General features: G+C 73.6%; 183 protein-coding genes, 1 tRNA gene, 3 pseudogenes and 1 riboswitch (1 of these 188 running past the window's edge). Of the genes and pseudogenes, 117 read left to right on the top strand and 70 right to left on the bottom strand.

The features are described 5' to 3' along the window. The first annotated feature begins 110 nt into the window (after window positions 1-110). Window positions 111-1478: a D-inositol-3-phosphate glycosyltransferase gene (mshA, locus tag ACZ6AQ_RS05690; protein WP_468757744.1), complete on the top strand. Its 1368-nt coding sequence runs from the start codon at window positions 111-113 to the stop codon at window positions 1476-1478. Further along, window positions 1471-2040, top strand: a complete 570-nt coding sequence (locus tag ACZ6AQ_RS05685; protein WP_468757743.1) for a type III secretion system chaperone family protein — start codon at window positions 1471-1473, stop codon at window positions 2038-2040. The genes mshA and ACZ6AQ_RS05685 overlap by 8 nt, the downstream gene beginning before the upstream one ends. 151 nt (window positions 2041-2191) lie before the next feature. Here ACZ6AQ_RS05685 and ACZ6AQ_RS05680 read toward each other — a convergent pair whose 3' ends face one another. Then, window positions 2192-3574, bottom strand: coding sequence for an MDR family MFS transporter (locus ACZ6AQ_RS05680; RefSeq protein WP_468757741.1), 1383 nt, complete (start codon window positions 3572-3574; stop codon window positions 2192-2194). A gap of 124 nt (window positions 3575-3698) precedes the next feature. On the opposite strand from ACZ6AQ_RS05680, the gene ACZ6AQ_RS05675 reads away from it, so the two are divergent. Then, window positions 3699-4460, top strand: coding sequence for a phosphoglyceromutase (locus tag ACZ6AQ_RS05675; RefSeq protein WP_388688681.1), 762 nt, complete (start codon window positions 3699-3701; stop codon window positions 4458-4460). A 144-nt stretch (window positions 4461-4604) separates the two neighbouring features. Here ACZ6AQ_RS05675 and ACZ6AQ_RS05670 read toward each other — a convergent pair whose 3' ends face one another. Next, window positions 4605-5282: an 8-oxoguanine DNA glycosylase OGG fold protein gene (locus tag ACZ6AQ_RS05670; RefSeq protein ID WP_468757740.1), complete on the bottom strand. Its 678-nt coding sequence runs from the start codon at window positions 5280-5282 to the stop codon at window positions 4605-4607. A gap of 217 nt (window positions 5283-5499) precedes the next feature. Here ACZ6AQ_RS05670 and ACZ6AQ_RS05665 point away from each other — a divergent pair, with 217 nt between their 5' ends. Next, window positions 5500-6030: a GNAT family N-acetyltransferase gene (locus tag ACZ6AQ_RS05665; RefSeq protein ID WP_468757739.1), complete on the top strand. Its 531-nt coding sequence runs from the start codon at window positions 5500-5502 to the stop codon at window positions 6028-6030. Window positions 6031-6095: 65 nt separating this feature from the next. Here the strand turns inward: ACZ6AQ_RS05665 and ACZ6AQ_RS05660 are convergent, their stop codons facing one another. Continuing rightward, window positions 6096-6248 carry a hypothetical protein gene (locus ACZ6AQ_RS05660; RefSeq protein WP_467393424.1) on the bottom strand — a complete coding sequence of 51 codons (153 nt, stop codon included), beginning with the start codon at window positions 6246-6248 and terminating at the stop codon, window positions 6096-6098. Between the two features lie 122 nt (window positions 6249-6370). Next, window positions 6371-7051, bottom strand: coding sequence for a phosphate signaling complex protein PhoU (gene phoU, locus ACZ6AQ_RS05655; RefSeq protein ID WP_388688674.1), 681 nt, complete (start codon window positions 7049-7051; stop codon window positions 6371-6373). Window positions 7052-7357: 306 nt separating this feature from the next. On the opposite strand from phoU, the gene phoR reads away from it, so the two are divergent. Then, complete coding sequence (gene phoR, locus ACZ6AQ_RS05650; RefSeq protein ID WP_388688672.1) at window positions 7358-8587, top strand: two-component system sensor histidine kinase PhoR; 1230 nt, start codon at window positions 7358-7360, stop codon at window positions 8585-8587. Window positions 8588-8592: 5 nt separating this feature from the next. Further along, window positions 8593-9264, top strand: a complete 672-nt coding sequence (gene phoP / locus ACZ6AQ_RS05645) for a two-component system response regulator PhoP (RefSeq protein WP_465270246.1) — start codon at window positions 8593-8595, stop codon at window positions 9262-9264. A 107-nt stretch (window positions 9265-9371) separates the two neighbouring features. Here the strand turns inward: phoP and ACZ6AQ_RS05640 are convergent, their stop codons facing one another. Then, window positions 9372-9980, bottom strand: a complete 609-nt coding sequence (locus tag ACZ6AQ_RS05640; RefSeq protein WP_468757738.1) for a copper chaperone PCu(A)C domain-containing protein — start codon at window positions 9978-9980, stop codon at window positions 9372-9374. A 636-nt stretch (window positions 9981-10616) separates the two neighbouring features. Here ACZ6AQ_RS05640 and ACZ6AQ_RS05635 point away from each other — a divergent pair. The 6 genes from ACZ6AQ_RS05635 to ACZ6AQ_RS05610 all read left to right on the top strand — a co-directional run bounded on the left by ACZ6AQ_RS05635 (window position 10617) and on the right by ACZ6AQ_RS05610 (window position 17135). Next, window positions 10617-11099 carry a CarD family transcriptional regulator gene (locus ACZ6AQ_RS05635; RefSeq protein ID WP_003953493.1) on the top strand — a complete coding sequence of 161 codons (483 nt, stop codon included), beginning with the start codon at window positions 10617-10619 and terminating at the stop codon, window positions 11097-11099. A gap of 454 nt (window positions 11100-11553) precedes the next feature. Continuing rightward, window positions 11554-12309, top strand: coding sequence for a 2-C-methyl-D-erythritol 4-phosphate cytidylyltransferase (ispD, locus tag ACZ6AQ_RS05630; protein WP_388688668.1), 756 nt, complete (start codon window positions 11554-11556; stop codon window positions 12307-12309). Continuing rightward, the gene (ispF, locus tag ACZ6AQ_RS05625) at window positions 12299-12844 is read left to right on the top strand and encodes a 2-C-methyl-D-erythritol 2,4-cyclodiphosphate synthase (protein WP_468757737.1); all 546 of its coding nucleotides are present in this window, start codon (window positions 12299-12301) and stop codon (window positions 12842-12844) included. The genes ispD and ispF overlap by 11 nt, the downstream gene beginning before the upstream one ends. Before the next feature lie 158 nt (window positions 12845-13002). Further along, on the top strand, window positions 13003-14400 hold the full coding sequence (cysS, locus tag ACZ6AQ_RS05620) for a cysteine--tRNA ligase (protein WP_468757736.1): 1398 nt from the start codon (window positions 13003-13005) through the stop codon (window positions 14398-14400). Window positions 14401-14477: 77 nt separating this feature from the next. After that, window positions 14478-15434, top strand: a complete 957-nt coding sequence (gene rlmB, locus ACZ6AQ_RS05615) for a 23S rRNA (guanosine(2251)-2'-O)-methyltransferase RlmB (RefSeq protein ID WP_388688663.1) — start codon at window positions 14478-14480, stop codon at window positions 15432-15434. A 108-nt stretch (window positions 15435-15542) separates the two neighbouring features. Continuing rightward, window positions 15543-17135, top strand: a complete 1593-nt coding sequence (locus tag ACZ6AQ_RS05610) for a DoxX family membrane protein (RefSeq protein WP_468757735.1) — start codon at window positions 15543-15545, stop codon at window positions 17133-17135. A 97-nt stretch (window positions 17136-17232) separates the two neighbouring features. Here ACZ6AQ_RS05610 and ACZ6AQ_RS05605 read toward each other — a convergent pair whose 3' ends face one another. From ACZ6AQ_RS05605 to ACZ6AQ_RS05595, 3 genes are all read right to left on the bottom strand, one after another. Beyond that, window positions 17233-17949 carry a nucleotidyltransferase family protein gene (locus tag ACZ6AQ_RS05605; protein ID WP_468757734.1) on the bottom strand — a complete coding sequence of 239 codons (717 nt, stop codon included), beginning with the start codon at window positions 17947-17949 and terminating at the stop codon, window positions 17233-17235. Window positions 17950-18172: 223 nt separating this feature from the next. Beyond that, window positions 18173-18583, bottom strand: coding sequence for a hypothetical protein (locus ACZ6AQ_RS05600; RefSeq protein ID WP_468757733.1), 411 nt, complete (start codon window positions 18581-18583; stop codon window positions 18173-18175). 229 nt (window positions 18584-18812) lie between these two features. After that, on the bottom strand, window positions 18813-19910 hold the full coding sequence (locus tag ACZ6AQ_RS05595) for an ABC transporter ATP-binding protein (RefSeq protein ID WP_388688657.1): 1098 nt from the start codon (window positions 19908-19910) through the stop codon (window positions 18813-18815). 182 nt (window positions 19911-20092) lie between these two features. Here ACZ6AQ_RS05595 and ACZ6AQ_RS05590 point away from each other — a divergent pair. After that, window positions 20093-20169, top strand: a tRNA-Thr gene (locus ACZ6AQ_RS05590). A 301-nt stretch (window positions 20170-20470) separates the two neighbouring features. Beyond that, on the top strand, window positions 20471-20677 hold the full coding sequence (locus ACZ6AQ_RS05585; RefSeq protein WP_468757731.1) for an Imm32 family immunity protein: 207 nt from the start codon (window positions 20471-20473) through the stop codon (window positions 20675-20677). Window positions 20678-20864: 187 nt separating this feature from the next. Here ACZ6AQ_RS05585 and ACZ6AQ_RS05580 read toward each other — a convergent pair whose 3' ends face one another. Then, complete coding sequence (locus tag ACZ6AQ_RS05580) at window positions 20865-21239, bottom strand: hypothetical protein (protein WP_468757730.1); 375 nt, start codon at window positions 21237-21239, stop codon at window positions 20865-20867. Window positions 21240-22132: 893 nt separating this feature from the next. Here ACZ6AQ_RS05580 and ACZ6AQ_RS05575 point away from each other — a divergent pair. After that, window positions 22133-24103, top strand: a complete 1971-nt coding sequence (locus ACZ6AQ_RS05575; RefSeq protein ID WP_468757728.1) for a GDSL-type esterase/lipase family protein — start codon at window positions 22133-22135, stop codon at window positions 24101-24103. A 226-nt stretch (window positions 24104-24329) separates the two neighbouring features. Continuing rightward, window positions 24330-26450 (top strand): restriction endonuclease, encoded by a 2121-nt coding sequence (locus ACZ6AQ_RS05570; RefSeq protein ID WP_468757726.1) that lies wholly within the window; start codon window positions 24330-24332, stop codon window positions 26448-26450. A gap of 162 nt (window positions 26451-26612) precedes the next feature. Here ACZ6AQ_RS05570 and ACZ6AQ_RS05565 read toward each other — a convergent pair whose 3' ends face one another. Then, the gene (locus ACZ6AQ_RS05565) at window positions 26613-28001 is read right to left on the bottom strand and encodes an NAD(P)/FAD-dependent oxidoreductase (RefSeq protein WP_468757725.1); all 1389 of its coding nucleotides are present in this window, start codon (window positions 27999-28001) and stop codon (window positions 26613-26615) included. 123 nt (window positions 28002-28124) lie between these two features. Here ACZ6AQ_RS05565 and ACZ6AQ_RS05560 point away from each other — a divergent pair, with 123 nt between their 5' ends. The 3 genes from ACZ6AQ_RS05560 (at window position 28125) to ACZ6AQ_RS05550 (ending at window position 33991) form a co-directional block, all read left to right on the top strand. Then, the gene (locus tag ACZ6AQ_RS05560) at window positions 28125-29015 is read left to right on the top strand and encodes an aminoglycoside phosphotransferase family protein (protein WP_468757852.1); all 891 of its coding nucleotides are present in this window, start codon (window positions 28125-28127) and stop codon (window positions 29013-29015) included. A gap of 231 nt (window positions 29016-29246) precedes the next feature. Next, window positions 29247-32588 carry a right-handed parallel beta-helix repeat-containing protein gene (locus ACZ6AQ_RS05555; protein WP_468757724.1) on the top strand — a complete coding sequence of 1114 codons (3342 nt, stop codon included), beginning with the start codon at window positions 29247-29249 and terminating at the stop codon, window positions 32586-32588. A 218-nt stretch (window positions 32589-32806) separates the two neighbouring features. Beyond that, complete coding sequence (locus ACZ6AQ_RS05550) at window positions 32807-33991, top strand: S8 family serine peptidase (RefSeq protein ID WP_468757723.1); 1185 nt, start codon at window positions 32807-32809, stop codon at window positions 33989-33991. 89 nt (window positions 33992-34080) lie between these two features. Here ACZ6AQ_RS05550 and eccCa read toward each other — a convergent pair whose 3' ends face one another. After that, window positions 34081-38175, bottom strand: coding sequence for a type VII secretion protein EccCa (gene eccCa / locus ACZ6AQ_RS05545; protein ID WP_468757721.1), 4095 nt, complete (start codon window positions 38173-38175; stop codon window positions 34081-34083). A 320-nt stretch (window positions 38176-38495) separates the two neighbouring features. Here eccCa and eccD point away from each other — a divergent pair, with 320 nt between their 5' ends. The 13 genes from eccD to ACZ6AQ_RS05480 all read left to right on the top strand — a co-directional run bounded on the left by eccD (window position 38496) and on the right by ACZ6AQ_RS05480 (window position 65601). Continuing rightward, window positions 38496-39902: a type VII secretion integral membrane protein EccD gene (gene eccD / locus ACZ6AQ_RS05540; protein WP_468757720.1), complete on the top strand. Its 1407-nt coding sequence runs from the start codon at window positions 38496-38498 to the stop codon at window positions 39900-39902. A gap of 12 nt (window positions 39903-39914) precedes the next feature. Continuing rightward, window positions 39915-41381, top strand: coding sequence for a type VII secretion protein EccB (gene eccB / locus ACZ6AQ_RS05535; RefSeq protein ID WP_468757719.1), 1467 nt, complete (start codon window positions 39915-39917; stop codon window positions 41379-41381). Between the two features lie 196 nt (window positions 41382-41577). Then, window positions 41578-41937: a hypothetical protein gene (locus ACZ6AQ_RS05530; RefSeq protein WP_468757718.1), complete on the top strand. Its 360-nt coding sequence runs from the start codon at window positions 41578-41580 to the stop codon at window positions 41935-41937. Between the two features lie 54 nt (window positions 41938-41991). Next, on the top strand, window positions 41992-42327 hold the full coding sequence (locus ACZ6AQ_RS05525; protein WP_468757717.1) for a WXG100 family type VII secretion target: 336 nt from the start codon (window positions 41992-41994) through the stop codon (window positions 42325-42327). 65 nt (window positions 42328-42392) lie between these two features. Beyond that, window positions 42393-42881 (top strand): type VII secretion system-associated protein, encoded by a 489-nt coding sequence (locus tag ACZ6AQ_RS05520; protein WP_468757715.1) that lies wholly within the window; start codon window positions 42393-42395, stop codon window positions 42879-42881. 63 nt (window positions 42882-42944) lie between these two features. Next, window positions 42945-45899: an AAWKG family protein gene (locus ACZ6AQ_RS05515; RefSeq protein ID WP_468757714.1), complete on the top strand. Its 2955-nt coding sequence runs from the start codon at window positions 42945-42947 to the stop codon at window positions 45897-45899. Window positions 45900-45957: 58 nt separating this feature from the next. Beyond that, the gene (locus tag ACZ6AQ_RS05510) at window positions 45958-46455 is read left to right on the top strand and encodes a YbaB/EbfC family nucleoid-associated protein (protein ID WP_388688629.1); all 498 of its coding nucleotides are present in this window, start codon (window positions 45958-45960) and stop codon (window positions 46453-46455) included. Then, the gene (locus tag ACZ6AQ_RS05505; protein ID WP_388688628.1) at window positions 46452-46772 is read left to right on the top strand and encodes a hypothetical protein; all 321 of its coding nucleotides are present in this window, start codon (window positions 46452-46454) and stop codon (window positions 46770-46772) included. The genes ACZ6AQ_RS05510 and ACZ6AQ_RS05505 overlap by 4 nt, the downstream gene beginning before the upstream one ends. Before the next feature lie 6 nt (window positions 46773-46778). Then, window positions 46779-60050, top strand: coding sequence for a WXG100-like domain-containing protein (locus tag ACZ6AQ_RS05500; RefSeq protein ID WP_468757712.1), 13272 nt, complete (start codon window positions 46779-46781; stop codon window positions 60048-60050). A gap of 62 nt (window positions 60051-60112) precedes the next feature. Next, the gene (locus ACZ6AQ_RS05495; RefSeq protein WP_468757711.1) at window positions 60113-62902 is read left to right on the top strand and encodes a hypothetical protein; all 2790 of its coding nucleotides are present in this window, start codon (window positions 60113-60115) and stop codon (window positions 62900-62902) included. A 47-nt stretch (window positions 62903-62949) separates the two neighbouring features. Further along, on the top strand, window positions 62950-64545 hold the full coding sequence (locus ACZ6AQ_RS05490; protein WP_468757710.1) for a hypothetical protein: 1596 nt from the start codon (window positions 62950-62952) through the stop codon (window positions 64543-64545). Window positions 64546-64725: 180 nt separating this feature from the next. Further along, a complete protein-coding gene (locus tag ACZ6AQ_RS05485; protein WP_468757709.1) occupies window positions 64726-65208 on the top strand; it encodes a GNAT family N-acetyltransferase in 483 nt (160 codons plus the stop codon). A 9-nt stretch (window positions 65209-65217) separates the two neighbouring features. Then, on the top strand, window positions 65218-65601 hold the full coding sequence (locus tag ACZ6AQ_RS05480; RefSeq protein WP_468757708.1) for a hypothetical protein: 384 nt from the start codon (window positions 65218-65220) through the stop codon (window positions 65599-65601). A gap of 13 nt (window positions 65602-65614) precedes the next feature. Here the strand turns inward: ACZ6AQ_RS05480 and ACZ6AQ_RS05475 are convergent, their stop codons facing one another. Both ACZ6AQ_RS05475 and ACZ6AQ_RS05470 read right to left on the bottom strand, forming a co-directional pair. Continuing rightward, window positions 65615-66625, bottom strand: coding sequence for a zinc-binding dehydrogenase (locus ACZ6AQ_RS05475; protein ID WP_468757707.1), 1011 nt, complete (start codon window positions 66623-66625; stop codon window positions 65615-65617). Between the two features lie 119 nt (window positions 66626-66744). Further along, window positions 66745-67152, bottom strand: coding sequence for a hypothetical protein (locus ACZ6AQ_RS05470; RefSeq protein ID WP_468757705.1), 408 nt, complete (start codon window positions 67150-67152; stop codon window positions 66745-66747). A 235-nt stretch (window positions 67153-67387) separates the two neighbouring features. Here ACZ6AQ_RS05470 and ACZ6AQ_RS05465 point away from each other — a divergent pair, with 235 nt between their 5' ends. Together ACZ6AQ_RS05465 and ACZ6AQ_RS05460 are read left to right on the top strand one after the other, a co-directional pair. Beyond that, entirely contained in the window at window positions 67388-68380 is a 993-nt protein-coding gene (locus tag ACZ6AQ_RS05465) for a GlxA family transcriptional regulator (protein ID WP_468757704.1), read from the top strand. Between the two features lie 73 nt (window positions 68381-68453). Then, window positions 68454-69134: a pentapeptide repeat-containing protein gene (locus tag ACZ6AQ_RS05460; RefSeq protein WP_468757703.1), complete on the top strand. Its 681-nt coding sequence runs from the start codon at window positions 68454-68456 to the stop codon at window positions 69132-69134. Between the two features lie 58 nt (window positions 69135-69192). Here the strand turns inward: ACZ6AQ_RS05460 and ACZ6AQ_RS05455 are convergent, their stop codons facing one another. The 4 genes from ACZ6AQ_RS05455 to ACZ6AQ_RS05440 all read right to left on the bottom strand — a co-directional run bounded on the left by ACZ6AQ_RS05455 (window position 69193) and on the right by ACZ6AQ_RS05440 (window position 73038). Beyond that, window positions 69193-69693, bottom strand: a complete 501-nt coding sequence (locus ACZ6AQ_RS05455) for a hypothetical protein (protein ID WP_468757701.1) — start codon at window positions 69691-69693, stop codon at window positions 69193-69195. A 182-nt stretch (window positions 69694-69875) separates the two neighbouring features. Continuing rightward, complete coding sequence (locus ACZ6AQ_RS05450; protein ID WP_468757699.1) at window positions 69876-71087, bottom strand: FAD-dependent monooxygenase; 1212 nt, start codon at window positions 71085-71087, stop codon at window positions 69876-69878. Window positions 71088-71245: 158 nt separating this feature from the next. After that, on the bottom strand, window positions 71246-71869 hold the full coding sequence (locus ACZ6AQ_RS05445; protein WP_468757697.1) for a response regulator: 624 nt from the start codon (window positions 71867-71869) through the stop codon (window positions 71246-71248). Further along, on the bottom strand, window positions 71869-73038 hold the full coding sequence (locus tag ACZ6AQ_RS05440; RefSeq protein WP_468757695.1) for a sensor histidine kinase: 1170 nt from the start codon (window positions 73036-73038) through the stop codon (window positions 71869-71871). The genes ACZ6AQ_RS05445 and ACZ6AQ_RS05440 overlap by 1 nt, the downstream gene beginning before the upstream one ends. Before the next feature lie 413 nt (window positions 73039-73451). On the opposite strand from ACZ6AQ_RS05440, the gene ACZ6AQ_RS05435 reads away from it, so the two are divergent. Together ACZ6AQ_RS05435 and ACZ6AQ_RS05430 are read left to right on the top strand one after the other, a co-directional pair. Beyond that, the gene (locus ACZ6AQ_RS05435) at window positions 73452-73991 is read left to right on the top strand and encodes a GlcG/HbpS family heme-binding protein (RefSeq protein WP_468757693.1); all 540 of its coding nucleotides are present in this window, start codon (window positions 73452-73454) and stop codon (window positions 73989-73991) included. Window positions 73992-74143: 152 nt separating this feature from the next. Next, the gene (locus tag ACZ6AQ_RS05430) at window positions 74144-75550 is read left to right on the top strand and encodes a M1 family metallopeptidase (protein ID WP_468757691.1); all 1407 of its coding nucleotides are present in this window, start codon (window positions 74144-74146) and stop codon (window positions 75548-75550) included. Window positions 75551-75654: 104 nt separating this feature from the next. Here the strand turns inward: ACZ6AQ_RS05430 and ACZ6AQ_RS05425 are convergent, their stop codons facing one another. Both ACZ6AQ_RS05425 and ACZ6AQ_RS05420 read right to left on the bottom strand, forming a co-directional pair. After that, entirely contained in the window at window positions 75655-76278 is a 624-nt protein-coding gene (locus ACZ6AQ_RS05425) for a hypothetical protein (protein WP_468757689.1), read from the bottom strand. Between the two features lie 161 nt (window positions 76279-76439). Then, window positions 76440-77015 (bottom strand): TerD family protein, encoded by a 576-nt coding sequence (locus tag ACZ6AQ_RS05420; RefSeq protein ID WP_388688600.1) that lies wholly within the window; start codon window positions 77013-77015, stop codon window positions 76440-76442. 133 nt (window positions 77016-77148) lie between these two features. Between ACZ6AQ_RS05420 and arfB the strand changes: the two genes are divergently transcribed. Then, the gene (gene arfB, locus ACZ6AQ_RS05415) at window positions 77149-77586 is read left to right on the top strand and encodes an alternative ribosome rescue aminoacyl-tRNA hydrolase ArfB (RefSeq protein ID WP_388688598.1); all 438 of its coding nucleotides are present in this window, start codon (window positions 77149-77151) and stop codon (window positions 77584-77586) included. Window positions 77587-77622: 36 nt separating this feature from the next. On the opposite strand, the gene ACZ6AQ_RS05410 is transcribed toward arfB, so the two are convergent. Further along, a complete protein-coding gene (locus tag ACZ6AQ_RS05410) occupies window positions 77623-78189 on the bottom strand; it encodes a flavin reductase family protein (RefSeq protein ID WP_468757687.1) in 567 nt (188 codons plus the stop codon). Window positions 78190-78467: 278 nt separating this feature from the next. On the opposite strand from ACZ6AQ_RS05410, the gene cdgB reads away from it, so the two are divergent. From cdgB to ACZ6AQ_RS05390, 4 genes are all read left to right on the top strand, one after another. Then, on the top strand, window positions 78468-80204 hold the full coding sequence (gene cdgB, locus ACZ6AQ_RS05405) for a diguanylate cyclase CdgB (protein WP_468757685.1): 1737 nt from the start codon (window positions 78468-78470) through the stop codon (window positions 80202-80204). 108 nt (window positions 80205-80312) lie between these two features. Further along, window positions 80313-81293, top strand: coding sequence for a CBM35 domain-containing protein (locus ACZ6AQ_RS05400; protein ID WP_468757683.1), 981 nt, complete (start codon window positions 80313-80315; stop codon window positions 81291-81293). Window positions 81294-81546: 253 nt separating this feature from the next. Further along, window positions 81547-83682, top strand: a complete 2136-nt coding sequence (locus ACZ6AQ_RS05395; RefSeq protein WP_468757681.1) for a hypothetical protein — start codon at window positions 81547-81549, stop codon at window positions 83680-83682. Between the two features lie 137 nt (window positions 83683-83819). Continuing rightward, window positions 83820-86051, top strand: coding sequence for an FG-GAP-like repeat-containing protein (locus ACZ6AQ_RS05390; RefSeq protein ID WP_468757679.1), 2232 nt, complete (start codon window positions 83820-83822; stop codon window positions 86049-86051). Between the two features lie 40 nt (window positions 86052-86091). Here ACZ6AQ_RS05390 and ACZ6AQ_RS05385 read toward each other — a convergent pair whose 3' ends face one another. The 3 genes from ACZ6AQ_RS05385 to ACZ6AQ_RS05375 are packed head-to-tail and all read right to left on the bottom strand — an operon-like array spanning window position 86092 to window position 89241. Beyond that, the gene (locus tag ACZ6AQ_RS05385; protein WP_468757677.1) at window positions 86092-87012 is read right to left on the bottom strand and encodes a 1-phosphofructokinase family hexose kinase; all 921 of its coding nucleotides are present in this window, start codon (window positions 87010-87012) and stop codon (window positions 86092-86094) included. A 58-nt stretch (window positions 87013-87070) separates the two neighbouring features. After that, the gene (gene nagA / locus ACZ6AQ_RS05380; protein WP_468757675.1) at window positions 87071-88291 is read right to left on the bottom strand and encodes an N-acetylglucosamine-6-phosphate deacetylase; all 1221 of its coding nucleotides are present in this window, start codon (window positions 88289-88291) and stop codon (window positions 87071-87073) included. Continuing rightward, on the bottom strand, window positions 88291-89241 hold the full coding sequence (locus ACZ6AQ_RS05375; RefSeq protein WP_388688589.1) for an ROK family protein: 951 nt from the start codon (window positions 89239-89241) through the stop codon (window positions 88291-88293). Before ACZ6AQ_RS05375 ends, nagA begins: the two co-directional genes overlap by 1 nt. Window positions 89242-89449: 208 nt before the next feature. On the opposite strand from ACZ6AQ_RS05375, the gene ACZ6AQ_RS05370 reads away from it, so the two are divergent. The 4 genes and pseudogenes from ACZ6AQ_RS05370 (at window position 89450) to ACZ6AQ_RS05355 (ending at window position 93107) form a co-directional block, all read left to right on the top strand. Further along, window positions 89450-90733: an extracellular solute-binding protein gene (locus ACZ6AQ_RS05370; RefSeq protein WP_468757850.1), complete on the top strand. Its 1284-nt coding sequence runs from the start codon at window positions 89450-89452 to the stop codon at window positions 90731-90733. A gap of 177 nt (window positions 90734-90910) precedes the next feature. Continuing rightward, window positions 90911-91144, top strand: a pseudogene (locus tag ACZ6AQ_RS05365) (DUF3263 domain-containing protein); the annotation flags it as partial. Window positions 91145-91245: 101 nt separating this feature from the next. Next, window positions 91246-92088 (top strand): trehalose-phosphatase, encoded by an 843-nt coding sequence (otsB, locus tag ACZ6AQ_RS05360; protein ID WP_468757673.1) that lies wholly within the window; start codon window positions 91246-91248, stop codon window positions 92086-92088. 530 nt (window positions 92089-92618) lie between these two features. After that, window positions 92619-93107, top strand: coding sequence for a helix-turn-helix domain-containing protein (locus ACZ6AQ_RS05355; RefSeq protein ID WP_468757671.1), 489 nt, complete (start codon window positions 92619-92621; stop codon window positions 93105-93107). 27 nt (window positions 93108-93134) lie between these two features. Here ACZ6AQ_RS05355 and ACZ6AQ_RS05350 read toward each other — a convergent pair whose 3' ends face one another. The 3 genes from ACZ6AQ_RS05350 to ACZ6AQ_RS05340 all read right to left on the bottom strand — a co-directional run bounded on the left by ACZ6AQ_RS05350 (window position 93135) and on the right by ACZ6AQ_RS05340 (window position 96041). Next, window positions 93135-94502: an alpha,alpha-trehalose-phosphate synthase (UDP-forming) gene (locus tag ACZ6AQ_RS05350; protein WP_468757669.1), complete on the bottom strand. Its 1368-nt coding sequence runs from the start codon at window positions 94500-94502 to the stop codon at window positions 93135-93137. A gap of 196 nt (window positions 94503-94698) precedes the next feature. Continuing rightward, window positions 94699-95061: a hypothetical protein gene (locus tag ACZ6AQ_RS05345; RefSeq protein ID WP_468757667.1), complete on the bottom strand. Its 363-nt coding sequence runs from the start codon at window positions 95059-95061 to the stop codon at window positions 94699-94701. Window positions 95062-95099: 38 nt separating this feature from the next. Then, entirely contained in the window at window positions 95100-96041 is a 942-nt protein-coding gene (locus ACZ6AQ_RS05340) for a glucosyl-3-phosphoglycerate synthase (protein ID WP_468757666.1), read from the bottom strand. A 149-nt stretch (window positions 96042-96190) separates the two neighbouring features. After that, window positions 96191-96338: riboswitch (SAM riboswitch) on the top strand. Window positions 96339-96355: 17 nt separating this feature from the next. Here ACZ6AQ_RS05340 and thrC point away from each other — a divergent pair. The 5 genes from thrC (at window position 96356) to ACZ6AQ_RS05315 (ending at window position 102259) form a co-directional block, all read left to right on the top strand. After that, complete coding sequence (gene thrC / locus ACZ6AQ_RS05335; protein WP_388688579.1) at window positions 96356-97642, top strand: threonine synthase; 1287 nt, start codon at window positions 96356-96358, stop codon at window positions 97640-97642. Between the two features lie 31 nt (window positions 97643-97673). Continuing rightward, complete coding sequence (locus ACZ6AQ_RS05330; RefSeq protein WP_468757664.1) at window positions 97674-97952, top strand: MoaD/ThiS family protein; 279 nt, start codon at window positions 97674-97676, stop codon at window positions 97950-97952. A 458-nt stretch (window positions 97953-98410) separates the two neighbouring features. Then, window positions 98411-98614, top strand: a complete 204-nt coding sequence (locus ACZ6AQ_RS05325) for a cold-shock protein (protein ID WP_015035246.1) — start codon at window positions 98411-98413, stop codon at window positions 98612-98614. 400 nt (window positions 98615-99014) lie between these two features. Continuing rightward, the gene (groL, locus tag ACZ6AQ_RS05320; RefSeq protein ID WP_062753193.1) at window positions 99015-100643 is read left to right on the top strand and encodes a chaperonin GroEL; all 1629 of its coding nucleotides are present in this window, start codon (window positions 99015-99017) and stop codon (window positions 100641-100643) included. Between the two features lie 668 nt (window positions 100644-101311). Further along, window positions 101312-102259, top strand: coding sequence for a hypothetical protein (locus ACZ6AQ_RS05315; RefSeq protein ID WP_468757662.1), 948 nt, complete (start codon window positions 101312-101314; stop codon window positions 102257-102259). 57 nt (window positions 102260-102316) lie between these two features. Here the strand turns inward: ACZ6AQ_RS05315 and murQ are convergent, their stop codons facing one another. Together murQ and ACZ6AQ_RS05305 are read right to left on the bottom strand one after the other, a co-directional pair. After that, the gene (murQ, locus tag ACZ6AQ_RS05310) at window positions 102317-103261 is read right to left on the bottom strand and encodes an N-acetylmuramic acid 6-phosphate etherase (protein ID WP_468757660.1); all 945 of its coding nucleotides are present in this window, start codon (window positions 103259-103261) and stop codon (window positions 102317-102319) included. An 80-nt stretch (window positions 103262-103341) separates the two neighbouring features. Then, window positions 103342-104259 (bottom strand): MurR/RpiR family transcriptional regulator, encoded by a 918-nt coding sequence (locus ACZ6AQ_RS05305; RefSeq protein WP_388688573.1) that lies wholly within the window; start codon window positions 104257-104259, stop codon window positions 103342-103344. 122 nt (window positions 104260-104381) lie between these two features. Between ACZ6AQ_RS05305 and ACZ6AQ_RS05300 the strand changes: the two genes are divergently transcribed. After that, entirely contained in the window at window positions 104382-104738 is a 357-nt protein-coding gene (locus tag ACZ6AQ_RS05300; RefSeq protein WP_468757658.1) for a hypothetical protein, read from the top strand. 13 nt (window positions 104739-104751) lie between these two features. Then, window positions 104752-105021 (top strand): DUF4031 domain-containing protein, encoded by a 270-nt coding sequence (locus tag ACZ6AQ_RS05295; protein ID WP_468757656.1) that lies wholly within the window; start codon window positions 104752-104754, stop codon window positions 105019-105021. Between the two features lie 47 nt (window positions 105022-105068). Here ACZ6AQ_RS05295 and ACZ6AQ_RS05290 read toward each other — a convergent pair whose 3' ends face one another. Beyond that, window positions 105069-106298 carry a Cmx/CmrA family chloramphenicol efflux MFS transporter gene (locus ACZ6AQ_RS05290; protein ID WP_468757654.1) on the bottom strand — a complete coding sequence of 410 codons (1230 nt, stop codon included), beginning with the start codon at window positions 106296-106298 and terminating at the stop codon, window positions 105069-105071. A gap of 420 nt (window positions 106299-106718) precedes the next feature. Here ACZ6AQ_RS05290 and ACZ6AQ_RS05285 point away from each other — a divergent pair, with 420 nt between their 5' ends. Together ACZ6AQ_RS05285 and ACZ6AQ_RS05280 are read left to right on the top strand one after the other, a co-directional pair. Further along, window positions 106719-114026, top strand: a complete 7308-nt coding sequence (locus ACZ6AQ_RS05285) for a polymorphic toxin type 27 domain-containing protein (RefSeq protein ID WP_468757652.1) — start codon at window positions 106719-106721, stop codon at window positions 114024-114026. Continuing rightward, window positions 114023-114391, top strand: a complete 369-nt coding sequence (locus tag ACZ6AQ_RS05280; RefSeq protein ID WP_468757650.1) for a DUF6086 family protein — start codon at window positions 114023-114025, stop codon at window positions 114389-114391. Before ACZ6AQ_RS05285 ends, ACZ6AQ_RS05280 begins: the two co-directional genes overlap by 4 nt. A 75-nt stretch (window positions 114392-114466) precedes the next feature. On the opposite strand, the gene ACZ6AQ_RS05275 is transcribed toward ACZ6AQ_RS05280, so the two are convergent. After that, window positions 114467-115201 carry a hypothetical protein gene (locus ACZ6AQ_RS05275; protein ID WP_468757648.1) on the bottom strand — a complete coding sequence of 245 codons (735 nt, stop codon included), beginning with the start codon at window positions 115199-115201 and terminating at the stop codon, window positions 114467-114469. A 140-nt stretch (window positions 115202-115341) separates the two neighbouring features. Continuing rightward, window positions 115342-116055: an HD domain-containing protein gene (locus tag ACZ6AQ_RS05270; protein WP_468757646.1), complete on the bottom strand. Its 714-nt coding sequence runs from the start codon at window positions 116053-116055 to the stop codon at window positions 115342-115344. Window positions 116056-116261: 206 nt separating this feature from the next. Here ACZ6AQ_RS05270 and ACZ6AQ_RS05265 point away from each other — a divergent pair. The 3 genes and pseudogenes from ACZ6AQ_RS05265 to ACZ6AQ_RS05255 form a co-directional block, all read left to right on the top strand. Then, a pseudogene (locus ACZ6AQ_RS05265) lies at window positions 116262-116405 on the top strand (ClpX C4-type zinc finger protein); the annotation flags it as partial. Between the two features lie 429 nt (window positions 116406-116834). After that, complete coding sequence (locus ACZ6AQ_RS05260; protein ID WP_468757644.1) at window positions 116835-117146, top strand: DUF2087 domain-containing protein; 312 nt, start codon at window positions 116835-116837, stop codon at window positions 117144-117146. After that, on the top strand, window positions 117143-117796 hold the full coding sequence (locus ACZ6AQ_RS05255; RefSeq protein ID WP_468757642.1) for a LysE family transporter: 654 nt from the start codon (window positions 117143-117145) through the stop codon (window positions 117794-117796). The genes ACZ6AQ_RS05260 and ACZ6AQ_RS05255 overlap by 4 nt, the downstream gene beginning before the upstream one ends. A 39-nt stretch (window positions 117797-117835) precedes the next feature. Here ACZ6AQ_RS05255 and ACZ6AQ_RS05250 read toward each other — a convergent pair whose 3' ends face one another. Beyond that, complete coding sequence (locus tag ACZ6AQ_RS05250; protein WP_468757640.1) at window positions 117836-118222, bottom strand: hypothetical protein; 387 nt, start codon at window positions 118220-118222, stop codon at window positions 117836-117838. 323 nt (window positions 118223-118545) lie between these two features. On the opposite strand from ACZ6AQ_RS05250, the gene ACZ6AQ_RS05245 reads away from it, so the two are divergent. Together ACZ6AQ_RS05245 and ACZ6AQ_RS05240 are read left to right on the top strand one after the other, a co-directional pair. Beyond that, window positions 118546-119169 (top strand): RNA polymerase sigma factor, encoded by a 624-nt coding sequence (locus tag ACZ6AQ_RS05245; RefSeq protein ID WP_468757638.1) that lies wholly within the window; start codon window positions 118546-118548, stop codon window positions 119167-119169. Further along, window positions 119141-119479: a hypothetical protein gene (locus ACZ6AQ_RS05240; protein WP_468757636.1), complete on the top strand. Its 339-nt coding sequence runs from the start codon at window positions 119141-119143 to the stop codon at window positions 119477-119479. The genes ACZ6AQ_RS05245 and ACZ6AQ_RS05240 overlap by 29 nt, the downstream gene beginning before the upstream one ends. Before the next feature lie 24 nt (window positions 119480-119503). On the opposite strand, the gene ACZ6AQ_RS05235 is transcribed toward ACZ6AQ_RS05240, so the two are convergent. Beyond that, a complete protein-coding gene (locus ACZ6AQ_RS05235) occupies window positions 119504-120838 on the bottom strand; it encodes a YncE family protein (protein ID WP_468757634.1) in 1335 nt (444 codons plus the stop codon). A 398-nt stretch (window positions 120839-121236) separates the two neighbouring features. Between ACZ6AQ_RS05235 and ACZ6AQ_RS05230 the strand changes: the two genes are divergently transcribed. After that, window positions 121237-122757, top strand: a complete 1521-nt coding sequence (locus ACZ6AQ_RS05230) for a chitinase (protein ID WP_468757632.1) — start codon at window positions 121237-121239, stop codon at window positions 122755-122757. A 75-nt stretch (window positions 122758-122832) separates the two neighbouring features. Here ACZ6AQ_RS05230 and ACZ6AQ_RS05225 read toward each other — a convergent pair whose 3' ends face one another. Both ACZ6AQ_RS05225 and ACZ6AQ_RS05220 read right to left on the bottom strand, forming a co-directional pair. After that, window positions 122833-125100: a heavy metal translocating P-type ATPase gene (locus tag ACZ6AQ_RS05225; RefSeq protein ID WP_468757630.1), complete on the bottom strand. Its 2268-nt coding sequence runs from the start codon at window positions 125098-125100 to the stop codon at window positions 122833-122835. Window positions 125101-125271: 171 nt separating this feature from the next. Further along, complete coding sequence (locus ACZ6AQ_RS05220) at window positions 125272-125559, bottom strand: heavy-metal-associated domain-containing protein (RefSeq protein ID WP_468757628.1); 288 nt, start codon at window positions 125557-125559, stop codon at window positions 125272-125274. Between the two features lie 196 nt (window positions 125560-125755). Between ACZ6AQ_RS05220 and ACZ6AQ_RS05215 the strand changes: the two genes are divergently transcribed. From ACZ6AQ_RS05215 to ACZ6AQ_RS05200, 4 genes are all read left to right on the top strand, one after another. Continuing rightward, on the top strand, window positions 125756-126718 hold the full coding sequence (locus ACZ6AQ_RS05215) for a hypothetical protein (RefSeq protein WP_468757627.1): 963 nt from the start codon (window positions 125756-125758) through the stop codon (window positions 126716-126718). 51 nt (window positions 126719-126769) lie between these two features. Further along, on the top strand, window positions 126770-127480 hold the full coding sequence (locus tag ACZ6AQ_RS05210) for a copper homeostasis protein CutC (protein WP_468757625.1): 711 nt from the start codon (window positions 126770-126772) through the stop codon (window positions 127478-127480). A 310-nt stretch (window positions 127481-127790) separates the two neighbouring features. Beyond that, the gene (locus ACZ6AQ_RS05205; RefSeq protein ID WP_468757623.1) at window positions 127791-128699 is read left to right on the top strand and encodes an aminoglycoside phosphotransferase family protein; all 909 of its coding nucleotides are present in this window, start codon (window positions 127791-127793) and stop codon (window positions 128697-128699) included. 88 nt (window positions 128700-128787) lie between these two features. Beyond that, window positions 128788-129222, top strand: coding sequence for a DUF6892 domain-containing protein (locus tag ACZ6AQ_RS05200; RefSeq protein WP_468757621.1), 435 nt, complete (start codon window positions 128788-128790; stop codon window positions 129220-129222). Between the two features lie 204 nt (window positions 129223-129426). Here ACZ6AQ_RS05200 and ACZ6AQ_RS05195 read toward each other — a convergent pair whose 3' ends face one another. Next, on the bottom strand, window positions 129427-129846 hold the full coding sequence (locus ACZ6AQ_RS05195) for a VOC family protein (protein ID WP_468757619.1): 420 nt from the start codon (window positions 129844-129846) through the stop codon (window positions 129427-129429). Next, window positions 129843-131903 (bottom strand): HelD family protein, encoded by a 2061-nt coding sequence (locus tag ACZ6AQ_RS05190; RefSeq protein ID WP_468757617.1) that lies wholly within the window; start codon window positions 131901-131903, stop codon window positions 129843-129845. Before ACZ6AQ_RS05190 ends, ACZ6AQ_RS05195 begins: the two co-directional genes overlap by 4 nt. 428 nt (window positions 131904-132331) lie before the next feature. Between ACZ6AQ_RS05190 and ACZ6AQ_RS05185 the strand changes: the two genes are divergently transcribed. Next, the gene (locus tag ACZ6AQ_RS05185) at window positions 132332-132520 is read left to right on the top strand and encodes a hypothetical protein (protein ID WP_468757615.1); all 189 of its coding nucleotides are present in this window, start codon (window positions 132332-132334) and stop codon (window positions 132518-132520) included. A 70-nt stretch (window positions 132521-132590) separates the two neighbouring features. Further along, a complete protein-coding gene (locus ACZ6AQ_RS05180) occupies window positions 132591-132941 on the top strand; it encodes a hypothetical protein (protein ID WP_468757614.1) in 351 nt (116 codons plus the stop codon). A gap of 11 nt (window positions 132942-132952) precedes the next feature. Here ACZ6AQ_RS05180 and ACZ6AQ_RS05175 read toward each other — a convergent pair whose 3' ends face one another. Further along, complete coding sequence (locus ACZ6AQ_RS05175; RefSeq protein ID WP_388688523.1) at window positions 132953-134593, bottom strand: DNA repair helicase XPB; 1641 nt, start codon at window positions 134591-134593, stop codon at window positions 132953-132955. A 128-nt stretch (window positions 134594-134721) separates the two neighbouring features. On the opposite strand from ACZ6AQ_RS05175, the gene ACZ6AQ_RS05170 reads away from it, so the two are divergent. Further along, window positions 134722-135300: a Uma2 family endonuclease gene (locus tag ACZ6AQ_RS05170; protein ID WP_468757612.1), complete on the top strand. Its 579-nt coding sequence runs from the start codon at window positions 134722-134724 to the stop codon at window positions 135298-135300. 61 nt (window positions 135301-135361) lie between these two features. Here ACZ6AQ_RS05170 and ACZ6AQ_RS05165 read toward each other — a convergent pair whose 3' ends face one another. After that, window positions 135362-137920, bottom strand: a complete 2559-nt coding sequence (locus tag ACZ6AQ_RS05165; protein WP_468757610.1) for a helicase-associated domain-containing protein — start codon at window positions 137918-137920, stop codon at window positions 135362-135364. 72 nt (window positions 137921-137992) lie between these two features. On the opposite strand from ACZ6AQ_RS05165, the gene ACZ6AQ_RS05160 reads away from it, so the two are divergent. Further along, window positions 137993-139111 (top strand): hypothetical protein, encoded by a 1119-nt coding sequence (locus ACZ6AQ_RS05160; protein WP_468757608.1) that lies wholly within the window; start codon window positions 137993-137995, stop codon window positions 139109-139111. 339 nt (window positions 139112-139450) lie between these two features. Then, window positions 139451-140098: an HAD family hydrolase gene (locus ACZ6AQ_RS05155; protein ID WP_468757606.1), complete on the top strand. Its 648-nt coding sequence runs from the start codon at window positions 139451-139453 to the stop codon at window positions 140096-140098. Here the strand turns inward: ACZ6AQ_RS05155 and ACZ6AQ_RS05150 are convergent. Beyond that, window positions 140086-140364 (bottom strand): hypothetical protein, encoded by a 279-nt coding sequence (locus tag ACZ6AQ_RS05150; protein ID WP_468757604.1) that lies wholly within the window; start codon window positions 140362-140364, stop codon window positions 140086-140088. The two genes, ACZ6AQ_RS05155 and ACZ6AQ_RS05150, sit on opposite strands and share 13 nt — an antisense overlap. Before the next feature lie 135 nt (window positions 140365-140499). Between ACZ6AQ_RS05150 and ACZ6AQ_RS05145 the strand changes: the two genes are divergently transcribed. Continuing rightward, window positions 140500-140883, top strand: coding sequence for a cold-shock protein (locus ACZ6AQ_RS05145; protein WP_468757602.1), 384 nt, complete (start codon window positions 140500-140502; stop codon window positions 140881-140883). A gap of 24 nt (window positions 140884-140907) precedes the next feature. On the opposite strand, the gene ACZ6AQ_RS05140 is transcribed toward ACZ6AQ_RS05145, so the two are convergent. From ACZ6AQ_RS05140 to ACZ6AQ_RS05125, 4 genes are all read right to left on the bottom strand, one after another. After that, a complete protein-coding gene (locus tag ACZ6AQ_RS05140) occupies window positions 140908-141759 on the bottom strand; it encodes a 1,4-dihydroxy-6-naphthoate synthase (RefSeq protein WP_388688503.1) in 852 nt (283 codons plus the stop codon). Then, window positions 141756-142514: a futalosine hydrolase gene (locus tag ACZ6AQ_RS05135; protein ID WP_468757600.1), complete on the bottom strand. Its 759-nt coding sequence runs from the start codon at window positions 142512-142514 to the stop codon at window positions 141756-141758. The genes ACZ6AQ_RS05140 and ACZ6AQ_RS05135 overlap by 4 nt, the downstream gene beginning before the upstream one ends. 7 nt (window positions 142515-142521) lie before the next feature. Next, window positions 142522-143001 carry a DUF2771 domain-containing protein gene (locus ACZ6AQ_RS05130; RefSeq protein WP_468757598.1) on the bottom strand — a complete coding sequence of 160 codons (480 nt, stop codon included), beginning with the start codon at window positions 142999-143001 and terminating at the stop codon, window positions 142522-142524. Window positions 143002-143213: 212 nt separating this feature from the next. Beyond that, the gene (locus tag ACZ6AQ_RS05125) at window positions 143214-144659 is read right to left on the bottom strand and encodes an MFS transporter (protein WP_468757596.1); all 1446 of its coding nucleotides are present in this window, start codon (window positions 144657-144659) and stop codon (window positions 143214-143216) included. A 655-nt stretch (window positions 144660-145314) separates the two neighbouring features. Between ACZ6AQ_RS05125 and ACZ6AQ_RS05120 the strand changes: the two genes are divergently transcribed. After that, window positions 145315-146244, top strand: coding sequence for a DUF3027 domain-containing protein (locus ACZ6AQ_RS05120; RefSeq protein WP_468757595.1), 930 nt, complete (start codon window positions 145315-145317; stop codon window positions 146242-146244). Between the two features lie 293 nt (window positions 146245-146537). After that, on the top strand, window positions 146538-149696 hold the full coding sequence (locus tag ACZ6AQ_RS05115; RefSeq protein WP_468757593.1) for a sacsin N-terminal ATP-binding-like domain-containing protein: 3159 nt from the start codon (window positions 146538-146540) through the stop codon (window positions 149694-149696). 70 nt (window positions 149697-149766) lie between these two features. On the opposite strand, the gene ACZ6AQ_RS05110 is transcribed toward ACZ6AQ_RS05115, so the two are convergent. Both ACZ6AQ_RS05110 and ACZ6AQ_RS05105 read right to left on the bottom strand, forming a co-directional pair. Beyond that, the gene (locus ACZ6AQ_RS05110) at window positions 149767-152175 is read right to left on the bottom strand and encodes an HAD-IC family P-type ATPase (RefSeq protein ID WP_468757591.1); all 2409 of its coding nucleotides are present in this window, start codon (window positions 152173-152175) and stop codon (window positions 149767-149769) included. A 125-nt stretch (window positions 152176-152300) separates the two neighbouring features. Continuing rightward, window positions 152301-152582, bottom strand: a complete 282-nt coding sequence (locus ACZ6AQ_RS05105) for a DUF2530 domain-containing protein (protein ID WP_388688485.1) — start codon at window positions 152580-152582, stop codon at window positions 152301-152303. 143 nt (window positions 152583-152725) lie between these two features. Here ACZ6AQ_RS05105 and ACZ6AQ_RS05100 point away from each other — a divergent pair, with 143 nt between their 5' ends. Then, a complete protein-coding gene (locus ACZ6AQ_RS05100) occupies window positions 152726-154177 on the top strand; it encodes an NCS2 family permease (protein WP_468757589.1) in 1452 nt (483 codons plus the stop codon). Here the strand turns inward: ACZ6AQ_RS05100 and ACZ6AQ_RS05095 are convergent. Continuing rightward, on the bottom strand, window positions 154147-154407 hold the full coding sequence (locus tag ACZ6AQ_RS05095) for a hypothetical protein (RefSeq protein WP_468757587.1): 261 nt from the start codon (window positions 154405-154407) through the stop codon (window positions 154147-154149). The two genes, ACZ6AQ_RS05100 and ACZ6AQ_RS05095, sit on opposite strands and share 31 nt — an antisense overlap. 363 nt (window positions 154408-154770) lie before the next feature. On the opposite strand from ACZ6AQ_RS05095, the gene ACZ6AQ_RS05090 reads away from it, so the two are divergent. Both ACZ6AQ_RS05090 and ACZ6AQ_RS05085 read left to right on the top strand, forming a co-directional pair. Beyond that, on the top strand, window positions 154771-155214 hold the full coding sequence (locus ACZ6AQ_RS05090; RefSeq protein WP_432086844.1) for a MarR family winged helix-turn-helix transcriptional regulator: 444 nt from the start codon (window positions 154771-154773) through the stop codon (window positions 155212-155214). 25 nt (window positions 155215-155239) lie between these two features. Continuing rightward, window positions 155240-156583: an MFS transporter gene (locus ACZ6AQ_RS05085; RefSeq protein ID WP_468757585.1), complete on the top strand. Its 1344-nt coding sequence runs from the start codon at window positions 155240-155242 to the stop codon at window positions 156581-156583. 60 nt (window positions 156584-156643) lie between these two features. Here ACZ6AQ_RS05085 and ACZ6AQ_RS05080 read toward each other — a convergent pair whose 3' ends face one another. Beyond that, window positions 156644-157144 carry a GNAT family N-acetyltransferase gene (locus ACZ6AQ_RS05080; RefSeq protein WP_468757583.1) on the bottom strand — a complete coding sequence of 167 codons (501 nt, stop codon included), beginning with the start codon at window positions 157142-157144 and terminating at the stop codon, window positions 156644-156646. 321 nt (window positions 157145-157465) lie between these two features. Here ACZ6AQ_RS05080 and ACZ6AQ_RS05075 point away from each other — a divergent pair, with 321 nt between their 5' ends. Then, on the top strand, window positions 157466-158455 hold the full coding sequence (locus tag ACZ6AQ_RS05075; RefSeq protein WP_468757582.1) for an aldo/keto reductase: 990 nt from the start codon (window positions 157466-157468) through the stop codon (window positions 158453-158455). A gap of 138 nt (window positions 158456-158593) precedes the next feature. Here the strand turns inward: ACZ6AQ_RS05075 and ACZ6AQ_RS05070 are convergent, their stop codons facing one another. From ACZ6AQ_RS05070 to ACZ6AQ_RS05060, 3 genes are all read right to left on the bottom strand, one after another. Next, window positions 158594-159805 (bottom strand): M64 family metallopeptidase, encoded by a 1212-nt coding sequence (locus tag ACZ6AQ_RS05070; RefSeq protein WP_468757580.1) that lies wholly within the window; start codon window positions 159803-159805, stop codon window positions 158594-158596. A gap of 331 nt (window positions 159806-160136) precedes the next feature. Then, window positions 160137-160844 (bottom strand): GDSL-type esterase/lipase family protein, encoded by a 708-nt coding sequence (locus ACZ6AQ_RS05065; protein ID WP_468757578.1) that lies wholly within the window; start codon window positions 160842-160844, stop codon window positions 160137-160139. 52 nt (window positions 160845-160896) lie between these two features. After that, window positions 160897-161733: an alpha/beta fold hydrolase gene (locus ACZ6AQ_RS05060; RefSeq protein WP_468757576.1), complete on the bottom strand. Its 837-nt coding sequence runs from the start codon at window positions 161731-161733 to the stop codon at window positions 160897-160899. Between the two features lie 70 nt (window positions 161734-161803). On the opposite strand from ACZ6AQ_RS05060, the gene ACZ6AQ_RS05055 reads away from it, so the two are divergent. Further along, window positions 161804-162814 (top strand): WD40 repeat domain-containing protein, encoded by a 1011-nt coding sequence (locus ACZ6AQ_RS05055; protein WP_468757575.1) that lies wholly within the window; start codon window positions 161804-161806, stop codon window positions 162812-162814. A 67-nt stretch (window positions 162815-162881) separates the two neighbouring features. On the opposite strand, the gene serC is transcribed toward ACZ6AQ_RS05055, so the two are convergent. Next, window positions 162882-164000 (bottom strand): phosphoserine transaminase, encoded by a 1119-nt coding sequence (gene serC / locus ACZ6AQ_RS05050; protein ID WP_468757573.1) that lies wholly within the window; start codon window positions 163998-164000, stop codon window positions 162882-162884. Window positions 164001-164051: 51 nt separating this feature from the next. Between serC and ACZ6AQ_RS05045 the strand changes: the two genes are divergently transcribed. Next, a complete protein-coding gene (locus ACZ6AQ_RS05045) occupies window positions 164052-166859 on the top strand; it encodes an FAD-binding and (Fe-S)-binding domain-containing protein (RefSeq protein ID WP_468757571.1) in 2808 nt (935 codons plus the stop codon). A 94-nt stretch (window positions 166860-166953) separates the two neighbouring features. Here ACZ6AQ_RS05045 and ACZ6AQ_RS05040 read toward each other — a convergent pair whose 3' ends face one another. Continuing rightward, on the bottom strand, window positions 166954-167811 hold the full coding sequence (locus ACZ6AQ_RS05040; protein WP_468757569.1) for a LysR family transcriptional regulator: 858 nt from the start codon (window positions 167809-167811) through the stop codon (window positions 166954-166956). A gap of 541 nt (window positions 167812-168352) precedes the next feature. On the opposite strand from ACZ6AQ_RS05040, the gene ACZ6AQ_RS05035 reads away from it, so the two are divergent. After that, window positions 168353-169273: an EamA family transporter gene (locus ACZ6AQ_RS05035; protein WP_468757567.1), complete on the top strand. Its 921-nt coding sequence runs from the start codon at window positions 168353-168355 to the stop codon at window positions 169271-169273. A gap of 74 nt (window positions 169274-169347) precedes the next feature. Here the strand turns inward: ACZ6AQ_RS05035 and ACZ6AQ_RS05030 are convergent, their stop codons facing one another. Continuing rightward, window positions 169348-169929, bottom strand: coding sequence for a sigma-70 family RNA polymerase sigma factor (locus tag ACZ6AQ_RS05030; protein WP_468757565.1), 582 nt, complete (start codon window positions 169927-169929; stop codon window positions 169348-169350). Window positions 169930-170275: 346 nt separating this feature from the next. On the opposite strand from ACZ6AQ_RS05030, the gene ACZ6AQ_RS05025 reads away from it, so the two are divergent. Further along, window positions 170276-171106, top strand: a complete 831-nt coding sequence (locus ACZ6AQ_RS05025) for an alpha/beta fold hydrolase (RefSeq protein WP_468757564.1) — start codon at window positions 170276-170278, stop codon at window positions 171104-171106. A gap of 93 nt (window positions 171107-171199) precedes the next feature. Further along, window positions 171200-172033 carry an alpha/beta fold hydrolase gene (locus ACZ6AQ_RS05020; protein ID WP_468757562.1) on the top strand — a complete coding sequence of 278 codons (834 nt, stop codon included), beginning with the start codon at window positions 171200-171202 and terminating at the stop codon, window positions 172031-172033. 50 nt (window positions 172034-172083) lie between these two features. Here the strand turns inward: ACZ6AQ_RS05020 and ACZ6AQ_RS05015 are convergent, their stop codons facing one another. Continuing rightward, window positions 172084-175275: an AfsR/SARP family transcriptional regulator gene (locus tag ACZ6AQ_RS05015; protein WP_468757560.1), complete on the bottom strand. Its 3192-nt coding sequence runs from the start codon at window positions 175273-175275 to the stop codon at window positions 172084-172086. A 654-nt stretch (window positions 175276-175929) separates the two neighbouring features. Here ACZ6AQ_RS05015 and ACZ6AQ_RS05010 point away from each other — a divergent pair. Continuing rightward, window positions 175930-177078, top strand: coding sequence for a serine hydrolase domain-containing protein (locus ACZ6AQ_RS05010; RefSeq protein WP_468757558.1), 1149 nt, complete (start codon window positions 175930-175932; stop codon window positions 177076-177078). Window positions 177079-177140: 62 nt separating this feature from the next. Here the strand turns inward: ACZ6AQ_RS05010 and ACZ6AQ_RS05005 are convergent, their stop codons facing one another. Then, window positions 177141-178034, bottom strand: coding sequence for an SGNH/GDSL hydrolase family protein (locus ACZ6AQ_RS05005; protein ID WP_468757556.1), 894 nt, complete (start codon window positions 178032-178034; stop codon window positions 177141-177143). 674 nt (window positions 178035-178708) lie between these two features. Between ACZ6AQ_RS05005 and ACZ6AQ_RS05000 the strand changes: the two genes are divergently transcribed. The 7 genes from ACZ6AQ_RS05000 to ACZ6AQ_RS04970 all read left to right on the top strand — a co-directional run bounded on the left by ACZ6AQ_RS05000 (window position 178709) and on the right by ACZ6AQ_RS04970 (window position 187653). Then, the gene (locus ACZ6AQ_RS05000; RefSeq protein WP_468757554.1) at window positions 178709-179131 is read left to right on the top strand and encodes a hypothetical protein; all 423 of its coding nucleotides are present in this window, start codon (window positions 178709-178711) and stop codon (window positions 179129-179131) included. A gap of 161 nt (window positions 179132-179292) precedes the next feature. Further along, complete coding sequence (locus tag ACZ6AQ_RS04995) at window positions 179293-180180, top strand: TIGR03084 family metal-binding protein (protein WP_468757552.1); 888 nt, start codon at window positions 179293-179295, stop codon at window positions 180178-180180. After that, the gene (locus ACZ6AQ_RS04990) at window positions 180180-181865 is read left to right on the top strand and encodes an acyclic terpene utilization AtuA family protein (RefSeq protein ID WP_468757550.1); all 1686 of its coding nucleotides are present in this window, start codon (window positions 180180-180182) and stop codon (window positions 181863-181865) included. Before ACZ6AQ_RS04995 ends, ACZ6AQ_RS04990 begins: the two co-directional genes overlap by 1 nt. 175 nt (window positions 181866-182040) lie before the next feature. Continuing rightward, window positions 182041-183639, top strand: a complete 1599-nt coding sequence (locus ACZ6AQ_RS04985) for an acyl-CoA carboxylase subunit beta (RefSeq protein WP_468757548.1) — start codon at window positions 182041-182043, stop codon at window positions 183637-183639. 8 nt (window positions 183640-183647) lie between these two features. Then, window positions 183648-185567, top strand: a complete 1920-nt coding sequence (locus ACZ6AQ_RS04980) for an acetyl/propionyl/methylcrotonyl-CoA carboxylase subunit alpha (protein ID WP_468757546.1) — start codon at window positions 183648-183650, stop codon at window positions 185565-185567. Beyond that, the gene (locus ACZ6AQ_RS04975; protein WP_468757545.1) at window positions 185564-186697 is read left to right on the top strand and encodes an acyl-CoA dehydrogenase family protein; all 1134 of its coding nucleotides are present in this window, start codon (window positions 185564-185566) and stop codon (window positions 186695-186697) included. Before ACZ6AQ_RS04980 ends, ACZ6AQ_RS04975 begins: the two co-directional genes overlap by 4 nt. Before the next feature lie 137 nt (window positions 186698-186834). Further along, complete coding sequence (locus tag ACZ6AQ_RS04970; protein WP_468757543.1) at window positions 186835-187653, top strand: excalibur calcium-binding domain-containing protein; 819 nt, start codon at window positions 186835-186837, stop codon at window positions 187651-187653. A gap of 84 nt (window positions 187654-187737) precedes the next feature. Here the strand turns inward: ACZ6AQ_RS04970 and ACZ6AQ_RS04965 are convergent, their stop codons facing one another. Together ACZ6AQ_RS04965 and ACZ6AQ_RS04960 are read right to left on the bottom strand one after the other, a co-directional pair. Further along, a complete protein-coding gene (locus ACZ6AQ_RS04965; RefSeq protein ID WP_468757541.1) occupies window positions 187738-188334 on the bottom strand; it encodes an O-methyltransferase in 597 nt (198 codons plus the stop codon). Further along, a complete protein-coding gene (locus ACZ6AQ_RS04960; RefSeq protein WP_468757539.1) occupies window positions 188331-188741 on the bottom strand; it encodes an ATP-binding protein in 411 nt (136 codons plus the stop codon). The genes ACZ6AQ_RS04965 and ACZ6AQ_RS04960 overlap by 4 nt, the downstream gene beginning before the upstream one ends. Before the next feature lie 267 nt (window positions 188742-189008). Here ACZ6AQ_RS04960 and ACZ6AQ_RS04955 point away from each other — a divergent pair, with 267 nt between their 5' ends. The 5 genes from ACZ6AQ_RS04955 (at window position 189009) to ACZ6AQ_RS04935 (ending at window position 193214) form a co-directional block, all read left to right on the top strand. Further along, a complete protein-coding gene (locus ACZ6AQ_RS04955) occupies window positions 189009-189872 on the top strand; it encodes a helix-turn-helix domain-containing protein (RefSeq protein WP_468757537.1) in 864 nt (287 codons plus the stop codon). Then, window positions 189869-190084, top strand: a complete 216-nt coding sequence (locus tag ACZ6AQ_RS04950) for a DUF397 domain-containing protein (protein ID WP_468757535.1) — start codon at window positions 189869-189871, stop codon at window positions 190082-190084. The genes ACZ6AQ_RS04955 and ACZ6AQ_RS04950 overlap by 4 nt, the downstream gene beginning before the upstream one ends. 252 nt (window positions 190085-190336) lie before the next feature. Beyond that, a complete protein-coding gene (locus tag ACZ6AQ_RS04945; protein WP_468757533.1) occupies window positions 190337-191923 on the top strand; it encodes an AMP-binding protein in 1587 nt (528 codons plus the stop codon). After that, on the top strand, window positions 191920-192645 hold the full coding sequence (locus tag ACZ6AQ_RS04940) for an enoyl-CoA hydratase family protein (RefSeq protein WP_468757532.1): 726 nt from the start codon (window positions 191920-191922) through the stop codon (window positions 192643-192645). Before ACZ6AQ_RS04945 ends, ACZ6AQ_RS04940 begins: the two co-directional genes overlap by 4 nt. Further along, window positions 192633-193214, top strand: coding sequence for a TetR/AcrR family transcriptional regulator (locus ACZ6AQ_RS04935; RefSeq protein WP_388688402.1), 582 nt, complete (start codon window positions 192633-192635; stop codon window positions 193212-193214). The genes ACZ6AQ_RS04940 and ACZ6AQ_RS04935 overlap by 13 nt, the downstream gene beginning before the upstream one ends. A gap of 179 nt (window positions 193215-193393) precedes the next feature. Here the strand turns inward: ACZ6AQ_RS04935 and ACZ6AQ_RS04930 are convergent, their stop codons facing one another. Next, the gene (locus tag ACZ6AQ_RS04930; RefSeq protein ID WP_468757530.1) at window positions 193394-194425 is read right to left on the bottom strand and encodes a M4 family metallopeptidase; all 1032 of its coding nucleotides are present in this window, start codon (window positions 194423-194425) and stop codon (window positions 193394-193396) included. 365 nt (window positions 194426-194790) lie between these two features. Between ACZ6AQ_RS04930 and ACZ6AQ_RS04925 the strand changes: the two genes are divergently transcribed. Further along, window positions 194791-195831 carry an isopenicillin N synthase family dioxygenase gene (locus tag ACZ6AQ_RS04925; protein ID WP_468757528.1) on the top strand — a complete coding sequence of 347 codons (1041 nt, stop codon included), beginning with the start codon at window positions 194791-194793 and terminating at the stop codon, window positions 195829-195831. On the opposite strand, the gene ACZ6AQ_RS04920 is transcribed toward ACZ6AQ_RS04925, so the two are convergent. Continuing rightward, a complete protein-coding gene (locus ACZ6AQ_RS04920; RefSeq protein WP_468757526.1) occupies window positions 195810-196910 on the bottom strand; it encodes a citrate synthase 2 in 1101 nt (366 codons plus the stop codon). The two genes, ACZ6AQ_RS04925 and ACZ6AQ_RS04920, sit on opposite strands and share 22 nt — an antisense overlap. 359 nt (window positions 196911-197269) lie before the next feature. Here ACZ6AQ_RS04920 and pdxH point away from each other — a divergent pair, with 359 nt between their 5' ends. The 4 genes from pdxH (at window position 197270) to ACZ6AQ_RS04900 (ending at window position 202474) form a co-directional block, all read left to right on the top strand. Further along, window positions 197270-197899, top strand: coding sequence for a pyridoxamine 5'-phosphate oxidase (pdxH, locus tag ACZ6AQ_RS04915; protein WP_468757849.1), 630 nt, complete (start codon window positions 197270-197272; stop codon window positions 197897-197899). A 448-nt stretch (window positions 197900-198347) separates the two neighbouring features. Further along, window positions 198348-199688 (top strand): PAS domain-containing protein, encoded by a 1341-nt coding sequence (locus ACZ6AQ_RS04910; RefSeq protein WP_468757524.1) that lies wholly within the window; start codon window positions 198348-198350, stop codon window positions 199686-199688. A gap of 197 nt (window positions 199689-199885) precedes the next feature. Beyond that, window positions 199886-201706, top strand: a complete 1821-nt coding sequence (locus ACZ6AQ_RS04905) for an FG-GAP-like repeat-containing protein (protein WP_468757522.1) — start codon at window positions 199886-199888, stop codon at window positions 201704-201706. 252 nt (window positions 201707-201958) lie between these two features. Continuing rightward, on the top strand, window positions 201959-202474 hold the full coding sequence (locus ACZ6AQ_RS04900; RefSeq protein ID WP_468757520.1) for a TspO/MBR family protein: 516 nt from the start codon (window positions 201959-201961) through the stop codon (window positions 202472-202474). A gap of 106 nt (window positions 202475-202580) precedes the next feature. On the opposite strand, the gene ACZ6AQ_RS04895 is transcribed toward ACZ6AQ_RS04900, so the two are convergent. Continuing rightward, the gene (locus ACZ6AQ_RS04895) at window positions 202581-203336 is read right to left on the bottom strand and encodes an SIS domain-containing protein (protein ID WP_468757518.1); all 756 of its coding nucleotides are present in this window, start codon (window positions 203334-203336) and stop codon (window positions 202581-202583) included. Window positions 203337-203485: 149 nt separating this feature from the next. Between ACZ6AQ_RS04895 and ACZ6AQ_RS04890 the strand changes: the two genes are divergently transcribed. From ACZ6AQ_RS04890 to ACZ6AQ_RS04875, 4 genes are all read left to right on the top strand, one after another. Next, window positions 203486-204175, top strand: coding sequence for a metal-dependent transcriptional regulator (locus tag ACZ6AQ_RS04890; RefSeq protein ID WP_388688382.1), 690 nt, complete (start codon window positions 203486-203488; stop codon window positions 204173-204175). A gap of 540 nt (window positions 204176-204715) precedes the next feature. Continuing rightward, window positions 204716-205624, top strand: coding sequence for an alpha/beta fold hydrolase (locus ACZ6AQ_RS04885; protein ID WP_468757516.1), 909 nt, complete (start codon window positions 204716-204718; stop codon window positions 205622-205624). A gap of 191 nt (window positions 205625-205815) precedes the next feature. After that, window positions 205816-206022, top strand: coding sequence for a hypothetical protein (locus ACZ6AQ_RS04880; RefSeq protein WP_468757514.1), 207 nt, complete (start codon window positions 205816-205818; stop codon window positions 206020-206022). A 215-nt stretch (window positions 206023-206237) separates the two neighbouring features. Next, entirely contained in the window at window positions 206238-206762 is a 525-nt protein-coding gene (locus tag ACZ6AQ_RS04875) for a P-loop nucleotide/nucleoside kinase family protein (protein ID WP_468757512.1), read from the top strand. Window positions 206763-206844: 82 nt separating this feature from the next. On the opposite strand, the gene ACZ6AQ_RS04870 is transcribed toward ACZ6AQ_RS04875, so the two are convergent. Further along, window positions 206845-207828 (bottom strand): IS481 family transposase, encoded by a 984-nt coding sequence (locus ACZ6AQ_RS04870; RefSeq protein ID WP_468757510.1) that lies wholly within the window; start codon window positions 207826-207828, stop codon window positions 206845-206847. Window positions 207829-208001: 173 nt separating this feature from the next. Here ACZ6AQ_RS04870 and ACZ6AQ_RS04865 point away from each other — a divergent pair, with 173 nt between their 5' ends. Beyond that, complete coding sequence (locus tag ACZ6AQ_RS04865; RefSeq protein WP_468757508.1) at window positions 208002-208229, top strand: hypothetical protein; 228 nt, start codon at window positions 208002-208004, stop codon at window positions 208227-208229. A gap of 350 nt (window positions 208230-208579) precedes the next feature. Here ACZ6AQ_RS04865 and ACZ6AQ_RS04860 read toward each other — a convergent pair whose 3' ends face one another. From ACZ6AQ_RS04860 to ACZ6AQ_RS04850, 3 genes are all read right to left on the bottom strand, one after another. After that, on the bottom strand, window positions 208580-210496 hold the full coding sequence (locus tag ACZ6AQ_RS04860) for an MFS transporter (RefSeq protein ID WP_468757506.1): 1917 nt from the start codon (window positions 210494-210496) through the stop codon (window positions 208580-208582). A gap of 95 nt (window positions 210497-210591) precedes the next feature. Then, on the bottom strand, window positions 210592-210825 hold the full coding sequence (locus ACZ6AQ_RS04855) for a DUF397 domain-containing protein (RefSeq protein WP_468757504.1): 234 nt from the start codon (window positions 210823-210825) through the stop codon (window positions 210592-210594). Next, complete coding sequence (locus ACZ6AQ_RS04850; protein ID WP_468757502.1) at window positions 210822-211640, bottom strand: helix-turn-helix domain-containing protein; 819 nt, start codon at window positions 211638-211640, stop codon at window positions 210822-210824. The genes ACZ6AQ_RS04855 and ACZ6AQ_RS04850 overlap by 4 nt, the downstream gene beginning before the upstream one ends. An 81-nt stretch (window positions 211641-211721) precedes the next feature. Here ACZ6AQ_RS04850 and ACZ6AQ_RS04845 point away from each other — a divergent pair, with 81 nt between their 5' ends. The 8 genes and pseudogenes from ACZ6AQ_RS04845 (at window position 211722) to ACZ6AQ_RS04810 (ending at window position 216778) form a co-directional block, all read left to right on the top strand. Next, window positions 211722-212132 carry a hypothetical protein gene (locus ACZ6AQ_RS04845; RefSeq protein ID WP_468757500.1) on the top strand — a complete coding sequence of 137 codons (411 nt, stop codon included), beginning with the start codon at window positions 211722-211724 and terminating at the stop codon, window positions 212130-212132. 94 nt (window positions 212133-212226) lie between these two features. After that, window positions 212227-213225, top strand: a complete 999-nt coding sequence (locus ACZ6AQ_RS04840; RefSeq protein ID WP_468757498.1) for a hypothetical protein — start codon at window positions 212227-212229, stop codon at window positions 213223-213225. Window positions 213226-213521: 296 nt separating this feature from the next. Continuing rightward, window positions 213522-213734, top strand: a complete 213-nt coding sequence (locus ACZ6AQ_RS04835; protein ID WP_468757496.1) for an RHS repeat-associated core domain-containing protein — start codon at window positions 213522-213524, stop codon at window positions 213732-213734. A gap of 401 nt (window positions 213735-214135) precedes the next feature. Further along, on the top strand, window positions 214136-214462 hold the full coding sequence (locus tag ACZ6AQ_RS04830) for a hypothetical protein (RefSeq protein ID WP_468757494.1): 327 nt from the start codon (window positions 214136-214138) through the stop codon (window positions 214460-214462). Between the two features lie 254 nt (window positions 214463-214716). Further along, window positions 214717-215001 (top strand): annotated as a pseudogene (locus ACZ6AQ_RS04825) (RHS repeat-associated core domain-containing protein); the annotation flags it as partial. A 492-nt stretch (window positions 215002-215493) separates the two neighbouring features. Next, window positions 215494-215718, top strand: a complete 225-nt coding sequence (locus ACZ6AQ_RS04820) for a hypothetical protein (protein WP_468757493.1) — start codon at window positions 215494-215496, stop codon at window positions 215716-215718. Window positions 215719-215760: 42 nt separating this feature from the next. Beyond that, window positions 215761-216498, top strand: a complete 738-nt coding sequence (locus tag ACZ6AQ_RS04815; protein ID WP_468757491.1) for an RHS repeat-associated core domain-containing protein — start codon at window positions 215761-215763, stop codon at window positions 216496-216498. Between the two features lie 79 nt (window positions 216499-216577). Then, the gene (locus ACZ6AQ_RS04810) at window positions 216578-216778 is read left to right on the top strand and encodes a hypothetical protein (RefSeq protein ID WP_468757489.1); all 201 of its coding nucleotides are present in this window, start codon (window positions 216578-216580) and stop codon (window positions 216776-216778) included. Between the two features lie 454 nt (window positions 216779-217232). On the opposite strand, the gene ACZ6AQ_RS04805 is transcribed toward ACZ6AQ_RS04810, so the two are convergent. Both ACZ6AQ_RS04805 and ACZ6AQ_RS04800 read right to left on the bottom strand, forming a co-directional pair. Then, window positions 217233-218891, bottom strand: a complete 1659-nt coding sequence (locus ACZ6AQ_RS04805; RefSeq protein ID WP_468757487.1) for a transporter — start codon at window positions 218889-218891, stop codon at window positions 217233-217235. Next, window positions 218891-219841: an ABC transporter ATP-binding protein gene (locus ACZ6AQ_RS04800; RefSeq protein ID WP_468757485.1), complete on the bottom strand. Its 951-nt coding sequence runs from the start codon at window positions 219839-219841 to the stop codon at window positions 218891-218893. Before ACZ6AQ_RS04800 ends, ACZ6AQ_RS04805 begins: the two co-directional genes overlap by 1 nt. 238 nt (window positions 219842-220079) lie before the next feature. Between ACZ6AQ_RS04800 and ACZ6AQ_RS04795 the strand changes: the two genes are divergently transcribed. Continuing rightward, the gene (locus ACZ6AQ_RS04795; RefSeq protein WP_468757483.1) at window positions 220080-220598 is read left to right on the top strand and encodes a hypothetical protein; all 519 of its coding nucleotides are present in this window, start codon (window positions 220080-220082) and stop codon (window positions 220596-220598) included. Window positions 220599-220748: 150 nt separating this feature from the next. Here the strand turns inward: ACZ6AQ_RS04795 and ACZ6AQ_RS04790 are convergent, their stop codons facing one another. Beyond that, window positions 220749-221468, bottom strand: a complete 720-nt coding sequence (locus ACZ6AQ_RS04790) for a bifunctional DNA primase/polymerase (RefSeq protein ID WP_468757481.1) — start codon at window positions 221466-221468, stop codon at window positions 220749-220751. A 243-nt stretch (window positions 221469-221711) separates the two neighbouring features. Here ACZ6AQ_RS04790 and ACZ6AQ_RS04785 point away from each other — a divergent pair, with 243 nt between their 5' ends. Together ACZ6AQ_RS04785 and ACZ6AQ_RS04780 are read left to right on the top strand one after the other, a co-directional pair. Further along, window positions 221712-223094 (top strand): transcriptional regulator, encoded by a 1383-nt coding sequence (locus ACZ6AQ_RS04785; protein WP_468757479.1) that lies wholly within the window; start codon window positions 221712-221714, stop codon window positions 223092-223094. A 158-nt stretch (window positions 223095-223252) separates the two neighbouring features. Next, window positions 223253-224683 (top strand): hypothetical protein, encoded by a 1431-nt coding sequence (locus ACZ6AQ_RS04780; protein ID WP_468757477.1) that lies wholly within the window; start codon window positions 223253-223255, stop codon window positions 224681-224683. Between the two features lie 97 nt (window positions 224684-224780). Here ACZ6AQ_RS04780 and ACZ6AQ_RS04775 read toward each other — a convergent pair whose 3' ends face one another. Next, window positions 224781-227024 carry an FG-GAP repeat domain-containing protein gene (locus ACZ6AQ_RS04775; protein ID WP_468757475.1) on the bottom strand — a complete coding sequence of 748 codons (2244 nt, stop codon included), beginning with the start codon at window positions 227022-227024 and terminating at the stop codon, window positions 224781-224783. A gap of 202 nt (window positions 227025-227226) precedes the next feature. After that, window positions 227227-228495: an ABC transporter substrate-binding protein gene (locus ACZ6AQ_RS04770; protein WP_468757473.1), complete on the bottom strand. Its 1269-nt coding sequence runs from the start codon at window positions 228493-228495 to the stop codon at window positions 227227-227229. Between the two features lie 262 nt (window positions 228496-228757). Here ACZ6AQ_RS04770 and ACZ6AQ_RS04765 point away from each other — a divergent pair, with 262 nt between their 5' ends. Together ACZ6AQ_RS04765 and purU are read left to right on the top strand one after the other, a co-directional pair. Next, on the top strand, window positions 228758-229201 hold the full coding sequence (locus ACZ6AQ_RS04765; protein ID WP_468757847.1) for an SCO4402 family protein: 444 nt from the start codon (window positions 228758-228760) through the stop codon (window positions 229199-229201). Window positions 229202-229260: 59 nt separating this feature from the next. After that, a protein-coding gene (purU, locus tag ACZ6AQ_RS04760) for a formyltetrahydrofolate deformylase (RefSeq protein WP_388688333.1) crosses the window boundary here: on the top strand, window positions 229261-230095 show its 5' portion. Its footprint extends 17 nt past the window's final position; only the first 835 of its 852 coding nucleotides appear in the window; its start codon is at window positions 229261-229263; its stop codon lies beyond the right edge, outside the window.

The following is a 230095-nucleotide window of genomic DNA, read 5'->3' as shown; positions in this document are numbered from 1 at the left end:
GCCCGAAGGCCCGGTCACCGGCTCCGGTCCCGGCCCGGCCCCGGCTCCCGCCCCGGTCCCGGCCGGTCCGGGAGCACGGTCCGCGGGCCCCGAGCGGAAGGACCGCCGACGTGAGCCAGTACGTGTCCCGGTTCGCCGGCACCCGGCACCGGCACCCGGCGCCGAACCGGCTCCGGCTTCCCGGCCGGTCCCGTGCCCCCCGGCGCGTGGCCATGCTCAGCGTCCACACCTCGCCGCTGCACCAGCCGGGCACCGGCGACGCGGGCGGCATGAACGTCTACATCGTCGAGCTGGCCAAGCGGCTCGCCGCCATCGACATCGAGGTGGAGATCTTCACCCGGGCCACCGCCGGCGGCCTCCCCCCGGTGGTCGAGCTGACGCCGGGCGTGCTCGTGCGGCACGTGGACGCGGGGCCGTACGAGGGCCTGGCCAAGGAGGAGCTGCCGGCCCAGCTCTGCGCCTTCACGCACGGCGTGATGCGGGCGTGGGCGAACCACCGCCCGGGGTACTACGACCTCGTCCACTCCCACTACTGGCTCTCCGGCCACGTCGGCTGGCTCGCCGCCGAGCGCTGGGGCGTCCCGCTGGTCCACGCCATGCACACCATGGCGAAGGTCAAGAACGCCGCGCTCGCCGAGGGCGACACGCCCGAGCCGGCGGCCCGGGTGATCGGCGAGACCCAGATCGTCTCCGCCGCCGACCGGCTGATCGCGAACACGACCGAGGAGGCCGGCGAGCTGGCCCGCTTCTACGACGCGGAGCCCGGCAAGATCGCGGTCGTCCACCCGGGCGTCAACCTCGACCGCTTCCGCCCCGGCGACGGCCGCGCCGCCGCCCGCGCCCGGCTCGGCCTGCCGCAGGACGCGTTCGTACCGGTCTTCGCCGGCCGCATACAGCCCCTGAAGGCACCGGACATCCTGCTGCGGGCGGCCGCCCTGCTGGTGGAACGGGACCCGTCCCTGCGCGCGCGCATGGTCGTCCCGGTGGTCGGCGGCCCGAGCGGCAGCGGCCTGGCCAGGCCGGAGGGGCTCCAGAAGCTCGCCGCCCGGCTCGGCGTCGCGGACATCGTGCGCTTCCACCCGCCGGTGGGCCAGGAGCGGCTCGCCGACTGGTTCCGCGCGGCCAGCGTGCTCGTGATGCCCTCGTACAGCGAGTCCTTCGGCCTGGTCGCCATAGAGGCACAGGCGGCCGGCACCCCGGTCGTCGCGGCGGCGGTGGGCGGCCTGCCCGTGGCCGTGCGGGACGGCGTGACCGGCTTCCTCGTGCAGGGCCACGACCCGGCGGACTACGCGCGGGCCCTCGGCCGCTTCGTGGCCGACCCGTCCCTGTCGGCCCGGATGGGCGACGCGGCGGCGGCGCACGCGGGCTCCTTCGGCTGGGACACGGCGGCCTCGGCCACGGCGGACGTCTACGCGGCCGCCGTGCACGACCACCGGCTGCGCGAGAACCGGCGTCGCGTACGCTCCCACCATGGCTGAGGACAAGACCGCCGAGGGCGTTCGGCAGACCATCGAGTCCACGCTCGACGACGCGGAGCTGGAATGGGAGTCCCCCGGACCGGGCTCCTACGTCGTCAAGCTCCCCGGCACGCGCAAGCTCTTCACCACGCTCTCCCTGCGCGCGGGCCGCCACTCGCTCTCCCTCAACGCCTTCGTCGTCCGCCACCCGGACGAGAACGAGGCGGGCGTCCACCGCTGGCTCCTCGAACGCAACCTCAAGCTGTACGGGGTGGGGTACGCGGTCGACGGCCTCGGCGACGTCTACCTCACCGGCAAGCTCCCGCTCGCCGCCGTCACGCCCGAGGAGCTGGACCGGCTGCTCGGCTCGGTCCTGGAGGCGGCGGACGGCGACTTCAACACGCTCCTGGAGCTGGGCTTCGCGACGTCGATCCGGCGCGAGTACGCGTGGCGGGTCTCGCGGGGCGAGTCGACCCGGAACCTGGACGCGTTCAAGCACCTCCTCGGGAAGCCGGCGGACGAGTCGGTGAACGGGTCGGCGGAGAAGCCGGCGGAGGAACCGCGGGAGAAGCCGGCCGGCTGAGAGACCTCCGAACGCCGCGACGGCGCCCGCCCGTGCTCGGTACGGGCGGGCGCCGTCGCGGCGCGTACGGAGGGGAAGGCCCGCCCCGGCCCGGCGCCCGGAAGCCGGAAGCCGGAAGGACGAGGGCCGGGACCCGGGCGCCGGGCGGGGATCAGACGTCGTCCGGTGTCCGGCCGGCGCCCTCCCCCTTCCCGAGGGGAACGGCCGCGGGGACGGGGACGGGACCGGCCCCGGCGTCGCGCTCGACCCCGGTATCGAGACCGGCCCCGGACTCGCGCCCTGCTCCGGACTCGTGGTCGGAGGCGGAGGCCGTGTCGGAGCCCTCGGCCAGGGCCTTCCGCAGCAGGGTCGGGTACCCGACGGCGGCGACGGCGCCGAGCGCGGCCGTGGCCGCCCACAGGACGCCGGGACCGGGGCCGTCGACGATCGCGCCGGCGAGGACCGGGGCGACGAAACCGGCGACGGCCCAGGACATGCCCATGACGCCCTGATAGCGGCCCCGGGCGTGCTCGGGGGCGAGGAGGGCGGTGGCGGCGGCGTTGGTCGGGACGTGGATCATCTCGCCGACGGTCCAGACGACGACGGTCGCGGCGAAGGCGACGGACGACCCGGCGAGGGCGGTGGCACCGGTGCCGAGGCCGAAGAGGAGGGAGGAGAGGGCGAGCAGGAGCACCGGGGAGCGCTTGTCGGTCAGCTTGTTGACGAGGAGCTGGAAGCCGACGATGACGACGCCGTTGACGGCGATGACGAAGCCGTACGAGGAGGGGGAGAGGCCCTGGGCGGCCATGGTGAGGGGCAGCCCGATCCAGGGGGCGGTGAACACCAGGCAGACGAGCAGGTTGAGGAGGACGAGCGTGCGGAAGGGCGCGTCGCGCAGCACGGTGAGCATGCCGGCCTTCTCCTCGGCCACGGGCTCGTTCACGGTCCGGGGCCGCCGCTCGGGGCGGGTCTCGGGAAGCCGGAGGAAGACGATCACGGCGCACAGGACGGTGGCGACGGCGTCGACGACGAAGAGGGTGCGGTAGCCGAGGAAGGCCGCCGCGCCGCCGCCGATGGAGGCGATGGCGAAGCCGAGGTTGAGGGCCCAGTAGTTGAGGGCGTAGGCCCGGCGCACGTCGTGGGCGGGGACCATGTCGGCGATGGTGGCGTTGATGGAGGGCCGGACGGCCTGCATGGCGGCGCCCATGAGGAGGACGGCGGTGGCGATGGCCCAGGGGCTGGTGACGACGGCGAGGGCGGCGGCGCAGGCGGCACCGGCGAGGTGCGTGGTGATCATGGTGGGGCGGCGGCCCCAGCGGTCGGTGAGGGTGCCGCCCAGCGGGGAGCCGGCGACGCCGCCGAGGCCGTGGAGGGCGACGACGAGCCCGGCGAACCAGGCGGAGTGCCCGAGTTCCAGCGTCAGGTAGAGGGAGAGGAAGGTGAGGACGAAGGCGCCGGTGCGGTTGACGAGGGTCGAGAGCCAGAGCCACCAGAAGCCGGGCGGGAGACCCGAGACCGTCGCACGGGCCGATCGTCTGAGCGAACTGATGGACATGTGTGGCGGTCCCCCTGATGCGTAAGACTCCTTCTGGCCACACGCAACTTACGCATCTCTCATGCCGGACACCACTCGATTGACGGCGCGCGGCAATCGTCGGGGGTCGATTAGGCTCGTACGCATGGCCGACGCACCGTACAAGCTGATCCTCCTCCGCCACGGCGAGAGCGAGTGGAACGAGAAGAATCTGTTCACCGGATGGGTGGACGTGAACCTCACCGCGAAGGGCGAGAAGGAGGCGACGCGCGGCGGCGAGCTGCTCAAGGACGCCGGCCTGCTGCCCGACGTGCTGCACACCTCCCTCCAGAAGCGCGCCATCCGCACGGCGCAGCTCGCGCTCGAGGCGGCCGACCGCCACTGGATCCCGGTGAACCGTTCCTGGCGCCTGAACGAGCGTCACTACGGGGCCCTCCAGGGCAAGGACAAGGCGCAGACGCTCGCCGAGTTCGGCGAGGAGCAGTTCATGCTGTGGCGCCGCTCGTACGACACCCCGCCGCCGCCGCTCTCCGACGACAGCGAGTACTCGCAGGCCCACGACGCCCGTTACCAGACGATCCCGCCGGAGCTGCGCCCGCGCACGGAGTGCCTGAAGGACGTCGTGGAGCGGATGCTCCCGTACTGGTACGACAGCGTCGTCCCGGACCTGCTCGCCGGCCGCACGGTCCTGATCGCGGCCCACGGCAACAGCCTCCGCGCCCTGGTCAAGCACCTGGACGGCATCTCGGACGCCGACATCGCGGGCCTCAACATCCCGACCGGCATCCCCCTCGCCTACGAGCTGGACGGGGACTTCAAGCCCCTGAAGCCGGGCGGCACGTACCTCGACCCGGAGGCGGCCGCGGCGGCGATCGAGGCCGTGAAGAACCAGGGCAAGAAGAAGTAGCCCTTCCCGGCGCACGGAAGAGTCCCCTGCCCGTGGTTCCGCCACGGGCAGGGGACTTCCTCGTCCTCACCCGCCCGGCGCCGTCCACGGCTCGTGGCTCCGGCGCCGCCGGAGACGGACAGAGCCGCGATCCCGCGCTGCGGGTCACCCGTCCCCGGGCTCGTCCACGCGGCCGTCCAGGCTGAAGAGCAGCCATTCGAGCCGGTCCGCCGTGGTCCCGGCGGAGGACGCCCAGTCGTGCATGTGGCGGACGTAGGTGGTGTACCGGGTGGGCCAGTGGCGCGTTCCGGCCGCCTCCCCGCTGGACCACCCGAGGGCGTTCAGGGAGCGGAAGACCCGGTCGTCGAGGATCAGGGCCCGCTCGCACGGGGCGTCGCGGTCGTCCACGGCGGCGAACCACTTGGTGAAGAAGGACCGTCCCACCCCCCTGAGGACGAACTTCCGGTAGGCCCCGGCCAGATCGCCGGCCCGGACCGCCTCGCGCGTGCTCCGGAGGACGGCGGGCAGGCGCGGGTCGGCGAGGGCCGCTCCGGTGTACCGGGGGCCCCGCCCGTTGGTGGTGCCCGAGCCCCAGATCATGACGGCCACGAACAGGTCGCGCAGGCCGTCGGGGGCGTCGCCGACGCGGTCGCGGAGGGCGGCCAGGTCGTCCCGGCCGACGAGCCGGTCGCCGCGCGCCCCGCCCGTGGAGGGGACGCCGATGTCGAGCACGTGCGCCGCCCGGTGCGGCTCCAGCCACGGGCGCCACGTCCCCGGACGGAAACGTACGGGTTCCTGCGCGCGTTCGCCGTGCCGTTCGACGAGTGTCCGAAGCTGTTCCATCGTGGCCCCCGGGTCATGACGGCGACGTGCCGTGGGGGCCAACGTACGGGAGCGCGGGCCGGGACGACAGACCCGCCGGCGGTGACGGGACGCGCCGTCCGGGACCGCCCGGCGGGGGACCGGGCCGCTCGCGGAACGCACCCGCTCCGGCCCCCTCCGCCGCGCGTACGGAAGAAACCGCACGACGGATCCGTACGGTCCCGCTAGCGTCCGCGTCATGAGCGCCCCGTACACCCCGAACGCCCAAGCCACTCCGTACACCCCGAACGCCCGGGTCACCCCGGACACGTCGCTCCGCCTGGAGGAGGTCACCCCCGCCAACGTCGACGCCGCCCTCGACCTCCGCGTCCACCCCCACCAGGAGCGTAACGTCGCCCCCGTCGTGCGCTCCCTCGCCGAGGCGTACGCCTTCGGGGAGGCCGCCTGGCCACGGCTGATCCTCGACGGGGACCGGATCGTCGGGTTCCTCATGGCCTTCCTCGACATCCCGTGGGGCGAGGAGGCGGACGGCGACCGCCGCAGCGGGCTCTGGCGGCTCACCGTCTCCGCCGACGCACAGGGAAAGGGGTACGGGCGCTTCGCGGTCCGTGCCGTCGCCGACGAGCTGCGGCGGCGCGGAGCGCGCCGGATGTACGTCAGCTGGGAGCCGGGCGACGAGGGGCCCGGCGCGTTCTACCACCGGCTCGGCTTCCGCCCCACCGGTGAGCACAGCGGGCGGCAGGTCGTGGGCGTGCTCGACCTCGGGTGACCTCGGACGAGAAGGAGCCCGGGTGGGAAGAGGGGGGTGCGGCGAGCCGCACCCCCCTCCCCCGTTCAGCCCGAGCAGCCCCCGCACTGGCACGGGCCGCCCGACTGGCATCCGCAGCCACAGCCCGAGCCGCAGCCGCAGGCGCCGAGGACGGGCAGCAGGACCGCCTCGCGCGGCGGTTCCGTCCCGGATTCGGTCGTCATCGGGGAATCGGCCATGAGGGTCCCTCCCTTTCGAGGCGCGGATCGCCTCCCCCCATTGCATGCCCACCCGGACCGGCGCATCAACGGCGCACCGGAGCCCGCACACCTGTGCGCCCCGGGGCGGTTCCGGCGGGGAGCTACGCCCCCTCCACCGGCGCCTCCGCCGCCTGGAGCTCGTCCGCGTGCTCGCCCGTCACCAGGTACACCACCCGCTTCGCCACCGACACCGCGTGGTCCGCGAACCGCTCGTAGTACCGGCCGAGCAGCGTCACGTCCACCGCCGTCTCGATGCCGTGCTTCCAGCGGTCGTCCATCAGGTGCCGGAACAGCGTCCGGTGCAGCAGGTCCATCTCGTCGTCGTCCTGCTCCAGCTGGAGCGCCAGGTCGACGTCCTTGGTGATGATGACCTCCGCCGCCTTCGCCATCAGGCGCTGCGCCAGCTGACCCATCTCCAGGATGGTCGCGTGCAGGTCCCTCGGCACCGCCGACGCCGGGAACCGCAGCCGCGCCAGCTTCGCGACGTGCTGCGCCAGGTCGCCCGAGCGCTCCAGGTCGGCGCTCATCCGCAGCGAGGTCACCACGATCCGCAGGTCCGTCGCCACCGGCTGCTGGCGGGCGAGCAGCGCTATCGCCCGCGCCTCCAGGTCGTGCTGGAGGTCGTCCACCTTCTGGTCCGCCGCGATCACGCTCTCCGCGAGCTTCAGGTCGGCGTCGAGCATCGCCGTCGTGGCGCGCCCGATCGCCGATCCGACGAGTCGGGCCATCTCGACCAGGCTCTCGCCGATCGAGTCCAGTTCCTCGTGGTACGCGTCCCGCATCGATGTCCCTCTCTACCTCTACGCACAGCTCCGGACCCCTACGCAAGGCTCCGCAAGCCCCGGAAGTTCCCGGCCCGAGTGGGGCTCGGACCCCCACGTTTCCACGTTCGGCCCCCTACGCGTCCGGCTCCACCCCCTCGTGTGAACCGGCACCGTCCCCCAGGTGAACTCTGGGCGACGCGCGCCACCGCGCCCGCCGGGACAAGTGAACCGGCCCCGTCCCCAGGGTGAACTCTGGGCGACGACTGTTCGAGCAGCCACTCGTACGGCTGGGAGAGGGTCCGCGAGCCCGCATAACCTTGAGGCATGGACGTGAACGCGGCAGTCGCCGCATTGGCAGCGATCGCCGGGGTGTGCACCGGCGTGATCGCCGTGCTGGCGTTCCGCTGGAGCGAACGCGACCAGACGCGACCCACCCGCACCTCGCTGCACACCGACGCCGTGCTCCCGCCCGGCGTCGACACCGTGCTGTCCGTACTGCGCTCCTCCGCGGTCGTCCTCGACGAGAGCGACTCCGTGGTGAAGGCCAGCTCGGCGGCGTACGCGCTCGGTCTGGTCCGCGGCGGCAAACTGGCCGTCGAGGCCATGCTCACCATGGCCCGTGACACCCGCCGCGACGGAGAGATACGGCAGGTCGAACTGGACCTGCCCCGGCGCGGCACCGGGCGCGGCGAGGCCCTCGCCGTCTCCGCCCGCGTCGCCCCGCTGGGCTCCCGGCTGGTCCTGCTCCTGGTCGAGGACCTCACCGAGGCCCGGCGCATCGAAGCGGTGCGACGGGACTTCGTCGCCAACGTGAGTCATGAGCTGAAGACGCCCACGGGCGCGCTCTCCCTGCTCTCCGAGGCGGTCATGGACGCCTCGGACGACCCCGAGGCGGTCACCCGCTTCGCCGGCCGGATGCAGATCGAGGCGACCCGGCTCACCAACCTCGTACAGGAGCTGATCGACCTCTCCCGCGTGCAGAACGACGATCCGTTGGAGGACTCCGAACCGGTGTCCGTGGACGAGCTGGTCGCCGAGGCGATCGACCGTTCCCGGCACACCGCCGGCACCAAGCAGATCACCATGGTCTCCGGAGGCTCCGCCGACCTGCGGATCTGGGGCAGTCGCGGCCAGCTCGCCGCCGCCCTCGGCAACCTCGTCGAGAACGCCGTCAACTACTCGCCGGCCCACACCCGCGTCGGCATCGCGGCCCGCAAGGTCGCCGCGCCCGGCGGCGACCTCATCGAGATCGCCGTCACCGACCAGGGCATCGGCATCCCCGACAAGGACAAGGAGCGCGTCTTCGAGCGCTTCTACCGCGTCGACCCCGCCCGCTCCCGTGCCACCGGCGGTACGGGCCTCGGCCTGGCCATCGTGAAGCACGTGGCCGCCTCGCACGGCGGCGAGGTCACCGTCTGGAGCACCGAGGGCCAGGGCTCCACCTTCACCCTGCGGCTGCCCGAGGCGGGCTCCGCACGGGACCGCCGCCCCGCCTCGTCGCTCACCCCCGATCTCATGACCGAACCGCTTCCTGCCCCGGAGGTCCTTCCGTGACCCGAGTGCTCGTCGTCGAGGATGAGGAATCCTTCAGCGACGCCCTGTCGTACATGCTCCGCAAGGAAGGCTTCGAGGTCGCCGTCGCGGCGACCGGGCCCGACGGCCTCGACGAGTTCGAGCGCAACGGAGCCGACCTCGTCCTCCTCGACCTGATGCTCCCGGGCCTGCCCGGCACGGAGGTCTGCCGCCAGCTGCGCGGCCGCTCGAACGTCCCGGTCATCATGGTGACCGCCAAGGACAGCGAGATCGACAAGGTCGTCGGCCTGGAGATAGGGGCCGACGACTACGTGACCAAGCCCTTCTCCTCGCGGGAGCTGGTCGCCCGCATCCGCGCGGTGCTGCGCCGCCGGGGCGAGCCGGAGGAGGTCACCCCGGCGGCCCTGGAGGCCGGCCCGGTCCGCATGGACGTGGACCGCCACGTGGTGACGGTCTCCGGCGGCAAGGTCGACCTGCCGCTGAAGGAGTTCGACCTCCTGGAGATGCTGCTGCGCAACGCGGGCCGCGTGCTGACCCGCATGCAGCTCATCGACCGGGTGTGGGGCGCGGACTACGTCGGCGACACCAAGACCCTCGACGTCCACGTCAAGCGTCTGCGCGCCAAGATCGAGCCGGACCCGGGCGCCCCGCGCTACCTGGTGACGGTGCGCGGCCTGGGCTACAAGTTCGAGCCGTAGGAAGAACCGCGGGAAACCGCGGGAAACCGCGGGAAACCGTGCGTACGTGTGAAGGGGCGCCCCCTGCCGAGGGGGCGCCCCTTCACACGTACGCGGGTGCGGCCGGGTCAGTGACCGGTTCCGTGGCTCGCCTCGCCCGACGGCGACGCGGAGGCGGAGGGCGACGCCGAGGCGGACGCGGAGGCGGACGGGGGAGCGGGGACGACCGAGGGGCCGAACTCCTTGAAGTAGCTCTTCGCGGGGACCACGAAGGCGTCCAGGCCGACCTCGCCGGTCTTGCTCAGCTTGAAGACGACCTTCTGCGCGTCGCCGTCCTTGGCGGACTCGGCGCCGCTCTCGACCAGGGCGGTGGCGTTGCCCGCGCCGCCGATGACGAGGGAGCCGCCGGCCGGGACGGTGACCTGGCCGGTGCCCTTGGCCGGGGTCAGCTTCACGACGGCGTCGGTACCCGGCAGGGTGACCGCTTCGAGGGTCTGCGGCTGGTCGCCGCCGTTGAAGACGGTGGCCGAGACGGCGGCCGGACCCTTGGCGCCGGGCTCGGGCTGGGTGATCACCAGCGCGTTCTGGATCTTGATGTCGTCCACCGTCACGGCGGCGTTGTCCGGACGGATCTGAAGGGTCTGCGCGTCGTTGCCCGCGCCACAGGCGGACAGGGCGGCGACGGAGAACACGATGGCGGTGGCGGCGAGGGCGCCGCGTCGAAGGCTGCGGCTCACGGCGGCGGCATCTCCTAGGACGTACGGACGGACGGGGGACCGGGGGCCAACTCAAGGCGTGTCAGCGCGTTCAGGTTACCGAGCCGCACTCTCCGTCCCGCACCCGACCCGCCCCTAACCCGCCGCGGCCCTTTCCCGTCTCTCCGGGGGCCCGCCTCTCCGCGCTCCCCGTGGAGCGGGCCTCCCTCGTGGTCATGGCCGGATCGCGACCCATTGACCTGTTGTTCACATAAGAGCCTTGATCAATTCGGGAGTGCCGCGCATTCCCCGGAGCCGCGTCTCCGGAAAATCCCGGGCCATGTCGACCGGACCCGGTTGATCAATTCCGGGAAACGTCGTGCGATGCACCCGTACGAGTGGTCGATCCTCGAACGGAGTAGGTGAAGAAGGACACACCGAACCCGACAAAACGGCACATCACGCCTTCTCCTCGAAGGGGCGAGTGGGTGTAACGTACGCGTTTCTCTCCGTCCGGACAGCCGCTCCGACCTGCGAATACCCCCTTCCGCAAGCCTTCCGCAGCACGTCCGCATCACTGTTGTCAAGCCCCGAGATATGCCCTGACCTGCGAAAACGCCATTCAGAAGAAGCCGTATCCGTGTTACCCTGGATAGCCACGGAAGGGGTACCTGTCACATGACGTTCAAGGTTGGCGACACCGTGGTCTATCCCCATCACGGGGCCGCGCTGATCGAGGCCATCGAAACTCGCCAGATCAAAGGCGTGGACAAGACCTACTTGGTGCTCAAGGTCGCGCAGGGTGACCTGACGGTCCGCGTGCCGGCGGACAACGCGGAGTTCGTCGGGGTCCGCGACGTAGTCGGGCAGGACGGGCTGGACCGGGTCTTCGAGGTGCTGCGCGCGCCGTACGCCGAAGAGCCGACGAACTGGTCCCGTCGGTACAAGGCGAACCTGGAGAAGCTCGCCTCCGGCGATGTCATCAAGGTCGCCGAAGTGGTCCGCGACCTGTGGCGGCGCGAGCGCGAGCGGGGTCTCTCCGCGGGTGAGAAGCGCATGCTCGCCAAGGCGCGGCAGATCCTGGTCAGCGAGCTGGCCCTCGCGGAGAACACGAACGAGGACAAGGCCGAGGCCCTCCTCGACGAGGTCCTCGCGTCCTGAGCGTGCTCCGACCACACCGGAGCGCGTTGCCGAGCGAAGCACTGCCGTGGTGCCCGCCGACGCGCTGTGATCCACACAGTGCTGTCGCCGGGCGCCGCGGCATGTTCGCGTCCGTACCATCCCCCTCACACATAACCGTTCGCGCGCGCCTCACACACACCTTCGCGCGTCCGCGTGCGTGAACCTCGCGCCCACGGCCGCGTACGCACGGACCCGGCCGGTACGCACGGACCCGGACCCGCGTGTACGGCGTCGAGGAGCCGAGGAACAAGTGGAGAAGCAGCCGGGGAGCGGCCGATGAGCGCCCGCCCACCCCGCTGTGTCCGAACCCCCTGTGCTGGGCGGCAACGCCTCGACCGTCGTCACGGAAAGGGCCCGGTCAAGGCGGAGCGTCCGGCACGGTGAGTGCCCTACCCATGTCGGCCGCGGAAACAAACCTGCCGGAGTGCAACCGATGTCAGACGAAGCGCCTCCCCGTCGTACCGCCGTGGTGATCCCGGCGGCCGGACGGGGCGTACGCCTCGGCCCGGGCGCCCCCAAGGCGCTGCGCGCGCTGGGCGGCACCCCCATGCTCATCCACGCCGTCCGCGCGATGGCCGCCTCCCGCGCGGTCTCGCTCGTCGTCGTGGTCGCCCCTCCCGACAGCGCCGGTGCCGCCGAGGTCAAGAACCTCCTCGACACCCACGCCCTTCCCGAGCGCACCGACTACCTGGTCGTCCCCGGTGGCGGGACCCGCCAGGAGTCCGTACGCCTCGGGCTCGAAGCGCTCCCCCCGGGCATCGACACCGTCCTCGTCCACGACGCGGCCCGCCCCCTGGTCCCGGTCGACACCGTGGACGCCGTCGTCGAGGCCGTACGGGACGGGGCCGTCGCCGTCGTCCCCGCGCTGCCCGTCGCCGACACCGTCAAGGAGGTCGAGCCGGCCGGGGAGCCCGGCGGCCCCGAGCAGGTCGTCGCCACCCCGCCCCGCGCCCGCCTCCGCGCCGTCCAGACCCCGCAGGGCTTCGACCGCGACACCCTGGTCCACGCCCACGCCACCGTCGCCCTCGCAGGTGAGGGCGCCACCGACGACGCCGGCATGGTCGAGAGGCTCGGCGCGCCCGTCGTCGTCGTGCCCGGCCACGAAGAGGCGTTCAAGGTGACCCGCCCCCTCGACCTCCTCCTCGCCGAGGCCGTACTCGCCCGCAGGAGGGCCAACGATGGCTTCTGAGCCGCCCGCGCTTCCCGTGCTTCCCGTCCTTTCTGTGCTTTCTGGGTTTCCCCGCACCGGCATCGGCACCGACGTCCACGCCTTCGAGAAGGGCCGCGCGCTGTGGTGCGCGGGCCTCCTCTGGGACGCCGCCGAGAGCGACGGCTACGGACTCGCCGGACACTCCGACGGCGACGTCGCCGCCCACGCCGCCTGCGACGCGCTCTTCTCCGCCGCCGGCATCGGCGACCTCGGTGCCCACTTCGGCACCTCGCGCCCCGAGTGGTCCGGCGCCTCCGGCACCACCCTGCTCGCCGAGGCCGCCCGGATCGTCCGCGCCGAGGGGTACGAGATCGGCAACATCGCCGTCCAGGTCGTCGGCGTCCGCCCCAAGATCGGCAAGCGGCGCGACGAGGCGCAGAAGGCGCTGAGCGAGGCGGCCGGCGCACCCGTCTCCGTCTCCGGCACCACCACGGACGGACTGGGCCTCACCGGCCGGGCCGAGGGCCTCGCCGCCCTCGCGACCGCTCTGGTGTACCCCGTGACCGCCCCTTAGGGGTCCCGCCGGCCGGGCCGGGTCCGCGCCGCCGGGCGCCGCGGACCCGGCCCGGCCCCCGGGCGCACCCCCCCGGGGCGGCGGGACCGCCGAAAAAACGTGCCCCGGGGCCGGGAACGGGTCACGGGGCACCGTCGCACGCCCACTACCCTGGGGGGGTGACTATTCGCCTGTACGACACCAGCGCCCGGCAGATCCGTGACTTCACCCCGCTCACGCCGGGCCGCGTCTCGATCTACCTGTGTGGCGCCACCGTCCAGGCGGCCCCGCACATCGGACACATCCGGTCGGGCCTGAACTTCGACATCATGCGCCGCTGGTTCGCGTACCGCGGCTACGACGTCACCTTCGTCCGCAACGTCACCGACATCGACGACAAGATCATCGCGAAGGCGGCGGAGCAGGGCCGCCCCTGGTGGTCCATCGGGTACGAGAACGAGCGCGCGTTCAACTCCGGCTACGACGCCCTCGGCTGCCTGCCGCCGACCTACGAGCCGCGCGCCACCGGGCACGTCCCCGAGATGATCGAGATGATGCGCGGTCTCATCGAGCGCGGCCACGCCTACGAGGCGGACGGCAGCGTCTACTTCGACGTGCGCTCCTTCCCGGACTACCTGGCCCTGTCCCACCAGGACGTCGACGACCTGCGCCAGCCCGACGAGGGCGTCTCCGGCAAGCGCGACCCGCGCGACTTCGCCATGTGGAAGGCGACCAAGCCGGGCGAGCCCGACTGGGAGACCCCCTGGGGCCGCGGCCGTCCCGGCTGGCACCTGGAGTGCTCGGCCATGGCCCACAAGTACCTGGGCTCCGCCTTCGACATCCACGGCGGCGGCCTCGACCTGGTCTTCCCGCACCACGAGAACGAGATCGCCCAGGCCAGGGCCTTCGGCGACGAGTTCGCGCGCTACTGGGTGCACAACGCCTGGGTCACCATGAGCGGCGAGAAGATGTCGAAGTCGCTCGGCAACAGCGTCCTCGTGTCCGAGATGGTGAAGAACTGGCGCCCCATCGTCCTGCGCTACTACCTGGGCACCCCGCACTACCGCTCGATGATCGAGTACAGCGAGGAGGCCCTGCGCGAGGCCGAGTCGGCGTTCGCCCGCATCGAGGGCTTCGTCCAGCGCGCCACCGAGAAGGCCGGGGCGCCCGTCGCCCCCGCCGCCGAGGTGCCGCCGGCCTTCGCCGAGGCCATGGACGACGACCTGGGCGTCCCGCAGGCGCTCGCGATCATCCACACCACCGTCCGCCAGGGCAACAGCGCCCTCGCCGCGGACGACAAGGACGAGGCCGTCGCCCGCCTCGCCGAGGTCCGCGCCATGCTCGGCGTCCTCGGCCTGGACCCGCTCGACCCCCGGTGGGCCGGGGAGTCCGGCGGCGGCGAGGAGCTCCACGGCGTCGTCGACACCCTCGTGCGCCTCGTGCTCCAGCAGCGCGAGTCGGCGCGGGAGCGGAAGGACTGGGCGTCGGCGGACGCGATCCGCGACCAGCTCAACCGGTCCGGCCTCGCCGTCGAGGACGGACCGGACGGCCCCCGCTGGACGCTGGGCAACCGTTAGAAGACGTGCCGCCCGGACCTCCGGGCGGCACACTTCACTTACAGACTTCGTACGTCAGCAGAGGAAATCGGGTAGTCATGGCCGGGAACAGCCAGCGCAGGAACCGTCGCACGTCGAACAAGAAGGGTGCGACGGTCGGCAGCGGTGGCCAGCGGCGCAAGGGCCTCGAAGGCAAGGGCCCGACCCCCAAGGCCGAGAACCGCAAGGGCCACAAGGCGTATCGCGTCTCCAACGCGATGGCCCGGCAGGCGGCCAAGCGCAAGCCCGTCGCCCGGCGCGGCGGCAAGGGCCTGTCCGAGATGGTCGTCGGCCGCAACCCGGTCTTCGAGGCCCTGCGCGACGGCGTGCCCGCCACGACCCTGTACGTCCAGCAGTTCATCGACAACGACGAGCGCGTGCGCGAGGCCCTGAACCTCGCCACCGGCCGCGGCAACATCCACATCATGGAGGCGCCGCGCCCCGAGCTCGACCGGATGACGAACGGCCTCAACCACCAGGGCCTCGTCCTCCAGGTCCCGCCGTACGAGTACGCGCACCCCGAGGACCTGGCCGCGGCCGCCTTCGACGACCACGAGGACCCGCTGATCGTCGCCCTCGACGGCGTCACCGACCCGCGCAACCTCGGTGCCGTCGTCCGTTCCGTCTCCGCCTTCGGCGGCCACGGCGTCGTCGTCCCCGAGCGGCGCGCGGCGGGCATGACCGCCGGTGCCTGGAAGACCTCGGCCGGCACCGCCGCCCGCACCCCGGTCGCCCGCGCCACCAACCTGACGCGCTGCCTGGAGGCGTACCAGAAGGCCGGTCTCACCGTCGTCGGCCTCGCCGCCGACGGCGACCACGAGGTCCACGAGCTGGAGGCGCTGTCCGGCCCGGTCGTCATCGTGGTCGGCTCCGAGGGCAAGGGCCTCTCCCGGCTCGTCGGCGAGACCTGCGACTTCCTCGTCCGCATCCCGATGCCGGGCGGCGCCGAGTCGCTCAACGCCGGTGTCGCCGCCGGTGTCGTGCTGTACGAGGCGGCCCGCCGCCGCATGGGCTGACACCGGCCCGCGGCCCCGCCGCACCCCCGGCCCCGGCGTCGACCTTGACGGGCCTCGGACATTTGCGAGCCGTCAAGGCAGTGTCCTAAACCCGGATCACTCGGTTAGATGAGTGTGGACACCAGAACGCCCCGGCCGGGGTTCGACGATCAGCCCGCGCTGAGCATGGTCAAGGTGGATTCCGATCCCGCCCAGGTGATCGTGAACCACGCCAGCTTCCGTGTGCGGCTCGCGCCGGCCCCGCGACCGAAGTTCGCCGCCGGCTCCCGCGCCGCGGCCCTGTCCGGCGCGGGCGGCCCGCGCCGGCGCCCCGTCGTGTGGACCGGAAAGTCCTCCCCGGGCGCGACCGGCCTCCTCCAGGCCGTGCGCGAGTCCTCCGTCGCCACGCTCGAACCGCTCGGCGGACCCGGCGCCCCCGCCGGGCACGGCGGGTTCGACACGGTCGCCACCCAGGGCATCCCGCGCGTCGGCGACACCGTGCCCACCCCCGTGGTGCCCGCCGGGACCGCGCCGCTGCTGCCGCCGATGCGCCGCGCCGAGGGCGCCTACGACGAGCTGTACGAGCCGCGGTCCGAGCCCGGCCCCGAGCCGTACGAGGACCCCGCGCCGCGCGGCCGGGCCGACCGGCGGAGCGGACAGGACTCCGTCCGGCACGCCTACTACCCCGGGCGCCGGATGAACCTCGGCGTCGTCCTCCTCCCGCTCCGCGTCTTCCTCGGCCTCATCTCGGTCTACGCGGGCATGGGCAAGCTCTGCGACCCCGTCTACTTCGACGGCGGCGAGCGCGGCTCCATGGTGAAGTGGCTCAACTCCCTCCACCCCTGGGCCCTCGCCGAACCCCTCCGCGACTTCGCCCTCCAGCACCCCGTCGGCGCCGGTCTCACCGTCGCCTTCCTCCAGGTCGTCGTCGGCGTCCTGACCGTCCTCGGCCTCTGGCAGCGCGTCGCCGCGGTCGGCGGGGCCCTGCTCTCCGCCGCGCTGCTCCTCACCGTCAGCTGGAAGAGCGTCCCGGCCTACGACTCCGCCGACATCATCTTCCTCGCCGCCTGGTCCCCGCTGCTCATCGCCGGCGCCCCGGTCTACTCCGTCGACAGCCGCCTCGCCGGAGAGGCGTGGCGGACCCTCGGGCCCCGCGCCGACCTCCTCGACCTCCGCCGTCGCGTCCTGCGCCGCGGAACGCTCCTCGCCTCCGTCGTCGTCGGCCTCACCCTCCTCGTCGGCTCCGTCCTCGGCGGCGCGGTCCGCTCCACCGACATGGTCACCGTTCCCGGGCCCGACAACGACCCGGTCAACCACCTCCCCGGCCGCCCGCTCCCCGAGGAGCCGCGGCGCCGGGCCCCCTCCACGCCCGGGACCGCGCCCGCCGCGCCCCGGCCGACGGCGACCACCGGGGCCCCGGCGAAGAGCGAGCGGACCCGGAAGCCGACGGCCCGTCCCACCGAGCCGGCCCGGGGGTCCACCCGGACCCGGGAGCAGCGCCCGACCGCCACGCAGGGCGCCGGCACCGGCGACCGCCGGCCCGCGCGGACGAACCCGGAGCCCCCGCCGACCACCAGCGACACCCCGTCCGGTTCCGGCACCACGTCGAGCGGCGGCACCACCGGCTCGACCGGCGGTACGACCGGCACCCCGTCGGAGAGCGGCCCGACGGGCGGCGGCGGTGGCGGCGCCAAGAACCCGATCGGCGGCCTGCTGGGCTGAGGCCGCGCCCGTACGGGCGGGTGGTCCGTACGGACGGATGACGGAGGGGCGGCACCGCGCAACGCGGTGCCGCCCCTCCGTCACGCGGTGCGCGGGTTCAGGCCCTCTGGGCGGCCAGTTCCCTGGCGGCCTCGGTGAGGTCCTTGGCGGTGTCGATGGCCCGCCAGTACGCCCCCTGCGGGAGGGGGAAGCCGGCCAGGCGCCGTTCGCGGGCGAGGCGGGGGAAGGTGGTCCGCTCGTGGTCGCCGAGGGCGGGCAGCAGCTCGGTGAAGGCGGCGGAGAAGACGTAGACGCCGGCGTTGATGAGGAACGGCGACGGCGGCGCCTCGACGAAGTCGGTGATGTGCCCGAAGGTGTCGGTCTCGACGGCGCCCCACGGGATGCGGGGGCGGGCCAGGGCGAGGGTGGCGAGGGCGTCGCGCTCGGCGTGGAAGGCGGCCATCTCGCGCAGCGAGAAGCGGGTCCAGATGTCGCCGTTGGTGGCGTACCAGGGCTGGTCCGGGGCGGGCAGGTGTCCGGCGGCGTACTTCAGGCCGCCGCCGCGTCCCAGGGGTTCGGTCTCGACGACCGTCGTCACCCTGAGGGGGAGGTCGGCGCCGGCCAGCCACTCCTGCAGCACTTCGGCGAGGTGGCCGCAGGAGACGACGGCGTCGGTCACGCCCTCGGCGGCCAGCCAGGAAAGCTGATGGCCGATGATCGGGGTCCCGGTGCCCGGGATCTCGACCATCGGCTTGGGGCGGTCGTCGGTGTAGGGGCGCAGCCGCGAACCCTGGCCGCCCGCCAGGACCACGGCCTGCGTCGGAGAGATGTGCATACGGCGAACGATAGGCGCCCGGCGCGGGGGGACGGCGCGACCGTGCCCTGCGGGGCGCGTGACGGCCCCGCCCGGGGAGTGCGGCGCCGCCCGGAGGGCGCGGCCCCGCCGTGCGGGTGTGCCGGCCGTGGCCGGCGGCGTACGCACCGGTGCCGTCGGGGGAGCGCCGGACGTGCCGTACGCGGGCGCGTCCCGGGCGGGACGCGGGTGTGCCGTACGGGGATCAGCTCGCGCGCATCACGCCGGCCGCGTACGAGGTGTCGCAGACCGGGCGGGAGAAGGACTGGGCGCGTGCGGGGCCGTAGTGCTCGACGGCGGCGCGGCCGAGGGCGCGGGCGATGGAGAAGCAGTGCCGGGCGAGGGAGGGCCGGTTCTCCACCTCGCGCTGGAGGTGGGTGAGGGCGGTGCCGGGGTCCTTCTCCCGGAGCTCCACGACCAGCCTGTCGCGGAGGACGTCCTGGGGAGCGCGGGACTCGGCCGGGGCGGAGACGTTCTTGGCGGATGCCGTCAGCTGGGTCCCGGCACCCTGGCCGGCCCACGGAACGGCGGACACCGCGAGCGTTCCCGAGAGCACCAGGACGACGGGCAGGACGAGGGCGAGGGAGCGGCCGATTCGGCGGGCAGTGTGCGTCACGCGGACGAGCGTAGCCGCCGGTAGCGGCGCGGCGACATTCCGTCACCCGCGCGGGGGACGGTTCGAGGGCGCTTTTCGAATCCCGTGTTGACGACCGGGGCGGTACGGGCCCTGAACGCCGGGGTTCCCCTCCGTAAACCACCCGGGGGGCGCGGATGGCCGAACGGCCCCGCGTCCGGAAGGGACGCGGGGCCGTTCACGGCGTGCCGGGGCGAGCGGCGTGCCGGGGTCAGTTCTTGAGGCGCTCGCCCGTGGAGGACGAGAACACGTGCAGCTCGTCGGCGCGCGGGACGACGTGCAGCGTGGAGCCCTTGGCGGGGACGTCACGGCCGCCGACGCGGACGACCAGGTCCTTGTCCTCGCCGCCGACGCGGGTGGAGCCGTACACGAAGCCGTCCGAGCCCAGCTCCTCGACGACGTTGACGGTGACGGCGAGGCCCTCCTTGCTCGCCGGGCCCGAGATGTCGAAGTGCTCGGGGCGGACGCCGACCGTCACCGTGGTGTCGCCCTTGGCGGAGGCCGCGGCGATCGCCTCGCGGGAGACCGGGACGACGCTGTTGCCGAACTTCACGCCGCCGTCGGCGATCGGGACCTCGACGAGGTTCATGGCGGGGGAGCCGATGAAGCCGGCGACGAAGAGGTTGGCGGGCTTGTCGTACATGTTGCGCGGGGAGTCGACCTGCTGGAGCAGACCGTCCTTGAGGACGGCGACGCGGTCGCCCATGGTGAGCGCCTCGGTCTGGTCGTGGGTGACGTAGACCGTGGTGATGCCCAGGCGGCGCTGGAGGCTCGCGATCTGGGTGCGGGTCGAGACGCGGAGCTTGGCGTCGAGGTTCGACAGCGGCTCGTCCATGAGGAAGACCTGCGGCTCGCGCACGATGGCGCGGCCCATGGCGACGCGCTGGCGCTGGCCGCCGGAGAGCGCCTTCGGCTTGCGGTCGAGGTACTCGGTGAGGTCGAGCATCTTCGCGGCCTCTTCGACCTTCGCCCGGATCTCGGCCTTGTTGACGCCGGCGATCTTGAGCGCGAAGCCCATGTTGTCGCCGACGGTCATGTGCGGGTAGAGCGCGTAGTTCTGGAACACCATGGCGATGTCCCGGTCCTTGGGCGGCAGGTGCGTGACGTCGCGGTCACCGATGCGGATGGAGCCGGCGTTGACGTCCTCGAGACCCGCGAGCATGCGCAGGGAGGTCGACTTGCCGCAGCCCGAGGGGCCGACGAGGACGAGGAACTCGCCGTCGGCGATCTGGATGTCGAGCTGGTCGACGGAGGGCTTGGTGGCGCCGGGATAGATCCGGGTCGCCTTGTCGAACGTGACGGAAGCCATGGTGAGGTGCCCCTTCACCGGCAGGAACGTGCCGGACGATCCGAGTAAAGGAAGGATTGAGGTCTAGTCCACCTGGGTGAACCGCAAGTGACGCTACCCGGCGCGGGGGGATCTGTCAGCACTCCCCGGCCCGTGAGATTCCCGGTCGTCGCCGGGCGGTCTTTGGATACACTGCACGGGCTGCCTCCTTAGCTCAGCTGGCCAGAGCACCGCTCTTGTAAAGCGGGGGTCGTCGGTTCGAACCCGACAGGGGGCTCCAGGCAGGAACGTCGAAGACCCCCGACCGATCATGGTCGGGGGTCTTCGACATCCATGGGTGACATCAACGGGGCGGTCGGGCCGTTTCCGCGTGAGGAGCCGGCCCATGTGGATGATGCCTTCGAGTGGCTCGTCCTGGTGGACTGCACGGTCCTCATCCAGAGCGTACGACCGAGGCGGTACGCGGGTGCGGCTCAAGACGATGCCTTCGGCGGGGGCGCTCGGACTCCGGTACGGCAGGGGCTCGGTGTGCGGATGCCGGCAGGCGGGACGGGAGCCGGGGCGCGCTATAACGTGACGCCATGGATGAACCTCGGATCAAGGTGTACGGCTCAGCCACAGAAATCACGATCGCGGCCAACGCGGCCGGACTTCGGAACCTTGCCGAGCGGCTTCTTGGACTGGCTGACCCCGAACTCCGGGACGGTTTTCACGAGCACCTTGATAGCGGTATCGATCTTGAAGACGGCCCGATCAGCCTGATCCTGGAGCGGGACGACAAGGTGTAGACATCGCTTGGCAGGCGTCCTGTTCCGTGCCCGCCCGTACCCGATCGAGCGGGGCAGCAGGGGGAACCCCAGGCACTCACGGCATAGGAGCAAGGCCAGCCCCTGACCACGTTTGCCGGTCAGGGGCCGTTCACGTGTGGTGGGTGTGGGATTTGGGCCCACGGTGACACCGCTGACACGACGGTTTTCAAGGCCGTGTACGGATCGACGCTCCCGAGGCGTCGAGTGCACCCACGGCCGCGTGGATATGAGCCGGGCCGCGACGCGACCGTTCTCCCGCGCACCACCAGGACAGTCGCTCCTCTGTGTCCTCCCCCGGATGCATGCCCAGGCCGTGCTCGGGGCACAGGGGCCACGCCTGCCACAGAAGCTCCATGACGGTCTCCTGCGCGGCATCGGCGACGCTCGCCAGCGCAGAGGCAAGGCTGTCCTGCGAGTTCGGGGCCAAGGGGTTGCCGTGCCACTCGCCGTTGGCCATGGCGACGTGGACGTTCTCCGGCTCATCCGCGTCGTAGGACGGAAGGGCCAGCAGTTGCAGGGGTTCCAACTGGGGAAGCGTCACCGCCAGGTCCCGGTTCAGGAGGGCGAGAGCCTGGTTCCACACCGGGTACTCGCCCGGCGAGACACGGCGAGACTCGGGGGGGGGTCGAAAAGAGCGCACATGAGCACCATCCTCCGCCGCGCCAGGGACAGCCCCCATCGCTCAACGGCGTCGCCTCCTGCAAAGACCGCGTGCGGGGGCTGACATCAACGGCGCTGGACGGGTGTGTACACCAGCACCTCTGCACAGTCGTCGCGCCAATCGACGGAAGCCGCCGCAACGGGCCCCGGTCGAACTTGTAGAGCGAGGGTCGTCGGTTCGAGTCCGGCAGGGGGCTCGTGGCGCGAGGGCCGGTGCGGGGTGTTTCCCCGGTGCCGGCCCTTTCTCGTGGTGGGGGCCGCCGTTCGTGTGCCGGGAGGCACCGTCACGGCCGGCGCCGGAGCCGGTGTCCGTTCCCCCGGATGCGGCGAGGTCATGATTTTGGTCACTTTCACCGGAAGTGGAGATCCTGCGAATTCGGAGAGCTCTTACCTTTTGTCTTGATTGACACCTCGGGTTTCGGGCGGGGTCCGAACTTCCTGTGCCTTTCCTTTGACCGTTCGCCATCGGCGTGGCATGTTGTCCAGGCGCGCCCGCGCCATCAATGAGTCCCTTTCAGGATCAATGCCTGGAATCGTCGACTGATTGCGGTGAGGGGATCGCAGGAGTGCGACTCCGGGCTGTTACGGAAGCCGGGCCGCGAGTCGCACCGGCACGTGACGGAACTCGGGCCACGGCCGGGGGCCCGTGCCGTGGCACACGCGAACCCGCTCGATGCCCGGCCCCGGCCCGGCCGGTGCGTTCCCCTCCGGGGCCGACGACCGGACCACCCTCGTTCGCAGCAAGCCCTCTGTCCCCATCGGAGCGTTCTCGTCATGACCCCCGCACCCGCACAGGATTCCCGGATACCGAGCTCCGGAAAGGCGAGTTCCGCACCGGAGGCCACGGAACCGACCACTGCGCCCGGGGCCCTTCGTGACGCGGCGCCGGACGGCGCGAACAACCCGCGCATCCTCGTCCTGGGCGACTCGACCGCTGCGGTGAATCCCAAGCAGCATCCCCTCCAGGGCTGGGGGCAGGCCCTCACCGAGCTGCTCTCCGGCCACATCGAGGTCCGCAACTTCGCGCTGTACAACGCGTCGAGCCGCAGCTTCTACACCCACCCCTACATCCGGGTGCTCAACGAGGCGCGTCCGGGCGACATCGCGCTCGTCTCCTTCGGGCACAACGACCAGAACATGATGGAGCCCGACAAGTACACGAGCGCGGACGAGTACCGGGCGTACCTGGAGCTGTACGCGGAGACGTTGCGGGGGCTCGGGGTCTCACCGGTGTTCGTGACGCCGCTGGCGCGGGGGACCTTCCACGCGGACGGCCGGGTGGCCAACGGACTGCGCGAGCGCGCCGACCTTATGGCCAAGACCGCCGCCGACGTGGACGTGCCGCTGGTGGACCTCAACCAGTGGTCCGAAGAGCTGTGGCAGGACCTCGGTCCGACGGCGGCCGTACGGCTGCTGGGCTGGTTCGAGCCCGGGGAGCACCCCCAACACCCGCAGGGCAAGCGGGACTGGACCCACCTCAACGTCCGCGGCGCCCAGGCCACGGCCGCCTGGCTCCTGGCCCGGCTCACCGACCACGACCTGCTCGCCGCGGCCGACCTCCCGCGGCGAGCGGTGGACGTGCTCCTGGGCGAGGACGAGATCGCCGCCCTGAAGAGCGCCGCGGCCGAGCGGGAAGCCCACCTCGTCCAGGTCGAGTCGTGGCGGGGGCAGCAGGCCGAGCCGCAGCGCAAGCGGCAGTGGTCGTGGCGTGCCCGGCCCGAACCCGAGGCCGCCGCCCCCGCGCAGCCGGTGAAGATCACGACCCCCCGTGCGCAGGCGGTCGTCGGCCCGCTCCACGCCCTGTCCGGCACCTGCCCGCCGGACACGGACGCGCTCTATTTCTTCGCCGGAACCCGGTGCGTGGGCAGTACCCGCCCCGGCCCGAACGGGACCTGGAGCTGGCGCCGCGAGAGCGGCTGGTCCGCCGGGGAGCACACCCTGCTCGTCGCCGCGGGGCGCGGACGGGACCTCACCAACACCGCGACCGTCACCTTCGTCGTGGTCACCCACGTCGAACCCCCGGTGATCGAAGCGCCGTCGGACGGTTCGTACACCCACCCCCGGCCCGAGTTCCGGGGCACCGCCCAGAAGGGCGTGCGCGCCGTCCACCTGCTCGACGCCGGCGTCCGCGTCGGCGAGGCCCCCGTGGGCGCCGACGGCCGGTGGAGCTGGAGCCCGCCGGGGATCTGGCCCGCCGGTCCTCGCACGATCGAGGTCGTCGCCTGGGTCGCCAGCAACCACTCCGAGCCCGCGACCGTCCGCGTCCAGGTGCACGGGATACCCGCCGGACATCCCGCCGAAGAGCTGCGCCGGCAGGTCGACGCCCCCTTCACCGAGGGCACCCACCGGCCTCCGCTGCTGGTGTCGAGCCAGCGGGCCGCTCCGGCCTGCGACCGGCTGGAGACCTCTCTGGACTTCCCCGCCGCCGACTGGGCCCCCGTCACCTTCACCGTGCCGTCGTCCGGAGCCGCCTACGTCACCATCTCGGCGGCCCTCCACACCACCGCCGGCCCCACCGCCACCGTATGGGCGCTGTGGCGGGCCAGTGGCGGGTACACCCCCGAGAGCCCCGCCCGCGGACTCTCGGCCCACGGCCCCAGCCGCGTCTACGCCTCCCGCCGCCACCTGCTCACCGGCATGAAGCCCGGCGAACGCGTCACCATCACGCCGCAGTGGAACATCAACGCCGGCACCAAGGCCCAGGTCCACTTCAGCGGCGGCCAGCTCCTCGTCGAGCCCGCCTGACCCGTCCGGGTCCCACGGGTGCGGTCCGGAGCGGACGGACCGCACCCGCCCGCCCGGCTCCGCACCGCGGTGACGGCGGGCCGGACCGGGGCCGCCCCCTCCCGGCCCCCCGGTCTTCCCGGCCCCGAGTGTGAACTTTCTGTGTGCAAGCGCGCTGTCGTCCGGGACACTTGGGGTTCACGGGGGTGTACGCGTCGGGTGGGGTGTTCGTGGGAGGGGTGCGCGCATGGGGCGGCGTTCCGGGGGGTTGATCGGGGTCTGGGCCGAGCAGCAGCGGGTGGCCCAGCGGCAACGGGAGGGGCAGCAGGAGGCGGTGCTGCGGCGGCGGCTGGACGCCGAGCGGCAGCAGCGGACGTACGAGCGGGACCTGTCCCGGATGCGGCGGGAACAGCGGGCCGCGTACCGGCAGCACCGGGACGCCGACGCCCTGCGGAAGACGCGGGAGCTGGACGAGCGCGTCGCCGTGCTCGAAGGGCTGCTCGCGGCGGGGTGCCGGGCGCCGGCGTTCGGCGTGGAGTCGCTGCGGCGGCCCGAGGAGGTCGCGCCGTTCGCGCCCGGCCCCCTGGGGGAGCCCGTGGCCCTGCCCGACCAGCGGCACTACCAGGGGCGCGACGGCCGCGCGCGGTTCGAGCGGGACTGGTACGCGGCCCAGGCCGCCGAGGCGCGGCGCCTGGAGACGCTGGCCGCGTACCGGAGGCAGTACGAGGAGTGGGCGGCCGCGCGGATCGCGGAGATCCGGGCGTACAACAGCGGGGTCGCCGGGACCGCCGCCGCCCTGTCGGCCGGTGAGCCCGAGACCGTCGTCGACTACTTCTCCGCCGTGCTCTTCGCCTCCACCGCCTGGCCCGACGGGTTCCCGCGCGAGGTGTCCGCCGCGTACGACCGGGCCGGGCGCGGGTTCGTCCTGGACTGGGACCTGCCCGGGTACGAGGTCGTGCCCGGCGCGAAGGGCGTCAAGTACCTGCCCGGCACCGACCAGGAGAGGGAGGTGCCCCGGCCCGTCACGCAGCGGCGGGCGCTGTACCGGAACGTGCTCGCGCAGAGCGTGCTGCTGGCCGTGCGGGAGCTGTTCGCCGCCGACCGCTTCGGGGCCCTGGAGACCGTCGCGCTCAACGGGTACGTGGGCGGGGTCGATCCGGCCACCGGGCTCGCCTCCCGGGTGTGCGTGGCCTCCGTGGTGGTGGGGCGGCAGGACTTCGAACGGCTCAACCTGGAGCTGGTCGCCGCCGTGGACTGCCTGGCCGGGGGCCTCGCCGGGCGGCTCTCCGCCCGGCCGGACGAGCGGGTGGCCGTCGTGCCGCTGCGCACCCCCGACCAGGTCGGGTCCGACATCGTGGTGCAGGGGGACGGGGAGGAGCCCGACCTGCTCTCCATGGACCCGATCGCCTTCGAGGGGCTCGTCGCCGAACTCTTCCGGGCCCGCGGTCTCCAGGCGGTCACCACCCGGCGCTCCCACGACGGCGGGGTCGACGTCGAGGCCCTCGACCCCGACCCCATCAGCGGCGGTTCGATCGTCGTCCAGGTGAAGCGGTACCGGAACACCGTGCCGCCGTCCGCCGTGCGCGACCTCTACGGGACCGTGCAGGGCGCCGGGGCCAACAAGGGCGTCCTCGTCACCACGTCCCGGTTCGGCCCCGGCTCGTACACCTTCGCCAACGGCAAGCCGCTGACCCTGATCCCGGGGAACGACCTGGTCGACCTGCTGCACCAGCACGGGCTGCGGGGGCGGCTGGGCGGCGGCCCGGCGGAGACCGCCCCGGCCACCGCCCCGGTCCCCGGCGCCGCCCCCGCCCCGGAGGACGCGCCGACGGCCGCCCCGGCGTCCGGGCGGGCCGACGCCGCCGGCTCCGCCGACCCCTCCGACGACTTCAACCTCCTCGGCATGGTCTGGTCGGGCTCCGTCGCCCTCGACGTCTGCGCGCTGGTCTGCTCGGGCAACCGGGTCCTCGGCGACGAGTGGTTCGTCTTCTACAACAACCCCTCCACGCCGGACGGTTCGGTCGCCATGGTGCCCGCCGCCCCCGGCGACCGCGCCGCCGTCCGCGTCGGCTTCGACGCCCTTCCCGCGCGGGCCGACCGGCTGGTCCTCGTCGCGGCCGTCGACCCCGAGGTCAACCCGGACGCCGACCTCGGCGGGTTCACGGAGGCCGGCATCCGGCTCCGCGACGACTCCGGCACGGAACTCGACCGCCTGGAGGTCTCCGAGGGGCGGGCCGGCGAGACCGCGCTCGTCCTCGGGTCGTTCCGGCGGCGGGCGGGCGGCGACTGGGATTTCGTGCTCGGCGGGAAGGGGTACGGGAACGGACTGGAGGAGCTGGTCGGGGACTTCGGCATCGAGGTGGAGTGAGGCCGGGGCGGTGCCGGGGCCCGGCCCGGCCCGCTGCCGGGTGAACGGTGCCGGGCCCCGGACCCGGCCCGCCCCGGACCCGGACGGGTCGGGGCGGTGCCGGGACCCGGTCCGTCCCGCCGCCGGACGGGCCGGCCCTGTCCCCTCCGCCCCCGCCCCGGGCTACCTCCCGCTCAGCCTGTTCGCCAGGACCGCCACCCGGTCCGTCCGGACCGAACGTCCCGCCGCCTCCCGCCGGTCCGCGCCCCGGAAGGCCGCGTACATGGACCGGACGCCGAGCCAGCGCAACGGTTCCGGCTCCCACTTGCGGACCTTGTGGTTGACCCAGGGGAGGGTCGTGAGGTCGGTCGGACCCGACTGGCCCGAGTCCTCCCTGATCAGGTCGCGCAGGGTGCGGGCGGCGAGGTTGGCGGTGGCGACGCCCGACCCGACGTAACCGCCCGCCCAGCCCAGGCCGGTGGAGCGGTCGAGGGTGACGGTGGCGCACCAGTCGCGGGGGACGCCGAGCACGCCGGACCAGGCGTGTTCCACCCGTACCCCCGCGAGCTGCGGGAAGAGGCGGACCAGGATCTCGCGCAGGTCCTCGATCGTCCGGGGCCGGGTGCGGCCGTCGTTGTCGGTCTTCGAGCCGAAGCGGTACGGGACGCCCCGGCCGCCGAGCGCGATGCGGCCGTCGGCGGTGCGCTGGGCGTACACGTAGGCGTGCGCCATGTCGCCCAGGGTCTCGCGGCCCTCCCAGCCGACGGACTCCCACTGGGCCTCGGTGAGGGGTTCGGTGGCGATCATCGAGGAGTTCATGGGGAGCCAGGCGCGACGCTGTCCCGCGAGGGAGGCGGTGAAGCCCTCGGTGCAGCGCAGGACGTACGGGGCGCGGACGGTGCCGTACGGGGTGACCGCGTGCTTCGGCCTGATCTCCGTGACGGGGGTCGACTCGTGGATCGTGACGCCGAGCGCCTCGACCGCCGCCGCGAGGCCCCTGACCAGCTTCACCGGGTGGAGGCGGGCGCCGTGCGGGGTCCAGGTGGAACCGACGGCGCCGGTGACCCGTATGCGCTCGGCGGTCTCGCGGGCCCCGTACAGCGCGCGGTCGGTCTCGCCGAAGGCGGCCTCGGCGGCGTGGAACTCCTTGAGCCGGGCGAGCTGGGCGGGGGAGAGGGCGACTTCGAGGACGCCGCCCCGGTGCACGTCGGCGTCGATCCCCTCCCGCGCGCAGACGTCGACGACCTCGGTGACGGTGGCGTTCATGGCCCGCTGGAGGCGGACGGCGGCGTCGTGGCCGTGGAGCTTCGCGTAGCGGTCGCGTCCGGCGATGCCGTTGTAGAGCCAGCCGCCGTTGCGTCCGGAGGCGCCGTACCCGCAGAACCTCGCCTCCAGGACGGTGATGTTCAGGAAGGGGACGGCCTTCTTCAGGTAGTAGGCGGTCCACAGGCCGGTGTACCCGCCGCCCACGACGCAGACGTCGGCGGTGGTGTCGCCGGGGAGCGGTTCGCGGGGGGCCGGGGCGCCCTCCCGCGCGTACCAGAAGGAGATTCCGCCGTTGACCGTGCTCATGTGTACCCCTGGGTTCCGGATGCGTGGGCGGGACGTTACCCCGGGCCCGCGGGACGGGGATACGGATGTTCTGACGGGGTTTTCGGGACGGGACCCGGCAGGGTGTCCAGAATCGGAGGCGTGATGCACGTACCGGAGGCGTTCGCGCGTGCGCAGGAGAAGCACCACGGCGGGGCGGGGCGGGCGTTCGTCGCCGGACTCCCGGGGCTCGTCCGGGAGTTCCTCGACCGTTGGGGGCTGCGGGTCACCGGGCAGCCGATGCACGGGGTGGCCTCGCTGGTCCTCCCGGTGGAGCGGCGCGCGGACGGCGTGCCCGCCGCCCTCAAGATGCAGATCCCCGACGAGGAGACCGGGGGCGAACCGGTCGCACTGCGCGTCTGGGACGGGGCGGGCGCCGTGCGGCTCCTCGACCACGACCCGGCGACCGGGACCATGCTCCTGGAACGCCTGGACGAGGCCCGGCCGCTGTCGGCCCTCGCGGACGCCCGGGAGGCGGTGGGGATCGTCGCGGGCCTCCTCGCCCGGCTCACGGCCGTCCCCGCGCCGCCCGGCCTGCGGACGCTCGGGGGCATCGCGGCCGGGATGCTCGCGGAGGTGTCCGGGGCCGCCGCCCGGCTCGGCCCGGGGGACGCGGCGGTCCTGCGGGACTGCGCGGCGGCGGTGCGGGAGGTGGCGGGCGAACCGGGCGACCGGCTGCTCCACTGGGACCTGCACCAGGGGAACGTCCTGGCGGCCGGGCGCGAGCCGTGGCTGGCGATCGACCCCAAGCCGCTCGCGGGCGACCCCGGCTTCGACCTCCTCCCGGCGCTCGTGGACCGCTTCGACCCCGACCCGGACGAGGTGCTGTGGCGGTTCGACCTCCTCGCCGAGGTCGTCGGCGACCGGCGGCGCGCGGTGGCGTGGACGCTGGGCCGGGTGCTGCAGAACGGGCTGTGGGACGTCGAGGGCGGCGAACCGTCCCTGGCCGCCGAGCAGGTCGCGGTCGCGCGGCTCCTGCGGGAGCGGCGGGCCTGAGGGCGCTCCGGGCGCTCCGGGCGCTCCGGAGGCTCCGGAGCGCGGTCGGCGTCCGGTCCCGGGTTCCCGCCCGGCGGGTCCGGAACCGGCCCTCCGGAGCGTTCCGGTGGACCGGGGGCGCTGGCGGCCCGTACGTTCCGGCAGGCATGATGGGCACACCAGTTCCACACGTCCCGGAGCGATCGGACGCCGCACGGCGGCGCGACATCGGGGCGCCCGGGAGGTCAGAACGTGTCACGCCAGGTGCTCACCGTCGCGCAGGACGGTACGGGCGACTGCCGCACCATCTCAGAAGCCCTTCGGACGGCCCGTACCGGAGCCGTGATCAGCATCGCCCCGGGCCGCTACGAGGAGAGTCTCACCCTCGCCACCTCCCTGACCCTCACCACCACGGAGGGCCGGGGCACCGTGGAGCTGGCTCCCCGGCGCGGCTCCGCCCTGACCCTGGCCTGCGACTCCGCGATGGTCAACTCGCTGGTGCTGCGCGGCCACGACGACGAGCTGCCGGTGGTCGACGTCCCGAGCGGACAGCTCCTCCTCGACCGGTGCGACGTGTACGGGTCCTCCTGGGCCGCCCTGTTCGCCCGCGGCTCCGGCTCGCTGGCCGTCCGCCAGTGCCGGATCGAGAACCCCAAGGGCGCGGGCGTGGTGTCCACCTCCGCGGAGGAGAGCCTCCTGGAGGAGTGCGTCGTCGAGCACCTGGGCACCTCCGCCGTGGTCGCCGGCGAGCAGGGCCGGATCTCGGTGCGGGCCGGGCGGCTCCGGGACGCCCGCGGCAACGGCGTCCTCGCCAACGGGCGCGCGCAGGTGCGCGTGGAGGAGTGCGAGATCTCCGCCGCCGACAAGCCGGGCATCGCCGCCGAGGAGGAGAGCGGCGTCACCGTGGTGCGCACCACCGTCTCGGACTCGGTGGTGGGAGTCTTCATGAACACCACGGGCGCGACCTCCCTGGAGGACGTGACCGTGCGGAACACCACCGGGCACGGCTTCGTCGTCGGCTCCGGGTCCTCCCCCGACCTGCGCCGCTGCCGTACCGAACGGACCGCCGGACACGGGCTGTTCGTGACGGAGCGCGGCCGGGGCCGGTTCGAGGACTGCGTGTTCGCCCACGCCCGGGACGCCGCGGTCCGCGTGACCGACTTCTCGTCCCCCGTCCTCGTCGGGACCACCGTCCGGGACCCGGAGCGGACCGGCGTGCTCCTGGAGGAGAACTCCGTCGCCGAGATCGACGGCCTGGAGGTCACCGGCAGCGGCGGCCCCGGCGTCCTGGTCCGCACGAGCGCCAACCCGCTGCTGCGCCGGGTCACCGTCTCCCGCGCGGCCGGGCACGGCGTGGAGGTCCTCGCCGACGGCCGCGGACGCCTGGAGGAGTGCCTGGTCGAGGAGTGCGAGGGCGCGGCCGTGCACGTCTCCGGCCACGGCAGCCTGTACGTCGGCCAGGGCAGGCTGCGGGCCGCGAAGGGTTCCGGCGTGGTGGTCGGCGCCCTCGGCGCGGTGACCCTCCGCGACACCGAGGTGGACGACTGCGGGGACGCGGGCCTGCTCGTCGAGGAGCAGGGCGACCTGACGGCGGCCCGCTCGCGGGTGCGGGACTCCGGCGGGCACGGCGTGCTGGTGGCGGCGGGCGCCCGCGCGTCGCTCAACGCCTGCGAGGTGACCGGCTCGGGCGCCGACGGCGTACGGGTGGAGGGCTCCGACCCGGTCTCGGTGATCAACTGCGTGCTGCGGGACAACAAGGGCAGCGGGCTGCGCCAGTCCGTGGCCGGCGACCGGGTCGCCGTGGAGCAGCTGACGAGCGCCGGGAACGGCGCCCCGGACGCCTGGGGCAGCGCCGCCGACGCCGAGGCGGCGGGCGACGGGCGGCTGCCCGGCGGGGCCGTCGTGGCGGCGGCCGACACGGCCGGGGAGAGCGGCGCCGTGGCGGAACTCCAGTCCCTGATCGGCCTGGACGACGTCAAGGACCAGGTCCTGACGCTGATCAACCTGAACCGGATGGCGCAGCGCCGGGCCGGCCTCGGCATGCCGGCGCCCCCGATGAGCCGCCACCTGATCTTCGCGGGCCCGCCCGGCACCGGCAAGACGACGGTGGCCCGTCTCTACGGGTCGATCCTCGCCTCCCTGGGCGTGCTGCGCTCGGGCCACCTGGTGGAGGTCTCCCGGGCCGACCTGGTCGCGCAGATCGTCGGCGGCACGGCGATCAAGACGACCGAGACCTTCACGAAGGCGCTCGGCGGCGTGCTGTTCATCGACGAGGCGTACACGCTGCTCTCCGACTCCTCCGGTTCCGGTGCCGACTTCGGCCGCGAGGCCATCGACACCCTGGTGAAGCTGATGGAGGACCACCGCGAGGACGTCGTGGTGGTGGCGGCCGGCTATCCGAAGGAGATGACGGACTTCCTCGCCTCCAACCCCGGTCTGGCCTCGCGTTTCACCCGCAGCGTGGAGTTCTCCGACTACACGTCGGCGGAGCTGGTCACCATCGTGGAGCGGATGTGCTCGGCGCACCGCTACGAGCTGGACGGCGACGCCCGGACCGCGCTGCACACCCACTTCGAGCGGATGCCCCGCGACGCCGGGTTCGGCAACGGCCGTACCGCCCGGAAGGTCTTCGAGGAGATGGTGGACCGGCAGGCGTCCCGGCTCGCCGCGCGCGGCGACGTCGGCGAGCACGATCTGGCCCTGCTGACGGCGGAGGACGTCGGGCTGCCGCCGGCCGCCGCGGCCGGGGACGACGGGGACCCGCTGCTGCGGCTGGACGCGCTGACCGGCCTGGCGGCGGTCAAGCGCGAGGTGAGCGACCTCGTCAACCTGCTCGCGACGGCCCGCCGCCGGGCGGCGGCGGGGCTCCCCGCCCCCCGGATCAGCAACCACCTGGTCTTCGCGGGCCCGCCCGGCACCGGCAAGACGACGGTGGCCCGCCTCTACGGCGAGCTGCTCGCCTCCCTCGGCGTGCTTCCGCGCGGCCAGCTGGTGGAGGTGGCCCGCGCGGACCTCGTCGGCCGGTACGTCGGCCACACCGCGCAGCTGACCAAGGAGGTCTTCCAGCGGGCGCTCGGCGGCGTGCTGTTCGTGGACGAGGCGTACACGCTGACGCCCCACGGCTCCGCGGGCTCCTCCGACTTCGGCCAGGAGGCGGTGGACACGCTCCTGAAGCTGATGGAGGACCACCGCGACGAGGTGGTGGTGATCGTGGCCGGCTACACGGAGGAGATGGACCGCTTCCTCGACTCCAACCCCGGCCTGGCGTCCCGCTTCACCCGGCACATCGAGTTCCCGAACTACTCCTCCGACGAGCTGGTCACCATCGTGCGCCGGCACGCGGTGGAGAACGGGTACGAGTGCGCCCCGGGTACGGCGTCGGCGCTGCTGGCCCACTTCGAGGCGTTCCCCCGCGGCCGCACCTTCGGCAACGCCCGTCTGGCGCGCCAGACGCTGGAGGCCATGATGACCCGGCAGGCCCGCCGGCTCAGCGCCGTGGCCGCGCCCAGCCTGGACGACCTGCGGTTGCTGCTGCCGGAGGACCTGCGGGAGGACCTGCGGGAGGACCTTCGGCAGGATCTTCGGGAGGGCTGAGCCGGGGCGGGTGCCGGGCCCGCACCGGCCCGGCACCCGCCCCGCCTTCCCGCAATCCCCGCCCCCCCGCCTTCCCGGCACCCGCCCCCGCCTTCCCGGAATCCCCGCCCCCCCGCCCGCCGGCCCCGGTACGGCCCCGCCCTCCCCGGAGCCCCCGCTCCCCGCCCGAAGACCCCAGCTCAGCCCCGCCCCACCGGCGGGCCGAACCGAGGACAGCCATGCGCCGCCGTATCCGTCCGCTGCTGTGCGCCGCCCTGATCGCCGCGCTCGTCGGCCCCGCGCCCCTCGCGGTCGCCGCGGACGGCGGCACCGCGCTGCCCGGCGTGCCCGAACGGCTCGCCCCCGACCAGCCCTGCACGACGCTGCGGGGCACGGTCACGGCGGCCGCCCCCTGGACGCGCGGCGTCCTCGGGCTCGACCAGGTCTGGCGGCTCTCCCGCGGACGCGGGGTGACCGTCGCGGTCGTCGGCACCGGCGTGAGCGGCGATCCGGCCGTCCTCAGGGGCCGGGTGCGGGCCCTCGGCCCCGCGGGCCGGGACTGCGTGGGCCGGGGGACCTTCCAGGCCGGTCTGGTCGCCGGGGCGGCCCTGCCCGGCCAGGGCTTCTCGGGGGTGGCCCCCGATGCCCTGGTCCTGGCCGTGCGCGGCACCGGGGAGCGCGGCGAACCCGATCCCGCCCGGCTGGCCGCCGGGGTGCGGGAGGCCGCGGCCGCAGGGGCGGACGTCATCACGGTGGCGGCGCCCCTGGACGGCTCCGATCCGCGGGTGCGCGCGGCGATGGACGCGGCGCGCGCGCACGACGCCCTCGTCGTCGTACCGGCGGCGGCCGACAGCGTCCCGCAGGGCACGGCCACGCCGCAGCCCGCCCCGGCGGCCCCGCCGGAGGCCCTCGCCGTGCTCGACACCGGGCCGCAGGGGGTCCGTCCGGACGCCGCGCCGCCCTTCCGGCGCGCGGACCTGTCCGCGCCCGGCGGCGCGCTGATGGGGCCGGGCCCGGTCGGCGACGGCAAGTGGACCGCGTCGGGGGCGTCCTTCGCCGCGGCGCTCACGGCGGGCGCGGCGGCCCTGGTGCGGTCGTACCATCCCGGGCTGAACGCCGCCGAGGTGCGCGCGCGGCTCCTCCGCGGGGCGTACCCGGGGGACCTGCCCGCCCTCGACCCGTACGGGGCGGTCTCCGGGGTCGCCCCCGGTGCCGCCCCGGCGGCGGCGCCCCCGCCCCCGGCGCCGCTCCGCCTGCCGGAGCACCCGGACACGGCGGGGGCCCGTTCGACCGCCTACCTGGTGGTGGCGGGGGCGGGAGGGACGATCGCGCTGGTCGGTCTCCTCGCGGTCGTCCTGCCCCGGGGCCGGGCCCGCCGCTGGCGGCCGGGCCGCCTGGACGCGGCGGGCCGCCCGCTGGACTGAGGCGGCCCCGGTCCTCTCACCACCCCTCCGCCGGTCTCCCCGGTCTCCCCGGCCTCCCCGGTCTCCCCGGCCTCCCCGGCATCTCCGGTCTACCCGGCCTCCCCGGCCTCCCCGGCCTCCTCGTTCTCCTCGGGGTCCGGCAGCGCGAGGTGGACCAGGCGGGTCTTGCGGCGGACGACGCTCTGGGCGCGGCCCGGCGGCAGGATGCGCGGTTTGATGCCGTCGAGGAGGTAGCCCTCCGACGGCGGGCAGGAGAGCAGCAGCGCCGAGGAGTTGACCTCGCCCAGCTTGTGGACGAGCGGGTCGGAGCGGCCCGCTCCCGTGGAGGCGCGGGCCACGACGAAGTGCAGGCCGATCTCGTAGCCGAGCGGCAGGTGGGGCAGCAGCGAGTCGAACGGCCCGTCGAAGGGCGAGCCCACCATCTCGTAGTCGTCCACGAGGACGAAGAGGCGCGGTCCGTTCCACCAGTCGGCGCGGCGCATCCGGGCGGGGGTGATGTCCTCGCCGGGGAGCCGGGAGGTCATCGCGCGGGCGACGCCGTCGACGTACTCCCGCAGCGGGTCGGCGGAGATCGCGTGACCGAGCCGGTACTCCTCCGGGATCGCCCCGACCAGTTCGCGGCGGTAGTCGGCGATGAGGAAGCTGGCCCGGTCCGGGCCGTGCGTCTGCATGATCCGCTGGGCGATCATGCGCAGCGCGGCGGTCTTGCCGCTCTCGGTGTCACCGATGATGTAGAGGTGCGGGCTCTGGGCGAAGTCGTGCCACACCGGGGCGAGTTCCGTCTCGTCCAGACCGATGGAGATCCGCAGCGGGCTCTCCGACACGGGGAGTTCGGCGAGGGCGAGCCGGGTGGGGAGCATCCGTACGGCCGGGGCGGGCGGGGCGTCCCAGCTCTCGGCGACGGCCTCGACGAGGTCCGCGACCGCCTCCGCCAGGTCCTCCGACCGTTCCTGGCCGTCGATGCGGGGGAGGGCGGTGAGGAAGTGCAGCTTGTCGGGGCTGAGGCCGCGGCCGGGCGAGACGGGCACGGTGGCGGCCTTGCGGACGTCCACGTCGGAGTCCATGGGGTCGCCCATGCGGAGTTCGAGACGGGTGCCGATCTGGTCGCGGAGGGCGGAGGAGAGTTCCACCCAGCGGGCGGTGGAGATCACCAGGTGGACGCCGTAGTTGAGGCCCCGGGTGGCGATCTCGCCGAAGACGGCGATGTCGTCGAAGAAGTCGCTGCGGACCGTGGACCAGCCGTCCACCACGAGGAAGACGTCCCCGAAGGGCTGGTCGGCGAACTCGCCCGCCGCGCGCCTCTTGCGGTAGGAGGCCATCGAGTCGATGCCCTGTTCCTGGAAGAACAGCTCACGCCGGTTGAGCAGCGACAGGATCTCCGCGAAGGTGCGGGCGATCCGCTCCCGGTCGAGCCGGCCGGCGACCCCGCCGACGTGCGGAAGGCCGGCGAGGGCGCCGAGCGCGCCACCGCCGAAGTCCAGGCAGTAGAACTGCACTTCGCGCGGGGAGTGGGTGAGGGCGAGGGAGCAGATCAGGGTGCGCAGCAGCGTGCTCTTGCCGCTCTGCGGGCCGCCGGCGACGGCGAAGTGCCCGCCGGCGCCGGAGAGGTCGACGGTGAGGAGGTCCCGGACCTGTTCGAAGGGCCGGTCCACGAGGCCGACGGGGACCCGGAGCCGCCCCCGGTCGGCGAAGCCGGCCGTGGTCAGGCCGAGGTCGGGGTCCGGGGTCAGCGGCGGGAGCAGGGCGTCGAGGCTGGGTGCCCGGTCCAGCGGCGGCAGCCACACCTGGTGGGCGGGCGGCCCGCTGTCGCGGAGCCGGCCGAGGGCGAGGGCGAGCAGGCTCTCCTCGGTGTCCGGCTCGGTCTCGGGCTCCGGGTCGGGGGCGGCGGGAAGGGTGTGCGGCACGATCCACTCGGTGCCCCAGGACACGACCTGGCGGGCGATCTGCTCACGGCGGACGGTGCGCCGGGGCGCCTTGTACGGGCCGGACACGTAGGCGGCGCGGAAGCGCGTCAGCGCCTCGACGCCGCTCTTGAGGTAACCGCTGCCGGGCTGCGAGGGCAGGTGGTAGGCGTCGGGCACGCCGAGCACGCCCCGGCTCTCGATGGCCGAGAAGGTGCGCAGGCCGATGCGGTACGAGAGGTGTCCCTCCAGCGCGCTCATCCTGCCCTCCTCCAGTCGCTGGGAGGCGAGCAGCAGGTGAACGCCGAGTGACCGCCCGAGGCGGCCGATCATCACGAACAGCTCCATGAAGTCGCGGTGCGCGGCGAGCAGTTCGCTGAACTCGTCGACGACCACGAAGAGGCTCGGCAGCGGGGCCAGCGGCGTGCCGGCGGCGCGGGCCCGCTCGTACTCCAGCACCGAGGCGTAGTTGCCGGCCTTGCGCAGCAGCTCCTGGCGGCGGATCAGCTCGCCGTGCAGGGCGTCCTGCATGCGGGCGACCAGCGCGACCTCGTCGGCGAGGTTGGTGATGACGGCGGAGGTGTGGGGCAGTTCGTCCATGCCGAGGAAGGTCGCGCCGCCCTTGAAGTCGACGAGGACGAAGTTGAGCGTCTCGGAGGAGTGGGTGAGGGCCAGGCCGAGGACGAGGGTGCGCAGCAGCTCGCTCTTGCCGGAGCCGGTGGCGCCGATCAGCATGCCGTGCGGGCCCATGCCGCCCTGTGCCGACTCCTTGATGTCGAGTTCGACGGGGGTGCCGTCCTCGCCGACCGCGATGGGCACCCGCAGCCGTCCGCGCCCTTCGACGGGATGCTTCCAGAGCCGGTCGGGCTCGTGTTTCCGCAGGTCGGTTATGCCGAGGAGGCTGGTGAGGTCGGTGTCGGTGACGAAGGGCTCGGAGGCGGTGACGCCACCGCCGAGCCGGTACGGGGAGAGGCGGGCGGCCAGGGCGCGGGCGGCGGCGGGGCCGAGGGCGTCCGGCCGCCCGAGGAAGGTGGCCTGCTCCTTGCGCTCGCGGTCGGTGCGGACGAGGTGCAGGCCCGCTCCGTCGAGGCGGAGGCGCAGGGTGGCCCGGGCGGGCTTCCAGGGCAGCGCCCCGCCGAGGTCGACCAGGACGGTGTTGCGGTAGCCGGGGCCGGTGACCCGGTGGCCGGGGGGCACGGTGCCGCCGTCCACCACCACGAGGACGAAGGGTTCGTCGCGGCTGGGCGGGGTCTCGGGGTCGAAGGGGGGCCGCTGGGTGAAGTCCGCTCCGAGCAGCTCCTCCAGGGACGGGAAGTCGGCCGCGGCGAGCCGGGCCTGGCCCGCGCCGTCGCGCTGGTAGCCGTGCTGGGCGTGGGGGAGCCACTTCAGCCACTCCCAGTCGGCCCGGCGTTCGTCGCTGACGCAGAGCGCGACGTTGAGCTCCTCGGGGGCGTGGAAGGCGGCCAGCTGGGCGACGAGGGCCCGCAGCAGGGCCCGCGACCGCTCGCCCTCCCCGCCAGCACCGGCCCCTCCGCCGGCCTGCGCGCTCGTTCCGGCGCCCGTACCGGGCCCGCCGTCGGCCGCCGCCCCCGGTCCCGTGCCGCCCGTACCGGACCCGGCGCCCTCCTCCCGGACCAGCACTCGCGACCAGGCGCGCAGGTAGAGCGCGATGGGCTGGTCGGGCACGGTGCCGTACGCGCGGATGAAGCTGCGCAGGGCGTGCGCGGCGAGGGGTTCGAGGTCCTCGACGGGCTTGGTGGCGAGGGGCGCGAGCCGTACGGCGAGCTTCTGGTCCCCGACCGCGACCCGCACCTCCGCGAAGTCGTCGTCGGCGGGGCGGCGTTCCCACTGGCGGCTGGTGCCGGTCAGCGCCCACAGGGCGGAGGGGTCCGGATGGCGCCAGGACAGGGCCTTCTGCTGCTCCCCGACCGTGACCCGGATGCGACGGCGCATCTGGGTCAGGTAGCGCAGGTAGTCGCGGCGCTCGCCCTTGAGCTTGCGCTTGCGCTCGCCGGCCGTCCGGATCAGCTGGGCGAGGACCATCGCCACGGACGAGACCAGCATGAGCCCGATGGCGACGTAGCTGAAGGCGTTGGCCTGGCCGGGGCGCAGGAACATCATGAGCATCGCCAGCGAGGTGAGCCCCATCGGCAGGTACGTCCACATCGCGGACGTGTTCGGCTCCGCCTCCGGCAGCGTCGGCGGCTCCTGGAGCGCGAGTTCGCCGTCGGGCATGTCGGGACCGCGCCGCCGCGCGGGCCTGCGGAAGAGGACGGTGCTCACGCTGGGTGTCTCCTCGGGCTGATCGCGTCCGGGACGGGTCCCGGTACCGCGTCCGGGCCCGGTGGTCGGCCCGGGTCCGGCGGTGGGGTTCCGGCTGGGCGGCCCGTCCGGGGCCGGGCACGGCCCGGTTCCGGCGGTCCGCCGGGACCGGTGGCGTACGAGGTTCTCCGTCGCCCCGGGCCGCACGGAGGCGCGCGGGAAGGGGGCGCGGTACAGGCGTCAACGGGCCCGGGGGGCCTGTGACCTGACGTGAAGACCAAGGTAATGTGCGCTACCCAGCTTTGGTACCCCGGCCCCTCGGAGAGGTGCGGCCACCCGCCATGAGTGAAACTTCGGGCATATCGAGCCCCGGTCTCTGTCGTCTTTCGGTCAGAACCCCGCGGCGTCTCCTCGACCTCGCGGTCCCCGTGGACGTCCCCCTGGCAGACCTCCTGCCGACCCTGCTCGACCACGCGGGCGAGGAGCTCGCCGAGGAGGGCATCGAGCACGGCGGCTGGGTCCTCCAGCGCCTCGGCGGGGCGCCCCTCGACGAGGAGGGGACCCCGGAGTCGCTGGCGCTCCGCGACGGGGAGACCCTCCATCTGCGGCCCCGGATCGAGGCGCTGCCCGAGATCCACTTCGACGACCTCGTGGACGGGGTCGCCGGCAGCATGCGGGAGCGGCCGCACGCCTGGACCGTCCGCACCGGCCGCTGGACGCTGCGTGCCGCGGCCGTGCTGGTGCTGGCCGCCGCGTGGGTGGTCTGCGCCCTGCCCGGCGGTGACGGGCCGACCCGTGCCGCCGTCGCGGGCGTCACCGGCCTGCTGGTCCTCTTCGGAGCCGCCGCGGCCTCCCGCGCGGTCGGGGACTCGGCCGCCGGGGCCGCCCTCGGCGCCTTCGTCCCGCCCTTCCTGGCGCTGGCCGGGGCCCTGCTGCCGGTCGGGGAGGCCGACGGCGGCGGGCAGCTGACCGGGGCCCGGCTCCTCGCCGCGTCCGCTGCGGCGGCGGGCGGCGCGGTCCTCTCCGTCGCGGCCGTCGCCGCCTTCGTCCCGCTGCTGCTGTCGATCGCGGTGATCGCCCTGGCCGGGGCGATCGCGGGCGTCCTGATGCTGTCCCTGGACCTCACCCCGGGCCCGACGGCGGCCGTCGTCGCCGTCCTCGCGGTCGCCGTCGGCGGCCTCGTCCCCGGTCTCTCCTTCCGCCTCTCCGGCCTGCGGCTGCCCGCCCTGCCGTCGAACGCCGAGGAGCTCCAGGAGGGCATCGACCCCCATCCGCACGCGCGCGTCGTCGACCGCACCGCGCTCGCCGAGCAGTGGATGACCGCCCTGTACGCGGCGGTCGGCCTGGTCTGCGCGGCCGTGCTCACCGCCCTGGTCCTGGACGACCCGGACGGCCCGGCCCTGGCCACCGCGGGCACCCTCTGCCTGCTCCTGCTGCTGCACTCCCGGAACATCGGCAACGCCTGGCAGCGCACGACGGTCTTCCTGCCCGGCCTGTACGGGCTGCTGCTCGCCGTCCTCACCCGGGCGGCCGGGCTCGCGCCCGACGGCCGGCCGCTGCTGCTGGCCGGCCTGCTCGCCCTGGCGGGCGCCACGGCGGTCGCCTCCTGGACCGTGCCGGGCCGCCGCCTCGTGCCGCACTGGGGCCGGGCCGGGGACATCCTGCACACCTGCGCCGCGGTGGCGCTGATCCCGCTGGTCCTGTGGATGCTCGGCGTCTACGGCGCCCTGCGTTCCGTGTCCGGCTGACGAGGGACCGTCATGCAGTCCAGAAAAGACCAGGTCCAGGCCCACATGTTCGTCATGGGGCGGCTCGTCAGCGGCATGCTGCGACAGGACCCGGACGCGCCGGAGAGCCCCGTGGGCCGCACCAACCGGGGCCTCGCCTGGGGCATCGGCCTGGGGGTGGTCCTCGTCCTCGGCTTCCTGCTGTTCGGGATGATCTCCCCGGCCGGCACCAAGTCCTGGCGGACCGAGAACGCCCTGATCGTGCAGAAGGAGACCGGGACCCGCTACCTGTACCTCGACGGACGCCTGCGGCCCGTGCTCAACTACGCCTCGGCCCGGCTGATCTCCTCCGGCGACCCGCGGACCGTCACGGTCTCCTCGGCCTCCCTGCGCGGCGAGGCCCACGGCACCCCGGTCGGCATCCCCGGCGCCCCGGACGCGCTGCCCGCCCCCGGCGACCTGGAGAAGGGCGCCTGGCAGGTCTGCGCCGTCCCGGCCCCGGCCGGCACCGGCCGGCCCGCCGCCCGCACCTCGCTGCGGATCGGCTTCGAGGCCGGCGGCGTGTTCCCCGGGAGGGGGGAGGGCGTCCTCGCCTCCGGCCCCGACGGGCACACGTACCTGCTGTGGTCCGACCACCGGCTGCGGATCGGCGGACACGGCGCGCTCCAGGCCCTGGGCTGGTCCGGCGCCGCCGTCACCCCCGTCACGGCCGCCCTCCTGGACAGCCTGCCCGCGGGCGCGGACCTGGTGGCGCCCGAGATCGACGGCAGGGGGACGGAGTCGGGGACGGTCGGTGGGGCCCCGGCCCGGGTGGGCCAGGTCTTCGCCCTGTCCTCGCCGGGCACCGACCGGCAGTACTTCCTCCTGGAGAAGGCCGGTCTCCGGCCGCTCACCCCGCTGGCCGCGGCCCTCGTCCTGGGCGACGAGCGCACCGCCCGCCAGGCGTACCGGGACGCCGCCCCGGCGGCCCTTCCGCTGACCGCCGGCGAGCTGACGCGGCGTCAGGCGGCGGGCGGGGTTCCCGCCGGTCCCGCCGGCTGGCCCGTCACGCCCCCGGCCGTGCGGCCCGCCGCCGGCACGGCCCCCTGCGCCCAGATCCAGCCGGAGGGGCTGGCGCCCCGGGTCCGGCTCGCCCTGGTGGCGGAGGCCGGCACCGCGCCGGTCCCGGCGTCCGGGCCCGGGATCGCCCCGGCCTGCCTGCCGGTGGAGGGCGTCGCGGTACGGCCCGGCGGCGGTGCCCTCGTGCAGGCGCTCGGCGCCGGCGGCGGGGTGCGCGGCACCACGACGTACCTGGTCACCGATGTCGGCGTGAAGTACCGGCTGGCGGAAACCGCCGCGGTGGACCGGCTCGGCCTGAAGGGCGGGCACGCCCAGGCCGTGCCGTCCCGGCTCCTGGACATGCTGCCGACGGGCCCGCGCCTGGACGTCGCGTCGGCGAAGGGGCTCGTACCGCCGGACGGCACGGGGGAGTTGTCCCTCTCCGGGGCGAACTGCGGGTGAAAGTCCGGGGTCCGTCCGGTGTCCTGCCGGCAGGGCCCCGGACCCGTACCCGTAAGGAACATCAGAAGAAGCTCAGAAGACCCCCCAAGTCGTTGCCCGTGTCGCCCTGTTCTCCTTAGCATCGGGAACCTCCAGACGAGCGTTCGACTCTTCCCCCTCGTCAGCCCCGTCCGTGCGTCAGACAAGGACTCCTCCCATGACGACTCCGCCGCCCGTCGGCAACACCCAGACTTCGAACCAGAGCGAGAACCAGCGCGCCTACAACGCCCTCTGGCAGGCCAAGGACGGTGTGGGGAGGTCGCGGGCCGACGTCGAGACGGTCATGAACGGCCTGATCAACGCCTACGGCGGCAGCGACGGCACGGCCTTCCGCGGGCTGCTCAGGAGCTGGACCGACGAGGTCGACGTGATCACCCGGAGCATGGGCGACCTGATGCAGAAGCTCACCGAGACCGGCATGGCGCAGACGCGCACGCAGTCCGAGATCAACGAGTTCATCGAGGCGGCCAAGCGCACCTCGCGCTCCCAGGGCGCCGAGGCCCGTCTCGGCGGCTGATCCCCGCCCCCGCCTCCGTCCCTCCCCACCCGTCACCCCGCCGAGGAGTCCCCGATGTCCAACTTCTACGACAACAAGACCGACGGCGTCATCCACGTCCAGTACAAGCACGTCGACAACGCCGCCGAGGACATGCGGATGCAGACCGAGGCCATCAGGAAGACCGTCGAGGCGCTCAACCAGGAACTGGCCGGCCTGCGGGCCGCCTGGCAGGGCACGGACGCCGGCGTCTACTCCGAGAAGCAGGGGGAGTGGAACGCCGCCATCGGCCGGCTCGGCAAGGTCCTGGAGAACAACAGCTCCCTTCTGAGGCAGATCAGCGACACCTACAAGAAGCACGAGAACACCAGCACCAACAACTGGACGACCGTCCGCATCCCCGGCGCCTGACCCGCCGCCGTCCCGCCGTACGACCACCGCGGTGCCCCCGCCCCGCAGCCCGAGGGAGAGAGCGCATGGCCGAGAAAACCGATCTGTCCCACCTCGACGTCGAGGCCCTGGAGCGGTTCCTCAGGGTCGAGGGGCAGGGCATCCCGCTGTTCACCAAGAGACTGGCCGAGCTGGGGGCCACCGAGTCCAAGGCCGGGCACCTGTCGCTGTACCTGCTCGCCCTGATCATCGACACCCCGACGGCGGACATCGCCTCCGGCGGCCCGGCGCTGGGCAAGCTCCTCACCGAGATGAAGGCGGAGTCCAGCAAGGAACTCATGGGCAAGACCCTGATCGCCAACCTGAAGACGACGGCCCAGAGCCTCGGCAACGTCCTGGTGAACCAGAAGGTCCTCTTCGAGAACATCAAGAGGGAACTGGAGTTCACCATCACGGACATGAAGACGGCCAAGGAGACCAGCCTCGAGGACATCGAGGGCCAGAAGGCCATCGACGAGTGGCCGTCGATCCTGAACCCCGCCGCTCCCACGGGCGGCGTCACCCCTCCCAAGTGACCTCCGCCCCTCCCCGCCACCCGCTCCTCCCACACTCCCCGCACTCCTGAAGGAACCGCCGCCATGCCCGATCCGGCCGGAGACACGACGACGCGGGCCGAAGTCCTCGCGACCCAGCTGACCGGCTTCCTCGGGCCGACGCGGGAGAAGGTCGCCGGGATCGGCAGCACGGCCGACCAGGGGTCGGCCGACGGGGGCGGGTGGCTGCGGGCGAAGATCGACAGGCATTACGGCACCACGGCCGTCACCAACACGCTGCCCAGTCCGCTGGAGAGGGTCGTCAAGTTCTACGACTGGGACCACAGCAACAACATCGTCAACGGGTACTTCGAGATCACCCTGTCCGTCCCGTGGAACGAGAACGGGAACGACTTCAGCGACAACGGGTACGCCGGAGCCTTCGACCACGGTTACGAACAGGCCCTGAAACACCTCGTGAGCCAGGGCAGCACGAAGACCTTCACGCACGCGTGCACCGGCATCCCCCAGATCACCAAGGAGGACGCGGTCGACCTGGGCTCCCTGCTCCCCTCGGCGAAGGCGTTCGACGAGACGCTGACGTTCTTCACCGACTACGGCACGGAGCTGGACAAGTGGGTGAAGGACCTCGGGGGTGAGGACGCCGCCTGGCAGGGCTCGGCCGCCGACGTGTTCCGCACGCTCATCACCGGCGTGCGCCACGGCTACAAGGACCTCCAGGAGAGGCTCACCCCGTTCGGCACCCCGCCGGGCCCCCTCCCGTTCGACACGACCCAGTACAAGGCGACCTCCACCGTCGGGCAGGAGATCCTCCGGTGCGCGGGGGACATCCACAAGGCCGCCTCGGACTTCGCGGCCGCCTGGGGAACCTGGCTGAGCGCCGTTCCGCCGGGCATGCCGGCCGATTCGCCGGCGAGGACGTACATCCCCACCTACTACCTCAACGTCGAGGTGGACAAGGCCGTCCAGTACCTCAACGACAACAACATCGCCAAGGTGGACACCAGCGCGAGCAGCGGGAACTACTCGCTCCTGCCGGGGTTCAGCATCTACCACCCCGACTACGGCGACCTCACCCAGCAGGAGGCGTGGCGCAACGTCGCCCGGAAGGCGTACAAGGCGTGGCTCGCCAACGTCGAGGCGACGCTGGACACGGCCGCCACCACCCAGGCGCGGATCGTCAACGACGCCCTCCGGAGCGTGCAGGCGACCACCTTCACCTTCAACCCCGGCTTCACGGACCTGAAGTCCAAGTTCGTCGAGGAGGCGACGAAGCAGAAGCAGAAGGAGCTGGAGGACAAGCAGAAGGAGCTGGAGGACAAGAAGAACGAGCTGGACAAGAACGCCGGCAAGGACGGCCCCGGCGGGGACAAGCCGCCGGTCCTGGACCCCAACGGCCTCGGCGGCGGCCTCGGCGGCAACAAGGACCTGGGCGGGAACGGCAAGGACGAGAAGGGCGGACAGAAGCCCCCGGGCCTCGACACCGGCGTCAAGCCCCCGCCCCTCCTGGACCCCAACAACCTCACGGGCGGCAACGGCGGCTTCGGCACCGGCAACACCGTGCGCACCCCGGACGGTTCCACCATCGTCCGCAACCCCGACGGCTCGTACACCACGACCCACCCCGACGGGCGCAAGGAGACCACTCCCCCCGGCGTGCTGCCGCCCCTGCTCCAGCCGAACCCGAACGGCCCCGGCCTCGGCACGGGCACGGGAAACCCCGTCGCGCTGCGGACCGTCAAGGGCCCGGACGGCTCCACCACCTCGTACAACCAGGACGGCTCCCGCACCACCACCCACAAGGACGGGACCACCACCACCGTCACCCGCGACGGCACGACCACCACGGTCAACCCGGACGGCTCCACCACGGTGCTGCGCAAGGACGGCAGCCAGACGATCACCTACCCGGACGGCACGAAGACCACGTTCCGCCCGGACGGCAGCAGCGTCACGCAGTACAAGGACGGCACGGTCCAGAACCGCGCCACCGACGGCACCCTCACCACGACCGACCCCGAGGGGAACAAGAAGGTCACCCGCCCGGAGCCGGGGCAGAGCATCCAGAACCCCGACCGCTCGACCACGACCTTCGGCAAGGACGGCTCCACGACGACGGTCCACGCCAACGGGACCAGGACGACGGTGAGCCCCAACGGGACGATCACCACGATCGACCCCGACGGCACCAAGACCATCTCCCACCTGGGCAAGAACACCTCGACGATCGAGTACGCCGACGGATCCGTGGCCACGGTGGACAAGGACGGCACCGTCATCACCACCTACAAGGACGGCTCCTCCACCCGGCTCGCCCCCGACGGCACGTACACCACCACGGAGTCCGGCGGGCAGAAGAAGACCGAGCACCTGAACCCGCTCGGCGGGAACGCGGGCGCGGAGACCAAGCACAACCCGGACGGCTCCACCACCACCCGCTACCCGGACGGCACCGTCGACCACGCGCTGAAGAACGGCGGCCACAAGATCACCTATCCGGACGGGCGGACGGTCACCACGGACGCCGACGGACGCACGGTCTCCGTGACCGGCGGATCGGGCGGTTTCCGCACGTCCTCCGGCACCGGGCGCTTCACGGAGACCCCGGACTACTACGACTTCCTCGACGGGAAGAAGAAGACCGCCCTCCCCCCGTCCAGCAGCGGGTACGGCGATTCCGGGCGGACCCCGCTGCTGTCCGCCAACCCCCTGGGGCCGGGCGTCGGCTTCCCCACCTCCCCCTCCGGCCTCTCCGCCGCCACCGCCGCCGAACGCCTCCGCACCACGACCGCCGGCGAGGTGACGGCCGGCCGCGCCCGCGCCGCCCAGATCGCCGCCGAGGAGGCCGTCGCGATGCGCCGTCCGGCGACCACGTCCGGCGGCATGCCGATGATGCCCCCCATGGGCGGCGGCATGGGAGGCGCGGGCGGCGGCCAGGGCACCCAGAGCGACGAGCGCGAACGCTCCACCTGGATCAGCGAGGACGAGGACGTCTGGGGCACCGACGAGGGCGGGGTCGCGGGAGTGATCGGCCGGTGAACAGTCCCGCGGGGCGCACCCCGGCGGCGTACGAACGAGGAAGAAGAGGTACGGGACGATGAGCAACCCCCTGGAAGAACGGCTCGCGGAGGCCCTGGCGGAGTTCGAGGAGACCCGGGCCCGTCTGGACGAGGCCGCGGCCGAGGCGGCCCGGATCTCCGTGACGGTCACGTCCAAGGACCGCACCGTGGAGGCGACCGTGGGAGCGCAGGGCGAGCTGACCGGCCTGCGCTTCCCCACCTCCCGCTACCGCACGATGGCCCCCGCCGAACTGGCGAACGTGCTGATGGGCACCATCGCCTCCGCCCGTTCCCAGGCCGCCTCCCGGCTCCTCGACGTGTACCGCCCCTTCGGCCCCGTCCCCGGGCTGAACCCGGACGCCGAGGGCGGCTTCGCGCCCGTCGAGTGGGACGAGCTGCTCGCCCCGCTGCGGCTCGACCCCGAGCTGGTGGTGCCCTCCTCGCGGTCCACCGCCACCTCCGGCGGCGCCCTGCTCGACGAGCTGGTGGACGACGAGGAGAACACCGGGGCCGCGGGGGAGGAGACGGCGCGATGAGCGAACTGAACGTCAACAGCGGCGGTCTCGACAAGGGCGGCGAAGCCGTCAAGAACGTGGGCGAGGAGCTGAAGGTCGCCCGCGACGAGTACATGGACAAGATCACCAGCTACCGGGGCTGCTGGGGCACGGGCGAGTTCGGCGAGGCCTTCGCCAAGAAGTACTACCAGGGGCTCGGCTTCGTCGTGGAGGGGAGCGAAGCCCTGGTCGAGGCGCTCAAGGCCAGCGGGCAGAGCCTCACCGACACCTCCGACCGCTTCAAGAGGACCCAGGACGGCATCACCGGGAACATCGACACCCACACGAAGAAGCGCTGACCCGCCATGTCCCTGCATTTCCCGCCCGAGTGCGCCTGGCTGTTCGCGGCCCTGACCGGTGAGATCCCGCCGGACGGCGACGAGGACAAGCTGTTCGCCCTCGCCGAGGCGCACAAGGGGCTGCACGGGAAGCTCAACGGGGACATCCAGCGGCAGGTCGCCGAGGCCCTCGGCTACACGCGGAAGAACTTCGAGGGCACCGCCGCCGAGATGTACCAGGAGGCGATGAAGTCGTTCCTCGGCGGCCAGAAGGGGCTCGACTACTTCAACGCGGTCACGGACCAGGCGGATCTGATCGCCACGTTCACCCGCAAGAGCGCCACCCAGCTCCAGTACACCAAGTACATGATCATCGCCCAGCTGGTGGAGCTGCTGGTCGAGGCGGCCGTGGCGGCGGCGCTCTCCTTCTTCTTCGGCGCCTCCATCGCCGCGTACCTCCAGAAGCAGGCGATCGTCCGGCTGATCATCCGCACCCGTCTCGGCCGGCTGCTGGTCGCCCTGCTCATGCACGAGATCATCAACGTCGGCATGGGCGTCGTCATGGACGGCCTCTCCCAGTGGATCCAGCTCAACCAGGGCACCCGTGACGAGTGGGACCACGAGCTCACCAAGGCGGCGGCGCTCTCCGGTGCCGTCCAGGGCCTGCTGGCGGGCCCCTTCCAGGCGCTGGGCAAGCTCTTCAACAAGGGCCTCGCGAAGCTGTTCGGCGACGACGCGGGCGGCCTGATCGGCAAGAAGCTGGACAACGTGCCGCCGCCGAAGAACAAGCTCGGCGGCGACCTGCCGCCCCCGCCGAAGAAGACCGCCGGGGACCTCGGCCCCACCCCGCCGCCGAAGGACAAGGTGGGCGACGACATCGTTCCTCCGCCGGCCAAGGGCAAGGGCGACGACGTCGGCCCCACGCCCCCGCCGAAGGGCACGGGCGACGGCGCCGGACCCACCCCTCCGCCCAAGGGCACGGGCGACGGCGCGGGCCCCACCCCTCCCCCGAAGGGCAAGGGGGACGACGTCGGTCCCACCCCTCCTCCGAAGGGCAAGGGCGATGTCGGCCCCACGCCGCCGCCGAAGCCGTCCTTCGGCCAGGACGTCACCGACAACTTCCGCAAGAACCTCCCCGGAGTGGCGGGCCCGAACCCGGAGAAGTCCGCACGCGACTTCATCAAGGGGATGGGCGACACCTTCGAGAACCACCTCGGCAAGGGGACCCGCGAGGTGGGCGAGAAGTGGGCCGAGACCCTGCTCTCGAAGACCGGCCGGCCGGACCTGCCCGACGCGCTGAAGAACGTCCTGAAGCCCCTCGACGACACCGTGCTCGACAAGAACATGCGGGACGTCCTGACGAACGGCACCGCCGACGCGATGGGCTCCAGCATCTTCAAGTCGATCCGCGAGCAAGGCGTGACGGGACTCTTCGAAGGTGCCCACGCGGCCGTCTCGGAGGGCACGTACAACCTGCTCTTCTCGGACGAGCACAGCTTCAAGACCTCCGGCCTGACCTTCGGCTCCGGCATCGTCGAGGGCCGGCTGGGCCACCTCCTGGAGACCGGCGGCGAGAAGCTGGGCCTCGGGATGCGGGACTCCCTCGGCATGAAGGCCCCGGACTTCGGTACTCCCGGCGGCGCGCCGGGCCCCGTTCCGGACGCGTCGTCGGACGTGTCGGCCGACGCGAAGCCGGAGACGGTCTCCTCCGGGGACCTCCAGGACCTCGACGTCACCGACGACGAGTCCGACCTCCAGTACCTCGACGTCGACGACGACGATGACGAGTCCGACCTCCAGTACCTCGACGTCGGTGACGAGACCGCTCGGGACGAGGAGCAGCACCGGCCCGGGGCCGCCCCGGTCGCCACGACCTCGACGGCGCCGGTGTCCTCGGCCTCGCCGGCCGCGTCCGGCCCGCAGAACACCGCGCAGAACACCCAGAACACCCAGAACACCCAGAGCGCGCAGAACACGTCCGGGAACCAGAACCAGGCGTCCTCCGGCCAGCGTTCGGAGACGTCCCCGACCAAGACGGACGCCAAGGGCACGAACGGCACGAACGGCACGAACGGTACGAACGGCGAGAACGCCTCCAGCGCCCCCGTACAGCCGTCGGGCCTCTCCACCGAGACCACCACGACCACGGAGAACACGGAGAACACGGAGGACACGAAGAACACCGAGTCCCGCGAGAACACGGCGGACACGGAAGAGAAGAAGGAAGGGACGGCACAGGAGGAGACCGAGGCGAAGCCGTCCACGGCCCAGGTCCCGACCACCTCGTCGTCCACGACCGAGTTCTTGGTCGAAGGAACCCTGTCCCCCTCGTACGACGAGCCGGCGTTCCCCACGTCGCAGACGAGTCCGGTCGACGAGATGGAGATGGTCTCCCTGTCGTCCCGCCCGGAGGGGAACAACGCGCAGACGGTCACGGAGTCCTCCCCGGAGGCCACCGCCCCCGCCACCGTCCAGTCGAACGCCCCGGTTGCCGTTCCCTACTTGTCGACCGAGTCCTCGGACCTCCAGGGGGACCTTCAGGAGGCCCTCCAGGAGAGCCTTCGGGAAGAGGAGCCCGCCCCCCAGGTGGTCGTGCCCCCGATTCCCGTTCCTCCGGTTCCCGTTCCTCCGGTCCCCACGCCTCCGCTGCCCGGACCCTCCACCGGCGGACTTCGGACGACCGGGAACCAGGCGCCGGGGAACCAGACGCCCGAACCCCTGACGAACGACACCCAGGACAGCCAGGACAGCCAGGACAGCCAGGACACCCAGGACTCCCGGACGGACGAAGAGCCGAACCGGAACAACCCGGCCGACACCCCCCTCCCGCCCCCCTCGGCCACCGAATCCGCGGATCTCCAGGAGAGGCCCACCTCCCGAGCGGCCGCGAGCCCGACAGGGGCAGAGCAGACGCCGGGATCTCCTGTGCCCGTGCTCCAGACGGTCGGATCACCGGTTCCCGAAACCCTGACGGTCGAGACCTCGGAGACCGAGGAGCAGGCGGTCAGCGCCCCGTCGACCGCGCCCCGGACGACCGATTCCTCGGAAACCGGTCACCAGGACTCCGAAACCCTCGAAACCGAGGTCCAGGAGGTCGAGTCTCAGGAGGCTGAGGTCCAGGAGGCCGAGTCTCAGGAGGCTGAGGTCCAAGAGGTCGAGGTCCAAGAGACCAAGTCCCAGGAGGCCGAGGTCCAGGAGACCGACACCCGTACGACCGGCATCCAGGAGACCGAGAACCGGGAAGACGACACCCAGGAGGCTGAAACCCAGGAGCCCCGGAGCCCGGTGGTCGTGACCCCGGTGTCCGGGAACCAGACGCCCAGAAGCCAGACCCCCGAACCCCTGACGACCGAAAGCAAGGGCTCCCGGGCCGAGACGAACGAGAACCAGGAGGCCGAGGTCTCCGCGGTCGAGACCCAGACGCCCGGATCTCCTGTGCCCGTGCTCCAGACGGTCGGATCACCGGTTCCCGAAACCCTGACGGTCGAGACCTCGGAGACCGAGGAGTCGAAGCGGGACGATCAGGCCGACATTCCCCTCCCGCTCCTCCCGCCCCTCTCGGCCACCAAGTCCACGGACCTCCGGGAGGAGCCTGCGCCCCTGGAAACCCAGGTCCAGGCGGACGAAGAGCCTCAGGCGCAGACGACCGAAGAGCACCAGGCACAGGTAACCGAACTCCAGGCGACCGATGTACCGGTGACCGTCCAGTCCGCCCAGAACGACCAAGCCCTTCAAGTCGAGCAGACCGAGCAGGCCGAGCAGACCGAGCAGGTCGAGCAGGTCGAGCAGACCGAGCAGACCGAGCAGACCGAACAGGTTGAACAGGTCGAGCAGACCGAGCAGGTTGAACAGGTCGAGCAGACCGAACAGGTTGAACAGGCCGAGCAGACCGAGCAGACCGAGCAGGTTGAACAGACCGAGCAGGTTGAACAGGTCGAGCAGGTCGAGCAGGCCGAGCAGACCGAGCAGACCGAACAGGTTGAACAGGTCGAGCAGACCGAGCAGGTTGAACAGGTCGAGCAGACCGAGCAGACCACCCAAGACAACCTGGTCAACCAGAACAACCAGAACAACCAGAACAACCAGAACAACCAGAACAACCAGGAGAGCCAGGAGAGCCAGGAGAGCCAGGAGAACCAGGAGAGCCAGGAGAGCCAGAACGACCAGGAGAACCAGGAGAACCAGGAGAACCAGGAGAACCAGACCACCCAGGTCTCCCAGGTCACCCAGGCCCCCCAGACCACGCCGCCCCCCTCCCGCCACATCCTCACCTTCGGCCAGGACGGTCACCGGGGAGTCGGCGGTGTGCAGCTCTCCCCGATCGCGGACGACGTGATCTCGTCCCTCCGGGACGGCGTCCTGGACTCCCTCGGCGTGCCGCCGGAGCGCCGCTCCGCGATTCAGGAGCAGTTGCAGTCGCTGATCACCTCGCAGACGCTCATCGACAACCGGCACATGCTGATGAGCCGGGACGGTCACCGGATGACGGTGGACGACGACGGCACCGAACTGTCGTTCCACCTGAAGGTGAACCTCTCCGGCCCCCGCCCGTCCGTGCTGGCCGGCGTCACGGGCGCCCTGCCGACCCACAACAACGAGCAACGCCAGACGGCGGCCGCCTCCCAGAGCCGGCAGACCGGTACGACCCTTTACCGGGGGTTCTCGATCCCGACCCTCTCGCTCACGATCCCGACCAGCGAGCCGTCGTCCTTCGTCACCGGTTACCCCGTCGGGGGCTCCCTGAGCTTCACCCACTGGCAGCTGGCGACGAGCAGCACCCGGACGGTGAGCGTCAACAGCACGAGCCTGCACCGGAGTTCCGAGCCGGCGCATCCGTACGACTACAACGCCACCGTGCAGCTGAAGGGGCCGAACGACACCACGTGGACCCGGCCTGCGGACCTGTCCCCGTTCACGATCACGGCCTGGTTCCCCGAGCACCTCAAGACGGACCGGGACGCCGCCGAGGAGATCACGGTCTTCTGGGACAGTGATGAGGCGCTGAGCAGGCACCTCGACGCCACGCCGGTCTGGGCGCTGGACTCGCTCTCCGATCCGGGCCGGCTGCTGCGCACGGCGAAGACGCAGTTCGCCTCCCAGCTGGCGGGCCTCTCCCCGGATTCGCTGCGGGAGGTCGAGCAGTTCTTCGGGATCGAGCACCAGCTCGGCGCCCTGCCCCTCCAGCGCCGGAAGGGCACCGACGACACCAGGACCGTCGGCACCCTCTCCCCGGTCCTGGTGGACGAGAACGGCGCGGCCGTCGGCATGTTCCGGATCGTCGCCGACGTCACGCACCAGCCCGACACCCCGAACTCCCGCCGTGAGCCGGGGGTGTGGGTGCCCGACCGCTACAGCTTCGAGCGGTACGTGGAGCGCCAGGTCAAGCAGGACACCCTGCGCAAGATCACCTCCGGCTTCAGCGTCGAGGGCTTCGGCGGCGTCGGCCTGCACCAGGACGCCTCTCCGGTGAACAAGGCGTTCCGCGACTTCGGGCTCGGCGGTCAGATCCTCGGCAAGGCGAACCTCGGCTGGCAGAAGGACAACTCCCTCGGTACGGGGACGACGCACAGCACCAACCGCAACATGCGGGCGTCCGCGGCCAACGTCCTGTTCCCGGCCCTGGTCTCCTACCGCGTGGAGTTCATCTCCGCCGAGGGCACCGTGACCGAGGCACCCGGTCCCGTCACGGTGGAGGCCCGGATGCGGGCCCTCGGCCAGGCCCCGCCTCCCGCTCCCGTCCGCCCCCCGTCGCCGGACTCCTCGTCCACGGCGGTCGCGTCGGGTTCCTCCGCGAGCACTCCGCCGTCCCCGCCGCGGAGTTCCTACCCGGACGATCCCGTCGCCGCCCTGCCGGAGAACCTCGCCGGCCTCCGGGGCGTGGGCCTCTCCGTCACCCCGCTGCACCTGAGCGGCACGGGTCTGACGACGGCACTGGACCAGGCGCGCGGCTGGCTGCAGGAGAACGGTTTCCTGCCCAGGCCGGGGCTCACCACGGCGGAGAACACCCGGAGCCGGCTGGACAACCTCCGCAGCTTCGACCTGCTCACCGGTGAGGCGGCCCTGCTGGCCTCCGTCGACGAGCTGACGGACGGCGGGCTGCGGCTGCCCTTCACCACGGTCAGCCCCGACGGCAGGGTCCGCCAGGTCGAGGTCGTCCTGCGTCTGGAGCGTGACGAGTCCGCCCCCGTCGTCCACCGGACCACCCTCGCGAACGTGTTCGTCTCGAACTCGGGCGGCCTGACGGACACCAGCAACAACCAGCAGTCGGGCACGCTGTCCTGGAACTTCGGCTTCAGCGGTGACGCGTCCCAGCAGGGCGTCCTCCCCAACCTCGCCGCCGGCCTGAAGGCGGGTCCCCAGACGGTCTGGTCCAGCGCTCCCACCACCTCGTTCGGTCACTCCCAGTCCGTCCGGCCCGTCACCTCCGAAGCGAGCGAAGCCCGCGTGGAGGTCTTCCGGTTCCCCGCCCGCCTGCGGATGGAGATCCTGGAGAACGGAACCCCCCTCTCCCTGCCCGGGTCCGCTCCCTCCTCCCTCTTCGTGCCCGCCCCGGTCCCCGCGCCCACGGCCTCGTCCTCGCTCGCGCCCGCCCCCGGGCCGCTCTCCACGACCGTGCCCATGTCCACGACCGACGACGATCCCGCCTCCGTGGTCCTCGACCTCGCCGTGCCGCCGAGCCGGTACGTGCCGGAGGGGACCCTCCGCCCCGAGCACCGGGACGAGACGGTGGTGCTGCCGGACGGCTCCCAGGTCGACGTGCTCCTCGGCAGCGATGCCCTCCAGCAGGCCCTGGCGGAGGTCCTGCGCCACCGGCCCACCGACGACCCCACCCACCTGGGCACCGGCACCCGGCTGCCTCCCGCGCACCAGCAGGGCGCGGGGCTGCCGCTGCACACCGGGGACGTGAACCGGCCCGCCCCCTCCTCGGCGCTCCGGCGGCTCGCGGAGTTCGCCGAGGCCGCGAAGCGGGTGCTGGGCCTGTCCTCCACCGCCCCCGTCACCGCCCCGGCCTCCGGGGACACCGCCCCGCCGCGTCCCGTCTCCGGCTACGAGAGCTCCCTGAACCACCAGGTCAGCCCGTCCGCGCTGCTCGCCAGGGCCCACCAGATGGACAAGGGCGTGTACGTGATCGACGGCCTCTTCGCCCCCGGCCTCCTCGGGGACGAGGAGGTGGCCGTCGAAATACGCATGGTGCTCAAGAACCCGGTCGACCTGGGGCCCGTCAGCCAGTTCGGCGAGACGGACCTCTCGATCGGCCAGGGCGGCACCCAGCAGACGAGTCGGACGCGTCTCGCCTGGGAGGCGAGCGGAGAGGTCGGCGGCAAGTTCGGGGTCGTCCGGCCGGACGCCGACACGCCGGCGCCCTCCAACCCCGTCACCGGCACCCTGTCGGCGAAGGGCGCCTACGGCCGGGGAACGGCCCGCACGACCACGGAGTCCTCCTCCCTCCAGGTCGTACGCGTCGCGGCCGAGAACAGCACCCAGCGGCGGATCCGTGCGGACGTGGAGTACCGGCTGACCGTCCTCCGGGGGACGAGCACGCTCAACGTCTCCCACGGGGTCTCGACCACGCAGGCCCCTCCGGTCGTCGTCCCCGGAGGGATCGAGTTCGTCGCCTCCAAGGAGCAGATACAGCGCGACGGCGGGGTGCTGAAGGACTTCCTCCCCGCCGACGAGCAGACCGTCCCGCCCGGGACGGGCATCCCCCTGCCCGCCCGCTTCCTCCTGTACGGAGCGCTCGGCACGGACGCCGTCCTCTCGGTCGTCCCGCTCGGTCGCGAGACGTCGCCGCAGGACGTACCGCAGGACGCACAGGCGACCGCGTCCCAGGACGAGGGGAACACGCACGTCCCGGCGAACGGCCGGGAGGAGCCCCCGTACCACCTGCTGCGCGATCACCTGACCGCCCTGGTGAACGAGCACGCCCCCGGCGCCCTCGTCCCCGGTGACCACCGGTACGTCCCCGGCCTGCGGACCATGATCGCCGAGTACGCGTCGACCGCCGCCCTCGCCGAACTCGTCGGCCGGGGAAGGAACCAGGACGGCACCCCGTCCTCGCTGCCCCCGCTCGCCTTCCCGTACAAGAGCGTGTTCGGGACCACCACGCTGTCCCTGACCGTCACCACCGAGCCGGCCATGAGCGAGCGGGACCTGTCCGCCCTGCGCGGCCGTTCCGCGCCGTCCGGCGCGGAGCTGGAGTACTACTCGCAGCACCGCCCGCTCGACACCGGCACGAGCACCGCGCGCACCACGAAGTGGTCGGCCGGGGTGTCCGGAAGCGTCTCCTTCCCGCTCGCGGGCGTCCCCGTGAAGGCGTCGACGACACCGGGGCTCGGGGTCTCCCAGGCCACGACCGTGGCCAACGCGACGGTCGCCGAGAACCGCGCCTGGGGACGCACCAACGGCGGCACCGAGTTCGACCTGCGCTACCGGTTCACCGCCGTCCTCGACGTCCCCGCGTACGTGACGGGCAGGCCCGTCTCGCATTCCTCCCCCCCGGTCGAGGCCAGGGTCACCCTGCGCCTCGGCGGCGACCAGGGTCTCGGTCCCGCTTCCCCGGACACGGCCCATGACCTCCCCCCGGAGGTCCACTCGCCGGAGAACCTTCCCCCGGAGGTCAGGGAGCGCCTGGAGCGCCATCCGAAGCTGCGGCTCCAGCAGGCCGTCACGGTCGCCGCCGTCACGAACATCGAGCAGCTGAAGGAGGCGATCACCCAGGTCGCGCCCGGCCTGATCGATGCGAAGCGGCCCGGCGCCACCGCCCACGAGGCCGTCGCGGTCCTGTTCACGGATCTGCTCCGCGAGAACGTCTCGACCCTCGGGCCGACCGGCGCCGCCGCCGTGTTCGGCGGTGCTCCGGGCAAGGGGCAGGTCGCTCTCGACCTCCGGATGAGCAACCCCCGCCTGCTCGACCGGACCATGGGCGTGACCGGCGACCACACGCGCGTCACCGGTACGACGTCCACGACCTCCTCGGCCACCACCCGCACCTACTCGTCCCCCTTCTCCCTCACCGGACAGCACAAGTTCACGACCCCGCTGGCGCCACCGCGGAACGAGATGAGCCTCGGCATCGGCGCGACGGTGCCGACGCTGCACCACCAGACGACCCCCGGGGGCCAGGGCGGCGGCGTCGGGACGACCGCCCGCCTCTGGACGAAGATCGGCTCGGCCGGACGGCAGGACGCCCAGAGCGGCATGAAGACCCACGAGGTCGTGGTGGACACGCTCACCACCGTGACCGGCCCCGAGGGCGACAAGCGGCAGGTGATCGGTACGGCGGTCGTCCGCGTCCCGGAGCAGGTGCTCCTCGGCCTCGGGGTCCTGCCGGACGCGGACCGCGGCGACGGCGTCTGGGACCTGTCCGCCGGTACGCGCGAGGAGGGCGGGACCGACCCCGTGGCCCACGCGTCCCGGGTGGACGGCCTCGTCGAGACGTGGCTCCGGGACACGGACCAGGACACCCCGCGGCCGGAGCTCCAGCTGTGGCTGAACCTCGACGCGGCCCTGGACCGGGACGCCGCCCGGACGAACGCGGAGGAACGGGCCGCGCGGTTCGCCGTCGACCACGGGCGGACCGTGCACCTGGTCTTCCAGGACGAGAACGGCACGTACCTGACGACGTACGGCCCGGACGGCGGCGAGGTGACCAGACAGGCCCCGCCGACGACGGCCGGCTCGACGGCCCCGGCCAACGTGTCGGCTCCGGTCAACGTGCAGGTTCCGTCGGTGCCGGCCAATGTGTCGGCCTCGACGGCTCCGGTCAACGTGTCGGCTCCGGCCAATGTGCAGGTTCCGTCGGTGCCGGCCAATGTGTCGGCCTCGACGGCTCCGGTCAACGTGTCGGCTCCGGCCAATGTGCAGGTTCCGTCGGTCCCGGCCAACGTGTCGGCCTCGACCCACACGTCGGCTCCGGCCAACGTGTCGGCCCCGTCGGCTTCGGCGTCCCCGGCCAACCTGTCGACCTCGGCGGCCCCGGCCCCGGACACCCACACCACCGACACCACCGACACCACCGACACCCACACCACCACCGACACCCACACCACCACCGAGCAGACCCCTCCCCGCGAGAAGGGCCGGCTGGTGGAGAATCCGGTCCGGCCCGACGAGCTGACCTCCTTCCGCGGCGCGAAGAACACCGTGGTGCACACCGAACGCTTCGACCCCAAGAGGGGCCAGGAGAACCGGCCCGCCGGCCGGCTCAACGGCTCGTGGACCCTCATCCGCAACAGCGTGCGCCGCGAACAGCTCGCCGACGGACGGACGGTGCGGCACTTCTTCGTCACCCTGCCCTTCAAGCTCGCCGACGGGCTCACCACCGGGGACCTCGCCCAGCACCGGGACCGGATGCAGAAGACCCTCGACCAGCACGTCAACCGCGGTTACCGGCTGCCGGGCTCGGGCGACCAGCTGTACGTCACCGCCGAGTTCGTGCACGCGCCCGACCACAGCGAGGCCGTCACCCTCTCCCGTACGGACGCGCCGGCCCGCGCCGACCAGCTCCACTGGGACGTCAACGACAGCGACGCCACGATCACCCACGAGCTCCTGCACTACCTGGGCCTCGCCGACGAGTACGTCGACACCGACGCCGACAGGGACAACCGCCACCTCTTCCGGCGGGACGAGCGGGCGAGCGGCGTACGGACCGAGGGCCTGATGGTCCGTCCCCGCGAGGAGACCCTGCGCGAGCTCCCCCAGGACTACCTGCGGACCATCGAGACCGTCAGCGACAACGCGGTCATCCCCCTCCACACCGCCCCCACCACCGTGCCCGCGGACCGGGAGGACCTCGGCCCCGGCCGCGACGAAGGGTTCGAGGGACAGAGCAGCCGGGCCCCGGGGAACGCGATGGATTCGCTCTCCTTCACGAACTCCGCCTTCGAGAAGTTCGTCGAGGGGAGCACGCGGAGTCCCTCACTCCTGACGCCCGAGGAATACCGGCAGAGGGTGAAGGACAGTCACGAGGGGAAGCGTGAGATCTCCTACGTCGTGAACGCGATCGTGAGCAAGGAAACGTTCATGGGGAAGGGTAATCTCGAAAAATTCGTCGAATGGGTCACCAACGGCCTCTCCGAAGACATGCGCGGTCGGGTCGCGATCGTCGTCGGAGTGAACAGCAGCGGTTACACCAGCGGCTTCAAGTCGAAAAAGGCGAAGGAAGTCGAAGAGCGGGAGTTCATCGAAAGGCTCGAAAGGGCAGGCATCGAGGTTCCCGTCGCCGCGGTCGCCACGCCGATGCCCAGGTGGGGGAAGGAGTCCTTCCCGTACGGCCGGGCCCGCAACCTCACCATGACGAGCGAGGCCACCTTCAGGGCGATCGACGCCCTGGTCATGAAGGAGTACCACCCCTACGTGGCCTTCATGGACTTCGACGCCTACAAGCACACCACCCCCGACGGCCCGCACATCTTCGACCACTTCTCCAGGGAGCTCGGTTTCGACGAGACCTCTCCCGGTAAAGCCTCGAAATCTCCTCTTGCCCCTGTGCGCCCCCTGATGATGTCCGGAGGGTACAGGGCGCCGCATTCCGGGGAGTCCGATCTCTATCGAAAGCTGATCGAAGAGACGGAGGGGAGGTGGCCCAAGGAGAAGGAAGGGCTGGAGAGGAGGGTGAATAAGAAGAAGAAGGAGGGTGAACCCCTCCTGGACCTAGGAGATTTTCCGTCGGAAATCGAACTCGACACCCTGATGGAAAGGTTCGTCCAGAAGGTCGAGAACGACATGCGCACGCGGGACAGAATGGCGTCCCAGTTCCCCCTCCTGCCTTACTCGCCCGAACCGAACCTCTTCGTGGACGCTCTGGCCGTCATGGTGGACGGGGGTGCCCACGGGAACCCCCCTGCGGTCCGTTTCAGTGAGTCCAACGCGGAGTTCGAGGGTCTGGCCGAGAACCTCGCCAAGTTCGCGGCCTGGGAGATCGGACAGAGCTACACGAACGACTCCACCCCGGAGTCCTCCGACGCCGCTGCGGTGACCCCTCTTCCCGCCGCGCGGGGAACCGCCTTCTTCACCTCGTTCCGGACCACCACCCAGACCGACCTCTCCCGCCTGTTCGTCGACATGATCGTGTCCTGGAAGGTGAAGTCCCTGGAGGCCGGCGGCGTCCTGAACGAAACGCAGTGGGGGGAGATCCAGGTGCCCCAGAGCCACGCCTCCCCGGTCCCCTACCTGAAGCTCTTCCACGAGGGCGACTTCCACGCCAGGGGGACGAACCAGGGGAAGCTCACCGACCTCCAGAACAGCGGGGACGCGCTCCGCATGAACTTCTACGCCGACGAGCCGTGGACGAACGTTCCGGAACAGGACGCCAAGGCCGTCGCGAACGCGCGTGAGGTCCTCGAAGAGTTCGCGAACAAGAACCTCATGGAGAAGGTCTCCCCCACGCACACCGACGGAACCCGGCTCGGCCTCCCGGACGACCGGGTCAGCAAGATGCACCATGCGATCAACCTGCTGTACTCCTCCGACGAGGGGCACATCCAGCGCAGCTTCCACGAGGTGGCCGCCGCCTACCTCGCCGACCGAACCTCCGAAGAGACCCCGCCCCCGGCCTCGGACGGCACCGTGGCCCCCACCGGCACCGCACCCGAACCCGCCCCCTTCAACCAGCGGTTGAGGGCCCCTTACGGCTCCTTCTTCGCCGCGCTCACCGAGGCGCACCTCCCGGGCGACCAGACGTACGTGCCGTCGGACCTGCCCCCCGCGTCGGAACCGCCCTCCCCGGCGGACCTGCGGGGGCGCGCCGACCTCCAGGGCCTCAGGACCGCCCCCGAGGTACGGAGCATGCTCACCACCCTCTACGAGAACCACCGCACGACCGACAACGCCCGGCAGCTCCTCGCGAGAGCGGCGGCAGCGGGTCTGCACGTGGACGACCTCACGGCCCGGATCTTCACCGGACGCCTCCACCCGATGGAGCACCCGCTCGACCACTACCGCTTCCCGGACACGGGCGACGGCGTGACCTCCTCGGCGAGCAGACCCCCCGTCTTCTCCCTCGACACGTCCGCGGTCTTCCTCCTGCGGCTCTACGCCGACGCGCTCGGACGTTCCCTGGAGGTCGTCGCCCCCGACGGGACGACCCGGCGCTTCGGCCCCGAGGACTCCCTTCCGCCGATCCGGGTGTGGTGGGAGGACGGCGTGGGCTGGCGCGGAGCACCACGGACGGACCGGCAGGAAACCCCGGAGGACTCCGGAGAACCGCAGGAATCCGGGAAACCGCACAGCTCCCCGCAGGGCGGTTCCCCCCTCGCCCGGCACGCCTTCGACAAGCTCACCGGGAGCTCCTCGTGACCGCCCTCCGCACGGGCGGAGCGCCCATGATCGAATCGGAGCCACCGAACAGGGGAGGGCGCATGCGACAGGGTGGCGGCGAACGGGTGGAGAGCGCTCCGGACGACCGGCCGGGAGGGCTGCTGCGGAGACTCACCCGCCGCCGGAACGCCCCTGCCCCGGCCGTCGCGGAACCCGCCGCGCCCGCCCCCGGGACGGCTCCCGCCGGGGCCTCCGGAGGAGCGGCACCGGAGGCGCCGCACACCGTGCGGGACGACTTCCCCCACCGGTACCTCCTGCGTTCCTCGGCCGCCCCCGACTCACCGGTCCGCGCCCTCGTGCGCGCGCTGCCCGCCGATCCCCGGCGGCCCGCCGTCGTGGTCGACGTCCCCCAGGCGGCCGCCGGGAACCTCGGCGGGGAACTCGGCGCGCTGCTCGCCCGGCTGCGTGACGAGGAACCGCTGTCGCTCCGTCTCGTCCTCTCCGGTGCCGCCGCCCCGGCGGGCGAGGACGGACCGCTGGCCCAGCGCCTCGCCGACGCCTGGAACGTGACCCTGGAGGCCCCGGACGCGCCCGCCGTCCTCGCCCCCGGCGGCCTGCTCTACGTCACCGAGCCCGCCACCCCCGGCGGCGGCTGGTGGCGCTTCGCACCCGGGGAGGCCCCGGAGCCGCTGGGCGCCCGGCTGCCCGCACCGCGCTGGCAGCGCGCCCTGGCCAGGGTGCCGCTGGGGCCGGTCGGCGGGAGCGTCGTCCGCGCCGTGCCCGCCGGCCTCGCCCTCGCCCCGGCGGACTCCGCCCCGCCCCGCCCCGACGAACCGGCCTACGCCGTCGCCGTCCACCCCGACCGTCCCGCCGTCCTGCTGGGCGCGCCGCGCGCCGAGCCGGTCGCGGCCGAGGACCTGGCCACGCTCCTGGTCTCCCTGCCGTCCGAGGTGCGCCGTACGCTGCGGCTCGTCCCGGTGGACGGGCGCGACGCGACCGCGCTGGCGGAGGAGGTGTGCGACCTCCTCGGCACGGAGCTGGAGGTGACCCTGGGCCTTCCGCTCGCCACCGAACCGGCTGAGCCGTCCGAACCGTCCGAGCCGTCCGGGGGCGGCGGGGCCGAGGACCGGGACGGGACAGGGGCGCCCGTGGAAACCGTCCGACTGGTCTCCGCCGAGGGCGAGTTCGCCTGGCCCGCGCCCCTCGCCGCCCTCCTCTGCTTCCCCCTCGCCGCCGACGGCTCCCGCCCCGTGCCCCGCCCCACCGCCTGGACGCTCCCGGAATCGGCGGGAGTCCCGGAGCCGGAACCCGCGACCCTGCGGATGCCCTCCGGGGCCCGTGCGGTGGCCGTCCGCTCCGGCCTCTGGATCGGCCCCACGGGCGAGCCGCCCGCCGAGGTCCGGGACCGGGCGGGCGAACCGCGCGTCCTGCGGGTGGAGATCGCGTCGGACTGTCTGGCCGGTGAGGCCGTTCGCGCGGCGACCCTGCGCGATCTGTCGGCGCTCGTCGCCGCCCTCGCCCCGGCGGCCCGCGCCCACGCCGAACTCGCCGTCTCCGGGGAGGCGGGGCCGGAGGCGGTCGCCGCCCTGCGCCGCTTCGCGGTCCGCGCGGGCCTCTCCCTGGCGGCCGTCCCCCACCCGGAGGCGCCCGGGGCATCCGAGGAACCGGCCACGGCCCCCGCAGCCCTGCCACCGACGACGGAACAGGACGCGCACGGGGGTACGGGCACGGGCACAGAAGCCGGTACGGAGCCGGGCACGGAGCCGGAACCGGACGCGCGGCCCGGCAGAGTGCCGGACCCGCTCCAGGTCCCGGCACCGGGCCCCGTCCCTGCACCGGCCCCCGTCCCGGCCCCTCCCGCCCCGGCCCCTCCGGCGGTCGCGACCTCTTCGGCGACCTCGGCGGCCCCGGCGGTCACGGCCGTATCAGCCGTCTCCGCACCCGCACTCGCACTCGCACCCGCACCCGTGCCTGTGCCCGCCCCGCCCACCGCGTCCCCCGCGTCCCCCGCACCCGCTCCCGTGACCGCGCCCCCTTCTCCCCCTTCCCGTCCTTCCCCTTCTCCCCGTCCCTCCCCTCCCTCCCCTCCCTCCCCTCCCTCCCCTCCCTCCCTCTCCGCACCCGCTGCCGTCCCCGCCTCGGTGAGGCGCACGCGCCGGCTGCGGGAGGAGTCGGCCGGGGAACCGGACCGGCGGGCGTTCCGGGAGCTGGCGGCGAAGGTCTGGGAGGAGCACAGCGGGCCCGTCGGACAGGCGCTGATCCGGATGCCCGCGCTGCGCGGGGCGGACGAGGACGCGGTGCGGGCGGACCTGATCGCCGTACGCCTGTACCTCTCCTCCGCGCCCGAGGACCCGTTCGGCGCGCGCGCCCTCGCCGCCGGGGACGAGGAGCTGCGCCCGTACGCCGGCTGCCTGGCGGCCGGGCTGCGCCGGCTGCCCGCGCTGCGGGGCACCCTGGTACGGGCCGCCGCGGAACCCTCCGTACCGGACGAGGTCGTCCCGGGAGCGGTGCTCTCGTGCGACGCGCCGCTGGACGCGGTGCACCTGGAGGCGCCGGGCGCGCCCCTGCCGCCTCCGGACCGGGTCCGCTACGTCATCAGGCCGACGACCGCCCGGCGCACCTCGGTCCTGTCCCGTGACGGAAGCGGCGTGCAAGCCCTCTTCGCCACCGGTACGGAGTTCACGGTGCTGGCCCGGCACGAGGCCGACGCCGAACTGCCCGCACGCGTCCTGCTGGCCGAACTCCCGCCGGACGCCGGGCGGTTCAGGGCCCCCTCGGCCGGGGTCCTGGAGCGGCTCGACGCCGTCGCGGGCCGTCCGGGCTCCACGGGGGCGGCGCCCTGGCCCGACCGGTGCACCGGCCCGTTCCTCCACGTCCCGCCGCCCCGCTGAGCGGGTGCCCCGCGCACCTCTTTCCCGTCGAGAAAGGCAGAGCAGCCATGACCAGCAGAGAGACCACCCCCGCAGGGGAGAGCGCCGGGGCCTCTCCCGTGCCGCGCGCGGCCGCACTGGCCGTCCTGAGCGAGGAGCCGTCCACGGGGCTGTTCCCCGCCGCCCCGCGCGCCACGAGCGGCGGCGCGGCGGCCGGGACCGCTCCGGCCGCCGTCACGGCCACGGCCACCGCCGCCGCAACCGCCGGGACCGCAACCGCCGGGACCGCGACGACCGTCGCCGCGGCGGCTCCGGAGACCGGGACGGCCGCACGGACGGCGACCGCGCCGGGTCCCTCCCCGGCGCCGGCCGGGGCGAGGGCCGGGACGGCGACCGGCACCGCCACGGGGACGAGCCCCGTGGCGGAAACCGCCCCCACCACGGCCACGTCCGCGGCTTCGACCGCGAGCACGACCGCGAGCACGTCTGCGGCTTCGGCGACGGCCACGAGTACGAGCACGAGCACGAGCACGAGCACGAGCACGAGCACGAGCACGAGTACGGCCACGGCCACGTCCGCGGCTTCGACGACGGCCACGGCCACGGCCGTCCCCCGCCCCTCCGCCGACACGGAGACCGTGCCGCCCCTGGGCCGTCCCAACAAGCCGATGATCGCCGCCGCGCTTCTCGGCGGCCTGGTGCTGATCGGGGTGCCCTTCCTCGTCTCGGGCCCCGACGAGAAGCCGCGCCCGTCGATCGCGGGCGGCCCGGCGGGCAGCACGATGAACCCCGACGGCACCGGAACCGGCATCGTCCCCAGCGAGCAGCAGCTCGATGCTCCGGGCCCGGCGTCGGGCAAGAACGCCGGCGGGACACCGGGCCGGGCCCCGGGCCCCGTCAAGGACGTGAAGGGCCTCGGGCCGATCGGCGGCATCCACGAGGTCGGCACGGGCGGCACGGACCCCGCCGGCGCCCCGCGCGCCACCGACGCCCCGCGCGCCCCCGGCTCCCCGAAGACCACCGCTCCGAACGTCCCCGGCACCGCGAGGACCACCCCCACCGCCCCGGCCGGGGGTGCCCCCGCCTCGAACCGGCCCGCCCCGAACCAGCCCGCGCCGAACCGGTCCTCGTCCACCCCCAAGCCCCCGGTGGCCCCGGCGGCGGCCACGTACAACCACCTCATCGGCCTGGGCTGCAACACCCCGGGCTTCGCCGTCGGCGACATGTACACCGACGGCGACGAGGGCTGGCGGAAGAGCTGGGGAAGCACCACCTCGTACGGCTGCAGCGGCCTCTACTACAGCATGCCGATGTCGGGCAGCTCGCGGTCCGACGGCATCTGGGCGCAGTGGAAGTTCACCACCGGCTCGGTCCAGAAGGGCACCTGCGCGGTGCAGGTGTTCATCCCCAACGTGCGCGACATCTCGTACGTGGGCGGCACTCCCGCCCACTACACGGTGTACGGCTCCTTCTCCCAGAGCAAGGACGCCGTCGCCGGCACCTTCGAGATCAACCAGCCCTCGCACCTGGGCAAGTGGGTCTCCGCCGGCCGTTTCCCGGTGACGAACAACAAGATCTCCGTCGTCCTCGACAACCGGGGCAGCGGCGCGAACAACCGCCACGCGGCGGTGGCCCCGGTCCGCGTCGACTGCACGGCCTCCTGACCCGGCCCCGGCCGCGGGACGAGGGGACGGGCGCACCGGCCGGCGCGCCCGTCCCCGGTCGCCGGGCGGGTCGCGGTCGCGCGGCTCCTGCGGGAGCGGCGGGGCCGAGGGGCCCGGGGTCCGGTCCCGGCATGTGAATCCCCCTGGTCGCGGAGGCCCGGTCCGGGGCACCCTGGCCCCATGATCCGTACCGCCACACCCGCCGACGTCCCCGTCATCCACGCCATGGTCCGCGACCTCGCGGAGTACGAGAAGGCCCTCCACGAGGCCCGCGCGACCCCCGAACAGCTCCACGAGGCGCTGTTCGGCGAGCGACCGGCCGCCTACGCGCACATCGCGGAGTCGGAGGCGGGCGAGCCGGTCGGCTTCGCGCTCTGGTTCCTCAACTTCTCGACCTGGCGCGGAGTCCACGGCATCTATCTGGAGGACCTGTACGTCCGCCCGGAGGCCCGGGGCGGCGGCCACGGCAAGGCCCTGCTGCGCGAACTGGCCCGGCTCTGTACCGAGCGCGGCTACGAACGCCTGGAGTGGTCGGTCCTGGACTGGAACGAGCCCTCGATCCGCTTCTACGAGTCCCTGGGCGCCCGCCCGCAGGACGAGTGGACGGTGTACCGGCTGACGGACGGGGCCCTGGCGGAGCTCGGCGGTGCGGCGGGAGTGTAGGAAAGGGCCATGGACAACGAGCACAGCGACCACAACGACCCCAACGACCCCAACGACCCCAACGACATCGAGCAGCGGTTCCGGCGGATCACCGGTTTCATCGAGGCGCGGCTGACGCCGCTCTTCGACCCCGCGAACGGCAGCGACCACGGTTTCGGCATGGACGACACCTCCCGGGCGCTGCGGGCCACCCGCTACACCGTGCAGGCCGCGTCGGCCGTCGGCGGTCTCGTGGAGAAGCGGTCGACGGCCCCGGAGCTGCGGCAGGTCGTGGACCAGGCCCTCGAACACAACTGGGACGTGCTGCGTTCCGTCGCCCGGATGTGGGAGGACCACCCCGACTTCCTGAAGGAGTTCAAGGCGCACTCCTGGGACGTGGTCGGGGCCGTCTGACCCCGTACGCCGTCTACGGGATCAGGACCACCTTGCCCGTCGTGCCCCGGTTCTCCAGGGCGCGGTGGGCCTCCGCCGCGTGCGCGAGGGGGAAGCGGTGGACCGCCGGGCGGAGGGTGCCGGCGGTCGCGGCGGCGAGGGCGGCGCGTTCGAGGGTCCGGATGTCGCCGCCCGCCCTCTCGATCATCACCGGGCCGAGGACGGACTCCGAAGTGATGCCGCGCTCCGCCAGTTCCCCCGGTGTGAAGGCGAGCGGTCCGCCGCCGAGGCGGCCGGCCCCGGACCAGCCGAAGACGAGGTGCTGTCCGCCCTTGCCGAGGAGGTCCACGGCGGCGCGGCCGGTGTCGCCGCCGACCGAGTCGAAGACGACGGTGGCCCCGCGTCCGCCGAGGGGCCCGTCCAGGTACGCGCGGACCCGCTCCGGCCAGCCGGGTTCCAGGTAGTCGACGGCCAGGTCGGCGCCGTTCTCCCGGACCAGCGCGGTCTTCGCGGGCCCGCCCGCGAGGCCGACGACGGTGGCTCCCGCGTTCTTGGCGTACTGGACGAGCAGGGTGCCGATGCCGCCCGCCGCGGCCGGGACGATCGCGACCGACTCGGGGCCGAGGTCCGTGAACCGGAGGATGCCCAGGGTCGTGCGTCCGGTGCCGATCATGGCGACGGCCTCCGCCTCGCCCAGGCGGCCGGGCAGGGCGTGGAGCCGGGCGGCGTCGGTGACGGCGAGTTCGGCGTACCCGCCGGGGGCCGTGCCGAGGTGGGCCACGACCCGCCTGCCGAGCCAGGACGGGTCGGTGCCCCCGCCGAGGGCGTCGACCGTGCCGGCGACCTCGCGGCCGGGGATCGTGGGCAGTGCGGCGGGCGCCGGGAAGGGGCCCGTACCGCCCTCCCGGAGCACCGTGTCGAGGAGGTGCACCCCGGCCGCCGCGACCCGGACGCGGACCTGGCCGGGCCCCGGGACGGGGTCGGGGACCTCCTCGTACGCGAGGTTCCCGGCGGGACCGAAGGCGTGGAGGCGGATGGCGCGCATGGGGCTCCCTTGTCGTCCGTGCTGGTACGGAAAGCCTCCGACCTCAAGCGCCCTTGAGGTCAAGGCGTCTTCCGCGCGGACTCCCGGGTGCCCGCTCCGGGGCCGCGGCCGTGTCTGCGCTAACCGGTGACCGCCACCGCGAGCAGCAGGGCCAGCGCGCCGCAGGCGTCGAAGACGCCGCACCACTCGGACCACGGGCGGGGGACGACCCGGTCCCTCGCGTAGTGGACGGCGTCCCAGACGGCGTGGCCCAGCCAGCCGGCCGCGAGGACGAGCAGGGCGGTGGCGCCGTCCAGGAGGACGGCCGACAGGGCGACGGCGGCGAAGCCGACGAGGCCGGCGAGCTGTCCGGCGAGGACGCCGGGGCGGCGCAGTTCGCCCCGGAACGCGCCGAAGAGCAGGTAGAACAGGGGCATCGCGGCGAGGACCCCCGCGAGGAACTCCGGCGCGGGCCGGCCGTCGACGAAGGTCAGGCCCGCCAGGACCAGGGCGATCAGAGTGGGCCGGCGGTGCGCGAGCGTGTGCATCCGGGTGCCTCCCGCGTGCGGGTGTACGAGTGGGTGCGGCCGTGGGTACGGGTACGGCCGGGGGAACGGTCACGGACGTGGGTACGGGTACGGGCGCGGACGTACGGCCGGGTACGGACGTACGGGCGCATGGGGCGGGGCCCACTGTCCGGGAGCGTCCGGGCCGGCGGGAAGCGGCGTCCGGCGCCCTGTCCGTTCCCTTGGGGTACCCGTCCTTCCGGCATAGGGTCGGCGCATGGCGGAGAGGCTCATGGTGGTGGTCGGCTACGAGGCGGCCGAACTGCTGGACATCGCGTGCGTGACCACGACCCTCGCCATGGCCAACGGGATCGGCGCGCCCGAGGTCCCGTACCGGGTGCTCCTCGCCGGTCCGGGCGGCGGCCCCCTCGTCTGCGGCTCGGGGCTCGTCCTGCGCAGCGAGCGGTCGCTGGAGCGGCTGACCGGACCCCTCGACACGCTGATCGTCTCCGGCGGCACGGGGTACGAGCGGGCGGCGTCGGACGCGCGGCTCGTCGGGCACGTGCGCCGGCTGGCGCGGGAGAGCCGGCGGGTGGCGTCGGTGTGCACGGGCGCGGGGGTCCTGGCGGCGGCCGGGCTCCTGGACGGCCGGCGGGCGACCACCCACTGGCGCTTCGCCCGCCCGCTCGCCGAGCGGCACCCGGAGGTGACCGTGGACCCGCACCCGATCCACGTCCGCGACGGTCACGTCTACACGGCGGCCGGGGTGACGAGCGCCCTGGACCTCACCCTCGCGTTCGTCGAGGAGGACCACGGTCCCGAACTGGCCCGCCAGGTGGCCCGGGACCTCGTGGTGTACCTGCAACGGCCCGGCAACCAGGGGCAGATGAGCCTGTTCACCGCGGTCCCGCCGGCCCGTGACGACGTGGTCCGCGCGCTCGTCGGGCACATCGCGGCCCACCCGGACGACGACCTGAGCACGGCGGCGCTGGCCGCGCGGGCCGGGGTGACGCCCCGTCACCTCACCCGGCTCTTCACGGAGCAGCTGGGCAGCGCGCCGGGCCGTTACGTCCGGCGGGCCCGCACCGAGGCCGCCGCGCAGCTGCTCGCCACCACGACGCTGCCGGTGGCGGGCGTGGCGGCGCGCTGCGGCTTCGGCAGCGCCGAGGCGCTGCGGCAGGCGTTCTCGGAACGGTTCGGGACCGCCCCGTCCCGCTACCGGGCGGCGATGCGCCCGGCCCGGGGCGGGCGGGGCGGCCGGCGCCTGTGACGCGCGCGGTCCGTCGTGCGCGTGGCGTCCGCCGCACGAGGCCGTTGTCAGTGGCGTACCCCACCATGGGGTGATGGCGAACCACCGGGCGACGACACGGAAGAGGAAGGTGCCGGGGGCACGGCGGCCGGAGGTGCGGCTGCCGCCCCTGGAGCCCTACGGGGGCGGACTGGAGCCGGACGGGGACTACGACGGCCTCGACCTGTCCGGGCTCGACCTGGCCGGACAGTCGGGGGAGGGGGCCCGGTTCCTGGACTGCGCGCTGCGCGCGTGCGGCCTCGACGGCGCGCGGCTGGCGAACGCGCGCTTCCTGGACTCGGTGCTGAGCGGGGTGCGGGGGGTGGGGACCGACCTCGCGGGGGCGCGGCTGCGGGACGTGGAGGTCGTGGACGCGCGGCTCGGCGGGGCGCAGCTGCACGGGGCCGTGCTCGAACGGGTCGTGGTGCGGGGCGGCAAGAGCGACTACCTGAACCTGCGGTCCGCGAGGCTCAGGGACGTCGTCTTCGAGGGGTGCGTGCTGAGCGAGCCGGACTTCGGGGGCGCGGTCCTCGAACGGGTCGAGTTCGTGGACTGCGTCCTGACGGACGCCGACTTCACGGGCGCGCGGCTGAAGGACGTGGATCTGCGGGGGGTCCCGCGCCTGGAGATCACGCGCGGGGTGGAGTCCCTGGCGGGGGCCGTGATCTCGGCCTCCCAGCTCCTGGACCTGGCGCCGGTGCTGGCGGCGCGGCTGGGGGTGCGGGTGGAGGGGTAGGGCCCGGGGTCCGGCCCCCTCGGGCCCCCGGTTCCTCCGGGGGCCGCCCCCGGCCGGGTCACGGCAGGCGGGGGAAGCGGGCCTGGAGGGACCAGACGGCCGGGTTGTCGGCCAGGCCCTCGTGCATGTCCGTGAGGTCGGCGATCAGGTCGTGCAGGAAGTCGCGCGCCTCGCGGCGCAGCTCGGCGTGGTTGAAGGTGACCGGGGGCTCGTCGCCCGGCATCCAGTCGGCCTCGACCTCCACCCAGCCGAAACGGCGCTCGAAGAGCATCCGGTCCGTGGACTCGGTGAAGTCGAGTTCCGCGTACTGCGGCTGCGCGGCCCGGCTGCCGCGCGGATCCCGGTCGAGCTGTTCCACGATGTCGCAGAGCGCCCAGGCGAAGTCGAGGACCGGCACCCATCCCCAGGCCGTGGACACCTCCCGGTCCGTCTCGGTGTCCGCGAGGTACACGTCCCCGCAGAACAGGTCGTGCCGCAGCGCGTGGACGTCCGCGCGGCGGTAGTCGGTCTGCGGGGGGTCGGGGAAGCGACGCGAGAGGGAGTAGCCGATGTCGAGCACGGAACCGATGGTGTCACGGGGCGGGGCCGGGCCCGTACGCGAGGAGCGGCGGCCGGCAGCCGTGCGCGGGGAGCGGCGCCCGACACCCGTACGCGGGGAGCGGCGCCCCGCCCCGTACGCCGGGGCCGCCCGAACGGGCCGCCCTCCTCCGCACCGGCCGCGCGCCGGACGGGCCGTCCTCCTCACCGCCGGCCGTGCACCGCCCTGGCCACCCTCGGGCCCAGCCAGCGCTTGAGGCGGCGCAGGGACTCCAGGCGGTCGGCGGCGCGGTCGAGGCGGTAGTAGAGCTGCGGGGGGACGTGGGGGAGGAGGGGGGAGTGGCGCTGCCCGAGGAGGGCGAACATGCGGGCCGGCTCCAGGCACATGTAGCGGGGCAGGTCCTCGTACCAGCGGGCGCTGTAGCGGGCGGCGCTCTGGGCGGAGAGGAGTTCGGCGCGGCGCCGCTTCCCGTACAGGGTCAGGGCCGTGTCGAGGTCCCGGGGCGCGGACGGGGCCAGGGCGTCCGCGAGGGCGAGCGCGTCCTCCAGGGCCAGGGTGGTGCCCGCGCCGATCGAGTAGTGCGTGGTGTGGGCGGCGTCGCCGAGCAGGACCAGGTTGCCCCGGTGCCAGACGCGGTTGGTGAGCGTGCGGAAGGTGAGCCACCGGGCGGGGTCGTCGGCCCGGTCCCGGCCGATCAGCCCGTGCCCGTCGAGGAGGTCGTGGAAGACCTTCTCCAGGAGGCGCAGGCTGTCGGCCTCCCCGAGCGCGTCGAGGCCCAGACCGGTCCAGGTCTCCGGGGAGCACTCCACCACGCAGGTGGAGCGCTCGCCGCTGAAGCCGTAGGCGTAGCACCAGATCCAGCCGTGCGCGGTCTCCTTGAAGGCGAAGCTGAACGAGTCGAAGACCTTGGTCGTGCCGAGCCAGACGTACGGGTTGCGGCCGTTCGTGACCCGGCTGCCGAAGTGGTCCGCGTACGCCTCGCGGAGCGCGCTGTTCACCCCGTCGGCGGCGACGACGAGGTCCGCGCCCGCGAGTTCGGGCGCGTCGGGGCCGGTGACCGCGTGCTCGAACTCGATCCGCACGCCGAGTGCGCGGGCGCGGTCCGCGAGGAGCGCGAGCATCCGCCGCCGTCCGATGCCGAAGCCCGCGTCGCCGTGGTGGACGGTCCGCTCGTCGCGGACGATCGCGACCCCGTCGGTCCAGGTCACGGAGGCGTCCGCGACCGCCCGCGCGGACTCCGGGTCGCCCGCGCGCAGCTTGTCGAGGAGTCCGGCCCAGTAGGTGACGCCCCAGCCGTAGGTGGAGCCCTCCGCGTTCCGTTCGTACACGACGATCTCGTGGGACGGGTCCCGCCGCTTCAGCAGGACCGAGAGGTAGAGGCCGGCGGGACCGCCGCCGACGATCGCGAGCTTCATGGGCGCTCCCCCTGGAACTGAGTGTGACACCGTGCGGTCGGAAGGCAACGCACGGTAGCAGCGGGGGTGGTGACACGCCGGGAACGGCGCCGGGACCGTCCTCCGAGCCGTCGCGGCGGAGGAGCGGACGGCGGTGGCCGGGGGCCCGCGACGGCGGCCTACGGCAGCAGCCGGCGTTCCTTCGCCACCGCCACCGCTCCCGCCCGCGTGTCGACGCCGAGCTTGGTGTAGATCCGCCCGAGGTGGGTCTTCACCGTCGCCTCGCTGATGAACAGGGTCCGCGCGATCTCGCGGTTGCCGAGCCCCCGCCCCAGCTGCCCGAGGATGTCCCGCTCCCGGTCGGTGAGGGTCGGCCCCGCCGCGCCCCGCATCCGGTCCATGACCCGGCCGGCGACCGGCGGGGAGAGGGCGGTGCGGCCCTGCGCGGCGGCGTGGACGGCCGCGAACAGCTCCTCCGGCCGCTCGGCCTTCAGGAGGTAGCCGGTGGCGCCCGCCCCGATCGCCCGCGTGATGTCGGCGTCCGTGTCGTACGTGGTGAGGACGAGGACGTGGACGCCGGTCGGCGCGATGCGGCGGGTCGCCTCGACGCCGTCGATGCCCGGACCGAGCTGGAGGTCCATGAGGACCACGTCCGGCTTCAGCTTCGCCGCCATGGCGACGGCCTCCTCGCCGCTGCCGGCCTCCCCGACGACGTCGATGTCGGGGGCGCTGCCGAGCAGGGCGAGCAGTCCGGCGCGGACGACGGCGTGGTCGTCGCAGAGCAGGATGCGTACGGGGGACATCACGACTCCTGGGGGAGCGGGGGCGGCGGGCTCAGCGGGATCGCGGCGGAGAGCACCGTGCCCTCGCCCGGGGTGGACTCGACCGTCAGGGTGCCGCCGAGCTGCCGGGCCCGCACCCGCATCGCGGGCAGCCCGTGACCGCGCACCCCGCCCGGTTTCTCCCCGGGGTCGAAGCCGCGCCCGTCGTCCGCGACGTCCAGGACCACCTGGTCGTCCAGGTACGTCAGGGTCACGGCGGCCGAGTCGGCGGCGGCGTGTTCGCGGATGTTGGCGAGGGCGCCCTGCGCGATCCGCAGCAGCGCCGACTGGGTGCGGTCCGGCAGCGGCACGGGGGCCCCGTCGACCCGGAAGGCGGCCGACTCGCGGGCGGCGAGCCCCCGCAGGGCCTCTTCGAGGCCGGCGCCCCCCGCCAGGTCGGCCGGCGCGAGGTCGTGGACGAACCGGCGGGCCTCGGCGAGGTTGTGCTCCGCGACGGCCTCGGCGGTACGGACGTGCCGGCGGGCGGTCGCCGGGTCGGCCTCCCAGAGGCGGTCCGCCGCCTGGAGCAGCATCTGCTGGCTGGAGAGGCCCTGCGCCAGGGTGTCGTGGATCTCCATGGAGAGCCGCTGGCGCTCGGCGAGGGTCCCTTCGCGGCGCTCGGTGGCGGCGAGTTCGCGCCGGGTGCGGATCAGGTCGTCGATGAGGTCCCGCTGGCGCCCGGCCTGCCGTTGGGAGTGGACGAACACCCCGGTGGCGAGGGCGGCGACGGCCGGCGGGGCGACGATCAGGTTCGGGTCCCACCCGCCGTGCGAGAGCTGCACCTGGGCGAAGACCACGAACACGGTGAGCAGGGCGACCAGGCCGAGCGCGGCGCGCGGCGGGAGGGTCCGCAGCCCCGTGTAGAAGAGCGGCACCGCGCACCAGGCGAAGCTGGGTGCGAGGACGACGAGGACGACCCAGACGGCGACGACCGTGCCCAGCCAGGCGATCCGGCGGGGGGTGGCGCGGGTGCCGAGGACGGGGCCGAGGAGGTAGAGGGCGGCGAGCGCGCCGGTGAGGACGACGATCCAGGGGCTGCGGGCCTCCCAGCCGTGCCGCAGCAGGAAGCGGGCGAGCGAGGCGCCGAGCAGGAGGAAGAACGCGGTGTGCATGATCCACGCCAGCCGGCGGGCGTCCGGGTCCCGCTCCATGGTTCCGTCCTTCTCTCCGCGCCGTTCTGCCGTCCGCGCCGTTCTGCCGTCCGCGCCGCTTCACCGTCCGCGCCGTTCTGCCGTCCGCGCCACGTCGTCCCATCATCCGCTCCGGCGGCGCCGTTCCGCCGCCCCGGTGCGGCTCCGGGCCGCCGGGCCGCCGGGCCCGCCCGGGGACGCGCCTTCATCGTGGCCCGACAGGACCGGTCCCGCATCAGCCGATCGGCTGACCCGGCCGTCCACCGGTGGGCGTCCGCAGGACAGCCGGAACGTGGACCGGGCGGTCCCGGCGGCGGCCACAGGATGGATACCGGAGCGGGACGGACGGACGGATCGTCCGTCGTCACCGCCCGGTCCCTCACCCGGTCCACCATCCGGTCCACCGCCTCACGGCCCGTCCCACGGAGTTCCCCATGAAGAAGATCCTCTTCGGTGCCACCGCCGCCGCCGTCATCGCCGCCGGCACCTTCGGCGTGGTCTCGGCGAACGCCACCGCCCCGGCCGCCGCCCCCGCCGTCGCGGTCCGCGCCGACGCCGGCAACGGCAACCTCCAGCAGTCGACGCACCTGACGGTCGAGGCCGCGACGAAGGCCGCGCAGGCGGCGCTCAAGGCGGCCCAGAAGGAGAACCAGCGCGTCTCCGTCGCCGTGGTCGACCGCAACGGCAACACCCTCGTGACCCTGCGCGGCGACGGCGCGGGCCCGCAGTCGTACGAGTCGGCCGTGAAGAAGGCGTACACCGCCGTCTCCTGGAACGCCCCGACCTCCGAGCTGGTCAAGCGCCTCGCCAACGTTCCCACCCTCAAGGACATCCCCGGCACCCTCTTCCTCGCCGGCGGCGCCCCGGTGACCGCCAAGGGCGCGCCGGTCGCGGGCATCGGCGTCGCGGGCGCTCCCTCCGGTGACCTCGACGAGAAGTTCGCCCAGGCCGGCGTCGCCTCCCTCGGCAGGTGAGGACGCCCCGGGAACGGTGAGGGCGCCCGGACCCCCCCGCCGGGCGCTCCCGCCCCGCGCAAGCCGCTCGCTCTCACCCCGTGGAAGGCGCCCCCTCCCCACTCGGGCGTTCCCACCCGGCCCCGCCGGAAGCGGCTGCTTAGGATCGGTGCGTGACCCAGCGCAGCCGGACCGGAGCCGCCGCCCCCCTCGCCGCCGTCCTCACCGCGCTCGCGCTGCTCGCGGCCGCCTGCACCGGGGCCACCGGCGGGGTCCGGGGCACCCCGGGGGCCGCCGGCCTCCGGGACCGGTACTTCCCGAAGCAGGGGAACGGCGGCTACGACGTACGGCACTACGCCCTCACCCTCGCCTACGACCCGGGGACCGGGCGGCTCGACGGCACCGCCGTCCTCACCGCCGTCGCCACCCAGGACCTCAGCGCGTTCAACCTCGACCTGTCGGGGCTCGTGGTCGGCGGCGCGAGCGTGGACGGCACCCCCGCCGCGTACCACAGGGCCGGGAACGAACTGACGCTCCGCCCGCGCGAGGAGGTCCGCAAGGGCACGGAGTTCCGCGCCACCGTCACGTACGGGGGCGTGCCCGAACCGGTCACGGACGCGGACGGCTCCCGGGAGGGCTGGCTGCGCACCGGGGACGGGGCGATCGCGGTCGGCGAGCCGACCGGCTCCATGACCTGGTTCCCCGGGAACCACCACCCCTCGGACAAGGCCGCGTACGACATCGCGCTCACCGTCCCCGCCGGGGTCGAAGCCCTCTCCAACGGGGTCCGGACCGCCCGGCGGACGGAGGCGGACGGACGCGTCACCACCACCTGGCACGCGCCCGAGCCGATGGCGAGCTACCTCGCGACGGTCGCGATCGGCCGGTACGAGACGGGGACGGCGACCGCCCTCGGCTCCGTGCCCGTCCTGACCGCGGCCGAACCGGCGGTCGCGGCGGACAGCGCCGCACTGCGGGCCGAGATCCCCGTGATCCTCGACCGGCAGGCACGGCGCTTCGGCCCGTACCCCTTCTCGGCCGCCGGGGCGGTCGTCCTCGGGAACGGGGCTCCCGGCTACGCCCTGGAGACCCAGACCCGGCCCGTCTTCCCGGTCACCTCCTTCGACCGGACGACCCTCGTCCACGAACTGGCCCACCAGTGGTTCGGCAACTCGGTGACGCCCGCCGGCTGGCGGGACCTGTGGCTGAACGAGGGCTTCGCGACGTACGCGGAGTGGCTGTACGAGGAGGAGTACGAGAAGGTGCCCGCCCGCACCTCCTTCGAACGGGCCTTCGCGGAGCGGGACAACTGGGCCTTCCCGCCGGCCGCCCCGCCCTCCGCCGAGAACCTCTTCGACCCGCCCGTCTACCAGCGGGGCGCGATGGTCCTGCACAAGCTGCGCGAGACGGTCGGGGACGGGACCTTCGACCGGATCCTGCGCGGCTGGGCGGAGGAACACCGGTACGCCAACGCCTCCACGGCGGACTTCACGGCCTACGCGGAGAAGGCCGCCGGGCGGGACCTCGGCGCGTTGTGGGAGGTCTGGCTGTACGGCGACGGCCGGCCGGAGCGCCCCTGAGACCGGCCGGACGCGCGACCGGATCCGTCAGGTCCGCCACCGGGCCCGCCGGACGTGCCACCGGGCCCGCCGGACGTGCCGACGGGCCCGGTCGCGGTCCGGACTCAGTACGTCCAGCGGGCGCGGTCGCCGTCCATGACGCAGCGGATCACGCGGCGGTTGGCCGCGTGCGTGGAGCTGCCGAGGTCGGACTTCCGGCAGAACTGGCCGGCGCTGTAGCAGTTCCCGGCGTTGGAGACGATCTCGCAGGTGGCCTCGGCCGCCGGCGCCTCGGTCGTGCGCTTCGGCGCGGGGGCGTGCGTGGTGGGCCTCGGGGCCCGGGTCGCCGTCGGCTCCGCCGGCGCCTGGGTCGTGGGCTTCGCCTTCGCGGGCGCGGGCGCCGCGGTGGTGGCCGCGGGGGCCGCGGTGGTGGGAGCCGCGGTCGTCGGGGCCGGTGTGGTGGGCTCCGCGGTGGTGGGGCCGGGCGTCGGCGACGCGGAGGCCGTGGTGGAGACCGGCGGCGGTGCGGCGGAACCGTCGGCCGCGGTGGGCCCGCAGGCGACGGTGAGGCCCACGAGCGCCAGGCCCGTCAGCGTCCGCCGTACCAGCCGGCCCGTCCGGGTCCCGGGTCCGTGGCGGTGCGGTACGGCGGGCCCCCCGCCCCCGTGCCCTCCCGCTCCGGTGCCTCCGGGTCTCCTGCCGCCTCTGCCGGTGTCGTCGGCGTCGTCGCAGGCATGGGTGTCGTACATCGGCCCCCCACGGGTCGTTCAGATGATCGAAGGAGGCACGTTATAGGACGATGCGACCGGTCGGGGAGGGCGGCGACGCGAAAAAGGAAGACGCCGGTTCCGGAACCACGAGCGTGGTTCCGGAACCGGCGTCCGGGTGCCGGCGCGGGGCCGGCCGGGTGTCAGAGGTTGACGCCGAAGTCCCGGGCGATGCCCTCCAGGCCCGAGGCGTAGCCCTGGCCGACGGCGCGGAACTTCCACTCGGCGCCGTTGCGGTACAGCTCGCCGAAGACCATGGCGGTCTCGGTGGCGGCGTCCTCGGAGAGGTCGTAGCGGGCGATCTCGGCGCCGCCGGCCTGGTTCACGACGCGGATGTACGCGTTGCGGACCTGGCCGAAGTTCTGCGAGCGGGCGACCGCGTCGTAGATGGAGACCGGGAAGACGATCTTGTCGACGTTCGGCGCGAGGGCCGCGAGGTTGACGTTGATCTGCTCGTCGTCGCCGCCGCCCTCGCCGGTGCGGTTGTCACCGGTGTGGACGATGCTCTGGTCCGGCGTGGACTTGTTGTTGAAGAAGACGAAGTGGGCGTCGGAGACGACCTTCCCGCCCGCGTCCACGCCGATCGCGGAGGCGTCGAGGTCGAAGTCGGTGCCGGTGGTGGTGCGGACGTCCCAGCCGAGGCCCACGGTGACGGCGGTGAGGCCCGGGGCCTCCTTGGTCAGGGAGACGTTGCCGCCCTTGGACAGGCTCACAGCCATGGAAAGTCCCTTTCATCGCGTTCAGCGTGTGCGTCGTGCTGCTGTCGCCTGGAGGAACGCGCGCGGCCGTCCGTCGGTTCCCGTGCGGCCGGGAGGGAAATGAGGATGACTCCAACGGCCCCGTACGGGGAACATGGGGAGCATGTCCGGTCCCTATCCCGTCCGCGGCTCCGTCTCGCTCCCCGAGGCCGAGCTCCAGTGGCGTTTCTCGCGTTCGTCGGGTCCGGGCGGACAGCACGTCAACACCAGCGATTCGCAGGTGGAACTCCGCTTCGACCTCGCGGCCACGGAGGCGTTCCCCGCCGTGTGGAAGGCCCGCGCCCTGGAGCGCCTCGCCTCCCGCCTGGTCAACGGGGTCGTGACCGTACGCGCCTCGGAGCACCGCTCCCAGTGGCGCAACCGCGAGACGGCGGCGGTCCGCCTGGCCGCCCTCCTCGCCGAGGCGACGGCCCCGCCGCCGAAGCCCCGCCGGCCGACGAAGATCCCGCGCGGCATCAACGAGCGCCGGCTGCGCGAGAAGAAGCAGCGCTCGGAGACCAAGCGCACCCGGCAGTCCCGCGACTGGGGCTGAGCCCCCGGAACCCCCGGAACCCCCGGCGCCTCCCCCTCAGTCCAGCCGCCGGTACCTCCCCCGGAAGTACGCCAGCGGCCCGCTGCCGTCCTCCGGCGACAGGCCCACCGTCAGGACCCGTCCCACCACGAGCGTGTGGTCCCCGGCCACCACGCGGCTCTCGGTGCGGCACTCCAGGACCGAAAGGGCGCCGTCCACGAGCGGGGCGCCGCTCGCCCCGCCCCGGGTGTGCGGCACGTCGGCGAAGAGGAGCCGGTCGCTCACGCGGTTCTTCATCGAGAAGCGCGAGGCGACGTGCCGCTGGTTCTCGGTGAGGACGGAGACCGCCCAGCAGGGGACCTCCGCGAGCAGGTCGTCCATCCGGGAGCCGTTGCGCAGGCTGACCAGGACCAGGGGCGGGTCGAGGGAGACCGACACGAAGGCGGTGGCCGTCATGCCGACGTCCTCGCCGCGCGGGCCGTCGTCGGGATCGTGCGCGGTCACCAGGACCACGCCCGACGCGAGGCGGGACATCGCCGCCCGGAACTCGTCGTTGCTCACCCCCTCAGCATGGGGGACGGCGGGAGGGGGCGGGACGGGCGGGGAGAGGGTCTTCCGGGACATGCCCCCGACGCTAGCCCGCCCCCTCGGGGGCCCGCCTCGGGCCCGGGGACCAGAACGCCGCCCCCGGGGGTCCTAGGACCCGCGTATGCTCACGCACACCACGAGGGCGCTTGTGACTTGAGTCACAGGAGGAAGTATTTGTTGACCCTGTGTACCGGGTGCGCAGCTCGCTGTGATTCAGTGGCGGGGACAGTGCACTGCGAATCGTGACTGTGCAACACGAAGTCGAGTCGATGAGAACCCTGGAGTTGCTGTCGAGGTCTCGGGGAGAGCGAGCGATGGAGACCGAGTCGGAGCCTTACGTCCGTCTCTCGACCCTGCGGCAGCTGCACCAGGTCGTGGCGGACCTCAACACCGCGCGCAGCCTGGCGGACACCCTGCAGACCGTCGCGGACGGCGTGGTCGCCGGCCTCAACTACGAGCTGGCCTGCGTCAACCTCGTGCGCCCCGACGGTGACCTGGTCGTCGCCGCCTTCGCCGGAAGCTCCGCCGCCGAGGCCCTGATCACCGGCCGGGTCGGCTCCCGCGAAGCCTGGGACCGCCGCCTCTCCATGGGCGTCGCCTGGGGCGAGCTGCGGTTCATCCCGCACACCGAGGGCTGGGTCCTCCTGGAGGACGACGTCCCCCAGTGGCACACCGACGGCCCCGCGCCCCGCTTCGAGGACGAGTGGCACCCCCACGACCGGCTCTACGCCCCGATGTACTCCCCCTCGCTGGGCTCCGGCCGCGAACTCCTCGGCGTCATATCCGTCGACCGCCCGCGCAACGGCCGGCACCCGGGCCCCTGGGGCCAGGAGGCGCTCCAGATGTACGCCTCGCAGTCGGCCATCGCCATCAGCAACGCCCGCCTCCGCTCCAACATGCAGCGGGCCCTGGTCCGGCTCGAACGGGAGCAGCAGGCCCTCCGCGCCAGCGAGGAGTCCTTCCGCCAGGCGTTCGAGTACGCCCCCTCCGGCATGGCCATCGCCGAGATGGGCGGCGACCAGCACGGCCGGCTCCTGCGCACCAACGACGCCCTGTGCCGGCTCCTCGGCCGGCCCGCCTCCGTGATGCGCCGCTACTCCTTCGCGGACCTCGTCCACCCCGAGGACATCGGCACCCTCCTGCGGACCTCCGCCGAGGGCGGCCGGGCCGAGCTGCGGCTCGCCCGCCGCGACGGCACCTACGTCTGGGTGTCCCTGCGCAACTCCGTCGTCGCCGACACCACCGACGGCCCCCGTTTCCTCCTCACCCACGTCGAGGACATCGAGGAGCGCAAGCGCCACGAACTCCAGCTCGCCCACCGCGCCTCGCACGACGCCCTCACCGGCCTCCCCAACGGCGCCGAGCTGCGCTCCCGGCTCTCCGCCCGCCTCTGCGAGCGGCCGGCGTCCCGCACGACGGGCGACGAGGCCGCGTACGGCGGGTACGACGCCGGGCGGGGGTACGGGACGGGGTACGGCCCCGCGCACGACGGCGGCCCCGGCTACGAGCCGTACGAACAGCGCGAGCCGTACGAGCCCTACGAGCCGTACGAACACGAGCACGGCTTCGGTTTCGAGCCGGTGGGGGGCTCCGGGTCCTACGACCACCACGTCCACATGACGGCGCCCCCGGGCGGCGAGACGGACGACGGCGCCAAGGGGCTCGCGGTCCTCTTCTGCGACCTCGACGGCTTCAAGTCGATCAACGACCGCTTCGGCCACCACACCGGCGACGCCGTCCTCATCGAGGTGGCCCGCCGCCTCACCACCGGCGTCCGGGACGGGGACACCGTCGCCCGGCTCGGCGGTGACGAGTTCGTCGTCCTCGCCGACGGCCTCGGCGCGGCCGACGCCGCCGACCTGGCCGTACGCCTCCGCAACGCGATCATCCCGCCCATCCGGGTGGACGGGCGGGCGGTCCGGGTCGGCGCCAGTTTCGGCATCGGCTGGGCCGAGTGCGGGATGTCCGTGGAGGAGGTCCTGAACTCCGCCGACCAGCGCATGTACGTGGAGAAGCGCTCCCGCGCCAAGGTCCAGCGCCGGGCCGGCTGACGTACGCGCCGGGCGTGGGCGGGGCGAGGGCCCGGGTCGGCCGATGGTCCGTTCGGGGTAGGCTCGGCCGGTCGGCGACGGCTGGCGAGCATGGAGAGGATGACCCGGATGGCTGCCGGTAACGACGGCGCGAACAAGCCCGAGGACGACGATCCGTTCGGCTACCTGTACGCGGACGGCCAGGCAGCGGGTGCCCAGCCCCCGCAGGGCGGCGGCTACGGCTACCCCGGCCCCGCGCCCGCCCAGCCCGGCGTGCCCCGGACCTCGTACAACCAGGTCAGAACGGTCGGCGAGCGCCAGTACGGCGGTCAGCAGCACACGCAGCCGTACGTGCCGCCGCAGCAGCAGGGACCGTACGGCCAGCCGCAGGCGCAGTACGCCGCGCCCGAGACCTACGGCGGCCGGCAGCAGCCCCGTCCGACCCCGCCCCCGCAGCGCGGCGGCTCCGGCCGGGGCCCCAACACCCGCGGTCTGCTGATCGGCGCGGTCGCGGTCGTCGCGGTCGTGGTGATCGGCATCGCGGCCGCGGTGATCACGAACACGGGCAAGGGCGAGGACGGGAAGAAGAACGGGGCCGAGGGCGTCACGCCCCCGCCGGTCTCCTCCTCCCGGCCCGTCGAGACGCCGAGCGGCGACCCCACCTCGGCCTCGCCGACCCCGGCCGACCTGCCGCGCCAGGACGCGGCCACGCTCCAGCTCGGCGGCCCCGCGAAGCTCGACACGGCCGTCAAGGGCGCGAAGGGTCCGGGCGGCGCCTACGTCACCTTCAACGGCGCGGGCGGCTCCGCGAGCTGGTCCGTGGACGTGCCCAAGAGCGGCGACTACACGCTCCGGATCACGTACAGCGTGCCCGGCAAGGACGCCAAGACCTCCCTGACGGTCAACGGCGCGGCGCCCCGCGAGGTCAACATGTCCAACTTCGCGAAGGCCGCCGAGGGCGACTGGGAGAAGGGGTGGACCTACACCTACGCCTACGTGAAGCTCGACAAGGGCTCGAACTCGCTCAAGATCTCCTGCGAGGCGGGCAACTCCTGCGACGCGATCCTGGACCAGGTCTACCTGGAGGCCGGACACACCGGCAAGGGCTGACGCGCGTGACACTCCGAGGGCCCCGGGAAGCACGTCTTCCACGGGGCCCCCGTCTTTCCGCGCGGGGGGGTCCGCGCCGACGCGAGGCGGGCGGAGCGGGGGCCGGCGACGGTGGTGGCGCCCCCGGACGGCCCCCTCCGCCGGTCCGTTCACCGAACAGATGGATCGTTTCCGTACAACCCTTCCCTTCGCGCCGGGGTCTGTTGGCACGTGACGCGCACCGCGTCCTCACGGACCAAGGGGAGAGTTCATCGTGTTTCGCACGGACACCGTCCTGGCGGCCGCCGTCGCCGTGGCCCTCGCGCTGACCGTCGGCACGGCCGCCGCCGCACCCGCGACCGCCGTCACGCCCTCCTCCGTCCCGGCCGGGCAGCAGGACCAGTTGACCTTCCCGCGGCAGAGCCGGATCGTCAGCGCCGGAGCGACCGGGTTCCTGACCCAGAGTGCCGAGGGGCTCCGCTGGACACGCTTCGCCGACGGATCGACGACCCGGGTCGAGGCGCTGGGCTGGCAGCGGGGCACCCTGGTCGCCCAGAAGTCCCCGGGCGTCTACCAGCTCCGCGACCTCGACACCGGCGCCGAGCCCGTCACGATCGACCTCTCCGGCCGGGGCATCGCCTACCAGTACCTGGGGATCAGCGGCTCGTCCCTCGTCCTCCTGACCGGAGGCGAGGTCCACCTGGTCAGCACGGTGGACGGCCGGATCGTGGACCGCCGGGTGACCGGCCTGCCCGCGTTCCCCGACCTGAGGCCCGTCGCGGCGAGCACCGGCGGCGCGGTCGCCGTGTACCTCGACTACGGCGCGCAGCTGGCGGTGATCGACACCGCCACGGCGAAGGTCACCGGGACCCACCGGTTCCCCGGGGGGATCGACCACGCCGCCCTCTCGGACACGACCCTCGTCGTGAGCCGTTCCCTCCAGCGCGAACCCGTCGGGATCAGTCTCGTCGACAGGGAGACCGGGACCGTCACGGAGAAGCCGCTGGGGACCGGGGGCAAGGCCGACGTCGAGCTGTTGGGGGACTGGGTGCTCGCCTCGAACCCCGACGGCCTCGCCTACGCCACCTCGCCCGACCTGGTCCCGTTGACCGCGTACCACGGGGACGGCCGGACGGTGAAGCTGCTGGACCACAGCACGTCCTGGGCCGCCGCACCGGACGGCACGCTCCTGGTGCGCGGCGGGTCGAAGGAGCACGGCGAGGGCCTCTACCGGATCTCGTCCGGTCCCGACGGCGTCCCCTCCGCCACGTTCCTGGCCGGCAGCGGAGAGTCCGCCGAACTGGGCGAGCCGACGACCACCGCGCCGAAGGAGGTCGTCTTCGGCGAGGGGAACGACGACGCCTACTTCACGTGGGAGATGTCGCGTGACAACGTACGCCTGGAGTGGACCCTCCGGCACACCGCCACGGGGCTGACGCGGCGCGTGGACATCGCCTGGCGGCCGTACAGCGGCCCCCCGTACCTCCACTGGAGGGGCGAGATGGACGGCGCCGCCGGTCCCAGCGGCGCCTACACGTGGGAACTCACCGCCACCCCGCTCAACGGGATCGGCGCACCGGTCCACGCCTCGGGCGCGTTCGACCTGATCCGCAGGGCCGCCCCGCACGACTTCAACGACAACGGTTCGCCGGACATCCTCGCCAGGGACACGGCGGGCCGGCTCTGGCGGGACGACACGCACCGCCCGCCGTTCCCCGACAACACGCTCCGCCCGGTCTCGCGCACCTCGCTGGGCGGCGGCTGGCAGGCGTACGACCGGATCGAGGCGACCGGCAACCTCGGCGGCTCGGCGACCGGCGACCTCCTGGCCCGCGACCGGAGCAGCGGGGAGCTCTGGCTGTACCAGGGCAAGGGGGACGGCGCCTTCGCCCCCCGGATCAGGGTCGGCACCGGGTGGGGCGTCTACGACAGGATCACCGGCGGCAGCGATCTGAACTCCGACGGGAAGCCCGACGTGCTCGCCACCGACAGGTCCGGCGGCCTCTGGCTCTACCCCGGCACCGGGAACGCCGCCGCCCCGCTCGGCGACCGGAAGCAGATCGGCACCGGGTGGGGCGTCTACAACCGGATCGTCGCCACCGGCGACCTGGCCGGGACGCCCGCCGGAGACCTCGTCGCCCGTGACAAGGACGGCGTCCTCTGGGCGTACCCCGGCCTCGGCAACGGTACCTTCGGGCCGCGCACGAGGATCGGCGGCGGCTGGAACGCGTACACCCACTTCGTCGCCACCGGCCCGACGGCCGGCGGGCTCAGTGGAGACCTGCTGGCGGTCGGACCGGACGGTTCGGCCCTCTACCGGTCCACGGGGTCCTGGGACGAGCCGCTGCGCCGGGACGCGCCCACACCGCTCTACGCGGGTGAGACGACCCGGTTCGACAACTACTCCTGACGCCGTACGCCGAGGAAACGGCGCCTGGACGCGCGTGGCGGGCATCGCCCGCCACGGCCGCGCAGCCGTACACGCACCACGGGCGCCGCCCGTCGGATCCGTCCCCCTCACCGTCCTTCCGAGAGGAACAACCCGCCTTGTCCCGCACGTGGAACACCGTCCCGCGCCCCCGGTCGCTGACCGTGGCGATCACCGCCGTCCTCGCCGTCACCGCCGGATCCCTGGCGACGGCTCCGGCCGCCGTCGCCGTGCCGGCCGCCGTGTCGAAGCCCGCCGCCGAGGCCGCCCTCTCCTTCCCCGTCACCTCCGAGATCGTCAGCGCGGGCACCACGGGCTTCCTCAGCAGGAGCACCGCCGGCGAGTACCGCTGGACGCGCTTCTCCGACGGCACGTCGACGGTCCTCACCAGCGCGGCCCCGGTCCTCGGCGCCGCCTCCGACGTCGTCGTCACGCAGACCGACGACCTCGTCCTGCGGATCCGGGACATGGCCACGGACGCGGCGCCCGCCGAGATCGACCTCAAGACGCTCGGAGGTGGGGTCAACGTCGCGCTGGGCGCCGTAGGTTCCACCGTCGTCACCACGGTCCACACCTCCACCGGCACCACCGAACTGCACGTCGTCGGCCGCGCCGCCGACGGCACCGTCCTGAACCGCGCCGTCACCGGAATGCCCGCCGGTGCCGGGGAGTTCGCCGTGCGTTCCGCCGTACCCGGCGGCGTTCTCGTCGGCTACCGGGTCGGCGGCAAGACCTGGCACGCCGTCGTCGACCTGGCCGCGAACGCGGTCACCGAGACGTACGTGAACCCCTGGCCCGCCGCCGACTCCCCTTCCGCGGCCCTCTCCTCCACCCACGTGGCCTGGGTGGAGGACGGGGATCACGTCTACGGCGGGAGGAAGAAGACCGTGGTCGTCACCGACCGGAAGACCGGCGGGACACAACGCTTCACCCTCTCCCCCGCCACCGGTGTCAAAGTCGGTCTGACGGGCACCTGGGTGACCTACGGGGAGGACGCCACCGACCCGTTCAGCAACCGGCATCCCCTCGTCGCCCGCTCCCTGGGGACCGACCCGGGGAAGGAACTCCTGGAGCACGCGACCAGCCTCACCACCGCCCCCGACGGCACGCTCCTCGTGCGCGGCGGATCCGTCGTGGAGGGCGAGGGCGAGGGGCTGTACCGCGTCACGGCCGGCGCCGAGGACGTGACCCGCGCACTGGTGGCCCGCAGCGGCGAGCCGACTCGCCTGGTCGTGACCGGGCACAACATCCCGGACGTGCTCGACCTCGACCAGTACCGCGACGGGTTCCCGTTCACGTTCCGGACGAACCGGCGGAACGTGGGAGTCACGGTGACACTCGGGTACGACTGGTCGTCCGACTACCAGTACTACCTGTGGGAGGGGCAGGCCACCGTCAAGGACGCGAGCCCCGGGGCCGGGACCGTGAAGGTTCCCTGGAACGGCTGGCGCTACGACAGCTACCAGGGGAGCCAATCGGCCGGACCCATGAGGAACGGGCCGCTCGGCTGGAACGTGCACATCTACCCGCTCGACGGCGTGGGCCCCGACGTGCGGCTGTCCGGAACCACCCACATCACCCGCGCGCCCCGCAGGCACGACTTCACCGACAACGGCTACCCGGACCTGCTCGGCGTCGACGGAGCCGGTGACCTGACCATGTACGACGAGATGGGATGGGGCTCCCGCTGGGGCACCGGCTGGAACATCTACGACCGCGTCTCGGTCCCCGGGGACCTCGGCGGCGCCACTCCCCAGCCCGAGGTCATCGGCCGGGACAGGAACGGCGAGCTGTGGGTCTACCCGTACGACAAGGGCCTCAAGCCGCGCGTGCGGATAGGCACCGGCTGGAACATCTACGACAAGATCGTGGGGGGCAGCGAACTGACCGGCGACGGCAGGGCCGATCTCCTGGCCACCGACACGGCCGGCCGCCTGTGGCTCTACCCCGGCACCGGCAACGTCGACGCGCCGTTCGGCGACCGGAAGCAGATCGGCACCGGATGGGGCGTCTACAACCAGATCGTCGCCACCGGCGACCTCGCCGGGTCCGCAGCCGGGGACCTCGTCGCCCGTGACAAGGACGGCGTCCTCTGGCTGTACACCGGTCTCGGCAACGGCACCTTCGGGCCGCGCACGAGGATCGGCGGCGGCTGGAACGCGTACAGCCGGATCGTCAGCATCGGCGACGACGACAACGACGGACGCCCCGACCTGATCGCGTACCTCCCGAATCCGGCGGACCCCCAGAAGAACGTGTACCGCTACCGGGGCACGGGCGACGCGGCGGCCCCCTTCGCCCCGAGGGTCCTGGGCACGGCGCCCGGACAGGACGCGAGCCAGGTCTTCTAAAGGGTGTTGACCGCAGGGGTGTTGACGCGGGTCGGCACCCCTAGGCGGTCTCCTCGGTCACCTTCACCCGCGGCAGCAGCTCCTCGTACGCCTCCGCGTCGAACTCCCCGGCCACCGGGGAGAGGACCGTCGCCGTCGAGAGGGCGACCGCCCGGACGAGGCGGTCCGGCCAGGGGACGCCGTCGACCAGGCCCGAGAGCAGGCCGGCGACGGCCGAGTCGCCCGCGCCCGTGGGGTTGCCCCTGACGGCGGCGGGCGGGGCCGCCCGCCAGAGGCCGTCGGGGGTGGCGGCGAGCAGGCCCTCGGGGCCGAGCGAGGCCACCACCGCGTGGGCGCCCCTGCGGCGCGCGTCGAGGGCGGCCCGGCGGGATTCGCGGGAGCCGGTGAGCTGGGCGAGTTCGTCGGCGTTGGGCTTGACCAGGTCGGGACGGGCGGCGATGCCCCGCCGCAGGGGTTCGCCGCTGGTGTCGAGGAGGACGGGCACGCCGGCGGCGCGGGCGAGCCGGACGAGCTCCGCGTACGCGCCGACGTGGACGCCCGGCGGGAGGCTGCCGCAGAGGGCGACGGCCGCCGCGCCGCCGAGGAGCCGGGCGAAGCGCTCGCGGAAGGACTCCCACTCGGCGGGGGAGACGGTCGGGCCCGGCTCGTTGAGCTGGGTGGTGTCCCCGTCGGAGGCGTCGACCACGGCGACGGTGCGGCGGGTCGGGCCGGCCGTCGTGACCAGTTCGTCGCGGACCGGGGTGGCCGCGAGCGCCTCCCGGAGCACGGCCCCGGTGGCGCCGCCCGCGAAGCCGGTGGCGACGGTCTCGTACCCGAGGGCGGCGAGGACCCGGGACACGTTGAGGCCCTTGCCGCCGGGACGTTCGACGACCTGGGTGATCCGGTGCGAGGCGCGCGGGACGAGGGCGGGGACCCGGTAGGTCAGGTCCAGCGCCGTGTTGAGGGTGACCGTCACAATCACCTGTCCACCCCGTGTTCCCTGTGGAGACCGCTGGAACGTGTGTTCCGGCGGTTTCCGATCATGCCAAACGGAGGGCGGTTGGCCCAGCCCCGAGCGCGTCGCTCTTCCGTACCCCCTCCGGCCGTGCCACGGGCCGGCCGGCGGCCGGTTCGACGATCCAGGTGCCCTTGCGCATGACGCCCTTGAGGTCGAAGTCGGCGTCGAGGACGACGAGGTCGGCGTCCTTGCCCGGCTCCAGGGAACCGACCCGGTCGTACACGCCGAGGAGGCGGGCCGGGTTGGCGGAGACGGCCTGCACGACCGACTCGACGGGGAGGCCGTCGACGGTGACGGAGCGCTTGAAGGCGCGGTCCAGGGTCAGGGTGGAACCGGCGATGGAGCCGCCCTCGACCAGCCGGGCGACGCTGTCCTTCACCTCGACCTCCAGCGTGCCGAGCATGTAGCTGCCGTCGCCGAAGCCGGCGGCGTCCATGGCGTCGGTGATGAGCGCGACGCGCGCGGCGCCCGCGTGGTGGAAGGCCAGCTCCAGGGCGGCGGGGTGCAGATGGGTGCCGTCGTTGATCAGCTCGACGGTGATCCGCTCGTCCTCCAGGAGGGCGGCGATCGGACCGGGCGCGCGGTGCCCGAGGGCGGGCATCGCGTTGTAGAGGTGGGTGGCGACGGTGGCGCCCGCGTCGATGGCCTCGACGGTCTGCTCGTACGTGGCGTCGGTGTGGCCGATGGCGGCGATCACGCCGTGCTCGGCGAGCAGGCGCACGGAGTCGAGGCCGCCGGGCAGCTCGGTGGCGAGGGTGACCATCCGGGCCCGGCCGCGACCGGCGTCGATCAGCTTGCGGACCTCGGCCGGGTCGGGGTCGCGCAGCAGCGTCTCGTCGTGGGCGCCCTTGCGGCAGGGGGAGATGAACGGGCCCTCGAAGTGGAGCCCGGCGAGGTCGCCCTGTTCGGCCAGCTCGGAGAGGAGCCCGGCCCGCTCGGTGAGGAAGTCCATGGCGCCGGTGACGAAGGAGGCCACCAGGGTGGTGGTGCCGTGCAGGCGGTGGGTGCGGATGCCCTTGAGGACCTCCTCGACGGTGCCGGAGGTGAAGGAGGCGCCGCCGCCGCCGTGGTTGTGCATGTCCACGAAGCCGGGGACGATCCAGTGGCCGCTCAGGTCCAGGGCGGGAGCGCCCTCGGGAGCGCTGCCCGCGATGCGCCCGCCCTCGACGATCACGCGTCCGTTCTCGACGATCCCGGTGGGCAGCACGACGCGTGCGCCGGCGAGAACCTTGTGATCGGCCATCAGGCGGAAACCTCCGAGTCGGTGGGGCGCGGGTCGGCGAGCAGGTCCCAGGCGAGCAGGCCCGCGCCCAGGCAGCCGGCGTTGTCCCCGAGGGCCGCCGGGACGATGGCGGGCAGCTTCTGGAACGTGACGCGCTCCTCCACGGCGGCCCGGAGTGGTGTGAACAAGGTTTCCCCGGCTTCGGCGAGTCCGCCACCGATGATGAGCGTGCGGGGGTCGAGAAGGGTGAGCGCGGTGACCAGACCGTCCGCGAGGGCGTCGACGGCGTCCTGCCAGACCCGTACGGCCGCGGGGTCGCCGGACGCGACGGCCTTCGCGCAGTCGGCGGCGTCCGCGCCGGGCCCGCCGCCCGCCTCGGACCAGGCGAGGGAGACGGCCGAGGCGGAGGCGTACCGCTCCAGGCAGCCGCGCTGGCCGCAGCCGCACGCGGTGCCGCCGGGGCGGACGACGATGTGGCCGATCTCGCCGGCGTAGCCGTGGGCGCCGGCCTCGATGCGCTCGCCGATGCCGATGGCGCCGGCGATGCCGGTGCCCAGGGGGACGAAGAGGAAGCGGTCGGCGCCGTTGCCCGCGCCGACGCGGCCCTCCGCGAGGCCGCCGGCGCGCACGTCGTGGCCGAGGGCGACGGGGACGCCGCCGAGGCGGCGGGCCAGGAGTTCGCGCAGGGGAACGTCGCGCCACCCGAGGTTGGCGGCGTAGACGGCGATGCCGTTCTCGGCGTCGACGATGCCGGGGACGGCGACCCCGGCGGCCGCGGCGGGCTGCCCGTACCGCTCCCGGCCGAAGGCGTGCAGCTCTTCGGCGAAGTCGAGGATCGTCCCGACCACGGCCTCCGGGCCGCGGTCGCGCCCGGTGGCGCGCCGGGCCTCGTGCAGCAGGGTGCCGTCCGCCCCGACGAGGGCGGCCTTCATGCCGGTGCCGCCCACATCCAGGGCGATGACGTGTCTCACGGGGACAGTCTGACGCCCGGGACCCCAAAAGGTCTAGTCCACTTTCGGGGATTGTTGCGCGTGGATACAAAATCGAACACCGGCCCGAACCGGCCCGTTTCCCGGCGTTGCGGAAGTGATATCCGGGTGGTGTAGACCTCGTACCCGCGCACGGGGCAGACTTGCGGCCTTGACCGGAGCAAACGTGCAGCTCAACGACGAGCAAAAGGTGGATGAAGCCGTGGAGCGGCGACGATTTCTTGGACTGACCGCGGCCGCCGCCGCCCTCGGACTGACCGCCACGGTCTCCGGCTGCGGCTCCCTGGGGGGCGGCTCCGGCGACGTGACCCTCAGACTGGTCGCCGCCGAGTACGACCTCACCGGCGGTGACAGCACCAAGAAGTACTGGACCGCCCTCGCCGCCGCCTTCGAGGCGAAGCACCCCAAGGTCAAGATCGAGGTCCAGGTGGAGTCCTGGGACGACGTCGACCGCAAGGTCGCCGAGATGGTCAAGGCGGGCAAGGCCCCCGACATCGCGCAGATCGGCGCCTACGCCGACTACGCGTCCGCCGGCCACCTCTACTCCGCCGACGAACTCCTCTCCATACCGGTGCAGGCCAACTTCCTGGCCCCGCTGGTCGCCGCCGGCGAGACCAAGCGCACCCAGTACGGCATGCCCTTCGTCGCCTCCACCCGGCCCCTCTTCTACAACAAGGCCCTCTTCGAGAAGGCCGGCGCCGAGCCCCCCACCACCTGGGACGAGCTGGCCGAGGCGGCCGGGAAGCTGAAGGAGAAGGGCGTCCGCACCCCCTTCGCGCTGCCGCTCGGCCCCGAGGAGGCCCAGGCCGAGGCCATGATGTGGCTGCTCGCCGGGGGCGGCGGCTGGACCGACGCCACCGACCACTACGCCGTCGACTCCGACGCCAACGTGCGCACCTTCGAGTGGCTGCGCACGAACCTCGTCGGCAAGGGCCTCACCGGTCCCGTCGCACCGGGCAAGCTCAACCGCAAGGCCGCCTTCGCCGCCTTCGCGAACGGCGAGGTCGGCATGCTCAACGGCCACCCCTCGCTCCTCAAGGAGGCCGCGAAGAAGGGCGTCCAGGTCGGGCAGGTGCCCCTCCCCGGCGTCGACGGCCCGCCCAGGACCTCCATGGGCGTCGCCGACTGGATCATGGGCTTCAAGCAGAACGGTCACCGCAAGGAGATCGGCGACTTCCTCAACTTCGTCTTCAGCGACGAGAACGTCCTGAAGTTCGCCGGGGACAACGACCTCCTGCCGGTCACCGTCAGCGCCTCCACCCGCATGGAGACCGACCCCGCCCACGCCAACCTGCGCGTCTTCCTCAAGGTCCTCCCCGACGCGCAGCTCCCGCCGGTCGGCAAGACCTCCTGGGCCAAGGTCAGCGAGAACGTCAAGCAGAACATCGGCAGGGCCGTCACGCCGAACGGGCGCCCCGCCGAGGTCCTGGGCTCGATCGGCCGAGCGGCGACGGCGGCGGAGGCCGCCGAGTAATAGGTTGGTCGTATGACCGAGGACCGGGAAGCGGAGCACGGGGCGCACGAGGAGGACGGCGGGGAGACCGGCGGGGACGGACGCGGCGGGCCCGGCGGTACTGAGGAGGCCGGCGGGTCCGGCGGCTCCGGCGGCTCCGGCGGCTCCGGCGGCCCGGGTGCGACCGGCGCGGCAGGCGGTCCCGGCGAGGCCCTCACCGAGCGGGAGCGGGAGCTCCTCGCCGTCGAGCGCCGCTCCTGGCCCGGACCCGGCGCCAAGGAACGGGCCGTGCGCGAGCGCCTCGGCCTCTCCCCGACGCACTACTACCAGCTGCTCAACGCCCTCCTCGACGACCCGCGCGCCCTCGCCCACGACCCGGTGACCGTCAACCGGCTGCGCCGGGTCCGCGAGGAGCGACAGCGCAGGCGGTAGGGGACGGGGGCGGCGGGACGGGAACGGCCCCCCGGCCGGACGCGCGTCGGCGCGGGCGCTCCGCACGGGTACGGCGGGACGCCGTGGGTAGGGTCGGACACATGGCCACCAGCCTTCCGCACCCGACCACGCCCGCAGGCCGCGACGGTCTGGCCGCGATCCTCGCGCGGCCCGGGGAGACCGTCGTCGCCCTCGACTTCGACGGCACGCTCGCCGACATCGTCCCCGACCCCGAAGCGGCCCGCGCCCACCCCGGCGCCGTGGCCGCCCTCGCCGCCCTCGCCCCCGCGGTCGCCTCCGTCGTCGTGGTGACCGGCCGCCCCGCCGGGGTCGCCGTCCGCCACGGCGGCTTCGCCGGCGTCCCCGGCCTGGAACACCTCGTCGTCCTGGGCCACTACGGCGCCGAACGGTGGGACGCCGCCACCGGCACCGTGGAAGCCGCCCCCGTCCACCCGGGCGTGGCCGCCGTTCGCGCCGAACTGCCGGGCTTCCTGGAGCGGTCCGGGACCTCGCCGGGCGTCCGGATCGAGGAGAAGGGCCGCGCGGTCGCGGTCCACACCCGCCGGGCCGCCGACCCCGAGGGCGCCTTCGCTGCGCTGAAGGGCCCGCTCGCCGAGCTGGCCGCCCGCCACGGGCTCGTCCTGGAGCCCGGCCGGATGGTCCTCGAACTGCGGCCCCCCGGCGTGGACAAGGGCGTGGCGCTCGGCGGGTACGTCCGGGAGACGGGGGCCGGGTCCGTGCTCTACGCGGGTGACGACCTGGGCGACCTGCCCGCCTTCGCCGCCGTCGAGAAGCTCCGCGCCGACGGCACCCCGGGCCTCCTGGTGTGCAGCGACTCCGGCGAGGTCCCGGAACTCTCCGGCCGCGCGGACCTCTCGGTCCCGGGCCCGGCCGGCGTCGTGGCCCTCCTGGAGGCGCTCGCGGAGGCGGTACGGGGCGGCTGACCGGCGGGCGGTACGAGAGGCCCGGCCGGACCGGAACCGGTCAGCGCTCCCGCACCGTCAGGAGCCGCCCGGCTGCCCCCGGCCCCGTCGTGACCCCGGCCCACGACAGCCCGCCCGGACGGCGGGAGAGCCGGACGGGCGTCCGCCACGTGTGCACGGCGACCACCCACCGGCCCCGGCCACGCCTTTCCCCGATGCCACCGGCCCCGGCCCACGACGGCCCGCGCGTCCCCGTGGCGGGGGTGGGGCACCCCCGAGGAACGGAGCGGAGCGAGTACCGCAGGGGCTCCCGTACGGCGGGTGCGCTTACCTCCTTAAGACGGAGCGACCCGGGCAGGGCGCTGACCTGCGCGGATGTCTGGGTCACGTTGCAGGTACGCAGGTTTTTCATGCGAAACTGAATAAAGTGCCGACTCTTGCTTAGTTCTTCATGCGAGAATGAATGAGATGTCGAAAGGTTCGGCAGAAGCTATCCAGCCCTGGGTGATTTCATCCAGTCACGGAGGTACCCTTTGCGCGCGGTCCGACGAGTGACCAGGATCGAGACGGTCAACCGAACCACGGGAGAGGTGCAGGACCTCACCGTGCACTCGTCGGTGGGTGCCGCGTACGGGCTCTGGTTCCGGGGAGGTGGGTTCACCACGATGGGGTACGAGGCCCACGACGCCCTCGCCGAGGCCGACCTCAGCGGAGCGTGCTACAAGCTGTTCCACAAAATGTGCGCCCTGCAGAACCGCAAGGACCACGGGCTCGTGCGGGTGGACACCCAGGCCAAGTTCGCCGAGCAGGTGGGCATGTCGCAGCCGACGGTGTCGAGAGCCCTCAAGCAGCTCGCGGAAGCGGGGTTCATCTACCCCGACGGCCGGGACTGGCGCCTCCGCCCCGACTTCGTCTTCAACGGCAACGGGGCCGCCCAGGGCCGGGCGATCCAGGGCATCCCCGAGGACGCCCCCGACCCGTACCGGCAGAAGGGCCCCGGGCTGACCGTCATCGACGGCGGCGACGACAGCGACGCGTGAGCGGCGCGGGCCGCGCCGCCGTACCCGTCAGGGCTGCCCCGGATTCCTGAGCGCCTCCAACTGGTCCAGGAACCAGCGCTGCGGCGGCAGGGCCGTGGCCGCCGCCGCCAGGCGCTTGGTGCGGTCGGCGCGTTCGGGCGCGGGCATCGAGAGGGCGGTGTGGAGGGCCTCCGCCGTCTCCGACACGTCGAAGGGGTTCACCGTCAGGGCGTCCTCGCGCAGTTCCTCGTACGCACCCGCCCCCCGGGACAGGACCAGGGCGCAGCCCGCCTCCGAGACCACCGGTATCTCCTTGGCCACCAGGTTCATGCCGTCGCGGACCGGGTTCACCAGGGCCACGTCCGCGAGGCGGTAGGCCGCGAGCGAGCGGACGAAGTCGTCCTTCACCGAGACGAGGACCGGGGTCCAGTCCTCCGTGCCGAACTCGGCGTTGATCTCCTCCGCGAGCGCCGCCACCGAGGCCGTGTACGAGCGGTACACCTCCAGGTCCTGGCGCGAGGGGTACGCCGACGCCAGGTGGACCACCCGGCCGCGCCACTCGGGGTGCGCGTTCAGGAGTTCCCGGTAGGCGAGCAGGCCGCGCAGGATGTTCTTCGACAGCTCGGTGCGGTCGACGCGGACGATGGTCTTCCGGTCGCCGACCTCGGCCCGCAGCTCCGCCAGCCGCTCGTCCACGGCCGGCCGGTACGCAAGCGCCCGCAGCTCCTCGGCGTCGACGCCGAGCGGATGCACCGCGACGCGCGTCCCGGTGCCCTCGACGGGCGCGCCGCTCGTGAAGCAGTCGGCCCAGGCCCGAGTGTGGAACCCCACCTCGTCCGCGCCGAGCATGCCCCACAGCAGCTCCTCGCGGATGTCGTCCGGCAGCATCCCCAGGTACGCGGGGGAGGCCCACGGGGTGTGGGTGAAGTGCGAGATCCGCAGGTCCGGGCGCAGCTCGCGGAGCTGCCCGGGGACCAGCGCCAGGTGGTAGTCCTGCACCAGGACCGCCGCGCCCTCGTCCGCCTCGGCCGCCAGCGCCTCCGCGAAGGCGCGGTTGTAGGCGCGGTACGCCTCCCAGCGGCGCCGGAACCCCGCGTCGAAGGCGGGCTCGCGCGGGATGTCGTACAGGTGGTGGTGGAGGAACCACAGCACCGAGTTCGCGATGCCGTTGTACGCGCCGTCGTACACGGCCGGGTCGATGTCCAGCATCCGCACGCCGGGCTCGCCGACGCCGCGCCGGACCGCCTCCCGGTCGCCCTCGCCGAGGGCCGCGCACACCCACAGGCTGTCCTGCGAGGAGACGGCGCTCAGCCCGGAGACCAGGCCGCCGCCACCCCTCCGGGTGTCGAGCGAACCGTCCTCGCCGAGCGTGTACGAGACCGGACCCCGGTTGGATGCCACGAGCACAGTAGCCATGTGGCGAACCTAGCCCGTCCCGTAAACGCTCAAACGTACGGATACGAGACGGGGGAGTTCCGGCCACGGAGGGTCACGGAGGCGATCGGGCCGGGAGGGGGCGGCTCCGGGCCGGGCGGAGGGCGGTCCCGGGCCCGACGGGGGAGGGCCCCGGGCCGGGAGCGGGGCCGGTCCGCCGGGGAGCGGCCCCGGCCGGTCAAGGGGCGGTTCTGCTCCGCAGCGCCGCCCTCGCCACCCACCCCGTTCCCGCCAGCGCCGCCACGAGCCCGCCGAGCAGCCACAGCCGCTCGGCGCTCCCCCGGGGCCGGGGCCGGGCTCCGGGCGGGGCGGGCGCCGGTGCCGGGGCGGTGGCCGGGAGGACGGCGCGGTTCCCGGGGCCTCGTGCCGCCGACGCGGGGCCCGACGCCGCCGACGCGGGCGCGGGGCCCGGCGGCGCCGCGGCGGGCGCGGGGCCCGGCGGCGCCGAGGCGGGCGCGGGGCCCGCCGCGACCGGTACCAGCGCGACCGCCGCCAGGGCCGTCGCCGTCAGCGCCCTGCCCATACGTTGTCCGAAGCCCATGGGGAAGAAATGTAGGCAAAGCGAATCATCGGACGGCGTTACGCCACGCGGCGCCGCGCGTACTCCGCGATCCCTGCCATCGGCGGCCGCTCCTCCGTGTCCACCGCGTACGTGCGCGGCTCGAAACCCCGCTCGCCGCGCTCGAACTGGGTCAGCCACGGCCGCACCAGGTGCCCCCGCGAGAGCCGCAGCTGCGCCGTCCGGTAGATGGTCGCCGCCATCCGGCCCAGCGCGTGCCCGTCCTGGTTCCGGTGCTTGCGCACCCCCACGTCCACCTGTGCGAGCGCGTCCAGGCCCACCGTGTGGAGCGCGTCCACGAGGAGGCCCAGCTCCACCCCGTAGCCGACCGGGAAGGGCAGCCGCTCCAGGAGCGAGCGGCGGGCCGCGTACTCGCCGCCGAGCGGCTGGACGAAGCCGGCCAGCTGCGGCCAGTGCAGGTTGAGCAGCGGGCGCGCCATCAGCTCCGTCACCCGGCCGCCCTGGCCGGGGACGCCGTCCAGCGGACGGTCGTACATCGCCTTGACGAGGTGGACCTCCGGGTCGGTCAGGAGCGGGCCGACGATCCCCGTGACGAAGTCGGCGGAGAAGTCCCGCAGGTCCGCGTCCACGAAGCACACCACGTCCCCGTCGGTCGCCATCAGCGACCGCCACAGGACCTCGCCCTTGCCGGGCACGGCCGGTATCCGGGGGAGGACCGCGTCCCGCGCGACCACCCGGGCGCCGGCCGCCGCCGCGACCTCCGCCGTGCGGTCGGTGGAGCCCGAGTCGACCACCACCAGTTCGTCGACGAGCGGCACCGACTCCGACATCAGCTCGCGCCGGATCACGGTGACGATGTCCCCGACCGTCGCCTCCTCGTTCAGCGCCGGCAGCACCACGCTGACCGTCGTCGCACGCTTGGCGGCGAGGATCCGCTCCATCGGCCGGTCCGCCACGGACCAGGACCGCCGGGCCAGCCAGCGCTCCACCTCTTCCAGCACGTGATCTCCATCTCGCGGTTCGGACGGGCCGTCCAAGCGCCCGGGCCTTCGGTTACAGTCTTGAACAACGCGACCGCCCTCCGCACTTCGGGGTGGCATCCGCGCCGGAGCGCAGGAACGAAAGTCCACCGCGCTTCACAACCGAATACCGCTCATCCAGAGGGGCAGAGGGAAACGGCCCGTTGAAGCCCCGGCAACCCTCCAGTCGGTCAGTCTCGTACTCCATCGGGGTCCACCGGCTAGGGAAGGTGCCAAATCCGTCTCATGGCGAAAAATTCGTCATGGGAAAGATGAGGAGAAAGGGCCTCGCCTCCATGGCTGTACAGACCGTCGCACCCTCCACCGCCGTCGACCTCGGTCCCGCGACCGGACTCTCCTGTCGCGAATGCGGTGAAGTCTTCGCCCTCGGCCCGATCTTCGCCTGCGCCCTCTGTTTCGGGCCGCTCGAAGTGGCCTACGACCTGCCGACCGGCGACCCCGAGGCACTGCGGAAGCGGATCGAGGCCGGCCCCGCCAGCATCTGGCGCTACGCCCCCCTCCTGCCCGTCCCCGCCGACGTGGCCGAGAAGCCGAACCTGAACCCCGGCTGGACCCCGCTCGTCAAGGCCGACAACCTCGCCCGCGAGATCGGCGTCGCCCCCGGGAAGCTCTTCGTCAAGGACGACTCGGGCAACCCGACCCACTCCTTCAAGGACCGGGTCGTCGCCCAGGCCATCGAGGCCGCCCGCGCCTTCGGCTTCACCACCCTCTCCTGCTCCTCCACCGGCAACCTGGCCGGCGCCGTCGGCGCCGCCGCCGCCCGCGCCGGCTTCCGCTCCTGCGTGTTCATCCCGCACGACCTGGAGCAGGGCAAGGTCGTCATGGCCGGCGTCTACGGCGGGGACCTCGTCGCCATCGAGGGCAACTACGACGACGTGAACCGCTTCTGCTCGGAGCTGATCGGCGACCCGCTCGGCGAGGGCTGGGGCTTCGTGAACGTCAACCTGCGCCCGTACTACGGCGAGGGCTCCAAGACGCTCGCGTACGAGATCTGCGAGCAGCTCGGCTGGGTGATCCCGGACCAGCTCGTCATCCCGATCGCGTCCGGCTCCCAGCTCACCAAGATCGACAAGGGGCTCCAGGAGCTCGTCAAGCTGGGCCTGGTCGAGGACAAGCCGTACAGGATCTTCGGCGCCCAGGCCGAGGGCTGCTCCCCGGTCTCCGCCGCCTACAAGGCCGGCCACGACGTGGTCCGCCCGCAGAAGCCGAACACGATCGCCAAGTCGCTCGCGATCGGCAACCCGGCCGACGGCCCGTACGTCCTCGACATCGCCCGCCGCACCGGCGGCGCCGTGGAGGACGTGAACGACGAGCAGGTCGTGGACGCGATCAAGCTGCTCGCGCGGACCGAGGGCATCTTCGCGGAGACGGCGGGCGGCGTGACCGTCGGCGTCACCCGCAAGCTCGTGGAGAACGGCCTCCTCGACCCGGAGCTGACCACCGTCGTCCTCAACACCGGCGACGGCCTCAAGACCCTGGACGCGGTGGCCGACACCTCGCAGGCGACCGCCACCATCCGCCCGAGCCTGGACGCGTTCCGCGACGCCGGCCTGGCGCACTGAAGCCCCCCAGCCCCCGAAAGGTGACGAAGTCATGGCCGTGAACGTCCGCATCCCCACCATCCTCCGCACCTACACCGGCGGACGGTCCGAGGTCCCGGCCGAGGGCGCGACCCTCGCCGAGGTCATCGCTGACCTGGAGAAGAACCACACGGGCATCGCCGCCCGCGTCCTGGACGACCAGGGCAGGCTGCGCCGCTTCGTCAACGTCTACGTGAACGACGACGACGTGCGCTTCGAGCAGGGCCTGGAGACGGCCACCCCGGACGGCGCGGGCGTCTCGATCATCCCGGCGGTCGCCGGAGGCTGCTGAACGGCGGGCCGGGCGTCCCCGCCGGCCCGCCCCTTCCGCTCCGTTCTTCCGGGTCCGTCCTTTTCGGATCGCCCGTGAACCATCCTCGAATTGCCCCTTCCGCATCCATAAGCGGAAGGGGCAATTCTGTATGGTTGAGCGCGGTAGAGTTGGGGAAGCCCCCTCCGTCGCTCATGCCGGGCGCATATGAGAACGCCCCCCGACATGACAAGAAGTGGCCAAACCGTGCGCGCGTTGTGCACCTTCTGCGCGCTTTGCCGGGCCCGACTTGCCCGGACATTCAAGGGATTCTCCCTTTCCTCCTTTCTGGCGTGCCCAGAATTCTCGCTCGAACGGCCTGTTGCAGAGGGCAGTTGGGCAGATACATTCAGCCGCGGTCGACGCGTTCCGGCGCAGGGTCTGACCCGGGGTTCGTGAAGTGCGGCCCCGCGCAAGGGCCAGTAACAGGGGAGTTAGGCATGGCTCAGGGCACCGTCAAGTGGTTCAACGCGGAGAAGGGCTACGGCTTCATCGCGGTCGACGGTGGTGCGGATGTTTTCGTCCACTACAGCGCGATCCAGATGGATGGCTACCGCAGCCTCGAAGAAGGACAGCGAGTCGAGTTCGAGATCTCGCAGGGCCAGAAGGGTCCGCAGGCGGACATGGTCAAGCTCGCCGTCTGAGCGCGGCGCGATCGGCCACCGACGCAACGCCGTCGAGGGGCCCGCATCCCCAAGGGGACGCGGGCCCCTCTCGCGTGTGCGGGGCGGGGCGGCTTCCGGGCCGGGCGCCCGCTCCTTCGGGGCTCCGTACGCCCGGGCCCCCGTCCGCCGGGTCCTCCGCGCCGCCTTCCGGAACCCCCGGCTCCCCGCCCGAAACCCGAGAGTCGCTTGCACTCTCATAGGGCGAGTGCTAATCATTGGCGTTAGCACTCGGAAGGTGAGAGTGCTACGAGGATCGGGCAGGCGAGGCCGTCGGCCGCGTGGGGCAAGGAACCGCGCGGAGCAACCGGAGGCCGTCCGTCGCGGGCGTCGGCGCGGTCCTGGAGCGTTATCCACCCCATGTCCGGGAGGACCACTTCACATGGCCAAGATCATCGCGTTCGACGAGGAGGCCCGGCGCGGTCTCGAGCGCGGCATGAACCAGCTCGCTGACGCCGTCAAGGTCACCCTCGGCCCCAAGGGCCGCAACGTCGTCCTCGAGAAGAAGTGGGGTGCCCCCACGATCACCAACGACGGTGTTTCCATCGCCAAGGAGATCGAGCTCGAGGACCCGTACGAGAAGATCGGCGCCGAGCTGGTCAAGGAAGTCGCCAAGAAGACGGACGACGTCGCCGGCGACGGTACGACCACCGCCACCGTCCTCGCCCAGGCGCTCGTCCGCGAGGGCCTCCGCAACGTCGCCGCCGGTGCCAACCCGATGGCCCTCAAGCGCGGCATCGAGAAGGCCGTCGAGGCCGTCTCCGGCGCCCTGCTCGAGCAGGCGAAGGATGTCGAGACCAAGGAGCAGATCGCCTCCACGGCCTCCATCTCCGCCGCCGACACCCAGATCGGCGAGCTCATCGCCGAGGCGATGGACAAGGTCGGCAAGGAAGGCGTCATCACCGTCGAGGAGTCCCAGACCTTCGGTCTGGAGCTGGAACTCACCGAGGGCATGCGCTTCGACAAGGGCTACATCTCGGCGTACTTCGCCACCGACATGGAGCGCATGGAGGCGTCGCTCGACGACCCCTACCTCCTGATCGTCAACTCCAAGATCTCCTCCGTGAAGGACCTGCTCCCGCTCCTGGAGAAGGTCATGCAGTCGGGCAAGCCGCTGCTGATCATCGCCGAGGACGTCGAGGGCGAGGCCCTGTCGACCCTGGTGGTCAACAAGATCCGCGGCACCTTCAAGTCCGTCGCGGTCAAGGCCCCGGGCTTCGGCGACCGCCGCAAGGCCATGCTGAACGACATCGCCATCCTCACCGGCGGCACGGTCATCTCCGAGGAGGTCGGCCTCAAGCTGGAGAACGCGGGCCTCGACCTGCTGGGCCGCGCCCGCAAGGTCGTCATCACCAAGGACGAGACCACCATCGTCGACGGTGCCGGTGACAGCGAGCAGGTCGCCGGTCGCGTGAACCAGATCCGCGCCGAGATCGAGAACAGCGACTCGGACTACGACCGCGAGAAGCTCCAGGAGCGCCTGGCGAAGCTCGCCGGTGGCGTCGCCGTCATCAAGGCCGGTGCCGCGACCGAGGTCGAGCTCAAGGAGCGCAAGCACCGCATCGAGGACGCCGTCCGCAACGCGAAGGCGGCCGTCGAGGAGGGCATCGTCGCCGGCGGTGGCGTGGCCCTGCTCCAGGCGTCGACCGTCTTCGAGAAGCTGGAGGCCGACCTCTCCGGTGACGAGGCCACCGGTGCCGCGATCGTGAAGCTGGCCCTGGAGGCCCCGCTGAAGCAGATCGCCGTCAACGCCGGCCTCGAGGGCGGCGTCGTGGCGGAGAAGGTCCGCAACCTGCCCGTCGGCCACGGCCTGAACGCCGCGACCAACGAGTACGTCGACCTCATCGCCGAGGGCATCATCGACCCGGCGAAGGTCACGCGCTCCGCGCTGCAGAACGCCGCGTCGATCGCCGCGCTGTTCCTCACCACCGAGGCCGTCATCGCCGACAAGCCGGAGAAGGCCGCCGCGCCGGCCGGCGGCGGCATGCCGGGCGGTGACATGGACTTCTGATCCCGAGGGATCGGCGGTTCGTCGCTGGACGCGACAGCCGAGGGCGGCACTCCCCGAGAGGGGGGTGCCGCCCTCGGCGCGTTTCCCGGAGGTCCCTTCCCGGATCGCGGAGCTGTTCCCGGGCCGGGGCCGTTTCCGGGCCGGGGAGCCGTTCCCGGGCCGGGGTCCGGGCCGGAGGAGCGCGTCGGCGAGCGGTTCCCCGGGCCCCGTACCGGCTGCCCTTCCGGTCCCGCCCACCGGCCTCCGGCGCTGCCCTTCCGGCTCTGTCCGCGCGCCCACGCCTCCGGTATCCAGAGGGAAGCCCCCGCCCCCCGGAATGAGGACCCGTGTCCAGCGAAGGAAAAGTCCGGCGCCCCGCCCCGGAGAACGACAGCCGCGTGCGGAACTCCGCATCCCCGACCAGGCAGACCGGCGGTGCCGGAACCCCGCAGTCGGTTCTCCTCGCCCTGCAGAGCGGTGCGGGCAACGCCGCCGTCGTCCAGATGCTCCGCCGGTCCGGGTACCCCGGAGCGCAGGACGACGCACAGGAACGGCACCGGCACGACACGGGCTGCGGCCACGGAACCCCGGTGCAGCGGATGCCGGACACCCCGGTACGGAAGACCTCGACGGAGTCCGAGGACGCGGATGTCCCCCCACGGCCGACGATGCCGGAATCCGATGAGCGAATGATCAAATTCTCCATGGAGAAGGCCGAGCTGAAGCGACGGATCTCGGGCATCCACCGGCTTGCCGCCGACCCCGTCTTCACCGAGGGCATCGAGAAGTTCCTCGAGAGCGTCGAGCAGGACCTCGCGGCCGAGGCCGGCAAGCCGCCTTCCGTGAACGCCGGGGCCATCGACGGCATCATGGAGGGACTGCACCGGAAAGGTGTGTACGGCAACAGGGTCCAGTACCACTGGTACAAGAGGAACCAGGAGAAAGAGGGGTTCGACGAGGCCCTGGAAACCTGTGCGACCGAGTCCGCGGACCACGGCCACGTCTGGTCCAAGGCGGGCTCGGCCCTCTCCGTCGAGGCCGCGAGCGTGGGGCGCAGCGTGGTGCTGGAGTCCTCGGTCCAGGGCCGGATCTTCGACGGCCTGACCTTCGGCCTCCCGACGTGGAGTTCGTCCCCGACCCTCGGCGAGCTCTGGAGGCAGCTGTCGAGTTCGTACGTGAAGTCCCTGACGGGCTGGGTCACGGCCAGCGTTCTGGACGGCACGACGGATTCGAGCGTGCTCAACCAGATCGAGTGGCCCCTCCTCAGGAAACGGATCGAAGCCGGAGAGGTGGACGGACTCAACGTCATCGTCTACCGGGCGAAACCCGACGCGGAGACCGGCAAGCACGATCTGACGCCGGTCGGCGACTTCCTGGTGCGGAGCCAGGACGAGTTCGACCTCGTGCCCAAGGCCCCCGGTGACAAGGCATGGTCCGACACGCAGAAGCAGGTCGACACCGAGCAGCGGAACGTGCTCTCCGAGGTGTACTTCCGCCAGGAACAGATCGCCGTGCTCGACGAGTACGTCACCGATCTGTTCCGCGAGCACGGCGAGAACCTCGTACTCAGGGAGTCCCGCACGCCGCCCAACACCCGGCGGAGCTCCGTCTCGTCACCACCGCCCCCGCAGACATGAGACCGGCCGGGCTCCGCCGATGCCGGCGGGGGGCGCGGTGGCGGCGGAGCGGCGCGGTCACGCGGGGGGCTCGTCCGGGTGCAGTGCCGCGCGCAGGCGGCCCCGGGAGTCCTTCAGCCGGCGGGCCGCCGTGGGGGCGTCGACGCCGGCGAGGATGATCAGGATCGCGTTCTTCACCTCTCCGTCGGCGGCGGCGAGGGCGGCCTCGATCTCCTCGTCCGGCGCGCCGGTGGCCAGGGCGACGATCCGCCGCGAGCGGGCCCGGAGCTTCTCGTTGGAGGCGCGGACGTCGACCATCAGGTTCCCGTAGGTCTTGCCGAGCCGGATCATCGTGATGGTCGAGATCATGTTGAGGACGAGCTTCTGGGCGGTGCCCGCCTTGAGCCGGGTGGAGCCGGTGAGCAGCTCGGGGCCGGTGACGACCTCGATGCCGTGCTCGGCGGCGGCGGCGAGCGCGCTGCCGGCGTTGCAGGACAGGCCGATGGTCAACGCGCCCTTCGCGCGGGCGTGTGCGACGGCGCCGACGGCGTACGGGGTGCGGCCGGAGGCGGAGACGCCGACCACGGTGTCGTCGGCGGTGAGGCCGAGGGCGTCCAGGTCGGCGGCGGCGAGTTCGCGCGAGTCCTCGGCGCCCTCGACGGCCTTGACCATGGCGGAGGGGCCGCCCGCGATGAGGCCGACGACCCGCGCGGGGTCGGTGTTGAAGGTGGGCGGGCACTCGCTGGCGTCGAGGACGCCGAGGCGTCCGGCGGTTCCGGCGCCCATGTAGACGAGCCGGCCGCCGCGGGCCATCCGCTCGGCGGTGGCGTCGATGGCGGCGGCGAGGGCGGGGAGCACCCGGGCGACGGCGGCGGGGACGCTCTGGTCCTCGCCGTTCATGGTGCGGGCGATGTCCAGGGTCGGGAGCTGGTCGATCTCCGCGAGCTCGGGCCGGAACGCCTCGGTGGTGAGGGTGGCGAGCTGGGCGCGGAGTTCGGCGTACGTGGAGGCGGAAGGGGACACGTGCGGCTCTTTCGGTACGGGGGGCGGCGTCGGGGCCGGGGCTGCACGGAGGCGGGCTCCCGGCGGGGGCGGGGCGTGGTTCAGCGGGCGCGGGGCGCGTGGCGGTGGGCCAGGGCCTCGTACGAGGCGGCCAGGGCCGGGGCGGCCGTTTCGTACGTCCGCTGGGTGACGCAGGTGAACAGGCAGTCCACGACCAGGAGTTGGCTGGTGCGGGAGGACATGGCCGCGGGGCGCAGTTCGCTCTCGCGGGCGGTGGAGGTGGTGAGGACGTGGTCGGCGTACTGCGTGACGGGGCCGTCCGGGCGGCCGGTGATCGCGACGGTGGTGGCGCCGTGGTCGAAGGCGACCCGGAGCGGTTCTATGACGTCGCCGGTCGAGCCGGAGTGGGTGATGGCGAGGGCGACGTCCCCGGAGCGGAGCTGCACGGCGTTGGTGACGGCGAGGTGCGGGTCGCTGTGGGCGTGGGCGATCAGGCCGATGCGGAGCAGTTTCTGGCCGAGGTCCTGGGCGACGAGACCGGAGGCTCCTATGCCGTAGATGTCGACGCGGCGGGCGGCGGCGAGGGCGGTGACGACGGCGCCGAGCTGGACGGTGTCGAGCCCGGCGGCGGTGTCGGCGAGGGTCTGCTGTTCGTCGTAGGCCAGTTTGGCGACGACGTCGGCGATCGGGTCGTCCACGGCTATGTCGGCGGTGACGGAGGGCGCGCGGCCGGACTGCTGCTGGGCGGCGAGTCCGGCGAGGGCGAGGCGCAGGTCGCGGTAGCCGGGATAGCCGAGGAGGCGGGCGGTGCGGACGACGGTCGCCTCGCTGGTGCCGGTGAGTTCGGCGAGGCCGGTGACCGTGAGGGCGGCGCACCCGGCGGGGTCCCCGGCGACGGCCTCGGCGACCCGCTGCATGGAGCGGGTCATGGACGGCGCGAGGGTCCGCACCTTGGCGGCGAGCGCGGCGGGGGCGGGGGGCGCCTCGCCGCTGAAACTTTCCTTCACGTCATTGATCACATCTGAAAGATACTTTCGGAAAGCGGGGGGCGACAAGCCCCCGCGGGCCCCCGGCCGGGAAGAGGACCCCGCCCTCGAAGGGGCCCTCGTCCTCCGGCCCCGCGCGGGGTGACAATGAGGGCATGGACGACATCGACCCCGTGGAGCAGGCGCTGCACACCGCTCGCGCGCTGGTACTGGCCGACCTGGCGGCCCGGCGGGTCGCCGCCGCCGAGATGGTGTCGATGGTGGAGGACGCGGTGACCCACCGGCGCTGGTGGGTCGAGCAGTGGCCGGAGGGGGTGGCGTACGTCGCGGGGCTCGTCGCCCAGGACGTGCAGGACGCCCTCCTCGAACGGCACGGCCGCTGGCCGATCTGCCCGGTCTGCTCCTCGGGCGACCCGCACGCCCTGGACGTGGAGCCGGAGCTGGGTCCGGACCCGCACTGGGTCTGCGGCAAGCAGGGCGTGGTGGTGGCGCCGGTGGGCGGTCTGACGTGACGGAGGTCCGCGGGTGACGCTGTACATCGATCCGCCCACCTGGCCGGGGCACGGCCGCATGTGGTCGCACCTGGTCAGCGACGTCTCCTTCGAGGAGCTGCACGCCTTCGCCGCGACGCTGGGCGCCCCGCCCCGCGCCTTCGAGCGGGACCACTACGACATCCCGTCCGACCGGTACGCGGCCGCCGTGGCCGGCGGCGCGGTCGAGGTCGGCTCGAAGGAGCTGCTGCGCCGCCTCACGGGAGCGGGCCTGCGGCGACCGAAGGGCCGCCCGGCGGGCTGACGGGACCGGGCGGCCCGGGGGCGTACGCGAACGGGTGCGCCCCGCCCTCAGCCGCGCAGGGAGGAGGACTCCCGGCCGTCCTTCCCGGAGGCGGCGGCCCCGCTCCCGGCCACGACGTGGCCCTCCCCCGGCGCGCGGCGGCTCAGCCGCAGCGCCAGCGCCGCCGCCCCGAGCCCCACCAGTGTCATCGCCGCGCCCGCCCAGGCCGTGGAGGCGTAGCCGAGGCCCGCGTCGATGACGGTGCCGCCGAGCCAGGGGCCGCCGGTGTTGCCGAGGTTGAAGGCCGCCGTGGTGGTGGCGCCCGCGAGGGTGGGGGCGGCGCCGGCGACGTTGAACATGCGGGCGTTGAGGGCCGGGGCGGTGAAGAAGGCCGAGACGCCCAGGAGGAAGGCCAGCAGGACCGTGGCGACCGGGCTGGAGGCGAAGAGGGCCAGGGCGGCCAGGAAGACGGTCGAGGCGGCGATGCCGCCGAGCAGCACCCCGAAGAGGTGCGCGTCCGCGATCCGGCCGCCGACCGCCGTGCCGACCAGGGCGCCGACGCCGAAGAGGCCGAGGACACCGGAGACCCAGGACTCGTCGAGGCCGGAGACGTCGGTGAGGAGCGGGGCGAGGTACGAGAAGGCGCAGAAGACGCCGCCCGCCGCCAGGGCCGTGACGACGACCGAGAGGAGGACCTGCCGGTCGCGGTAGATGGTCAGTTCCCGCTTGAGGCGCGGCCTCGTCTCCGGCAGGGGGAGGTGCGGGATGCGGGTCAGCACGCCGACGAGGGCGACGGCGGAGGCGAGGCCGACCGCCCAGAAGGCGGAGCGCCAGCCCAGGTGTTCGCCGAGGAAGGCCCCGGCGGGGACGCCGAGGACGTTGGCCACGGAGAGGCCGCCGATCATGACGGCCATGGCCCTGGCCCGCGCGCCGGTCGGCACCATCGCGATGGCGACGGCCGCGCCGACCGCCCAGAACCCGGCGCAGGCGAGCGCGCTCACCACCCGGGAGGCGAAGAGCACGGCGTAGTTCGGCGCCAGGGCGCCCGCCACCTGTCCCAGGCCGAAGACGGTGATCAGCGCGACCAGCGTGGTCTTGCGGGGGAGCCGCAGGGTCACCACGGCGAGCAGTGGGGCGCCGACGACCATGCCGATCGCGAAGGCCGATATCAGCAGCCCCGCGCGGGGGATGGAGACGCCCATGTCCTCCGCGAGGGGCGGCAGCAGCCCGGAGAGCATGAACTCGCTCGTCCCGAGCGCGAAGACGGAGAGGCCGAGGACGTGGACGGCCAGGGGCATCCGGACCGGAGCGGTCCGGGGGGCGGGAACGGAGGGCGGGCGCCCGGCTGGTGAAGACGGCATGACATGGGCCAACCCGTGGTTCGTTCCTGTCATTCCTTCCGGCCGGATCGTCTCGGGATGCGGAACGGCGTTTTTCGGCTGGAGTGGCCGCGTGGTTCCTTACGGCGGGTAACAAGGTGATCAACAAGCGGTTCGCTTTGTCCGGCGCCGGGCCGCGTGCCCCGTTGGCGAAGTTTATTTGATCTTCACGCGCGCCGCCTCGCGTGGCATCGTCGCGGGGAAAGCGGCAGCGCCGGTTCGTGGGGGGCGAGCACGCCGGCGGTCGCCGTCTCGAAGGGGTACGGCCCGGGCGGTGGGCGGTGCCTGTCATGTTCATGTCTTTGTGCTGCCGGACGATCGAGAGATTGCAAGGCGGACATGTCATTGTTCAGAGACGTCGGCAGACGCCGGCGTCGCATCCGCGCCACCCTCACCAGAGCCACCGGCACGACGGCGCTCGTCACCGCCGCGGCCGTGCTCGCGGGCGTGATCCAGGCCGCCCCGGCGATGGCCGAGCCGGAACCCGAGGTGGACGACGGCCTCTACCGCAACAGCGTCGGCGAACAGCCGCGGCTCGACCGCTGCATCGCCGGCGTGGCCCTCCACATCGGCGGCCCCGCCATGAAGGCCAAGGCCGTCGAGGGCCTCACCGGCACCGACGCCCAGCTCCGCGAGGTCGTCGGCCACATCGGATGGATCGGCTTCGGCCCCCTGGGGATGGCCGGCGACGCCGACAAGGAGGCGGGCAGCGCCTACTTCGACGCCAGTGCCCAGCGCACCCGGGAACTCGACGAGGCCAACAAGCCCTACGTCCAATCCGCCTGGAACAACGACGGCATGGAGTGGCACGCGCCCGTCTTCGGCACGGACGTGAACTACTTCACGGCGATCTCCCAGGTCCAGCTCGCCCACCCGCTCGGCTGGGACGGCCACAGCCAGGCCAGCCCGGAGGCCGTCGCCCGCGCCAGGGAGATCGAGCAGGAGAACCACGGCAAGGACGACTGGCACGACTTCACCGCCGACTGGATGCTGCGGGACAGCGAGGTCGCCGGCAACTCGGGCCTCTACTCACGGGGCACGACCTCCAGCGACATCGCCTCCTACCTGCGGCACGGCGGCTACCCGACCCAGGCACCGGCCAAGGACTCCGCCGAGTACCGGGTCGAGATCGAGAACCTCAAGCAGGCGTGGTCCGCCTGCGACAACCAGAACCCCTTCGACCCGCGGCGCGTGCTCAACGAGGCCGTGATGACCGCGATGGTGGAATGGGAGCTGGAGTACGCCGGACAGGCCGCCCAGCGCGCCACGATCATCCAGGCGGAGGCGGACGCCGCCGCGGCGACCCAGGCCGCCACCACCGACATGGTCGAGGCCATCCGGCAGGCATGGCTCGTCGAGCAGATCCTGACCTGGCGCAAGCACTGGCAGGACGTGCTCACCAACAACCCCGACACGATCTTCGAGAAGCCCGACCAGGCGTTCTACGACAAGGCCACGGCCGACCTGGCCGCCGCCCGTGCCAAGGTGGCCGAGCTGGTCGCCTCGGCCGGGGCCCAGGCCGCCAAGGCCGCCGGGGCGGCGCAGAAGGCCGCGACCGCGCAGCAGGAGGCGTGGGCCGTCGCCGACACCCTCCACGTGCCGCGCGGCCGTGGACTGACGTACGCGCAGCAGTCGGTCCAGGTCGCCCGCGCCTCCGCCGCCGCCGCGGCCGCCGCCGCGAAGGCGACCGGGACCGCGAAGGCCGCCACCGACGCGTCGGTCGAGAACGCGGACGCCCTGCTCGCCAAGGCACAGACGGACTCGCACACCCTCAACACCGAGTTCCGCCGCGTCGCCGCCGAGGAGGCCGCCACCCAGGCGAAGGCCGCCGCCGACAGCGCCGAGGCCAACGCCAGGGCCGCCGCCGACGACGCGAAGACGGCGAAGGACGCCCGTACGACGGCCGAGCAGAAGCGCGACAAGGCCAAGGCCGCCGCCGCCACGGCCGCCTCCGAACGCGCCAAGGCGCAGACGGAGAAGGCCACCGCCGTCGCCGCCCGGGCCAAGGCCGCCACCGAGCGGACCAAGGCGCAGGAGGCCGAGGAACGGTCCGCGACCCAGCAGACCGCGGCCAAGAGCGCCGACACGGCCGCCGGGACCGCGACCGCCGACGCCACCGCCAAGCGCAAGGTCGCCGACGAGAAGGCCAAGGCCGCGCAGACCGCGCGCGAGAGGGCCGTCGCCGCCCTCCGGGCGAAGCAGGCCACCGCCGCCCGCGCCGCCGCCCTCGACGCCGCGGCCCGCGCCGCCGAAGGCACCGGCGCCGCCGCGGAGACCCGGGAGGCGGCCACCGCCGCCCGTACCGCCGCGAACCAGGCCGTCCAGGCCGCGACCGCCGCCCAGGCGGCGGCGGACCAGGCCACGGCCGCCGCCGTCACCGCGCGGTCCGCCGCGACCACGGCCGAGGGCGCCGCCGAGCGCGCCGACGCCCACGCGAGCAACGCGTGGGCGGCGTACCACTCGTCCCTCGGCGCGGCCTCCGCCGCGCACGCCGCCGCGGCCGTCGCCCTGGACGCGTCGCAGGACGCCGCGCTCCGCGCGGACAACGCCGCCACGGCGTCCGAGAACGCCACCGCGCTGGCCAAGAAGGCAGAGCAGGAGGCGGTGGCCGCCGGGTCGAGCGCGGCCGAGGCCGTGAAGACGGCCGCGACCTCGGTCGGCCGTGCCTACGCGGCCGGTCAGGCGGCGCTCGCCGCCCGCGACGCCGCGAAGCAGACGATCGCCGCATCCGGCGAGGCCGTCGCGGCGGGCAGCCCGTACCGGGAGACGGACAGTTCGGCCGCGTTCGCCGTCCTGGTCGGCCAGTCGACGAAGACCCTCGCCGAACAGCAGGCGGCGGCGGCCGAGGCCAAGGCCGTCGAGGCCGCCGCCGCCGCCGAGTCCGCCCAGCAGGCCGCCGCACAGGCGACCGGCAACGCGAAGCTCGCCGCCGAGGCCGCCGCCCGCGCCGCGAGCGATTCGGCGCGCGCCGTCGAGGCCGTGACCCGCGCCCAGGCGTCCGCCGCCGAAGCGGCCGGGGACGAGAAGGGCGCGAAGGCCGCCTCCGACGCCGCCGCCGGTCACTCCCGGCAGGCCGGTGAGGACGCCGTCGGCGCCCGTCTCGTCGCGAACGAGACGAGCGGCGTGGCCGCCGAGGCCGACCGCGAGGCGACCGCCGCCGAGCGGCACGCCGCCGAGGCGAACGAGAAGGCCGGCCGGGCCTCCGACACCGCCAGGGGAGCCCAGGACAAGGCCACCCAGGCGGAGAAGGACGCCAAGGCGGCCGAGGACAGGGCCTCCGACGCCAACGGCGACAGCACCGCCGCCGAAGAAGCCGCCAAGAAGGCCGAGCAGGAACAGCGGGAGAAGAACGAGGCCGCGCACAAGGAGGCGCTGGCCGAGGGCGTCACGCCCATCGAGGGCGGCGCGAACAACTGGCCCGTCCTGGGGCAGCGCGAGGAGAAGATCCTCCTCGACGAGTGCGGCCAGACCTGTGTGGACGACTACCGCGAGGGCCTCGCGGCCGTCTCGGTCGACATCGTGAAGTGGGCCACCGACAACGGCGGCCGGATCCTCTTCGAGCAGCTCGACGCGGCGAAGGTCAAGCAGTGCCTGGCCGGCTACGACGTCGAGGACTGCCTCTGGGACCTGGTCGACATCACCTCCTCCGCCGTGATCGTGGGCCGCATGCCCGCGCTCGCGGCGGCGATCGAGAAGGTCTCGGACGGCGTCCGGCAGATCTTCGTCGACGCCGACAACGCCCTGCGCCGGCTCCACGAGCTGACGGCCGTCCTCAAGAAGGTCCGCTCCACCCCGCGCCTCAACAGGTGCCTCGCCGGAGTCGCCCTGCACGCGGGCGGCGCCCGGATGAAGGCCAAGGCCATCGAGGGCCTGACCGGCACCGACGAACGGCTCGCCGCTGTCATCGGGGACGTCGGCTGGATCGGGTTCATGCCCCTGGGGCAGGCCCGTGACCAGGACCTGGAGGCGGGCCACGCCTTCGCGGACGCCATGGCGGCCCGTGAAGCGATCCTGGAGGACGCCAACCGCCCGTACGCGATGAGCTCGTTCGACGACGGGATCACGCTGCACGCGCCGAAGTTCGGCGCTGACATCCTCGGGTTCACCCTGGCCTCCCAGGCCGGTCTGACCAACCGCCTCGGCTGGGACGACCACACCAACCCCAGCGCCGAGGCGGTGACGAAGGCCCGCGAACTCACCGAGCAGAACCGCGGCAAGGACGACTGGCACGACTTCGCGGCCGACTTCATGCTGCGGTACGCCAACGTCGACAACACCCGGTTCTCCGGGGGCACCACCTCCGCCGACATCGCCTCGTACCTGAGGCACGGCGGCTTCCTCGGCAAGAAGGTCCCCGAGGGCACCGCCGAGTTCCGCATCGAGGTCGAGAACCTCAAGCAGCAGTGGGCCGAGTGCAACCACCAGGACCCGGTGGACCCGCGCAACTCCCTCAGCGAGGCGGTCTCGCAGGCGTCGGCCGAGTGGGAGGCGGAGTACGCCGGCCAGGCGGCCCCCCGCGCGGTCATCGTGCAGGCGGAGACCGACGCCGCCGCCGCGACCCGGGCCGCCGCCGACAACATGGTCGAGGCCATCGGCCAGGCGTGGTTCGCCGACCAGATCCTGCGCTGGCAGAAGTACTGGCACGACCAGCTCAAGAGCGACCCGGACAGCCTCTTCAAGCCCAAGCAGGCACTGTTCGACAAGGCGAACGCCGACCTGGCGAAGGCCCGGGGCCGGATCCAGGCGCTCGTCACCACCTCCAAGCAGCAGGCCACCGCCGCCAACGCCGCCGCGGAGCGCGCGGTGACCGCCCAGCAGCAGGCGTGGACGATCGCCGACGCCGCCGAGGTGCCGCGCGGTCGCGGTCTGATGTACGCCCAGCAGTCGGTGCAGGTGGCCCGTGCCTCCGGTGCCGCTGCCACGGCCGCCGCGAAGGCGACGGAGACGGCGTTCAACGCGGCGAAGGCCACCGTCGCGACGTCCCAGACGCTGTACGCGCTGGCCCAGACCCAGTCGCACGCGGTCAAGACCGAATTCCACCGCATCGCCGCGCAGGAGGCCGCCGCCCAGGCGAAGGCCGCCGCCGACAGCGCCGACAAGCAGGCGGCCGAGGCCGAGGCGAACCTGAAGATCGCCCAGGAGGCGCGGGCCACCGCCGAGAAGGAGGAGCAGGAGGCCAAGCAGGCCGCCGCCACCGCCCAGCAGCAGCGCGCCGTCGCCGAGCTGGAGCGCGCCAACGCCGCCGCCGCACGCGCGACGGCGGAGAAGGAGCGGGGCAAGGCGGGCGCGGCCGAGCAGCGGGCGCAGGACGAGCGCACCCGGGCCGGCAGCGCGCTGAACGACGCCACGGCGGCGGGCGGCACGGCGGCCTCGAAGCGCGCGGCCGCGGAACGGGCCGAGGCGGAAGCGGCCGACGCGCGGGAGCGCGCCGCCGAGGCCGAGAAGAACAAGCAGGCCACCGCGTCCCGCGCCGCCGCTCTCGAATCGGCCGCCGCGGCGGCCGAGGGCACCACGGCGGCCGGGGAGACCCGTGCCGCGGCGACCGAAGCGCGTACGGCCGCGAACACGGCGGCGTCCGCGGCGTCGGCGGCCCGTACGGCGGCGGACCAGGCGTCCCAGGCGGCTGTCAACGCGCGAGCGGCGGCCACCCAGGCGAAGGTCGCGGCGGCCAACTCCCAGAAGGCCGCCGACAACGCGTGGTCGGCCTACTACACGGCCCAGGGATCGGCGGCGGCGGCCCATTCGGCGGCGGCCGACGCGATCGACGCCTCCGAGGCGGCGGCGCTGAACGCCAAGCAGGCCGAGGCCGACTCCAAGAAGGCGTCCGCGGCCGCGGCCGTCGCGAAGAAGGAGGCCGCGGCCGCGCACGGCGAGGCGGTCAAGACCGCTCAGTGGGCGGCCAGGACGGCCGGTTACGCGTACGCCGTGGCCAACGCGGCGAGCGCGGCGCGGGACACCGCGACCCAGGCCGCCCGGCCGGCGAAGGAAGCCATCGCCATCGGCACTCCGTACCAGGAGACCGACGCGTCGGCCGCCTTCGCGGTGCTGACCGGCCAGCAGGCGCTGACCCTCTCGGAGCAGCAGGCCGCGGCCGCCGAGGCCAAGGCCGCGCAGGCGGCGAAGTACTCGGCCGAGGCGCAGCGCCTGGCCGCCCAGGCGGCGGCCGACGACAAGCTGGCCGCCGAGGCGGCAGCGGCGGCGGCCAAGGACGCCGAACGCGCGGCCAAGGCGGCCAAGCGGGCCCAGATCGCGGCCGCCGAGGCGGAGAAGGCGGCCAAGGCCGCCCAGGCGGCGGCCAAGCGGGCCGACGGCTATGCCATGCAGGCGGGCGAGGACGCGGTCCACGCGACGTTCGCGGCCAACGAGGCGTCCGTCGACGCCGCGGCGGCCGACAACGAGGCCACCGCGGCGGAGAAGGACGCGGCGAGTGCCCGTACCGCGGCCGACGACGCCCGGTCGGACGCCAACGCCGCCGGCCGCATCGCGACGGTCGCGGAGAACGACGCCACCCGCGCGGAGACCGCGGCGGCCAACGCCCAGGAGTCCGCCACCCAGGCGGACGCCGCCGCCGACCGGGCCGAGAAGGAGGAGCGCCAGCGCCTGGAGGAGGAGCGCAGGCGGGCGATGGAGACGGGCGACAAGGGCGTCCTCTTCGACCCCGGTGTCCCCCTGACCGCCGAGGAGCAGGCCATCCTCCTGGAGGCGTGCGGCCAGCGGTGCGTCGACGACTACAAGGCCGCGTTCGCGGCGGTGTCGCAGACCGTCGTCGACTGGATCAAGGCCAACGGCGCCGACGTCCTCCTCGAACTCATCGGTGTCAACGACCTGAAGCGCTGCTTCGGCGAGGGCGACGTCGAGAGCTGCCTGTGGACGCTGGTCAACATCGCAAGCCTGGTCGTCGTCGTGGGCAAGCTGCCCGCGGTGACCAAGGCGATCGCCACGGTCACCGGCGGCGTCGCGAGGTTCTTCGAGCGGGCCGAGTGGGGCAAGAAGACGATCGACCGCCTCCGCCAGGTGATCAAGAACTACAAGAAGGAGCCGGGCGAGAAGCCCACCCGGACACCGGACTGCCTCGCCGTTCCGGGCGTCAAGCCCCGGGCGGCCGGTTTCTCCGCGACCGGTTTCTCCACGGTGGATTCCTCCGCGACCGGGCTCTCCGGAAGCGGCTTCTCGCCGATGGGCTTCGCGGCCGCGGCGTCGGGCGACAAGCCCGTCGACTGCGACGACATCGAGGTCCTCGACGGCTACAAGGGGCGCAAGCGCCTCGGTTCCGACGGCCGGTACCACCTGAAGGAGGGTGACACGGAGATCCAGATCGACGACCCGCAGAACCTCGCGGACACGATCACGGACATCGATCTCGTGCGGGGCGGCGTCCTGTGGGAGAACAAGACCGTGACCGCCCGGAGGCTCACGCAGGAACAGCTCCAGAAGTGGGTCGACAAGCACGTCGGAAAGAAGATCGCCGGTTACAAGCGTGCTCGTCCCATTCTCTCGGGATACGAGGACGCGCCCATCGGAATCCGTTTCGAGGACCCCGCGATCCTGGAGATCAATCCGGGCCTGAAGGACCTGGTGGTGCAGCGCATGAAGGAACTCAAGGCCATTCATCCGGACGTCGACATCCGTCTAGACTGGCCGTCATGAGCTACACCTTCGACGTCGGTGACGACACTCTCTGGGGCCCGGCGAACTCCGTGGCGCGCATCTTCCTGGGAACGGTGAGGACGCTCGCGGAGGAATACCGGATTCCGTCCGGGGTCGGTGACGACCTCATGGGGATGGTGGAGATCGACCCCGTGGAGTTCGCCGCCTTCGTCCGACTGGTCCTGACGGAGCGGGCGAGCAGTCTGCACCCGTACAAGGACATGCTGCTGGACGGGGTCCTGCCGATCCTGATCGCCCTGGCCGACCGCGGTCGCATGGGCGTGACGGGCCGGACGCCGGAGGAGGAGGCGTACCTGGCGGAGGTGCGGGCACGGAAGCTGCCCATGCTCGCTCCGGCGGAGTAGCCGAACCGCACGACGACGCCCGGCCGGGAGTTTCCCGGCCGGGCGTTTCGTGTACGCGGTGCGTGGGGCGGGCGCTCAGCCCAGCCGTTCCACCTGCTCCTTGACGACCGTCTCCGGGATCGCGCTGTTCTGCGGGGTCAGCATGTTGACGCCGTAGAAGACCGCGACCACGCCGTTCTCGCGGACCACCGTGTACGTCATGGTGACCTTCTGCTTCGCGACGACGTTGGTGAGGCGGTAGCCGAGGGACTCGTCGCCCAGGGCGGGGGCCTTCACCGGCTGGACGTCGGTGTAGGACAGGCCGAGGGTCTTGAAGCCGGCGGGGCACTCCTTGAGGGAGGTCCGCAGCTCGGACAGGACCTTCTTGGCGTTCGTCTCCGAGTGGGAGGCGAGCCACATCGAGCCGACGGTGGCGTTCTTCGCCTCGGTGGGTTCGAGGGCGCGGTGCTCGACGCTCACCGCGGGGATGTGGGTGAAGCCGCCGGCCAGGCTCGCCAGCGGCTGGCACTCGGCCTTGTCGGCCTTCATGTCGCGTCCGGCCTCGACGTCCGCCTTGGCGACCTTCTTCGCCTCGAAACCGTTCTTCTTCCCCGCGAGCGTGGCCTTTTCGAGGTCCTTCGGGGCCATGGCGCCGATGCGCTCGGCCTCGGCCGCCGCCTTCGCGTCGGCCGCGCCCGTCCCGCCCGCCGTACTCGACGCGCTCGCCTTCGGATTCTTTTCGCCGGAATCGGCCGGTTCGCCGCTGCACGCGGATGCCGCGAGAAGGGCCGGGAATACGGCGGCGATCGGGAGGGCCCTGCGCAGTTTCATGTTCTTTTCCTGGCGTCTCTCGCTGGCGAAGAATGAGTGCGATGATCTTACCGGCGGCGGAGAGGGCTCCTCATTACGTTTTGACGACGGCTCGACCGTCACGAGCCGGGGTGGGGCTCATTTCTTTCCGGACATGTCCGTCAGCTCCTCCGGGTCCGCGAGTTCCCCGATTTCTCTGGTCCGCCGAGTTCGCCGAGTTTCCCGAGTTTCCCGAGTTCCCGCTCCACGTTCTCCCGCGCCTTCTCCTCCCACACCGCCGCCCCGTACGGCGTCCGGAAGAGCCGGGGGAGGCCGAGGAGGTGGCGGAGGACGGCGGCGCGGCCCTCGCGGAAGGCGTCGTCGGGGACGAAGCCGTACTCCTCGCGGACCGCCGCCGCGTACGCGTCGTACGCGACGGGGTCACCCGCCAGGACCGCGAGGTCCGCGTCGCACAGGGTCTCGCCGTTCAGGTCCCCCTCGACCGGGTCGTGGGAGGCCGTCAGGCGCACCAGGCGGGCGACCTCGGTCACCTCGCGCGGGGTCAGGCCCGCCTCGGTGAGGGCCTTCCCGGCCAGGGCCGCCGAGCGTTCCTCGTTCTCGGAGCGGTCGGGCCGGTAGACGGCGTCGTGGAACCACGCGGCCAGCCGGACCAGTTCCAGCTCCCCGCCCTCGCCGCCCTGGTCGGCCAGTTCGTCGACGCGGTCGAGGACCGACCGGAGGTGGTCGACCGTGTGGTAGCGACGCTGCGGCTCGGCCCAGCGGGCCAGCAGGTTCCTGCCGTACGGGGCGGGGTCGGGCCCCTCGCGGCCGGCGCGGGCGGCGAGCAGGGTGGCGTTCCAGCGGTGGAGCAGCGCGTGCTCTTCCTCGGCGGTCATGGGGGCATTCTGCCCACCGGGACCGGCGTACCGCCGAAGGACCCGCTCTCCCCCGTTCCGGAGACCGCCCCGGAGGCCGCCCCCCCCGGGGGGCGTGACGGAGGGTCGCCCGGTGCTGCCGCCGCTTGTCAGGGTGGCCCTGACGTCCGTACGCTGCCCGTCAGGAACGGCCTGACAGTCGGGCCGTGGTCGGAGGAGGAGGCGTCATGCCCGGGGAAGCGCCCGAACGCGGCTACCGGATCTGCTCGTTCTGCGCCAAGCCCGAGGCGGAGGTGGACAAGCTGGTCGCCGGGCCGGGGGTGAACATCTGCGACGAGTGCGTGGACCTGGCCGCCTCGATCGTGGCCGAGTACCGTCCGGACCCGGCCGGGCCGAGGATGCCGACGTGGGGCGGTCTCACCGACGCGGAGATGCTGGAACGGCTGCCCCGGGCCGCGGCCGTGGCCGACCAGGTCGAGGCCGATGTGCGCCTGTGGGTCGTGGAGTTGCGGCGGCGCGGCGTGACGTGGGCCAGGATCGGCGAGGCGCTCGGCATCACCCGCCAGTCGGCCTGGGAACGGTTCTCCGGGGAGGCGTGACCCCCGGGGCGACCGTGCGGGACGGGACCGGCGGTGCGGGGGAGCGGGGCGGGAGGAGCGGGGCGGGACCGGCGGGGCGGGGGAGCGGTGCGGGGACGCCGGTCCGGGCGGCCGTCGTGCCGGTCCGCCCCGGTGACGGCTCGTCATCCGCCCCGAAAACCCTTTGCGGCGCGCGGACCCGAAGCACCAGGCTTCCCGTCCATGACCCTCCCTCCCCCCTCCTCCGCCGTCGCGGACCTGTTCACCGCCGGCGGACGCCTCAAGGCGGTCCCGCGCCGGGCCGCGCGCCGTGAGGCGCTGCTCGCGCACCTCGCCGCCACCCTCTTCGAGCCCGGCCGCGACTATGCCGAGCCCGAGGTCAACGAAGCCCTGCGGACCGTGCACGAGGACTTCCCGGCCCTGCGCCGGTACCTCGTGACCGGCGGTTTCCTCACCCGGACGAAGGACGGGTCCGCCTACCGCCGACAGCAGCGGACCGGCTCCCCCGGAGGCACGATCACCGCCGTCGCGTGACGACGGGCGCGGTGGTGGCCGGCCTCCTAGCCGGCTACGGCATCGCGGTCCCGGTCGGCGCCGTCGGCGCCCACCTGGTGGCGGTCGCGGCCCGTTCCCCGTGGCGTACGGGAGCGGGCGCGGCGCTCGGCGTCGCCACCGCCGACGGGCTGTACGCGCTGCTCGCCGTCCTCGGCGGCACCGCCCTCGTCCCCCTCCTCGCCCCGGTCGCCACGCTCCTGCGCCCGGTCTCGGCGCTGGTCCTCGTGGCCCTGGCGGCGCACTCCTCGTGGCGGGCCGTCCGCGCGTACCGCACGGGTACGGGTCCGGACGCGGCCACGGGGACGGGCGCGGCCGCGGGGACGGGCCGACCGTCCGCTCCCCGGCGCGCGCTCCCCGCCTACGCGGCCTTCCTGGGGATCACCCTCCTCAACCCCCTGACCGTGCTCTACTTCACCGCCCTCGTCCTCGGCGGGAGCCCGGCGACGGGGCCGGCCGGGGCGGCGGTCTTCGTCCTCGCGGCCTTCGCCGCCTCCGCGAGCTGGCAGCTCCTCCTGTCCACCGCGGGCACCCTCCTCGGCCGCGCCGTCACGGGTCCCCGGGGCCGCCTGGCGACGGCCCTCTCGTCGAGCGCGCTGATCACGGTCCTGGCGGTGGGCATGGTGAGCTGAGCCGGTACGGGGTGCCGGGGCCCGTGCGGGGCCCGGACGTCAGCGGCCCCGCCGTACCCCCGCCGCCAGGGAGACCGCCGTCAGGGCGACCGCCCCCGCCAGGACCACGGCGGCTCCCGCCGTCACGGCCCCGCGACACGGGCCCGGGGAGAGGAACGAGTCCTTCGAGCGGACCGAGAGCACCGAGCGGACGCTCGCCCAGGAACCGGCCGAGGCGACCGACAGGGCGGAACCGACCGAGGCGACGCTCGCCCAGGAGCCGATCGAGGCGACCGAGTGGGCGGAGCCGACCGAGCCGACGGAGAGGAAGGAGCCCACCGAGCCGATGGAGAGCATCGAGCCCACGGAACCGATGGAGAGGAACGAGTCCTTGGACCAGAGGGAGAGGGACGAACCGCCGGTGCGGTCGGGGGACGTGGAGGCCATGGGGCGATCCTAGGGACGCGGGACGCCTGCCGGGAGTACGCGAACCGCCGGGAACGGGGCCCGGAGCGAGGACGGGGTGGCGGTCCCCGGCGCTTCCGGACGGGGAGGCCCCGGGGCGCTTCCGGCCGGGGAGGTTCCGGCGCGAGCGGATTTCCCCGGTGCGGGCCGAATCCTTTCGGCGGCCCGGTGCCTCCTTCATGTGTACCGACGCACGTCGGGACGGGACAAGGAGGACCTCATGATCGTCGGAATCGTCGTCGCCGCCGGAGCCGTACTGCTCTGCACCTGCGCCTACGCGCTCACGCGCAAGCGGAAGCAGACCCGTGGCTGACGCGTCCTGGCCCGGCGAACGGCTGGTCACCGCCGCCCGGAGCGGCGACGTCGACGCGATCGCCGCCCTGGTGTCGGGTTCGCACCCGAACGTGCGGCGGTTCGCCCGCTCGCTCTGCGCCACGCCCGAGGACGCCGAGGACGCGGCGCAGGAAGCCCTGATCATCCTCTACCGGAAGATCGGGATGCTGCGCGCGTCCGGCGCCCTGGCCTCGTGGATGTTCCGCATCGTCCGCAACGAGTGCCTGCGGCGCGCCCGGACGACCCGGGTCCACGCGCCCCTGCCGGACGACGCCGCGGGCCCGGCCGGGAAGGCGGCTCCGCCGGGCCCGGCCGTGGAGTCGGCCGAGGACGTGGTCCTGCAGCGCATCGAGGCGGGCAGGGTGGCGACCGCCGTCGCCGCCCTGCCCGCCGAACAGCGCCACGTCCTGATCATGCGGGACGTCCAGGGCCACAGCGGGCGCGCGGTCGCCGAAGCGCTCGGCCTCAGCGACGCCGCCATGAAATCGCGCCTCCACCGCGCCCGCGCCGCGGTCCGGCGGTCGCTCCGCACCCCGTCCACCCCCCTGCCCGTACCCGGAGGTTCCCGTGACACCAGCCGAAGCGGCCGGTCCTGACTTCGCCAGTTCTTCCCTGTCCCGCCATCTGGTCCGGGGCGCCCTCGGTTTCGGCGGCCTGATCGGCTCGGTCGCGCTCCTTCCGGTCACCGGCCCGGTCAGCCTGCTCCTCCTGCCGGCCGGTGTGCTCGCCCTGCGCGGCTGCCCGATGTGCTGGATCGTCGGCCTGGCGCAGACCGTCTCGCGGGGCCGTCTGCGGCGCGACTGCGAGGACGGCGTGTGCAGGCTGTCCGTCGCGGACCGGGGCCACGAGGGGCATCCGGCCGTTCCGCCGGGCCCGGCCGGGTCACCGGGCCCGGCCGGGCCGTAGCGGTGCGGCGGGGGTGCGGCCCGGTCAGCCGACCGGGCCGGTCCAGTCCGCCGGGACCCGGGCGGCGCGCACGCGTTGCGGGTGGTCGCCCACCGCCACCGTCGCCACCTTCCGGCCGGTCGCGAAGTCGATGGCGGTGACGGCGTCGGCCCCGCTCTCGGAGATGACGCACGCCTTTCCGTCCCCGCTGACGGTCGCCCAATACGGCTTCGACGCGGGGACGAGCGGCCCCTCCTGCAGGGTGGCCCGGTCGACGACCGTCGCGTAGTCGTCCATCGTCCCGGCGACGCACAGCTTGTCGCCCGCCGGGCTCATGGACATGCCGTGGTGGCGGGAGTCGTTGACCCAGGTGGTGCGGTCCTCGCTGGTCGCCGGGTTCTTCGGCAGCGTCTTGACGCGGGTGATGCGGTCGGTGGCGACGTCGTACTCCAGGAAGCCGTTGAAGAACGACACCTGGAAGTACAGCTTCGATCCGTCGGGCGAGAACACCGCCGGGCGGACCGCGTCGGACAGGTCCTTGCGGCCGAACGCGTCGAGCCGTTCGCGCATGTCGATGACGCGGACCTGCTCGAAGGTCCGGGCGTCCACGACCGTGATCTTCCGGTCCCCCTTGGTGAAGTCCCAGAATGGGTCGTCGAGCGCGGTCGTCACCTCGCCGATCGACATGTTCCACAGGTACCGGCCGTCGGCGGTGAAGACGTTCTCGTGCGGCTTGTCCCCGGTCGCGAACGAACCGACCTGGACGCCCGTCTCGATGTCGAGGACGTGCACCGTGTTGGAGGTCGAGGCGGAGACCGCGACCCGCCTGCCGTCGGGCGAGACGGCCATGTGGTCGGCGCGGAAGCCCGAGACGGGGAAACGCCACCGGAGCTTCCCGGTGGTCAGGTCGACGGAGACGACGTCGGCGAAGCTCGGGCGGGAGACGACCACGGCCGAGCCGTCGGGCGTGGAGTACATGTCGTCCACGAACTGGTCGTGCCCCTCGCCCGGTCCCAGCCGGACGCCGAGGAAGAAGGCGAGCTTGACGGGGTTGAGGTAGATCTCGGCCAGGCGCTGCGTCTTGTCCGGTACGACGTTCACCCGGGCGATCCGGGAGAAGGCGCCGCGGTCCTCGATGACGTCGGCGGTCCCGTCCCAGTTGTTGCCGACGAACATGACCTCGCGCAGGGCGGCCGGGCCGTTCTCCGCCGCGAGGGCCGGCGGCGCGGCGCTCGCGGCGACCGACAGGACGAGCGCGGCGGCCACGGGGGCGACCGTGCGCCACGCGCGGGAGGGGGACCGCGTCGGAGCGGGCGCCGTGCCGCCGGGCGCCGTGCTGTCGGGCGTCGTGCCGTGGGGGGACCGTCTCGAAGAGGACATCGCTGTTCCTTCCATGGAGCGGCCGCCGGGGGCGGGCCGCAGGTGAGGGGCATGGGAAGAGCTGAGCGTTGTTCATGTTCCGGCTACTGGAAAGTAACGACCCGGACCCCGTCCGGCAAGACTTCCGGCAAGACCTCCGTCGCCCTCCCCGCGGCGCGGTCCGGGGAAAGGGGGTGGCTCCCCGGGCCGTCCGGGCCGTCCGCGCGCATCGCCGCAGTACGCGCCCCCTTCCGGCGTCCGCGCCCCGCGCGAAGGGGCCCAAGTGGTCTAGTCCAAGACTTGTTCAATCTTGGTCCAGACCATTGACGCGCTCGGCCCGCCGGGACTACTCCGTATGCCAACAGGCGTGCCCGACAAAGGCGTTGGCGCACCCACCCCCCCACAGCCATTGGACTGCCATGAGACGCGTACGTTCGCTCCGCTCGGCCCTCACCGCCGCCGTGACCGCCGTCGCCGCCCTCGGCCTCGCCGCCGTCACCGGCGCGCCCGCCCAGGCGGCGACCCCCCTCCCCGAGCACGTCTTCGCCCCCTACTTCGAGGCGTGGACCGGGGAGAGCCCCGCCGCCCTCAGCGCCCAGTCGGGCGCCAAGCACCTGACGATGGCGTTCCTCCAGACCGCCGCGAAGGGCTCCTGCACCGCGTACTGGAACGGCGACACCTCCACCCCCGTCGCCGCGTCCTCCTTCGGCGCCGACATCAAGACCATCCAGTCGCGCGGCGGCGACGTCATCCCGTCCTTCGGCGGGTACACGGCCGACACCACCGGCACCGAGATCGCCGACAGCTGCACCGACGTCAACCAGATCGCCGCCGTCTACCAGAAGGTGATCACCACCTACGACGTCACCCGGCTGGACATGGACATCGAGGTCGACTCCCTCGACAACGCCGCCGGTGTCGACCGCCGCAACAAGGCCATCAAGGTCCTCCAGGACTGGGCCGCCGCCAACGGGCGCCGGATCGAGATCTCGTACACCCTGCCGACGACCACCCGGGGCCTCGCCGCGAGCGGACTCGCCGTGCTCAAGAACGCCGTCGCCAACGGCGCCCGCGTCGACGTCGTCAACCTGATGACCTTCGACTACTACGACAACGCCGCCCACGACATGGCCGCCGACACCAAGACGGCCGCGCAGGGCCTGTACGACCAGCTCGCCAAGCTCTACCCGGGCAGGACGCCCGCCCAGCTCTGGGGCATGGTCGGCATCACCGAGATGATCGGCGTGGACGACTTCGGCCCGGCCGAGACGTTCACCCTCGCCAACGCCCGCACGGTCTACGACTGGGCCGTCTCCAAGGGCGTCAACACCCTCTCGTTCTGGGCGCTCCAGCGCGACAACGGCGGCTGCCCCGGCGGCGCGGCCGCCGACAACTGCTCGGGCATCCAGCAGAACACCTGGGACTTCTCCCGGATCTTCGCGCCCTTCACCAGCGGGACGACCGCCCCGGCCGACGACTTCTCGGTGACCGCCACCCCGGCCTCCGCCACCGTCGCCGCCGGCTCCTCCACCAGCACCACCGTGAAGACCGCCGTCACCGCCGGCACGGCGCAGACGGTGAACCTCTCGGTGAGCGGGCTGCCCGCCGGCGTCACCGCCACCCTCAGCCCCGCCTCCGTGACGGCCGGCGGCTCCTCGACGCTCACCCTGAACACCACGACGGCCGCGGTCTCCGGCACGTACCAGGTCGTGGTGAACGGGGCGAGCCCGTCGGCCGCCCACTCCGCCGTCCTCTCCCTGACCGTCACCGGCGGCGCCACCCAGTGCACGGCCGCCCCGTGGGCCGGGGCAACCGTCTACACCGGCGGCCAGCAGGTCTCCCACAAGGGCCACACCTGGAAGGCCAAGTGGTGGACGACCGGCGAGGAGCCCGGCACCACCGGCGAGTGGGGGGTGTGGCAGGACCTCGGCGCCTGCTGATCCGCACGCGCCGCACGACCGAAGGCCGGGGCCCGTCCGCTGTCGGACGGGCCCCGGCCCCGTGCGTCGGTCCGCTCAGCCGTCGGCCGCCTTGAAGCCCCGCAGCCGCAGGCTGTTGCCGACCACGAAGACCGAGGAGAAGGCCATGGCGGCGCCCGCGATCATCGGGTTGAGCAGCCCGGCCGCGGCGAGCGGCAGGGCCGCCACGTTGTAGGCGAAGGCCCAGAAGAGGTTCGAGCGGATCGTGCCGAGCGTCCTGCGGGAGAGCCGGATGGCGTCGGCCGCCGTCCGCAGGTCGCCCCGGACCAGGGTCAGGTCGCCGGCCTCGATCGCGGCGTCCGTGCCGGTGCCCATCGCCAGGCCCAGATCGGCCTGGGCGAGCGCGGCGGCGTCGTTCACGCCGTCGCCGACCATGGCGACCGAACGGCCCTCGCCCTGGAGGCGCTTGACGACGTCGACCTTGTCCTGCGGCATGACCTCCGCGATCACCTCGTCGATGCCGACCTCGGCGGCGACGGCCTCCGCGACCGCCCGGTTGTCGCCGGTGAGCAGGATCGGGGTGAGGCCGAGCCCACGCAGTCGCCGGATCGCCTCGGCGCTGGTCTCCTTCACGGCGTCGGCGACCTCCAGGACCGCGCGGGCCTTGCCGTCCCAGGCGACCGCGATGGCCGTCCTGCCGGCCTTCTCGGCCTCGTCCTTGGCGGACTTGAGGCCGGCGGGCAGTTCCATCGCCCACTCCTGGAGCAGCTTCTCCCGGCCGACGAGGACGGCGTGGCCCTCGACGACGCCCTGGACGCCGAGGCCGGGGACGTTGGCGAAGTCCTCGGGGGCGGGCAGGGTGCCGACCCTGGCGGCGGCGCCGGTGGCGACGGCCCGTGCGACGGGGTGCTCGGAGGAGTGCTCCAGGGCGCCGGCGAGGCGCAGGACGTCGGTCTCGTCGGTGTCCCCGGCGGTGTGGACCTTGATGAGGGCCATCCGGCCGGTGGTGACGGTGCCGGTCTTGTCGAGGACGATCGTGTCGACCTTGCGGGTGGTCTCCAGGACCTCGGGGCCCTTGATGAGGATGCCGAGCTGGGCGCCGCGGCCGGTGCCGACCATGAGGGCGGTCGGGGTGGCCAGGCCGAGGGCGCAGGGGCAGGCGATGATCAGGACGGCGACGGCGGCGGTGAACGCGGCGGTGAGGCCCTGTCCGGTGCCGAGCCAGAAGCCGAGGGTGCCGAGGGCGAGCGCGATGACGACCGGCACGAAGACGGCCGAGATCCGGTCCGCGAGGCGCTGGGCGGCGGCCTTGCCGTTCTGCGCGTCCTCGACCAGCTTCGCCATCCGGGCGAGCTGGGTGTCGGCGCCGACGCGGGTGGCCTCGACGACGAGCCGGCCGCCGGCGTTCAGGGTGGCGCCGGTGACGGCGTCCCCGGCGTTGACCTCGACCGGGACGGACTCGCCGGTGAGCATGGAGGCGTCCACGGCGGACGAGCCCTCGACCACGGTGCCGTCGGTGGCGATCTTCTCGCCGGGGCGGACCAGGAAGCGGTCCCCGACGCGGAGCCCGGCGGTCGGTACGGTGACCTCCCGGCCGTCCTTCAGGACGGTGACCTCCTTGGCCCCGAGCTGCATCAGGGCCTTGAGCGCGGCGCCCGCCTTCCGCTTGGAGCGGGCCTCGAAGTACCGGCCCGCCAGGATGAAGGCGGTGACGCCGGCGGCGGCCTCCAGGTAGATGTTCCCGGCGCCGTCGGAGCGGGCGATCGTGAACTCGAAGGGGTGCGTCATGCCGGGCGTGCCGGCGGTGCCGAAGAACAGCGCCCACAGCGACCACAGGAACGCGGCGGCCGTACCGACCGAGATCAGGGTGTCCATGGTGGCCGCGCCGTGCTTCGCGTTGGTCCAGGCGGCCTTGTGGAAGGGCCAGGCGGCGTAGACGACGACCGGCGCGGCGAGCGTGAGGCTCAGCCACTGCCAGTACGTGAACTGGAGGGCCGGGACCATCGCCATGGCGATGACGGGGACGGCGAGCACGACGGCGGTCACGAGCCGCTGCCTGAGGGGCCGCAGCTCCTCGTCGGCCCTCTCCTCGTCGGAGGGGCCCGCGCCGGCGGTCTCGTCCTCCGGGGGTTCGGGCTCGGCGGCGGTGTAACCGGTGGCCTCGACGGTGGCGATGAGGTCGGCGACGCCGATGCCCGCGTCCGCGTCGAAGGTGACCTTCGCCTTCTCGGTGGCGTAGTTGACGGTGGCCTCGACCCCGTCCATGCGGTTGAGCTTCTTCTCGATGCGGGCCGCGCAGGAGGCGCAGGTCATGCCGCCGATGGCGAGCTCGACCCGGGCCGTGCCGGAGGTCGTCGTGGTCATGAGGTCTGCTCCTCGTGGGGTACGGGGCCGGAGGCCGGGGCCCGTCCGGTGCGGTACGGGCGGGCCCCGGTGGCCGGGGGTGGTGCGGGCGGGCCCGCCGGGCCGGGCCCGCCGCCGGGCCCGCCGGGGATCAGGTCCGGTGGTCCGGTCCGGCGGTGGGCCGGTGACGGATCAGGCCCGTCCGGTCAGTTCGTAGCCCGCCTCGTCGACGGCCGCCGCGACCGCGGCGTCGTCGGGCGCGCCGCCGGTGGTCACGGTCACCCGGCCGCCGGTGACGTCCACGTCCACGGAGAGGACGCCGGGCAGGGCGCCGACGGCCGCCGTGATCGCGGACCCGCAGTGGCCACAGGTCATGCCGGAGACGGCGTAGACGGTGGTGGCGGCGTCGGCGGTCGCGACGGCGCCCGCCCCGTCCGCGCCGGTCGAGCAGCTGTGGTCGGGGGTGCAGCAGGAGCCCATGGCTTTCTCCTCGGTCGATTCTACGTCCTCGCATACCCTTGGGGGGTATCCGCTCACGACTCCATGTATACCCCCCTGCCGTATGGGAAGCAAGGGGGAGCGCCGACTTGACTTGGTACCCCCCGGGGGTATCGTGACGTGCATGGAAGGGGCCACCGCACGGCGGCCCGCGCCGCCCACGTACGGGAGAGCAGTCATGAACACCGGTGTGAGGATCACTGCCTATGCCGCCGCGCTCGCCGCGACCTTCGGGGCCGCGTACGGGGTCGGCAGGGGCGTCGGCCCCCTCGGCGGGCCGGAACGGGCGGAGCACGGCGCGCACGCGACCGCCCCGGCCCCCTCGAAGGACCCGGCGGCCGGCGGGCACGCGGGCCACGAGGAGGGTGCCGCCGCGGACGCGCCCGGCGGGCTCCAGATCTCGGACGGCGGCTACACCCTCGCCCTGGAGACCCCGACGCCCGCCCCCGGCAGGAGCGTCCTGAGGTTCTCCGTCAGGGACGCGTCCGGCGGGAAGGTCACCGCCTTCGCCACCGAGCACGAGAAGGAGATGCACTTCGTCGTCGCCTCGCGCGACCTCACCGTCTTCCGCCACCTGCACCCGGTGAAGGCCGCCGACGGCACCTGGACCGTGGAGGCCGACCTGCCCGCTCCCGGCGCCTACCGGGCCTTCGCGGACTTCAGGCCCGCCGCGCCGGGCGCCGGGGCCCTCACGCTCGGCGCCGACCTCTCCGTACCGGGGGAGTACGCCCCGAAGCCGCTGCCCGCCGCCACGCCCACCGTGTCCGTGGACGGCTACCGGGTCCGGCTCGGCGGCACCCTGGACCCGGGAAAGCCCGGCGAGCTGCGGTTCACCGTCACCAGGGCCGGGAAGCCGGTCACCGACCTGGAGCCCCACCTCGGGGCGTACGGACACCTCGTCGCCCTGCGCGACGGCGACCTCGCCTACCTCCACGTCCACCCGAACGAGGGCGGCCCCGGCCCGGACGTCTCCTTCACGGCGACGGCGCCCAGCGCGGGCACGTACCGCCTGTTCCTCGACTTCCGGCACGGGGGCGAGGTGCGGACGGCGGCCTTCACGGTACGGGCGGGCGCGTCCGGGGCGGTTGTTTCCCCGGAGGGTGGCGACGGGCACGATGCGGGGGGCCACCCGCACGGATAGGGTGGACATTGGACTAGACCTGTAGCCGTCATTCATGGAGGAATGGGCTCGATGAGCAACCGTGCAGTCCTTGAGGTGATCGCCCTCGACGAGGAAGACGCGGTCGCCGCCCAGTCCGGCGGCGCCGACCGGCTCGAACTCGTCACCGACATGGCGGCGGACGGGCTCACCCCGTCCGGGGCCGGCTTCGCCGCGGTCCGCGCGGCCGTCGACATCCCGCTGCGCGTGATGCTCCGCCTCGCCGACGGGTTCTCGTCCGGCGGCCCGGAGGGCGTCGAGGCCCTCGTGACGCGCGCCGCCGACCTCCGGGAAGCCGGCGCGGACGAGTTCGTCCTCGGCTTCCTCACCCCCGACGGCGAGCCGGACCTGGTGGCCGTCGAGCGGCTGGTCGCCGTCCTCGACGGCTGCCGCTGGACCTTCCACCGGGCGATCGACCGCGCCGCCGACCGCGACCGGCTGCGCAAGGAGCTCGCCGGCCTGCCCGGCCTCGACACCTACCTCACGGCCGGCGCCCCCACCGGCGTGGACGACGGCCTCGCCACCCTCGCGGCCGAGGCCGCCCGCACGGGTGAGCCCGGCTACGAGGCCCGGATCCTCGTCGGCGGCGGCCTGCGCCTCGACCACCTCCCCGGGCTCCGCGCGGCGGGCCTGGACGCCTTCCACATCGGCGGCGCGGCCCGCCCCGGGGGCTGGACGGCCCCCGTGTCGGCGGACGCGGTCCGCACGTGGCGCGAGGCGGTGGACGCGACCCCGGAGCACTGAGGGGCGGGGGGCGCCGCGCCGCGCGGTCCCGCCGGGCGCGTTCGAACCGGTGGGTCGGCGACCGGCGGGACCGCGCGGCGCACGGCGCTGCCGCGCGGGGCGACCGGCGGCTTCCGCGCCGCCCCCGGCGGGACCGGGACCCGCGGCTCCGCCGGCTTCCGCGTCGCGATCGGCCACGAGGCCCGCACCCGCCCGACGCCCTCGCCCCGACGCCCTCGCCCCGACGGGCGGGCGCCCCGATCCCCGACCGGTGGCGGAGGGGCGCGAAAACGTGTCGCCGCCTCCCGCGCGGACGGCTAGCCTCGCCCGCGTGACCGCTCCCCGCACCCTCGACGCCGCCCTCGTCGAGCGCCTGATCGCCGCGCAGTTCCCCGCGTGGGCGCACCTGCCCGTGCGGGCCGTGGACTCGGCGGGGACGGACAACGCCATGTTCCGGCTCGGGGACGACCTCGCCGTACGCCTGCCGAAGGCCGAGTGGTCCGGGGGACACGCCGAGAAGGAGCGGTACTGGCTGCCGCGCCTCGCCCCGCACCTGACGCTGCCCGTCCCCGTGCCCGTCGGACACGGCGTGCCGGGGGAGGGGTTCGACCGGCCCTGGTCGGTGTACGGATGGCTCGACGGGGACGACGCGTACCGCGCCCCGGTCACCGATCTCGCCCACGCCGCCGTCGCGTTGGGCCGCTTCGGCGTCTCCCTGCGCGCGGTGGACGCGACCGGCGGCCCGGCGTCCTTCCGGGGCGGCCCGGTCACCGACTGGGAACGGGGCGCCATGAAGCCGGCGACCGAGGCCCTCGGCGCGGACGGCACGCTCGACGCCGCCGCCGTCACGGAGGCGTGGGAGTCGGTCCTGCGCCTCCCGCCGTGGCGGGGCGCCCCCGTCTGGGTCCACGCCGACCTGCTCCCCGGCAACCTCCTCACCAGGGACGGCCGTCTGCACGCCGTCATCGACTTCGGCGGCCTCGGCACGGGGGACCCGGCCTGCGACATGATGGCCGCCTGGAGCCTCCTCACCCCCGGGACCCGCCCCCTCTTCCGGGAGGCGTCCGAGGTCGACGACGCCACCTGGGCGCGCGGCCGGGGCTGGGCCCTGTGCTGGGGGATCGTCACCGACCACTACTACGGCGGCGCCCCCGGCCCCGGCACCGCCCCGGTCCCGAACCCCGTCCTGGCCGCCGTCGCCCGCAGGACCTGGACCCAGGCCCTGGCCGAATGGGCGTAGCGGGCCGGGGAGGGCGGCTCCGGACCGCCGCCGCCCTCCTCCCGGCCGGGGACGGACCCGTGTCACACCTCCGTGGTACTCCTGTCCCATGAGCCAGTTCCGCGACTTCAACCTCAAGCTGCTCGTCATCGAGGAGCTCATGTACGGCCCCGAGCCGCTCCTCCCGGTCTACGACCTGCCCGCGCGGCTGGCCGCGCGGGGGATCGGCGACCCGGCGTCCCACGTCCTGGAGAACGGTCTCCACGAGGAGGTGCTGCCGGAGTCCCGGGCCCACTTCGAGGCCCTGGAGATCCCGGCCGAGCTGCTCGCCCGCGTCGAGGAGCTGTGCTTCGACGCCGGGGCGGAGGTCTTCCGGCACTGCGCCCCCGCCTGGGACGGCGAGGACGACCTGTTCGACGTCCGCTCGCTCGACGACCTCGCCCTGCTGCCCCACCTGCGGAAGGTCACCTTCGTGGAGGACGGCGTCCTGGCCGTGCCGAACGCGGCGGAGGTCTTCGCCGCGCGCGGCATCGAGACCGACTGAGCCCCGGCACCGGGGGCTTGCCGCCCCCGGACCGCCCGGGAACCCCTCTTCCCCGCCCCGGACCAGGTCGTTTCCCCCGGACCTCTTCGGTCGGCCCCCAGCGGGGGTGCCCGGCTGCCACGTGGCGTACTGGGCGGAGGCCGGGGGACCCCCGGCCGGGTGAAGTCACCGCCGATCGCATCACCGGCACCCCGCCGTGGACAGTCATCCGCCGCACACGGGACGGGGCGGGGGGTCGGCCACCAGTTCCACCTCGAAACCGTCGGCGTTCTCCAGGTACGCCGCGTAGTGCCCCTCGCCGCCCGCGTACGGATGCCGGTCCGCGAAGAGCAACCGCCAGCCGTGCGCGGGGGCCTCGGCGGCCAGGGCGTCGACGGCGGCCCGGTCACCCGCGTGGAAGGCCAGGTGGTTGAGGCCCGGCCGGAGCCGGTCGTGCACGTCCGACGTCCGGGCCGGGGACGCCTCGACCACGAGGTAGAAGGAGCCGAGGGCCCAGCTCCGGCCGCCCTCCCACCGCTGGAAGGGCACGTACCCGAGCGCGCCGAGCAGCCAGCCGAAGTCCGCCTCGGCGCGTTCCAGGTCGCCCACCCACACCTCGACGTGGTGCGGGGCACCCGCGCTCACAGCTCGCCCAACTGCCCGGGCAGCGGCGCCGCGTGCACCACCGTCAGCCCCGACACCGCACGCGTCAGCGCCACGTACAGCCGCCGCAGGCCCGTGCGTTCGTCGGGTTCGCCGTCCACGACCGCCGCCGGTTCGTCCAGGACCACGTAGTCGTACTCCAGGCCCTTCGCGAGCGACGCCGGCACCAGGGTCAGCCGGGACTCGGCCGTCGTCTCCTCGCCGGGGGAGAGGTACGGGAGTCCGGCCGCCGTCAGCGCCTCCGCGAGCGGCGCGATCCGCGCGTCGGCGGCGATCAGGCCGGTCGAGCCCTCGTGGCCCAGCGCCTCGGCGCAGGCCGCGACCACGTCCGCGTCCAGGTCCTCCGTGCGCCGGACCACCAGCGAACCCGGGTTGTCCCGGACCGACTCCACCGCCGCGAGCCCCGGCGACATGTGCGGAAGCAGCCGCGAGGCGTACGCGATCACCTCGCGCGGCACGCGGAAACCGGCCGTCAGCTCCTCCACCACCGCCTCCGGCTTCCCCAGGTGCCCGAGCGCCCGCGCCCAGCTCTCCGTCGCCCACGGCGTCGTCCCCTGCGCCAGGTCGCCCAGGACCGTCGCCGAACCGGTCGTGCAGCGGCGGCCCACCGCCCGGTACTGCATGGGGGACAGGTCCTGCGCCTCGTCCAGGACCACGTGCCCGAGCGAGTGCGTCCGTTCCACCAGGTCCTTCACCTCGTCCACGAGCACCGCGTCCGCCGCCGACCACGTCGCCGTCCGCACGCTCCGGGCCGGCTTCTCCCACAGCAGCAGCTTCCGCTCGTCCTCCGTGAGCAGCCCCTCCGCGTGCGCGGCCAGGAACTCCGCATCGCCGAGGAGACGCAGCACCAGCTTCGCCGGGTCCACCGGCGGCCAGCACGCCTTCACGAACGCCTTCACCGCCGGATTCCGCGCGACCGCGTTCTGCACCCGGTCGTCCGGCGCCTCGCCCGCCTGTTCCATCCGTACGAGCACGGCGTGCGCGACCCGCTGCGGAAGGGCCTCGCGGGCCGCCCCGTACCGGATGTCGCGGTCCAGCAACTCTCGTACGATCTCCTGCAGTTCGTACGCGGGGACCCGCCAGCGGCGCGAGCCGCGCACCACCGTCAGGGGCTCCTCCGGCAGCGTCACGTGCGAGCGGACCGCCCGCCGCAGCACCTCCGCCATCCGGGCGTCGCCCTTCACGACCGCCGTCGCCGCCGTGTCCGTCCCCCGCACCTCCACGTGCGCCACGAGGTCGTCCACCGTCGCCTGCTTCACCTCCAGTTCGCCCAGGGCGGGCAGCACCTGCTCGATGTAGTGGAGGAAGGAACGGTTCGGCCCGACGACCAGGGTGCCGGTGCGGGCGAGCCGCTCCCGGTGCGCGTAGAGGAGGTACGCGACGCGGTGCAGGCCCACGGCCGTCTTGCCGGTCCCGGGTCCCCCCTGCACGCACACCGAACCCGAGAGGCCGGACCGGACGATCTCGTCCTGCTCGGGCTGGATCGTCGCCACGATGTCCCGCATGGGGCCCACGCGCGGCCGCTCGATCTCCGCCTGGAGCAGCCGGCTCGTCCGCTCCAGCTCCTCCGGGTCGGACAGGTGCTCGTCCTCGTACGCGGTCAGCTCGCCACCCGTGTACCCGAAGCGGCGCCGCAACCCCACGTCCTGCGGGTCCTTCCGGGACGCCCGGTAGAACGGCTGCGACACCGGGGCGCGCCAGTCGATCACCATCGGGTCGCCGGCGGCGTCGTGGACGTGCCGCCGCCCGATGTAGAACCGCTGTCCTTCCTGCGTGGTGTGCAGGTAGTCGAGGCGCCCGAAGAAGAGCGGGGTCCCGGAGAGGTCGGCGAGCGCCTTGATCCGGTCCTCGATCTGCCGCTCCAGGACGGCCGCGTTGACCCAGTTCGCGGTGACGTCCTTGATGTCCAGCGCCTGCACGTCCTCGCGCATCGCGCGCAGGGCGGCGCGGGAGGCGGCCAGATGGGCGCGCTCGCGCGCGAGCGGATCGCCGGCGGACGGCCGCTGGTCGGGGTCGGGATCGAGGTCGGGTGCGGACACGGTGGAGCCTCCGGGGCGGACGCGCGGACACGGCGAAGTGGCCGCCGGTTTCCGACCGGACGGCGGCGCTCCACGGAGGGAGGCGGGGAAGCTGGCGAGTGTAGACCCTGGGGAGGGCCGGGGGCGAACGGCTTTTCCGCCGGTACGGGCGTCCCGTACGGGCGTCCCGTACGGGTTCCGGGTACGGCCCGCGCGAGGTCCGGCGCGTGTCCCGTACGGGTTCCGCGCACGGCTCCGGGCGAGGCCCGGCGGGGGCGCGTCCCGCAAGGGTCCGGCGTACGGCCCCGCGAGGCCCGGCGGGCGCGTCCCGCAAGGGCCCGGCGTACATCCCGTAGGGGACGGCGTAGCCCTCACGTCCCACCCCGGCCCGTCTCCGGTTCACCCCTCAGGGCGACGTGCGCGGCGTGCCCGGATTCCACCATGGAGACATGTCCGCGACCGCCTTCCCCCTCGTGACCGCCGCTTCCCGCACCCGCCGCCCCGGCCTCGCCCTGCGCGCCCTGCGTGCCTTCGGCGGCGCGGCGGCCGGGGTCGTCCTCCTCGGCGACTACGGCCCGCCGGAGGCGGGGGTGCGCGATCCCCGCCCGAGGTACGTGCCCGAACGCGCTTCCGCCTGAGTACGCGCACCGCCCGGCTGAGTACCGCGACGCCTGCCACTGCCCCCGCCCGCCCCGGTGGGATCGGGGCATGACGACGCCGACCGACCCCACCGACCCCACCGGCCCGACCGGCCCGACCGTGCAGACCGGCCCGACCGCGCCCACCGGCCCCACCGCGCCCGGCGCCCGCGCCCCGCGCGTCCTCGCGTTCTGCGGGTTCCTCCTCCTCGCCGGGTGCCTGGTGCTCACCGCCGCCTTCGGACTCGTCGACGCCGTCGACGGCGACGGCGTGGGCGGCGGGTTCCTCACGGCCGGCTTCTGGGCCCTGGCCCTCGGCTGCCTCGCGGGCGCGGCGGCCCTCGCCGCACCCCGCCGCGCCCTCGTCGCCGCCCAGCACGCCCTGGCACTCGCCGGCCCGCTCCTCGCCGCCCTGGACTGAGCTGCGGGCGCCTACGGCGCCAGCAGCTCGTCCGCGTCCACGATCCGGTACGCGTAGCCCTGCTCCGCCAGGAACCGCTGCCGGTGCGCCGCGAAGTCCTGGTCGATGGTGTCCCGGGCGACCACCGAGTAGAAGTGCGCCTGGTGGCCGTCGGCCTTCGGCCGCAGCACCCGGCCGAGGCGCTGCGCCTCCTCCTGCCGGGACCCGAAGGTGCCCGACACCTGGATGGCGACCGTCGCCTCCGGCAGGTCGATCGAGAAGTTCGCGACCTTCGACACCACGAGCACGCTGATCTCGCCGGTGCGGAACGCGTCGAAGAGCCGCTCCCGCTCCTTGTTCGGCGTCTCGCCCTTGATGACCGGCGCGTCGAGGTGCTCGCCCAGCTCGTCGAGCTGGTCGATGTACTGGCCGATGACGAGGATCTGCTGCCCGGCGAACTTCCGCACCAGTGCCTCCGTCACCTTCCGCTTCGTCGCCGTCGTCGCGCAGAAGCGGTACTTCTCCTCCGGTTCGGCCGTCGCGTACGCGAGCCGTTCCGAGTCGGTCAGGTTCACCCGGACCTCGACGCAGTCGGCGGGCGCGATGTACCCCTGCGCCTCGATCTCCTTCCACGGCGCGTCGAACCGCTTCGGCCCGATCAGCGAGAACACGTCCGACTCGCGCCCGTCCTCGCGCACGAGGGTCGCGGTCAGCCCGAGCCGCCGCCGGGCCTGGAGGTCGGCGGTGAACTTGAAGACGGGCGCGGGCAGCAGGTGCACCTCGTCGTAGACGATGAGGCCCCAGTCCCGCGAGTCGAACAGCTCCAGGTGCGGGTAGACGCCCTTCCGGCGGGTCGTGAGCACCTGGTACGTGGCGATGGTGACCGGCCGGATCTCCTTCCTCGTGCCGGAGTACTCGCCGATCTCGTCCTCGGTCAGCGAGGTCCGCTTCACCAGCTCGTGCTTCCACTGGCGGGCGGAGACGGTGTTCGTCACCAGGATCAGCGTCGTGGCCTTCGCCTCCGCCATCGCCCCGGCGCCGACCAGCGTCTTGCCCGCGCCGCACGGCAGCACGACGACCCCGGAACCGCCGTGCCAGAAGCCCTCCACGGCCTGCTTCTGGTACGGGCGCAGGCTCCAGCCGTCCTCGGCGAGGTCGATCCGGTGCGCCTCCCCGTCCACGTACCCGGCGAGGTCCTCGGCCGGCCAGCCCAGCTTCAGGAGGGTCTGCTTGATCTGCCCGCGCTCGGAGGGGTGCACGGCCACGGTGTCCGGGTCGATCCGCTCCCCGACCAGCGGCTGCACCTTCTTGGACCGGAGGATCTCCTCCAGGACGGGCCGGTCGGTGGTGGTCAGCACCAGCCCGTGGGTGGGGTGCTTGGAGAGGGTGAGCCGCCCGTACCGGTCCATGGTCTCGGCCACGTCCACCAGCAGGGCGTGCGGCACGGGGTAGCGCGAGTACTCCACGAGCGCGTCCACGACCTGCTCGGCGTCGTGCCCGGCGGCCCGCGCGTTCCACAGTCCGAGCGGCGTCACCCGGTACGTGTGGATGTGCTCGGGCGCCCGCTCCAGCTCCGCGAAGGGCGCGATGGCCCGGCGGCAGGCGTCGGCCAGCTCGTGGTCGACCTCCAGGAGCAGCGTCTTGTCACTCTGGACGATGAGCGGTCCGTTCACGCGTGATCAGGTCCTTCCCGGGCCGCTCCGGCGACGGCCAATCCTCCAGTCTGCCTGATGCGGGGCCTTTGTCGGCAGGGGCTGCCACACTGGGGGCACCGGTTTCCGCGCGAGGGAGGTGACGGGAGATGAGCGTGGCTCACGATCCGCATGACGGGCCTTGGACGAGAGAAGAGGTGCTGGCTCTGGGGGAGGACCGTGGTGAGCGTCGCGAATTGATGGGGGAAGCACTCCTGATGTCACCGGCTCCGGGAATCATGCACCAGCGGGCGTCGTCCCGGCTGTGGAGTCTGCTCGACTCCGCCGTCCAGGCGGCCGGCGTCTCCGCCGAGGTGCTGGAAGCCGTCAACGTTGTCCTGCCCGACGGGCTCTTCGTCCCCGACCTCGTCGTCGTGGAGGCCGCGGCCGCCGCCGAGAACCCGGTGACGTGCGACGCCGACGCCGTGCTCCTCGTCGTCGAGATCGTCTCGCCGTCGTCCTCCGGCCGCCGCACGGACCGGTTGCTCAAGCCGCCGTACTACGCGGAGGCCGGCATCGAGCACCTGTGGCGCCTCGAACTGGAGCCCGTGCCCGCCCTCGTCGTATCCGAGCTGCGGGACGGTCACTACGTGGAGCGGCTCGTCGCCGAGGCCGGGCGCGAGACGGCCGTGGAGGAGCCGTTCCCGCTGAAGCTCGACCCCGGCGCGCTGGTGGCCCCGCGCCGCTGACGCCCGCCCCGGGGCCGGGACGCCCCCGACACCGTCAACCCCGGGCCGGGCCCGGCCCCGCTCACACCTGGTCGTCCGCCAGTTCCGCCACGCCCGTGATCCGGTGCAGGGGGTACGTGCGGACCTCGTCGGCCGTGTGGTCGTAGCCCGTCACGAAACCGCCCTCCACGCGGACCGGGGCGATCACGCGCTGGCTCGCCGCGCCGTCCGCGTTGACGTAGCCGATCCAGACCGCCGAGCCGGTCATCACGGCGGCCTGGACGGTCGCCAGGGTCTCGGCGGCGGAGGTGCGGGGGAGGGACCCGGCGGGCGCCGGGGCCGCCGGACCCCCGCGCACCGCCGTCGCCGCCCGGTCACCGGCCCGGATCGCCCGCACCGCCGCGCCCAGGAGCGCGTCGTCGGGGGCGGGCGGGCCGTCCGGCACGGGCACGGGGGCCGTCCGGGCGGGCGTGCGGTGGGCGTCGGCGCGGGTCACCAGGACGTCGCCCTCGGCGGACTCGGCCGCCGGGGCGTACCCCATCGACCGCAACCCGTCGAGCAGCGTCGCCGGGTCCGTCCGCGCGGCGAGCACGGTCGGCGCGAGGCGCCGCAGGTCCAGGGCGGCGGAGCGCCGGTCGGCCAGGATCTCGCCCAGCACGGTGTCGTCGTCGCAGCGCACGTACGCGGACGCCGCCCCCACCCGCAGGTGCCCGTGGCGCCGGGCCACGTCGTCCACCAGGTACGCGAGCGGCTGCGGCACCGGCGTGCGGGAGTGCGCGGCGAGGAAGGCGTGCAGGTCGGACGCGGTCTGCCCGGCGTCGAGCGCCCGCCGTACGGAACCGGGGGTGAACCGGTAGACCGTCGCGCCGCCCTTCGACTCCACGTCCGCGAGGACCGCGAGCGCCTCGGCCAGCGGCCGCCGCAGCGGGCCGGGCGCGACGGCCGTCAGGTCGGCCTGGAGCAGGACGTGGTCGACGGCCTCGGGCAGCAGCGGCGCGAGCAGCTCCGCCGCCCGCCCGGCGGCCACCGCCTCCTCGACCCCGCCGCCCGGGTCGGTGGGCGACGCGGCCCCGGCCAGCGGCAGGTTGAGCAGGGCGCGGGCCGGTCCCGCCAGGGCTCCCCGGCCGGTGATCCCGAGGAGTTCGGCCTCGGCGAGCGTCCAGCGCGCGAGCCGGGACCGCAGGTCGCCGGGGAGGCCGGCCTCCGGCCCGGTCGAGGGCCCCCGCGTCCCCGACCGCGCCGCCCCGCCCCGGGACGGGTGCTCCCAGCGGAGCCGGGCGAACAGCGTCTCCGGGTCGGCGGCGGCCCCCGGCGGAAGCGTCGCCAGGAGGTGGAGGACCCGGTGCCGCACCTCGGGCGCGGCCGACCGGTCCAGGTCCGGGCCGAGCGCGGCGAGCGTACGGCCCTTGGCGTCCTGCCCGCCCACCAGCCCCGGTGTGCGGGTCGCGGCGAGCCAGGGCGTGACGAGCCGGGTCCAGCGCTCGGCGGGCGGCAGGTCCAGCCAGTGGTCGTAGGCGGGCGTCGGCGCGTACCGCTCGTCCGCCTCGCCGTCCGACGCGAGCAGCCCCGCCCCGTGGGCGAGCTCCAGCCAGAACGCCGCGGCCTGCTCCGTCACGTCCAGGGCGGTGGCCGTCCGCCGCAGGTCCCGCACCGAGAGGCCGCCCGCCCGCAGCACCTGCGGGCCGCCCCCGTCCCAGGACTTCAGCAGTTCCTCGACGGTCGCGAGCGCCGCGTGCGCCTGTCCGGCGGCCGCGCCGTCCACCGCCTCGGGGCGGTGCTCGCGCAGGACGCGCACCTCGGGCGCCACCGGCTCCGGGGTCCGGTGCGCCCGCCCGCCCCGCAGGTGCAGCGCCACCTCGCGCGGCAGCACCAGCGTCCGCTCCGACACCGGGAGCAGCAGGCCCCGGTCGCGCAGCCAGCGCACCGGGGGAGTCGGGTTCGCCGTCACCTCGCCGTACGGCGGGCCCCACACGAGCCGGTCCAGGACGGCCAGCGCCTCCGGCGACGCCTCGTCGAGGAGCGCGCCCATCCGGTCCCGGTCGGTGAAGAGCCCGGTCAGCGCCGCCACCGCCGACACCGGGTCGTGCGTCGGGGCGAGCCCGGCCGCCGTCAGGATCTCCTGCACCCGGCCCGGCGACATCCCGGCCGTCGCCTCGCCCACCGTGGGCCCGAGCCCGGTCGGCGACGGGTGCTGCGGCGACGGCGCCAGCAGCTCCCGCGCGGTCCGTACGAGCCGCAGCCGGTCGTCCTCGCCCCACACCAGGGCCTGTTCGCGCAGCAGCGCCACCGCGTCCGGCAGCGCCGCCTCGATCACCGGGTCGCCCTCGTCGCCGGTGAGCAGGGCCAGGAGCACGGGGTACGGGGCCGGGTCCGGTGCGACGGCGAGCGCCTCGGCGGTCTGGAGGGCGAACCGGTCGAGCCGCTCCAGGGCCCGCACCACCGACCCCCGCGTCCCGGCCCGGGTCGCCAGCTGCGTCAGGTCGTTCGGTACGGGATTCAGCAGGTCGGGGCGGGCGCGCAGCAGTGCGGCGAGCCCTTCGTCGCCCCGCGCGCGCAGCGCCTCCGCGAGCGTGCGGGGCGCCGTGACGGCACCAGTTCCCTCGGGCACGTGCGCCTCCCGGTCGTGCTCACCGATCCCCATCCGCCCCACGTTAGCCGCTGTTCAGGCGCTAACGTCGGGCCGTACCGGGCGAACCGGCCGTGGAGGGACACCGTGGGGATCGAGAGCGACCGGTTGGTCGACGACTATCTGAGCCGGGTCGGCGACCTGGCACAGCGGCGGCACCTGCCGGCGGGCGACCGCGCGCGGCTGGTGTCGACGCTCCGGAACGAGATCGACCGGCGGCGCGCCACCCGCGGCGAGGAGGACCCGGCGGCGGTGCGCGGCATCCTCGGCGACCTGGGCAGCCCGGACGAGGTGGTGGACCGGGCGGCCCCGGAGCGGGGGAGCGGGGGGAACCCGGCGGCGGCGCGGGGCCCGGAGGACGTACGGGGGCCGGCGCCGGGGCCCCGTACGGGGAAGCCGTCCCGCAGGGGGGAGGGGGGCCGTGGGGGAGGCTCCGGCGGTGCCCCGTCCGGCTCCGGCGCCCGGGGCGGCTCCGGGGCGGGCGGCCCGGCCGGGTCCGGTCCCGGAAGGCCCGGAAGGCCGGGAAGGTCCGGAATCCCGGCACCGCGCCCCGGCGCGTCGGACCCCGGCGGCCCCCTGTTCCCCGGGGGCGTGGGCGGCGCCGCCCTCGACGGGCCGGGGGAGCCCGACTGGTGGCGGGCGGAGGAGGAGGCCGCGGGCGTCCCCGGCTTCGTCGGCGGGGTCGAGCGCCCGGACCTCTTCGGGCCGCCCGAGCCCCCGGAGGACGAGGACGAGGAGGAGGCCGGGGACGAGGCCGGCGACCCGGCCCCGGGGAAGCGCCGCCCGTTCGCCCGGCTGCTCCGCCGGCGCCGGGCCGGGACCCCGGAACCCGCCCCGGCGGCGGAGCCGGTGGCACCGGCCCGCCCCCGCTTCGCCGGCTCCTTCGTGCTGCCGGCCGCGCTCCTGCTCCTCGGGGGCGCCGTCTTCGGCTCGCTCGTCGCCCTGGCCGCGGGCTGGCTCCTCGCCCACGCCTCCCGCCGGCTGACCCCCGGCGAGTCGAAGGCGGCCGTCCTGGTGATCCCCGGCCTCTCCGCCGCGTCCGGGATCGTCTGGCTGTGGGGCCGCGTCGAGGGCCGCTGGGGAGCCCCGGTGGGCGCGGGCGGAGAGGCGATGGGCGCGGCGGTCTCCGAGACCTGGCCGTGGGTCCTGAGGGGCGCGGCGGTCGCCTCGGCCCTGTTCCTGCTGTGGCGCGCCCGCAGACGCTGAGCCCGCCCCCGGGGCGCCCGCCCCGACCCGTACGGGTGGGGACAGCCCGGGGCGCCCGCCCCGACCCATGCGGGTGGGGACAGCCCGGGGCGCCCGCCCCGACCCATGCGGGTGGGGGCAGCCCGGACCCGTACGCCCTGGCCCATACGGGTACGGATGCCCCCGACCCGCCCGGCCCGTACGGACGACCCCGACCCGCTCCGACCCGTACGGGTACGGACGACCCCGACCCGACCCGACCCGTGCGCTCCGGGAACCCCGGCCCGGCGCGCGGTCCCGTCCACCCGACCCGTCCACCCGATCCGTCCGCCCGCTCGCGCACCCGCCGAGAATGGGGACATGACCTCCCCGAACACCGCCCGCACCCCCGGCGGCCCCGACGCGCCCCTCACCGTCGGGTTCGACCTCGATCTGACCCTCCTCGACACCCGGCCCGGCATCAAGGCCACCTACGAGGCGTTCGCGGCCGAGGTCGGCGTCGCGATCGACGCCGACCTCGCCGTGACCCGCCTCGGGCCGCCGCTCGAACACGAGCTGGCGTACTGGTTCCCCCAGGAGCGCGTCCCGGAGATGGCGGCCCGCTACCGGTCGCTCTACCCGCGCCACGCGATCGGGCCCACCGTCCCGATGCCGGGCGCCAGGGACGCGCTCCGGGCCGTCCACGAGACGGACGGCCGGACGCTCGTCGTCACCGCGAAGAACGGCCCGCACGCCGCGCTGCACATGAAGCACCTCGGCATGGAGCCCGACGAGCTCGTCGGCGGCCTGTGGGCCGAGGGCAAGGCGGAGGCCCTGCGCGCCCACGGCGCCCGCGTGTACGTGGGGGACCACACCGGAGACGTCCGGGGCGCCGCGGCGGCGGGCGCCCTCTCGGTGGCCGTGGCGACCGGGCCCTGCTCCGCCGAGGAACTGCGGGAGGCCGGCGCGGACGTGGTCCTGACGGACCTGACGGACTTCCGTGCCTGGTGGGAGGGCTACCGGGCCTGAGCGGGGGTGTCCGCGCCGGCCCTGTCCCGGCGGCGCTGGGCCGCGATCGACCGCATCAGTCCGGCGCCCGCGACGAGGAAACCGACTCCCATCAGCATGGAGACGGTGTACGCGACGGTGGGGAACGGGTCCGTCCCGAGGAACAGCGGGGCCACGGTGACCAGCGTCGCGACCGCGCCGATCGCGAAGAGGATCACACCGGCCTTGACGAGACCGTCACCGGGAACGCTGTCGTCCACCGGCGCGGCGGGGGTTTCACTGCGCATCCGGCCAGGGTAGTTCCCGGGCCGGAGGAACACACCGGCGACGTCTTGTCACCGGCCCCCGGAGCATTAGCCTTGGTGGCGGCGGGTCGGTCGGCCCGCCGTTTGCCATCCCCATCGACGAGGACGAGGACGGACGTGCCTACCGGCAAGGTGAAATGGTTCAACAGCGAGAAGGGCTTCGGCTTCCTCTCCCGCGACGACGGCGGTGACGTCTTCGTCCACTCGTCGGTGCTCCCTGCCGGGACCGAGGCGCTGAAGCCGGGGCAGCGGGTCGAGTTCGGCGTCGTCGCGGGCCAGCGCGGCGACCAGGCGCTGTCCGTCGTGGTCCTCGACCCCACCCCGTCCGTCGCCGCCGCGCAGCGCCGCAAGCCGGACGAACTCGCGTCCATCGTGCAGGACCTGACGACGCTCCTGGAGAACATCACGCCGATGCTGGAGCGGGGCCGCTACCCGGAGAAGACCCAGGGCAAGAAGATCGCCGGGCTGCTGCGGGCGGTCGCGGACCAGCTCGACGTGTAGCCGGATCGGACGCGCGGCCCCGGATCAGGGGAACGACAGCGCGTCCGGGCCGAGGGGTGGTACGAGCCCCTCGGCCGCGGCGCGGGTGAGCAGCCCGCGGACCGCCGCGTACCCGTGCTCGCCGAGGTCGGCGGTGAACTCGTTCACGTAGAGCCCGATGTGCTGGTCCGCCACCTTCGGGTCCATCTCCTGCGCGTGCTCCAGGACGTACGGCCGGGACGCCTCCGGGTCGTCCCAGGCCATCCGCACGGACGCGCGGGCCGCGTCGGCGATCCGCCGGAGGGCGTCCGCGCCGAGCGAGCGGCGGGCGACGATCGCGCCGAGCGGGATCGGGAGCCCGGTCGTGGCCTCCCAGTGCTCGCCCATGTCCGCGAGGCGGTACAGCCCGTACTCCTGGTACGTGAAGCGGGCTTCGTGGATGACGAGCCCCGCGTCCACCCGGCCGTCGCGGACGGCGGGCATGATCTCGTGGAACGGCATCACGACGATCTCGCCGACCCCGCCGGGCACGGCCTCCGCCGCCCACAGCCGGAACAGCAGGTACGCGGTCGACCGCTCGCTCGGCACCGCGACCCGCTTCCCCGCCAGGTCGGCCCCGGTGGCCGCCGACCGGGTCAGGACGAGCGGCCCGCAGCCCCGGCCGAGGGCGCCGCCGCAGGGCAGCAGGGCGTACTCGTCGAGGATCCAGGGCAGCACGGCGTACGACACCTTCAGGACGTCGTGCGCGTCGGTGCCGCTCTCGGCCCAGCCGTTGGTGACGTCGATGTCCGCGAAGGTCACGTCGAGCCGGGGGGCGTCCGGGACGCGGCCGTGGGCCCAGGCGTCGAAGACGAAGGTGTCGTTCGGGCAGGGCGAGTAGGCGATCTTCAGTTTCACGGCGCCTCCACGAAGACGGTGCGGCTGAGGAGCTGGGCGGTGTGCCGGAGCGCCTCCAGGGCGTCTCCGATGCGCCAGGCGGCGCGGTCGCGCGGGCCGACGGCGTTCGACACGGTCCGGAGTTCGACGACGGGCACCCCGTACGCGGCGGCGGCCTCGGCGACCCCGAAGCCCTCCATCGCCTCGGCGGCGGCCCCGGGGTGCCGTTCCGCCAGCTCGGCGGCGCGCCGGGCGGTGCCGGTGACGGTGGAGACGGTGAGGACGGGCGCGACGGCGCACGGCAGGCCCCCGGCGGCCAGGACGCCGGCGATGCGGCCGGTCAGCGCCGCGGGCACGGGGTGCGCGGAGCGCCCGAAGCCGAGCTCCTCGACGGAGAGGTACCCGTCGGGGGTCTCCGCCCCGAGGTCGGCGGCGACGATCGCGGACGAGACGACGACGGAACCGGGCGGGGCCGACGGCTGGAACCCGCCGGCGATCCCGGCGGAGACGACGAGGTCGTACGGGCGGTCGCGACCACCGGCCGCCGGGTCCGTGAGCGAGGCGTGGGCCAGGGCCGTTCCCGTCGCGGCGGCGACGGCCGCGGGGCCGACCCCGCCGACGAGGACGTCGACGCGCGCGCCGGTCCCGTCCGCGTGACGGCGCAGGACGAGGCCCCCCGGCAGCGGAACGGGCCGCGGGGCGGCGGATCCGAGGCCGGCGGTGACGGAGTCCGCCTCCGCCGCCACGGCCGTCACGATCAGAATCCGGTGGACCACCGGCGGATCAGGAGTCCTTCTTCAGCTGGAAGTGCCAGACGCCGGTGAGCTTCTTGCCGGTGTTCTCGACGATGGTCACCTGGGCGTTGTCGGTGGACTCGCCGGTCTGGCTGGTGAAGAAGGCGCTGGCCGGGATGGTCCGGTACGTCTTCTTGTAGGGCTCGGGCTCGGCCTGCTGGCCGCCGAGGAAGATCGTCCAGCCGTGGTCCGCGACCTCCGGGTCCACGCCGAAGCGGATCTTGTCGTCCATCGCCACGGCGATGGACTTGTCGGCCTTCTTGTTGAGGCACTGCTGGATCTGCGACTCCTTGAGGGCGTCGCCGTTGTTGTAGCAGGCGGCCTCGGAGTGGACCGAGTCGGTCCCGACCGTCAGGGTCGCGAGCGGAGTCGGCTTGTCGCAGGCGGAGAGGACGAGGAGCCCGGCGGAGACGGCCCCGAGGGCGACGGCGGCCCGGCGGCGCGAGCCGGAGAAGAACGCAACGGTCATGAGCCGAAGGCTATCGGGCCGCCGCTTCCGTGCCACGCGGGGGTACGGCGTGCCGCCTTCCGGCGGGCGACGGGCTGGGCCATCCGTACCCCCGGGACCGTGCCCGGAGGCCCGGGGAGACCGTGTCCGGAGCACCGGAGGGCCCTTGCCCGGAGTTCCCGGGGGCCTGGAGGCAGGCCCCTGCCGCCGGTCCGCCGGTCCGTACCGCCGGGCTATGCCACCCGGGTCTTCGGGCGCTTCTCGGGGTTCGGCCGCCGACGGGCCTCCGTGAGGAGGCCGCGGACGGCGAGGAGGGCGCCCAGGGCCAGGATCGCGGCCGCCACGGACATGCCGAGGGTGCCGTTCAGGGGGAGCGCGATGCCGATCGCGCCGCCCACCACCCATGCCATCTGGAGGGCCGTCTCGGAGCGCGCGAACGCCGAGGTCCGCACCGCTTCGGGCACGTCCCGCTGGATCAGCGCGTCCAGGGACAGCTTGGACAGGGCCTGGGTGGTGCCCGCGACCGCGCCCAGGACGGCGACCATCACGCCGCCGAAGAAGACCGCCGTGCAGATCGCGGTGCCGAGCACCACGCTGATCATCGTGGCGATGATCACCTCGGGGCCGTGGCCCCGGTCCCGGAGCAGCGAGCCGGCCGCCGTGCCGCACGCGTTGCCCACGCCGGCCGCCACGCCCACGATGCCGAGGGAGACGGCGGCGCTCTGTCCCGAGAGCGGGTGCTCGCGCAGCAGGAACGCCAGGAAGAAGATGAGGAAGCCCGACAGCATGCGCTGGGCCGCGTTCGCCGCCAGGCCGTGCAGGACGGACGGCCCGACCGTCCGCAGGCCCGGCTTCCGCGCGCCGCGCGTCCTGCCGCGCCCCCCGCCGGACGCGCGACCGCGGGCGCGGGGCTCGTCCGGGGGCTCGTCGTGCGCCAGCAGATGGGCCCGCCGCTCGCCCTTCGCGGAGTCCACCTTGGGCGGCATGCGCAGCGCCCAGAACACCCCGAGCAGGAACAGCGCGCACGCCCCGTACAGCGGCCAGCCCGGCCCGATCGTCTGGAGCCCCGCCCCGACGGGCGCGGCGATCCCGGTGGCCAGGAGCCCGGCCAGGGTGACTCGGGAGTTCGCCTTCACGAGCGAGAAGTCCGGTGGCAGCAGCCGGGGCACGACCGCGCTGCGCACCACCCCGTACGCCTTCGAGGCCACGAGCACGCCGAGCGCGGCCGGGTACAGCTCGATGCCGCCGGTGGCGACCGCCCCGGACATCATGATCGCCAGGACCGCACGGGTCCCCATCGCGCCCGCCATCGCCGCCCGCCTGCCGTGCGGGATGCGGTCCAGGAGCGGACCGATCACGGGGGCGAGCAGGGTGAACGGGGCCATGGTGATGGCGAGGTAGAGGGCGACGCGGCCGCGCGCCTCGTCGGTCGGCACGGAGAAGAAGACGGTGGAGGCGAGGGCGACGGTGATCATGACGTCCCCGGCGCCGTTCACGGCGTGCAGCTCGATCAGCTTGCCGAGCCCCGACTCGCCCGCCCCGTGCGCGTGGGTGGCCTTCCGGATGCCCCTCGCGGTGCCGGTGAACGGCAGGTGCAGGGCACGGCCGACCGCCCGGCCCGCTCTCCGGAGCGGCCCGGCGTGATCCTCGGATCGTACGGGGGACCGTGCGGCTGCCACCCCGTCATAGTGCCCCAAGGCCGGGATGTGAATCGTGGCGTGACGCGGAAGACGATCAGGGACGTCCGCGGCCCGGCCCGTACGGGCAGGTCCCGGAGGGGTGCCGGCGCACGGCCCGGGCGACCGCCCGCCCCGGGCGTGTCGCCCGCCGGGAGGGCGGCGGGTCCGGGGCCGGGATCGGGATCGGAGTCCGGGTCCGGGGCCGGGATCGGGATCGGAGTCCGGGTCCGGAGCCGGGATCGGGATCGGAGTCCGGGTCCGGGGCGGGTTCGGGTTCGGGTTCGGGTCGGGTTCGGGTCCGGTTCGGGTCCGATCCGGGTTCGGTTCGGAGTCCGGGTTCGGCTCCGGGACGGATGCCGGAGCGGGCCCGCGGGCGCGTCCCCGGAGCCGGTGGGCGGGCCTCTTGGGACCGGCAGGTGGGCGGAGGGGCGCGGACGGGGTAGCGTGCGTAGCGCGTCACCGGCGGAAGCTCTCGGCCGCGCGCCTCTTCGGCATCCCGCAGAATGGATGACGGTAGGTGTGCCCGAGACGCGCGAGACACGTCGGGCGCGGACGTCGATGCGGCCCCCCGGTCCGCTCCGCCCGCCGCCCGTTGCTTCGCTCCCGCCTCCCGGCCGGCGCACCTGTGAGACGGCGTAGGAGAGAAGCGATACCTGTGAGTGCTGCGACGACGCGAAGCGGTACCCCGCGTGCCCCGCGAGCCACGCGTACCCCCGACCGCCTGTGCGCCGAGGCGGTGGACCTCGCGCGGGAGGCCGCCGAGGAGGCGGCCGCCCCGGGGATCGTGGGCGCGCACGTCGAGGTCGTCGCGGAGGGCGACCGCGTCGTCACGCACTTCTTCGAGTCCAAGGAGCCCGGCTACCGGGGCTGGCGCTGGGCGGTGACCGTCACGCGGGCCTCCCGCGCCAAGAACGTCACGCTCGACGAAACCGTCCTGCTGCCCGGCCCCGACTCCCTCCTCGCCCCCGAGTGGGTGCCGTGGAGCGAGCGGCTGCGCCCCGGCGACATGGGCCCGGGGGACCTGCTGCCGACCGAGCAGGACGACCCGCGCCTCGAACCGGGGTACACGGGCGAGGACGTGCCGCCGCCGAACTCCGCCGTCTCGGAGGAGCTGGCGGACCACCTCGACGTCGAGGACGCCGAGATCGTGGCCCGCATCCCCTCGCGGGGCTCGATCGCCTCGGTCGCGGAGGAGCTGGGCCTGCGGCGGGCCCGGGTCCTCTCCCGCTACGGCCTGCGCACGGCCGCGGACCGCTGGGACGACGCCTTCGGCGCCCAGACGCCCATGGCGCAGGCGGCCCCGGCGACCTGCGCGTCCTGCGCCTTCCTGATGCCGCTCTCCGGCTCCCTGAAGCAGGCGTTCGGCGTGTGCGCCAACGAGTTCTCCCCGGCGGACGGCCGGGTCGTCTCCCTCGCGTACGGCTGCGGGGGGCACTCGGAGGCCGCCGTCATGCCGAAGCCGCCCCGCCCCGCGCTCCCGGTCTTCGACTCGACGGCCGTCGACGCCTTCCCCCTCCGCCCGGCCGGGGACTCCGGCTCGACGACGGAACCGGACGCGGCGTCGGAGGACCTGGGGCACTCCTAGGGCACTCCTAGGGCACTCCTGGGGCAGTCCTGGCGCACCCCTGGGACACCCGTGGGGCACACCCTGGGCGCGTCCCGGGGTCACCCGGACGCCGGTCGCGTGCCGCCCCGCGCGGGCGGGCCCCGGGGGCACGGGGAGGCCGTTCGCGCTCCGTCGGCCGGGGGTCTCCGGGCGCGGTACCTTCGGGCCCCGGGGTCACCGGCCCCGGGACGTGACGCCGCCGCGCGGTGCCACGCCGCGGCAACCGCCCCGCGCGGAACCGCTCCCCGCAGAACCGCCCTCAGAACCGCAGAGTGGAGTCAGACGTGAGCGTCAGCGTCCGGACGACGACCGACGGAACCGACCCCTTCGGCACCGCACGGCTGCGGCGCGGGGTGCTCGACGCCTGGGGCGCCTCCCCCGCCCGCTTCCGCGAGGACGCCAACGCCGAGGAGGACCTCGCCCTCGGCGGCTACCGCGACCGGCTCGTGGTCGAGCTGGCCCAGAACGCCGCCGACGCCGCCCGCCGCGCCGGCGTCACCGGCCGCCTCCGCCTGACCCTGCACCCGGCGGACCGCGAGGGCCCCGCCGTCCTGGCCGCCGCCAACACCGGCGCCCCGCTGGACGCCGCCGGCGCCGAGTCGCTGTCCACCCTCCGCGCCTCCGCCAAGCGCGAGCAGGGCGGCGGCCCGCAGGGACCGGGCGCGGTCGGCCGGTTCGGCGTCGGTTTCGCCGCCGTCCTCGCCGTCACCGACGAGCCCGCCGTCCTGAGCCGCCACGGGGGCGTCCGCTGGTCCCTCGCGGAGGCCCGCGACCTGGCCGCCGAGGCCGCCCGGTACAGCCCGGGCCTCGGCGACGAGCTGCGCCGCCGCGACGGCCACGTCCCCCTCCTGCGCCTCCCGCTGCCCGCCGAGGGCACCGCACCCGAGGGCTACGACACCGTCGTGGTCCTGCCGCTGCGCGACGCCGCCGCCCGGGACCTCACCGAACGGCTCCTCTCCTCGGTCGACGACGCCCTGCTCCTCACCCTGCCCGGCCTGGCCGAGGTCGTGGTCGAGACGCCCGAGGGGGTACGGACCCTCCGCCGCTCCGAGGAGGGCGGCCACGTCCGCGTCGAGGACAGCGCCACCGGCTCCCACCGCTGGCGAACCGTCACCCACGGCGGCCCGATCGACCCCGCGCTCCTGAAGGACCGTCCGGTCGAGGAGCGCCTCCGCCCCCACTGGTCCGTCACCTGGGCCGTGCCCGTGGACGACGCGGGCGCCCCGCGCTACCCGCGCACCACCCCCGTCGTGCACGCCCCCACCCCCACGGACGAGCCCCTGGGGATCCCCGCCCTCCTCATCGCGACCCTGCCGCTCGACACCGCCCGCCGCCACCCGGCGCCCGGTCCGCTCACCGACTTCCTGGTGGGGCGGGCGGCCGACGCGTACGCGGAACTCCTCGCCGACTGGCGGCCGGTGACGCCCTCCGCGCTCGACCTCGTCCCCGGGCCGCTCGGCAAGGGCCCGCTCGACGGGGCGCTGCGCGAGGCGATCCTCGACCGGCTGCCGCGCGTCGCGTTCCTGGCGCCCGCCGTCCCCACCGAGGAGCTGCCCGCGCTCCGTCCCGTCGAGGCGGAGGTCGTGGAGGGCGCGGGCGCGGACACCGTGAACGTGCTCGCGGAGGTCTTCCCGACGCTCCTCCCGGCGGGCCTGGAGCGCCGGCCGGAGCTGCGCACGCTCGGCGTCGGCCGCGTGCCCCTGACCGAGGCGATCGACCGCCTGGCCGGGGTGGACCGGGACCCCTCCTGGTGGTGGCGGCTCTACGACTCGCTGGCCGGGGTGGACCCGGACCGGCTGACGGGGCTCCCGGTGCCGTTGACGGAGGAGGTCGAGGGCGCCCGGGGCCGTACGGCGATCGGCCCCCGCCAGGTCCTCCTCCCGCAGGAGGAGACCCCCGCCGAACTGGCCCGGCTCGGCCTGAAGGTGGCCCACCCGGAGGCGGCCCACCCGCTCCTGGAGAAGCTGGGCGCCCTGCCCGCCACGCCCCGGGCGATCCTGCGGACCCACCAGGTGCGGCTCGCGGTCGCGGCCTCCCTGGACGTGGGCGACATCTGGGACGAGGACGTGAACGCCCTGGACGCCGAGGAGCTGGCCGAGACGGTCCTCGGCCTGGTCAGGGACGCGGGCCTCGAACCGGGCGAGGAGCCGTGGCTGGGCGCGCTCGCCCTCCCCGACGAGGACGGCGAACTCTCCCCCGCGGGCGAACTCGTCATGCCCGGGTCGCCCTTCGCCGCCGTCATGCGGGAGGGTGAACTCGCCTTCGTCGACGCCGACCTCGCCGCTCGTTGGGGTGAACGTCCGCTCGCCGCCTGCGGGGTGCTCGCCACGTTCGGGTTGGTCCGTACGAGTGATCTCGTCCTCGACCCGGACGAGGTCGAGCCCCGCGACGGCGACTACCCCGAGCCGGACGACGCCGGACTCCTCGACGCGATCGACGTGTGGTGCGAGGACGTCCTCGACCGGCTGCCGCCGTCGCCGGTGCCGCCGGTGGCGACGGAGATCGTGGCCGTGCGGGACCTGGACCTGGTGGACGACGACGCCTGGCCCCGGGCGCTCGCCCTGCTGGCCGTCCCGCCCCTGAGGGACGCCCTGATCCAGCCCGTACGGGTTCTCCTCCCGGACGGCACCACCGAGACGGTCCGCTCGTACACGGCCTGGTGGCTCCGGGACCACCCCGTACTGGACGGCCGCCGTCCGGCCGGACTGCGCGCGGCGGGCACCGACCCCCTCCTGATCGGCCTGTACGACCCCGCCGACGCGACCGGCTTCGAGGACGAGCAGGTCCTGCGCGCCCTCGGCGTCCGCACCTCGGTCGCGGCGCTCCTGGACGAGCCGGGCGGCGCGGCGGAGCTGCTGGCCCGGCTGGCCGACCCGGACCGCGAGGTGACGGCCGACCGGCTCCACGCCCTCTACACGGCCCTCGCGGACCTGGACCCGGAGCAGGTGACCCTCCCGGAGGAGCTGCGGGCGGTCGTGGACGGCACCCCGACGGTGGTGGACGCGGCGGAGGCCGTGGTGGCGGACGCCCCCGACCTCCTCCCGCTGACGGCGGGCCTGCCCCTCCTCCCCGTGTCCCCGTCCCGCGCGGCGGACCTGGCGGAGCTGCTCCAGGTGCGGCGCCTGAGCGAGACGGTGGAGGCGGAGGTCACGACGGCCGGCGAGGAGCACGAGGTCCCGGTCGCCGTGGCCGCCCTCCTCGGCCCCTCGGCCCCGGCCACGTACGTCGAGCACGAGGAGCTGCGCGCGGGCGGCGTCGAACTCGACTGGCGCCGCACCCCCGACGGCACCGTCCACGCCGCGACCCTGGAGGGCGTGGCCGCCGGCCTGGCCTGGGCCGCCGGCCAGTGGCCCCGCCGCTTCGAGGTCGCGGCCCTCCTGGAGGACCCGACCCGCACGGTGGAGCTGGCGCGGGACCGCTGGTTCGACTGACGCCCCCCGGTGCTCACCGGCGCCCACCGACGTCCGGGACGCCGCCGGGGCCCCGCGCCCCGGCGGGCCCCTACGCCGGGAACCTCCTCGTCACCCACCGCCACGCGCCTTCGAGCAGCGCCGCCCCCGCCGCCGCGATCACGACCGCCGCCCACGGCATCGTCGTGCCGACCAGCCGCAGGGCGAAGAAGTCCTGGAGCCAGGGCACGGCGAGGACCAGGAGGAACGCGGCGGCCATGGCGGCGACCAGGGCGAGCCGCCACCAGGTGTAGGGGCGGGCGACGATCGCGAGGACCCAGAGGGAGACCAGGAAGAGGGTCAGGGTCGCCGCGCTGGTCTCGGCCCCCAGGGCGTCCGCGCCGCTGTAGTGGTGGCGGGCCAGGAGGTACGTGGTGAAGGTGGCCGCCGCCGCGACGACGCCGCCGGGGATCGCGTACCGCATGACCCGGCGGACGAAGTGCGGTGCGGCCCGTTCCTTGTTCGGGGCCAGGGCCAGGAAGAAGGCCGGGACGCCGATGGTCAGGGTGGAGAGCAGGGTGAGGTGGCGGGGGAGGAAGGGGTACTCGACCTGGGAGCAGACCACCAGGACCGCCAGGAGCACGGAGTAGACCGTCTTCGTCAGGAAGAGCGTCGCCACGCGCGTGATGTTGCCGATGACCCGGCGGCCCTCCGCGACCACCGACGGCAGCGTCGCGAAGGAGTCGTTCAGGAGGACGATCTGCGCGACCGCCCGGGTCGCCTCCGAGCCCGAGCCCATCGACACGCCGATGTCGGCGTCCTTGAGGGCCAGCACGTCGTTGACCCCGTCGCCGGTCATGGCGACCGTGTGGCCGCGCGACTGGAGCGCGGCCACCATGTCCCGCTTCTGCCGGGGGGAGACCCGGCCGAAGACCGTGTTCTCGTCGAGGACCCGGCCCATCTTCTCCCGGTCGTCGGGGAGCGTGCGGGCGTCCACCGCGTGCTCCGCGCCGGCCAGGTCCAGCTTTCCGGCCACCGCGCCCACCGAGACCGCGTTGTCGCCGGAGATGACCTTGGTGGCGACGTTCTGGTCGGCGAAGTACGCGAGGGTGTCGGACGCGTCCGGGCGCAGCCGCTGCTCCAGGACCACCAGGGCGGCCGGGCGGGCGGCCTCCACCGCCCCGGGGGAGCCGGGCTCCCCGTCCGTACGGGCGAGGAGGAGGACCCGGAGGCCCCGCTCGTTGAGGCGGTCCGTCTCGGCCAGGGCCGGGTCCCCGTCCCCCAGGAGGACGTCGGGGGCGCCGAGCAGCCACGACGTGGTCCCGCCGGAGTCCTCCTCGAACACCGCGCCGCTGTACTTCCGGGCCGAGGAGAACGGCAGCGTCCCCGTGCACGTCCACCCCTCCGGGGCCGGGTACGCGTCGACGACCGCCCGGAGGGAGGCGTTCGGATGCGGGTCGGACGCGCCGAACGCCCCCAGGACCTTCCGCGCGTACGCCTCGTCGCAGCCGTCCAGCGGGCGCAGCCCGGTCACGTCCATGCCGCCCTCGGTGAGCGTGCCGGTCTTGTCGAGGCAGACGACGTCGACCCGTGCCAGGCCCTCGATGGCCGGCAGCTCCTGCACGAGGCACTGCTTCCGGCCCAGGCGGACCACGCCGATCGCGAAGGCCACGGAGGTCAGCAGGACGAGGCCCTCGGGGATCATCGGGACGATGCCGCCGACGGTGCGGGCGATCGATTCCTTGAGATCGGTGTTCTTGACGACCAGCTGGCTGATGATCAGGCCGATCGCGGTCGGGACCATCATCCACGTCACGTACGTGAGGATGGTCGAGATGCCGCTGCGCAGCTCGGAGTGGACCAGCGTGAAGCGGGACGCCTCCTCCGCGAGCTGCGCCGCGTACGCCTCGCGGCCGACCTTCGTGGCGGTGAAGGCGCCGCCGCCCGCGACCACGAACGAGCCCGACATCACCGGGTCGCCGGGCTTCTTCACCACCGGGTCGGCCTCGCCGGTGAGCAGCGATTCGTCGACCTCCAGGCTGTCGGCCTCCGCGACCACCCCGTCCACCACGACCTTGTCCCCGGGTCTCAGCTCGATCAGGTCGCCGAGGACGATCTCGGAGGTGGACAGCGGGGTGGCGGTCCCGTCGCGCCGGACGGCCGGTTTCGCCTCTCCGACGACCGCGAGCCCGTCGAGGGTCTTCTTGGCGCGCAGCTCCTGCACGATGCCGATCCCGGTGTTCGCGATGATCACGAAGCCGAACAGGCCGTCCTGGACCGGCGCGACGAAGAGCATGATCACCCACAGCACGCCGATGATCGCGTTGAAGCGGGTGAAGACGTTGGCGCGGACGATGTCGGCGAGCGAGCGGGAGCTGCGCACGGGGACGTCGTTGACCTCGCCGCGCGCGACGCGCTCCGCGACCTCGGCGGACGTGAGCCCGGCCGGGCGGTGCTCGACGGGCGGCCCGCCCTCCGCCGCCCCGCCGTCGTCCGTGTCGATCTTCGCCCGCTGCGTCATGCTTTCGACGGTACGACCGGAACGGACCGTTCACCTGCCGGGAGGGCGGTGCGGGGACGGGGCGGCCCCGCTCGGGCGCGGCGCCCGCGCCGGGGAGGCCGGTGCCGTCCTTCCGGCCGTACGGGTCAGGGCCGGGGGCCGGGAGCGGAGTCCCGCGCGTTCTCCGCCGCGTGCCGCTTGAGCGCCGCGTCCCGCTTCCGCACGTACCAGATGCCGATCAGTCCGAGCCCCGCGCCGGCCAGGCAGGTCCACACCCACCAGGTCAGGTCCCGGTCGTCGAACCAGCCGTAGAAGGGGAGCTGGACGAGGAAGAGGACGAACCAGAGGACCGTTCCGCCGGTGATGGTGGCGACGACGGGCCCCTCCAGGGGCTCGGGTGCCTCGTGCTTCGGTGTCCACTTCGCCATGGGGGCCAGTCTAGGCCGCCGGATTTCTTGTCTACGCGCGGAGATGGACGCTCGCTCGTTCATGTGTTCATACTGAAACGGTTTGCCTGTGGCGGGTTTCCTTCGTACGAACCGCCAAACGGATACCGCTTACGAGGACTCCCATGAGCACCACGGCCGCCGCCGAGGCCCCGTCCCCCGAGCCGTCCGGTTCCCCCGAACCGGCCTCCGGACTCGACCGTTTCTTCAAGATCTCCGAGCGCGGCTCGACCGTCGCCCGCGAGGTCCGCGGTGGCTTCGCCACCTTCTTCGCGATGGCCTACATCATCGTGCTGAACCCGATCATCCTCGGCAGCGCCAAGGACATGTACGGGCACCAGCTCGACGGCGGCCAGCTCGTCACCGCCACCGTCCTGACGGCGGCGTTCTCGACCCTCCTCATGGGCGTCATCGGCAACGTGCCGATCGCCCTCGCCGCCGGTCTCGGCGTCAACACGGTCGTCGCGCTCCAGCTCGCGCCGAAGATGTCCTGGCCGGACGCCATGGGCATGGTCGTCCTCGCCGGCGTCGTCGTGATGCTGCTCGTCGCGACCGGTCTGCGCGAGCGCGTGATGAACGCCGTCCCGGTCGGCCTCCGCAAGGGCATCGCGATCGGCATCGGCCTCTTCATCATGCTGATCGGCCTGGTCGACTCGGGCTTCGTCTCCCGCGTCCCCGACGCCGCGCACACCACCGTCCCGCTCCAGCTCGGCACCGGCGGGCACCTCACCGGCTGGCCGGTCCTCGTCTTCGTCCTCGGCGCGCTGCTCACCCTCGCGCTGATGGTCCGCAAGGTGCCCGGCGCCATCCTCATCTCGATCGTCGTCATGACGATCGTGGCCATGGTGATCAACGCGGTGGCGGACGTCCCGTCCTGGGGCCTGACCACCCCGGAGTGGCCGGGCAACCCGGTCGCGTCGCCCGACTTCGGCCTGATCGGGCAGGTCAGCCTCTTCGGCGGCTTCCAGAAGGTCGGCGTCCTGACCGGCGTCCTCTTCGTCTTCACCGTGCTGCTGTCCTGCTTCTTCGACGCCATGGGCACGATCCTCGGCGTCGGCGACGAGGCCGAGCTGATGGACGGGGACGGCAACTTCCCCGGCATCAACAAGGTCCTCCTGGTCGACGGCCTGGCCGTCGCCGCCGGCGGCGCGTCCTCCTCCTCGGCCACCACCTGCTTCGTGGAGTCCACGGCGGGCGTCGGCGAGGGGGCCCGCACCGGTCTCGCCTCGGTGGTGACCGGCGGCCTCTTCTCGGTGGCGCTGTTCCTCACGCCGCTCGCGACCATGGTTCCGTCCCAGGCGGCCACCCCCGCGCTGCTCGCGGTCGGCTTCCTGATCCTGGCCGGTTCGGTCAGGGACATCGACTGGAGCGACTTCACCATCGCGGTGCCGGCGTTCCTGGCCATGCTGATGATGCCGTTCACGTACTCGATCACGAACGGCATCGGCATCGGCTTCATCGCCTTCAGCGTGCTGCGGCTCGCGGCCGGCCGGGGGCGTGAGGTCCCCGCCGCCATGTACGCGGTGTCGGCCGTGTTCGTCTTCTACTACGCGATGCCGGCGCTCGGCCTCACGTGATCCCGGGGCGGGCCGGGTGCCCCCGGTTCCGCACCGGGCCCCGGCCCCTCCCCCTCCCCGTAGAACTTCTCCGTCTCGTCGACGGCGGTCTTGAACCGCTCGTCGAAATCCTCGCGCATGAGCGTCCGGACCACGTAGTCCTGGACGCTCATTCCTCTTTTGGCGGCGTGGCTCCTGAGCCGGTCGAGCAGCTCACCGTCGATGCGCAGGCTGAGCACTGTCGATCCCATGCCGTCAGGTTCGGGGGCGCCGGGGCTCCTGCGCGTCACTTTCCGGATACGACTCACTCGTTCGGGTGATACATGGATGCGGGAGCGTGATCCGGGGCCGTACGTGTTGTCGCGGGCGGGCGCGGGTGCGCGCGCGGGGGACGGCGCTCCCCCGGCAACGAGCGCTTCCCCGGCCTCGCGCGGGTACGCGTGCGGGGGACGGCGTGCCGGGCGGACCGCGGGAGGACGCGGCGCGGTGCGCGAGGACACGGCGCGGCGCGTGCGGCGGCGCGGGAGGCGCCCGGCCGGGCTCCGGTGTGATCCGTGCGACGCGGGGCCGTTCCCGTTGGTATTTAGACAGAGTAATGAGTTAGGCTAAGGAACATGCCTGACCTGTCCCACGGCGCCGCGGACGACGTCGCGGCCGTGAACGCGCTCCGCTCCTCCGTCATGCGGCTGGGCCGACGCCTCAAGCACCAGCGCGTCGACGAGTCGCTGAGCCCCACCGAGATGTCGGTGCTCGGCACCCTGTCGCTCTGCGGCTCCGCGACCCCCGGCGAGCTGGCCCGCAAGGAGCACGTCCAGCCGCCCTCGATGACCCGCATCGTCGCGCTGCTCGAAGCCAAGGGACTGGTCCGGCTGGAGCCGCACCCCGACGACCGCCGGCAGAAGGTGGTCAGCCAGACCGAGCAGGCCGAGGCCATGCTCGAGGAGTCCCGCCGCAAGCGGAACGCCTGGCTGGCCGCGCTCGCCGAGGGGCTGGACGAGGACGAATGGGCCAAGCTGCGCGCGGCCGCCCCCGTCCTGGAGAAGCTCGCCCATCTGTAGACCCGAGCCGAGGAGGCGACGCACTTTGAGTACGGGAACCGGAGCAGACTCCGCCCCCGTCCATCATTCCGATACCCACACCCGCCGCGGGGGGACCTTCTCCTCGCTCTCGATCCGGAACTACCGGCTGTTCTTCACCGGAGCGATCGTCTCCAACACCGGTACGTGGATGGCCCGGATCACCCAGGACTGGCTGGTCCTGAGCCTCACCGGCTCGGCCGCCGCCGTCGGCGTCACGACGGCCCTCCAGTTCCTGCCGATGCTGCTCTTCGGCCTGTACGGCGGAGTGATCGCCGACCGCTACCCGAAGCGGCGGCTGCTGCTCTTCAGCCAGGCCGCCCTCGGCCTGTGCGGCCTCGCGCTCGCCGTCCTCACCCTCTCCGGGCAGGTCCAGGTCTGGCACGTCTACCTGATCGCCTTCCTGCTCGGCATGGTGACGGTGGTCGACAACCCGGCCCGGCAGACCTTCGTCTCCGAGATGGTCGGCCCCGACCGGCTGCGCAACGCCGTCTCCCTGAACTCGGCGAACTTCCAGACCGCGCGGCTCGTCGGCCCCGCCGTCGCCGGCGTCCTCATCGCCGGGGTGGGCAGCGGCTGGGCCTTCCTGCTCAACGGCCTGTCCTTCCTGGCGCCCCTCGCGAGCCTCCTGCTCATGCGGACGGGCGAACTCCACAAGGTGGAGCGCGCCCCGCGCGGCAAGGGACAGCTCAGGGAGGGCCTGCGGTACGTGGCCGGACGGCCCGACCTGATCTGGCCGATCGTGCTGGTCGGCTTCATCGGCACCTTCGGGTTCAACTTCCCGATCTGGCTCACCGCCTTCTCCGACGGGGTCTTCCACGTCGGCGCCGGCACGTACGGCTTCCTCAACACCCTGATGGCGGCCGGTTCGCTTGCGGGCGCCCTCGCGGCGGCCCGGCGCGGCTCGACCCGGCTGCGGATGCTGGTGGTCGCGGCCGGCGTCTTCGGCGCCCTGGAGATCGCGGCGGCCCTGTCGCCTGCGTTCTGGCTGTTCGCCCTGCTGCTCGTGCCGATCGGCATGATCGGCCTCACGGTCAACATCACCGCGAACTCGGCCGTCCAGATGGCCACCGACCCCGCGATGCGGGGCCGGGTGATGAGCCTCTACATGATGGTCTTCGCCGGGGGCACGCCGATCGGCGCGCCGCTCCTCGGCTGGGTCACCGACGCCTACGGCGCCCGCGTCGGGTTCGCCACGGGCGGCGTGATCTCGCTGCTCGCGGCCGTCGTGGTCGGCCTGGTCCTGGCCCGGATCGGCGGACTCAGGGTCGCCCTGGGCTGGGGACGGGGTCACCCGCGGGTGCGGTTCGTGCCGCGTACGGCGCCGGAGCGCCTGACCACGGCGGCGTAGCCCCGGAACGACGGCCGGAGGGGGCCGGGGTCCGCCCCCGGCTCCCTCCGGCCGTCGCCGTCAGAAGCGCCGTTCCAGGATCTGGCCCGGCCAGTCGCCCACCGCGAAGGTGCCGGCCCGGGTGAAGCCCTGCCCCTCGTAGTACGCGATCAGGCGGCCCTCGCCGCCCGCGTAGCAGTCCACCCGGAGGAGCCGGACGTTCCGGCGCCGGGTCTCCGCCGCGGCGTGCTCCAGGAGGGCCGCTCCCGCTCCCCGGCCGTGGAAGCGGGCGTCGGTCGCCAGGAGGCGCACGTACACCTCCGGCTCCGCCGCGCGCGGCACGTGCTTGCCGGGGTGCGGGGTCAGGGTCATCGTCGCCGCCGGTACGCCGTCCACCTCGGCCAGCCACAGGTCGCCCTCGGCGACCGTCTCCTCCACCTGGCGCACCGCGGCGGGGCGCGCGGTGAACGGTTCGGTGCCCCACTGGGCCGTGATGCCCCTGGCGTTGAGCCACGTCACGGCGCTGTCCAGGACGGTGAGGACGGCGGGTATGTCTGCGGTGTCGCCCTTGCGGATCTTCATGCGCAGAGGCTGCCACACTCCCCCCACGAGGCTTTTCGCGGCTCTCCTGCCGCCCCCGGAGCGGCTGGACGAGGGCGGGCCGTGGACCGGCCGCGCCGGCCGCCCGGGGGAGAGGGGCCCGAGGGGGGCGCGGGACCGGCTGGGTTAACCTCGACGGGTGGACCCGAAGACCCGTAACCGGATCATGGCCGGTGTGCTCGTACTGATGTTCGTGATCGTCGCGGTGGCGTCGGTGACCGGCCCGTAGTCCCCGGCGCGCCGCGCGCCCGTTTCGCGAACGGCGCTTGCTTCGAGCGCGCTCCAGGGCGTTGGCTGGTGACCATGGAGTACACGCAGCTCGGACGCACCGGACTCAAGGTCAGCCGACTCGTCCTCGGCACGATGAACTTCGGACCCCAGACGGACGAAGCCACCAGCCACGCCATCATGGACACGGCGCTGGACGCGGGGCTCAACTTCTTCGACACGGCCAACGTGTACGGATGGGGCGAGAACAAGGGGCGGACGGAGGAGATCCTCGGCTCCTGGTTCGCCCGGGGCGACGGCCGCCGCGACAGGACCGTCCTCGCCACCAAGGTCTACGGGAACATGGGGCCCGACGGCGTGGCGTGGCCCAACCACGACAAGCTCTCGGCGCTCAACATCCGCCGCGCGGTCGAGGGCAGCCTCAGGCGCCTCGGCACCGACTACATCGATCTCTACCAGTTCCACCACGTCGACCGCGCCACTCCCTTCGAGGAGATCTGGCAGGCGGTCGACGTCCTGATCCAGCAGGGGAAGATCCTCTACGCGGGCTCGTCCAACTTCCCCGGCTACAAGATCGCCCAGGCCAACGAGACCGCCGCCCGGCGCGGCTCGGTCGGGCTCGTCAGCGAGCAGTGCCTCTACAACCTCTTCGAGCGGCGCGCCGAGATGGAGGTGATCCCGGCGGCCCAGGAGTACGGCCTCGGGGTCATCCCCTGGTCGCCGCTGCACGGCGGTCTCCTCGGCGGGGTCCTGCGGAAGGAGGCCGAGGGCAGGCGGCGCACGGAGGGGCGCGCGGCGGCCACACTGGCCGACCCGGCGGCGCGGGCGCGGCTCCAGGCGTACGAGGACCTGCTCGACAAGCACGGGCTCGCGCCCGGCGAGGTCGGCCTGGCCTGGCTGCTCACCCGCCCCGGCGTGACGGGCCCGATCGTCGGGCCCCGCACCCCGGAACAGCTGGCCGGCGCGCTGCGCGCCCTGGAGGTGGAGCTGAGCGAGGAGGTGCTGGCGGGGCTCGACGAGATCTTCCCCGGGCCGGGACCGTCCCCGGAGGCGTTCGCCTGGTGACACCGGGAGGGCGACGGCACCTCCCGTACGCGGCGCCGCTCCCCGCGACCGTCGGTGGTCACGGGGAGCGGCGCCGTGCGGGGCTCCGGAGCGGCCGGCGGGCCCCCGGGGCCCGCGCCGCGCGGGGCGGCGCGGGGGTCAGGGCGCGGTGTAGCCCAGGGTGTAACCACCGGGCCCGGAGAGGTACTTGACCCGGTAGGTGTAGTAGCCGGCCGTTCCCGTGTGGGTCAGCGTCCCGTCGGGGCCGCCGGTGGCGACGACCCGCCAGGCGGAACCGTTCCAGCCCAGCAGTTCCAGGCCGAACGCGCCGCCGGCGGAGCCGGAGAGGCAGGCGCGGTGCGTGCCGGCGCCGGCGTGGAACGACGTGCCGCCGGGCTCGTAGGCGGAACCGCCGGCGGACAGCTTCCCGGTGCGCGAGACCGCGTGGCCGGTGCAGGCCGGAGCCGGGCCCGGGCCGGGGTCGGGCGTGCCGCTGATCCTGGCGCCGATGGCCCGGTCCATGACGTCGAGGCCGACGAGGTTGAACGGCTTGTCGATGTTGCTCATGAGGGAGTCCTGCGACGGCCGGTAGATGCCGCGCTCGAACTGGTGGCCCCCCTGGAAGGCGCCGATGATCCCTCCGTCGGGCGTGCTCTTCCCGAGGTACGAAGCCCACTTGGAGCCGCGCGGGTCGGTGGTGACGTTGGGCTCGGCGGGCTCGGCGCCGGAGTAGGCGGTTCCCGGCGTGTAGTACTCGTCCGCCAGGTGGCCGACGGAGTGGCCGAGTTCGTGGATGGCGATGCGGCCGGCCTGCGCGTTGCCGCCGGCGACGGTGGCGAGGCTGGGGTAACCGGCGCCGCCGTACTTGGTGGTGTTGGCGAGGACGAGGACCGCGTCGGACCCGGGGGCCCGGGCGGCGTACTCCTTGGCCTTCGACTCGTTCAGGCACAGCAGCCGGTCCATGCCGCCGCAGTTGAAGTACATGTCGAGCGCGGTGTCGCGGCTGACGCCCGGCACGGGGTCGTTGTCGACGCCGGACTCCTTGGAGACGACCTCGACCAGCCACACGTTGACGGACGTGGCGTGCTTGTCCCACGGCGCCGTGGCGGCGATCTCGTCCCACTTCTCCCGGGCGTGCCGGCGCATCAGCTCCGTCTGCGAGGCCGTGTAGCCGTCGCCCATGATCACCACGTCGAACCGTGACTCGGGCGGACCGCTCTGCCGGAGGGCCGTCACCGTGGTGGCGGAGGCCGCGTGGATCTCGGCCCGGGTGGCCGGGGGCGTGACCTCCTTCGGTATCTCCACTTTGGTCATCGTGCCGTCGGGAGAGAAGACCTCCCGCCATTCGGTGGGCTTCTTGGGCTCCGCCACGGCGTTTCCCGGAGAAAGGGCCGCCAGAGCGGTGGCACACAGCGCGGCGGCTGCCAGGAGGATCGGACTTCTTCGGCGCATGGGCACTCTTTCTTTCCTCGCCTTTTCTCGGGCGCACGCGTCCGCACTCCGAACGAGTGGAAGGGGAGCGGCGCTGAGCTGCGGTGATTCCTCCGGGCCGGAATTCCATCGGCCACCCGGGGGCGGTGAAAGCTTTTCATGCGAGAACTCCCCTTCTTCTTAAGGGGTTCTTAGGCGGGCGTTAAAGAGAATTCATCCCCTCCCGGGGGGACTGCGCCCTCCGGGAGGGCGGCCGGGCCCGTGGACCGCCTCAGCCGCGCGGCCCGGTCCCCCGGGGTGCGTACGGGCCGCCCAGCCCCCACGCCCGGTGCATCGCGTCCGCGAAGGCGGCGGCCAGTTTGTGTTCGCCGGTGGGGCCCGGGTGGGTGCCGTCGTAGGTGTCGGCCGGGAGGGCGTACGACTCCGGGACCGACGCGAGGAGGAGGGGGGAGGCGGCCGTGTCCAGGTCGGCGACCGCCTTCGCGAGGAGGTCGTTGAAGCGGGCGCACTCGGCGGCGAAGGGGGCGTCGTACGTGGCGCGGACGTTCGGGATGACCGGGAGGAGGACCGCGCGGACGCGCGGGTTCGCGGCGCGGGCGGCCCCGATGAAGGACCGCACGTTCTCGTCGGTCTGGTCGCTGTTCGTGTAGAAGCCCAGGTCGATCAGGCCGAGCGAGATCAGCAGCACGTCCGCCCCGGTCGCCGCGACCGCCTCCCCGATCACGGGCGCCATGTGCAGCCAGCCCTCGCCCCAGCCGGCCAGGTGGCGGCGGGCGGGGGCGGGGAAGTCCGGCGCGGCGTACGCCTCGCCGTCGTGGGGGCCGTCCGGGTCCGCCGGGTCGTACAGGCCCGTGCGCGGGCCGACGATCTCGTACCCGCCCGGAAGGGTCGCCTCCAGGTGCTGCCACATCCGGTAGCGCCAGGTCCAGTCGCCGGCGCGTCCGATGGTCATGCTGTCGCCGACGAACAGAAAACGCATGGTCACATCATCGCGGATCGTGTGACGGGGCCTGTTGTGATCCGGGGCACCTTCAGGAGAGGAAGACGTTCACCGTCGTGGCGAAGGTCTCCGGGGCGTCGTGCCACGGGAAGTGGCCCGCGCCCGGGAAGAGGGCCGATTCCGCCTTCGGGAACAGGGCCGCGTACGCGGCGGCCGTCGGCGGCGGAGTGTTCACGTCCCCCTCGCCGGCCACGACCAGGACCGGGCGGTCGAACGCCGCCAGGGCCGCGCGTGTGGCCGGCGGGTCGAAGGCGCCCTCGTTCGTGCGGGCCGCCGCCTCGCCGTTCCGCCGCCGGCCGTCCTCGGCGTGCCGCTCCCGCGCGCCCTCGTCCCAGGTGCCGTGGAAGAACGGCGCGACCGCCGCGAACGCCTCCGCCCCGCCCCGTCCCGCCGTGACCTCCTCCAGGGCCGCGTACGCCGGGCCGAACCACGGCTCCCCGCTCCGCAGCCGCGCCGCCGCGAGCCGCTCCTCCGGGGGCGTGTCGAGCCCCACCGCCGCCGTGCCCGGGGTGACGAGCACCAGGCGTTTCACGCGGTCGGGGTGCAGGGAGACGTAGAGCACGGCCAGGTTCGCGCCCGCCGAGTGCCCGAGCACGTCGACGGCGTCGAGGCCGAGGTGCGTCCGCAGCGCCTCCACGTCCGCCACCTGCCGGTCGCAGCGGTACGAGGCCGGATCGTCGGGCGTCGCGGACGCGCCCGTGCCCCGGGGGTCGAGCAGGATCAGGCGGCGGTGGGCCGCGAGGCCGCCGAGGTCGCCCAGATAGGCGGAGTCCTGCATCGGTCCGCCGGGGAGGCAGAGCAGCGGGGCCCCGGAGCCGGAGTCGTGGTACGCGAGTTCCGTGCCGTCGGGCGCGGTGAAGGTGGGCATGGACGCGACCCTGACAGCGTCCCCGATCATGGTCAACCGGGTTCCCGCCGCCCGTGGCAGGCTTGGGGACATGCGATCTGCTCTGTGCGCCCTCGGCGCGGCGGCGGCCCTGGTGCTGCTCCCGGCCGGTCCCGTCCGTGCCGAAGGGCAGGAGCCCGACCGGGACTTCACGATCCGGGACACCCGGATCACCGAGTCCAGCGGCCTCGCCGCGAGCCGCGCCCACCCCGGGATCTACTGGACGCACAACGACCAGGACGCGCCCCTGATCTACGGCGTCGACTCCCGTACGGGAAAGACGGTCGCGACCCTGACGATGCGCGGGGTCGGCACCCCCCGCGACATGGAGGCGATCTCCGTCGGCCCGGACGGCGCCGTCTACGTCGGTGACGTCGGGGACAACCTCGACGGCTCCTGGGACCACGTCTGGATCTACCGCTTCCCCGAACCGGCGGTCCTGAAGGACCAGGAGGTGAGGGCGGAGCAGTACGTCGTGAAGTACGCCGACGGACCGCGCAACGCCGAGGCCCTGATGGTCCACCCGAAGACCGGCCGGGTGTACATCGCGAGCAAGCGGGAGGACGGCGGCGGCCTGTACGCCGGTCCCGAGCGGCTCTCCCGGTCCGGGACGAACGTCTTCCGGCGCGTGGCCGAAGTGCCGTGGGTGACGGACGGCGCCTTCTCGCCGGACGGCGGCCGGCTCGTCCTGCGCGGTTACTTCACCGCCGTGGAGTACGCCTGGAAGGACGGGCGGCCCGTGGGCGGGGGCGCCCCCGTAGGGGCTCCCTTCCAGGGGCAGGCGGAGTCGGTGACGTACACGCGGGACGGTGCGGCCCTCATGTTCGGCTCGGAGGGGAGGAACAGCCGCGTCCTGCGCGTGGAGCCGCCCTCGGGCGGGCGGACGGACCCGAAGACCCCGGGCGGCGCCCCGGCCTCCCCGGGGGCCTCCCCGGGGGCCTCCGCGCCGCCGTCCGCGTCCCCGGAGGGGGAGGGCGGGGGGAACGTCACCACCGGCTTCCTCGTCCTCGCCGGCGCCGTGCTCCTGGTGACGGCGGGGAAGCGGCTCGTGCGCCGGAGGTGACGGACGACGCCGGAGGGCCCGGCACCGCGTGCGCGCGGTGCCGGGCCCTCCGTACGGGAAAGGGGCGTTACAGCTTCTCGATCACGTGGTCCACGCAGGCCGTCAGCGCCCGCACGTCCGCCGGGTCGACCGCCGGGAACATCGCGATCCGCAGCTGGTTGCGGCCCAGCTTGCGGTACGGCTCGGTGTCCACGATCCCGTTGGCGCGCAGCACCTTCGCGACCGCCGCCGCGTCGATCTCGTCCGCGAAGTCGATCGTGCCGATGACCTGCGAGCGCTTCGCCGGGTCCGTCACGAACGGCGAGGCGTACTTCGACTCCTCGGCCCACGCGTACAGCGCGTCGGACGACTCCTTCGTCCGGGCCACGGCCCAGTCCAGACCGCCCTGGCCGTTGATCCACTTCAGCTGCTCGTTGAGCAGGAAGAGGGTCGCGAGCGCCGGGGTGTTGTACGTCTGGTTCTTCAGCGAGTTGTCGATCGCGGTCGGCAGCGAGAAGAACTCCGGGACGTGCCGGCCGGACGCGTGGACCTTCCGCGCGCGCTCCAGGGCGGCGGGCGAGAACGCCGCCAGCCACAGGCCGCCGTCGGCCGCGAAGGACTTCTGCGGCGCGAAGTAGTAGACGTCCGACTCGGTGATGTCGACGGGCAGGCCGCCCGCGCCGGAGGTCGCGTCGACCAGGACGAGCGCGCCCTCGTCGGCGCCCGCGACCCGCCGGACCGGGGCGGCGACACCGGTGGAGGTCTCGTTGTGGGTGTACGCGTAGACGTCGACGCCCGCCTCGGCCGCCGGCTCCGGGTGGGTGCCCGGGTCGGAGGAGATCACGGTCGGGTCGGCCAGCCAGGGGGCCAGCTTCGCGGCCTTCGCGAACTTGGAGGAGAACTCGCCGAAGACGAGGTGCTGGGACCTGTTCTCGATCAGTCCGTGGGTCGCGACGTCCCAGAAGGCGGTGGAGCCGCCGTTGCCCAGGACCACCTCGTAGCCCTCGGGCAGCGAGAAGAGGTCACGGACGCCGGCGCGCACCTCGCCGACCAGGTTCTTGACCGGGGCCTGGCGGTGGGACGTGCCGAGGAGGGAGGTGCCGGTGGCGGCCAGGGCGTCCAGCGCCTCCGTCCGCACCTTGGAGGGGCCCGCGCCGAAACGGCCGTCGGCGGGCTTGATGTCAGCGGGAATCTGGATATCGGCCACGAGGCGGAGCGTATCGGGTCGGGGAGGGGGCGGTCGCGGGATGTCCGCCCGATGAGACGAGGAACGCGCCATCCTGGACTTGTGGGAAGACACCAGGAACATCCGTCCGCACTCGCCGGGGCCCTCCGCTCCGCCGTCGCGGGAGAAGTCGACCTCTCCCCCACGGCAAGGGCTCTGACCAGCATGGACGCCTCCAACTACCGGCGGGTCCCGGTCGGTGTGGTCGCCCCGCGCGACGCGGCCGACGTGGCGGCGGTCCTGGAGGTCTGCCGGGCGCACGGCACGCCGGTGGTCGCCCGGGGCGGTGGCACGTCCACCGGCGGGCAGGCCACGGGCACGGGCATCGTGCTCGACCTGACCCGGCACATGGGCGGGATCGTCTCCCTGGACCCGGAGGCGCGGACGGCGGTCGTCCGGCCGGGGACCGTCCTCGACCGGCTGCGGGCGGCGACCCGCCCGTACGGGCTGACCTTCGGCCCCGACCCGTCCACCCACGGCCGCTGCACCCTCGGCGGCATGATCGGCAACAACGCCTGCGGGGCGCACTCGGTCGCCTGGGGCACCACGGCGGACAACGTGCGCTCGCTGGACGTGGTGACCTACCGGGGCGCGGAGCTGACGCTCGGGCGGGAGGGGCGGGGCGCGCCGCCCGGCCTGCGGGAGCTCGTGGGGCGGCACCTCGCCCTGCTGCGGACCGGCTACCCGGAGGGCCTTCCGCGCCGGATCTCCGGGTACGCCCTCGACGCGCTGCTCCCGGAGCGGGGCGTGGACGTGGCCCGCTCCTTCTGCGGCAGCGAGGGCACGCTCGGGGTGGTGACGGAGGCGACCGTACGGCTCGTCCCGCTGCCCGCCGAACCCGTCCTGGTGGTGCTCGGGTACCCCGACGAGGGCGCGGCGGCGGACGCGGCGCCGGGGCTCCTGCCGTACCGGCCGCTGACGGTGGAGGGGATGGCGGCGGACCTCGTGCCGGACGCCGCCGGGCTGCCCCGGGGCGGTGCGTGGCTGTTCGTCGAGGTGGACGGTCCCGGGGCGGCCCGGGAGGTCGTCCGGGCGGCGGACGCCCTCGACGCGGCCGTCGTGCGGGATCCGGCCGGGCAGCGGGCGCTGTGGCGGATCAGGGAGGACGCGGCGGGGACGGCGACCCGGACGCCCGGCGGCGGCGAGGCGTGGCCGGGGTGGGAGGACTGCGCGGTGCCCCCGGCCCGCCTGGGCGCGTACCTCAGGGAATTCCGCGCCCTGCTGGCCGATTTCGGCCTCAGGGGCGTCCCGTACGGGCACTTCGGGGACGGCTGCGTCCACGTCCGCATCGACTTCGACCTGTGGACGGAGAGGGGGGTCCGGGACTTCCGGCGCTTCTCGGAGGCGGTGGCCGGCCTGGTGGTCGCCCACGGCGGCTCGCTCTCCGGCGAGCACGGCGACGGGCGGGCACGGGCCGAACTGCTGCCGAAGATGTACGGGGCGGAGCTGGTCGGCCTCTTCGGCGCGGTCAAGGACGTGTGGGACCCGGACGGGGGACTCAACCCGGGGATGCTGGTCCGGCCGGGGCCGCTGGACGAGGGGCTGCGGTTCACGGGCCTCCCGGTGGTGGGCCTGGGACGGGCCGCCGCCCGGTGCGTGGGAGTCGCCAAGTGCCGTACGGAGGGCGGGAGTCAGGGAGAGGACGTGATGTGCCCCTCGTACCGCGCGACGGGGGAGGAGCGGCACTCCACGCGGGGGCGGGCGCGGCTGCTGCACGAGATGGCGCTCGGGGAGGTGATCACCGGCGGCCGGCGCGCGGAGGAGGTCCGTGAGGCCCTCGACCTGTGCCTGTCCTGCAAGGGGTGCCGCAGCGACTGCCCGGTGGGCGTCGACATGGCCGCGTACAAGGCGGAGTTCCTGGACGGGTACTACGCGGGCCCCGGCGGCCTCCTGCGCCGGCCGCGCTCGCACTGGACGATGGGACGGCTCCCGCACTGGCTGGACCTGTTCGGGCGGGGCCTGAACGCGGGGCTCCGGCTGCCGTTCGCGGCGCGGCTCGCGGGGGTGACGCCGGAGCGGACGATGCCGAGGGTGGCGGAACGGTCCTTCGCGTACTGGTTCGCCCAGCGCGCCTCGAACCGCCCGCCGGTCCTCACCCTGTGGCCGGACACCTTCACGAACCACCTGGCGCCCGGGGTCGGCGAGGCGGCCGTCCGCGTCCTGGAGGACGCGGGCCTGGGGGTGGACCTGCCGCCGGGCCGGGTCTGCTGCGGGCTGACGTACGTGTCGACGGGGCAGCTGGGGGCGGCGCGGAAGGTGATGCGGCGGACGCTGGACGTGATGGAGGAGGTGGCGGGTCCGGTGGTCGTCCTGGAACCCTCCTGCGCGGCGGCCCTCCGCACCGACCTGCCCGAGCTGATGGGGGACGACCCCCGCGCGGCGCGCCTCGCCGCCTCCGTCCGCACCTTCGCGGAGGCCCTGGAGGAGCTGGCGCCCGACTGGGCCCCGCCCCGCCTGGACCGCCCGGTCACCGGCCAGACCCATTGCCACCAGCACGCCGTCCTGGGCGACGCGGCGGACCGCCGCCTCCGGGAGCGGGCGGGCCTGACGGGCGACCTCGTGGGCGGCTGCTGCGGCCTGGCGGGCGACTTCGGCTTCGAGCCGGGCCATTACGGGGTCTCGGTGGCGTGCGCGGAGGACCGGCTCCTGCCGGCGCTGCGGGCCGCCGGGGACGCGACGGTCCTGGCGGACGGCTTCTCGTGCAGGACCCAGATCGGCGACCTGACGGACCTGCGGGGGCGGCACCTGGCGGAGGTGCTGGCGGAGGGGCTGGACGAGGACCCGGGGGACGGGACCGGGGACGCGGACGGGCGGGGGCGGCGCTTCCGCGCCCCGTCGTAGGCGGACCGCGTCCCGGCGGCCGGGGACGCGCGCGGCCCGGCCCGATCCGGCCGGTGGTCCCTCCGGCGGGGCGCCGTGGACGCGGCCGGGGCGGTCACGCCCCGCCGACGATCTCCCGGGCCATCGCCACCAGCGCCTCCGTCGCCGGGTGCGGGAAGGCGTCCCGCCAGGCGAGGAGCACCGGCAGCGGGGGTGCGTCGGGGAGCGGGCGGTAGGTGACGCCCGGGTGGGGGTGGAGGGCCGCCGTGGAGGCGGAGGAGACGCCGACGCCCCGGCCGGCGGCGATCGCCGTGAGCCAGTCGTCGGTGTTGGCGACGGTGAGGGCGGCCGTCGGGCGGGCGCCGGGGGGCCAGAGCGCGAGGGTGGTCGCGCCCGAGACGGTGTTGAGGACGACCGTCTCGCCCGCGAGGTCGTCGAGGGCGAGCCGGGGGCGGTCCGCGAGCGGGCTGTCGGCGGGCAGCGCGGCCACCCGCTCCTCGGTCGTGAGTTCCGCCGTGACCAGGCCGGACGCCTCCACGGTCCCGCGCAGCAGCGCCGCGTCCACCTCGCCCCGGACGAGACCGGCGGTGCGGTCGTCCACGCGGAGGAGTTCGAGCGGGGTGTCGGGGTGGGCGCGCTGCCAGCGCCGGAGCAGGGGAGTGGTGTACGGGCCGAACGCCGACCAGGCGTGCCCGAGGCGCAGGGGGCGGTGGCGGAGACGGGCCGGGTCCACGGCGGCGTCGAAGGCGGCGAGCGCGGCGGCGGCCCGGACCCGGAAGTCGTGTCCCTCGGCGGTGAGGGCGAGGTGGTGGGTGGAGCGGTCCACCAGCCGGGTGCCGAGGTGGCGTTCCAGGGCGGCGAGGGTGCGGGAGACGGCGGGCTGCGTGAGGTGGAGCCGGGCGGCCGCCCCGGTGAGGCTGGACTCCCCGGCGATGGCGAGGAAGCAGCGGAGGTGGCGCAGCTCGATGCTCATGCGTCCGGAGCATAACCGCAGCGCAATCGGCATTTCCGGTGGCGCGTACGGGCCCGTAGCGTGAGGGGGTGGTTCCGGCGGCGGTACGCCGGGACGGTTCCGACAGCGGTACGCCGGGACGCACGGCGCGGGACCGGACGCTTGGTCCCGCGGACCTCGGTGGCGCGCGGACGCGCGTGTGGGTGTGGAGGAGCAGCAGGTGAACGGTCCGGTCAAGGGCGTGATCCCGGCCGGTACGTCCGGCGCGTCCGGCGCGGTCGGTACGGTCGGTACGGTCGGTACGGTCGGTACGGTCGGTACGGGTGCCGGGGGGCCTGCGGAGGCGGTGGGGCCCGTGGGGCCCGTGGGGGCTCCGGGTCCCGCAGGGCCCGTAGGACCCCTAGGACCCCTAGGACCCGTAGGGCCAGTAGGACCCGCAGGACCCGCAGGATCCGTAAGGCCCGTAGGGCCCGTAGGGCACACGGATTCCACAGGACCCGCAGGACCCGCAGGGCACACGGATTCCGTAGGGCCCGGGACTCCCGCAGGGACCGGGGAAGCCGTGGGGTCCAGGGGGGACAAGGCGGCGGTTCGCCGGTTCGGGCCGGTCGCGCTCGTCGTCGCGAGCGGGCTCTCCGTCCAGTTCGGTTCGTCCCTCGCCGTCCTCCTGATGCCGCGCGCCGGGGCCCTCGGGGTCGTCACCCTGCGGCTCGTGCTCGCCGCGGCCGTGCTCCTGGTCGTCTGCCGGCCCGCGGTCCGGGGGTACGGACGTGCCGACTGGGGCACGATCGCCGCCTTCGGCACCGCCCTGGCGGGGATGAACACCCTCTTCTACCAGGCCGCCGACCGGATTCCGCTGGGTGCGGCCGTCACCCTGGAGGTCCTCGGCCCGCTGATCCTCTCCGTGGTGGCCTCGCGCCGGTGGACGAACCTGCTGTGGGCGGGGATCGCCCTCGCCGGGGTCGTCCTCCTCGGCGGCGGGGGCTTCGAACGGCTCGACCCGGCGGGCGCCGCCTTCGCGCTCGCGGCGGGCGGCATGTGGGCCGCGTACATCGTCTTCGGCGCCCGCACCGGCCGCCGCTTCCCGCACGTGGACGGGCTGGCGCTCGCGATGGCCTTCGGCGCCGTCCTCAGCCTGCCGCTCGGCCTCGCGGAGGCGGGCGGCGGGCTCCTCGTGCCGTCGACGCTCGGCCTGGGCCTCGCGGTCGCGCTGTTGTCGTCGGTCCTGCCGTACACCATGGAACTCCTCGCCCTGCGCCGCATGCCCGCGCCCACCTTCGCGATCCTGATGAGCCTGGAACCGGCCATCGCGGCGGCGGCCGGCTTCCTCGTCCTCGGCCAGGTCCTGTCCGCCACCGACGCCCTCGCCATCGCCCTCGTCATCGGGGCGAGCATGGGCGCGGTCCGCACCCGTACGGGTCCCTCCCGCAGGGAACCGTCCCGTACGGAACCCTCACGGCGGCCCGCGCGGAAGGCCCCGTAGGGGACGCGCCGGGGCGGGCGCGAGGCGGGCGCCCCGGCGGCCCGCGCCCCGTCCGCCCCCTGCCGCGCGGGGCCCTACGCGCCGAGCACGCCCCGCTCCGCGAGCGCCTTGCGCAGGGCCCGCACGGCGTAGAAGGCGCGGCTCTTGACGGTGCCGGGCGGGATGCCGAGGTGCTCGGCGGCCTGGGCCACGCTGCACTCCAGGTAGTACATGAGCTGGATGACGGTCCGTTGCTGCTCGTTCAGTTCCCGGAGCGCCTCGCGCACCACGTGGGAGGTGAGGGCGGAGTCCGTGTCGTCCCGGCCGGCGTCCGGTGCCGTGGCGGACATCGGGTCCAGGGGGCGGATCCGGCGGGCCCGGTGGTGGTCGATGACCAGGTTCCTGACCACGGTGAACAGCCACGGCCGGACGTGCTCGCGGCGGTCGTCCAGGAATCCGGAGTGCTTCCAGGCGCGGGCCGCCGTCTCCTGGACGATGTCCTCCGCCTTGTGCCAGTCGCCGTCCAGCAGGCGCGCGGCGTACCGGAGGAGCATGGGCCGGTACTGGCCGTAGAGGTCGTCGACGACGGCGTCGCGGCCGTCGTGCGGCGCGGTGGGCCGGGCATGCGCCCGCGTCGGGGCGAGGGGGATGACCCCCGCCTCCAGGGTCCCGTTCATGGTGACGTTCTGTCCTGTTCGCGTGTGCCGTGAGACGTCTCCCGCGAGGACGGGAACGCGGGACCCACCCTGCGCGGGATGCCTTGACCAAACCTTTTCGTCTCCTTGTCGCCTCGGCGGGCCCTTCCCGGCGCCGCCCCCCGGCACCGGTCGTCGTCACGGAAAGTCATCAGGGGGACACGGGTGAACCGGGCCCGGGCCCCGTGCGTAGGACGGGGAGAAGACGCCGCCACGGCCGGACCGGAACACCGTCCCGCCCGCCCCCCGGCGCCTCCTCCCGGTGGCCCCACCCGCCTCACCACCGCCCCCGCCGGGGCCGACATCCCCAGGAAGAAGGACGTTCACCATGCGCATCCCCCGCCCGAGCCGCCGGCTCGCCCTGCTCGGGGCCACCGCGGCCGCGGCCCTGTCCGTCACGGCCGTCACCCTCCCCGGCGTGGCCGGCGCCGCGCCCCACCCGCAGCAGCGGCCGACGATCGTGCTGGAGCACGGGGCGTTCGCGGACGCATCGAGCTGGGACGACGTCGTCACGCGGCTGCAGCACGCCGGCTACCCGGTGGTGGCCGCCGCCAACCCGCTGCGCGGACCGGCGCACGACGCCGCCTACCTGCGCAGCGTCGTCGCCCACATCGACGGGCCCGTCGTCCTGGTCGGCCACTCCTACGGCGGCACCGTCATCAGCCAGGCCGCCGCCGGGCTGGAGGACAAGGTCAAGGCCCTCGTCTACATCGCGGCGTTCCTGCCCGACTCCGGCGAGAGCTCGCTCGGGCTGACGAACAAGCTCCCCGGCAGCACCCTCGGCGAGGCGGTCGAGCCGGTGGAGTACACGCTGCCGGACGGCAGCGGGGGCGCCGACGTCTTCATCGAGCCGGACAAGTTCCACCGGCAGTTCGCCGCGGACGTGCCGGCGGACAAGGCGCGGCTCATGGCCGCCGGGCAGCGCCCGATCGCCGCCGCCGCCCTGGAGGAGAAGTCCACGAAGGCCGCCTGGAAGACGATCCCCTCCTGGTCCCTGGTCACCACCGGGGACCGGAACATCCCCGTGGCCGTCCAGCGCTTCATGTCGGCCCGTGCGCACGCCCGCACGACCGAGATCGACGCGTCGCACGCGGTGTCCGTCTCGCGTCCCGACGCCGTCGCCCGCATCGTGGAGAAGGCCGCCAGGACGGTCCGCTGACGGCCCGTCCCGTCGCCGCCCGCCCCCTCACCCCCCCCGCACCGCATCACCGCACCGCATCACCGCACCGCGTCACGAAAGGCACCGATCACCATGGCGTTCCTCACCGTCGGCCACGAGAACTCCACCCCCGTCGAGCTCTACTACGAGGACCACGGCACCGGGCAGCCGGTCGTGCTGATCCACGGCTACCCGCTCGACGGCCAGTCCTGGGAGAAGCAGTCCGCCGCCCTGCTGAAGGCCGGTTACCGGGTCATCACCTACGACCGGCGTGGTTTCGGCCGCTCGGGCCGCCCCACCACCGGCTACGACTACGACACCTTCGCCGCCGACCTGAACACCCTCCTGGAGACCCTCGACCTGAACGACGCCGTCCTCGTCGGCTTCTCCATGGGCACCGGCGAGGTCGGCCGCTACCTCGGCACCTACGGTTCCGCCCGGATCGCCAAGGCCGCCTTCCTGGCCTCCCTGGAGCCGTTCCTGCTCAAGACCGACGACAACCCCGAGGGGGTCGACGGGAGTGTCTTCGAGGGCATCGAGGAGGCCGTCACCGCCGACCGGTACGCCTACTTCACCGCGTTCTACCAGGACTTCTACAACCTGGACGAGAACCTCGGCACCCGCATCGGCGAGGAGGCCGTCCGCAACAGCTGGAACGTCGCCGCCGGCGCCTCCTGGTACGCCTCGCTGGCCTGTGTGGCGACCTGGACCACCGACTTCCGGGCCGACGTGGCCAAGATCGACGTGCCGGCCCTGATCCTGCACGGCGACGCCGACCGCATCCTGCCGATCGAGGCCACCGCCGTGCCGTTCCACCGGGCGCTCCCGCAGGCCGAGTACGTCGTCGTCGAGGGCGCCCCGCACGGTCTGCTGTGGACCCACGGCCAGGAGGTCACCGACGCCCTGCTCGCCTTCCTGGCGAAGTGACCGACGGCGGCCCGCCGCGCCCGTCACGGGTGACGGGCGCGGCGGGCCGCTCACCCGGCGGGGCCGTCCCCGTGGACCCGTCCCGCGCCGCCGCCCTCCGTCGGGGCGTGACCGTACGGGGGGACACCGCCCGGCGGGTCCGGCACGCGATGGCCGCCGACGGCCCTCTCCGGTACGGCGGGCACGGGGCCCCCTCCGGTGGTCAGGGCGGCGAGCCGGTCCCGGGCCTCCTGGGCGCTGCGGGACAGGGCGTGCTGTTCGGCACCGGCGAGGGCGCGGACCCATTCCGCCCGGGCGCCCTCCCGGTCGCCCATGGCCAGCCGGGTGTCGCCCAGCCGCATCAGCGTGCCGACGGCGTTCCTCCGGTCCCCCAGTTTCCCGAACGACTCCGTCGCCCGCCGGTAGGTGCCCACCGACTCCTCGTACCGGCCGAGTTGACGCAGGATGTGACCCAGGACGTCCCAGCCCTGGGCCTGCTGCCAGGGGGCGTCCAGGCGCCCGAACAGGGCCTGGGCCTCCTCGCTGAGCGCGAGGCCCTTCTCCGGCTGCCCCAGGTTGGCGTGGAACCAGGCGAGTTCGACGAGGCACTCGGCCGTCCACAGCTCGTCCCCCGTCTCCCGGGACAGCGCGAGCCCCCGTTCGGAGAACGCCACGGCCTCCGGGATCCGGCCGAACAGGTACAGCGCGCACGCCGTGCTGTAGTGGGCGCGGGCCTGTTCGCCCACCACGCCGAGCTCTTCGAAGATCGCGGTGGCGTGGCGCAGGTTGCGCAGGGCCTCTTCCTGGTGGCCGAGGTAGCCCTGGACGCCGCCGATGTGGCGGAGGCAGCGGCCCTCCTCGACGCGGTCGCCCCGGCGCCGGGCCGCCTCCAGGACGGGGAGCAGCGCCGTGATGGCCTCCGGCCAGTACTCCTGGCGGTTCAGGTACTCCTTCAGGGACCAGGCCAGTCCGGTGACGTGGCGGTCGAGTCCCCGGCCGACGGCGGTGTGCAGCAGGCCGTCCAGCACCCGGCGCTCGGCGGTGAACCACCGGTTGGCCTGTTCGACGGTGGTGAGGTCCTCCGGGGTGACGCCCGCGCCCGGGGAGCCGAGGTCGAGTTCGGGCAGCGACTCCTGCTGGAACAGCCGGTTGGCCTCGTGGGCCGTGAACATGTAGTGGTCCAGGACCCGGAGGGTGGCGCGGTGCCGCTCGTCGGCGTCGTCGTGGGCGCCGGTGAGTTCGGCGGCGTAGCCGCGCAGCAGGTCGTGGAGGGCGAACCGGCCGGGCAGGGGCTGTTCGACGAGGCAGGAACGGGTCAGTCCCGCGAGCAGGTGGCGGGCCCGGGCGAGGGGGATCCCGGCGAGGCCGGCGGCGGCCGGGACGGTGATGTCGGGGCCGGGGTGCAGGGCGAGGAGCCGGAAGAGGCGCGCGGAGGGCTCGTCCAGGGACCGGTAGGACCAGGAGAACACCGCCCGGACGTCCGTGGTGGCGTCGAAGCCGGTGAACGCGTCCAGACCGCCGTGGGCGTGCCGCAGGTCCTCGGCGACGGCGTGCAGGGGGAAGTCCGGGTCGAGTTCGGCGCGGGCGGCCACCACGGCCAGGGCCAGGGGCAGCCGTCCGCACAGCCGGACGATGTGGGCCGCGGCCTCGGGCTCGGCGGCCAGGCGCTCCGGTCCCAGGCGCCGTACCAGCGTCTCGTGGGCCTCGGCCCGCGAGGGCAGGGCGAGGGTGAGGGGCCTGGCCCCGTCGGTCGCGATCAGCCCCGGGAGCCGGTTGCGGCTGGTGACCAGGGTGAGGCAGCCGCCGCTCGCGGGCAGCAGGGGACGGACCTGCTGTTCGTCGCGGGCGTTGTCCAGGACGACCAGGACCCGCCGGCCGGCCAGGAGGCTGCGGAACAGCGTGCTGCGGCCTTCGGTGTCCTCGGGGATGCGCGGGGCGGGGACCCCGAGGGCGACGAGGAAGCCGTGCAGGGCGTCGCCCGGCTCCACGGCGGGAGCGTGCGGATGGAACCCGCACAGGTTGACGAAGAGCTGCCCGTCGGGGAACGAGGAGGCGATCCGGTGGGCGTGGTGCACGGCGAAGGTGGTCTTGCCGACGCCGGGGGCGCCGCCGATGACGACGACGGGCGCGCCGGCCGGTCCCGTCCGGCCGGGCGCGCCGCTCGCGTCGGACAGCCGGGCGCCTTCGGCCTCGCGCCCGGCGAACACCGGCAGGTCGCCCGGGAGCTGTGCCGGGCGCACGAGGGGGGAGGGCGCGTCGTCACGGGGACTCCCGGCGCTCCCGGTGGCCCCGGTGTTCTCGGCGCTCCCGGTGGTCCCGGCCGGGCGGTCGTCCGTGCCGGAGGGGTCCGCGGGGCCGGTGGACTCCCCGGCGGTCGTACCGGACGGTCCCGTCGTACCGGCGGCCGTACCGGACGCGCCCGTCGTACCGGCGGCCGTACCGGACGGTGCCGTGCCGCCCGCCGCGTCCGCCGTTTCCGGCGGGGCCAGCGGCGGCAGGTCGTGGCGGAGGATGCCGTCGTGCAGGGCGCGCAGACCGGGGCCGGGTTCGAGGCCGAGTTCGCCGGCGAGGCGCCCGCGCAGGTCCGCGTAGCACCGCAGCGCCTCGGGATGCCGGCCGGCCAGGTAGAGGGCGCGCAGCAGCAGCGCCCAGCCGGTCTCCCGCAGCGGGTCCTCCGCCGTCAGTTCCCGCGCCGCTTCCACGGCCCCGGGTATGTGCCCGCTCAGGAGCAGAGCGGTGGTGCGGATCTCCCGGACGGTCTGCCGCAGTTCCTCCAGGCGCGCGATCTCGTGGGCGGCGAACAGGTGGTCCGCCGCGTCGGCGAGCGCGGCGCCGCGCCACATGCCCAGGGCCTGCTCGGCCTCCCGCAGGGCGTCTCCGGCCCGCTCCTGGCCCAGCAGCCGGCGCGACCGGGCGACGGCCCGCTCGAAGCGCACGGTGTCCCGGCTTTCGGGCGGGACGCGCAGGGCGTAGCCGGCGGGCTCGGTGACCAGCACCTCGCACGTCCCCCGCACGCGCAGGTGCTGGGGCTCCAGGACCGCGCGGACCTTGCTGACGTGGGCGTGCAGGGAGGCCACCGCCCCGTCCGGCGTCCGGCCCGGCCACAGCTCCTCGCACAGCGTCCCGGGAGCGACCGCGCAGCCGTCCGCGAGCAGCAGCCGCACCAGCAGCAGCCGCTGCTTGCGCCGCCCCGGGTCGAGCACCGTGCCCGCACGGCGCACCACCAGCGGCCCCAGCAGCCCGAAGTCGAATTCCTGCCCCACGGTCGTCATCGTCTCCACCAGGCACCCCACTCGGCGGTCCCACCACCCGTACGCACATGTCCCACCGGTACGCGGGCGGTCCGCCCCGGCCACGAGTCACCGGTCCGTCCGGGCGGGGACGGTCGTGCCGTGGACGTGGCGGCGAACGCCGTGCGGCGCTCCGCCGGCGCTTCCGCGCACTCCCGGGCCCGCCGTGAAGGCGTGTCCGCCCGGGACGGGAAGCGACGCGGGCGGACAGGAGGGGTGGGGCCCGTCGTCCGCTTCCCGCATACCAGGGGGACAGTAGCAGGACGTCACCCGGCGTCGGGGGGGTCGCGGGCGGGGCGACCGGCCGCGGCCGGAGGGGCCCTCCGGTCCGCCGCGCCGCCCCGGGCCCCGCGCCCGGCGGGCGGGCCGCGGTGTCACCGGGAACCGGCCGCTCGGCGGTCTCCGCGAGCGGTCCCCGCCGGTCGGCCGGAAACGAGACGCAGCTCACGCGCCGCCCCTCCGGCCGGAGCGTGATCAGGGATGCCCGGACCCGCACCGCCGTCACCGCGGGTGATCCGGCGGGGACGAATCTCCCGGGGAAAGTCTTTTGGGGCGTACGACCGTGAACCGGACCGCCGTCCGGCCCGTTGGCAGGTCGAGCGAACGCCGTCCGAAGTGGGGAAAACCATGGTCACCGTCGAAGGAACACACACCGCCCGGTTCGAGCCGGTCAGGGCGGCGCTGGCAGCGCACCTCGAATCCGGCGAGGAGCTGGGGGCGTCGATCGCCGTCGACGTCGACGGCGTCATGGAGGCCGACCTGTGGGGCGGTCACGCCGACGCGGCGCGCACCGCTCCGTGGCGCCGGGACACCCTGGTCGGCCTGTGGTCGACCACCAAGACCCTCAGCAGTCTGGCGGCCCTCGTCCTCGTCGACCGGGGAGCGCTGGACCTCCACCGCCCGGTCGCGCACTACTGGCCCGAATTCGCCGCCGGGGGCAAGCAGGACATCGAGGTGCGGCACGTCCTGTCCCACACCTCGGGGCTCTCCGGCTGGCAGCAGCCCTTCACCGTGGACGACCTGTACGACTGGCCGACGGCGAGCGCCCGGCTGGCGGCGCAGGAGCCCTGGTGGGAACCGGGAAGCGCCTCCGGCTACCACATGCAGACCCAGGGACAGCTCGTCGGGGAACTCGTCCGGCGGGTCGACGGCCGCACCCTGACGGAGTTCCTCCGGACCGAGGTGGCCGGGCCGCTGGGGGCCGACGTCCAGATCGGCGCGCGGGAGGCCGACTGGCCGCGCATCGCCGCGCTGGTGTCCTCGGGGGAGGCGCCCGGGGTGCCGGAGGGGCTCGACCCCGAATCGGTGTTCGTCAGGACGCTGCTCGGGAGCCCCGCCCGGGACGAGCACGTCGACACCCCGCGGTGGCGCCGTGCCGAACTCGGGGCCGTCAACGGGTACGGCAACGCGCGCGGGCTGGTGCGCGCCCTCTCCGTGATCTCGCGGCGCGGCACGGCGAACGGCCGGCGGCTGCTCTCCCCGGACACCGTGGAGAAGATCTTCGACGTGCAGGCCGACGGGGTCGACCTGTTCCTGGGCGTCCCCGTGCGCTGGGGCGTCGGCTACGCGCTCGCCGACCGCAGGACCATGCCGGGCATGCCGACCGGGACGATCTGCTTCTGGGCCGGCTGGGGCGGTTCCCTCGTCATGATGGACCTCGACCGGCGCGTCACGTTCGCGTACACGATGAACCGGCTGGGCGCCGGAATCCTCGGCTCGGAGCGTACGCACGACTACATCGCGCACGTCTACGAAGCGCTCGGCGCCGCGAACTGAGGTCCGCGCGGGCCCCTCCGCCGGGCCGGAAGGGCCGTGCGGCCCGGCGGAGGGGGCGGCGACTATCCGAACAGCTGCTCGTGGACCTGGTAGGCCATCAGCAGGTGCCCCATCGCGTCGGGGTGGGCCGAGCCGGGCGTCTGCGGCAGCAGCGGGTTGATCAGCCGCTTGGACGAGGGCCGGCACATGTCCTTGCCGCGGAGCGGGACGGAGGTGTCGACGTACTCGGCCCCCTTCGTGCGGGCCGCCGTTTCGAGCAGGAGGTTCAGCCGGTTCGTGGTCTGGTGGAGCCAGGTGACGTCGCCCTTCGCCAGGGGGACGGAGGAATCGCAGCCGCTTCCGTCGAGGGGGAACGGATTCGGGTACCCGACCACGACGACACGCGCGCCGGGGCTGCGCCGCTTGATGTCGGTCAGCATGTCGGGCACGCGGGTGCCCAGCCGGGCGAAGCCCGTCTCCAGGCTCTTTCCGTCGCCGGACAGCTTGTCGCGGCAGGGGGCGCCCTCCCTGGTGGACAGGCCGGCCAGGACGCAGGTGGTGAGCACGTCGGAGAAGCCGAGGTCGTTGCCGCCGAGCGTGACGGTCACCAGGTCGGTGTCCTTGGTGAGCGCGTCGACCTGCGGCGCGGCCGACCCCTGCTTGTTCCACAGCGAGCGCGTGGTGGCGCCGCCGCAGGTGACGTCCTTGAACACGGCCGGCTTGTACGTCGCGGCGAGCCACGACGGGTAACTGTCCGCCGAGCGGCCGCACTCCGCGTTCGTCTGCCGGGGCAGACCCGTTCCGGCGGCGTAGGAGTCCCCGAGGGCGACGTAACGCTTGACGGGGCCCTGGCCGGAGGCGCCGGAGGCGCCGGCCGAACCGGCTCCGGAGAGCAGCAGGGAGGCGGTGACGGCGGTGAGGGCGGCGGCGGTCGCCTTCTTCCCGCGGCGTGGGAAGGAGGGACGGAGATGACGCATGGAAGTCCTTCGGGGAGGAGAAGCAGGTTTGCGGACCGGCGGCTTGCCGACCGGTGCACGGCATGCGGGTGGGCCTCTCGGCGCACGGCATGCGGACGTGCCGTCCGTCCAACGGTGCTCGCGCGGGGCCGGTTCACCACTCCGGCGACCGGGCCGGGCACCGGTCCGCGGGGTGCCCGCCCGTAGGGGAGTCCGCCCGTAAGGGTGCCCGCCCGTAGGGGTCCCCGCCCGTAGGGGAGCCCTCCCGCAGGGGTGCCGGCCCTGATGGCGGGGCTCCCGAATTTTTCGGAATCGTGTGGAGGGCCGTGCATGCGGGGGGAGTTCGGGGGCACGCGGAGTGGTGAGCGCATGGGACCGCTCTCGCCGCCGGACCCGGGGTTCTCCCCCTGCCCCGGGCCCGGCGCAGCAGGACGCGCGGCCCGCACCGGGCAGGGATGCGGGCCGCGCGCCCCCTCCACGCGGCCCTCCTGATGCCCTGAGCGGCATGAACCCGCTCCCTTTCCGGCCGGGTTGACGTCCCCGTCCGGTCGCCGTGGGCATCCCCGACCGGAACGTCCGGGCTGCCGTCGGATTCTCACGGACGCGGTGCCCGTTCCGGCCGTTCGCGGCGGGGTCCGGTTCTTCCGCGAGGGTGTATGCACTGCATGTATAGACGGTGCGTATAGTCGGGCGTCATGGCACCGACCTCACCCACCCCGCTCGGCCCCCGCCTGCTCAAGGCACTGGTCGTCTCGCTGATCGGCGTCGCGGCGTCCCACCTGATCCTGTCCGACACCCTCTACCTGTCGTTCAGCGCCCAGGCCGCCTCGACGCTGGGCACCGGGGCCGGCTACTCCTCCGACCAGGCGTTCACCTCGGCGCTCATGAACACGTTCCTGCTGATGCCGCTGGTCCTGTGGATCGGCATGCGGATCACGGGGGAGCGGGGGGTCGGCCCGATGGTGGCGGTGGGGACCGCCGGCTGGATCACCGCCGTCGGGAACGGCATCGGCGCGATCGACGACGCCCCCGGCGCCCTCCTCCCCTTCGTGAACCTCGCCCTCGTCGTCGTCGCCACCACCGCCGCCTCGCTGGTGCGGCGGCCCCGCCGGACGTAGGCGCGGGTCGGCGCCGCGTCCCCTGCGGGACACCCGGACCGCTCCGGAACGGGCGTTTTCCGGAACTAAAGCAAGCACGCTTGATTGTTTCTTGCGTCGCTGCCATGCTCCTCCGCGAAGGCCCGTGACCGTGACCGCCCGTCCCCCGAGGGGAGCGCACCGTGTCCGACCCCGTCGTCGTCCTCGACGACCTGCGCGACGAGAGCGAAGAACTCGACCGTCTCGTCGCGGAGTTGAGTCAGGAGCAGTGGGATGCCCCCACTCCCGCCCCCGGCTGGACGATCGCCCACCAGATCGCGCACCTCGCCTGGACCGACCGCGCCGCCCTCCTCGCCGCCACCGACGCCGAGGCGTTCGCGGCCGAGACGGAGAAGGCGATCGCCGCTCCCGAGCGCTTCGTGGACGACGGCGCGGAGGAGGGCGCGAAGCTGCCGCCCGCCGACCTCCTCGCCCGCTGGCGCGAGGGCCGCGAACGGCTCCAGGAGGCCCTGCGCGCCGTTCCGCCCGGCGCGCGCTTCCCCTGGTACGGCCCGCCGATGAGCGCCCCCGCCATGGCCACCGCGCGGCTGATGGAGACCTGGGCGCACGGCCAGGACGTCGCCGACGCCCTCGGTGTCGTCCGGCCGCCGACCACCCGCCTCCGGCACGTCGCCTGGATCGGGCACCGCGCCCGCGACTACGCGTACCTCGTCCGGGGCGAGCGCCCCCCGGCCGAACCCTTCCGGGTCGAACTCGTCGCTCCGGACGGCGAGTCGTGGACGTACGGGCCCGAGGACGCCGCCCAGAAGGTCACCGGCACCGCCCTCGACTTCTGCCTCCTCGCCACCCAGCGCGTCCACCGCGACGACACCGCCCTCACCGCCCACGGCCCCGACGCCGCGCACTGGCTGACCATCGCCCAGGCGTTCGCGGGCCCGGCGGGCACGGGCCGGGAGGCCGGTGCCATCCCCGGACCCCCCACCCCCGGGCCCCCGGCTCCCGCCCCCGGCGCCCCCGCCTCCACTCCCGGCGCCCCCGCCCCCGCGACCCCCACCCCCGGGAAGCCCTGATGGTCCTCCGTGTCGGCAACGCCTCCGGCTTCTACGGCGACCGGTTCGACGCCGTCCGCGAGATGCTCACCGGGGGAGAGCTGGACGTCCTGACCGGCGACTACCTCGCCGAGCTGACCATGCTCATCCTCGGCCGCGACCAGCTCAAGGACCCGGCCGCCGGGTACGCGAAGACCTTCCTGCGCCAGATGGAGGAGGGCCTCGGCCTCGCCCACGAGCGCGGGGTCCGGATCGTCACCAACGCGGGCGGCCTGAACCCCGCCGGGCTGGCCGGCGCCCTGCGCGCGCTCGCCGACCGGCTCGGCCTGCCCGTACGGGTCGCGCACGTCGAGGGCGACCGCCTGCCCGCCCGGGACGGCGCCCTCGCCGCCAACGCCTACCTCGGCGGCGCCGGCATCGCCGCCTGCCTGACGGCCGGGGCCGACGTCGTCGTCACCGGCCGGGTCACCGACGCCGCCCTCGTCACCGGACCCGCGCAGTGGCACTTCGGCTGGGGCCCGGAGGAGTACGACCGGCTCGCGGGCGCCGTCGTCGCCGGGCACGTCCTGGAGTGCGGCACCCAGGCCACCGGCGGCAACTACGCCTTCTTCCGCGAGCACGACCCGCGCCTCTTCCGCCGCCCCGGCTTCCCCGTCGCCGAACTCCACGAGGACGGTTCCTCCGTCATCACCAAGCACCCCGGTACCGGCGGCCTGGTCGACGTCGGCACGGTCACGGCCCAGCTCCTCTACGAGACGGCGGGCGCCCGGTACGCCGGGCCCGACGTGACCGCGCGCCTCGACACCGTACGGCTCACGCGGGAGGCTCCCGACCGGGTCAGGGTCGAGGGCGTCCGGGGCGAGGCCCCGCCGCCCACCCTCAAGGCCGGTCTCAGCCGGCTCGGCGGCTTCCGCAACGAGGTCGTCTTCGTCCTCACCGGCCTCGACATCGAGGCCAAGGCCGCGCTCGTGCGGGACCAGATCGAGGACGCCCTGGCGCGGGGCGGGTCCCGCCCGGCCGAGGTGCGCTGGGAACTGGCCCGCACCGACCGGCCCGACGCGGGTACCGAGGAGACCGCGAGCGCCCTGCTGCGGCTCGTCGTCCGCGACCCCGGCCCCGACGCCGTCGGCCGCGCCCTTACGGGCGCCGCCATCGAACTGGCCCTCGCCAGCTACCCCGGCTTCCACGTCACCGCCCCGCCCGGCAGGGGCGCCCCCTACGGGGTCTTCGAGACGGCGTACGTGGACGCCGCCGAGGTCCCGCACACGGCCGTGCTCCCCGACGGGACCCGGCGGGGGATTCCCGTACCGGCCCGCACCCGCGCCCTTGAACCCGTACCCGAGCCCGGGCTTCCGGAGCCGCCGGCGGAGGGGCCCGTCCGCCGCGTCCCCCTCGGCCGGATCGCCGGGGCCCGCAGCGGCGACAAGGGCGGCGACGCCAACGTGGGCGTCTGGGTCCGCACGGACGAGGAGTGGCGCTGGCTCGTCCACGCCCTCACCGTCGACCGGTTCCGCGCGCTGCTGCCCGAGACGGCGGACCTGCCCGTCACCCGGCACGTCCTGCCGAACCTGAGGGCCCTCAACTTCACCGTCGCCGGAATCCTCGGCGAGGGCGTCGCCTCCCAGGCCCGCTTCGACCCCCAGGCCAAGGCCCTCGGCGAGTGGCTCCGCTCCCGCCACGTGGACGTACCGGAGGAGCTGCTGTGACCGGCGCCCGGGGCCCCCGGAAGGCCGTCACCGCCCGAGGCCCCCGGAACGCCGTCACCGCTCGGGGCACCCACCGGGCCGTCACCGCCCGAGCCCCCCGGAACGCCCTCACCGCCCGGGGCCCCCGCCGGGCCGTCACCGCAGGCTCCCGCCAGGCACCCCGAGAGGAATCCCCGTGACCGTCCTCGCCTCCGCCCTCGACACCGGCGGACCCGACTACGCGGACGCCCGCGCCGCCATGCTCGACAAGCTCGCCGCCCTCGACGCCGAGCACGCCAAGGCCCTCGCGGGCGGCGGCGAGAAGTACACGGCCCGGCACCGGAAGCGCGGCAAGATGCTCGCCCGGGAGCGGATCGAACTGCTCCTCGACCCCGACAGCCCGTTCCTGGAGCTGTCGCCGCTCGCCGCCTGGGGCAGCGACTACGCCGTAGGGGCCTCCCTGATCACCGGCATCGGGGTCATCGAGGGCGTCGAGTGCCTGGTCACCGCCAACGACCCGACCGTGCGCGGCGGAGCCTCCAACCCGTGGACGCTGAAGAAGGCCCTGCGCGCCAACGAGATCGCGTACGCCAACCGCCTCCCCGTCGTCTCGCTCGTCGAGTCCGGCGGTGCCGACCTCCCCTCCCAGAAGGAGATCTTCATCCCGGGCGGTGCGCTCTTCCGCGACCTCACCCGCCTCTCCGCCGCCGGCATCCCCACGATCGCGGTCGTCTTCGGCAACTCGACGGCCGGCGGCGCGTACGTCCCCGGCATGTCCGACCACGCCGTGATGATCAAGGAGCGGTCGAAGGTCTTCCTCGGCGGGCCGCCGCTGGTCAAGATGGCGACGGGGGAGGAGAGCGACGACGAGTCGCTGGGCGGCGCCGAGATGCACGCCCGGACCTCCGGCCTCGCCGACCACTACGCCGTGGACGAGGCCGACGCCCTGCGCCAGGCCCGCCGGATCGTCGCCCGGCTCAACCACCGCAAGGCGCACGCCGATCCGGCCCTCGCGGAACCCCCCAAGTACGACGAGGAGGAACTCCTCGGGATCGTCCCCGGCGACCTCAAGACCCCGTTCGACCCGCGCGAGGTGATCGCCCGGATCGTGGACGGCTCGGACTTCGACGAGTTCAAGCCGCTGTACGGGCCGAGCCTGGTCACCGGCTGGGCGTCCCTGCACGGCTACCCGGTCGGCGTCCTCGCCAACGCGCAGGGCGTCCTGTTCGGCCCCGAGTCGCAGAAGGCCGCGCAGTTCATCCAGCTCGCCAACCAGCGGGACGTCCCGCTCGTCTTCCTCCACAACACCACCGGCTACATGGTCGGCAAGGAGTACGAGCAGAGCGGCATCATCAAGCACGGCGCGATGATGATCAACGCCGTCTCGAACTCGAAGGTCCCGCACCTGTCGGTGCTGATGGGCGCGAGCTACGGCGCCGGTCACTACGGCATGTGCGGCCGGGCCTACGACCCCCGTTTCCTCTTCGCCTGGCCCAGCGCCAAGTCCGCCGTCATGGGCCCGCAGCAGCTCGCGGGCGTCCTGTCGATCGTGGCGCGGGCCTCCGCCGCCGCGAAGGGGCAGCCGTACGACGACGAGGCCGACGCCGGCCTGCGGGCGCTCGTCGAGGCGCAGATCGAGTCCGAGTCGCTGCCGATGTTCCTCTCCGGCCGCCTCTACGACGACGGGGTCATCGACCCCCGCGACACCCGCACGGTCCTCGGACTGTGCCTTTCCGCGATCCACACGGCACCGGTCGAGGGCGCGCGCGGCGGCTTCGGCGTCTTCCGGATGTGAGGCCCCAGATGACCCCCACGACCCCACCGATCGGCTCCGTCCTCGTCGCGAACCGGGGCGAGATCGCCTGCCGGATCTTCCGCACCTGCCGCGAACTGGGCCTCTCCACCGTCGCCGTGTACTCCGACGCGGACGCCGGCGCCCTGCACGTACGGGAGGCCGACGCGGCGGTACGGCTGCCGGGGGCGGCGCCCTCGGAGACGTACCTGCGCGGCGACCTGATCGTGGCGGCGGCGCGCGCGGCGGGCGCGGACGCCGTCCACCCCGGCTACGGCTTCCTCTCCGAGAACGCCGACTTCGCACGGGCCGTGGCCGACGCGGGCCTGGTCTGGATCGGCCCGCCCCCGGCGGCGATCGAGGCGATGGCGTCGAAGACCCGCGCCAAGGAACTCCTCGGCGTCGAGCCCCTGGACCCGGCCGGGGTGACGGAGGCCGACCTGCCGGTCCTGGTGAAGGCGGCGGCGGGCGGCGGCGGCCGGGGCATGCGGATCGTACGCGAACTGGCTTCCCTTCCGGGAGAGTTGGAGTCCGCCGCGGCGGAGGCGGAGAGCGCCTTCGGGGACGGCGAGGTCTTCGTCGAGCCGTACGTGGAGAACGGGCGCCACGTCGAGGTGCAGCTCCTCTGCGACGCCCACGGCACGGCCTGGGCGCTCGGCACCCGGGACTGCTCCCTCCAGCGCCGCCACCAGAAGGTGATCGAGGAGGCCCCGGCGCCCGGCCTGTCCGCCGCCCTGGAGGCGTCCCTCCTGGACACGGCCGTCCGCGCCGCCAAGGCGGTCGGCTACGTCGGCGCGGGCACCGTCGAGTTCCTCGTCGCGGACGGCCGCGCGCACTTCCTGGAGATGAACACCCGCCTCCAGGTCGAACACCCGGTGACGGAGGAGGTGTACGGGATCGACCTCGTCGCCCTCCAACTCGCCGTGGCCCAGGGGGAGAAGCTGCCGCCGGAGCCCCCGGCCCCGCGCGGCCACGCGGTCGAGGCCCGCCTCTACGCGGAGGACCCGGCCCGCGACTGGGCCCCGCAGACGGGCGTCCTGCACCGCTTCGAGGTCCCGCGCGACGGCCGGGTCCGGCTCGACACCGGATACGTCTCGGGGGACCCGGTCGGCGTCCACTACGACCCGATGCTCGCCAAGGTGACCGTCCACGCGCCCACCCGCGCCGAGGCCGTCCGCAAGCTCGCCCACACCCTGGAGCGGACCCGCGTCCACGGCCCCGTCACCAACCGGGAACTCCTCGTCGCGTCCCTGCGCCACCCCGAGTACGCGACCGCCGGCGGCCTCGACACCGGCTTCTACGGCCGGAACCTGCCCGCCCTCACCGCCGCCCCCGCCGGCGAGGAGCACGCGGCCGTCGCCGCCGCCCTCGCCGCCGCGTCCGCCCGCCGGGGCCGCTTCGGCGGCGGCTGGCGGAACGTCCGCTCCCAGGACGAGACGCGGACGTACGGCGACCACGAGGTCCGCTACCGGCCGACGCGGGACGGCGGATACGAGGTCACGGCACCGGAAGGGGTACGGGTCGTGTCGGCCGCGCCGGACCGGGTGAGCCTGGAGGTGTCCGGCGTGGTCAGGCACTTCGAGGTCGCGGCGTACGGGGACGGAACGGTCCACGCGGGCCCGCACCGCCTCGCCGCCCGCACCCGCTTCACCGGCCCCGGAGAACAGACCGCCCCCGGCTCCCTGCTCGCCCCCATGCCCGGCACCGTCGTCCGGATCGCGGACGGCCTGGCCGCCGGCGACCGGGTCGCCGCGGGACAGCCGCTCCTCTGGCTGGAGGCCATGAAGATGGAACACCGCGTCGTCGCCCCCGCCTCCGGCACGCTCACCGCGCTCCACGCCGCCCCCGGCCGCCAGGTCGAGGTCGGCGCCCTGCTCGCCGTCGTACAGACCGAAGAACGGCCCGAAGCACAGGAGGACCAGTCCGCATGACCAGCATGATCGAGTCCGAAGAGCTGACCGCGCTCCGCACCGCCGTCTCCGCGCTCGGCCGCCGCCACGGCCCCGGCTTCGACCGGGCCACGCTGTGGGCGGAGGCCGGGAAGCTCGGCTACCTGGGCGTGAACCTCCCCGAGGAGTACGGCGGCGGGGGCGGCGGCATCACCGAGCTGTCGGTCGTCCTGGAGGAGGCGGGCGCGTCCGGCGCGCCGCTCCTGATGATGATCGTCTCGCCCGCGATCTGCGGCACGGTCATCTCCCGCTTCGGCACGGAGGAGCAGAAGCGGGCGTGGCTGCCGGGGCTCGCCGACGGCACGAGGACGATGGCCTTCGGGATCACGGAGCCCGACGCCGGATCGAACTCGCACCGCATCACCACCACGGCGACCCGCACGGAGGACGGCTGGGTCCTCAACGGCCGCAAGGTCTTCGTCTCGGGCGTGGACATCGCGGACGCGACCCTGATCGTGGGCCGCACCTCGGACGCCCGCACGGGGAAGCTGAAGCCGTGCCTCTTCATCGTCCCGCGCGACGCGCCCGGCTTCGGCCGCCGTCACATAGAGATGGAACTCGCCGCGAGCGAGAAGCAGTTCGAACTCACCCTGGACGACGTGCGGCTGCCCGCCGACGCCCTGGTGGGCGACGAGGACGCGGGCCTGCTCCAGCTCTTCGCGGGGCTCAACCCGGAGCGGATCATGACGGCGGCGTTCGCGATCGGCATGGGCCGGTACGCGCTCGCGCAGGCCGTGACGTACGCGAAGGAGCGCCAGGTCTGGAAGGACCCGATCGGCGCCCACCAGGCCGTCGCGCACCCGCTGGCGCAGGCGCACATCGAGCTGGAGCTGGCCCGCCTGATGATGGCGAAGGCGGCGCAGCTCTACGACGCGGGCGACGACCTCGGCGCGGGCGAGGCCGCGAACATGGCCAAGTACGCCGCCGCCGAGGCGTGCGTGAAGGCCGTCGACCAGGCGGTCCACACCCTCGGCGGCAACGGCCTCACCAAGGAGTTCGGCCTCGCCCGCCTGATCACGGCGGCCCGGGTGGCGCGGATCGCCCCCGTCAGCCGGGAGATGATCCTCAACTACGTGTCCCACCAGACGCTGGGGCTGCCGAAGTCGTACTGACGGATCGTCTCCCCGTTGGCTCCGCCGACCCGATTTCCGTAATCAGGGAGTCCGGACGTGAACGGCCTGTGTACGATCTCGTCACTTCGTGCACAGGTCGTTCACGCCTGTGGTCCACGCCCACCGGGGAGACGTACGTGTACACACCGCCGCAGCCTTATCCGTACGCCCCCCCGCCCCCGCCTCCGCCCCTCCGGCGCTGGTGGCAGCACCCGGCCCTGATCGTCGTGCTGCTCGTGGTCTTCCCGCCGGCCGGCATGGTCCTGGCCTGGACGAGCCTCTGGAAGCGGCCCCAGAAGATCGTGGCGACCGTCCTCTCGGGCCTGTGGTTCCTGCTGCCGTTCCTCGCCCCGGACCCGCCGAAGGACGACGCGAAGGCGGAGCGACCGGTGGCCACGGCCACCGCGTCCCCGAGCCCGACCCCGACCCCGACGCCCACCCCGTCGGAGGCCGAGGAGCCCCCGGTGATGCCCTCGCTCGTCGGCGGCGACTACGCGGCCGCCGAGCAGATCGTCACCGCCAACCTGGGCCGGGCCTACGCCGCCTACAAGGACGTCGTCCTCCCCGCCGAGTACGGCACGTGGCGGGTCTGCTTCCAGCGCCCGGACGCCGGCGCGCCGGTCACGTCCGTGGTGCCGGTGGTGTACCTGACGGAGCCGGGCGTCCCGTGCCCGAAGACGCCGAACGCGGTCCTCCACACGCCGACCCCGCCCCCGGCACCCCGGCCCACCACCCAGGAGCCGACCGTCGCCCCGGAGCCGACGCGCACCCGTGCCCCGGAGCCGGAACCGGAGCCCACCCGGGACGAGGACGCCTCCTCCGGCGGCGGTGACAGCGTCTCGTACGCCAACTGCGCGGCCGTCCGGGCCGCCGGTGCCGCCCCCCTCCACGCGGGCGAGCCCGGCTACAGCCGCCGCCTCGACCGCGACGGCGACGGCGTGGCCTGCGAGAGGTGATGCCGGGGGCCCCGCGAGCCGGGTCGCCGGGGAGGGGCGGGCGCCCGCGCGCATGACGTGCCGTGACGCGGGGGGCCACCGGCGTCACGGCACGTACGGAGGGTCGTCCAGACGCGCCGCGACGACGAGACCGGACGACGGGTCCGTCGAGGCCCGGTGCATCCTGGTCTGCCGTTCCAGCTCACGGGCGAGTCGGCAGACCCCGTCCGGACGGCTGGACGGCCGGGGCCCGGGGCCGACCCCGACGCACAGGGCTCCCGGACGCAGCAGCCGCACGAGGCGGTTCAGGCCGGCGAGTCCGCCGGAGCGGCGGGCCACGACGGCGAGGTCGAAGCGCGGCCCCTGGTACGTGCGCAGCCACCGATCGGCGTCGCCGTGCACGAACCGCACCCGGGGATCGTCACCGAGGTGCCGCCGCGCCACCTCCTGGAGGCCGGATTCGGTCTCCAGACTCACGAGCCGGGCGGCCGGGTCCATGCCGTCGAGCAGCCAGGCGGTACCGGCACCCACCCCCGTGCCCAGCTCCACGAGGAACCCGCCCCTCTTCGAGGCGGCGAGCGTGGAGAGGAGCGCTCCGGTCCGGTGGTCGCAGGACGGGATGGGTCCCAGGCCCCCGGCCTCGGCGAGGATGCCTTCGAGCCGGGCGGGAAGGCGGCGGGAGCGGTCGTCCGGTGCGGTCACCGCGTGAACTCCGCCCAGACGACCTTTCCCATGGGCCGGTCGTCGACGCCCCATGCCGTGGCGAGGGCGTCCACGATGAACAGCCCCCGGCCCCGGACGCGTTCTTCCGAAGGGCTGCGCCGCTGGGGACGGCGGCGGGTGGGGTCGTGCACCTCGATCCGTACCGCTCCGGGCTCCGCGACGACCACCACGAGGACGGAGTCGCCGGGTTCCGTGCCGTACCGGACGGTGTTGGTGACCAGTTCGCACGCGACGAGCCGGATGTCGTTCACCTGGTCGGGGGTGAGGCCGGGGACCTTGTCGTTGACGAGGTCCCGGACGTAGTCACGTGCCGCTCCGACGGAAGCCGGAGAGGCGACGAACCTCTTCTGAGGGGAAGGTCCTTCCGGTGCCGGGTGAGGAAGCACTCGTAACCCTTCCGGCTGCATGGTGACCACGCGAATCCCTCCGATCCGTGCGCTTCTCGGCACGTGGCTTCGCCACGGCGGCATGAGCGCAACGCAGTTGGTAAATCCATGCTGCTCGTTCACATCTCAGGCTGCAAGAGAAATCACTCGTTCGTAGAAATTTGCACACCTGAGTGTGGTCGGTGCCGGCGAGGGGTTTGACGGATGACAGGTGGCGACGCCGCACGGCAGACTGACTGGGCAACAGGTGGGCAGGGAGGGGACAGAGTGAGTGCGCCTACGGTGCGCCGGCGCAGGCTCGGCGCGACGCTGCGCGCTCTGCGTGGTGGCCGGACCCTCGAAGAAGTGGCCACGGCCTCCGGCGGTGTCTTCACCGTCTCCCGGATCAGCCGGTTCGAGAACGCCAAGAACGCGGCGAAGGCGAAGGACGTCGACGCGCTCCTCGACGTACTCGCGGAGCTGGGCGCCGAGGTGAGCGACGAACTGCGCAAGGCGTTGATCACCCTGACCAGGGAGGGGGCGCAGCGCGGCTGGTGGCACTCGTACCGGGGCGTTCTCACGCCCGTCTACGAGGACTTGATCAGCCTGGAGGCCGACGCCACCTCGATCGCCACCTGGCAGCTCGGAGTGATTCCCGGACTGCTCCAGACGTCGGAGTACGCGCGCGAGATCATCCGGGCGACCGCCATGTCGGACGCGGTCGAGGCCAAGGTCGACGCGTTGGTGGAGGTCCGTCTCGCGCGGCAGTCCATCCTCACGCGGGAGCGCCCGCTCACGTTGTGGGCCATCGTCGCGGAGAGCGCGCTGCGCACGCGGACGGCCGATCCGTCGATCATGCGGGACCAGTTGGGGCGGCTGCTGTTCCTCGGGGAGCGCCCGAACGTGAACATCCAGGTCCTCCGTTCCGACGCTCCGCCGCATGTGGGTCAGATGAGCAGCTTCTCGATCCTCGGGTTCGGGGACCATCCTGACCTCGACGTCGTCCACACCGAGTCGCTGACGGCCGCCCTGTACGTTGAGGAACGCGAGCACGTCGCCGTGTATCGGAATGCGATGCAGCTTCTCACCTCTGCCGCCGAATCCGTCGAGCGGTCGGCGGAAATGATCACAGAGATAAGGAACACCCTATGAACCACACCGCCGACGCCTCCACCCTGCCCGTCGTCTGGTGGAAGTCGACGTACTCGGACAGTGGTGCCCAGTGCGTCGAGTGCGGCATCGTCGATGCCGCCGGGCAGGTCGTCGCCGTCCGCGACAGCAAGGTGCCGACCGGCCCCGCCCTGCTGGTGAGCTTCGGGGCGCTCGGCGCCCTGGTCGGCGCGGTGCGGGACGGGCACGTGTAACCGCCCCGGCTCCCCGTCCCGGTGGGACGGAGGGTTCGCCCCGGTACGGCCCCGCGCTCCGGTGCGGGGCCGTACCGGTTCCCGGCCCCGCGCCGGTAGCGGACTTCCGCCCGGCGGCCGGGGCGGGCGACCGCCCTTCAGAAATCATGCATGCGTGCTTGATTGTTCTTCGGGGTACTGACAAGGTCGCCCCAAGTCGCCGCCCCACCCGCGATCCCCGTGTTCACCTACCACCTCTCCAGGGGGACCACCATGGTGTTCCACAGCGCGTACGAGGACGTTCCGGCCGTCTCGCTCCCCATCCACGACGCGGTCCTCGGCCGCGCCGCCGAGTACGGCGACACCCCGGCCCTCGTCGACGGGAGCGGCGACGAGGGCGCGCTCACCCTCACGTACGCCCAGGTCGACGCCTTCCACCGGCGCGTCGCCGCCGGGCTCGCCGAAGCGGGGGTCCGCAAGGGCGACGTGCTCGCCCTGCACAGCCCCAACACCGTCCTCTTCCCCGTCGCCTTCTACGCGGCCACCCGCGCCGGGGCGGCCGTCACCACGGTCCACCCGCTCGCCACCCCCGAGGAGTTCGCCAAGCAGCTCCGCGACTCCTCCGCCCGCTGGATCGTCACCGTCTCGCCCCTGCTCCCCGCCGCCCGCGCGGCGGCCGAACTCGCGGGCGGCGTCCAGGAGATCTTCCTCTGCGACCAGGCGCCGGCGGGGGACGCGGCCCGCTCGCTCCAGGCGTTCCTCGGCTCCTCCGGGCCCGTCCCCGAGGTCGTGATCGACCCCGGGGAGGACATCGCGGCCCTCCCGTACTCCTCCGGCACCACCGGCGCCCCCAAGGGGGTGATGCTCACGCACGCCTCGATCGCCACCAACCTCGCCCAGTTGGAGCCGTTCATCCCGATGGGGCCGGGTGACCGGATCCTTGCCATACTTCCCTTTTTTCACATCTACGGCCTCACGGCGCTGATGAACGCGCCCCTCCGCCAGGGCGCCACCGTCGTCGTCCAGCCCCGCTTCGAACTGGACGCCTTCCTCCGCGCCATCCAGGAACACCGCGTCAACGGCCTGTACGTGGCCCCGCCGATCGTGCTCGCCCTCGCCAAGCACCCGACCGTCGCCGACTACGACCTGTCCTCCCTGGAGTACGTCGTCAGCGCCGCCGCCCCGCTCGACGCCGCCCTCGCCGAGGCGTGCTCGAAGCGGCTCGGGCTGCCGCCGGTCCGCCAGGCGTACGGCATGACCGAGCTGTCCCCCGGCACCCACGTCGTCCCGCTCGACGCCGCGACGCCCCCGCCCGGCACCGTCGGCAGGCTGCTGCCCTCCACCGAGATGCGCATCCTCTCCCTGGACGACCCCGCGCGGGACGCCGCACCCGGTGAGGAGGGCGAGATCGCCATCCGGGGGCCGCAGGTCATGAAGGGCTACCTCGGCCGGCCCGACGCCACCGCCGCCATGATCGACGCCGACGGCTGGGTCCACACCGGGGACGTCGGCCGCGTGGACGAGGACGGCTGGCTCTTCGTCGTGGACCGGGTGAAGGAACTCATCAAGTACAAGGGCTTCCAGGTCGCCCCCGCCGAACTGGAGGCCGTGCTCCTCACCCACGACGGCATCGCCGACGCCGCCGTCATCGGCGTCACCGACGCCGACGGCACCGAGATCCCCAAGGCGTTCGTCGTCCGCCGGCCCTCCGCGCCCGGCCTCACCGCCGAGGAGGTCGTCGCACACGTCGCCGCGCGCGTCTCCCCGTACAAGAAGGTCCGCGCCGTGGAGTTCATCGAGACCGTCCCCCGGGCAGCGTCCGGGAAGATCCTCCGAAGGGAACTGAGGGACCGCACATGACCACACGCGTGACCACGACCGGGGAACGGGGCATCACCACCCTCACCCTGGACTCGCCCGCCACCCGCAACGCCCTCTCCGCGCCCCTCGTCGCCGAACTCTCCGACGCGCTCGCCGCCTGCGGCAAGGACCCGGCCGTACGGGCCGTCGTCCTCGCCCACTCCGGCACCACCTTCAGCGCGGGCGCGGACCTGAAGGCGCCCCCCAGCCCGTACGACTTCGTCGCCCTGCTCCGGCAGATCGTGGAGCTGCCGAAGCCCGTCGTCGGCCACGTCACCGGCCACGCGCGCGCGGGCGGCCTCGGCCTGCTCGGCGCCTGTGACGTGGTGGTGGCGGGGAAGGACGCGGACTTCGCCCTCACGGAGGTGCGGATCGGGGTCGCGCCCGCCGTCGTCTCCCTCACCCTCCTCCCGAAGCTGGAACCGCGCGCGGCGGCCCGGTACTACCTGACGGGGGAGCGGTTCGGCGTCCCCGAGGCGGTCGCCATGGGCCTGGTGACGGCGGGGGACGACGCCCTCGACGGCATCCTCGACGCCCTGCGCGCGGCCTCCCCGCAGGGCCTGCGCGAGTCGAAACTGCTGGTCACCGCTAGAGTCCTGGAGACCTTCGAACGCGACGCGGAGGACCTGGTGCGCAGGTCGGCCACGCTCTTCGTCTCCGCCGAGGCGCGCGAAGGGATGACGGCCTTCCTCGAACGACGGGACCCTCCATGGCGGCTCTGACCGCGCCCAAGCAGGACAGGAGCCGCGCCACCCGGCAGCGGCTCCTGGAAGCCGCCGTGTCCTGCCTGGCCGAGCACGGCTGGGCGGGTTCGACGGTCTCGGTCGTCGCGGAACGGGCGGGCGTCTCCCGGGGCGCCGCCCAGCACCACTTCCCCACCCGCGAGGACCTCTTCACGGCCGCCGTCGAGTACGTCGCCGAGGAACGCTCCCACGCCCTGCGGGCGCTCCCCGCCGGCGACCGGGGCGCGGCCGTCGCCGCCCTCGTCGACCTCTACACCGGCCCCCTCTTCCGCGCGGCCCTCCACCTCTGGGTCGCCGCCACCGGCGAGGACCAGCTCCGCGCCCGCGTCACCGAGCTGGAGGCCCGCGTCGGCCGCGAGGCGCACCGCATCGCCGTCGAGGTGCTGGACGCCGACGAGTCGGTCCCCGGCGTCCGCGAGACCGTCCAGGGCCTCCTGGACATGGCCCGGGGCCTGGGCCTCGCCACCCTCCTCACGGACGACCGCGCCCGCCGGGAACGGGTGGTCGCCCAGTGGGCGCGGCTGCTGGACGAGGCGCTGGGCGGCTGAGACCGCCGCCCGGGGGGACGGACTCCCGGCCCTCCGGCCCTCCGGCCCTTCGGCTTTCCGGCCCCCGGCCCCCCGGAATCAGACCCCCGGCCCCCGGCCTTCCGGCTCCCCGGAATCAGACCCCCGGCCCCCGGCCTTCCGGCTCCCCGGGATCAGACTCCCCGGACCAGTCCCCCGGATCAGATCCCCGGGATCTCCCGGGCGCGGAAGGCGGCCCGCACGGCGTCCGCCGCGCCCTTCCCGTACATCCGCTCCGCCGTCGCGACCGTCGTCCGCGCCGCCGCCTCGAAGCTGGTGTCGGGCGCGAAGCCGAACTGCGCGTTCACGATGATCCGGTCGGCGGTGCGGGCGCCGAGCGCCCGCCGGACGTCGAAGAGGGCCCGGGACCAGATCTCCCCGTCGGCGTGGACCTCCCCCTCCCGGTCCGCGTACGTCTTCGTGCCGTCGAGGCGGCGCAGGCAGTGCGGCGCCTCGCTGTACCCGGTGGAGTCCCAGTCGCCGACGCACGCCGGGTCGGCCTTCATCGGCCAGCCGTACTTCTGGATCGCGTGCGTGCCGACGGCCACGGCCAGGTAGTCGCCGAACGCCTCGCCGATGGCGCCGGACTCCGGGGTGGAGCCGAAGCCGGGGACCTGCGCGTGGTGCACGGCGTGGCCGTACTCGTGGACGACGACCTCGGCGTCCTCGGCGTCGTCCACCCCGCCCTTGCCGAAGCGGATCTCGGCCTTCTTGTCGGTGAAGAAGGAGTTGTCGGCGCCCCACTGGTTGAGCCGGACCGGCTGCACGCGGTCGTTGGCCCCGGGCAGCTCGGTGCCGAAGCCGAGGCCCTGGAGGTACTCCTGAGCCTCGTTGATCCAGAAGTACGCCATGACCTGCTCGAACCGGTCGTCGGAGCGGTCGTACGAGGCGGCGCCGGCGGCCTTCGCGGGCGCGCCGGTCTCGGACCGCACGCTCACCCACTTCCCGGACAGGGCGCCGCTCGCGTCGAGGTTGCGGAGGGGCGCGAGGGCGTACGCGGAGGCGGGGACGGCGTCCGCCGCGTCCTTGCGGTCGGTGAGGGCCTGGTCGCCGGTGGACTGGACGGGGTTCACCATGAAGACGCGCGCCTGGGGCGGGGTGGCGGCGGTGGCACCGGTGGTGGGCAGCAGGGCTGCGGCGGCCAGGGCGGCGGCGACGGCGGCCGCCGGTCCGCGGGGCGTGCGGCGGTTCATGGACATCCTCCTGCGGGGGACTGCTGCGACGGGACGTTCGTCATGCACTCGACATGCGAGGCGGTGATCCTCGCGCACCGTCCGCCGTCCTGAACAGATCTCCGCGCCCCCGTTCCGCTGTGACGCGGACCACACGCGACGGCCGCCCGTCGCAGTACCCTGTCCCCATGCCTCCGCTCGTACGCCGCCGCCACGTGGACTTCGTCCGCGTCACGAGCATGAGCTGTCGGCGCTCCGCCTGACCTTCCGGGGTACCGCTCCACGCCCCGGGGTCCCGCCACCGAGCCCCCAGCAGACCGGCACCCGAGGCCCCCGCCCCACCCCCGGCGGTCGGCCCGGGCACCCGTAGACCCCGCGGACACCTCATGAACAGCTCGTCCTCCTCGCAGCTCCCTGTCGTGGACCTCTCCGCCGCCGACCGCGGCCCGCAGGCCCGGAGGCTGCTCCACGCCCAACTCCACTCCGCCGCCCACGACGTGGGCTTCTTCCAGCTCGTCGGGCACGGCGTGACCGAGGCCGAGACGCGGGCCCTCACCTCTGCCGTACGCGCCTTCTTCGCGCTGCCCGAGGCCGACCGGCTCGCCCTCGACATCACCGGCTCGCCGCACTTCCGCGGCTACACCCGCGTCGGCGACGAACGCACCCGGGGCGCCCGCGACCAGCGCGAGCAGCTCGACATCGGTGCCGAGCGCCCCGCGCGCGTCCCCGCCCCCTGGGAAGCCCCGTACTGGTGGCTGGAGGGCCCCAACCAGTGGCCCGGGGCCCTGCCGGAGCTGCGCACCGCCGCCCTGCGCTGGATCGACCGCCTCGGCGGCGTCGCCGAGCGCCTGCTCCACGAACTGCTCGCCTCCATCGGCGCGCCCCCGGACTTCTACGACGACGCCTTCGGCCCGGACGCCCACCCGCAGCTGAAGCTGGTGCGCTACCCGGGCGGCGGCGACGAGGGCGACGGCCAGGGCGTCGGCGCCCACAAGGACTACGGCTTCCTCACCCTGCTGCTCCAGGACCGGGTGGGCGGCCTCCAGGTCCAGCGCGAGGACGGGGAGTTCCACGACGTGCCGCCGCTGCCCGGCGCCTTCGTCGTCAACCTGGGCGAGCTGCTCGAAGTGGCCACCAACGGCTACCTGATCGCCACCAACCACCGCGTGGTCTCGCCGCCCGGGGCGACCGAACGGTTCTCCGTGCCGTTCTTCCACAACCCGCGCCTCGACGCCCGGATCGCCCCGCTGGACTTCCCGTACGCCTCCACCGCCCCCGGCGTCACGACCGACCCGGCGAACCCGCTGTTCGCCGAATACGGACAAAATGTGCTGAAGGGGAAGCTCCGCGCCCACCCGACGGTGGCGGCCCGCCACCACGCGGAGCTCCTGTCGCGCTCCGGAGGTCAGCCGGTGATGTCGGCGTAACCCTCGATGTCGCGCGGGTCCCGCCGGCCGGGACCCGTGTAGCGGGCCGAGGGACGGACCAGGCGGCCGGTGCGCTTCTGCTCCAGGATGTGCGCCGACCAGCCCGCCGTACGGGCACAGCTGAACATCGACGTGAACATGTGCGCCGGGACCTCCGCGAAGTCCAGCACGATGGCCGCCCAGAACTCGACGTTCGTCGCGAGGACGCGGTCCGGACGCCGGTTGTGCAGCTCCTCCAGGGCGGCCTTCTCCAGGGCCTCCGCGACCTCGAAGCGCGGCGCGGCCAGCTCCTTCGCGGTACGGCGGAGCACGCGCGCGCGGGGGTCCTCGGCGCGGTAGACGCGGTGGCCGAAGCCCATCAGGCGCTCGCCCTTGTCGAGGGCCCGCTTGACGTACGCCGTGGCGTCGCCCGTCCGCTCGATCTCCTCGATCATGCCGAGGACGCGGGAGGGCGCGCCGCCGTGCAGCGGGCCGGACATGGCGCCGACCGCGCCGGAGAGCGCGGCGGCCACGTCGGCGCCGGTGGAGGCGATGACGCGGGCGGTGAACGTGGAGGCGTTCATGCCGTGCTCGGCGGCCGAGGTCCAGTACGCGTCGACGGCCTTGACGTGCTTCGGGTCGGGCTCGCCGCGCCAGCGGATCATGAACCGCTCCACGATCGACTGCGCCTTGTCGATCTCGCTCTGCGGGACCATGGGCAGGCCCTGGCCGCGCGCGGACTGCGCGACGTACGAGAGGGCCATGACGGCGGCGCGGGCGAGGTCGTCGCGGGCCTGCTCGGGCGAGATGTCGAGGAGTGGTTTGAGGCCCCAGACGGGGGCGAGCATGGCGAGCGCGGACTGCACGTCGACGCGGATGTCGCCGGAGTGGACCGGGATCGGGAACGGCTCGGCGGCGGGCAGGCCGGGGTTGAAGGCGCCGTCGACGAGCAGCCCCCACACGTTGCCGAACGAGACGTGGCCGACGAGGTCCTCGATGTCGACGCCTCGGTAGCGGAGCGCGCCGCCCTCCTTGTCGGGTTCGGCGATCTCCGTCTCGAACGCGACGACTCCCTCGAGCCCGGGTACGAAGTCGGACATCAGGCGGCTCCTCAATCGATGATCGATCAACCGAGTTGGTCGATGGTGGAAATCAACAGTCATCCAGCCGAAGAGTCTGTCCGGTTCCCATGATGCGGGGAAGCGTGACGTCCGGCACACTCCACCGATCCGCCGGGAGAGGATTGGAACCCTCCCGAGCGGGGCAGACTGGGCCACTGACGCAGAATGGGCCCGTGACCGACGCCGTGCCCGATCCCGCGACCGTGACTCCCGATTCCGTGACCGTGCCCCCCGACCTCGCGTCCGACGCCCCGGACCCCGCGACCGGGACGCCCGATCCCGATCCCCGTTCCGCGACCGGCCCCGCCTCCGCGACCGGCGTTCCGGACCCCGCCGCCATGCGCGAGCAGTACCGCACCGTGGAGCTTTCCGCGGCCGACCTCGCGCCCGGCCCGGTCGAGCAGTTCGCCCGCTGGTTCAAGGAGGCCGTGGAGAGCCCGGCGGTCCACGAGCCGAACGCGATGGTCGTCTCCACCGCGACCCCCGACGGCCGCCCGTCCTCCCGGACGGTCCTGCTGAAGCACTACGACGGGTCCGGCTTCGTCTTCTTCACCAACTACGACTCCCGCAAGGGCCGGGAGCTGGCCGCCAACCCGTACGTCTCGCTGCTCTTCCCCTGGCACCCGATGGCCCGCCAGGTCGTCGTCACGGGCCGCGCGGTCCGTGTTGGGCGCGACGAGACGGCCGCGTACTTCCGCACCCGCCCGCACGGCTCGCAACTCGGCGCCTGGGCCAGCCCCCAGTCCTCGGTGATCGGCTCCCGCGCCGAACTGCTCGCCCGCTACGAGGAACTGGCCGCCCGCCACCCCGAGGGCGAACGGGTCCCGGTCCCGCCGCACTGGGGCGGCGTCAGGGTCGTCCCCGACACGGTCGAGTTCTGGCAGGGCCACGAGAACCGCCTCCACGACCGCCTGCGCTACGTCCGCGAGGACGACGGCACATGGCGGGTGGAGCGCCTGGCCCCGTAGGGGAGACGCGCTGGGGCTCGGAGGTCTGGTGGGGGTCCCCCCCGTAAGGGGCCGGAGCCCCCGTAAGGGCCCGGAGACGCGGACGACCCGTGAGCCTTGGTCCCGTCCGCCTAGGTTCGGACAGGAGCCGGCCGGACTGACCGGCGACTCACGGGTCGGGTGACTGCGTTGGTGTGCGGCAGGGAGCCTGCCGGGGTGCACAGAGTGCGACGGCAGGCGTCAGCCCGCAGTCACCTCACAGGTCCGAAAAGAAATCATGTTTTCGGATCACCTCCTTTCGCGTGTACCCCCACCGTAGGCACCGTCCCGGCCCTCTTCAAGCGATTTATTCGCGCCCGCCGGGAGTCCGCGCGGCTCTCCCGTCCGTTTCCGAGGGGGCACTTCGGCCGAAGCCGGTGTGTTCCGCGTCACGTTCCAGTTGAATGGTCACAAGAGGGGAGAGTGCCGGGTGAGTGCTTTCACGGGGTCCGCGAGCGGCACCGCTTCCGTCTCCGGGGCCGGGGCCGATCTGCTGGCCGCGCTGCTCGACGGGATGGACGCGGCGCTCTGCGCCTTCGACGCCGACGGGACGGTCACCCACTGGAACCGGGAGGCCGAGCGGATGCTCGGCTGGTCCGCCGGGGAGGCGGTCGGGCGGCACGGGTTCGGGGGGTGGGCGGCGCGCAGCGCGGACGCCGCGGAGACCCTCGGGCGCCTGATGGACACCATGAAGGGGACCGGGCGGCAGGTCCACGAGTTCGTCCTGCTCCGCAAGGACGGCGGGCGGGTGCTGGTGCGCAGCCAGGCGGCCGGGGTGCGCGGTGCGGACGGCGCGCCCGCCGGGGTGTACTGCGCGTTCAGCGAGGTCCACGTCCAGCTCGACCTGGAGCGCTCGGTCGCCCTGAGCGAGGCCCTGTTCGACGACGCCTCCTGGGGGGTCGTCCTGGTCGACGCCGATCTGCGCCCCGCCCTGGTCAACGCCCACGCGGCCCGTGCCTTCGGGGCCGGGCGCACGACCCTGCTCGGGCGCCCGCTGGGCGAGGTCGTCGCGCACGGGGCCGAGGAGCTGGAGGCCGCGTTCCAGCACGTCCTGGCCGAGGGCGCGGCGCCCGCGTCCGCCGGGACGTGCGAGGTGTGGGTGACGCTGCGGACGCCCTCGGGGGAGCGGCGGCGGTGCTGGCGCAGCGGTTTCCTGCCCCTGTCCTCGCCGATGGCCGAGGCGGGGGCGGCGGCGCCGCTGGGCGTGGCCTGGCTGTTCCAGGACGTGACGGAGGAGCGGCTCGCCACGCGGGAGGCGGACCGGCTGCGGTTCCGGTGGAGCCAGCTGCACCGGGCGGGCGCGGCGGCGGCCGAGTGCGAGGACCCGGCGGAGGCGGCGGCGGTCCTGCTCGAATTCGCCCTGGCCGGGTTCGCGGACCACGCCCTGGTCGACCGGGTGCTGGGCGACCGGCGCCTGACCCGGGCCCTGGCCGTCCCGGCCACCGCTCCGGGGCCCGCTTCCCCGCCCGTGGGCGGCGGCATTCCGCTGCGGTACGGGCCGAGGCACCCGGCGTTCCAGGCGTGGGACCGCACGGGCGCGGTCCGGACGAGCGCCGGCCGTACCGCCGAGGTGTGGGCGGAGGCCCACCAGTGGCCGGGCGACGCGGCCCACGCCCTCTGCGTGGTCCTGCGTTCCCGGGGCCGGACCCTGGGCGTCCTCACCTTCCTGCGCGCCGCCTGCCGGCCGGCCTTCGAGCGGGAGGACGTGGTCTTCGCGGAGTCGGTGGCGACGGGGGTGGCGTCGGCCCTGGACCTACGGGACACGGTCTGAGGACGGGGCGGCGCCGGCCGGATCGGCGGCGGTCCGCACCCCTCCCGGCGTTCTCCGAGCGGGCGCGGAACGGCGGTCCGCCGGGCGGCGCGGACGGTCTCGAAGCCCGGAAAACGAGCCGGTCCTGACGGGGACTCGAAGGTAGGGTGTGGACCTTTCCCGAGACTCCGTGGGGGGATTCCATGAAAAGACTACGCATGGCCGGGGCTTTCATAGCCTGGCTCGCCGTGATGCTCACCGTGCTTCCGCTGACGGCACCTCAGGCCCGGGCCGAGACGGTGGAACCGGCGGCGCCGAAGGTGAAGGCGGTGACCTACAACCTCTGCGGCAGCGGGGGGACGGACGGGTGCGCCGTGACGGCACAGGCGAACAAACTTCGCTACGACAAGATCGACGATGAGACCTCGGCCACCGGCTGGAATGCCGACTACGTCTTCCTCGTCGAGGTCTGCGCGTACCAGTACGAGGCCATGAAGGCGAGGCTGGAGCCGAAAGGCTTCGTGGGGCAGTATGTCTCTACGCTGAAAAGCACCAAAAATATTTGCATGGACCCGGGGGACCCGTCCAGCGAACACAACCGCAATTACGGCATGGCCGTATTCGCGCGCGCTGATGCCGGTACGCCCTCGTTCGGCTACGATCTGGTGCTCGACGAGGCCAAGGATCTGCCGCCTACTTCTGATGGCTCCCCGCAGGAAAAAATCATCGCTCCCTGCCTGAAGACGACCCTCCGGGGGAGGACCACCTGGGCGTGTTCGGTCCACCTGTTCTGGTCGGGCTCGGACTCTCCGATCGTGGTGAAGGAAGCGGAGAAGCTGGCCGCTCAGGCCCGTTGGTGGGAGGACGTCACCGGAGTCCCCGTCATCCTGGGCGGAGACTTCAATGCCTATCCCTGGACTCTTGCGCAGGACCATTTCTATGAGCCGACCGTCGTCGGCGGTTCCGAAAAAACCAATCCGCGCGGCAGGTTCATCGAGGCCGACGAGACCGACCAGACGTACTTCTGGGGCGTCCCGGGTCTCAACAACTGCCCCGCCGGCGCCCTGCGTTGCAGGCGAGGTGCCACCACCTTCCTGGACAAGGTGGAAAAGGGGGTGAACAAGGGGAAGCTCGATTTCATCTTCTTCGGCTCCCAGTTCTTCCAGAACCCGTACGGCGAAGTGCTTCCCGACTTCCCGGACCTGGCGCCCGGCAAGTGGGTCTCCGACCACCTTCCGTACCGAGGCTCCGCGGAGTGGTCCTGTGGTCCCGCCGACGTGACCGACAGGTCCGTCCTGCGGCGTGACGCCAACGGGGGCCTGTACCGGCACGCACTCCAGGTCGACGGTGCCGACGTCACCCTCGGCAAGCAGTGCCGGGTCGGCAGCGGATGGAACCCGCTGACCGTCGCACGCCAGGGAACGGAACTCCTCGCGGCCGACACCGGCGGGCAGCTGTGGCACTACACGACCGGTCCCGACGACGGGGCCTACTCCGCGGCGACCAAGGACACCACGCCGAGGGGGACGGGCCTCACCGGCCTGAACGCCCTCGTCTCGGCCGGCGACTTCGACAACAGCGACGGCCAGGCGGTGCCCGACCTGATCGGCCGTGACACCGCCGGCAAGCTGTGGCTCTACACGGGCTACCTGCCGGAGGGCTCCTCCTCCCCGTCCTACCACCCGGGGAAGGAGATCGGCAGCAGCTGGAACGTCTACAGGACCCTGGTCGCGCCCGGCGACTTCACCGGCGACGGGAAGCCCGACCTGCTGGGCGTCGACGACGCGGGAGACCTCTACCTCTACGCCGGCGACGGCAGGGGCGGCTACTCCCCCCGCCTGGACATCGGGGACAAGTGGAACGTCTATACGGCCCTCGCCACTCCCGGTGACCTCAACGGCGACGGGAAGGCCGATCTGATCGGCCGCGACGCGGCGGGAACCCTCTGGTACTACCAGGGCACCGGAGCCGCTCCCTGGTACGGCGCACGTCGGCAGGTCGGCGGCGGCAGCCTCCCGGCCGGGGAGTTCTTCTCCTGAGACCGGGTGGCACCGGGCCGTGGCCGGGTGGCTGACCGAAGCCGCCCGGCCGTCCCGGCGGAGCCGTCCGGGCCTCCTCGTGACCGTTCACCGGCAGGACGCCGACGTGTCCGGCCGGTGAGGAGCCCGGGCGGCCCCGTCTTCGCGGTGCCGCTCCGGTTCGTCGGGGGCCGACCGTCCGTACCCGGCCTCCGACGCCGTGCGGGACGGGCCGGGACGGGTCGCCGCGGGCTCACGGGGAAGGGGCCCCTCATGAAGCCGAACAGTGAAGGATTCCGTGGGGGCGTGCGGGGCGTGCGGGGCGAGCGGCTGCGGCGGTACGGCGTGACCGCGGCGGCCGTGGCGGCGGCGGCCGTCGCCGGTGCCGTCGCCGTCGATCCGGACACCGCCTGGTACCGGGCGCTGCGCAAGCCCGCGTGGCAGCCGCCGCCGTGGACGTTCGGGGCGGTGTGGACGCCGCTGTACGCCTCCCTCGCGGTCGCCGGCGGGCACGCGCTGGGCCGGACGCGCGGACGCGAGCGGCGGCGGCTCGCCACGGGTCTGGGGGCGAACCTGGTCCTGAACGCCGGCTGGAACTGGTTGTTCTTCCGCCTGCGCAGCCCACGGGCCGCGCTGGCCGGGACGGCCCTGCTGGACCTCTCCAACGCCGATCTGATCCGCCGTACCGCCCGCGCCGACCCGGGGGCCGCCCGCGCCCTGGCGCCGTACGCCGCCTGGTGCGCCTTCGCCACCGCGCTCAACGCGTCCCTCGTCCGCCGCAACCCGTGACGGCGCCGGGCCCCGGGCGGGCGGACCGCCCCGGCGGGCCCCGGTGCCGGAGGCGGGGCCGGTCAGTGCCGGAGGGGGGTCCGACCGGCGTCGGAGGCGGGGCCGGTCAGTGCCGGTAGAAGATCCGGTCCCCGTACTCCGTCATCACGCGCCCGTTCCACTCGTGGCCCCCGTCCACGTTCCCGGAGCGCAGCAGCGGCGGCTCGACGCCGCGCCGGACCAGCTCCTCGGCGGCGGCGGCCATCGTGGCCTGCATCAGGGCGCTGGTGACGACGGTGGACGCGGGCGCGAAGGGGGCTTCGATGCCGTCGTGGGTCAGCTCCGCGTCCCCGACCGCGATCCGGGAGTCGAGGACGACGTCGCAGTGGTCCTTGAGGTACGACCCCGACACGTGGCGGGACTTCGTCTCCGTCGCGTACGCCACCGACGTGACGCCGATGACGGTGAGGCCGAGCGCGCGGGCGTTCATCGCCATCTCGACGGGCAGCGCGTTGCGCCCGGAGAGGGAGATGATGATCAGGACGTCCCCGGGCCCGACGGGGGAGGAGTCGAGGACGGCGCCCGCGAGGCCGTCGACCCGCTCCAGGGCGGAGCCCAGCGTGGCCGGCATGACGTCCACGCCGACGGTGCCCGGTACGGCGAGCAGGTTCATGAGCGCCAGGCCGCCGGCCCGGTAGACGACGTCCTGCGCGGCGAGGGAGGAGTGGCCCGCGCCGAACGCGAAGAGCCGGTTGCCGTTCGCGACGGCCTCCGCGATCGCGGCCCCGGCGGCGGCGATCTCGGCGGAGTCCCCGTCGCGCACCTCCTGGAGCAGGCCGATCGCGGCGTCGAAGAACTGTCCGGCCAGCTTGCTCTCGTCCATCGCGGCGGCTCCTTCTCGTCGTGGTCGCCGATCACGGTGCGGTCTGGACCATTGGTCTGTCAATACCGCCGTACCCGGCGCGGTCCGGTTGTCGGCCCGATGCGTCAGAATTGGGGCAGGGCCAGCGCACGACTCATCGAGAGGCACGTATGTCCGGACTGATCGACACAACGGAGATGTATCTCCGCACCATCCTCGAGCTGGAGGAGGAAGGTGTGGTCCCCATGCGTGCCCGGATCGCCGAGCGGCTCGACCAGAGCGGCCCCACGGTGAGCCAGACGGTGGCCAGGATGGAGCGCGACGGCCTGGTGGCCGTGGCGAGCGACCGCCATCTGGAGCTGACGGACGAGGGCCGCCGCCTCGCCACCCGCGTCATGCGCAAGCACCGGCTCGCGGAGTGCCTGCTCGTGGACGTGATCGGCCTGGAGTGGGAGCAGGTCCACGCCGAGGCGTGCCGCTGGGAGCACGTCATGAGCGAGGCCGTGGAGCGGCGGGTCCTGGAGCTGCTGCGGCACCCGACCGAGTCCCCGTACGGGAACCCGATCCCGGGCCTGGAGGAGCTGGGGGAGAAGGCGGAGGCGGAGGCGTTCCTGGACGACTCCATGGTGTCCCTCGCGGACCTGGACGCGAGCGGGGGCAAGACGGTGGTCGTGCGCCGGATCGGCGAGCCGATCCAGACGGACGCCCAGCTGATGTACACGCTGCGGCGGGCGGGCGTGCAGCCCGGTTCCGTGGTCTCGGTGACCGAGTCCCCGGGCGGTGTCCTGGTGGGCAGCAGCGGCGAGGCCGCCGAGCTGGGCGCGGAGGTCGCGGCGCACGTGTTCGTCGCGAAGCGCTGAGGCCGCGGCGAGCGGCGAGCGGCACGGAGCCGCGTGAGGGGCGTCCCGCCGACCGGCGGGGCGCCCCTCTTCCCGGTTTCGGGGGCAACGGCCCTCGTGCGTCCCGGTTTACGTCGGAATGGCCCCGCGCGTGCCTTTGCCGTGCCACGCTGGCCGGGGAGCCGGAGAGCCGGGGAGCCGGGGAGCCGGGGAGCCGGGGAGCGGGAGAGGGGTGGGGTCGTGCGACGGACGCGTTCCGCGTCGCGGACACCGGCCGCTCCGGCGGGCGGGCGGGGCCGGACGACAGAAGACCCCGGCGCCTTCCGGCGCCGGGGTCCGTCCTCCCCGGTGTCGACCTGGAGCCCCGAGCTCTCAAGGTCGTTCCCGTCGGACCGTTTTTCCCCGAGCGGTCCGCCTCCCGCTCAAGATCTCCCCTCGGCGGCGGGCGTCAACCCTTGAGGGCTGTCACTCGAACGAGGGGTGTTGCGTGGCAGAAGAGTGTTTTCGAATGCGAGTTCGATATCGTGGTGGGGTTCGACGGAAAGAGGGGGTGCCGGAGACATGGCGCGACGACTCGACGTCACCGGGGCCGACGGCGTCCGGCTGACGGCCTGGGACCACACGCCCGGACCCGCGGACCGGGCCGGCAAGCGGAAGCGGAAGCAGGGCCGGAGCCGGAGCCAGGAGGACGCCCCCGCCTCCGCTCCCGCCGTGCTCCTCCTCCACGGCCTGATGGGCCACGCGGCCCACTGGGCGGGCGCCGCGAGCCGTCTCACCGGCGGGCACCGGGTGGTCGCCCTCGACCAGCGCGGGCACGGTGCCGGCGAGAAGCCCGCCGACGGCCCCTTCACGCGCGAGGCGTACGTGGCGGACGCGGCCGCCGTGGTCGAGCGGCTGGGCCTCGGCCCCGTCGCCCTGGTCGGGCACTCCATGGGCGCCCTGACGGCCTGGCAGCTCGCCGCCGACCGCCCGGACCTCGTCCGCGCCCTCGTCATCTGCGACATGCGGGCCTCCGCGCTCGGGGCGGCCTCGCAGCGGGCCTGGCAGGACTGGTTCCGGAGCTGGCCCGTGCCCTTCCCGTCCCTGGACGCCGTGCGCCGCTGGTTCGGCGAGGAGGACCCCTGGGTGGAGACCCCGAACCCGGCCCGGGGCGCCTTCTTCGCCGAGGTGATGGCCGAGCACGCGGACGGCTGGCGCCCGGTCTTCGACCCGGAGCAGATGCTGGCCTCCCGCGCGACCTGGGTGTACGACGCCCACTGGGACTCGCTCGCCCGGGTCCGCTGCCCGACCCTCGTCGTCCGGGGCCTGGACGGCGAACTGGGCCGCGCCGAGGCCCAGGAGATGGTCCGGGTCCTCCCGCACGGGCAGTACGCGGAGGTCCCCGACGCCGGCCACCTCCTCCACTACGAGCACCCGGACGCGTGGCGCGAGGCCGTGGAACCGTTCCTGAACGGGGTCCTGACCCCGTAGCCCCGTACCGCACGGCCCGGGGCGCCGCCCCCGTCCGCGAGGCCGCCGGGTTCGTCCCCGACTCGGTCCGGGCGGCATCGCCGGGGTGCCGCCTCGCTGTTACTCGCCCCGGGCGATCCGCATGCGGTCGAACAGAGAGGGGAATAGCCCAGGTGCGTATGTTCGCGGAGTGAGCGATTCTGGGGGGAATCATGACGGATGACCTTCCCGATGCGGCCGACCCGGCTCGCCGCACCCGGCGCCAGAAGGCAAGGGCTCGGTTGAGGCTCCATCCGATAACGATCGCCCTATGGGGCTTCTTGCTGCTGGTGGTGGTGCTCGGCGTGATCATCGGGCGCACCCACCACGACACCGGCGAGCCGTGCCCGCCCGCCAAGGTCTGTGGTTTCGTCCGTTGAACCCGCCGAACCGGCCGAGCTCCCGCGGACGTCGTCCGGGCCGGGCATCCGTGCCTCGTTGATCCGCGGTCCCGCGTCGCCCGCCGAAGCCTCCGACGCTCCGTCACCGCCCTGCTCGCCGTCAAGGTCCTGCGCCACGATGCGGTGTGGCTCGGCCCGTGAGCGGGCGGGTAAAGCGGTGGTCGTCCGACGGGTTTCCCTGCCACGATCCGGGTGTGACCACGTTGTTCCTGATGGTCGGCCTGCCGGGGGCCGGAAAGACCACGCGGGCCCGGCAGCTCGCGGCGGAGCACGGCGCGCTGCGCCTGACGCCCGACGACTGGATGATTCCCCTGTTCGGCGAGGCGGAGGCGGAGGGGAAGCGCGACGTGCTGGAGGGGCGCATGCTCTGGCTCGCTTTGGAGGCGGTCAGGCTGGGCACCAGCGTCGTCGTGGACTTCGGCTGCTGGTCACGGGACGAACGGTCCGCGATCCGTTGGCTGGTGGAGGCCGAGGAGGCGTGCTTCCGCATGGTCTACCTGCCGGTGGACGACGAGACCCAACGCGCCCGTATCGCCCGTCGCCGGGTGACCGCCCCGGAAGGGACGCTGCCGATGTCCGAGGCCGACATCCTGTACGGGCGGGCGCACTTCGAGGAGCCCGACGCGGCGGAGCTGGAGGGCCGCAGGGCCGTCGGTCGGCCGCCCGGCCGGGCGGGCTGGCGGGAGTGGGCCGCCGACCGGTGGCCGTCGTTCGCGTGACCACCGCGGCCCAGGACGATCCGGCCGTGCCCCCACCAGCCCGAGATGCTTCGCCGGGCAGACGGGTCTTTCGGCACATGCCCTAGGTGTATTGACCCGCAGGGTTGTTGACGCGGGTGATGGGCGGGTGTCCGTCGAGTGCGGTGTGGCAGCGGTGGTGGTTGTAGGTGTGGAGGAAGTCTGCCAGGGCTGCTGTCCGCTCGGTGTTCGAGGTGTAGGGCTTGAGGTAGGCCCACTCGTCCAGGAGGGTGCGGTTGAAGCGTTCGACCTTGCCGTTGGTCTGCGGCCGGTAGGGGCGGATCTTCTTGTGGACGATGCCGGCCGCGGTCAGGGTGCGGGTGAACAGCTTGGACTTGTAGCAGGAGCCGTTGTCGGTCAGCACGCGTTCGACGGTGATGCCGTGAGCCTGGAAGAAGGCGTTCGCGCGTTGCCAGAAGGCGGCGGCGGTGTGCTGGCGTTCGTCGGGCAGGACCTCGCTGTAGGCCAGGCGGGAGTGATCGTCGACGGCGGAGTGGATGTAGCTGTAGCCGATCACCGGTTTGCAGCTCTTGCGTTCGGTGGTGGTGGCCTGGCGGTTGCGGTCGCCGGCCGTGCGGCCGACCGTGCGCCATCCGCCGCCGTCGGGGATGTTCCCGAGTTTCTTGATGTCGACGTGGACCAGTTCACCCGGTCGGTCTCGCTCGTAACGGCGGACCGGTTCGCCGGTGGGCCGGTCGAGCCAGGCCAGGCGGTTCAGACCGTGTCGGGCCAGGATCCGGTGGACGGTCGAGGCGGGCAGGCCCAGAATCGGGCCGATGCGGGCCGGCCCGGGTTTGCGATCGGTCCGCAGGCGGCAGACCTCCGCTTCGGTTGTTGCCGATGTGCGATGCGGGGTGCGGGCCGGGCGGCTGGAGCGGTCGTGGAGTCCGGCCTCGCCCTCGGCCCGCCACCGCCGGACCCACTTGTGAGCTGTGGGGCGGGATATCCCCCTCTCCGCGGCCACATGCGCGACCGGACGCCCGGCCAGAACCCGTTCGACCAGGATCCGCCTGCCGTGGACGGTCAGCCGGGCATTACGGTGGGACACGAAGACCTCCGTGCGTGGTGTGGAGCCTAGACACCTCCACCACACCGGAGGTCTTCGCCATGATCAAGACCCACCAGCGTTAACAACGCTCGTGATCAATACAGCTAGCGTCACCCCCGGGGCCGGCCGACCGTGGTCGGCCGGCCCCCTCTCGTACCGCACAGGGAGAATCCATGACCGACGCGACACCCTCACGTTTCATGCGCCTCGTCCTGCGCATGGACGCCCTCGCCACGTCCAGAATCGGAACCCTTACGCTGATCCCCGTCCTGATCGTGCTGGTCAGCACCGACACCCTCGTGGGCTACGTGGTGGCAGGAGTTCTCTTCTCAACCATGGTGGCCGTTGGTGTGGCCAGTCGCCTCCACGAGCGACGCAACGGCCACCCCCTTCACAGTTGAAGCACCCAAGCCCACCTCCCTCGCGGCGGCCCCGGACTTCGTTCTGCGCACGTGCCGATGCCCTGCCGGGCAGCGTTCGAGGTGCCGGGCTCGGTGAGACCGGCGGGGATCAGGGGGCCTCGGAAGCCTGATCCCTCCAGCGTCGTGCGGGGGCACGGCCTCGCGCGGAGCGCCGAAGACGCGGCGGAGCTGGAGGGCCGTCGGCCCGCCGCCCGGCCGGGCGGGCTGGCGGGAGTGGGCCGCCGACCGGTGGCCGTCGTTCGCGTGACCACCGCGGCCCAGGACGATCCGGCCGTGCCCCCACCAGCCCGAGATGCTTCGCCGGGCAGACGGGTCTTTCGGCACATGCCCTAGTGGAGGCCGTATCCCGCGGCTTCGAGCAGGGCGACGGCGCCGACGTTGGCCAGGGCCGCCGCGAGGAGGTACCCGACGGGCGCCCGGACCCCGGCGCCGGACGTCCTGGTCTGCCACCACACGAACGCCGCGAGCAGGACGCCGGCGACCGGAAGCAGGACGGCCATGCCCGTGAAGTGGGGTACGGCCCCGCCGATCGCGATGATCCCGCAGGCGCCGAGCAGCACCCCGCGCCCGTCGAAGCGGACACCGGTACGGTCCGGGCGGTCGTGCACCAGGGTCGCCGCTCCGGTCAGGGCGACCACCGCGAAGGGGACGCCGGCGAGCAGGCACGCGCGCCAGTTCAGGTCCATCGGGAACAGCCAGGTCGCCAGCAGGCCGAGCGCCGGACCGCCGCCCGCGATCGCGACGTAGGTCCCGAACGCCTTGCGGCGTTCCCGGGGGTCGGTGAAGGAGGCGGACACCAGGACCGGCGCGGACGACGAGACCAGCGCGGCGAAGGCGCCCTGCAGGGCACGGCCCGTGATCCACACGCCGGAGGTGGGCGCCATGCCGCCGAGGACGGCTGCCGCCGCGAACCCCGCCAGGCCGACCAGCAGCGTTCTCCTGCCGCCCAGGAGGTTCGTGACGCGGGAGCCGAACAACAGCAGGACGACGAAGGCCAGCGTGTAGGCGAGGGGCATGGTGTCCAGGTAGACGGTGGAGGACACCCTGATGTCGTGGTGCGGGAGCCCCAGGTCGCTGTCGGCCCCCCTCCACATCATCGCCGTGTTGGAGAACGCCGCGTCGAACAGCACGACCGACTGGGCCAGGGCGAGGGCCACCAGGCCCCACCAGCGCCTGGGGAGGGGGGCCTCCGGGGCCGGGTCCGGGTCCGGGGAACGGGCGGGAGCCGTCGGGACGTACGCGGGCGACGGGGGCGCCGTCCGGACGGGCTGGACGCGGGCGGCGGCCGGCCGCGCGGCGACGGCATCGGCGGGCGCGGTGGGAGCGGGTACGGCAGGGGTGGACGGAGCGGGGGCGTAGTCCAGCAGGTGGGCGGCGCGGCGGCCCAGCTGGGCCAGTACCGCCCCCGGCAGCCACTCGCCGTCCTGGTCGCCCGCCGTGCGCGCGGCCACCTCGCGGGGGGTGGGCCGCTCGGCCGGGTCCTTGCGCAGGCACGCGCGGACGAGTTCGACGAGCGAGTCCGGTACGCCGGTCAGGTCCGCCTCCTCCTCCGCGATCCGGAAGAGGTGCGCGTTCAGGCCGCTGTCCGTGGCGCCGAAGAGGAGACGGCCGGTGGAGGCGTAGACGAGGAGGGCGCCCAGGCAGAACACGTCGGACGCCGGGGTGAGTTCGAGGCCGCGCACCTGTTCCGGCGACATGAAGCCGGGCGAGCCGATCAGCATGCCGGTGCGGGTGTGCAGGCTGTCCCCGGCCAGGCCGTCCATCGCCCGCGCGATGCCGAAGTCGATGACGCGGGGGCCGTCCACGGTGACCAGCACGTTGGACGGCTTGAGGTCACGGTGGATCAGCCCCGCCCCGTGCACGGCCTCCAGGGCGAGGGCGAGGCGGTTGGCGAGGGTGCGGACGGACCGCTCGGGCAGCGGCCCGAAGTCCCGCGCCACGACGGTGGTCAGGTCGGGTCCGGGGATGTACTGGGTCGCCACCCACGGCACGGCCGCCTCGGTGTCGGCGTCCAGCACGTCCGCCGTCCAGGCCCCGCCCACCCGCCGGGCGGCGGCCACCTCGCGGGCGAACCGCCTGCGGAACTCCGTGTGTTGGGCGTGCTCGGCCTGGACGACCTTGACCGCGACCGTGCGTCCCAGGTCGGAGCGGCCCAGGTAGACCAGGCCCATCCCGCCCGCGCCGAGGCGGGCGATCAGGCGGTACGGGCCTATGGACGACGGGTCTTCCTCTGTCAGCTGTTCCACTGCGCTGTTCCCCCTGGCCGGCTGCGGAGACCCCACGGTAGAACAAGGACCGGAGCCGTCGGCGCGGATCGCCGGGAGAACCGGGCGGCCCGCCGTCACACCCCCGAGACGAACGCGGCCCAGGCGGTTGGGGAGACCTCGAAGGAGGGGAGGCCGGTGTCCTTGGAGTCGCGGACGTGGACGGTGTGGGGGCAGGTGGCGACCTCGACGCAGGCGCCGCCTTGGTCACCGCTGTAGGAGGACTTCACCCAGGTGACGGCGACCTCGACGCAGTTGCCGCCCTGGTCACCGCTGTAGCTGCTCTTGAACCAGTTGGGGTCGGTGCTCATAGCTCTCGTGCCACCTGTTCGATGATGCGTGCGGATTCCTCCGGGGTGTGGGCCTGCGCCCGCAGGGTGCTGTAGCGGGCGAAGACGTCTCCCACGTCCGGCTGCTCGCTCACAAAGTACCTTCCGCCCTGCCCTTCGACGTAGACAAGTTGACCTCGGCGTTCCTCGGTTTCGAGGAGGATGAAGGGCCCGTTCAGCCCGGCGTGGGTCTTGGGCCTCTCCGGCATCACCTGGATCTCGACGTTGCGCAGACCGGTCATGTCGAGGATGTGGAGGAGGTTCTTCCGGAGGACATCCTCCCCGCCGAGAGGCTTGGTCAGTGCGGCCTGTTCCAGGACGAAGGTGACCAGCGGCTGGGGCTTGCGGAAGAACAGTTCCTGCCGCTTGAGCCGTGCGGCGACGCCCGCCTCTATCTCCTCGTCCTCCAGCGGCGGGACCGCCGAGTTGAAGACGGCCCGCGCGTAGTCACCCGTCTGGAGAAGTCCGGGAATCAGATGGTTCTCGTACCAGTGGATGCCCGCCGCCCTGGCCTCCTCCCACAAGTAGTCCTCGAACCACGCCGCGACGCCGCTCGCCGTCACCTCCTCGGCCACCGCCAGAAGTGCACCTTGTGCACTCGTCATCTCGTCCGCGATGACGACGAAGTTTCCCTTCGCGCGCCGTTCCCCGCGTTCGATCATCGCCACCTGGGACTTGGAATATCCGGTCTCCCGGCCCAGCGCCTCCTGCGAGACGCCCGCGCGCTCGCGGTGGAAGCGCAGGAGGGCACCGAACGCCTTCGAGGCTCCCGGGGCCTTCTTCTTCTCGTGGTTCACACCCGACCTCCCGAGTGCACAGTCCCGCACAACCGGACTGTGTCGCTGGTCACAGGAGACCACGGCCGGAAGGCTGGCCGCATGAATCTGCGCAAGACGCTTGACATCAAGCCCACTTGGGTCCCCCTGAACGGGCACGCCCTCCGGCACGCGGGTGTGCACTTCGACGCCGTGCGGATCGGTGGGTTCCTCGGTGAGGACGTGGCGTACCGCCTGATGGCGTTCACGGACTTCCGGGCGGGGCCGATCGTCCGGGAGGCGAAGGGGGCGCGGAACCTGTACTTCCTGGTTCCGCCGCGCACGGCGGCGGAGTACGCGTGGCCGGCGCCGGTGCGGGCGCTCAGCGGTGGGGGCGGGAGCGAGGCGTACGTGGGGATTCCGGCGCTGCACGGGGCGACGTGGCCGCTGGACTGGCGTTCACGGCCGACGCTCGAAGATCCGTTCGTGGAAACGGAGTTGTTGCATCAACTGGTGAAAAGTGCTGTACGGTAATCGCAACGTCACGCTCTGTGAAAAGAGCGGCCCCCGAGGGTGCGCCAACACACCTCGGGGGCCTTCACTTCTGGCCCCCATAGAAAGACCAGAAATGTTTCGTCATGTTATCGCTCCCGCACGTTCGTACACCAAGGCCGCGAACGAAGTCGTACGCCACCGGTACCTGAACAGCGACGCCAAGGTCCTCCTCCTCTACGTGCAGGGCCTCCCCGAGACCGAGGCGGACAAGTCGCTCGGGGAACACGCGGATGACCTGGGGATGCGGCCCCGGGAGTACCAGCGGGCGAAGAAGGCGCTGGCGGCCGGCGGGTACCTGTACGAGTGGAAGACGCAGGACCACCGGGGCCACTGGAGCACCTCCCAGTTCCTCTCCAACGTCACCCTCACGCGTGAAGAGGCGGCGGCGCTCCGGAACGGCGCACCGGCACGGAAGGAGACGGGAACCGGCGGACCGAGTGGTGCGAACCCGGCGGTCGGTTTCCCGGGGGCACGGTCGGCCGGTGACCTTCCTCCGGAGGAAGAAGACCGGGGGAAGACCTTCTCCCACCCACCCACCGAAGAGCCGCCGACCGAAGAGTCACCGGTCGAGAAGCCATCGGTCGAGAAGCCACCGGTCGAGGAACCGCCGGCCGGGCCCGAAGTGGCCACGGCCGAGCGCCTGCTGCTCTCCCTCCGGCACCAGAGCCGGGACCTGCTGCTCGGCGTCTGGGAGGCCCGGGGCCTCGCCGAGGCGGCGGCGGAGTGGCTGCGGCGCGGGGTGTCGGTCGCGGAGCTGCGCCACGCCCTGACGGCCCATCTGCCCGCCGGGGGCGTCCGGTCGGCGGCGGGATTCCTGCGCCACCGCCTGACGGAGAAGCTTCCGGAGCGACCGTCGAAAACGATCGGGACCGCTCCTGCCGGAGGCGGGATCGTGATCTGCGAGGGGCCGGGCAGGGAGCACACGTTCCGGCAGGTGGGCGACGAGACCCACTGCCGCTCCTGCCGCCGGGACCGGGCCCGTGCGCGGTCGGAGTCGGAGCCGAAGCCGGGCGGCGGGCCGGTGGCCTGGCGGGACCACTTCGACAAGGTCGCCCGCGGGGTCATCACCTGAGCCGTGCCGGTCGGCGCCGTCCGCTGCTGATGGGCGACCAGTTCCTGGAGGCACGTGATGGTGTTCGCCGGGGACGGAAGAATCGGGTGATCATCGCCTCATTCGCCGCCGGCCTCGCATGTGGAATTGCGGCCGGAGGCGCTTCGGCAGGAGCCCGCGCAGTAATCGCCGGTGTTCTGGTCGGCGTTGCTGCCGGGAGGTAAGGGAACCGGAAGTCTTCTCGCGGTGACATCGCGGTGGCGGACGTCAAATGAACCCGCGAGGGGACCCGCTTTTCGGACCGTTCGAGTGGGCTGATGTCCGGCCGCCCCGCCACCCGCTCCAACTGGCTCGGCGGCAGGCGACGCTCCACCGGAATCCTTACCGATCGCACCCTCCTGGGCGTCCGCCTCTACAACCCGATCATTGGGCGGTTCTTCTCCGCCAACCCGGTTTGCGGCGGCGGAGACATCGCCTACGCCTCTCCCGGCGATCCCGTCAACCAGTACGACCTCGACGGAAAGAGCTGATGGAGCGCGACCAAGAGGTTCGTCAAGCGCAACAAGCGGAACACCGCGCTGACCGCGGTTGGCTTCGTGTCCGGCCCAGGCACCGCTGCCGGAGCATTCAGGGCATATCTCCTATTCGTGCCGTGAGCGAAACCCGCAGCCTTTTATGTGACGCACGGCAGGCGTGCCGCATATGCTGCAGGAAGGGTGTTCGGTCGTGGAGCATGCGCCGACAGTGCCCGTTCCTCCGTGTGTCGCTGCGCGAAGCGCGGCAAGAGGTACGGATCCGCGAAGAACTCTCCAGGGGGAGCGCAGGGTCATCACCGGAAAGCGCGCGGGGCGAAGGAGAACCCTGGAGGAAGCCCCGGCGGTCGGCTCAGCGCGAGACTCGGTCGGCGACTCACATTCTGGTAAGGCCTGAAATGAGAATCGGGAAGAAGAAGTCAACGCTTGAAAATCTCCTACCCGAAGGCTCCTGGATCGATTCTCGTCCAGCCCTGAAGGAAGACGGCAGGTTCGAAGATCTGCTCTTCGAGGTCGATCATCTGGAGGCGGCTTTGACAGGGGCTCTCGGCGCAAATAGTGTCCAGCTCGAAGCGATCGCGGCGGGAATCCTGGAGCAGTTCGAAAGAGCCCAGCAGGAAATGACCAGGTTCGGCGACGAAACCCTACTCGCAGGTCTGCCGGAATGGGTCGCGAGTCTTCGTACCGCATTCGAAGAGTACGCAAATGAGCCCCGGGGGCGCTGAGGGCGTGCCACGCACCGTGACGCGGGCCCCCGTCCTCACTCCATGGACCTGAACCTGTGACGACGGCTGCCCCTTTCCACGAGGTAAACCGGTCGCCCCCCCACCCTGTACCGAGCCGTTTACACCCTGAGGCACAGGGGTGAAATGGTCTGGTCGGTGAAGGCGGTGACGCGACAGAGCCCCTCGTCGTCGGCGTGGTGATCCCACTCGTCACGCCGGCGACTGGGGGGCTCTGTTGGTTCCACCCGGTAGCGGCAGACCTGGTCCTGGACAGCGACGAGTACGGCAACCCCCGCACCGGCCGGCCCGCCACCCGCTCCCACTGGCTCGGCGGCAAGCAGCGCTCCAGCGAGACCCTCACCGGCCTCACCCTCATGGGCGTCCGCCTCTACAACCCGGTCACCGGACGGTTCCTGTCCATCGACCCGGTCTACGGAGGCGGGGACAACCGCTACGGCTACCCCGGCGACCCCGTCAATCAGTACGACATCGACGGAAAGAACTGGTTCACGAAAAAGTGGAACCGATTCAAGCAGACCAGAGCCGGCGGGTGGATTGCAAGAAACCGGGGGAACATCGTGAAGGGGCTGGCGATCGGCGGTTTCGTCGCATGCACCTTCGCGACAGCCGGTGCCTGTGGCGTCGTCGGTGGAATCGCTTTCGGGGCATCTGTAGTCAACCGCGGGTATGATTTCGCGAAGTACACGCATAAGAATGGATGGCGACGGAGGTTATTTGCCAAATTCGCTGGCGGGGTCGCCCTGGACACTGTGGGGTGGCGACTTCGGGCGGTTCGAAACGTCGGGTGGTTTGGAAGCCGTCACCTGCCGTTCCGGTATGCTGCGAGGACGCGGGCAGGGCAGCGGCATCTCTACCGCCAAGCATCGGCATTGACATGGAGCCTTCTCGGCTGGTAGTCGTGTGACTCTATTCACTTACCCTTCAGGGTGAACAGGAAAAGGGAGTGGCGAGCATGATGCCCGCCACCCCCTTCGGAAATCATGAACGAGGTAGGCATTATGCCGAATGGCATGCCCATCGAAATCGCTGTAGGTTTCATCTTGCCTTTGGGGTTCTTTCTTTGGGATGCGTTCCGGCGTCCTCGTGAGCCTTGGTTCAAGTTCTTGCTGCCCTCGGGCTATATTATGCTCGCCGCCGGCATCATTTATTTTGCCGTGCCTCTCATTGTCCTTGGTGGAGTAGTGATGGGTACCGGTTTGGCCGCAACAAATATCTGGCGCTGGAAGAGGCAGTGATTTCTATTTAATGAACGACGCAGGCGACCCGGCTTTCCGTCGTTGACGAAGCTCTTCTCCGCCGAGCCGGTGTACTCACCAGGCCGCAGTCGACCATCGGCCGCCACTACCGGCGACGTCGCCCTCCAGCTCCCGCTGGACCCGGCCGAAGCCCCCCTGGTCCTGGACAGCGACGAGTACGGCAACCCCCGCACCGGCCGGCCCGCCAGCCGCTCCCACTGGCTCGGCGGCAAGCAGCGCTCCAGCGAGACCCTCACCGGTCTCACCCTCATGGGCGTCCGCCTCTACAACCCGGTCACCGGACGGTTCCTGTCCATCGACCCGGTCTACGGAGGCGGGGACAACCGCTACGGCTGCCCCGGCGACCCCATCAACCAGTACGACCTCGACGGCAAGTGGTGGAGCTGGAAAAAGACGAAGCGCTGGATCAAGCGACACCGAGTTGGGATCGCAGCCGCTGGAGCCGGATTTGCGTGTGGCCTGTTTACAGCTGGCCTTGCGGCCGCAGGGTGCGCCATCGCAGCCGTCGCCGCTGCGGGAGCCGGGGCAAAGTGGTATGGGAACCGAAAGGCTTCGATTGGCTCCATTGCGCGTGCCGGCGTCGCTGGAGCCACAGGTATCGGTCCCTTTGGCGCCACATGGGGCGCGGCTGCGCGCTACGGCATAAAGAGGGGCGTCAACCGTTGGGCCGCCAAGCGCTATGTCGTGACGGGACGCCATCGAGCAGTGTTCGTTCGCCATCGCAAGAAGAGTTCCTGGTGGTCGAGTTGGCGTCGATGAGATAGCTTCCATGGGTCCGGCTCCCTGAAGTCCTCAGGGAGCCGGACCCCTCCATTCTGATAGAGAAAATAGGAGCGCCATGAACGAGCCGCAGAGGAATTCCATCGCTTTCTTCTTCCTCGGGGTCCTTTCCTTCATTGCGGGAATTGCCTTCTGGTTGATTTACGGGAGGGACTCCGCGACGGTGCCTTTTGTCTGCTCTGCAGCTATTCTTTGCGCCGCATGGGTGTTCGGGCACTTCGCGCGGCGTGATGAACAAAAGGTTGATCCCACCGAATAGGAATATCCGCGACGGGCTCCAGGCGAATACAGCGGCCAGCTCACCTATCAGGGCAAAGAGGATTCGTGTCGTCGCTATACCGGGTACCGTGGGTCCGGTAGCTGCCGATGACCTGGAGCTATCGAGTTCTTTCGTGTAGTAACTCGACAGTCGGAATGAAAGTTGAATGAATGGGAGAAATATCAGTTCTGCTGCTGGGTGCAGCTCGCGGAGCGTTGAAGGCCTTTGGTGCGTTCCTTGAATTCCTCAACCTTCGCGCAGGATATAGAGGGCTGAAGTCTGACTTCCTTTATGCGCGTAGGAGGCGTGAGAAGTAGAAAAGGTCAGGCCGACTCGTACTGTACGAGTCGGCCTGATTCGTTGCGGGCGAGGGGGAGGCTCCCTCGATTGCCCACGGTGTGCGGACGTCAGACGATTTTGATCACCGGGGGGCCGGTAGACCGTGACACTCCGCTCAGCCCCTGCTCACCGCCGTCAGGATCTCCGGCAGGCGGTCCGCCGCGCGCGGGGCCGCCAGCTTGAGGCCCGCCCGGACCAGGAAGGCGCCGTAGAGGACGCCGGCCGGGAGCAGGAGCCAGAGGAGGGAGTGCCGGTCGGCGAGGTGGCAGTACAGCGCCGCGCCGATCAGCGGGGCGCACAGCAGCGCGGCCGCGAACATGCCGCCGAAGATCGAGATCCAGGCCAGCCCCGCCTGCCCCGGAGCCACGTTCTTGTAGCCGCTGTCCTGGGGGATCGTGTACGGGAAGAGCGCCGAGGCCACCGCGCCCGTCCCCAGCATCGCGCCGAGCAGCCCGAGCGCCAGGCCCAGCGCCTCCGGCAGGCGCGACCAGTCGCCCAGGAAGGCGGTCGTCAGGACCGTGACGAGGATCGAGTACGGCAGGGTGACGGCGAGCATCGCGAGCGCCCGCGCCCGGAGTTCGGCGTAGGCGTCGGCCTTCGTCGAGATCGTCTGCGCCACCATCCAGAACGCCGACGAGTCCTGGCCGAACTGGTTGTACATCAGCGAGCCGAGCATGCCGGAGGCGAAGCAGGCCCAGTAGACCGAGCCCGCCCCCTGGACCGCGTTGAAGACCGGCACGATCAGGCCGAGGGCCAGCGAGGTCACCCAGGCCGCCTTCGTCTTCGGGTCCCGCCACGCGTACCGCAGGGTGCGCTCCATGACCGCGCCCGTGCGGCCCGCCGGCAGGACCCGGCCGAGGAACCCCGTACCGCCGTCCTCGCGGACGCCCGACGGGGCCGCGCCGATCGTGGAGCCGTCCGGCTCGACCATCAGCCGCTCCAGGCTCCGCCGCCACCAGTGCACGAGCGCCGCGAGGCCCGCCGCCGTGATCAGCAGCCGGGCCGCCGCCACCGCGTACGAGCCCTCGCTCGCCGCCTCCACCGCGCCGATCGCCGAGGCGGGCGGCAGCCAGCCGACGACGGACACGGCCGGCGCGATCGAGTCGAGGCCGCCGGGCTGCCCGAGGCGCTGGGCGGCGAAGTTCACGACCTGCATGCCGACCGCGATGACCAGGCCGCTCAGCAGCGCCAGGTCGCGTCCCTTGCGGGAGGTGAGGAGCCGGATGTTGGCGGCGGCCACGGCCCGCGACAGCGCCACGCACGCGACCGTCACCAGCGGTACGGCGAGCACGGCGGCGACCGTCCCGGCCACGCCGTGCGCCACGGACAGCGCCGCCCCGAACACCACGAAGAGGGTCAGCACGGGGCCGATGCCCACCAGCGAGGCCACCAGCAGGGCCCGGATCAGCGGGCGCGGCAGGAGGGGCAGCATCACCAGGCGCGACGGGTCCAGGGTCTCGTCGCCGCTCGGCACGAACAGCGGCACCATCGCCCACGCGAGCGCGAAGATCCCGGTGAGGAGCACCGCGACCGTGCCGGCGGCGGTGTTGCCCCGGAGCGCGACGAAGGCGAGCACGATCCCCGCCGCGAGGAGCAGGGCGAAGACGCCGGAGGCGATGTACGCGGTGGTCCGGCCGCCCGACTGCCGCAGCCCGTTGCGCAGGAGGGAGAGCTTGAGACGTACGAAGACGGAGGTGAGGGAGGGGGCGTCCCCGGAGGGCGCCGCGGGGACGGGAGCGGGAGCGGGGGACGTCGGGGTGGTGGGGGCGCTCATCACCGGGCCCCGTCCGTCGTGTCCGTGTCCGTACCTGTGGCCGTAGCCGTACGCGCGCCCGCGTCCGCCGTGCCCGTACCGCCCCCGGCGCTTCCCGTGCGGCCGTTACCGCTGCCGCCGCCACCGCCCAGCCAGTCCAGGGAGTCCCCCGCCGCGTCGCGCCCGTTCGCGCCCACCAGTTCCAGGAACGCCGCCTGGAGCGAGGGCGCGGTGCCGCGCACCTCGGCCAGGGGGCCCTGGGCCCGGATGCGGCCCGCCGCCATCACGGCGACCCAGTCGCAGAGCGACTCGACCAGCTCCATGACGTGACTGGAGAAGACGACGGTCGCGCCGGACGCGGTGTAGCGCTCCAGGACGCCCCGGATGGTCTGCGCGGAGACCGGATCGACGCCCTCGAAGGGCTCGTCGAGGAAGAGGACCTCGGGGTTGTGCAGGAGCGCCGCCGCGAGCCCGATCTTCTTCCGCATGCCGGTCGAGTAGTCCACCACCAGCTTGTGCTGCGAGCCGGACAGGCCGAGCACGTCCAGGAGCTGGGCGGCGCGCTTGTCCACCTCGGCTCCCGGCAGCCCCCGCAACCGGCCCGTGTAGGCGAGGAGTTCGCGGCCCGACAGGCGCTCGAAGAGCCGCAGGCCCTCCGGGAGGATGCCGATGCGGGCCTTGACCCGGGCCACCGATTCGGGACCGGCCCACACGTCGTGCCCGGCGACCAGGACGCGTCCCGTGTCGGGCCGCAGCAGGCCGGTGATCATGGAGAGGGTGGTGGTCTTCCCCGCCCCGTTGGGGCCCACGAGCCCGATGAACTTCCCGGCGGGCAGGACCAGATCGATCCCGTGCACCGCCACCTGCTCGCCGAAGCGCTTCCCCAGCCCCTCGACGCGCACCGCGGGTTCCCCGCCGTCCCCCCGCGCGGTGTCCGCCCCGAACGCCTTCCCGGATGCCTGGTCGGGCATGTTCCGTCAACCCCTCGTTCGTCCCCGTGACTTACGCGCCCCACCCTAAGGGCGGCCCCTCCGGGGGTCGCGGGGGCCTCGGGGACCTCAGGGGTTCCGGGGACCTCGGGGACCTCGGGGACTTCGGAGGCCGGACGGACCCGGACCCGGGCCCGGCCCCGGCCCCGGCCCCGCACCCGGGAAACGGTCTCTCCCGTTCCTCTTCCCTTGCGCCACAAGGAAGTTGGAGGATGCGCCCATGAGTGAACCTGCGGCCGAGCCGCCCGCCGACGCGGCGATCACGTACCTCACGGCGCTCCAGGGGAGACTGGCGGCCGACGGCTGCACGGTGATCCCGACGCGCTGGAACGGCCGCCCGGTGGTCACCGGCTTCCGCGCCGACCGCAAGGCCCGCTGGTTCGGGACGAAGGCCGAGCTGTCCGTCTTCGCGGCCGCCGTCCCGGTGATCGACGCGGCCGTCCTGGCGGAGTTCACCGAGTGGTCCATGCGCTACGCCAAGAGCCTGCGCGGAGGCATACCCGGTGCCCGCAACGCGGCCCTGGTGCTCCCCGCCCTGGTGAGCGCGCGGGTCCGGCCCGAGGCGGCCCGGTGGGCCGCCCAGGACGCCCGGCTCCTCGACGCGACGCTGATCGGCCGCCCCCTCGCGGTCGAGACCGCCCCCGACGCCGTACGGACCACGATGTACCGGGGCCGGACCGCCTGGGGCGGCATGTTCACGGGCCACGTGCTGGAGAAGGCCGCCCTGTACTTCCCGTGAGGCCCCGACGGGTCCCCGGGGCGGCTCCCCGGGGCGGGGCCGGCCGACGGGGGCGCGCCGACCGGCGGACCCGCCCGGGTCCGGGTCCGGGTTCGGGTCCGGGTCCGGGTCCGGGTCCGGGTTCGGGTCCGGGACCGCCCGGCCCCCGGGTCACCGCGTGCGGGACCTCGCCTCCGCCGCCTCCCGCCCGCACGCGTACGCGAGGGCGCTGATCAGCTCCTCCGCGTCGGGCAGCCAGCGGTTCGCCGGGGTGGGGCGGTGCGCCCACTGCACGGCGCCCCGGCCGCCCACCCGGGTGGGCGGGGCCGCCACGTAGTGCCCCTCGCCGCGCGTGGTGAGGTCGAGGGAGGCCGGGACCCAGCCAAGGCCGCGGACCAGGTCCGGGACCTTGGCGGCGGCGCCGGGCAGGACGAAGAAGTACATCCGGCGGTCCGGGGAGCGGGTCACCGGACCGAGCCCCAGCTCCATGCGCTCCATGCGGGCGAGCGCGAGGAAGCCCGCCGACTCGGGGACCTCGATCGCGTCGAAGGAGCGGCCCGTCGGCAGCAGGATCGCGGCCCCGGGGTGCTTCGACCACATCCGCCGGGCGCCCGCGCCGCTGCCGGTCGCCTGGGTCGACCAGTCGGGCCGGACCGCGTGGGCGCCGGGCAGCGCGCAGTCGTCCGCGCCGCACGAGCAGCGCTCCCGGCCCTCGGCGGCCTCCAGCCAGGTGCCGGGGAACACGTCCCAGTGCCTCTCTTCCGCGTACCGCACGGCACTGTCCAGCAGTGTCTCGCCGCGCTGCTGGGGGATCTGGGGGATCTGGGGGGCCTGTACGGCTTCCGTGACTCCGAAGGTCTTTTCCACGATGAACACAACTTCTCCCGCCATCCGGGGTTACGGGCGCGGCGGAGGAGCGGGGTGGGGCGGCGGCCCCGCACACGGGGCGCACCGGTGCACGGGCGGGGGCGCGCGGAGGGGGCGGAGGGGCGGGGCGGGTACGCACCGGTGGGGGCGTCGGAGAGGGCCCGTGGCCGGCGTGTCCGGTTTCGCGTGTTCGCATCGGCATTGACCGGATATTCGCCGGGCAGTGATCCCTTCTCATCGATCGCCGCACGGCTTCAGGGAGTACTCATGGCAGCCAGGCCACTCATTCCGCGCCAGCTCAACGAACGGCTCCAGGCGCTCATTCAGGAGGCGGGCTGCTCCAACGCCGGCCTCGCCCGCAGGGTCAACACGGTCGGCGCGGAACGCGGCCTCGACCTGCGGTACGACAAGACGTCCGTGGCGCGCTGGCTGCGCGGGCAGCAGCCACGCGGCCGGGCGCCCGGGATCGTCGCGGAGGCGCTCAGCCGCAAGCTGGGACGCACGGTCACGGTCGACGAGGTCGGCATGGCCGGCGGCCGGAACCTCGCCGCGGGCGTGGGCCTCCGGTTCGCGCCGACCGTGCCCGGGGCGATCGAGCAGGTCTGCGAACTGTGGCGCAGCGACGTGGGGAACCGGGACTTCCTGTCCGGCTCCGCGGTGGTCTCCTCCGCCCTGGTCGAGCCGAGCCGGGACTGGCTGATCACCGGCCCGGACAGCCACGTCGCCCGCACCGCGGGCGCCCGCGTCGGCGTCTCGGACGTGGCGGCGGTGCGGGAGACGACGGCCTCCCTGGTGGACCTCGACCGGCGCTTCGGCAGCGGGCACGTGCGCCCGGTGGTGGTCCACTACCTGGACAGCGTGGTGGCGGGGATGCTGTCCGGCTCGTACCGGGAGGCGGTGGGAAGACAGCTCTTCGGGGCGGCCGCCCGGCTGACCGAACTCGCCGGGTACATGGCGGTGGACACGGGGGAACCGGGCCTCGCCCAGCGGTACTACATCCAGGCGCTGCGGCTCGCGCAGGCGGCCGGGGACCGGGGGTACGGCGGCTACGTGCTCGCCGCCTCGATGAGCCACCTCGCCGCGCAGCTCGGAAACCCCCGGGAGATCGCCCAGTTGGCGCGGGCGGCGCAGGAGGGGGCGCGCGGGAAGGTGCCGCCCCGGGCGGAGGCGATGTTCCTCGCGGCGGAGGCGCGCGGGCACGCGCTGATGGGCGACGTCCGCGCCTTCGAGGCGGCGGCGGGCGGCGCCGCGCGGGCCCTGGAGCAGGCCGACCCGGAGGCGGGGGACGAGCCCGCGTGGATCACCCACTTCGACGGGGCGTACCTGGCCGACGAGATGGCCCACTGCTACCGGGACCTGGGGCGCGCGCGGGAGGCGGCGCGCGCGGCGGAGGAGTCGATCGCCGGGCATCCGGCGACGCGGACGCGGCGGCGGGCGATCGGCCTCGCCCTCCTCGCCTCGGCGCAGGTCCAGCAGCGGGAGGTGGAGCAGGCGTGCCGGACGGGCGCGCGGGCGCTCGAACTCCTGGGCACGCTGCGCTCGTCGAGGGGCGCGGAGTACCTGGAGGACCTGAAGGAGCGCCTGGAACCGTACGCGGCGGAGCCGGCGGTACGGGAGTTCGGGGTGCGGATGGAGCTGTCCGTGGCGTAGGCGGATCGCCCCGGCCGGGGTCCCGGACCCGTCCGTCCGCCCCCTCCGTCCGCTCGCGTGAACCAGTTGTGTAACCGGTCTCACACGTGTGTGCGGAGCTCCAGGCCCACCCGGTAGCGTGAACCGACGATTCCGTAGGTCCATCAGTAGGAGTCCCGGTGACGCAGAACGGACAGGGTCCGGAGCCGCAGTACCCGGCGGTGCCCCCCGCGCACGACGGTGCCCCCGGGGGAGCACGGCCGTGGGACGGCGCCTGGGGCTCCGCCGACGGCCGGCCGGGCGGGCAGCCGCTGCCCCCGGCGCAGCCGCTGCCCCCGGAGGCGGCACCGGGCGCCGCCGACATGCAGTCCACCCAGTACCTCCCGCCGGTCCGGGACCCGCAGCCGGGGTACGGCTATCCGCCCCCGGCCGACGCGGACATGCAGGCGACCCAGCACATCGCGCCGGTGCCGGGCGGGATGCCGCCGGTCCAGGGCTCGCGGCCGGGGTACGGCTACCCGCCCCCGGCCGGCGCCGACATGCAGGCCACGCAGCACATCGCGCCGGTCCCGCCGCGGCGGGACGGGGGCGACTCGACCCAGTTCCTGGGCACGGGTTCGCTCCCGCACCAGGGCCGGGGCGGTCACGAGGGCCAAGACGGTCACGGCGGTCACGGCGGTCACGGTCCCGGCGGCCCCGCCGGGGCCTCGGACGCGACCCGGTACATCACCCCCGTGCCCCCGGCCGAGCCCGGGGAGCGGCAGCCGCCCGCCGAGTTCGACAGCCTGTTCCGTACGGAGGCCCCCCGCGCCCCGCAGGGCCACCAGGCGCCGCCCCCGGCCCCCGCTCCGTACCAGCAGCCCCCGCAGCACCACTACCAGCAGCCCCCGCACCACCAGCCCCCGCAGCCTCCGCAGCAGTACGGCTACCAGGACGCCTACTACGACGACGAGGAGCCCGCGCCGCGCCGCAAGTCGCCGGTCGCGCTGATCGCCGCCGTCGTCGTCGGCTGCGCGGCCGTCGGCCTCGGCGCCGGGGCCCTGCTCAGCGGCGGGGACGAGGAGAAGACCTCCGGGACGGGCGGGAAGCCGGTGGCCGGCTCCGTGGCGCCCTCCACCGGGGGGCGGAGCGAGAAGCCGGCGGACCCGGCCGACCCGGCGGAGCCGCAGGCGCGGGAGCTGGGCAAACTGCTCGCGACCAGCAGCGACAGCCGTGACACGGTGATCAGTTCGGTCGAGTCCATCAAGCAGTGCAAGAACCTGGACAAGGCCGCCTCGGACCTCCGGGGCGCCGCCGAGCAGCGCCGGAGCCTGGTCACCAAGCTCCAGTCGCTGTCGGTCGACAAGATCCCGGACAACACCACCCTGACCGCCGCGCTCACCGAGGCGTGGAAGGCGTCGGCCGCCGCCGACGACCACTACGCGGCCTGGGCCGACCAGATGAAGTCGGACAAGGCGTGCAAGGGCGGCAAGGCCCGCTCCACCAACCAGCTCTCCGCGGCGAACGCCAAGAGCGGCGAGGCCACCCGGGCCAAGCGCAGGGCGTCCGGACTGTGGAACCCGACCGCTGAGAAGTACGGACTGGAGAAGCGGTCCCCCACCCAGCTCTGAGCGCCGCCCCGCCGATCGGGGTGGAGACCGGCGGACCGGGACGGGCGGACCGGCTCGTCCGGCTCCGCCCCGGTGCGCCGGGGTCTCGTCGTGCGGGTCAGGCGAGGGAGGTGAACGTGGTGCCCTCGCCGGCGTACAGGGGCGTCACCTGGCGGGTGAACACCGAGTTCCACGCGCCCGTCGAACGGTAGACGTACGTGCCGGCCGCCCCGTACGCGACCAGGTCGGGGCGGCCGTCGTTGTCGAGGTCGCCCGCGCCGACGAGCTGGGAGAAGGCGTTCCAGCCGCCGCCGACGCGGACGCGGGGGGCGAAGGTGCCGTCGCCCTTGCCGAGGTAGAGCCAGAGGACGCCGTCCTTGTCACGGGCGACGAGGTCGCCGGCGGACGCGCCCGCGACGTCGCCGGTGGCGGTGATCTGGTTGTAGGCCCCCCAGCCGCCGCCGATCCTGACGCGGGACGCGAAGGGCGCGGACCAGTTGCCGGTGCCCTTGTAGAGCCAGAGGACGCCGGCGGTGTCGGTGGCGAGGAGGTCGGACCGGCCGTCGCCGTTCAGGTCGCTGCCGCCGGTGAGCTTGTTGTAGGCGCCCCAGCCGCCGCCGACCCGGATGCGGGGCGCGAAGGTGCCGTCGCCCTTGCCGAGGTAGCTCCAGAGGACGCCGGAGCCGTCGAGGCCGACCAGGTCGCCGTGGACGGCGCCCCCGGTGTTCCCGACGGCCTCGATCTGCCGGTACGCGTTCCAGCCGGAGCCGACCGGGCTCCGCCGGGCCGCCTTGACCTGCCCGTTCACCGGCCGGTCGCGCAGGTCGTCGCGCCACAGCACGCCGGCGGCGTCCCGGGCCAGGAGGTCGGTGGAGCCGTTGTCCGTGAAATCGTGCGGGTTGGGCGTCCGGCCGAGTTCCATGCGCCGGACGTCCCGGACGGTCTCGCCGATGCCGTCGACCTGCGTGGCCTCCATCGCGACCGTGTACGTGCCGTTCGGCGCGTCTTCGGTGAAGGGCGTGAGGGATCCGAAGACCTCGCCGGCCCAGTCGAAGGAGAAGCGGGAGGTGCCGTCCGTGACGGGGGCGAGGTACTGGCGGAAGACCTTGCCCGTCGCGAGGTGGGTGACCGTCACGTGCATGGTGGCGTCGGGGCGCGACAGCGTCCACCCCAGCGCCACCTTGCCGCCGCTCCTGTCGAGGTCGACCGTCGCGGGGACGTGCGACCGCACGACGGCCGGCGGGGCGCCGAGATCCATGTCCGCGATCCTGGTGACGGTCAGGGAGCCGTCCTCCGCGCTCCCCAGCCGGAACAGGCCGCGGGTGCCGTCGGGCCGCTCGCCGCTGACCACGGAGGTGCCGTCGCCCGCGGCCGCCAGGCCGGTCGTACCGGACCCGCCGGTGACGGGGCGGCTGTCGCCGGAGGACAGGGAGTAGGCCCGGACGCCCGCCCGCGGGTTCCCGAGGATCAGCCACGCGCCCGCGAGCGCGGTGAGGTCGGTCTCCGCGGAACTGAGGGTCTTCGTGGTCCGCGTCGGGTTCTCGCCGCGCGAGACCGCCGTGAGGGTGATCGCGGTGCCCTTGCGCTCGTACCAGCCCACGTACGACTCGGAGAACAGCAGGTGGCTGAAGTCGATGCCGCCCTCGGCGGCGCCGTACGTGAGGACGACGGTTCGGGAGGCGAGGTCGATGACGGACCGGCCGCCGGCCGTCGAATCGCTCTTGTTGGCCATGTGGCCGACGAGGACCTGCCCGTTCACGATCGGCGCGTCGCTCCAGAAGTGCTGGGCGCGGGCGGGCAGACCGGTCACCGGCTCGGTGTCGAGCACGGCGCCGTTCCTGGTCACCACGAGCAGCTCCGCCTCGCCGTCGCCCTTCTGCACCTGCGCGAGGACGCTCGTCGGGCCGAGGACGGTCACGTAGGAGGCGTTCAGGGAGGAGAGGTCGATGGTCACGCCCGGGGCGGCGGGGTCGGCCATGTTCCGCAGGGTGACCGCGCGCATGTCACGGGCGGACGGCGTGTCGCCGACGACGAGCACGTCGCCGCCGGCCGAGGCCCATCCGCCGCCGGCCGGCACCGTGACCGGGGTCGGCGCCCCGCCGTCGTACGGGGTCCAGAGCAGTGCCGAGGCGTCGGCACCGGACGGGAACCGGTCGTGCGTGAGAAAGCCCGAGGGGCCTGTGGCCAGGACTTCGGCGCCCGTCGGGAAGACGGGCAGGGCACCGGTCTCGGCGGCCGCCCGGACGGCGGGTGCCGCGAAGGCCGCCGGTGCCGTCGCCAGGGTGCCGGTGCCGAGGACCGTGACGGCGAGGACCGCCGTGACGGCCGGGGCGAGGCGGGTGCGGGTGGTGCGGAATGGCAAGGCGAACCCCTCTGAGGACGGTGGGCACGGGAGTGCCGCGCCCGATCGGACTCGTGGGCGGGGGGAATGGTTGCGCGAGGACGCGGCTTCTTCCTGAACGCACCTGAACGCACCTGAGCGGGTACCGGCGGTGATCACCGCCCGGTGCGGCGGAAGGCGTCGCGGGGAAGCGCCCCGCCCCCCCCGCGAGGCGGGAAGGGGCTCAGGAGGCGCCGAGGACGGTCGCGCCGACGTCGACGAAGCCGGGCCGCTGCGCCACGAGGCGCCCCTGCCGGACCACCTGGAAGGTCACCTCGTGGTTGACGATCCGGGGGAAGCCCGGGGCGCCGAGCAGGTCCTCGTACTTCCAGCGCAGGGTGGGGGTGAGGCCCCCGGTGTCGATCCGTTCGCCCCGGTCGAGGGCGCGGGAGACGTGCTCGGCCGTGACGCGGTCCCGGTCCAGGCCCTCGACGACCTCCTTGAGGACCGTGTACGCGATCCAGGTGGTCTGGACGCCCGGGTCGGCCGGATCGACCCGGTTGTCCACGAACGCGTGCTCCTTCACGACCTCGCGCATCGGCGCCCATCTCCGGTCGTCCGCCTCCGGGTACCAGCCGGTGACGAGCGCGCCCTCGAAGGGGCCGCGGGCGCCCCCGGTGCTGTCGATCACGGGCTGGCCGACGCTGCCGAGGATCGAGGAGATCCGCACGTCACCGCCCTTCGCGCGCTCCTCCTCGGGGAGGCGGCGGAAGGAGTCGAAGAAGATCTGGGTGCGTTCGCCGAGCACGGCGGTCACGCAGCCCCTCCCGTCCCCGCCCCCGGCCGCGGCGCGGGCCCGCCCGGCCTGCCGGGTGTACTCGGCGGCGTCCTCGGCGGCCGGGACGTCGACGGCGCCGCGGTGGCGCGCCCCGCGCAGCCCGGCGTCGAGCAGGTCGGGGAACCGGTCCCCGGCGAGGGTGTCGGGCCGGACGAGGGAGACCTTGTCGCAGACCTCCGCCAGCTGCCGGCCGTGTCCCGCGACGAGGGTGGCCTGACCGCCGTTGACGGGGTACGAGAGCGGGCTGGTGAACTCGTCCTCCGTGATGCCGTACCCGCCGATGTACGGGATTCCGGCCGCTTCGAGGGGGGCCATGAAGGCCCGGCCGTTCTGGCTGTACGAGCCGACGACGGCGACCGCGTTCTCGCGGACGGCCCGGCGGGCGCAGGCGGCGGCCCCCGCGGAGGTGTTCTGCTCGTTGCAGGTGAGGACGCGCAGCTCGTGGCCGTCGATGCCGCCGCGGGAGTTGACCCACCGGGCGTACGCCTGCGCCATGGCGGGCATGCCGGGCATGTTGGTCGCCCGGGTCCGGTCGGGGGCCCAGGTCATCACGGTGACGGGCTCCCTGGAGCCCCCCGTGGCACCGGGGAGCACGCCGCACCCGGTGAGCAGCGACGCCCCGGTCGCCGCGGCCGTGACGTACGCGAGAAGTGGGGTCAGTCGCCTGCCGCTCATGGGCGCCCACGCTTCCGGCCCGTCCGTAACGCGGAAGGGAGCGAGGGTTGACGCTGCGTGACGAGGGGGTGAACAGCGGGGCGGGAGGGGGCGCATCCGCCCGGCCGGGAAGGGAACGTACGATCGAACGGTGTCCAGTTCCGTGTCCAGCCCCCTCCCCGGCCAGGCGGCCGGTTCCGGCCCCGGTCCGGCCTTCGGTCCCGGCCCGGTCCCCGGTCCCGGTTCGGTGAACCCTTCCCGTCGCGGCCGTCGCTCCTCCACCATGGGCGGCATGCCGCTCAACGACATGCCGTGGTGGCGCTGGCGCAGCAACGTGCGCTCGGCGCTGCACATGCTCTCCGACCCCGCGTTCCACGAGACGGTCTGGCTGGCCGGCCGGGAGGGGTACGGCGACGTCACCGACGCCGTCTACCGCCTGGTCGAGGAGACCTGGCTCGACAACTGGTCCGCCGAGAAGTACGTGGGCGCGATCTTCCGGGACTCCGGCGAGGCCGCCCTCGTCGATGTCGCCGTCCTGCGGGTGCTGCGCATCCTGCACCAGGTCGGACCCGACGCGCCCGTCTCGGCGTACCTGGAGCACCAGGGATGGCCGGAGGCCGTACGGGCGGCCCGCGAGGCCCACGTACGGCTCGCCCTGGCCGACGGCGAGGACCCCGACACGCCGCCGCACTCCCTCGACGCGCTCCGGGCCGCGACCCGGACGTGAGGCGTTCCGCCTGACGGACGGTGCGCCTCCGTCCCGGCCGGATGTGGCAGGCTGACAGGATGACCGACCAGTACGTCCTCACCCTCTCGTGCCCCGACAAGCAGGGCATCGTGCACGCCGTGTCGAGCTTCCTCTTCGTCACCGGCTGCAACATCGAGGACAGTCAGCAGTTCGGGGACCGGGACACCGGCCTCTTCTTCATGCGGGTCCACTTCTCGGCCGAGGCACCCGTGGACGTGGAGGAGCTGCGGGCCGGCTTCGCGGCGGTCGGGGACGCGTACGGCATGGAGTGGCGGATCAACCGGGCCGACGAGCGCATGCGGGTCGTGCTCATGGTCTCGAAGTTCGGGCACTGCCTGAACGACCTGCTGTTCCGCTCCCGGATCGGGGCGCTGCCGGTGGAGATCGTCGCCGTCGTCTCCAACCATACGGACTTCGCGGAGCTGGTCGGCTCGTACGGGCTGCCGTTCCGGCACATCCCGGTCACCCGGGACACCAAGGCGGCGGCGGAGGCGGAGCTGCTCGACCTCGTGCGGGAGGAGAACGTCGAGCTGGTCGTCCTCGCCCGCTACATGCAGGTCCTCTCCGACGACCTGTGCAAGCAGCTCTCCGGCCGGATCATCAACATCCACCACTCCTTCCTCCCGAGCTTCAAGGGCGCCAAGCCGTACCACCAGGCGCACGCCCGGGGCGTGAAGCTGATCGGGGCGACCGCCCACTACGTGACGGCGGACCTGGACGAGGGCCCGATCATCGAGCAGGAGGTCGAGCGCGTCGGCCACGAGGTCACCCCCGACCAGCTCGTCGCCATCGGCCGCGACGTGGAGTGCCAGGCCCTCGCCCGCGCCGTCAAGTGGCACGCGGAGCACCGCATCCTCCTGAACGGCCGCCGCA

It is taken from the genome of Streptomyces sp. NPDC041191, from assembly GCF_055591945.1.
Note: the sequence above shows the minus strand (reverse complement) of the source record. Positions and strands in the feature narration are given on the sequence as shown.

Bases quoted from the DNA above. Each gene is read 5' to 3' on its own strand.
- ACZ6AQ_RS05685 (WP_468757743.1), top strand. From the start codon at position 1,471: ATGGCTGAGGACAAGACCGCCGAGGGCGTTCGGCAGACCATCGAGTCC.
- ACZ6AQ_RS05680 (WP_468757741.1), bottom strand. From the start codon at position 3,574: ATGTCCATCAGTTCGCTCAGACGATCGGCCCGTGCGACGGTCTCGGGT.
- ACZ6AQ_RS05675 (WP_388688681.1), top strand. From the start codon at position 3,699: ATGGCCGACGCACCGTACAAGCTGATCCTCCTCCGCCACGGCGAGAGC.
- ACZ6AQ_RS05670 (WP_468757740.1), bottom strand. From the start codon at position 5,282: ATGGAACAGCTTCGGACACTCGTCGAACGGCACGGCGAACGCGCGCAG.
- ACZ6AQ_RS05665 (WP_468757739.1), top strand. From the start codon at position 5,500: ATGAGCGCCCCGTACACCCCGAACGCCCAAGCCACTCCGTACACCCCG.
- ACZ6AQ_RS05660 (WP_467393424.1), bottom strand. From the start codon at position 6,248: ATGGCCGATTCCCCGATGACGACCGAATCCGGGACGGAACCGCCGCGC.
- phoU (WP_388688674.1), bottom strand. From the start codon at position 7,051: ATGCGGGACGCGTACCACGAGGAACTGGACTCGATCGGCGAGAGCCTG.
- phoR (WP_388688672.1), top strand. From the start codon at position 7,358: ATGGACGTGAACGCGGCAGTCGCCGCATTGGCAGCGATCGCCGGGGTG.
- ACZ6AQ_RS05635 (WP_003953493.1), top strand. From the start codon at position 10,617: ATGACGTTCAAGGTTGGCGACACCGTGGTCTATCCCCATCACGGGGCC.
- ispD (WP_388688668.1), top strand. From the start codon at position 11,554: ATGTCAGACGAAGCGCCTCCCCGTCGTACCGCCGTGGTGATCCCGGCG.
- ispF (WP_468757737.1), top strand. From the start codon at position 12,299: ATGGCTTCTGAGCCGCCCGCGCTTCCCGTGCTTCCCGTCCTTTCTGTG.
- rlmB (WP_388688663.1), top strand. From the start codon at position 14,478: ATGGCCGGGAACAGCCAGCGCAGGAACCGTCGCACGTCGAACAAGAAG.
- ACZ6AQ_RS05610 (WP_468757735.1), top strand. From the start codon at position 15,543: ATGAGTGTGGACACCAGAACGCCCCGGCCGGGGTTCGACGATCAGCCC.
- ACZ6AQ_RS05605 (WP_468757734.1), bottom strand. From the start codon at position 17,949: ATGCACATCTCTCCGACGCAGGCCGTGGTCCTGGCGGGCGGCCAGGGT.
- ACZ6AQ_RS05595 (WP_388688657.1), bottom strand. From the start codon at position 19,910: ATGGCTTCCGTCACGTTCGACAAGGCGACCCGGATCTATCCCGGCGCC.
- ACZ6AQ_RS05585 (WP_468757731.1), top strand. From the start codon at position 20,471: ATGGATGAACCTCGGATCAAGGTGTACGGCTCAGCCACAGAAATCACG.
- ACZ6AQ_RS05575 (WP_468757728.1), top strand. From the start codon at position 22,133: ATGACCCCCGCACCCGCACAGGATTCCCGGATACCGAGCTCCGGAAAG.
- ACZ6AQ_RS05570 (WP_468757726.1), top strand. From the start codon at position 24,330: ATGGGGCGGCGTTCCGGGGGGTTGATCGGGGTCTGGGCCGAGCAGCAG.
- ACZ6AQ_RS05565 (WP_468757725.1), bottom strand. From the start codon at position 28,001: ATGAGCACGGTCAACGGCGGAATCTCCTTCTGGTACGCGCGGGAGGGC.
- ACZ6AQ_RS05560 (WP_468757852.1), top strand. From the start codon at position 28,125: ATGCACGTACCGGAGGCGTTCGCGCGTGCGCAGGAGAAGCACCACGGC.
- ACZ6AQ_RS05550 (WP_468757723.1), top strand. From the start codon at position 32,807: ATGCGCCGCCGTATCCGTCCGCTGCTGTGCGCCGCCCTGATCGCCGCG.
- eccD (WP_468757720.1), top strand. From the start codon at position 38,496: ATGAGTGAAACTTCGGGCATATCGAGCCCCGGTCTCTGTCGTCTTTCG.
- eccB (WP_468757719.1), top strand. From the start codon at position 39,915: ATGCAGTCCAGAAAAGACCAGGTCCAGGCCCACATGTTCGTCATGGGG.
- ACZ6AQ_RS05530 (WP_468757718.1), top strand. From the start codon at position 41,578: ATGACGACTCCGCCGCCCGTCGGCAACACCCAGACTTCGAACCAGAGC.
- ACZ6AQ_RS05525 (WP_468757717.1), top strand. From the start codon at position 41,992: ATGTCCAACTTCTACGACAACAAGACCGACGGCGTCATCCACGTCCAG.
- ACZ6AQ_RS05520 (WP_468757715.1), top strand. From the start codon at position 42,393: ATGGCCGAGAAAACCGATCTGTCCCACCTCGACGTCGAGGCCCTGGAG.
- ACZ6AQ_RS05515 (WP_468757714.1), top strand. From the start codon at position 42,945: ATGCCCGATCCGGCCGGAGACACGACGACGCGGGCCGAAGTCCTCGCG.
- ACZ6AQ_RS05510 (WP_388688629.1), top strand. From the start codon at position 45,958: ATGAGCAACCCCCTGGAAGAACGGCTCGCGGAGGCCCTGGCGGAGTTC.
- ACZ6AQ_RS05505 (WP_388688628.1), top strand. From the start codon at position 46,452: ATGAGCGAACTGAACGTCAACAGCGGCGGTCTCGACAAGGGCGGCGAA.
- ACZ6AQ_RS05500 (WP_468757712.1), top strand. From the start codon at position 46,779: ATGTCCCTGCATTTCCCGCCCGAGTGCGCCTGGCTGTTCGCGGCCCTG.
- ACZ6AQ_RS05495 (WP_468757711.1), top strand. From the start codon at position 60,113: ATGCGACAGGGTGGCGGCGAACGGGTGGAGAGCGCTCCGGACGACCGG.
- ACZ6AQ_RS05490 (WP_468757710.1), top strand. From the start codon at position 62,950: ATGACCAGCAGAGAGACCACCCCCGCAGGGGAGAGCGCCGGGGCCTCT.
- ACZ6AQ_RS05485 (WP_468757709.1), top strand. From the start codon at position 64,726: ATGATCCGTACCGCCACACCCGCCGACGTCCCCGTCATCCACGCCATG.
- ACZ6AQ_RS05480 (WP_468757708.1), top strand. From the start codon at position 65,218: ATGGACAACGAGCACAGCGACCACAACGACCCCAACGACCCCAACGAC.
- ACZ6AQ_RS05475 (WP_468757707.1), bottom strand. From the start codon at position 66,625: ATGCGCGCCATCCGCCTCCACGCCTTCGGTCCCGCCGGGAACCTCGCG.
- ACZ6AQ_RS05470 (WP_468757705.1), bottom strand. From the start codon at position 67,152: ATGCACACGCTCGCGCACCGCCGGCCCACTCTGATCGCCCTGGTCCTG.
- ACZ6AQ_RS05465 (WP_468757704.1), top strand. From the start codon at position 67,388: ATGGCGGAGAGGCTCATGGTGGTGGTCGGCTACGAGGCGGCCGAACTG.
- ACZ6AQ_RS05460 (WP_468757703.1), top strand. From the start codon at position 68,454: ATGGCGAACCACCGGGCGACGACACGGAAGAGGAAGGTGCCGGGGGCA.
- ACZ6AQ_RS05450 (WP_468757699.1), bottom strand. From the start codon at position 71,087: ATGAAGCTCGCGATCGTCGGCGGCGGTCCCGCCGGCCTCTACCTCTCG.
- ACZ6AQ_RS05445 (WP_468757697.1), bottom strand. From the start codon at position 71,869: ATGTCCCCCGTACGCATCCTGCTCTGCGACGACCACGCCGTCGTCCGC.
- ACZ6AQ_RS05440 (WP_468757695.1), bottom strand. From the start codon at position 73,038: ATGGAGCGGGACCCGGACGCCCGCCGGCTGGCGTGGATCATGCACACC.
- ACZ6AQ_RS05435 (WP_468757693.1), top strand. From the start codon at position 73,452: ATGAAGAAGATCCTCTTCGGTGCCACCGCCGCCGCCGTCATCGCCGCC.
- ACZ6AQ_RS05425 (WP_468757689.1), bottom strand. From the start codon at position 76,278: ATGTACGACACCCATGCCTGCGACGACGCCGACGACACCGGCAGAGGC.
- ACZ6AQ_RS05420 (WP_388688600.1), bottom strand. From the start codon at position 77,015: ATGGCTGTGAGCCTGTCCAAGGGCGGCAACGTCTCCCTGACCAAGGAG.
- arfB (WP_388688598.1), top strand. From the start codon at position 77,149: ATGGGGAGCATGTCCGGTCCCTATCCCGTCCGCGGCTCCGTCTCGCTC.
- ACZ6AQ_RS05410 (WP_468757687.1), bottom strand. From the start codon at position 78,189: ATGTCCCGGAAGACCCTCTCCCCGCCCGTCCCGCCCCCTCCCGCCGTC.
- cdgB (WP_468757685.1), top strand. From the start codon at position 78,468: ATGGAGACCGAGTCGGAGCCTTACGTCCGTCTCTCGACCCTGCGGCAG.
- ACZ6AQ_RS05400 (WP_468757683.1), top strand. From the start codon at position 80,313: ATGGCTGCCGGTAACGACGGCGCGAACAAGCCCGAGGACGACGATCCG.
- nagA (WP_468757675.1), bottom strand. From the start codon at position 88,291: ATGGCCGATCACAAGGTTCTCGCCGGCGCACGCGTCGTGCTGCCCACC.
- otsB (WP_468757673.1), top strand. From the start codon at position 91,246: ATGGCCACCAGCCTTCCGCACCCGACCACGCCCGCAGGCCGCGACGGT.
- ACZ6AQ_RS05350 (WP_468757669.1), bottom strand. From the start codon at position 94,502: ATGGCTACTGTGCTCGTGGCATCCAACCGGGGTCCGGTCTCGTACACG.
- ACZ6AQ_RS05345 (WP_468757667.1), bottom strand. From the start codon at position 95,061: ATGGGCTTCGGACAACGTATGGGCAGGGCGCTGACGGCGACGGCCCTG.
- thrC (WP_388688579.1), top strand. From the start codon at position 96,356: ATGGCTGTACAGACCGTCGCACCCTCCACCGCCGTCGACCTCGGTCCC.
- ACZ6AQ_RS05330 (WP_468757664.1), top strand. From the start codon at position 97,674: ATGGCCGTGAACGTCCGCATCCCCACCATCCTCCGCACCTACACCGGC.
- ACZ6AQ_RS05325 (WP_015035246.1), top strand. From the start codon at position 98,411: ATGGCTCAGGGCACCGTCAAGTGGTTCAACGCGGAGAAGGGCTACGGC.
- groL (WP_062753193.1), top strand. From the start codon at position 99,015: ATGGCCAAGATCATCGCGTTCGACGAGGAGGCCCGGCGCGGTCTCGAG.
- ACZ6AQ_RS05315 (WP_468757662.1), top strand. From the start codon at position 101,312: ATGATCAAATTCTCCATGGAGAAGGCCGAGCTGAAGCGACGGATCTCG.
- ACZ6AQ_RS05300 (WP_468757658.1), top strand. From the start codon at position 104,382: ATGGACGACATCGACCCCGTGGAGCAGGCGCTGCACACCGCTCGCGCG.
- ACZ6AQ_RS05290 (WP_468757654.1), bottom strand. From the start codon at position 106,298: ATGCCCCTGGCCGTCCACGTCCTCGGCCTCTCCGTCTTCGCGCTCGGG.
- ACZ6AQ_RS05285 (WP_468757652.1), top strand. From the start codon at position 106,719: ATGTCATTGTTCAGAGACGTCGGCAGACGCCGGCGTCGCATCCGCGCC.
- ACZ6AQ_RS05280 (WP_468757650.1), top strand. From the start codon at position 114,023: ATGAGCTACACCTTCGACGTCGGTGACGACACTCTCTGGGGCCCGGCG.
- ACZ6AQ_RS05275 (WP_468757648.1), bottom strand. From the start codon at position 115,201: ATGAAACTGCGCAGGGCCCTCCCGATCGCCGCCGTATTCCCGGCCCTT.
- ACZ6AQ_RS05270 (WP_468757646.1), bottom strand. From the start codon at position 116,055: ATGACCGCCGAGGAAGAGCACGCGCTGCTCCACCGCTGGAACGCCACC.
- ACZ6AQ_RS05260 (WP_468757644.1), top strand. From the start codon at position 116,835: ATGACCCTCCCTCCCCCCTCCTCCGCCGTCGCGGACCTGTTCACCGCC.
- ACZ6AQ_RS05250 (WP_468757640.1), bottom strand. From the start codon at position 118,222: ATGGCCTCCACGTCCCCCGACCGCACCGGCGGTTCGTCCCTCTCCCTC.
- ACZ6AQ_RS05235 (WP_468757634.1), bottom strand. From the start codon at position 120,838: ATGTCCTCTTCGAGACGGTCCCCCCACGGCACGACGCCCGACAGCACG.
- ACZ6AQ_RS05230 (WP_468757632.1), top strand. From the start codon at position 121,237: ATGAGACGCGTACGTTCGCTCCGCTCGGCCCTCACCGCCGCCGTGACC.
- ACZ6AQ_RS05225 (WP_468757630.1), bottom strand. From the start codon at position 125,100: ATGACCACGACGACCTCCGGCACGGCCCGGGTCGAGCTCGCCATCGGC.
- ACZ6AQ_RS05220 (WP_468757628.1), bottom strand. From the start codon at position 125,559: ATGGGCTCCTGCTGCACCCCCGACCACAGCTGCTCGACCGGCGCGGAC.
- ACZ6AQ_RS05215 (WP_468757627.1), top strand. From the start codon at position 125,756: ATGAACACCGGTGTGAGGATCACTGCCTATGCCGCCGCGCTCGCCGCG.
- ACZ6AQ_RS05210 (WP_468757625.1), top strand. From the start codon at position 126,770: ATGAGCAACCGTGCAGTCCTTGAGGTGATCGCCCTCGACGAGGAAGAC.
- ACZ6AQ_RS05200 (WP_468757621.1), top strand. From the start codon at position 128,788: ATGAGCCAGTTCCGCGACTTCAACCTCAAGCTGCTCGTCATCGAGGAG.
- ACZ6AQ_RS05185 (WP_468757615.1), top strand. From the start codon at position 132,332: ATGTCCGCGACCGCCTTCCCCCTCGTGACCGCCGCTTCCCGCACCCGC.
- ACZ6AQ_RS05180 (WP_468757614.1), top strand. From the start codon at position 132,591: ATGACGACGCCGACCGACCCCACCGACCCCACCGGCCCGACCGGCCCG.
- ACZ6AQ_RS05170 (WP_468757612.1), top strand. From the start codon at position 134,722: ATGAGCGTGGCTCACGATCCGCATGACGGGCCTTGGACGAGAGAAGAG.
- ACZ6AQ_RS05165 (WP_468757610.1), bottom strand. From the start codon at position 137,920: ATGGGGATCGGTGAGCACGACCGGGAGGCGCACGTGCCCGAGGGAACT.
- ACZ6AQ_RS05155 (WP_468757606.1), top strand. From the start codon at position 139,451: ATGACCTCCCCGAACACCGCCCGCACCCCCGGCGGCCCCGACGCGCCC.
- ACZ6AQ_RS05150 (WP_468757604.1), bottom strand. From the start codon at position 140,364: ATGCGCAGTGAAACCCCCGCCGCGCCGGTGGACGACAGCGTTCCCGGT.
- ACZ6AQ_RS05130 (WP_468757598.1), bottom strand. From the start codon at position 143,001: ATGACCGTTGCGTTCTTCTCCGGCTCGCGCCGCCGGGCCGCCGTCGCC.
- ACZ6AQ_RS05110 (WP_468757591.1), bottom strand. From the start codon at position 152,175: ATGACGCAGCGGGCGAAGATCGACACGGACGACGGCGGGGCGGCGGAG.
- ACZ6AQ_RS05105 (WP_388688485.1), bottom strand. From the start codon at position 152,582: ATGGCGAAGTGGACACCGAAGCACGAGGCACCCGAGCCCCTGGAGGGG.
- ACZ6AQ_RS05100 (WP_468757589.1), top strand. From the start codon at position 152,726: ATGAGCACCACGGCCGCCGCCGAGGCCCCGTCCCCCGAGCCGTCCGGT.
- ACZ6AQ_RS05095 (WP_468757587.1), bottom strand. From the start codon at position 154,407: ATGGGATCGACAGTGCTCAGCCTGCGCATCGACGGTGAGCTGCTCGAC.
- ACZ6AQ_RS05090 (WP_432086844.1), top strand. From the start codon at position 154,771: ATGCCTGACCTGTCCCACGGCGCCGCGGACGACGTCGCGGCCGTGAAC.
- ACZ6AQ_RS05080 (WP_468757583.1), bottom strand. From the start codon at position 157,144: ATGAAGATCCGCAAGGGCGACACCGCAGACATACCCGCCGTCCTCACC.
- ACZ6AQ_RS05075 (WP_468757582.1), top strand. From the start codon at position 157,466: ATGGAGTACACGCAGCTCGGACGCACCGGACTCAAGGTCAGCCGACTC.
- ACZ6AQ_RS05065 (WP_468757578.1), bottom strand. From the start codon at position 160,844: ATGCGTTTTCTGTTCGTCGGCGACAGCATGACCATCGGACGCGCCGGC.
- ACZ6AQ_RS05060 (WP_468757576.1), bottom strand. From the start codon at position 161,733: ATGCCCACCTTCACCGCGCCCGACGGCACGGAACTCGCGTACCACGAC.
- ACZ6AQ_RS05055 (WP_468757575.1), top strand. From the start codon at position 161,804: ATGCGATCTGCTCTGTGCGCCCTCGGCGCGGCGGCGGCCCTGGTGCTG.
- ACZ6AQ_RS05045 (WP_468757571.1), top strand. From the start codon at position 164,052: ATGAGACGAGGAACGCGCCATCCTGGACTTGTGGGAAGACACCAGGAA.
- ACZ6AQ_RS05040 (WP_468757569.1), bottom strand. From the start codon at position 167,811: ATGAGCATCGAGCTGCGCCACCTCCGCTGCTTCCTCGCCATCGCCGGG.
- ACZ6AQ_RS05030 (WP_468757565.1), bottom strand. From the start codon at position 169,929: ATGAACGGGACCCTGGAGGCGGGGGTCATCCCCCTCGCCCCGACGCGG.
- ACZ6AQ_RS05025 (WP_468757564.1), top strand. From the start codon at position 170,276: ATGCGCATCCCCCGCCCGAGCCGCCGGCTCGCCCTGCTCGGGGCCACC.
- ACZ6AQ_RS05020 (WP_468757562.1), top strand. From the start codon at position 171,200: ATGGCGTTCCTCACCGTCGGCCACGAGAACTCCACCCCCGTCGAGCTC.
- ACZ6AQ_RS05010 (WP_468757558.1), top strand. From the start codon at position 175,930: ATGGTCACCGTCGAAGGAACACACACCGCCCGGTTCGAGCCGGTCAGG.
- ACZ6AQ_RS05005 (WP_468757556.1), bottom strand. From the start codon at position 178,034: ATGCGTCATCTCCGTCCCTCCTTCCCACGCCGCGGGAAGAAGGCGACC.
- ACZ6AQ_RS05000 (WP_468757554.1), top strand. From the start codon at position 178,709: ATGGCACCGACCTCACCCACCCCGCTCGGCCCCCGCCTGCTCAAGGCA.
- ACZ6AQ_RS04990 (WP_468757550.1), top strand. From the start codon at position 180,180: ATGGTCCTCCGTGTCGGCAACGCCTCCGGCTTCTACGGCGACCGGTTC.
- ACZ6AQ_RS04980 (WP_468757546.1), top strand. From the start codon at position 183,648: ATGACCCCCACGACCCCACCGATCGGCTCCGTCCTCGTCGCGAACCGG.
- ACZ6AQ_RS04975 (WP_468757545.1), top strand. From the start codon at position 185,564: ATGACCAGCATGATCGAGTCCGAAGAGCTGACCGCGCTCCGCACCGCC.
- ACZ6AQ_RS04950 (WP_468757535.1), top strand. From the start codon at position 189,869: ATGAACCACACCGCCGACGCCTCCACCCTGCCCGTCGTCTGGTGGAAG.
- ACZ6AQ_RS04945 (WP_468757533.1), top strand. From the start codon at position 190,337: ATGGTGTTCCACAGCGCGTACGAGGACGTTCCGGCCGTCTCGCTCCCC.
- ACZ6AQ_RS04940 (WP_468757532.1), top strand. From the start codon at position 191,920: ATGACCACACGCGTGACCACGACCGGGGAACGGGGCATCACCACCCTC.
- ACZ6AQ_RS04935 (WP_388688402.1), top strand. From the start codon at position 192,633: ATGGCGGCTCTGACCGCGCCCAAGCAGGACAGGAGCCGCGCCACCCGG.
- ACZ6AQ_RS04930 (WP_468757530.1), bottom strand. From the start codon at position 194,425: ATGAACCGCCGCACGCCCCGCGGACCGGCGGCCGCCGTCGCCGCCGCC.
- ACZ6AQ_RS04925 (WP_468757528.1), top strand. From the start codon at position 194,791: ATGAACAGCTCGTCCTCCTCGCAGCTCCCTGTCGTGGACCTCTCCGCC.
- ACZ6AQ_RS04920 (WP_468757526.1), bottom strand. From the start codon at position 196,910: ATGTCCGACTTCGTACCCGGGCTCGAGGGAGTCGTCGCGTTCGAGACG.
- pdxH (WP_468757849.1), top strand. From the start codon at position 197,270: ATGCGCGAGCAGTACCGCACCGTGGAGCTTTCCGCGGCCGACCTCGCG.
- ACZ6AQ_RS04905 (WP_468757522.1), top strand. From the start codon at position 199,886: ATGGCCGGGGCTTTCATAGCCTGGCTCGCCGTGATGCTCACCGTGCTT.
- ACZ6AQ_RS04900 (WP_468757520.1), top strand. From the start codon at position 201,959: ATGAAGCCGAACAGTGAAGGATTCCGTGGGGGCGTGCGGGGCGTGCGG.
- ACZ6AQ_RS04895 (WP_468757518.1), bottom strand. From the start codon at position 203,336: ATGGACGAGAGCAAGCTGGCCGGACAGTTCTTCGACGCCGCGATCGGC.
- ACZ6AQ_RS04890 (WP_388688382.1), top strand. From the start codon at position 203,486: ATGTCCGGACTGATCGACACAACGGAGATGTATCTCCGCACCATCCTC.
- ACZ6AQ_RS04885 (WP_468757516.1), top strand. From the start codon at position 204,716: ATGGCGCGACGACTCGACGTCACCGGGGCCGACGGCGTCCGGCTGACG.
- ACZ6AQ_RS04880 (WP_468757514.1), top strand. From the start codon at position 205,816: ATGACGGATGACCTTCCCGATGCGGCCGACCCGGCTCGCCGCACCCGG.
- ACZ6AQ_RS04865 (WP_468757508.1), top strand. From the start codon at position 208,002: ATGACCGACGCGACACCCTCACGTTTCATGCGCCTCGTCCTGCGCATG.
- ACZ6AQ_RS04855 (WP_468757504.1), bottom strand. From the start codon at position 210,825: ATGAGCACCGACCCCAACTGGTTCAAGAGCAGCTACAGCGGTGACCAG.
- ACZ6AQ_RS04845 (WP_468757500.1), top strand. From the start codon at position 211,722: ATGAATCTGCGCAAGACGCTTGACATCAAGCCCACTTGGGTCCCCCTG.
- ACZ6AQ_RS04840 (WP_468757498.1), top strand. From the start codon at position 212,227: ATGTTTCGTCATGTTATCGCTCCCGCACGTTCGTACACCAAGGCCGCG.
- ACZ6AQ_RS04835 (WP_468757496.1), top strand. From the start codon at position 213,522: ATGTCCGGCCGCCCCGCCACCCGCTCCAACTGGCTCGGCGGCAGGCGA.
- ACZ6AQ_RS04830 (WP_468757494.1), top strand. From the start codon at position 214,136: ATGAGAATCGGGAAGAAGAAGTCAACGCTTGAAAATCTCCTACCCGAA.
- ACZ6AQ_RS04820 (WP_468757493.1), top strand. From the start codon at position 215,494: ATGCCCATCGAAATCGCTGTAGGTTTCATCTTGCCTTTGGGGTTCTTT.
- ACZ6AQ_RS04810 (WP_468757489.1), top strand. From the start codon at position 216,578: ATGAACGAGCCGCAGAGGAATTCCATCGCTTTCTTCTTCCTCGGGGTC.
- ACZ6AQ_RS04805 (WP_468757487.1), bottom strand. From the start codon at position 218,891: ATGAGCGCCCCCACCACCCCGACGTCCCCCGCTCCCGCTCCCGTCCCC.
- ACZ6AQ_RS04800 (WP_468757485.1), bottom strand. From the start codon at position 219,841: ATGCCCGACCAGGCATCCGGGAAGGCGTTCGGGGCGGACACCGCGCGG.
- ACZ6AQ_RS04795 (WP_468757483.1), top strand. From the start codon at position 220,080: ATGAGTGAACCTGCGGCCGAGCCGCCCGCCGACGCGGCGATCACGTAC.
- ACZ6AQ_RS04790 (WP_468757481.1), bottom strand. From the start codon at position 221,468: ATGGCGGGAGAAGTTGTGTTCATCGTGGAAAAGACCTTCGGAGTCACG.
- ACZ6AQ_RS04785 (WP_468757479.1), top strand. From the start codon at position 221,712: ATGGCAGCCAGGCCACTCATTCCGCGCCAGCTCAACGAACGGCTCCAG.
- ACZ6AQ_RS04770 (WP_468757473.1), bottom strand. From the start codon at position 228,495: ATGAGCGGCAGGCGACTGACCCCACTTCTCGCGTACGTCACGGCCGCG.
- ACZ6AQ_RS04765 (WP_468757847.1), top strand. From the start codon at position 228,758: ATGGGCGGCATGCCGCTCAACGACATGCCGTGGTGGCGCTGGCGCAGC.